The organism is Actinoplanes sp. NPDC051861, assembly GCF_040681145.1.
Taxonomy (GTDB): domain Bacteria; phylum Actinomycetota; class Actinomycetes; order Mycobacteriales; family Micromonosporaceae; genus Actinoplanes.
Genome location: NZ_JBFAYE010000002.1, coordinates 677,787 through 894,129, shown reverse-complemented (window position 1 = coordinate 894,129; position 216,343 = coordinate 677,787). Strand labels below are relative to the sequence as shown.

Annotated in this window: 209 protein-coding genes, 3 tRNA genes, 1 rRNA gene and 1 pseudogene (1 of these 214 running past the window's edge); 112 read left to right on the top strand and 102 right to left on the bottom strand. The window is 68.9% G+C overall.

Annotated features, from left to right (window positions below):
• Positions 1–65: ribosomal RNA gene (locus AB0M02_RS10915) — 16S ribosomal RNA — on the bottom strand; the annotation flags it as partial.
• A gap of 604 nt (positions 66–669) precedes the next feature.
• Between AB0M02_RS10915 and AB0M02_RS10910 the strand changes: the two genes are divergently transcribed.
• Positions 670–885 carry a hypothetical protein gene (locus AB0M02_RS10910; protein WP_364224469.1) on the top strand — a complete coding sequence of 72 codons (216 nt, stop codon included), beginning with the start codon at positions 670–672 and terminating at the stop codon, positions 883–885.
• An 8-nt stretch (positions 886–893) separates the two neighbouring features.
• On the opposite strand, the gene AB0M02_RS10905 is transcribed toward AB0M02_RS10910, so the two are convergent.
• The 6 genes from AB0M02_RS10905 to AB0M02_RS10880 form a co-directional block, all read right to left on the bottom strand.
• Positions 894–1,688: a carbon-nitrogen hydrolase family protein gene (locus AB0M02_RS10905; protein WP_364224467.1), complete on the bottom strand. Its 795-nt coding sequence runs from the start codon at positions 1,686–1,688 to the stop codon at positions 894–896.
• A 63-nt stretch (positions 1,689–1,751) separates the two neighbouring features.
• On the bottom strand, positions 1,752–3,044 hold the full coding sequence (gene clpX / locus AB0M02_RS10900; RefSeq protein ID WP_364224465.1) for an ATP-dependent Clp protease ATP-binding subunit ClpX: 1,293 nt from the start codon (positions 3,042–3,044) through the stop codon (positions 1,752–1,754).
• Between the two features lie 217 nt (positions 3,045–3,261).
• Positions 3,262–3,918 (bottom strand): ATP-dependent Clp protease proteolytic subunit, encoded by a 657-nt coding sequence (locus tag AB0M02_RS10895; protein WP_364224463.1) that lies wholly within the window; start codon positions 3,916–3,918, stop codon positions 3,262–3,264.
• Between the two features lie 11 nt (positions 3,919–3,929).
• On the bottom strand, positions 3,930–4,562 hold the full coding sequence (locus tag AB0M02_RS10890) for an ATP-dependent Clp protease proteolytic subunit (protein WP_364224461.1): 633 nt from the start codon (positions 4,560–4,562) through the stop codon (positions 3,930–3,932).
• Between the two features lie 204 nt (positions 4,563–4,766).
• Positions 4,767–6,113, bottom strand: a complete 1,347-nt coding sequence (gene tig, locus AB0M02_RS10885) for a trigger factor (RefSeq protein WP_364224459.1) — start codon at positions 6,111–6,113, stop codon at positions 4,767–4,769.
• A gap of 37 nt (positions 6,114–6,150) precedes the next feature.
• Positions 6,151–6,224, bottom strand: a tRNA-Pro gene (locus tag AB0M02_RS10880).
• A gap of 131 nt (positions 6,225–6,355) precedes the next feature.
• On the opposite strand from AB0M02_RS10880, the gene AB0M02_RS10875 reads away from it, so the two are divergent.
• Positions 6,356–6,426 (top strand) — tRNA-Gly (locus AB0M02_RS10875).
• A gap of 105 nt (positions 6,427–6,531) precedes the next feature.
• On the opposite strand, the gene AB0M02_RS10870 is transcribed toward AB0M02_RS10875, so the two are convergent.
• From AB0M02_RS10870 to AB0M02_RS10855, 4 genes are all read right to left on the bottom strand, one after another.
• A complete protein-coding gene (locus AB0M02_RS10870; RefSeq protein ID WP_364224457.1) occupies positions 6,532–7,854 on the bottom strand; it encodes a site-specific integrase in 1,323 nt (440 codons plus the stop codon).
• 121 nt (positions 7,855–7,975) lie between these two features.
• A complete protein-coding gene (locus tag AB0M02_RS10865) occupies positions 7,976–8,290 on the bottom strand; it encodes a hypothetical protein (RefSeq protein WP_364224455.1) in 315 nt (104 codons plus the stop codon).
• Complete coding sequence (locus AB0M02_RS10860; RefSeq protein ID WP_364224453.1) at positions 8,287–9,366, bottom strand: DNA methyltransferase; 1,080 nt, start codon at positions 9,364–9,366, stop codon at positions 8,287–8,289. The genes AB0M02_RS10865 and AB0M02_RS10860 overlap by 4 nt, the downstream gene beginning before the upstream one ends.
• Positions 9,359–10,039: a hypothetical protein gene (locus AB0M02_RS10855; RefSeq protein ID WP_364224540.1), complete on the bottom strand. Its 681-nt coding sequence runs from the start codon at positions 10,037–10,039 to the stop codon at positions 9,359–9,361. The genes AB0M02_RS10860 and AB0M02_RS10855 overlap by 8 nt, the downstream gene beginning before the upstream one ends.
• Before the next feature lie 675 nt (positions 10,040–10,714).
• On the opposite strand from AB0M02_RS10855, the gene AB0M02_RS10850 reads away from it, so the two are divergent.
• From AB0M02_RS10850 to AB0M02_RS10755, 20 genes are all read left to right on the top strand, one after another.
• Positions 10,715–11,527, top strand: a complete 813-nt coding sequence (locus tag AB0M02_RS10850; RefSeq protein ID WP_364224451.1) for a hypothetical protein — start codon at positions 10,715–10,717, stop codon at positions 11,525–11,527.
• Positions 11,528–11,779: 252 nt separating this feature from the next.
• The gene (locus AB0M02_RS10845) at positions 11,780–12,175 is read left to right on the top strand and encodes a pilin (protein ID WP_364224450.1); all 396 of its coding nucleotides are present in this window, start codon (positions 11,780–11,782) and stop codon (positions 12,173–12,175) included.
• 395 nt (positions 12,176–12,570) lie between these two features.
• Positions 12,571–14,220: a hypothetical protein gene (locus tag AB0M02_RS10840; protein ID WP_364224538.1), complete on the top strand. Its 1,650-nt coding sequence runs from the start codon at positions 12,571–12,573 to the stop codon at positions 14,218–14,220.
• The gene (locus AB0M02_RS10835; RefSeq protein ID WP_364224448.1) at positions 14,217–15,155 is read left to right on the top strand and encodes a PrgI family mobile element protein; all 939 of its coding nucleotides are present in this window, start codon (positions 14,217–14,219) and stop codon (positions 15,153–15,155) included. The genes AB0M02_RS10840 and AB0M02_RS10835 overlap by 4 nt, the downstream gene beginning before the upstream one ends.
• Positions 15,152–16,918 carry a DUF87 domain-containing protein gene (locus AB0M02_RS10830; RefSeq protein WP_364224446.1) on the top strand — a complete coding sequence of 589 codons (1,767 nt, stop codon included), beginning with the start codon at positions 15,152–15,154 and terminating at the stop codon, positions 16,916–16,918. Before AB0M02_RS10835 ends, AB0M02_RS10830 begins: the two co-directional genes overlap by 4 nt.
• A 29-nt stretch (positions 16,919–16,947) precedes the next feature.
• Positions 16,948–18,339, top strand: coding sequence for a hypothetical protein (locus AB0M02_RS10825; protein WP_364224444.1), 1,392 nt, complete (start codon positions 16,948–16,950; stop codon positions 18,337–18,339).
• The gene (locus tag AB0M02_RS10820; protein WP_364224442.1) at positions 18,336–19,934 is read left to right on the top strand and encodes a type IV secretory system conjugative DNA transfer family protein; all 1,599 of its coding nucleotides are present in this window, start codon (positions 18,336–18,338) and stop codon (positions 19,932–19,934) included. The genes AB0M02_RS10825 and AB0M02_RS10820 overlap by 4 nt, the downstream gene beginning before the upstream one ends.
• 68 nt (positions 19,935–20,002) lie before the next feature.
• Positions 20,003–20,806, top strand: coding sequence for a replication-relaxation family protein (locus AB0M02_RS10815; protein WP_364224440.1), 804 nt, complete (start codon positions 20,003–20,005; stop codon positions 20,804–20,806).
• Complete coding sequence (locus AB0M02_RS10810) at positions 20,794–21,852, top strand: M23 family metallopeptidase (RefSeq protein ID WP_364224438.1); 1,059 nt, start codon at positions 20,794–20,796, stop codon at positions 21,850–21,852. Before AB0M02_RS10815 ends, AB0M02_RS10810 begins: the two co-directional genes overlap by 13 nt.
• 437 nt (positions 21,853–22,289) lie before the next feature.
• Positions 22,290–23,516 (top strand): helix-turn-helix domain-containing protein, encoded by a 1,227-nt coding sequence (locus tag AB0M02_RS10805; RefSeq protein WP_364224436.1) that lies wholly within the window; start codon positions 22,290–22,292, stop codon positions 23,514–23,516.
• Positions 23,517–23,743: 227 nt separating this feature from the next.
• Complete coding sequence (locus tag AB0M02_RS10800) at positions 23,744–24,094, top strand: hypothetical protein (RefSeq protein WP_364224434.1); 351 nt, start codon at positions 23,744–23,746, stop codon at positions 24,092–24,094.
• Positions 24,091–24,393, top strand: coding sequence for a hypothetical protein (locus AB0M02_RS10795; RefSeq protein WP_364224432.1), 303 nt, complete (start codon positions 24,091–24,093; stop codon positions 24,391–24,393). The genes AB0M02_RS10800 and AB0M02_RS10795 overlap by 4 nt, the downstream gene beginning before the upstream one ends.
• Positions 24,394–25,118: 725 nt before the next feature.
• On the top strand, positions 25,119–26,105 hold the full coding sequence (locus AB0M02_RS10790) for a DUF932 domain-containing protein (protein WP_364224430.1): 987 nt from the start codon (positions 25,119–25,121) through the stop codon (positions 26,103–26,105).
• Positions 26,106–26,389: 284 nt separating this feature from the next.
• A complete protein-coding gene (locus AB0M02_RS10785; RefSeq protein WP_364224428.1) occupies positions 26,390–26,881 on the top strand; it encodes a hypothetical protein in 492 nt (163 codons plus the stop codon).
• Positions 26,882–26,951: 70 nt separating this feature from the next.
• A complete protein-coding gene (locus AB0M02_RS10780) occupies positions 26,952–27,428 on the top strand; it encodes a hypothetical protein (protein WP_364224426.1) in 477 nt (158 codons plus the stop codon).
• A complete protein-coding gene (locus tag AB0M02_RS10775; protein ID WP_364224424.1) occupies positions 27,425–27,757 on the top strand; it encodes a hypothetical protein in 333 nt (110 codons plus the stop codon). Before AB0M02_RS10780 ends, AB0M02_RS10775 begins: the two co-directional genes overlap by 4 nt.
• A 14-nt stretch (positions 27,758–27,771) precedes the next feature.
• Positions 27,772–28,206: a hypothetical protein gene (locus AB0M02_RS10770; RefSeq protein WP_364224422.1), complete on the top strand. Its 435-nt coding sequence runs from the start codon at positions 27,772–27,774 to the stop codon at positions 28,204–28,206.
• On the top strand, positions 28,203–28,586 hold the full coding sequence (locus tag AB0M02_RS10765) for a hypothetical protein (RefSeq protein WP_364224420.1): 384 nt from the start codon (positions 28,203–28,205) through the stop codon (positions 28,584–28,586). The genes AB0M02_RS10770 and AB0M02_RS10765 overlap by 4 nt, the downstream gene beginning before the upstream one ends.
• Positions 28,583–29,248, top strand: a complete 666-nt coding sequence (locus AB0M02_RS10760; RefSeq protein WP_364224418.1) for a hypothetical protein — start codon at positions 28,583–28,585, stop codon at positions 29,246–29,248. The genes AB0M02_RS10765 and AB0M02_RS10760 overlap by 4 nt, the downstream gene beginning before the upstream one ends.
• A gap of 187 nt (positions 29,249–29,435) precedes the next feature.
• Positions 29,436–30,086, top strand: coding sequence for a hypothetical protein (locus AB0M02_RS10755; RefSeq protein WP_364224416.1), 651 nt, complete (start codon positions 29,436–29,438; stop codon positions 30,084–30,086).
• 60 nt (positions 30,087–30,146) lie between these two features.
• On the opposite strand, the gene AB0M02_RS10750 is transcribed toward AB0M02_RS10755, so the two are convergent.
• From AB0M02_RS10750 to AB0M02_RS10730, 5 genes are all read right to left on the bottom strand, one after another.
• Positions 30,147–30,323 (bottom strand): hypothetical protein, encoded by a 177-nt coding sequence (locus tag AB0M02_RS10750; protein WP_364224414.1) that lies wholly within the window; start codon positions 30,321–30,323, stop codon positions 30,147–30,149.
• Between the two features lie 521 nt (positions 30,324–30,844).
• A complete protein-coding gene (locus AB0M02_RS10745) occupies positions 30,845–31,834 on the bottom strand; it encodes a hypothetical protein (protein ID WP_364224412.1) in 990 nt (329 codons plus the stop codon).
• A 61-nt stretch (positions 31,835–31,895) separates the two neighbouring features.
• Positions 31,896–32,609, bottom strand: coding sequence for a hypothetical protein (locus AB0M02_RS10740; RefSeq protein WP_364224410.1), 714 nt, complete (start codon positions 32,607–32,609; stop codon positions 31,896–31,898).
• A 444-nt stretch (positions 32,610–33,053) separates the two neighbouring features.
• The gene (locus tag AB0M02_RS10735; protein WP_364224408.1) at positions 33,054–34,364 is read right to left on the bottom strand and encodes a hypothetical protein; all 1,311 of its coding nucleotides are present in this window, start codon (positions 34,362–34,364) and stop codon (positions 33,054–33,056) included.
• Positions 34,361–37,015, bottom strand: coding sequence for a BTAD domain-containing putative transcriptional regulator (locus tag AB0M02_RS10730; RefSeq protein WP_364224536.1), 2,655 nt, complete (start codon positions 37,013–37,015; stop codon positions 34,361–34,363). Before AB0M02_RS10730 ends, AB0M02_RS10735 begins: the two co-directional genes overlap by 4 nt.
• A gap of 340 nt (positions 37,016–37,355) precedes the next feature.
• On the opposite strand from AB0M02_RS10730, the gene AB0M02_RS10725 reads away from it, so the two are divergent.
• Together AB0M02_RS10725 and AB0M02_RS10720 are read left to right on the top strand one after the other, a co-directional pair.
• A complete protein-coding gene (locus tag AB0M02_RS10725; protein ID WP_364224406.1) occupies positions 37,356–39,230 on the top strand; it encodes an Hsp70 family protein in 1,875 nt (624 codons plus the stop codon).
• 12 nt (positions 39,231–39,242) lie between these two features.
• Positions 39,243–41,078, top strand: coding sequence for a hypothetical protein (locus AB0M02_RS10720; RefSeq protein ID WP_364224404.1), 1,836 nt, complete (start codon positions 39,243–39,245; stop codon positions 41,076–41,078).
• Positions 41,079–41,208: 130 nt separating this feature from the next.
• Here AB0M02_RS10720 and AB0M02_RS10715 read toward each other — a convergent pair whose 3' ends face one another.
• The 3 genes from AB0M02_RS10715 to AB0M02_RS10705 all read right to left on the bottom strand — a co-directional run bounded on the left by AB0M02_RS10715 (position 41,209) and on the right by AB0M02_RS10705 (position 44,189).
• The gene (locus AB0M02_RS10715) at positions 41,209–41,913 is read right to left on the bottom strand and encodes an SDR family NAD(P)-dependent oxidoreductase (protein ID WP_364224402.1); all 705 of its coding nucleotides are present in this window, start codon (positions 41,911–41,913) and stop codon (positions 41,209–41,211) included.
• A 133-nt stretch (positions 41,914–42,046) separates the two neighbouring features.
• Positions 42,047–42,526 carry a GNAT family N-acetyltransferase gene (locus AB0M02_RS10710; RefSeq protein WP_364224400.1) on the bottom strand — a complete coding sequence of 160 codons (480 nt, stop codon included), beginning with the start codon at positions 42,524–42,526 and terminating at the stop codon, positions 42,047–42,049.
• A gap of 55 nt (positions 42,527–42,581) precedes the next feature.
• Positions 42,582–44,189 (bottom strand): hypothetical protein, encoded by a 1,608-nt coding sequence (locus AB0M02_RS10705; protein ID WP_364224398.1) that lies wholly within the window; start codon positions 44,187–44,189, stop codon positions 42,582–42,584.
• 306 nt (positions 44,190–44,495) lie between these two features.
• Here AB0M02_RS10705 and AB0M02_RS10700 point away from each other — a divergent pair, with 306 nt between their 5' ends.
• The 8 genes from AB0M02_RS10700 (at position 44,496) to tmk (ending at position 52,002) form a co-directional block, all read left to right on the top strand.
• Positions 44,496–45,284 (top strand): GPP34 family phosphoprotein, encoded by a 789-nt coding sequence (locus AB0M02_RS10700; RefSeq protein WP_364224396.1) that lies wholly within the window; start codon positions 44,496–44,498, stop codon positions 45,282–45,284.
• Positions 45,285–45,372: 88 nt separating this feature from the next.
• The gene (locus tag AB0M02_RS10695) at positions 45,373–46,857 is read left to right on the top strand and encodes an APC family permease (protein ID WP_364224394.1); all 1,485 of its coding nucleotides are present in this window, start codon (positions 45,373–45,375) and stop codon (positions 46,855–46,857) included.
• A 16-nt stretch (positions 46,858–46,873) separates the two neighbouring features.
• The gene (locus tag AB0M02_RS10690; protein ID WP_364224392.1) at positions 46,874–47,485 is read left to right on the top strand and encodes a GNAT family N-acetyltransferase; all 612 of its coding nucleotides are present in this window, start codon (positions 46,874–46,876) and stop codon (positions 47,483–47,485) included.
• 41 nt (positions 47,486–47,526) lie between these two features.
• Positions 47,527–48,009 carry a hypothetical protein gene (locus AB0M02_RS10685; protein WP_364224391.1) on the top strand — a complete coding sequence of 161 codons (483 nt, stop codon included), beginning with the start codon at positions 47,527–47,529 and terminating at the stop codon, positions 48,007–48,009.
• A 164-nt stretch (positions 48,010–48,173) separates the two neighbouring features.
• On the top strand, positions 48,174–48,971 hold the full coding sequence (locus AB0M02_RS10680; RefSeq protein ID WP_364224389.1) for an SAM-dependent methyltransferase: 798 nt from the start codon (positions 48,174–48,176) through the stop codon (positions 48,969–48,971).
• Positions 48,972–49,116: 145 nt separating this feature from the next.
• A complete protein-coding gene (locus tag AB0M02_RS10675; protein WP_364224387.1) occupies positions 49,117–49,917 on the top strand; it encodes a hypothetical protein in 801 nt (266 codons plus the stop codon).
• Positions 49,901–51,370: a radical SAM protein gene (locus tag AB0M02_RS10670; protein WP_364224385.1), complete on the top strand. Its 1,470-nt coding sequence runs from the start codon at positions 49,901–49,903 to the stop codon at positions 51,368–51,370. The genes AB0M02_RS10675 and AB0M02_RS10670 overlap by 17 nt, the downstream gene beginning before the upstream one ends.
• Positions 51,367–52,002: a dTMP kinase gene (gene tmk / locus AB0M02_RS10665; RefSeq protein WP_364224383.1), complete on the top strand. Its 636-nt coding sequence runs from the start codon at positions 51,367–51,369 to the stop codon at positions 52,000–52,002. The genes AB0M02_RS10670 and tmk overlap by 4 nt, the downstream gene beginning before the upstream one ends.
• Here tmk and AB0M02_RS10660 read toward each other — a convergent pair.
• The 3 genes and pseudogenes from AB0M02_RS10660 to AB0M02_RS10650 all read right to left on the bottom strand — a co-directional run bounded on the left by AB0M02_RS10660 (position 51,963) and on the right by AB0M02_RS10650 (position 54,311).
• Positions 51,963–52,508 carry a class IV adenylate cyclase gene (locus AB0M02_RS10660; RefSeq protein ID WP_364224381.1) on the bottom strand — a complete coding sequence of 182 codons (546 nt, stop codon included), beginning with the start codon at positions 52,506–52,508 and terminating at the stop codon, positions 51,963–51,965. The genes tmk and AB0M02_RS10660 overlap by 40 nt on opposite strands.
• Before the next feature lie 556 nt (positions 52,509–53,064).
• On the bottom strand, positions 53,065–53,295 hold the full coding sequence (locus AB0M02_RS10655; protein ID WP_364224379.1) for a hypothetical protein: 231 nt from the start codon (positions 53,293–53,295) through the stop codon (positions 53,065–53,067).
• Between the two features lie 184 nt (positions 53,296–53,479).
• Positions 53,480–54,311 (bottom strand): annotated as a pseudogene (locus tag AB0M02_RS10650) (IS5 family transposase).
• A 215-nt stretch (positions 54,312–54,526) separates the two neighbouring features.
• On the opposite strand from AB0M02_RS10650, the gene AB0M02_RS10645 reads away from it, so the two are divergent.
• From AB0M02_RS10645 to AB0M02_RS10630, 4 genes are all read left to right on the top strand, one after another.
• Entirely contained in the window at positions 54,527–56,971 is a 2,445-nt protein-coding gene (locus AB0M02_RS10645) for a class I SAM-dependent DNA methyltransferase (protein ID WP_364224377.1), read from the top strand.
• Complete coding sequence (locus AB0M02_RS10640) at positions 56,964–58,172, top strand: restriction endonuclease subunit S (protein ID WP_364224375.1); 1,209 nt, start codon at positions 56,964–56,966, stop codon at positions 58,170–58,172. The genes AB0M02_RS10645 and AB0M02_RS10640 overlap by 8 nt, the downstream gene beginning before the upstream one ends.
• 90 nt (positions 58,173–58,262) lie before the next feature.
• Entirely contained in the window at positions 58,263–61,490 is a 3,228-nt protein-coding gene (locus AB0M02_RS10635; protein ID WP_364224373.1) for an HsdR family type I site-specific deoxyribonuclease, read from the top strand.
• A gap of 6 nt (positions 61,491–61,496) precedes the next feature.
• Entirely contained in the window at positions 61,497–62,213 is a 717-nt protein-coding gene (locus AB0M02_RS10630; RefSeq protein WP_364224371.1) for a SprT family zinc-dependent metalloprotease, read from the top strand.
• Between the two features lie 120 nt (positions 62,214–62,333).
• On the opposite strand, the gene AB0M02_RS10625 is transcribed toward AB0M02_RS10630, so the two are convergent.
• Positions 62,334–63,737, bottom strand: a complete 1,404-nt coding sequence (locus AB0M02_RS10625) for a hypothetical protein (RefSeq protein ID WP_364224370.1) — start codon at positions 63,735–63,737, stop codon at positions 62,334–62,336.
• On the bottom strand, positions 63,734–64,639 hold the full coding sequence (locus tag AB0M02_RS10620; RefSeq protein WP_364224368.1) for a hypothetical protein: 906 nt from the start codon (positions 64,637–64,639) through the stop codon (positions 63,734–63,736). Before AB0M02_RS10620 ends, AB0M02_RS10625 begins: the two co-directional genes overlap by 4 nt.
• Positions 64,640–65,187: 548 nt before the next feature.
• On the opposite strand from AB0M02_RS10620, the gene AB0M02_RS10615 reads away from it, so the two are divergent.
• Positions 65,188–65,457, top strand: coding sequence for a hypothetical protein (locus tag AB0M02_RS10615; RefSeq protein WP_364224366.1), 270 nt, complete (start codon positions 65,188–65,190; stop codon positions 65,455–65,457).
• A gap of 351 nt (positions 65,458–65,808) precedes the next feature.
• On the opposite strand, the gene AB0M02_RS10610 is transcribed toward AB0M02_RS10615, so the two are convergent.
• Positions 65,809–66,687: a hypothetical protein gene (locus AB0M02_RS10610; protein ID WP_364224364.1), complete on the bottom strand. Its 879-nt coding sequence runs from the start codon at positions 66,685–66,687 to the stop codon at positions 65,809–65,811.
• A 434-nt stretch (positions 66,688–67,121) separates the two neighbouring features.
• On the opposite strand from AB0M02_RS10610, the gene AB0M02_RS10605 reads away from it, so the two are divergent.
• Complete coding sequence (locus AB0M02_RS10605; RefSeq protein ID WP_364224362.1) at positions 67,122–68,486, top strand: hypothetical protein; 1,365 nt, start codon at positions 67,122–67,124, stop codon at positions 68,484–68,486.
• A gap of 563 nt (positions 68,487–69,049) precedes the next feature.
• Here AB0M02_RS10605 and AB0M02_RS10600 read toward each other — a convergent pair.
• Complete coding sequence (locus tag AB0M02_RS10600) at positions 69,050–69,535, bottom strand: hypothetical protein (protein WP_364224360.1); 486 nt, start codon at positions 69,533–69,535, stop codon at positions 69,050–69,052.
• Between the two features lie 100 nt (positions 69,536–69,635).
• On the opposite strand from AB0M02_RS10600, the gene AB0M02_RS10595 reads away from it, so the two are divergent.
• Positions 69,636–70,034: a RidA family protein gene (locus AB0M02_RS10595; RefSeq protein WP_364224358.1), complete on the top strand. Its 399-nt coding sequence runs from the start codon at positions 69,636–69,638 to the stop codon at positions 70,032–70,034.
• Positions 70,035–70,036: 2 nt separating this feature from the next.
• Here the strand turns inward: AB0M02_RS10595 and AB0M02_RS10590 are convergent, their stop codons facing one another.
• From AB0M02_RS10590 to AB0M02_RS10565, 6 genes are all read right to left on the bottom strand, one after another.
• Positions 70,037–70,567 (bottom strand): hypothetical protein, encoded by a 531-nt coding sequence (locus AB0M02_RS10590; RefSeq protein ID WP_364224356.1) that lies wholly within the window; start codon positions 70,565–70,567, stop codon positions 70,037–70,039.
• A 65-nt stretch (positions 70,568–70,632) separates the two neighbouring features.
• Complete coding sequence (locus AB0M02_RS10585; protein WP_364224354.1) at positions 70,633–71,565, bottom strand: hypothetical protein; 933 nt, start codon at positions 71,563–71,565, stop codon at positions 70,633–70,635.
• An 80-nt stretch (positions 71,566–71,645) separates the two neighbouring features.
• Positions 71,646–72,140 carry a sigma-70 family RNA polymerase sigma factor gene (locus tag AB0M02_RS10580; protein ID WP_364224352.1) on the bottom strand — a complete coding sequence of 165 codons (495 nt, stop codon included), beginning with the start codon at positions 72,138–72,140 and terminating at the stop codon, positions 71,646–71,648.
• Positions 72,141–72,375: 235 nt separating this feature from the next.
• A complete protein-coding gene (locus tag AB0M02_RS10575; protein WP_364224350.1) occupies positions 72,376–73,011 on the bottom strand; it encodes a GntR family transcriptional regulator in 636 nt (211 codons plus the stop codon).
• 51 nt (positions 73,012–73,062) lie between these two features.
• Positions 73,063–73,569 carry an SRPBCC domain-containing protein gene (locus AB0M02_RS10570; protein WP_364224348.1) on the bottom strand — a complete coding sequence of 169 codons (507 nt, stop codon included), beginning with the start codon at positions 73,567–73,569 and terminating at the stop codon, positions 73,063–73,065.
• Positions 73,566–73,886 carry a metalloregulator ArsR/SmtB family transcription factor gene (locus tag AB0M02_RS10565; protein WP_364224346.1) on the bottom strand — a complete coding sequence of 107 codons (321 nt, stop codon included), beginning with the start codon at positions 73,884–73,886 and terminating at the stop codon, positions 73,566–73,568. Before AB0M02_RS10565 ends, AB0M02_RS10570 begins: the two co-directional genes overlap by 4 nt.
• 100 nt (positions 73,887–73,986) lie before the next feature.
• On the opposite strand from AB0M02_RS10565, the gene AB0M02_RS10560 reads away from it, so the two are divergent.
• From AB0M02_RS10560 to AB0M02_RS10535, 6 genes are all read left to right on the top strand, one after another.
• Positions 73,987–75,531 carry an allophanate hydrolase gene (locus AB0M02_RS10560; protein WP_364224344.1) on the top strand — a complete coding sequence of 515 codons (1,545 nt, stop codon included), beginning with the start codon at positions 73,987–73,989 and terminating at the stop codon, positions 75,529–75,531.
• Complete coding sequence (locus tag AB0M02_RS10555) at positions 75,528–76,220, top strand: isochorismatase family cysteine hydrolase (RefSeq protein WP_364224342.1); 693 nt, start codon at positions 75,528–75,530, stop codon at positions 76,218–76,220. Before AB0M02_RS10560 ends, AB0M02_RS10555 begins: the two co-directional genes overlap by 4 nt.
• Position 76,221: 1 nt before the next feature.
• Positions 76,222–76,878 carry a cysteine hydrolase gene (locus tag AB0M02_RS10550; protein WP_364224340.1) on the top strand — a complete coding sequence of 219 codons (657 nt, stop codon included), beginning with the start codon at positions 76,222–76,224 and terminating at the stop codon, positions 76,876–76,878.
• Entirely contained in the window at positions 76,875–78,446 is a 1,572-nt protein-coding gene (locus AB0M02_RS10545; protein ID WP_364224338.1) for a regulator, read from the top strand. The genes AB0M02_RS10550 and AB0M02_RS10545 overlap by 4 nt, the downstream gene beginning before the upstream one ends.
• A gap of 64 nt (positions 78,447–78,510) precedes the next feature.
• The gene (locus tag AB0M02_RS10540) at positions 78,511–78,876 is read left to right on the top strand and encodes an AtzH-like domain-containing protein (protein WP_364224336.1); all 366 of its coding nucleotides are present in this window, start codon (positions 78,511–78,513) and stop codon (positions 78,874–78,876) included.
• Between the two features lie 667 nt (positions 78,877–79,543).
• A complete protein-coding gene (locus AB0M02_RS10535) occupies positions 79,544–80,305 on the top strand; it encodes a hypothetical protein (RefSeq protein WP_364224335.1) in 762 nt (253 codons plus the stop codon).
• Between the two features lie 159 nt (positions 80,306–80,464).
• Here AB0M02_RS10535 and AB0M02_RS10530 read toward each other — a convergent pair whose 3' ends face one another.
• Positions 80,465–81,034, bottom strand: a complete 570-nt coding sequence (locus AB0M02_RS10530) for a hypothetical protein (protein ID WP_364224333.1) — start codon at positions 81,032–81,034, stop codon at positions 80,465–80,467.
• A gap of 609 nt (positions 81,035–81,643) precedes the next feature.
• Between AB0M02_RS10530 and AB0M02_RS10525 the strand changes: the two genes are divergently transcribed.
• The 7 genes from AB0M02_RS10525 (at position 81,644) to AB0M02_RS10495 (ending at position 88,966) form a co-directional block, all read left to right on the top strand.
• Positions 81,644–82,234: a hypothetical protein gene (locus tag AB0M02_RS10525; protein ID WP_364224331.1), complete on the top strand. Its 591-nt coding sequence runs from the start codon at positions 81,644–81,646 to the stop codon at positions 82,232–82,234.
• A gap of 287 nt (positions 82,235–82,521) precedes the next feature.
• Positions 82,522–83,736, top strand: coding sequence for an ATP-binding protein (locus tag AB0M02_RS10520; protein WP_364224329.1), 1,215 nt, complete (start codon positions 82,522–82,524; stop codon positions 83,734–83,736).
• Positions 83,733–85,097: a hypothetical protein gene (locus AB0M02_RS10515; protein ID WP_364224327.1), complete on the top strand. Its 1,365-nt coding sequence runs from the start codon at positions 83,733–83,735 to the stop codon at positions 85,095–85,097. The genes AB0M02_RS10520 and AB0M02_RS10515 overlap by 4 nt, the downstream gene beginning before the upstream one ends.
• Positions 85,098–85,292: 195 nt before the next feature.
• Positions 85,293–86,504 carry a helix-turn-helix transcriptional regulator gene (locus AB0M02_RS10510; protein WP_364224325.1) on the top strand — a complete coding sequence of 404 codons (1,212 nt, stop codon included), beginning with the start codon at positions 85,293–85,295 and terminating at the stop codon, positions 86,502–86,504.
• Positions 86,504–87,037, top strand: a complete 534-nt coding sequence (locus AB0M02_RS10505) for a flavoprotein (RefSeq protein ID WP_364224323.1) — start codon at positions 86,504–86,506, stop codon at positions 87,035–87,037. Before AB0M02_RS10510 ends, AB0M02_RS10505 begins: the two co-directional genes overlap by 1 nt.
• A 433-nt stretch (positions 87,038–87,470) precedes the next feature.
• Positions 87,471–87,716, top strand: a complete 246-nt coding sequence (locus AB0M02_RS10500; protein WP_364224321.1) for a hypothetical protein — start codon at positions 87,471–87,473, stop codon at positions 87,714–87,716.
• A gap of 377 nt (positions 87,717–88,093) precedes the next feature.
• On the top strand, positions 88,094–88,966 hold the full coding sequence (locus tag AB0M02_RS10495; protein WP_364224319.1) for an SDR family oxidoreductase: 873 nt from the start codon (positions 88,094–88,096) through the stop codon (positions 88,964–88,966).
• On the opposite strand, the gene AB0M02_RS10490 is transcribed toward AB0M02_RS10495, so the two are convergent.
• On the bottom strand, positions 88,959–89,609 hold the full coding sequence (locus AB0M02_RS10490) for a DNA-directed RNA polymerase II (protein WP_364224317.1): 651 nt from the start codon (positions 89,607–89,609) through the stop codon (positions 88,959–88,961). The two genes, AB0M02_RS10495 and AB0M02_RS10490, sit on opposite strands and share 8 nt — an antisense overlap.
• A 101-nt stretch (positions 89,610–89,710) precedes the next feature.
• Between AB0M02_RS10490 and AB0M02_RS10485 the strand changes: the two genes are divergently transcribed.
• Positions 89,711–90,934, top strand: coding sequence for a GNAT family N-acetyltransferase (locus AB0M02_RS10485; protein WP_364224315.1), 1,224 nt, complete (start codon positions 89,711–89,713; stop codon positions 90,932–90,934).
• 330 nt (positions 90,935–91,264) lie between these two features.
• A complete protein-coding gene (locus tag AB0M02_RS10480; protein WP_364224534.1) occupies positions 91,265–91,546 on the top strand; it encodes a hypothetical protein in 282 nt (93 codons plus the stop codon).
• Positions 91,547–91,617: 71 nt separating this feature from the next.
• On the opposite strand, the gene AB0M02_RS10475 is transcribed toward AB0M02_RS10480, so the two are convergent.
• The 4 genes from AB0M02_RS10475 to AB0M02_RS10460 all read right to left on the bottom strand — a co-directional run bounded on the left by AB0M02_RS10475 (position 91,618) and on the right by AB0M02_RS10460 (position 95,173).
• Positions 91,618–92,103, bottom strand: coding sequence for a ribose-5-phosphate isomerase (locus AB0M02_RS10475; RefSeq protein WP_364224313.1), 486 nt, complete (start codon positions 92,101–92,103; stop codon positions 91,618–91,620).
• Between the two features lie 12 nt (positions 92,104–92,115).
• Positions 92,116–93,024 (bottom strand): alpha/beta hydrolase, encoded by a 909-nt coding sequence (locus AB0M02_RS10470; protein ID WP_364224311.1) that lies wholly within the window; start codon positions 93,022–93,024, stop codon positions 92,116–92,118.
• Positions 93,024–94,220 (bottom strand): DUF1015 family protein, encoded by a 1,197-nt coding sequence (locus tag AB0M02_RS10465; protein ID WP_364224309.1) that lies wholly within the window; start codon positions 94,218–94,220, stop codon positions 93,024–93,026. The genes AB0M02_RS10470 and AB0M02_RS10465 overlap by 1 nt, the downstream gene beginning before the upstream one ends.
• Positions 94,221–94,540: 320 nt before the next feature.
• Entirely contained in the window at positions 94,541–95,173 is a 633-nt protein-coding gene (locus AB0M02_RS10460) for a disulfide bond formation protein DsbA (RefSeq protein ID WP_364224307.1), read from the bottom strand.
• Positions 95,174–95,276: 103 nt separating this feature from the next.
• Here AB0M02_RS10460 and pepN point away from each other — a divergent pair, with 103 nt between their 5' ends.
• Positions 95,277–97,835: an aminopeptidase N gene (gene pepN / locus AB0M02_RS10455; RefSeq protein WP_364224305.1), complete on the top strand. Its 2,559-nt coding sequence runs from the start codon at positions 95,277–95,279 to the stop codon at positions 97,833–97,835.
• 133 nt (positions 97,836–97,968) lie between these two features.
• Complete coding sequence (locus AB0M02_RS10450; RefSeq protein WP_364224532.1) at positions 97,969–98,520, top strand: Uma2 family endonuclease; 552 nt, start codon at positions 97,969–97,971, stop codon at positions 98,518–98,520.
• A gap of 3 nt (positions 98,521–98,523) precedes the next feature.
• On the opposite strand, the gene AB0M02_RS10445 is transcribed toward AB0M02_RS10450, so the two are convergent.
• Positions 98,524–98,922: a DUF5130 family protein gene (locus AB0M02_RS10445; RefSeq protein WP_364224303.1), complete on the bottom strand. Its 399-nt coding sequence runs from the start codon at positions 98,920–98,922 to the stop codon at positions 98,524–98,526.
• Positions 98,909–99,178 carry a hypothetical protein gene (locus tag AB0M02_RS10440; RefSeq protein ID WP_364224301.1) on the bottom strand — a complete coding sequence of 90 codons (270 nt, stop codon included), beginning with the start codon at positions 99,176–99,178 and terminating at the stop codon, positions 98,909–98,911. Before AB0M02_RS10440 ends, AB0M02_RS10445 begins: the two co-directional genes overlap by 14 nt.
• Before the next feature lie 201 nt (positions 99,179–99,379).
• On the opposite strand from AB0M02_RS10440, the gene AB0M02_RS10435 reads away from it, so the two are divergent.
• Together AB0M02_RS10435 and AB0M02_RS10430 are read left to right on the top strand one after the other, a co-directional pair.
• Positions 99,380–99,883 (top strand): hypothetical protein, encoded by a 504-nt coding sequence (locus tag AB0M02_RS10435; protein ID WP_364224299.1) that lies wholly within the window; start codon positions 99,380–99,382, stop codon positions 99,881–99,883.
• Between the two features lie 9 nt (positions 99,884–99,892).
• The gene (locus AB0M02_RS10430) at positions 99,893–100,696 is read left to right on the top strand and encodes a class F sortase (RefSeq protein WP_364224297.1); all 804 of its coding nucleotides are present in this window, start codon (positions 99,893–99,895) and stop codon (positions 100,694–100,696) included.
• Positions 100,697–100,707: 11 nt separating this feature from the next.
• On the opposite strand, the gene AB0M02_RS10425 is transcribed toward AB0M02_RS10430, so the two are convergent.
• Positions 100,708–101,253 (bottom strand): HNH endonuclease, encoded by a 546-nt coding sequence (locus tag AB0M02_RS10425; RefSeq protein WP_364224295.1) that lies wholly within the window; start codon positions 101,251–101,253, stop codon positions 100,708–100,710.
• A gap of 294 nt (positions 101,254–101,547) precedes the next feature.
• Between AB0M02_RS10425 and AB0M02_RS10420 the strand changes: the two genes are divergently transcribed.
• From AB0M02_RS10420 to AB0M02_RS10405, 4 genes are all read left to right on the top strand, one after another.
• Positions 101,548–102,534 (top strand): mechanosensitive ion channel family protein, encoded by a 987-nt coding sequence (locus AB0M02_RS10420; RefSeq protein ID WP_364224530.1) that lies wholly within the window; start codon positions 101,548–101,550, stop codon positions 102,532–102,534.
• 153 nt (positions 102,535–102,687) lie between these two features.
• Positions 102,688–104,028, top strand: coding sequence for an MFS transporter (locus tag AB0M02_RS10415; protein ID WP_364224293.1), 1,341 nt, complete (start codon positions 102,688–102,690; stop codon positions 104,026–104,028).
• Between the two features lie 33 nt (positions 104,029–104,061).
• Positions 104,062–104,469, top strand: a complete 408-nt coding sequence (locus AB0M02_RS10410; RefSeq protein ID WP_364224291.1) for a globin — start codon at positions 104,062–104,064, stop codon at positions 104,467–104,469.
• 48 nt (positions 104,470–104,517) lie between these two features.
• On the top strand, positions 104,518–105,786 hold the full coding sequence (locus tag AB0M02_RS10405) for a delta-60 repeat domain-containing protein (RefSeq protein ID WP_364224289.1): 1,269 nt from the start codon (positions 104,518–104,520) through the stop codon (positions 105,784–105,786).
• On the opposite strand, the gene AB0M02_RS10400 is transcribed toward AB0M02_RS10405, so the two are convergent.
• From AB0M02_RS10400 to AB0M02_RS10380, 5 genes are all read right to left on the bottom strand, one after another.
• Positions 105,783–106,364: a YbjN domain-containing protein gene (locus AB0M02_RS10400; RefSeq protein WP_364224287.1), complete on the bottom strand. Its 582-nt coding sequence runs from the start codon at positions 106,362–106,364 to the stop codon at positions 105,783–105,785. The two genes, AB0M02_RS10405 and AB0M02_RS10400, sit on opposite strands and share 4 nt — an antisense overlap.
• Before the next feature lie 129 nt (positions 106,365–106,493).
• Positions 106,494–107,153 carry a hypothetical protein gene (locus AB0M02_RS10395; RefSeq protein ID WP_364224285.1) on the bottom strand — a complete coding sequence of 220 codons (660 nt, stop codon included), beginning with the start codon at positions 107,151–107,153 and terminating at the stop codon, positions 106,494–106,496.
• Positions 107,150–107,563: a thioesterase family protein gene (locus AB0M02_RS10390; RefSeq protein ID WP_364224283.1), complete on the bottom strand. Its 414-nt coding sequence runs from the start codon at positions 107,561–107,563 to the stop codon at positions 107,150–107,152. Before AB0M02_RS10390 ends, AB0M02_RS10395 begins: the two co-directional genes overlap by 4 nt.
• On the bottom strand, positions 107,556–109,232 hold the full coding sequence (gene ettA, locus AB0M02_RS10385; RefSeq protein ID WP_364224281.1) for an energy-dependent translational throttle protein EttA: 1,677 nt from the start codon (positions 109,230–109,232) through the stop codon (positions 107,556–107,558). Before ettA ends, AB0M02_RS10390 begins: the two co-directional genes overlap by 8 nt.
• Positions 109,233–109,320: 88 nt before the next feature.
• A complete protein-coding gene (locus AB0M02_RS10380; RefSeq protein WP_364224279.1) occupies positions 109,321–109,776 on the bottom strand; it encodes a hypothetical protein in 456 nt (151 codons plus the stop codon).
• A gap of 187 nt (positions 109,777–109,963) precedes the next feature.
• On the opposite strand from AB0M02_RS10380, the gene AB0M02_RS10375 reads away from it, so the two are divergent.
• Entirely contained in the window at positions 109,964–111,373 is a 1,410-nt protein-coding gene (locus tag AB0M02_RS10375; RefSeq protein WP_364224277.1) for a trehalose-6-phosphate synthase, read from the top strand.
• 63 nt (positions 111,374–111,436) lie between these two features.
• On the opposite strand, the gene cobA is transcribed toward AB0M02_RS10375, so the two are convergent.
• From cobA to cobC, 3 genes are read right to left on the bottom strand one after another with little or no spacing between them, the layout of a single operon-like run.
• Positions 111,437–112,630 carry a uroporphyrinogen-III C-methyltransferase gene (gene cobA / locus AB0M02_RS10370; protein WP_364224528.1) on the bottom strand — a complete coding sequence of 398 codons (1,194 nt, stop codon included), beginning with the start codon at positions 112,628–112,630 and terminating at the stop codon, positions 111,437–111,439.
• 11 nt (positions 112,631–112,641) lie between these two features.
• Positions 112,642–113,694 carry a nicotinate-nucleotide--dimethylbenzimidazole phosphoribosyltransferase gene (gene cobT / locus AB0M02_RS10365; RefSeq protein WP_364224275.1) on the bottom strand — a complete coding sequence of 351 codons (1,053 nt, stop codon included), beginning with the start codon at positions 113,692–113,694 and terminating at the stop codon, positions 112,642–112,644.
• On the bottom strand, positions 113,691–114,743 hold the full coding sequence (gene cobC / locus AB0M02_RS10360) for an Rv2231c family pyridoxal phosphate-dependent protein CobC (RefSeq protein ID WP_364224273.1): 1,053 nt from the start codon (positions 114,741–114,743) through the stop codon (positions 113,691–113,693). Before cobC ends, cobT begins: the two co-directional genes overlap by 4 nt.
• Positions 114,744–114,981: 238 nt before the next feature.
• Between cobC and AB0M02_RS10355 the strand changes: the two genes are divergently transcribed.
• Positions 114,982–117,123, top strand: a complete 2,142-nt coding sequence (locus AB0M02_RS10355) for a transglycosylase domain-containing protein (RefSeq protein WP_364224271.1) — start codon at positions 114,982–114,984, stop codon at positions 117,121–117,123.
• A 470-nt stretch (positions 117,124–117,593) separates the two neighbouring features.
• Here AB0M02_RS10355 and AB0M02_RS10350 read toward each other — a convergent pair whose 3' ends face one another.
• Positions 117,594–118,226 carry a TIGR03086 family metal-binding protein gene (locus tag AB0M02_RS10350; RefSeq protein WP_364224269.1) on the bottom strand — a complete coding sequence of 211 codons (633 nt, stop codon included), beginning with the start codon at positions 118,224–118,226 and terminating at the stop codon, positions 117,594–117,596.
• 165 nt (positions 118,227–118,391) lie between these two features.
• Entirely contained in the window at positions 118,392–120,950 is a 2,559-nt protein-coding gene (locus AB0M02_RS10345) for a cobyrinate a,c-diamide synthase (protein ID WP_364224267.1), read from the bottom strand.
• Between the two features lie 137 nt (positions 120,951–121,087).
• Here AB0M02_RS10345 and AB0M02_RS10340 point away from each other — a divergent pair, with 137 nt between their 5' ends.
• Both AB0M02_RS10340 and AB0M02_RS10335 read left to right on the top strand, forming a co-directional pair.
• Positions 121,088–122,137: an SURF1 family protein gene (locus AB0M02_RS10340; protein ID WP_364224265.1), complete on the top strand. Its 1,050-nt coding sequence runs from the start codon at positions 121,088–121,090 to the stop codon at positions 122,135–122,137.
• Positions 122,138–122,146: 9 nt separating this feature from the next.
• The gene (locus AB0M02_RS10335) at positions 122,147–122,569 is read left to right on the top strand and encodes a hypothetical protein (RefSeq protein ID WP_364224263.1); all 423 of its coding nucleotides are present in this window, start codon (positions 122,147–122,149) and stop codon (positions 122,567–122,569) included.
• Here the strand turns inward: AB0M02_RS10335 and AB0M02_RS10330 are convergent.
• From AB0M02_RS10330 to AB0M02_RS10290, 9 genes are all read right to left on the bottom strand, one after another.
• A complete protein-coding gene (locus AB0M02_RS10330; RefSeq protein WP_364224261.1) occupies positions 122,547–124,097 on the bottom strand; it encodes an ATP-dependent DNA ligase in 1,551 nt (516 codons plus the stop codon). The two genes, AB0M02_RS10335 and AB0M02_RS10330, sit on opposite strands and share 23 nt — an antisense overlap.
• Before the next feature lie 13 nt (positions 124,098–124,110).
• Positions 124,111–124,398, bottom strand: coding sequence for a hypothetical protein (locus AB0M02_RS10325; protein ID WP_364224259.1), 288 nt, complete (start codon positions 124,396–124,398; stop codon positions 124,111–124,113).
• Positions 124,399–124,472: 74 nt separating this feature from the next.
• On the bottom strand, positions 124,473–125,948 hold the full coding sequence (locus tag AB0M02_RS10320; RefSeq protein WP_364224257.1) for an FAD-dependent monooxygenase: 1,476 nt from the start codon (positions 125,946–125,948) through the stop codon (positions 124,473–124,475).
• Positions 125,949–125,963: 15 nt separating this feature from the next.
• Positions 125,964–127,313, bottom strand: a complete 1,350-nt coding sequence (locus AB0M02_RS10315; RefSeq protein WP_364224526.1) for a dipeptidase — start codon at positions 127,311–127,313, stop codon at positions 125,964–125,966.
• 68 nt (positions 127,314–127,381) lie between these two features.
• On the bottom strand, positions 127,382–128,470 hold the full coding sequence (locus AB0M02_RS10310) for a M48 family metallopeptidase (protein ID WP_364224255.1): 1,089 nt from the start codon (positions 128,468–128,470) through the stop codon (positions 127,382–127,384).
• Between the two features lie 101 nt (positions 128,471–128,571).
• Positions 128,572–130,098 carry a cobyric acid synthase gene (locus tag AB0M02_RS10305; RefSeq protein ID WP_364224253.1) on the bottom strand — a complete coding sequence of 509 codons (1,527 nt, stop codon included), beginning with the start codon at positions 130,096–130,098 and terminating at the stop codon, positions 128,572–128,574.
• Positions 130,095–131,045, bottom strand: coding sequence for a cobalamin biosynthesis protein (locus tag AB0M02_RS10300; RefSeq protein WP_364224251.1), 951 nt, complete (start codon positions 131,043–131,045; stop codon positions 130,095–130,097). The genes AB0M02_RS10305 and AB0M02_RS10300 overlap by 4 nt, the downstream gene beginning before the upstream one ends.
• A gap of 1 nt (position 131,046) precedes the next feature.
• On the bottom strand, positions 131,047–131,508 hold the full coding sequence (locus AB0M02_RS10295; protein ID WP_364224249.1) for a hypothetical protein: 462 nt from the start codon (positions 131,506–131,508) through the stop codon (positions 131,047–131,049).
• A gap of 323 nt (positions 131,509–131,831) precedes the next feature.
• Entirely contained in the window at positions 131,832–132,458 is a 627-nt protein-coding gene (locus AB0M02_RS10290; RefSeq protein ID WP_364224247.1) for a single-stranded DNA-binding protein, read from the bottom strand.
• A 168-nt stretch (positions 132,459–132,626) separates the two neighbouring features.
• Between AB0M02_RS10290 and AB0M02_RS10285 the strand changes: the two genes are divergently transcribed.
• Both AB0M02_RS10285 and AB0M02_RS10280 read left to right on the top strand, forming a co-directional pair.
• Positions 132,627–133,709 carry an alpha/beta hydrolase gene (locus AB0M02_RS10285; protein ID WP_364224245.1) on the top strand — a complete coding sequence of 361 codons (1,083 nt, stop codon included), beginning with the start codon at positions 132,627–132,629 and terminating at the stop codon, positions 133,707–133,709.
• Between the two features lie 13 nt (positions 133,710–133,722).
• A tRNA-Arg gene (locus tag AB0M02_RS10280) sits at positions 133,723–133,798 on the top strand.
• Positions 133,799–133,877: 79 nt separating this feature from the next.
• Here AB0M02_RS10280 and AB0M02_RS10275 read toward each other — a convergent pair.
• Positions 133,878–134,402, bottom strand: coding sequence for an O-acetyl-ADP-ribose deacetylase (locus AB0M02_RS10275; RefSeq protein ID WP_364224243.1), 525 nt, complete (start codon positions 134,400–134,402; stop codon positions 133,878–133,880).
• A 90-nt stretch (positions 134,403–134,492) separates the two neighbouring features.
• On the bottom strand, positions 134,493–134,933 hold the full coding sequence (locus AB0M02_RS10270) for a hypothetical protein (RefSeq protein ID WP_364224241.1): 441 nt from the start codon (positions 134,931–134,933) through the stop codon (positions 134,493–134,495).
• 105 nt (positions 134,934–135,038) lie between these two features.
• On the opposite strand from AB0M02_RS10270, the gene AB0M02_RS10265 reads away from it, so the two are divergent.
• Positions 135,039–135,866: an SAM-dependent methyltransferase gene (locus tag AB0M02_RS10265; protein WP_364224239.1), complete on the top strand. Its 828-nt coding sequence runs from the start codon at positions 135,039–135,041 to the stop codon at positions 135,864–135,866.
• Between the two features lie 4 nt (positions 135,867–135,870).
• On the opposite strand, the gene AB0M02_RS10260 is transcribed toward AB0M02_RS10265, so the two are convergent.
• Genes AB0M02_RS10260 through AB0M02_RS10250 form a run of 3 tightly spaced genes read right to left on the bottom strand, consistent with a single transcriptional unit; the run spans position 135,871 to position 138,062 of the window.
• Positions 135,871–136,956, bottom strand: coding sequence for a hypothetical protein (locus AB0M02_RS10260; protein ID WP_364224237.1), 1,086 nt, complete (start codon positions 136,954–136,956; stop codon positions 135,871–135,873).
• Positions 136,953–137,537: a sigma-70 family RNA polymerase sigma factor gene (locus AB0M02_RS10255; RefSeq protein WP_364224235.1), complete on the bottom strand. Its 585-nt coding sequence runs from the start codon at positions 137,535–137,537 to the stop codon at positions 136,953–136,955. Before AB0M02_RS10255 ends, AB0M02_RS10260 begins: the two co-directional genes overlap by 4 nt.
• A gap of 24 nt (positions 137,538–137,561) precedes the next feature.
• A complete protein-coding gene (locus AB0M02_RS10250) occupies positions 137,562–138,062 on the bottom strand; it encodes a hypothetical protein (protein WP_364224233.1) in 501 nt (166 codons plus the stop codon).
• Positions 138,063–138,200: 138 nt separating this feature from the next.
• On the opposite strand from AB0M02_RS10250, the gene AB0M02_RS10245 reads away from it, so the two are divergent.
• A complete protein-coding gene (locus tag AB0M02_RS10245) occupies positions 138,201–139,085 on the top strand; it encodes a hypothetical protein (protein WP_364224231.1) in 885 nt (294 codons plus the stop codon).
• Positions 139,086–139,145: 60 nt separating this feature from the next.
• Here the strand turns inward: AB0M02_RS10245 and AB0M02_RS10240 are convergent, their stop codons facing one another.
• Complete coding sequence (locus AB0M02_RS10240) at positions 139,146–139,787, bottom strand: helix-turn-helix domain-containing protein (protein ID WP_364224229.1); 642 nt, start codon at positions 139,785–139,787, stop codon at positions 139,146–139,148.
• 79 nt (positions 139,788–139,866) lie between these two features.
• On the opposite strand from AB0M02_RS10240, the gene AB0M02_RS10235 reads away from it, so the two are divergent.
• Positions 139,867–140,682 carry a methyltransferase domain-containing protein gene (locus AB0M02_RS10235; protein ID WP_364224227.1) on the top strand — a complete coding sequence of 272 codons (816 nt, stop codon included), beginning with the start codon at positions 139,867–139,869 and terminating at the stop codon, positions 140,680–140,682.
• Here AB0M02_RS10235 and AB0M02_RS10230 read toward each other — a convergent pair.
• From AB0M02_RS10230 to AB0M02_RS10215, 4 genes are read right to left on the bottom strand one after another with little or no spacing between them, the layout of a single operon-like run.
• The gene (locus tag AB0M02_RS10230; protein ID WP_364224225.1) at positions 140,636–141,820 is read right to left on the bottom strand and encodes an ABC transporter permease; all 1,185 of its coding nucleotides are present in this window, start codon (positions 141,818–141,820) and stop codon (positions 140,636–140,638) included. The two genes, AB0M02_RS10235 and AB0M02_RS10230, sit on opposite strands and share 47 nt — an antisense overlap.
• The gene (locus tag AB0M02_RS10225; RefSeq protein ID WP_364224223.1) at positions 141,821–142,480 is read right to left on the bottom strand and encodes an ABC transporter ATP-binding protein; all 660 of its coding nucleotides are present in this window, start codon (positions 142,478–142,480) and stop codon (positions 141,821–141,823) included. It lies immediately after the preceding gene.
• On the bottom strand, positions 142,477–143,529 hold the full coding sequence (locus AB0M02_RS10220; RefSeq protein ID WP_364224221.1) for a peptidoglycan-binding protein: 1,053 nt from the start codon (positions 143,527–143,529) through the stop codon (positions 142,477–142,479). The genes AB0M02_RS10225 and AB0M02_RS10220 overlap by 4 nt, the downstream gene beginning before the upstream one ends.
• Complete coding sequence (locus AB0M02_RS10215; RefSeq protein ID WP_364224219.1) at positions 143,526–144,092, bottom strand: hypothetical protein; 567 nt, start codon at positions 144,090–144,092, stop codon at positions 143,526–143,528. Before AB0M02_RS10215 ends, AB0M02_RS10220 begins: the two co-directional genes overlap by 4 nt.
• An 88-nt stretch (positions 144,093–144,180) precedes the next feature.
• On the opposite strand from AB0M02_RS10215, the gene AB0M02_RS10210 reads away from it, so the two are divergent.
• Genes AB0M02_RS10210 through AB0M02_RS10195 form a run of 4 tightly spaced genes read left to right on the top strand, consistent with a single transcriptional unit; the run spans position 144,181 to position 148,255 of the window.
• On the top strand, positions 144,181–144,837 hold the full coding sequence (locus AB0M02_RS10210) for a response regulator transcription factor (protein WP_364224217.1): 657 nt from the start codon (positions 144,181–144,183) through the stop codon (positions 144,835–144,837).
• Positions 144,834–145,964, top strand: a complete 1,131-nt coding sequence (locus AB0M02_RS10205; protein ID WP_364224215.1) for an ATP-binding protein — start codon at positions 144,834–144,836, stop codon at positions 145,962–145,964. The genes AB0M02_RS10210 and AB0M02_RS10205 overlap by 4 nt, the downstream gene beginning before the upstream one ends.
• A gap of 32 nt (positions 145,965–145,996) precedes the next feature.
• A complete protein-coding gene (locus AB0M02_RS10200; protein WP_364224213.1) occupies positions 145,997–147,097 on the top strand; it encodes a hypothetical protein in 1,101 nt (366 codons plus the stop codon).
• A 60-nt stretch (positions 147,098–147,157) separates the two neighbouring features.
• Entirely contained in the window at positions 147,158–148,255 is a 1,098-nt protein-coding gene (locus AB0M02_RS10195; RefSeq protein ID WP_364224211.1) for a glycosyltransferase 87 family protein, read from the top strand.
• Here AB0M02_RS10195 and AB0M02_RS10190 read toward each other — a convergent pair.
• Positions 148,158–149,018 (bottom strand): DMT family transporter, encoded by an 861-nt coding sequence (locus AB0M02_RS10190; protein ID WP_364224209.1) that lies wholly within the window; start codon positions 149,016–149,018, stop codon positions 148,158–148,160. The genes AB0M02_RS10195 and AB0M02_RS10190 overlap by 98 nt on opposite strands.
• A 142-nt stretch (positions 149,019–149,160) precedes the next feature.
• Between AB0M02_RS10190 and AB0M02_RS10185 the strand changes: the two genes are divergently transcribed.
• Both AB0M02_RS10185 and serA read left to right on the top strand, forming a co-directional pair.
• Complete coding sequence (locus AB0M02_RS10185) at positions 149,161–150,084, top strand: aminoglycoside phosphotransferase family protein (protein ID WP_364224207.1); 924 nt, start codon at positions 149,161–149,163, stop codon at positions 150,082–150,084.
• A 169-nt stretch (positions 150,085–150,253) separates the two neighbouring features.
• On the top strand, positions 150,254–151,483 hold the full coding sequence (serA, locus tag AB0M02_RS10180) for a phosphoglycerate dehydrogenase (RefSeq protein WP_364224205.1): 1,230 nt from the start codon (positions 150,254–150,256) through the stop codon (positions 151,481–151,483).
• Between the two features lie 45 nt (positions 151,484–151,528).
• On the opposite strand, the gene AB0M02_RS10175 is transcribed toward serA, so the two are convergent.
• Entirely contained in the window at positions 151,529–152,617 is a 1,089-nt protein-coding gene (locus AB0M02_RS10175) for a hypothetical protein (RefSeq protein ID WP_364224203.1), read from the bottom strand.
• Between AB0M02_RS10175 and AB0M02_RS10170 the strand changes: the two genes are divergently transcribed.
• Complete coding sequence (locus tag AB0M02_RS10170; RefSeq protein WP_364224201.1) at positions 152,607–153,218, top strand: hypothetical protein; 612 nt, start codon at positions 152,607–152,609, stop codon at positions 153,216–153,218. The two genes, AB0M02_RS10175 and AB0M02_RS10170, sit on opposite strands and share 11 nt — an antisense overlap.
• 55 nt (positions 153,219–153,273) lie before the next feature.
• Here AB0M02_RS10170 and AB0M02_RS10165 read toward each other — a convergent pair whose 3' ends face one another.
• Entirely contained in the window at positions 153,274–153,930 is a 657-nt protein-coding gene (locus AB0M02_RS10165; RefSeq protein WP_364224199.1) for a response regulator transcription factor, read from the bottom strand.
• Between the two features lie 224 nt (positions 153,931–154,154).
• On the opposite strand from AB0M02_RS10165, the gene AB0M02_RS10160 reads away from it, so the two are divergent.
• From AB0M02_RS10160 to AB0M02_RS10140, 5 genes are all read left to right on the top strand, one after another.
• The gene (locus AB0M02_RS10160) at positions 154,155–154,646 is read left to right on the top strand and encodes a hypothetical protein (RefSeq protein ID WP_364224197.1); all 492 of its coding nucleotides are present in this window, start codon (positions 154,155–154,157) and stop codon (positions 154,644–154,646) included.
• 13 nt (positions 154,647–154,659) lie between these two features.
• Positions 154,660–155,268, top strand: a complete 609-nt coding sequence (locus tag AB0M02_RS10155) for a 50S ribosomal protein L11 methyltransferase (RefSeq protein ID WP_364224195.1) — start codon at positions 154,660–154,662, stop codon at positions 155,266–155,268.
• A gap of 39 nt (positions 155,269–155,307) precedes the next feature.
• On the top strand, positions 155,308–155,775 hold the full coding sequence (locus AB0M02_RS10150) for a MarR family transcriptional regulator (RefSeq protein WP_364224193.1): 468 nt from the start codon (positions 155,308–155,310) through the stop codon (positions 155,773–155,775).
• Positions 155,772–157,412 (top strand): MDR family MFS transporter, encoded by a 1,641-nt coding sequence (locus AB0M02_RS10145; protein ID WP_364224191.1) that lies wholly within the window; start codon positions 155,772–155,774, stop codon positions 157,410–157,412. Before AB0M02_RS10150 ends, AB0M02_RS10145 begins: the two co-directional genes overlap by 4 nt.
• Before the next feature lie 167 nt (positions 157,413–157,579).
• Positions 157,580–157,891, top strand: coding sequence for an antibiotic biosynthesis monooxygenase (locus AB0M02_RS10140; protein ID WP_364224189.1), 312 nt, complete (start codon positions 157,580–157,582; stop codon positions 157,889–157,891).
• A gap of 246 nt (positions 157,892–158,137) precedes the next feature.
• On the opposite strand, the gene AB0M02_RS10135 is transcribed toward AB0M02_RS10140, so the two are convergent.
• The 4 genes from AB0M02_RS10135 to AB0M02_RS10120 all read right to left on the bottom strand — a co-directional run bounded on the left by AB0M02_RS10135 (position 158,138) and on the right by AB0M02_RS10120 (position 160,223).
• Complete coding sequence (locus tag AB0M02_RS10135) at positions 158,138–158,953, bottom strand: GAF and ANTAR domain-containing protein (protein WP_364224187.1); 816 nt, start codon at positions 158,951–158,953, stop codon at positions 158,138–158,140.
• Between the two features lie 49 nt (positions 158,954–159,002).
• Positions 159,003–159,206: a hypothetical protein gene (locus tag AB0M02_RS10130; RefSeq protein WP_364224185.1), complete on the bottom strand. Its 204-nt coding sequence runs from the start codon at positions 159,204–159,206 to the stop codon at positions 159,003–159,005.
• A 244-nt stretch (positions 159,207–159,450) separates the two neighbouring features.
• The gene (locus tag AB0M02_RS10125; RefSeq protein ID WP_364224183.1) at positions 159,451–159,969 is read right to left on the bottom strand and encodes a DUF1360 domain-containing protein; all 519 of its coding nucleotides are present in this window, start codon (positions 159,967–159,969) and stop codon (positions 159,451–159,453) included.
• A 2-nt stretch (positions 159,970–159,971) separates the two neighbouring features.
• A complete protein-coding gene (locus tag AB0M02_RS10120) occupies positions 159,972–160,223 on the bottom strand; it encodes a DUF6158 family protein (RefSeq protein WP_364224181.1) in 252 nt (83 codons plus the stop codon).
• 87 nt (positions 160,224–160,310) lie between these two features.
• Between AB0M02_RS10120 and AB0M02_RS10115 the strand changes: the two genes are divergently transcribed.
• Both AB0M02_RS10115 and AB0M02_RS10110 read left to right on the top strand, forming a co-directional pair.
• Positions 160,311–160,724, top strand: a complete 414-nt coding sequence (locus tag AB0M02_RS10115; protein WP_364224179.1) for a hypothetical protein — start codon at positions 160,311–160,313, stop codon at positions 160,722–160,724.
• 14 nt (positions 160,725–160,738) lie between these two features.
• Positions 160,739–161,062, top strand: a complete 324-nt coding sequence (locus AB0M02_RS10110; protein WP_364224177.1) for a DUF3817 domain-containing protein — start codon at positions 160,739–160,741, stop codon at positions 161,060–161,062.
• A 25-nt stretch (positions 161,063–161,087) separates the two neighbouring features.
• On the opposite strand, the gene AB0M02_RS10105 is transcribed toward AB0M02_RS10110, so the two are convergent.
• A complete protein-coding gene (locus tag AB0M02_RS10105) occupies positions 161,088–161,303 on the bottom strand; it encodes a hypothetical protein (protein WP_364224175.1) in 216 nt (71 codons plus the stop codon).
• A 49-nt stretch (positions 161,304–161,352) separates the two neighbouring features.
• Here AB0M02_RS10105 and AB0M02_RS10100 point away from each other — a divergent pair, with 49 nt between their 5' ends.
• Complete coding sequence (locus tag AB0M02_RS10100; RefSeq protein ID WP_364224173.1) at positions 161,353–162,315, top strand: NlpC/P60 family protein; 963 nt, start codon at positions 161,353–161,355, stop codon at positions 162,313–162,315.
• A gap of 55 nt (positions 162,316–162,370) precedes the next feature.
• On the opposite strand, the gene AB0M02_RS10095 is transcribed toward AB0M02_RS10100, so the two are convergent.
• Positions 162,371–163,372: a sigma-70 family RNA polymerase sigma factor gene (locus tag AB0M02_RS10095; RefSeq protein WP_364224171.1), complete on the bottom strand. Its 1,002-nt coding sequence runs from the start codon at positions 163,370–163,372 to the stop codon at positions 162,371–162,373.
• A gap of 535 nt (positions 163,373–163,907) precedes the next feature.
• Between AB0M02_RS10095 and AB0M02_RS10090 the strand changes: the two genes are divergently transcribed.
• The gene (locus tag AB0M02_RS10090; RefSeq protein ID WP_364224169.1) at positions 163,908–164,597 is read left to right on the top strand and encodes an SDR family NAD(P)-dependent oxidoreductase; all 690 of its coding nucleotides are present in this window, start codon (positions 163,908–163,910) and stop codon (positions 164,595–164,597) included.
• Here the strand turns inward: AB0M02_RS10090 and AB0M02_RS10085 are convergent.
• Positions 164,588–165,256, bottom strand: a complete 669-nt coding sequence (locus AB0M02_RS10085; protein ID WP_364224167.1) for a thymidylate kinase — start codon at positions 165,254–165,256, stop codon at positions 164,588–164,590. The genes AB0M02_RS10090 and AB0M02_RS10085 overlap by 10 nt on opposite strands.
• A 140-nt stretch (positions 165,257–165,396) precedes the next feature.
• Between AB0M02_RS10085 and AB0M02_RS10080 the strand changes: the two genes are divergently transcribed.
• The 7 genes from AB0M02_RS10080 to AB0M02_RS10050 all read left to right on the top strand — a co-directional run bounded on the left by AB0M02_RS10080 (position 165,397) and on the right by AB0M02_RS10050 (position 170,689).
• Positions 165,397–165,981, top strand: coding sequence for a nucleotidyltransferase family protein (locus AB0M02_RS10080; protein ID WP_364224165.1), 585 nt, complete (start codon positions 165,397–165,399; stop codon positions 165,979–165,981).
• A gap of 1 nt (position 165,982) precedes the next feature.
• On the top strand, positions 165,983–166,231 hold the full coding sequence (locus AB0M02_RS10075; RefSeq protein WP_364224163.1) for a hypothetical protein: 249 nt from the start codon (positions 165,983–165,985) through the stop codon (positions 166,229–166,231).
• Positions 166,228–166,971 (top strand): metallophosphoesterase, encoded by a 744-nt coding sequence (locus tag AB0M02_RS10070; RefSeq protein WP_364224161.1) that lies wholly within the window; start codon positions 166,228–166,230, stop codon positions 166,969–166,971. The genes AB0M02_RS10075 and AB0M02_RS10070 overlap by 4 nt, the downstream gene beginning before the upstream one ends.
• Before the next feature lie 40 nt (positions 166,972–167,011).
• The gene (locus AB0M02_RS10065; protein ID WP_364224159.1) at positions 167,012–167,158 is read left to right on the top strand and encodes a GPGG-motif small membrane protein; all 147 of its coding nucleotides are present in this window, start codon (positions 167,012–167,014) and stop codon (positions 167,156–167,158) included.
• 188 nt (positions 167,159–167,346) lie between these two features.
• A complete protein-coding gene (locus AB0M02_RS10060; protein ID WP_364224158.1) occupies positions 167,347–168,294 on the top strand; it encodes an MHYT domain-containing protein in 948 nt (315 codons plus the stop codon).
• Between the two features lie 31 nt (positions 168,295–168,325).
• Positions 168,326–169,045, top strand: coding sequence for an HD domain-containing protein (locus AB0M02_RS10055; RefSeq protein WP_364224156.1), 720 nt, complete (start codon positions 168,326–168,328; stop codon positions 169,043–169,045).
• An 18-nt stretch (positions 169,046–169,063) separates the two neighbouring features.
• Positions 169,064–170,689: a glycoside hydrolase family 13 protein gene (locus AB0M02_RS10050; RefSeq protein WP_364224154.1), complete on the top strand. Its 1,626-nt coding sequence runs from the start codon at positions 169,064–169,066 to the stop codon at positions 170,687–170,689.
• Here AB0M02_RS10050 and AB0M02_RS10045 read toward each other — a convergent pair.
• From AB0M02_RS10045 to AB0M02_RS10035, 3 genes are read right to left on the bottom strand one after another with little or no spacing between them, the layout of a single operon-like run.
• Positions 170,597–172,057: an MFS transporter gene (locus AB0M02_RS10045; RefSeq protein ID WP_364224525.1), complete on the bottom strand. Its 1,461-nt coding sequence runs from the start codon at positions 172,055–172,057 to the stop codon at positions 170,597–170,599. The genes AB0M02_RS10050 and AB0M02_RS10045 overlap by 93 nt on opposite strands.
• A gap of 41 nt (positions 172,058–172,098) precedes the next feature.
• A complete protein-coding gene (locus AB0M02_RS10040; protein ID WP_364224152.1) occupies positions 172,099–172,416 on the bottom strand; it encodes a helix-turn-helix transcriptional regulator in 318 nt (105 codons plus the stop codon).
• Complete coding sequence (locus tag AB0M02_RS10035) at positions 172,413–172,778, bottom strand: type II toxin-antitoxin system RelE/ParE family toxin (protein ID WP_364224150.1); 366 nt, start codon at positions 172,776–172,778, stop codon at positions 172,413–172,415. The genes AB0M02_RS10040 and AB0M02_RS10035 overlap by 4 nt, the downstream gene beginning before the upstream one ends.
• A 119-nt stretch (positions 172,779–172,897) precedes the next feature.
• Between AB0M02_RS10035 and AB0M02_RS10030 the strand changes: the two genes are divergently transcribed.
• Positions 172,898–174,016 carry a glycosyltransferase gene (locus AB0M02_RS10030; RefSeq protein WP_364224148.1) on the top strand — a complete coding sequence of 373 codons (1,119 nt, stop codon included), beginning with the start codon at positions 172,898–172,900 and terminating at the stop codon, positions 174,014–174,016.
• Between the two features lie 47 nt (positions 174,017–174,063).
• On the opposite strand, the gene AB0M02_RS10025 is transcribed toward AB0M02_RS10030, so the two are convergent.
• From AB0M02_RS10025 to xylA, 4 genes are all read right to left on the bottom strand, one after another.
• A complete protein-coding gene (locus AB0M02_RS10025; protein WP_364224146.1) occupies positions 174,064–175,536 on the bottom strand; it encodes an RICIN domain-containing protein in 1,473 nt (490 codons plus the stop codon).
• 8 nt (positions 175,537–175,544) lie between these two features.
• Positions 175,545–176,993: a pectinesterase family protein gene (locus AB0M02_RS10020; protein ID WP_364224144.1), complete on the bottom strand. Its 1,449-nt coding sequence runs from the start codon at positions 176,991–176,993 to the stop codon at positions 175,545–175,547.
• A gap of 144 nt (positions 176,994–177,137) precedes the next feature.
• Positions 177,138–178,538 (bottom strand): xylulokinase, encoded by a 1,401-nt coding sequence (gene xylB / locus AB0M02_RS10015; RefSeq protein WP_364224142.1) that lies wholly within the window; start codon positions 178,536–178,538, stop codon positions 177,138–177,140.
• 2 nt (positions 178,539–178,540) lie between these two features.
• Entirely contained in the window at positions 178,541–179,725 is a 1,185-nt protein-coding gene (gene xylA, locus AB0M02_RS10010; protein WP_364224140.1) for a xylose isomerase, read from the bottom strand.
• A 144-nt stretch (positions 179,726–179,869) separates the two neighbouring features.
• Between xylA and AB0M02_RS10005 the strand changes: the two genes are divergently transcribed.
• A complete protein-coding gene (locus AB0M02_RS10005; RefSeq protein WP_364224523.1) occupies positions 179,870–180,928 on the top strand; it encodes an ROK family transcriptional regulator in 1,059 nt (352 codons plus the stop codon).
• A gap of 60 nt (positions 180,929–180,988) precedes the next feature.
• Here AB0M02_RS10005 and AB0M02_RS10000 read toward each other — a convergent pair whose 3' ends face one another.
• Complete coding sequence (locus AB0M02_RS10000; RefSeq protein ID WP_364224138.1) at positions 180,989–182,695, bottom strand: VWA domain-containing protein; 1,707 nt, start codon at positions 182,693–182,695, stop codon at positions 180,989–180,991.
• Positions 182,696–182,943: 248 nt separating this feature from the next.
• A complete protein-coding gene (locus tag AB0M02_RS09995; protein WP_364224136.1) occupies positions 182,944–183,996 on the bottom strand; it encodes a lactonase family protein in 1,053 nt (350 codons plus the stop codon).
• Positions 183,997–184,106: 110 nt separating this feature from the next.
• Here AB0M02_RS09995 and AB0M02_RS09990 point away from each other — a divergent pair, with 110 nt between their 5' ends.
• Complete coding sequence (locus tag AB0M02_RS09990; protein ID WP_364224134.1) at positions 184,107–184,292, top strand: hypothetical protein; 186 nt, start codon at positions 184,107–184,109, stop codon at positions 184,290–184,292.
• A gap of 80 nt (positions 184,293–184,372) precedes the next feature.
• Positions 184,373–185,431, top strand: coding sequence for a LacI family DNA-binding transcriptional regulator (locus AB0M02_RS09985; protein WP_364224132.1), 1,059 nt, complete (start codon positions 184,373–184,375; stop codon positions 185,429–185,431).
• A 2-nt stretch (positions 185,432–185,433) separates the two neighbouring features.
• On the opposite strand, the gene AB0M02_RS09980 is transcribed toward AB0M02_RS09985, so the two are convergent.
• From AB0M02_RS09980 to AB0M02_RS09965, 4 genes are read right to left on the bottom strand one after another with little or no spacing between them, the layout of a single operon-like run.
• On the bottom strand, positions 185,434–186,033 hold the full coding sequence (locus tag AB0M02_RS09980) for an ATP/GTP-binding protein (protein WP_364224130.1): 600 nt from the start codon (positions 186,031–186,033) through the stop codon (positions 185,434–185,436).
• Positions 186,014–186,403, bottom strand: a complete 390-nt coding sequence (locus tag AB0M02_RS09975) for a DUF742 domain-containing protein (RefSeq protein WP_364224128.1) — start codon at positions 186,401–186,403, stop codon at positions 186,014–186,016. Before AB0M02_RS09975 ends, AB0M02_RS09980 begins: the two co-directional genes overlap by 20 nt.
• Positions 186,393–186,815: a roadblock/LC7 domain-containing protein gene (locus tag AB0M02_RS09970; protein ID WP_364224521.1), complete on the bottom strand. Its 423-nt coding sequence runs from the start codon at positions 186,813–186,815 to the stop codon at positions 186,393–186,395. Before AB0M02_RS09970 ends, AB0M02_RS09975 begins: the two co-directional genes overlap by 11 nt.
• On the bottom strand, positions 186,812–189,595 hold the full coding sequence (locus tag AB0M02_RS09965; RefSeq protein ID WP_364224126.1) for a nitrate- and nitrite sensing domain-containing protein: 2,784 nt from the start codon (positions 189,593–189,595) through the stop codon (positions 186,812–186,814). Before AB0M02_RS09965 ends, AB0M02_RS09970 begins: the two co-directional genes overlap by 4 nt.
• A 368-nt stretch (positions 189,596–189,963) precedes the next feature.
• Between AB0M02_RS09965 and AB0M02_RS09960 the strand changes: the two genes are divergently transcribed.
• A complete protein-coding gene (locus tag AB0M02_RS09960; RefSeq protein ID WP_364224124.1) occupies positions 189,964–190,695 on the top strand; it encodes a hypothetical protein in 732 nt (243 codons plus the stop codon).
• 11 nt (positions 190,696–190,706) lie between these two features.
• Positions 190,707–191,678, top strand: coding sequence for a hypothetical protein (locus AB0M02_RS09955; protein ID WP_364224122.1), 972 nt, complete (start codon positions 190,707–190,709; stop codon positions 191,676–191,678).
• Between the two features lie 49 nt (positions 191,679–191,727).
• On the opposite strand, the gene AB0M02_RS09950 is transcribed toward AB0M02_RS09955, so the two are convergent.
• The 3 genes from AB0M02_RS09950 to AB0M02_RS09940 all read right to left on the bottom strand — a co-directional run bounded on the left by AB0M02_RS09950 (position 191,728) and on the right by AB0M02_RS09940 (position 196,042).
• Complete coding sequence (locus AB0M02_RS09950) at positions 191,728–192,189, bottom strand: hypothetical protein (protein ID WP_364224120.1); 462 nt, start codon at positions 192,187–192,189, stop codon at positions 191,728–191,730.
• A 183-nt stretch (positions 192,190–192,372) separates the two neighbouring features.
• Positions 192,373–194,292, bottom strand: a complete 1,920-nt coding sequence (locus tag AB0M02_RS09945; RefSeq protein WP_364224118.1) for a M48 family metallopeptidase — start codon at positions 194,290–194,292, stop codon at positions 192,373–192,375.
• Positions 194,293–194,617: 325 nt separating this feature from the next.
• A complete protein-coding gene (locus AB0M02_RS09940; RefSeq protein ID WP_364224116.1) occupies positions 194,618–196,042 on the bottom strand; it encodes a family 20 glycosylhydrolase in 1,425 nt (474 codons plus the stop codon).
• 25 nt (positions 196,043–196,067) lie between these two features.
• Here AB0M02_RS09940 and AB0M02_RS09935 point away from each other — a divergent pair, with 25 nt between their 5' ends.
• Positions 196,068–196,613 carry a GNAT family N-acetyltransferase gene (locus AB0M02_RS09935; protein WP_364224114.1) on the top strand — a complete coding sequence of 182 codons (546 nt, stop codon included), beginning with the start codon at positions 196,068–196,070 and terminating at the stop codon, positions 196,611–196,613.
• Complete coding sequence (locus tag AB0M02_RS09930) at positions 196,606–197,139, top strand: GNAT family N-acetyltransferase (protein ID WP_364224112.1); 534 nt, start codon at positions 196,606–196,608, stop codon at positions 197,137–197,139. The genes AB0M02_RS09935 and AB0M02_RS09930 overlap by 8 nt, the downstream gene beginning before the upstream one ends.
• Positions 197,140–197,230: 91 nt before the next feature.
• Here the strand turns inward: AB0M02_RS09930 and AB0M02_RS09925 are convergent, their stop codons facing one another.
• On the bottom strand, positions 197,231–198,184 hold the full coding sequence (locus AB0M02_RS09925) for a YafY family protein (protein WP_364224110.1): 954 nt from the start codon (positions 198,182–198,184) through the stop codon (positions 197,231–197,233).
• Positions 198,185–198,246: 62 nt separating this feature from the next.
• On the opposite strand from AB0M02_RS09925, the gene AB0M02_RS09920 reads away from it, so the two are divergent.
• From AB0M02_RS09920 to AB0M02_RS09895, 6 genes are all read left to right on the top strand, one after another.
• Positions 198,247–199,191 (top strand): ABC transporter ATP-binding protein, encoded by a 945-nt coding sequence (locus AB0M02_RS09920; RefSeq protein ID WP_364224108.1) that lies wholly within the window; start codon positions 198,247–198,249, stop codon positions 199,189–199,191.
• A gap of 3 nt (positions 199,192–199,194) precedes the next feature.
• Positions 199,195–199,932, top strand: coding sequence for an ABC transporter permease (locus tag AB0M02_RS09915; RefSeq protein ID WP_364224106.1), 738 nt, complete (start codon positions 199,195–199,197; stop codon positions 199,930–199,932).
• A 15-nt stretch (positions 199,933–199,947) separates the two neighbouring features.
• A complete protein-coding gene (locus AB0M02_RS09910) occupies positions 199,948–201,057 on the top strand; it encodes a magnesium and cobalt transport protein CorA (protein ID WP_364224104.1) in 1,110 nt (369 codons plus the stop codon).
• A gap of 122 nt (positions 201,058–201,179) precedes the next feature.
• On the top strand, positions 201,180–203,765 hold the full coding sequence (locus AB0M02_RS09905) for a hypothetical protein (protein WP_364224102.1): 2,586 nt from the start codon (positions 201,180–201,182) through the stop codon (positions 203,763–203,765).
• Positions 203,766–203,925: 160 nt separating this feature from the next.
• Positions 203,926–204,951 carry a hypothetical protein gene (locus AB0M02_RS09900; protein ID WP_364224519.1) on the top strand — a complete coding sequence of 342 codons (1,026 nt, stop codon included), beginning with the start codon at positions 203,926–203,928 and terminating at the stop codon, positions 204,949–204,951.
• 213 nt (positions 204,952–205,164) lie between these two features.
• The gene (locus AB0M02_RS09895; protein ID WP_364224100.1) at positions 205,165–205,515 is read left to right on the top strand and encodes a PRC-barrel domain-containing protein; all 351 of its coding nucleotides are present in this window, start codon (positions 205,165–205,167) and stop codon (positions 205,513–205,515) included.
• A 125-nt stretch (positions 205,516–205,640) separates the two neighbouring features.
• On the opposite strand, the gene AB0M02_RS09890 is transcribed toward AB0M02_RS09895, so the two are convergent.
• The 3 genes from AB0M02_RS09890 to AB0M02_RS09880 all read right to left on the bottom strand — a co-directional run bounded on the left by AB0M02_RS09890 (position 205,641) and on the right by AB0M02_RS09880 (position 208,840).
• Positions 205,641–206,627, bottom strand: a complete 987-nt coding sequence (locus AB0M02_RS09890; RefSeq protein ID WP_364224098.1) for a ketoacyl-ACP synthase III — start codon at positions 206,625–206,627, stop codon at positions 205,641–205,643.
• 127 nt (positions 206,628–206,754) lie between these two features.
• A complete protein-coding gene (locus AB0M02_RS09885) occupies positions 206,755–207,702 on the bottom strand; it encodes an MHYT domain-containing protein (protein WP_364224096.1) in 948 nt (315 codons plus the stop codon).
• 268 nt (positions 207,703–207,970) lie between these two features.
• Positions 207,971–208,840 (bottom strand): response regulator, encoded by an 870-nt coding sequence (locus tag AB0M02_RS09880; protein ID WP_364224094.1) that lies wholly within the window; start codon positions 208,838–208,840, stop codon positions 207,971–207,973.
• 130 nt (positions 208,841–208,970) lie between these two features.
• On the opposite strand from AB0M02_RS09880, the gene AB0M02_RS09875 reads away from it, so the two are divergent.
• Positions 208,971–210,200 (top strand): D-arabinono-1,4-lactone oxidase, encoded by a 1,230-nt coding sequence (locus AB0M02_RS09875; RefSeq protein WP_364224092.1) that lies wholly within the window; start codon positions 208,971–208,973, stop codon positions 210,198–210,200.
• A 12-nt stretch (positions 210,201–210,212) separates the two neighbouring features.
• A complete protein-coding gene (locus AB0M02_RS09870; RefSeq protein WP_364224090.1) occupies positions 210,213–211,322 on the top strand; it encodes a low temperature requirement protein A in 1,110 nt (369 codons plus the stop codon).
• 1 nt (position 211,323) lies between these two features.
• On the opposite strand, the gene AB0M02_RS09865 is transcribed toward AB0M02_RS09870, so the two are convergent.
• On the bottom strand, positions 211,324–211,746 hold the full coding sequence (locus AB0M02_RS09865; protein ID WP_364224088.1) for a rhodanese-like domain-containing protein: 423 nt from the start codon (positions 211,744–211,746) through the stop codon (positions 211,324–211,326).
• A 70-nt stretch (positions 211,747–211,816) separates the two neighbouring features.
• Here AB0M02_RS09865 and ftrA point away from each other — a divergent pair, with 70 nt between their 5' ends.
• Positions 211,817–212,788: a transcriptional regulator FtrA gene (gene ftrA, locus AB0M02_RS09860; protein WP_364224086.1), complete on the top strand. Its 972-nt coding sequence runs from the start codon at positions 211,817–211,819 to the stop codon at positions 212,786–212,788.
• Here the strand turns inward: ftrA and AB0M02_RS09855 are convergent.
• Positions 212,730–214,748, bottom strand: a complete 2,019-nt coding sequence (locus tag AB0M02_RS09855; RefSeq protein ID WP_364224084.1) for a beta-galactosidase — start codon at positions 214,746–214,748, stop codon at positions 212,730–212,732. The two genes, ftrA and AB0M02_RS09855, sit on opposite strands and share 59 nt — an antisense overlap.
• Positions 214,749–214,794: 46 nt before the next feature.
• Here AB0M02_RS09855 and AB0M02_RS09850 point away from each other — a divergent pair, with 46 nt between their 5' ends.
• A protein-coding gene (locus AB0M02_RS09850) for a glycoside hydrolase N-terminal domain-containing protein (RefSeq protein WP_364224082.1) crosses the window boundary here: on the top strand, positions 214,795–216,343 show its 5' portion. Its footprint extends 524 nt past the window's final position; the window shows 1,549 of its 2,073 coding nt (coding positions 1–1,549); its start codon is at positions 214,795–214,797; the stop codon falls past the right edge of the window.

Below are 216,343 nucleotides of genomic sequence, written 5' to 3'. Positions count from 1 at the left end.
TCGACTTGCATGTGTTAAGCACGCCGCCAGCGTTCGTCCTGAGCCAGGATCAAACTCTCCAATAAAAATCTTTGAAAAGCGAAACCTGGCAACAACAAATGTTGCCAAAGGAATCTCCCACCAGCTTCCGAAGAAGCCGGCCGGGGTATTGCCATAATTGGCACTGGCTTATCAAGCACCCTGTTGAGTTCTCAAAGAACAACCGCACATCGAAAGAGAACCTCGATCACGAGGTCCACCCTCAAGGCAACCGTTCAAAAGCACCTGGTCGTGGTTCGCCGCACAGAATCCGAGATCCTGCCGACATCGCCCAAGTGTTCCCCGTTAGGGGAAGAGTGATTTCCAAGCAGACCGGCCGACGTTTCCGTCTGCCCGGCTCCCTGCTGGCCTAGTCACTCTACCCGGTCAGTGTCGCTTCCGCAAACCCGCTGGGCTAGAAAATCCAACCCGATGGAAGCACCGCCCGGACCGCTGAGAGCCAAGCATAACTCGCCTCCAGCCACCCTCGGAGCCACCTTCCGAATTGTCACTTTCGTAACCGTCCGTACCGGTTTCCCGTGGGCAGAGAAGAAGTTACGGGACACCGGCGGGTGACCGCAAATCGACGCTCATGGTCGCCTCGGCGCTGCGGTGACACACGGGGAAAGGAAACCGTGACAGAGTGGCGTCATGGACGCATCCGAGACGCTGGCGGTCGACGCGTTCCTCGGCCTCCTGGTGCCGCTCTGGCAGCTCGTGATCGGCCTGCTTGTGCTGGTGACAGTGGTTGTGTCGGTCCACAAGCTGTTTCTGCGAGGCCCCTCTCGGATGGGCGGGGCGCTCCTGTTGGTGGGCGGCGCGGTGGCCGGTCTGGTCGTCGTCAGCTACCTCGTGCAGAGTTTGTGACCTGCACCTCAGAGCCGGCGGTTGGCCAGGCTCGGTAGCTCGCGGCGGACCGTTTCCAATCGCTCCAGGTCCAGATCGGCGTACGTGACGCCAACCGTGTCGGGCGCCTGCGCGAGCACCGTGCCCCACGGGTCAATGATCATGCTGCGGCCGAAACAGGTCCGGCCGGGCTCGTGGTCGCCGATCTGCCCGGCGGCCAGGACGTAGCACTGGTTCTCGATCGCGCGGGCGCGCAGCAACACCTCCCAGTGGTCGCGTCCGGTGTGCAGCATGAAGGCCGCGGGCACCACAAGGACACGGGCGCCGGCAACCGCCAGAAGCCGGTACAGCTCCGGGAAACGTAGGTCGTAACAGATGCTGAGCCCTGTGGGCACTCCGGCCACGTCGGCCACCACGGTGTCCGCACCGGGTGCCACCGAGCGCGACTCCTGGTAGGAAACCCGGCCGGCGATCTCCACGTCGTACAGATGAATCTTGCGATAGGTCGCAGTGAGCGTGCCGTCCGGCGCGAAGATCAACGTGGTGTTGAAGGTCCGGCCCTCGTCCGGGCCGGTCTCGTGGAACGAGCCGGCGTGCACCCAGATGCCGAGCTCGCGGGCCGCGGCGGAGAAGAAGGCGCCGAACTCGCCGTCGACGGGCTCCGGCTTGGGTGCGTCGGCTGACCGGCCGAGAAAGTCCACATACTCCGGAAGTACGGCAAAGCGGGCACCTCCCGCCGCGGCTCGCTCGAGCAGCTCTCTGGCGACGGCCAGGTTCCTGGCACGGTCCTCACGGGCGTTCAGCTGGCAGACGGCGACGCGCATGAACCGAGCCTAGAACGACATCACCGCCGCCCCCAACGGGACGGCGGTGATGACAGAAATCGATCAGGCCGACTTTTCCTCGCGCTCGGCACGGCGACGGCGGCCGACGAACTCGCGCGGGACGATGGTCGGATTCACGTTCTCCAGGACGACCTCGCGGGTGATCACCACACGGGCGGCGTCCGGGTTGCTGGGCACCTCATACATCACGGAGAGGAGGACCTCTTCCATGATCGCGCGGAGACCACGGGCGCCGGTGCCGCGGAGCATGGCCTGATCGGCGATGGCCTCCAGCGCGCCCTCGTCGAACTCCAGCTCGACACCATCGAGCTCGAAGAGACGTTGATACTGCTTGACGTACGCGTTGCGGGGCTCGGTGAGGATCTGGATGAGCGCCTCGCGGTCCAGGTTGCGGACGGTCGTGATGACCGGGAGACGGCCGATGAACTCGGGGATCAGGCCGAACTTGAGCATGTCCTCCGGCATGACCCGGCTGAAGATGTCGTCGGTGTTCCGCTCGGAGATCGACCGCAGGCGAGCACCGAACCCGACGCCGCTCTGGCCGACGCGCTGCTCGATGATCCGGTCCAGCCCGGCGAAGGCACCACCGACGATGAACAGCACGTTGGTCGTGTCGATCTGGATGAACTCCTGGTGCGGGTGCTTTCGGCCACCCTGCGGCGGCACGTTCGCGACCGTACCCTCGAGGATCTTCAGCAGAGCCTGCTGCACGCCCTCGCCGGAGACGTCCCGGGTGATCGACGGGTTCTCGCTCTTGCGGGCGATCTTGTCGACCTCGTCGATGTAGATGATGCCCTGCTCGGCGCGCTTGACGTCGTAGTCGGCCGCCTGGATCAGCTTCAACAGGATGTTCTCGACGTCCTCGCCGACGTAGCCGGCCTCGGTCAGCGCTGTGGCGTCCGCGATGGCGAACGGCACGTTCAGCATGCGGGCCAGGGTCTGCGCCAGGTGCGTCTTACCGCATCCGGTGGGGCCGATGAGCATGATGTTGGACTTGGCGACCTCGACGTCGCTGCCCCCACCGGGTGCGCCGTTCGACTCCGCCTGGATCCGCTTGTAGTGGTTGTAGACCGCGACGGAGAGCGCCTTCTTCGCCTGCTCCTGGCCCACCACGTAGTTGTCCAGGAACTGGCAGATCTCCATCGGCTTGGGAAGCTCTTCCCACTTCACCTCGCCGGTCTCAGCCAGCTCCTCTTCGATGATCTCGTTGCAGAGATCGATGCACTCGTCGCAGATGTAGACCCCGGGGCCCGCGATGAGCTTCTTGACCTGCTTCTGCGACTTTCCACAGAAGGAGCACTTGAGTAGGTCGCCACCGTCGCCGATCCGTGCCACCTACGTTCTCCCTGCGTTCATTGGCCGGCCGTAGACCGGTCCGTGTCCGAGGACGGATTGCCTCGTTGCCATCTCATCGTCCGCCGACCCGCGTAACTGAGGCTGCGGACTCGACGTTACCCGCAAAGGGGCTGTTCTCCGACCCCCCAAAACGGGCGTGTCAGGGGTCGGCCAGTCTAACTGCACCCGGCCGGCCCCTGACATCGCGCACTCATCCTCAGACGCCGACGGTCTGCAGACTCTTCTTACGGGTCGCCAGGACGACGTCGACCAGGCCGTACTCCTTGGCCTCGTCCGCCGTCATGATCTTGTCGCGGTCGATGTCCTTGCGGACCTTCTCCACGGGCTGGGTGGAGTGGTGAGCCAGCATCTCCTCGAGCTGCGTACGCATACGCATGATCTCGCGGGCCTGGATCTCGATGTCCGAACCCTGCCCGTAGCCACCCTCGGTAGCCGGCTGGTGGATGATGATCCGCGAGTGCGGGAGCGCCATCCGCTTGCCGGGGGTGCCGCCGGCGAGCAGCACCGCGGCCGCGCTGGCCGCCTGGCCGAGGCAGACCGTGCTGATGTCGGGACGCACGTACTGCATGGTGTCGTAGATCGCCGTCATCGCGGTGAACGAGCCACCGGGCGAGTTGATGTACATCAGGATGTCGCGGTCCGGGTCGGTGCTCTCCAGCGTCAGCAGCTGGGCCATCACGTCGTTGGCCGACGCGTCGTCCACCTGCACGCCGAGGAAGATGATCCGGTCCTCGAACATCTTGTTGTACGGGTTCGACTCCTTGACACCCCAGGAGGTGCGCTCGGAGAACGACGGCAGCACGTAGCGGTTGTGCACCGGAGCGAACCCGGGAGGCATGGTCAGGTCAGTCATGGTTCAGCTCCTCAGTTCAGCGTTCCGGCACCGTCCGGGACCTGCGTGGCCCCGGTGATCACCCTGTCGATGAAGCCATAGTCCTTGGCCTCGGTGGCCGTGAACCACCGGTCCCGATCGAAGTCGGCCGCGATCTGCTCCGGAGATTGTCCCGTGTGGTGGGCGATCCGCTCCTGGAACATCCGCTTCGTGTACAGCATCTGCTCCGCCTGGATGGCGATGTCGGCGGCCGTGCCGCCCATGCCACCGGACGGCTGGTGCATCATGATCCGGGCGTGCGGCAGCGCGTAACGCTTGCCGGGCGCGCCCGCGCAGAGCAGGAACTGCCCCATCGACGCGGCCATGCCCATCGCAACGGTGGAGACGTCGTTGTCGATGAACTGCATCGTGTCGTAGATCGCCATGCCCGAGTAGACAGAACCACCCGGCGAGTTGATCCAGAGATTGATGTCGCGCTCCGGGTCTTCGGCGGAGAGCAGCAGCAGCTGCGCGCAGATACGGTTGGCGACCGCGTCGCTCACCTCGCTGCCGAGGAAGATGATCCGCTCACGCAGCAGGCGGTTGTAGACCGAGTCGTCGAGGTTGCCACTGAGTGCTTCGCCCCGCCGGAGCGAGGGGCTCGCGGGAATGTGGAGATCGGTCATGGCAGCCCTTCACAGCTGACTGTGTCGGCCGAGCTTCCGGCCGGCAGGTTGTCCGTCGTACGACCAACCTAACTGGTCGGATGCGCATCAGCTTCCCGCTCGGGCAGGTGTTCGCTGACAGCGCACGCGATGCGCGTACCCCTGGAAAAGACAACGACCACCGCGCAGCGAAAGCGCTGCACGGTGGTCGCCCATGCACCTAGATCAGTGGTTGTGACCCGCGTGCTCGTCGTCGCCGTTGCGCAGATCGTCCAGGGACAGGGTGTTGCCCTCGGTGTCCGTCATCGTGACCTGCTCCATCAGCGAGGCGAGCGCCTTGCCCCGCCGCACGTCGCCGAAGACGGCGGCCGCGGCACCCGACCGGACCAGCTGGTCGTAGTACTGCTGGGGCTGCATCTGGGCGCGCTGCGCCCGGTGCACGATCTCGTGGCCGAACTCGTCGTCGGAGACCTGGACGTCCTCGGCGTCGGCAACCGTGTCCAGCAGCAGCTGGATCCGGACGCCCTCCTGGGCCGCCTCGGTCAGCTCCTGGTCGATCTGCTCCTCGGTCTTCTCCTCGGAGGCCAGGTAGTCGGCCAGCGACGCGCCGATCCGCTCGAGCTGGTCGGTCATCGCCTGCTTGCGGCCCTCGACCTCGTCCTTCACGACGCCCTCGGGCGCCGGGATCTCGGCGGCCTCGACGAGCTGCTTGAGAGCCTCGTCACGGGCGGCGTAGATCTGCTCGACCTTCTTCACCCGGGTGAGCCGCTCGCGCAGGTCGCCCTTGAGCTCCTCAAGCGTGTCGAACTCGCTCGCCAGCTGCGCGAACTCGTCGTCGATCTCGGGAAGCTGCTTGTCCTTGACGGTCCGCACGACCACCTTCACGTCGGCGTCGCGGCCGGCGAAGTCGCCGCCGACGAGCTGCGTGGTGAAGTTGGCCTCGTCGCCCGCCGAGAGGCCGACCAGCACCTCGTCGAGGCCCGGGAGCAGCTGCTTGCTGCCGACCTCGTGGGAGATGTTGGTGGCCGAGCCGCCCGGCACCTCCTCGCCGTCGACCGTGGCGTTGAGGTCGAGCTGAACGTAGTCACCCTCCGCGGCGGCGCGCTCCACGGTCTTCAGCGTGGCGAAACGCTCGCGCAGACCGTTGATCTGCTCGTCGATCTCGTTCTCACCGATCTCGACGGCCGGAACCTCGACCTTGATCGTGGAAAGATCCGGAACGGTGATGTCCGGGCGGACGTCGACCTCGGCCGTGAACTTCAGCGGCGCGTTGTCGGCGAACTCGGTGATCTCCACCTCCGGCCGGCCGAGGGTCTTGACCTCGTGCTCCTGGACCGCCGCGAGGATCTGCTGCGGGATCGCCTCCTGCACGGCCTCGTTGAGGACGGCGCCACGACCGACACGCTGGTCGATCACGGCGGCCGGAACCTTGCCCTTGCGGAAGCCCGGCACCTGTACCTGCGCGCCGATCTCCCGGTACGCCTTCTGCAGGCTCGGCTTGAGCTCCTCGAACGGCACCTCGATGGCGAGCTTCACCCGGGTCGGGCTCAGAGTCTCGACGGTGCTCTTCACAGGCGTACTCCTTGTTGCTGCGGACAGTTGGTGACAGTCGGGGTGGCGGGATTTGAACCCACGGCCCCTCGCTCCCAAAGCGAGTGCGCTACCAAGCTGCGCCACACCCCGTGGCGACGGCCAGTGTATGCGGTCGGCTCGCCTACGTGTGCGCTGGAGTCACCTGCTGGGGAATCCGGTTCGCGCGGACGGTAGATGATTCAGTAAGCTGTGTCCGAGCCCCGGGAGTTCTCGGGGCTCATGCGGGCGTAGCTCAATGGTAGAGCCTCAGTCTTCCAAACTGATTACGCGAGTTCGATTCTCGTCGCCCGCTCCGAGCGTTCGCGCTGGTAACAGCGTTTTTGATCTAGATAAACATTGAAGAACGTCTATCATGAAGCCAGATTGCTAGGGTTTTTGCTAGGGATCTTGGCCCGCGCTACCCCGCCCGCCGCCGGGGAACCACGGCCGCCGCCGCTTCGGCTGCGGTTTTGCCGACGGACCCCACCAGATGGCCGTAGGTGTCGCTCGTCAGGCCGATCTTGGAGTGGCGGAGCCTTTTGGAGACCACGGCGATGTCGACGCCGGCCTCGATCTGGAGAGATGCCGCCTCGTGCCGCAGGTTGTGCAGGGGGACGTCCGGCATGTCGTGCAGTTTGATCAGGCGTTTGAAGATCCGGTAGACCTGGGTCGGGTCGAGGGGTGATCCGTCAGCCTTGGTGAAGACGAGGTTTTCGGTGTTGCGGTATGCCCGTCCGAGCGCCAGCCGCTCCTTTGCCTGCACCCTTCGCCACGCGCGAAGGACAGCGACTGTTCCCGAATCGAGATCAACAGGAAGATCCTCGCCTTCGCTCGTCTTGAGGCGGACCCGATACTTGATCTTCAGTCCTTCTTTCTCCGCTTTACGTGCCTTCCGGTAGCTGATGCCGGTGATCTGCCAGCCGACGACGATCCGGGCCGCGTCGAGGTCCACGTCGTCCCAGCTCAATCCGCACAGCTCGCCTCGCCGCAACGCGGCGAACACCCCCAGGTGAAACAGTGGGTACAGCCGTTCGGCCTCGATGGCGTCGAGCCACTTTCCCAGCCGCTCCGGGCTCCACGGCTTTACGCGCCGACGCCGAACCTTCGGCACCGTTGCGAGCGCGGCCACGTTGCGCGGAACTTCCTCAGCGCGCATAGCGGCGTTCAGCGCCGCCCGGAGGGTCGCGCGTACACGCTGCGCTGTGGCGGGGCCGAAGGGCCTCGGCACGGCAACGCGCTTCGGCTTGACTGGCCGTTTGCGGCCAGCGCGAACCCGCTCCTTATCGGCTTCTGCCGCTTCTCGCGCGTAGCGCGCATTCAGCGCCACGGCCGCATCAATCTGCGCCTGCCGCTCTCGCATGACGACGCGCAAGGTGTCGGTCACGTGACGAGGACGGAGGTCCGCCAATTTGTGATTGCCAACCCTCGGAATCCAATAGCTCTCTATGTGGCGCCTGTAGTCCACGATCGTGCCATCGCGGAGGCCGACAAGCTCCTCCTGTGTCACGAGCCAGTCGCGCAGCCACTGCGCAACAGTTAGCCTGCCGTTCTGCGGCAGAGTTCCTTCCCGGTGCTTACGGATCACCTCGGCACGGGCGTCGGCAGCATCTTTGCCGCTATTGAAGCCTCCCTTGGTCTCCTGCCGCCGGCCTCCGGGCACGGTCAGCTCTACGGTGAAGTTCCACCTGTGGCCTCGCTTGCACGCGGTCTTCGGGCAGTCCTTCTGACAGCGCTGGAACACCCCAGGTACGCGAGTACTCCGAAAGACGTACGGTCGATTCACGTTCCCTCCACAACTGTGGCTCTCACGAGCCAGGTGACCGGGCGCCGGGGCACTCCTGGCCCCAGCGCCCGCACATCGCCTACTCGCCGTCGATGGGCTCGTCGTCCGAAATGCCGAGCGCAGCGAGTAGGTCGGCGCGCCTGACGATCAACTTGCGGCCGAGCCGTAGCGGGGTGATGGGAAGCTGACCGGCTGCGAGCGCGCGGTAGGCAGCGCTGCGGCTGATCCCGAACGCCAGTGGCACCACCGGATCGAACGGAAACGCAACCGGTAGCGCCCGCAACCGTGCGGCTGTCATCCCCCCGCCGCCGGACCCGGACGGCATGATCGACATGCGCGACGTCCATGGACGCTCTGCCTCGTCGGGGTCGTCAAGTCCCACGCCGCCGGTCACCTGACCACCGCCAACGCGTCGTCGGAGCCGAGTCGCAGGATCAAGACGTCCTCGTGCTGGGGAATCCACTGCGGGTCTCCCCTGTCGATGGCGTCACGGACGTTCTTCTGCTGGAAGAAGGACGCTCGGGGAACGAGTAGCCCGTCGCGGACGCCGGCCATCAGAGCGACGCACTCTTCAACCAGCTCTAGGCCCGCGGCTTCTCCGGCGGCGACCACCATGCCCGGGACGTCGACGAGTTCGCCGTGTCGCCGGTAGGGGCGTGCGGTGACGATGACGTGTCCGCCGGGCCGCATCACGGCATTGCATCCGGCGAGGATGTCCGAGAACCCCTTGGCGAGGGTGTCGTGATCGCGGTAGGCGAGGTTGTCGCTGCCGCCGTACCGATGGTTGATTTTGCGGACCTTGCCGCGACGGGGGCCAGGGGTTCGGGCGTGGCCGTGGGTGGACGATCCATACGGCGGTGAGGTGATGACGAGCGCGACCTGGCCGCGGACCTGTGGCGGCAGTAGTGAGGGCAGGTGCCGGGAGTCACCGGTGTAGACCGCGCCGGTGCCCCGAGCGCCATCCTTTTCCGCGAGGGCGATGTTGACGGCGGCCAGCGCTGCCCAGTGGGATTCGTACTCGACGCCGACGCCGTGGCGGTCGAGGTGCATGGCTTCGACCATGGTGGTACCGATGCCAGCCATCGGGTCGAGGACGAGGTCGCCGGGATCGGTGTACGTGTGGATGGCGTACCGGGCGATGGTGGGCAGCATCTTACCCGGATGGGTGATCGACTCCGGGGTGTACCGGCCTCGACGCAGTGCCCGGGATTGCTGCTGTCCGGTCAGCCACACCGATCCTGGAGGCCCGTCGGCGCGCAGTGCCGATGTCGGGGCGGCGATCGGGACGGTAGTGGGGACGGCTGGCGGGACGGAGCCAGAGGTGGGGACGACGCCGGGGACGGGGGCGGCGCCCGAGCTGGGGACGGCGGTCGGGTCCGAACCGAAGCCGGGCACCGGTCCGGGGACGGCGGTGGAAGCGGCGCGCGGGGCGGGGACGAGGCCGGGGCGGAGAGTCGGGGCGTCAGACATCAGCGGCCTCCGGGGTGATCGTGGCGAAGACGAGAAGGTCTCGATGCGCTCGGACGTGCCGGCCCGCGATGAGCCGTGGCCGAGCGGCGGGCCGGGTATCGGTGCGAGGCTCGATCTCGGGCAGCGGCACGAGCAGGGCCGGGATGTGCTGGTGGTATAGCAGTCCGGCAGCACGGGCGGCGGCGATGACCGTCGAGCGGTGCCCGAGCGCACCGGTGCCCGGCCCGGCGGTCAGCACGACGACGAGGAACCCGCCAGGACGCAGGAGCTCTCGCCAGGCGCCGAGGGCTTGGCTCACGGCGTGCGGGTCGCGGCTATCGACATTCAGGCGCGGTAGCGTCGCCAGGACGAGCCCGGCGGTCGCTACCGACCGGTGGTCGAGAGGCTCAGCCCAGCCTCGTGAACAGTCACGGTCGGTGGCAGTGAGACCGGGGTAGCGGTGCAGGTGCTCGGCGGCTGCGGTAACGGTCGGGTGGGCGTCGGTATCGAGGACGGTGTCGCCGTCGCGGGTGTAGCGGGCGATGAGGTGCGCGACGTGGTCGGGGTGGATGCCGTACCAGTCGGGGAGTGCTCGCCCGCTCAGGTCGGCGGGCCGGTGAGGGTGGGTGGGGTGCAAGAGAAGTCCGACGGGCGCCCGGGGCGGGCGGGTGTCAGTGGTGCGGGTCTGCGGCATGGGTGCGGTGGCCAAGTCCGCCGACGAACGCTGACATATAGAGATACAGATTTCGGGGCCGTCTTGGACATCGGCCTCAGCCTGTGACACCTGTCGGTGCCCGAGTGGCGGCACTTCTAACAGAACCATCAGCGTTGAACACGCAGGTCACAGCCTCGTGCGCGGTGCCGCCTCGGCATCGCACACGAGGCTTCTGACGCTTCAGGGGCGACCACCGCCAATAACAAGATCATCTTGGGTGTAACAAGATCGGCTTCGAGGTGCGACAAGATCGACAAAGGGGTGCCCGGGCAGGCTCGTGGCTTCTCCGGGGTTGAACACACGCGTCTCGCGCGGCGCTCGCCATGGCCGTCAAGTGGCGTCCGGTGTCCGCGCAGACATCGATGTTCGAGGCACGTCTGGCCCTCTGCGGGATTCACCGTCGCACGTCGGCTCGCCGGGATTGAACACACAGTTCGAAGAGCTCGACGTGGGCGCGGCGCCGGGTTGCGGCGTGGGCTGGGGTGGCGTCACGACCGGCGAGCTAGCACGGGGTTGAACACACTCCCGTGGCCCTTGAACAAGATCCGCCCTGTTCAAGATCTGTGACACCCGAGTGGCGGGATGGGTGCTGTTCCCGCCGGACGGCCTCAGCGAGGCGCCGGCATCCCACACCCACATCTCGGGGGATTCTCCATGTCTGAGTACCTGCGTCCTGTGCTGCCTGCCGCCGGTGCTGACGCGCCGGGTCTGGTCCTCGGCGAGCAGCCGTTCGACGTCGCAGCGAACTCGTTTCGGCTGCTGACGACCAGTCCGGAGCCGCTGTCGATCGACGGTGCCGCCCTCGGCGGGGGACTGCCTGCGCGGCGGATCGCGCTGTCAGAGCTGGCCGCGATCCTGATGCACCCTTCGTGCGGCTACCCGACGAGTGACCGCGTGTGGCAGCTACTGATCGAGCAGGCCCGCGCGGGTGGCCCGGCCTGGGTGGTCGGCGCTGTCGGTGTCGCGATGCCAGGGTTGCGTCAGGGGGCCAACCGGCTGCGACACTCTGCCGGTGACGTACAGGCCGAGCTGCTGACCGCCTTCGTCGCGGCGCTGCGCACAGTGAAGCCGGGCGGCGCGAAGGTGGCGCAGCGTCTGCTGTCCACGGCCTTCGCCACCGCGCGTGCGGCGCTGCACGCCCAGGAGCCGATCCGTACAACCGCGCTGGTCCCGGCCCCGATGAAGGCGGCTGGGCACCCGGACTTGGTGCTGGCTCGCGCCGTGGCGGCCGGGGTGATCAGCGCGGCGGAGGCGGAGCTGATCGGCGCCACCCGTCTGGAGGGTGTGCCGGTGGCCGACTACGCCGCGCACGTCGAGCGCAGCTACTGGGCGGTGGTCAAGGAACGCTCGCGCGCCGAAGAGCGCCTGGTCGCGGCGGTGCAGGACGGGGCGCTGTCCGACCAGGACATGGCCGTGATCGCCGAGGCCACGATGACCCTCGCAGCCGACCGGGTGCACCGCGGCTGACCTGCATCTTCGCGGCCTGATGTCCAAACGAGGGCGAAAATCTGTATCTCTTAGTGCGGGACTTTCCCGTACCTGGTGACCTTCTTCGACCGCCCCGCCGACGGCGCTGACACCCCGCAACGGCCCTGCCGACACCTCTCGAAGGAGGACGGCCACCGCGCCGGTCGAGGTCACCACCACCCCTTGCTCGCCTGCCCCGCCCCACGCCTCTTTGGGGTGTGGGGCGGGGCTGCCCTGGAGGTGCCCGGTCCCATGAACCACCGCCCTTTGTGCCGCCCCACCCCGACTCCGCGCCGCCCGGTCACCGACCGGCCCGGCCGCCGTCTGCGCCGCACGGTGCGCCGTCTGGCTCCGGCCGCCGCCGTCGCGACCAGCACCGTTGTCGCTGTCGCGCTGGTGCCGGACGCCGCCTACGCGGCCGAGTCCATCGAGCAGGTAGTCACCAACATCCGTACCTGGCTGGTCGGCATCCTCGTAGCCGTCGCCACGCTGTTTCTCACCGTCGGCGGCCTGCGCTACGCGGCGGCCAACGGAGATCCCGGCGAGGTCGAGAAGGCCAAGCTCGCGCTCAGGTCCGCCGCGATCGGCTACGGGCTGGCGCTGCTGGCTCCGCTGTTCGTCACCATCGTCGGTCAGTGGGTGGCGTAGTGGCGGCCCACTTCACCGCTTCCCGCCAGATACGGCTGCTGAGTCTCGTCGTGCTCGCCCTGGCCTTCGGCCTCGCTTTCGCGGTGCCGGCGTGGGCCGACCCGACCTCGGCTCCCGCGCTGAGGGCGGGCGCCCCGTCCCCGGCGCCCGCTCTTGGGCCTGGCGGGTCGTCACCGGCTTCGGGGCAGCCGTCCCCGGCTTCTGCAGTGCCGTCTCCGATTCCGACCCCTGCGCCGGACGTGCCGACACCGAGCGAGCCGTCGTCCCCGCTCACGCCCACGCCGTCCCCGGGTCCGTCCCCGGCTCCCGCCGCGACAACCTCCGACGGGGACGACCCGGACTGGTACGACATCCCCGGACAGATTCGCGAGGCCGTGCAGAGCTTCTTCGCGTGGATGGCCAAGAAGGCGATCAACCCGGTGATGGAGGCGCTGGGCTCGACCGTGCTGTCCACCCCGGACCTGAGCACGAGCCCTCATGTCAAGGCGATCTGGACGACGTGCCTGGTCGTCGCGAACGGCATCTACGTGCTGTTCGTCATCGCCGGGGCCTTCATCATCACGTCCCGCGAGTCTCTGCAATCGCAGTTTGGGTTCAAGCAGATCGCCCCTCGCCTGGTGCTCGGTGCGGTGCTGTCCAACGTCAGTTTCATCGTCTGCGGCAAGGCGATTACGGCAACTAATGCCCTGACCGCCGCGATCCTCGGGCAAGGCGTGGACCCGAAAACAGCGGCCGACGCGATGATCGGCATCCTCATCCAGCCGCTCAACGCGGGGAGCCCGGCCCTGTTCCTCGTGCTGCTGGTCATCGCCGCGCTGGTCCTCGCCCTCGTCGTGATCGTCACCTTCGTGATGCGGGTGGCGCTGATGATCGTCCTCACCGGCTTCGCACCGATGGCGTTGATCTTCCACGCGACGCCCCAGACCGAAAACCTGGCCTACACCTGGTGGCGCGCATTCTCCGCCTGCCTCGGCCTGCAACTGGCCCAGGCGTTGATCGTGCTGACCACGATCCGGGTGTTCCTCACCCCGAGCGGCCTCGCCGCACTCGGCGGGCCGGCCAGCGGGGAGAACCTGCTCGGAGTGCTGGTCTGCCTCACGATGCTGTGGCTGCTGATCAAGCTGCCGGGCCTGATGAAGCAGTTCGTCCTGGCCCCGATGGGCATGCAGAGCCACGGCCGGGGCCTGTTCGGGCAACTCTTGCAGGCGTACGTGATGTTCAAGACCCTCGGTGCCGCCGCGGGGTTGCTCGGTGGAGGTTCCCGCGCGGTCCGTACGGCGACGACGCCCGCCCGCCAGCGGGCAGCCACCGTCACCGGCAACGGAAGATCGGCGAGCACCGCTCGGCCCGTTTCCCGTACCGGGGGACGTTCGGGCACCACGCGCCCGGCCCCAGCCCGGCCGTCCCCGCCCGCCCCGGTGGCGTTCAGTAACGCCCCGGCAACGCAGACGCCGCTATCGGCGCCCGCTGGCACCACCGGTGCCCCGGCATTCAGCACCGCACCGCACCCGGCCACCCCGGCGGCGCCCCCGACCGGCCCGGCACCGGCCGCGTCGTTTTCGCACCTCGTCTCTTCATCGGTGACCACCACACGGCCGAGCGGGCGCCCCGCCCCAGCTGCGTTCAGCAACGCCACACCTGCCCCGGCGAGCCCGACTCCGGCAGGGCCGCCACCTGCGGCAACCTTCTCGACGCCGCCGAAGCCGCAGAGTGCACCGCGTCGGCCGCCGGCACCCGTCACTCCGGTGTTCTCGTCCGCCCCGCCGACCCCGAGCACAAGGGCCACGGCTGCCCAGCGGCCCACCACACCCGCCCCGGTGCCATCCCGGGCAACCCGATCGCTTCCGGCGGCCACGGGAGGCGGTCCAGCTCCGGTGACCCCGGCACCGGCGGACCCGCCGCCGTCCCGGTCTCGGCCGACCGGAAGCGCGAATCCGGCGTTCCGACCGGCCGCGTCGTCCCCATCGTCCCCGCCGCCGTCGAGCCCGGTTGCGGCGCCGTCCCCTCCGCCGGTGCGACGCCGTCCCCGAGGAGGTAAGTCATGAGCCGCCGTGACGATGAGGCACCGCTGCGCGCCCGCGTGCCCGCTGACGTGGAGCGCGCGGACCGCGTTGCGTTCGGTCTGACGGCCCGTCAGTTGGTCATCCTGACCGTCACCGCACTCGTGCTGTACGCGGCCTGGACCGCCCTTGTCACGGCGGTGCCGCCGCTGGTGTTCGCCGCCTGCTGCGTGCCGGTCCTCGGGGCGGCGTTCTTCCTGGCCGTCGGACGCCGCGACGGGATCGGCCTCGACATGTGGCTGCTCGCCGCATGGCGGCACCGTCGCTCGCCGCATCAGCTCGTGCCCTCCGAAGGCCCGATCACCTCAGCACCGGCGTGGGTGACCACTACGCGGGGGCCGGGTGACCGGCTCCCGCTGCCCGCCCCGCTGCGGCTACCGGCCAGGGGCATCACCGCCGATGGGCTGATCGACCTCGGCCCGGACGGCACCACCGGGCTCGTGGCCGCCTCCACGGTGGCGTTCGGGCTGCGCACCCCTGCCGAGCAGAACAGCCTGGTCGCCGGGTTCGCCCGCTGGCTGCATTCGCTGGACGGCCCCGCGCAGATCCTCGTCCGCGCCCAGCGCGTCGACCTGACCCACCTCGGTGACCTTCTGGTCTCGCGGGCGCCGAGCCTGCCGCATCCGGCCCTCGAAGACGCGGCGCATTCGCACGCGCAGTTCCTCGATGACCTCGCTGCGCGCCGAGAGCTGCTGCACCGGCACGTCACCGTCGCGGTGCGCAGCACCCGCAGCCCCGGCAACACCGTCCACCAGGCGGCCGAGACCGTGCGGGCACTGTCGGGATGCGAGGTCGCCGCGCGGGTTCTCGACCCGCTCGACGCCGCCGCCACGTTGGCCGGCGCGCTCAACCCTCCCGCCGAGTCGTCCCCGACGCCGGGACGGCCCGTCCCCGAACGTGATGAAAGCGAGCAGCTGTGAGCGTGTACTCCCGCCATCGCAACAACGCCGTCCCCGAGATGGGGACGGTCATCCCCGGCACCCCAGACACCGTGGAAGTCGGGGGACGGTCGGTACGGGTCGGGGACGGCTACACCGCCGCCCTCGCCGTGACCGGCTATCCGGCCGAGGTCGGACCCGGCTGGCTCGAACCGCTGCTCGCCTATCCCGGGCGGGTGGACGTGTCGCTGCACATCGAGCCTGTCCCGCCCGTGATCGCCTCCCAGCGATTGCGGAAGCAGCGCGGCCGGTTCGAGGCGTCCCGGCGCCAGGACGCCGCGAAGGGGCGGCTCGACGATCCGGAACTCGACGCGGCGGCCGCGGACGCCGCCGAGCTGGCCACCCGCGTGGCCCGAGGCGAAGCCCGCCTGTTCCGGCTCGGCCTGTACCTGACCGTGCACGCCGACAGCGAAGAGGAACTGGCCGACCGGGTCAGTGAGGTCCGGGCTCTGGCCTCGTCATTGCTGCTCGACGTCGCGCCGACGACGTGGCGACAGCTTCAAGGCTGGATCACCGGCCTGCCCCTGGCCTTCGACGCGCTCGGCATGAAGCGGGTGTTCGACACCGACGCACTCGCCGCCGCGTTCCCGTTCACGTCGCCGGACCTGCCGACCACGGCGGGCGACACCGGCATGGGCGTGCTCTACGGCCTCAACCTGCACTCACCCGGGGTCGTGGTGTGGGACCGGTGGGCGCAGTCCAACTACAACTCCGTCATCCTCGCCCGTTCCGGTGAGGGCAAGTCCTACCTCGCCAAACTCGACCTACTGCGCAACCTCTATCTGGGGGTTGAGGCGTTCGTCATCGACCCCGAAGACGAATACCTCCGCCTGGCCGAGGCGGTCGGCGGGACGATCATCCGGCCCGGTACCCCCGGAGTGCGGATCAACCCTCTCGATCTGTCGGCCGGGGACGGCGACGACGCCCTCGTGCGGCGAGCGCTGTTCCTGCAGACCTTCGTCGCCGTTCTCACCGGGGGCGAGACGGGCACCGGCCAGATCGCGCCGCAGGAGGCCGCCGCGCTGGACGTGGCGGTGCTGGCCGCCTACCGGGCCAAGGGCATCACGACCGACCCGCGCACGTGGCGGCGCCCGGCGCCGCTGCTGGCCGATGTCGCCGAGGCGCTCAAGGACGCGGGCGACGCCGGGCGCACGCTGGCGGCTCGGTTGCACCCGTACGTGGCCGGCAGCTTCAAGAGCCTGTTCGATGGCCCCACGACCACGGCCGCCGAGGGGCACCTGGTGGTCTACGCCATCAAGGACCTGCCAGAGGAACTCAAGCCGGTCGGGACGTTGCTCATCCTCGACGCGATCTGGCGCACCGTCAGCACCGCCAACCGCACCGGGAACACCACCCGGCGGCTGGTGCTGGTCGATGAGGCGTGGCTGATGCTGCGCGCCGGACTCGGGGCGCAGTTCCTGTTCCGGCTGTCCAAGAGCGCCCGCAAGTACGGCGCCGGACTGAGCGTGATCACGCAGGACGCCGCCGACGTGCTCGCCACCGATGTAGGCCGGGCCGTCGTCTCGAACGCGGCCACACAGGTGCTGCTACGCCAGGCACCGCAGGCGATCAATGCCGTGGCCGAAGCGTTCGGGCTCACCGAAGGCGAGCAGGCATTCCTTCTCTCCTGCTCACGCGGAGACGCGCTGTTGGCCTCGGGGTCATCGCGAGTGGCGTTTCACAGCCTCGCCTCCGACGTCGAGCACGACCTGGTCGTGACCGGTCCGCCCGCCGCCCGCCGCTAGCCGTCTCGGCACCGAGAACGGAGTTCCCCATGTCCCTTTTCCTCACGTTGTCACACCCCCTGGCGGCGCTGTTGGCCCCGCCGTCTCCCGCCCCGCCGCCTGTGGCCGGGTGTGTGCCCGGTCAGGCCGGGATGCCCGGCGGCGTGCTCGGCGAGCTGCTGTGCGGCACCTGGGGACCGAAGGCCCCCGGCGCCGTGGCCGACTTCGTCCGGCAGCGCTGGCCGCTGCTGCTCGCCGGGTTCGTGGTCCTGGTCGCGCTCGTGATCACGTGGCGGGTGTGGCGGCGCCGGGTCTGGCGTGCCCACGCCGCCCGAGCGCGCTGGTTGCACATCATTCCGCCGGTCACCGCGACTCCGGCCGCGACCGTGGACCTGTGGCGGCTGCTCGCGACCGCGTTGCCGCCGCCGGGCCGGTGGACGCTGCGCCCGGCCCGGATCGTGTGGGAGGTCGAGGCGGACCCGCACGGCATGCGCGTGGGGATGTGGCTGCCGCCCGGGGTGAATCCGACTGCCGTGCTGCGGCTGTTGCAGCGGGCCTGGCCGGGGGTGCGCGCGGAGCAGGCCGCTCGGCCGAGGGCGCCGGGTGGCACCGCGACCACGGTCGCGGTGCTGCCGACGCAGCCGGACTGGTTGCCGCTGGTGGACGACACCACCACGACCAGCTCGAGGGATTGGGAGACCGCGCCGCCGGACGAGGACCGGCTACGGGCGGTCTACGACGGGCTCGCCTCGGCCGGGCGCACCGGCGGCGGCCTGCTGCAAGTCCACATCAGTCGCGCGCCGGCCCACCGGATGAGGATGCTGCGCCGTGCCACCACCCATCCCGAACGTGCGGCCAAGGCGCGAGGTGCCTCACGTGCGGTGGGACTGCTGACCGACGGTCTACGGGCGTTGATCCTCGGGGTGCTCGACCTGCTCACTCCCGGCCCGGCGACCCGCCGCAACGCTTCCGTCCGGCACGACCCCTATCAGGCCGAGCTGGCGCGGCAGGCACGGGCCAAGTTCAACGCCGCGCCGCACCTGCTCGTCGCCGTCTACGCCACCGGAGCCGGGCCGACGAAGGCCGCCGCCCTGTCGGCAGCGACCGACATCACAAGCGGGTTCGGGCTGCTGTCGGCGCACTTCGCTCGCCGGCGTCTGCGAGGCGGAACCACCGCGGCGGCGCAGCGATGGGTGCCCGAGTCGCGGATGAGCGTCGCCGCCGTCGCCGAGACCGCAGTCCTCGCAGGGCTCCCGGCGGAACCGGCCGCCTACGGCCTCCCGGCTGCCGCGTCGCGACGCCGACCCGGCAACCGTGACGTCTTCCGCGCCGGACCCGCCACCGGTCGCCCCGCCCCTCCGGCACCGCCGCACCGAAACGTCCTTCCGAGACCCAACCACGGCACAGACGAGGACCCGCCGACTGCTTGGAGCATCCCGTGACCGCATCCACCAACCCGGGCACGGCTTCGCCGGAGCGCCGCCTCAACCTCGTGCCCGTCGACGAGCGGCGCGGGCTCGGCGGCAAAGTCATCGGGGTCGCTAACGCCAGCCCCCGCGAGAGGATCGGCATCTCGCTCAATGACTGCCGCTACCACGTGCACACGCTCGGCCCGACCGGCACCGGCAAGACCACCATGCTGATGAACATGATCCTCGACGACGTCGAGTCGGGCCGAGGGGTCGCGGCATTCGACCCGGCCAAGGGTGACCTGATCCGGGACCTGCTCGACCGGCTGCCGGAGTCCGCCGGTGACCGGCTCGTGCTCATCGACCCGGACGAGCGGCAAGCGCCCCCAGCGGTCAACCTCTTGGATCCGGCCGTGCACGGCGGCACCCCGCACGACGTCGCCGCCAACCTCACCTCCGTGATGAGCAAGGTGTGGGCGCGCTGGTGGGGCCACCGCTCCGCCGACATCTGCTACCACGCCCTGCTCACCCTGGCCCACCTGCAAGGCTCCACCCTCGCCCAGCTGCCCCGGCTGCTGTCCGACACGGCGTGGCGCACCACCCGGGTCAAGGCCGTAACCAACGCGATCAAGGCATGGGAGGGCAACACCCTCGGCGAGTTCTGGGAAGGCTTCGACAGCCTCCCGGCCGGGCACCGCTCCGGGCTCGTCGCACCGCTGCTGTCACGGCTACGCCTCGTGCTGGCGCACCCGATGGCGAACTCGCTGTTCGGAGTCCCGGCCACGACATTCTCCTTCGCCGACATCCTCGACGGCGGCGTGCTGCTGTGCCGGCTACCCAAAGGCGTCCTCGGCGAGGACGGCACCCGCCTGATCGGCTCCCTGCTGCTGGCGGGGCTCTGGCAAGCCACCACCGCCCGCGCCCGCATCCCGGAGAACGAGCGGCCGGACGCGATGGTGGTGCTCGACGAGTGCCACAACTTCCTGCACCTGCCGATCGGCATCGATGACGCCCTCGCCGAAGCCCGCGGCCTGCACACCTCATTCGTCCTGGCCCACCAATACCTCGGCCAGCTCTCCGTGGGGATGGCGGCGGCGATCGACGCCAACGCCCGAAACAAGGTGTACTTCGCGCTCGCCCCACGCGACGCCATCGACCAGGCCCGGCACCTGCGCCCCTACCTCGACGACGGGGACCTGATCCGTCTCGGTGGCTACGAGGTCGTACTGCGGCCGGTAGCGAACGGGCGGGTGGTGCCACCGGTGACCGCTGACACCGAGCCGTCGCCTGCGCCGGTCAAGGGCCGGGCTGCGGCGCTGCGCCGGGCCGCGCGGGAGCAGACCGGGCTGTCGCACTCCGACCGCAGGGCGCTGCTCGCGGTGGCGAGCACGGCACCGCCGGCCGGTGACGAGGAGCAGCCCTCCGCGGTGATGGTGCAGCCGCCGGTGGAGCCGAACAACTTCGCGTTGCACCCCGAGCGGTCACTAGTGACCCCTCAGATGACGGCTCACGAGGTACCTCACGAGGCGGCTCACGACGACGAACACGCCGGTCAGCACACCCCCTATGACACGCCGTACGCGCACGTCACGGACCCTGCGGAGGACTGGTGGACCGGAACCGACTGATAAGAGATATCCCTCCCGCCAGCCCGTCAAGCTCTGCCCCTACCGGCGCCCGCCTGACGGCGTCCGTCGTGGCCGACGAACTCACGAGACTCACCCCCCGAGACCGGCTCCTGCTCGAACTGCTCGACCAGCACAAGACCTTCACCACCGAGCAGATCCACTCTCTCGCCTTCAGCTCGCTTGCCCGGACCCGTATCCGGCTGGGGCAGCTCTACACCCGCGAGATCCTCTACCGGTTCCGGCACTACCAGCGGCCCGGCTCGCAATCCTGGCGGTGGACCCTCGGCCCCATCGGTGCCGCGATCCTGGCGGCCGGACGAGGCGCCACGCTGCCCCGCCCCGCCGCCGTACGCGACGCCACGGCCCGCATCGCCATGTCCCCGACACTGGCGCACCTCGTGACCACCAACGGGTTTTTCGTCGCGCTGTCCGCGTACGCCCGCACCGCCCCGGCGGCCCGGCTGAGCCGGTGGTGGAACGAGGCCCGGTGCCGTGAGGCGGTCGGGACCGTCGTCCGTCCCGACGGTCACGGCGTGTGGCATGACGGCGGGCGGGCGGTGCCGTTCTGGTTGGAGGCCGACCTCGGCACCGAAACGCTGTCGCGGGTCATCGGGAAGCTCACCGGCTACGCCGCGTTACCGCCCGCGCGGGCGTATCCGGTGCTGTTCTGGCTGCCCACCGGCGCGCGTGAGGTCAACATGCACGCCTACCTCACCCGGGCCGGGGTGCCGGACGGGGTGACCGTGGCGACCGCCGCCGCCGACAACGCGCCCGACGGCCCGGCGGGGCCGGTGTGGCGGGTGGCCGGGCGCGGCGGGCGGGTCACCCTGGCCGACCTCACGCCCGCCGGGGGTGCGGTGTGGGACGCCTAGTTACCGGCGTCGCCGTGGGGTTCGTGGCGCTGGTGGTCCTGATCGCGGGGGCCGCCGCCGGGGTGGCCGGGTCGCTGTTCGGCGATGGCGGGGGTGCCGGAGGCGGGTTGGGTTGTGCCGGTACGGTGATCACCCCCGGCGCAGCCCCGGCGGGTCTGACCGCCGATCAAACGGCTAATGCCTCCGTGATCGTGGCCGTCGGTCAGCGGATGCGGGTGCCGGTGCGCGGGTGGGTTATCGCGGTCGCCACCGCCCTCCAAGAATCGCGGCTGACCAACCTGGGGCACCTCGGGCCGGGCAACGATCACGACTCGTTGGGGCTGTTTCAGCAACGGCCTAGCCAGGGATGGGGCACCCCGGCACAGCTCATGACGCCGGGCTACGCCGCCGGGAAGTTCTATGAACGCCTGTTGACCGTGCCGAGGTGGCAATCGCAGCCGCTCACTCGCGCGGCTCAGGCGGTGCAACGGTCGGCGTACCCGGACGCCTACGCCAAACACGAGCCGCACGCTGCGGCCATCGTGGCGGCATTCACCGGCGGCACGATGCCGGTGTGCGACGGCGTGAGCGCGTCCGGGTGGACCCGTCCCGTGGCCGGTGAGGCCGAGTCAGGGTTCCGCACGCCCGAACGGCCCGGCCATGACGGCGCCGACATCGTGGCCGACAAAGGCACGGTGATCCGGGCCGTGTCCGCCGGGGTGGTGGTGCGGGTGCGGTGCAACGCAGGCGGCGGCTCGTGGGATGCCCCGTTCCGGGGCCGGACGCTGTGCGACACCGACGGCTATCCGGGGCTCGGTGGGTGCGGGTTTTATGCCGAGGTGCGGCATGCGGGCAACATCGTGTCGCGGTACTGCCACATGGTGCGCCAACCCCTCGTGACTGTCGGTCAGACCGTGACCGCCGGACAGCCGATCGGCTACGTCGGATCATCCGGCAACTCATCTGGGCCACATTTGCATTTCGAGATCCACGAGGGCTATCCGGCAACGGAAAGTAATGCCGCCGACCCAGTGCCATTCATGGCCAAAAAAGGCGTCACCCTATAAACCGGTGAAGTGATTTTCGGCATGGCACATCGACTTGACTTCATCAAATAGCCGAGGTAGCCGGCCCGGCCCGGCTGAAGGTGCCAGCACCCCGGAATCCGTGAGGATTTCGGGGTGCTCCCGCGCCCGGCTCACGGCCCCGCACGCGCGCCACAACCTGTATCCATGCCGTTGCACCCGCTCGCATCCGAACGCACCGGAGGGGCGGCGCTAGGGCCATTGAATGCGGCATTGGGTGCGGCTTCCCATCCGCGCACGAGCCACAATCAATTAGCGGTACAGTTTTCAAAAGAGTCATGGGAATGCGGGTTGACAATGCGCCGATGCAGAGCGTCCATGGACGTGGGCGACAAAACGGCCCCGGCGAAACCGCAACGGAGGCGCACCGCGCCGCGCGGAATCGCAATGTCATTCCCCTTTCTTATGGAGGTATTCCCATGTCCGCCACCGCCACCCCCGCCGCCGAGTACGTCACCCGCGCCCTGACCGCTAACCCCGACGGCATCACTGCCCGTGACCTCGCCACCGCCGCCGGAGTCGGCGCCTCCACCGCGTCGAAGGTCCTAGTCGCCATGGAGGTGGCCGGAACCGCGACCCGTACCCCTGGCCCGGCCAACGGCAACCGCAAGCCCGCCGACATCTGGCGCCCCGCCGCCACCGAGGAGCCCACCATGACCGACGACAGCACCACCGACGAGATCCCCACCGCCAGCGACGACAGCACCACCGACGAGGCCCCCACCGCCAGCGACGACAGCACCACCGATGAGGCCCCCACTGGCCTGCCGGAGTCGCCCGTGTCGGGTGCGCCGTCGGGCGGAGCCGACTACTTCAAGATCGTGATGGTCGCGGGGATTCTGGGCGACCACCCGCACGGTGTTGCTGCGGCGGTCATCACCGACCAGTCCGGGCTGCGGGCGCCGGTCGTGGCGCGGGTGCTGATGGCAATGGAGGTTGCCGGGGCGGCGGTACGGATTCCGGGCGGTGACAACAAGGAGGACACCCCGGACCGGTGGGTTCGCGGGGATGCCGACCTGAGCACGGTTGACCTCGCGAACGCGGCCCCGTACCGCGAGTGCGTGTGTTCGTGCGGCCACAAGCACCGGGTGAAGAACGGTGTCACGGTCACGGCCACGGCCCGCCGCACCGGCCGCACCGACGCCTCCACCGGTGAGATCAACACCGACGGGTCCGAGAAGTTGGCCAAGAACGGCCTCCGTAACCTGGTGGAGGCGTTCATGCGGGACCTCGGCACCGGCCACGAGGTCACCCCCGGCACCGTCGGGCGTGAGTTGGGCGGGCGCAGCTCCGGCGCGTGCGGCAACGCGTTGCAGAAGCTCACCATTGCCGGAGTGGTCGTGATGACCAACGAGGCGCCGGTGAAGTACACCCTCGCGGACGACGCACCCGCCCCGGTCGCTGAGGTGGCCGCCCTGATGGCTCCCCCGGTGATCAGCGGAGACGAGGCCGACACCGCCGACGACGCGACGGCCGACAACCCGACCGTTGACACCGCCGCCGACGAGGCGGCGGGCGACGACACCGCCCCCGACGAGGGGACCGCCGACGACGCCAGTACGGCGACGGCCAACGACGCCAGCGCCTCCGACGACAGCGCGGACGCGCCCGCCGGTGACGCCACCGACGAGGCACGGGCGGCGTGACCAACCCACGGGGCCGGGACGCGAGAAGCGTTCCTGCCCCGCCGCCGTTGCGGCCGATTTCCCACCACCTCAACGCTTGGAGACGTAACATGAAAACGAATCGGCGCCGGGCTGTGCGGCACCTCGTGTGCCCGGGGTGCGGTGAGTCAGCCCGTAAGTGCCCGCCCCGCCGGTGGTTCGCTGCCACCGGCCCGCGCCCGCGTTGGTCGCACGCCGACGGTGAGGCGTTGTGCCCGGTGATGGGTGCGAACGGCTACCGGCCCGCCGACCCGCGCCCGGCCCCGCCCGCACGGCGCATCCGACGCCGGGTAGGCGCCGCCCCCGCCGGGGCACCCACCACAGCCGTAGACGGGGCGTCCGGCGCGGCGCCGGTGTACGTGGTGGCCGGGGGCGACATGGTCGCCGTGTTCCCCGACCCGGACTCCGCCGCCATCGAGTACATGGTGATGGTCGGCGCGAGCCTCGAACCGATCGCGCGAACGGTTCGCGCCGACCGGTGGGCGACCATCCGAGCGCGGCTTATCGCCACGGTCCCCGGCCTCGTGATCGTGGACCTGCGGGACGGGGGCGACCGGTGACCCGCCCCAGCCCCGAGGACGGGGTGCCGATGCTGTCCGACCGGCAAACCGAGGCCTTGCGCGAATCGGCCGAGCCGATCGCCGTGGGCGGGGAGTCGGATTGGGAGGTCGCGGTGCACGTGTACGCGCTGCAAACCCGCCTGGCCTACGCGGGCGGTAGCGTCCCCGCCGGTCTATTCGTGCGCACCGTGAGTGGCAAGTCCGAGTACGCCTACCCGGTCTCCGATGCCGCTGCCGCTATCGCTTACGCCGACGAGACAGAACGGCGCTATGTCGCGTGGGCGGAGGCGAACCCGTGAACGGGCCGCGCCCTTCTGATGATGCGGTGTCCGGCCTTCCGGCGGGTCTGGCCGCCCGTCCGCGTGACGCGCGGCGCGGGTTGCCGATTCCGTCGGTCAACGTGCACGATGGTCCCGACGGGTCGCACGTGGACTTCACCACGATCAACACCACGACCTCCACGGAGCTCGCGCTCGCGCGGCGGTGTTCGCTGTGCGGTGATCCGATGGGGTATTGGGTGGCGTTCCTCGGCGGCCCACGGGCGGCGGAGCTGCTGCGGTACACCGACCCGCCGGGACACCCAGAGTGCACGACGGCCGCGCTGTCGCTGTGCCCGCATATCGCCCTTGCCCGGCACCGTCGGGCACGCGCGGACCGGCCCGGCGGGGGCATGATCCCGCCCGGCTCGCACGGCGAGAAACCCGACCGGTACGTCCTCGGGATCACCCGCTCCTACCGGACGGAGTTCATTCCCTCGCACGGTTTCTCCGTGTATCTGCCGGCGCCGTTTCAAGTCCGTTCACGAGTACGAGTACAGCCCGGACGGGCGCCTGATCACCACCCCGCGCACCCGGTAGGGATGTGCTGGCGGCGGGCGTCAAATTCGCCGCAGAAACCTCGATCGACCGGCACGGATCGACTTGATCCATGCCCACAAGTAGGAATCATTGCTTGTGACGGCGCGGCCGGGATCGCAACCCCGGCCCGCCGCCCACCGACCCTACGAACCCGGAAGGAAACACCCGTGGCACACGAGCTGGAAACCCTCGCCAACGGCCAGACCGCCTTCGCCTCCGCCCGGCTGACCGCCTGGCACCACCTCGGCACTGTCACCGAGGACTGCATGACCGCCGAGGAGATCATGAGCAAGGCGTGGCTCGGCGGCTGGGAGGTCCGCAAGATCCCGCTTCAGGGCATGGAAGTCAACGACAAGGGCGTCACGAAGATCGACTGCCCGGACAAGTGGATGACCGTACGGACCAACCCGCACAGTGGCGAGACCGAGTATCTCGGCATCGTCGGTGACGACTACACGACCGTGCAGAACGAGCAGGTGGCTGAGGTTCTCGACCTGCTTGTCGACGCCTCCGGCGCGCACTTCGAGACGGCCGGCTCGATGCGCAAAGGCAAGAGCGTCTTCGTCACCATGAAGCTGCCGACCACGATGGAAATCGCCGGAGTCGACCGGATGGACCTCTACCTGGCGGCCACCACCTCGCACGACGGAACCGCCTCGCTTCGGGTGGACGCCACTCCGGTGCGGATCGTGTGCGCGAACACGCAGCGCATGGCGTACGCGCGCAGCGAGGGCTCATACACCTTCCGGCACACCTCGAACATCACTTCCAAGATCAGCGAGGCGCGTCAGGCGCTCGGGCTGATGTGGAAGCACTTCGACGACTTCGAGCGCGAAGCCGAAAAGATGATCAACGAGTCGCTGACCATGGGTGAGTTCGAGAAGGTCGTCGCGCAGCTGTGGCCGACCGAGAACGACGCCTCGGACGTGGCGAGGAACAACGCGAAACAGCGCTCGGCCACGTTGCGGTTCCTCATCCGCGACGCGGACACGCAGAAGGCGATCAAGGGCACCCGGTGGGCCGGATTCCAGGCCATCACCGAGTACGTGGATCACTATGCGAAGGCCAGCACCGACGCCGTTCGCGCCCGCCGGGCCGTCACCGGCCCGGGTGCGGAACTGAAGGCCCGCGCGTTCGAGCTGCTGGCGGTCTGAGCATGGCCCGGTACCGGGGCCGACACCGCCGCACCTGGCGGCGCTCGGCCCCGCCACCGGCGGGCGCCACCACGACCGCCGCACCGGCGCCGCATCCCTGTGACCACGCGCAACCGGGCGGCACGGCACGTTCCCGCCCGCCCACGCAATCCCGCCCACGACGCCCGCCAACGGCACTTTCCGGCCGTCCCAGGGTGCCCGTCATCCCCGGCCTGGCGGACCCCGCCACGGCCGCGACTTCGCCTCGAACCCCTCGAACCGACTCCACAACGGAGGTACCCCTCATGCCCGCGGACTCCGTGACTCCGGCCGGCACGCCGAACTCTGTCGACCTTCTCGCCGAGGTCAACGATCTGTGCGAGGCGTACGCGAAGGCGCGAGTCGCCCGCGTTCTGGCCGAGCACTCCGCCGACCACGCCGAGCACGAGCGCCACGCCACCCTCGCCGATTACTGGGAGCGGGAGTCGCGCGCCCGGTACGACGCCCTCGTCGACACGATCGAGACTGTGGCTCCGCGCTCGGTGCAGATCGAGGAGTTTCTGCCGGTGCGAACCCTGCCGAACGGCTACGTCGAGGTTCACGCGCGAGACCAGCGCGCCCGCCCCGTGGTCGCGATCTTCACCGGCGCTGAGGCGGTCTCGGTCGCCCTCCACCTCACCGCGCACGCCGCGATCGGCCTCGACCGCACCGGCGCCAAGGTCGACCCGCTCCTGCCTGCATTGGCCCCGCAGTCCGTTACCGCCACCGGTCGCGCGGCCGTCCCGAGCCCCCGATGAACAGGCCCCGGGTGGAGCGGCTCGGCCGTTCCACCCGGGCCACCATCGACCCCTCCAACCAGGAGACACCGTGACCCTTGTTGAACGCCTCTTCACCCTTGCCACCGCGTACGCCGAGGCCGCCGACCGCGATCGAGCCGCCGTCCGCTCAGCGAGCACCCCGGCAGAGAAGGCCGCCGCAGAGACCGCTGTCCGTATATCGGACTCGGCCGTCGAGGCCGCCCGTTTCGCCCTGCGCACCGACCTGCGCCAGGCGCTCGAGTTGCCGGTGTACGCCATGCCCGACAAGAAACTGCTCGTATGCACGTGGCAGACGGGCCAGGTCTTGATCCGCGCACTCGCTGACAACGCCGAACGAGCCGTGCGCGTGCGATACACCCCCGAGCAGGCCCTCGCCACCGGCGCCCGACTCATCGCCTGCGCGGCCATCACCGACGAGCGCCTCGGCGGCACCCTGTCCGGCGTCCTCGGCCCCTTCACCACCGCCGAGGCCAGCACGCCGACCGCAACCGGCCCGGACACGCCCGACACCGGGCGGCGGGCATGACCGACGCCATTGGCACCGGCGGGCACGAGGTCGGCGCCTTCCAGGTTGCCCTCGACGGACGCCGGCTGAGCGAAGCCCTCGCAGCACTCGGCCAGGTCGAGCCCGCGATCACCGACGTAATCACCGCGCTGAACCTGCGTATCTACCAGCGCGACCACGCCTCCGGTGACCGCACCGATTACGTCGTCCTCGACATTCACGGCCTCTCCATCGGAGTCCTGCGCCGCGCCCGCGATCTGTACCTGCACGCCGAAACCTCCGAAACCGACGACGCCGTCATCGCCTTCGAGGTCAACGGCGGCGGCGAGTCCGACCACGCCACCCGCTGACATCAGGAGTCTTCATGAACCCCGGCCAGAATCTAATCGAGAGCATGATGGTCGAGCCGCTCCCGCTTCTGCGGGACGTGGTGACCGTTCCTTACGGGCTCGAACCGTTCGAGCAGCGCCCCGGCGTCGTCATCGACGTTGTCCCTCAGCCCCACATCGAGCAGGGCTCCCGGTACCGCGTCGAATACCGCGACGGCTCCACCGCCTGGTACGGGGCGCACGAGATCACGGTCGACGCCTCGGCCTTCAACCGTGAGGCCGTCATGGCCGATCTCATCGCCGCTCGGAGCAGCCTCTTTCACGCGATCGGCCGCACCGAGCGGCACGACGTACTCCACAGCAAACTCGGCGCCGCCTTTGACGCGCTTTCGGCCGTATTCCGTACCTATCTCGGCACCGACTTCTGCCATGCAGCGGACGAGGCGGAGAACGGCAAGGCCGGGTCATGAGGCCCGCCTTCACGCACGGCCGGTCCGCCTGGCACGCCGGGGCGGTGTGCGGCAGCAACGTGCCGGACGCTCGCATCACTGATGAGCCCAGCCTGGTCAGCTGCCCAGACTGCCCGGACGCCGCTGAGATCGAACTCGTCCCGGACGACGCGGTCACCGGAGACCCGCACATCATGCAGACCCTGCGGGAAACACGCGACGGCCACAGCCGCAAGATCGACGTCGTCGTCGTCGATGCGACCACCGCAGCCGCGATCCTCACCGTCTACGAGGCAGCCACCCCCCGAGCACAAGCGAAGATCGCGGGTCTGCCGCTGACCCTCATGGCCAGCCTGGCGTGGGGCATCCTCCGCGACGAGGCGGAAGGAGAGGACCGGTGACCCTCACCCCCGCACGGACGTCCTCGACGCACGACGAGATGCCGTTTCACTGCTGCACCTGCCGCCGCGCACTACACCGCCGCCAGACTCCCAACGGAGTGGTCACCTTCGAGCACCCGAACGAACTCCGCCGTGACGCCCCCGACCATGAGCCCCGGCCGGCGCCGGTGACCGAGGTCCCTGATCCGATCATCGAGTGCGACTTCTGCTCCAGCCCCGAGGCCCGCTGGGTCTACGTCTGCGCCGACCAGGAAACCAAGACGACGTACGTCACCCGGCGAACCGTGGACGTGGCCGATTACCAGCGCCGCCACGATGCGGCTCGGACGCACGCCGTCGAGACCGAACAAGGGCCGTTGCGGATCTGGGGCGAACGATGGAGCGCGTGTGACGGCTGCGCCGCACTGATCGAAGGCCGCGACCTCTACGGGCTGATCGCCCGCGTCACTGACGCGATGCCCTCGAAACTGACCCGAGGCAAGAAACTCATGACCGTGCGGGGACTACTCCACGGCAACTACAGCACCGTCCTGAAGACCCTGCGGCCCGGCCGTGGGCGCATCACCGCGGAGTATCCGCTCATGGCGTGGGAAGAGACGCCGGACCGGGCGGACACCAGCGACGGCACCGGCCGACCGATCGACCAGCGGAGCAAGGGGTAGAAGGGTCGGTGACCGGCGGGCACACCCGAGGGTGCGCGCAACCCCGCCGGTCACCTCACCCGAGTCCCGGGCCACCGCGCCCAACGAGCCGCACCTCCCGGGAGGGGTGTGCGAGCGATCGTAGTCCCACGGTCCCCGCCCCGCCCGGCCTCGCATGCTCGACCTCAGCATGACCGGAGGTGTAAGGATGATCCTCGTGGCGCAAAGCAGCATCGACGGACGAGTCGCCCTCGACCGTGCGGGCGTGGCCGCCCAGACCGGCGCCTCGCGCTCCACGGTCAACCACTGGCACCGCAACCGAGACCGGTTCGGCTTTCCCGAGGCATTCGCCCACGGCGGCGGCGAGTGGTTCTGGCTCGACGACATCACCGCGTTCCACGCCGCGCACCTCACGGCGAAGAAGGCCGTGCTCACCGAGATCGACCGCAGCGGCGGCCCGAACGACCGCGTCACCTCCGGCGGCGCCGCCGCCATCCTCGGCTACGCCTCGCACCGCAACCTGCCGGACGAACTCATCGATCACCCGGACTTCGTGGAGGAACTGCCGAGCGGCCGTATCCGCCGCTACTGGTACCGGCGCACCGTGTGGGCGCACGCCGACGCGCGTACCGGCCGCCAATCCACCGGCCGCACCCCCGGCACCACCAACAGCGTCCGGAAACCGCACCCCTACGCCGACGACCCCCGCCTTCACGCCGCCGCCGAACTACTCGCTGAGGCTAAGGAAGCCGGACGCGACCGGCGCGGCCTCGGCGTCGACCTGGCCCACCGCCTAGGCATCACCGAACGGACCGCGCAACGGCTGCTCACCGCCGCCGACGGGGACCCGACAAGCTAACCCCTAAGGCATGCGAGGCGCCGCCGGCCACTTCGGCCCGGCGGCGCCTCGCGTCTCAGTTCACTCGTCCGCGTCCTGATCCTTGTTCTGCGAGGCGGTCGGCACAGCCGGAGCCTGCATCAGGTACCGCAACGCGCCGTCGAAATCGGTCCCCTGCGTTTCAGCGGTGCGGGCAAGAACATCGAATGCCTCTTCGCTGAGTTCGATGATGCGCCGTCCGGGCGCAGGGGTGGTCATATCGGTTCCTCCTGGTCAGCACGGGCGGTGCCCGTCAATCGGGCGCCTGGCATCCATCCATGCCGACCGACGGCGAGGCATCAAGCCGACAGGGGCGGCATACTGGCGGACGCGACACCCCCGCGGCAGAAGGCCCGATTCGGGCGGTCCAAAAGAAACTTTGACAGACGGTCGGCGACAGATCCGTGCTCAGGCGGACCAGTGTCCGGCTTGCATGGCGCAGCCATCTACGCTGCTCAGATGCCGGACGGAGGGCCATTTCGTGAGGTTCTCCCCGAGCGATGCACTCCGTCCGGCGCCCGATCTTCCACGGCTGCGAGGCGCGCGCCCTATCGGCGGCTAGTTGAGTAAGCTGCGGGCGATGTCGCCGCGTCAAGTCAGCCTGCGACTGGTCAATACCTGAATAGGCCCTCGCGCCGGGCGGCATCAGAAATTCGAGATGCGTACTTCGCGCATGTCCTAGATGATGATTAGCAATTCCGACCATGATCCGATAAAGCAAACAGCACATCTGTATGCAATCAAAACCAGCTGACGAGAGTGTGCCACGCATGTGGGATTTGAATAACGACTTCTGCCTTATCGGCAAATACGATGCCTCCAGTAAGAAGCCCTGCCATCACTCGGAACCGCGTGCTGGCATATGCGAGACCAAGTGGTGACGGAAGAAGTAGTTGCTTGAGCGTTCTAGCGACCTCGTCATAGCCGTCCTCCGGGAACTCGGCATGGCGCGTTTGCAGAGCCGCAACCCAACGCCGCACGATTATGCGGTCCGGCCGCCCGGACGCTGCTAGTTCAAAGCGTTCGATGGGTTTCATAGCAGCGAGATCACAGGCAGCCCGAACTCCTAACCCGGATTCGAGGGCGGCAACCAAAGCCGCGATAGCGCTCACTTTTACAGGGTTGATAAATCTACCCAACGGCAGCAGGGCAGGTGAAAAATCCTTGCCCCATACGAGCAACGAATTCTCGGCGGCTTCGCCATTTTTGCGTAACGCCTCCGATCCGACCTCCCCCTCTGGGCCCCACCACGAGTACGTGGTGATCACGTCGGATTCGCGGCCGTTCTCCGTATTAAGCGGAAGCAAGTCGCCGGGCCTAATATAGATGTCCAATGTCTTTGAGGCGATCTCATGAAGAAAGCCGTAAAATTCGGAAAGGAGGAGGTCCTGGTCCCGTTGCGCAGTGCGCAGATATACCGAATGAAACGGAACAGACGTGTAATGCTTCGCAAATCCGCGCAGGTTCCGCCGGAAATCCGGCCTAGTCAGTCCATCTACGATGGATATGCTTGAGCGACTAATGCCGCACTTGTCGAAATCTACCCTACCCGAAGCCAGGCGGTAGACTTCCGATTTTGTAACGTCACTCGAAAGAGGGTTGGACAAGGCAAGGGCATTTGAATCCAGCTCGTCGCAAAGGGAAATGAGTCCAAAATATTCGCCGTGCGCGACAACTCGACAGAATTCGGTTAGATGCTCCGAGGTTACCGTACGAGGTGGTACGTACATTAGTGGACTCCCGGCTCGGTGTCAGGCATGGGTGACCAATTTCGGACGGAAGACCGCTTTACTACTGTCGCTGCCGCCGTGATTTAGAGAATCGCCGCCAATTTGTTCCGAATCTCTTGGACTGGATTAGTTGCATCGCGGTTTGGCCTTCATGGCGGGAATCGGCTGTTCCGGAGTCGGCGAGGCTAACATCCCGTAGCGCCAATCCACGCATGTGCAGAGCAAGGGCGCCATAGTAAGTGAAGTCCCGTTCCTCCCAGCCTTCGGGAACAATAGCCGAGACGCTGGCTAGAATATTCTCCGCCAACGAAACATCAACCTGGTCTTCGGCGAGCATCTCGTGAACTATCCGAGTCAAAGCTTTTTCAGTGGAGGTTGATACCGTAGAGGTAACGGCTAAGTCGAAAGCTGCCTCGTAGCGTGATTCCGCGCAGTATTGCGCGCACAGCGCAAGGGCAAGAAATCCCCGCAGTTCTTCGTCGGTTATTTGAGTGATCAGGTTCGTGATTTCTGCCTCTAGATCATTCGCTAATGAAGATGACGCAGATATGCTTCCGCGTAGCGTGATCAGTGACTCGCATTTTCGATACGGCTCTCGAATGATGGAGATGGAATAACGGGCGGAATCCAGATCTCCGGCCGCCCAGTAGGTTTCAGCAATTACGGCCAAGGCCTCTGCAGACAAATATGGATCATTGATATCAGCGGCATCTTCCAGGGATGAGGTTCCTCGAAGAATTTTCTCCACCAGGCCGTTGATGTCACTACGGTTCATGCGCAACCCCTCCAAGAAACATGCTCGCAGAGATTGTCAATGCCTGGCGTTGCCGTCTAGATCGGCTCGCGAATTGAAAAACAACGCAAATGATGATGAAATACGCGAGCCACTTCTTTCGGCATGATCAAGTGCGCTCTCGTCGACAACTCATTTGCTGGTGGCACGACCTCGGCCGGCCAAGCATGATCGAGGTGACCGGCGGAGTCGCTCTCATTTCGGCTGTCCACCTGCAGGTTGGGACTGGATCTCATTTGGCATACCCTGCCGGTCACCGCAGCGCGGAGAGGCTCCAGAGGGGTGCCAGAAGCGGGTGAAAAGTGAGCCAAGATCGATGGCGGAAGGAACGGCTGGACACGGCAAGGGCAGGGGCCGCGTTGAGGTCTTCCATGTGCGGCCTCCTCAACGCCGCCGAACCGGCGAGTGCGGGCCCGGCGTGCTTCGTCATGCCGGCACCTTCGGATGAGCGCTGTTGAGGGCCTTCTCTTCGCGGCGCAGCGCGCCGAGTAGCTCGGACACGCGGTTGTTGCGGATGGCCGTGCCGTTGCGGCGAAGGCAGTGTGCGAGGGCGTCGCGGCTGACCGTGCGTCCCTCACTGAGCAACTCGTCGCGGGCGACGCGTGCCGCGGGTAGCAGCGGAACGAGATCCGAAGCGAGGTCGACATCGCCGTCCACGTCGAACTCGTTGCCGTCCTGGTCTCCGTTCTCGTCGCCTTCGCGGTCGTCTTGGCCGCTGTATGCCTCTTCGCTGTCGTCGCGGTCGAGCGGTCCGGGGCGCGGTTCGTCTCCGGCGACGGGGGCGCCAGCGTCCGACATGGCTGGAGGGTGCGGCTGTTCGGGTGCTGCTTCGTCGTTGGCAGGCGGTAGTTCGGCCGGGTTGTCGGCCTCGCTGTCCGCTGGCAGCGGAGCGGGTGCGGTGATGGCGGGAGCGAGCCGGTCGGCCCAGGCGTTGTAATCGACTCGGGCAGCCAGTTCGGCGGCGAGCCGGTCGAGGTCCAAGGTGCGGACGGCGACCTCGGCCATATGCGGATCGCGCTGGTCAGCGCGAACGACGTGCTCGACGGCGCCGGCAACCGCCGGTCGGCGTTTCTCGTCGCCGATGGCCAGCTCGGCGGCGCGCAGGGACTCGTACAAGCCGAGCGGGCGCCATACGCCGGTGGTGGTGTCACGGCGACCTTCGCGGGCCAGTTCGGCGGCGCGGGCGGTCCAAATCGGATGACGCACTCGGCGCCACAGGCCGTAGTCCGGGGCGGTGTCGGCGAGTTTGCCCGCCGCGCGCAGCGCGTCTCGGCGGCGGGCAGCGGCATGCAGCATCCACAGCGCGTACGCCGAGCCCGACAACACCCCGAACACGCTCGACCAGTAGTAGTCCGGCCAGTGACCGGCGACTTGAATACCGACTGCCACAACGGCGACCACGGCCGAGAACGCCCGCAGCCCGTAGGCGCGCTCGCCGAGGCGCATCCGCTCGTCGGCCATCGCCGCGAGCGCGATGGCCAGCAGCTCCAGGCAGAGCGCGAACGGCAACATGGCCAGCACTCGTAGCCAGACCGGCACTGCGGGCGGCCAGGGCAGATGATCGAGGGCCACCCAAGTCTGGCCGATCACGGCACCGGTGGCCGCCATGGCATAGAACGAGTACGCCCACCGGGCCGGCGACCAGACTCCATGGTTCGCGCTCGGCTGAGGGCTGCCGTCGGAGACGGTGACGGTGGTGCTGACGGCCTGGCCGTCCTTTCTCGCGTTGTCAGTCATCGGTGGCCTCCGCTGGCGGTGGCGGGCCGGAGCTGGCGTTCGGCAACCCGGCGGGTGGCCTCAGACGGTTCGGTACCGCCGAGGTCGGCCAGGCGATCTTCGAGGCGGCACAGGGTGCGCCGGACCGCGTCCGGTCGTCCGGCGCGGCCGTGGATACGCATGATGCGCTGGTACAGCTCCTCGTTGACCGGGTCGAACTCCAGCGCGCGTTCGAGGGCGGTTACGGCCTGGTCGGGGTGGTCGGCTTCGAGGAGCTCGGCGATGCGGGCCAGCACTGAGAGGATCTGGTGGCGGTAGGTGGTGGCGTAGTCGGTGATCCAGGTCTGGTCGGCGCCGTCGGCGAAGTCGCCACCGTACAACTCGATCGCCTCCCGTAGCGACGCGAGGGACTGGCTGTCGTCGTCGGCGGTGTTCGCGGTCTCGATGGCGGTGAGCATCTGCCACAGGTCGACGGTGATCAGCTTGGGGTCGAGGCGGTAGCGGCCGGTCGCCGGGTCGTAGACGACGAACATCGCTTCGCCGTTGCCGGTGGCGGCGCGCAGCACCCTGCGGGTGGTGCTGATGTCGGTGCGGATGCGCTTTCCGGCGGTGCTCGGGGTGGTGTCGGGGTGCAGGTCGGCGGCGAGCTGGTCGAGGGTGCGCCCGTTCGGGTGCGCGGCCAGGGACGCGAGGACGGTGTAGGAGCCGCTGCGCATCCCGGTCTTTACCGGGCCGGTCTCGGTTTCGACCAGGACCGGGCCGAGGACCCGCAGCCGCACCGGAGCCGACGCCTCGGAGGGCTGGGCGGGAACCGGCTCATCCTGTTCGGCGAGCGCTTCGTGCGGTGCCGCGGCCGGTTGGTTCGGGGGCGGGTCGAGGTCGATGTCGTGGCCGGGTTCCGGGCGCGCGGTGGCGTCGGTGAGCATGGTCAGGACGGCTGCGAGGGCGTCGGCCGCGAGGGCGGACGGCCGCGCCACCCCGGCGGTCTCGGCAGTGGGGATGCCGTCGAGTTCACCGAGGACGACCGGGTGCAGGTGCAGCGCCGAGCGGTGAGCGCCAACCGCACGCAAACGGGCGGCGTGCCGGGCGGTGGCCTCGATGAGCAGGACATACGGCGGTTGCACTTCGGCGTGGTCGGTGCGCTTGTTCAGCGCGGTGATGGAGTCGAGGTCGAAGGTGTCGAGCAGCCGGCGCCGCACGATCATCTCCTCCTCGGCGTGTGTGACGGCTGCGGCGGCGTCGGAAAGCACGATGAGGCGCTCGCCGTCGTAGCTGGTGCCGTCGGGGTCCAGCCCGTGTAGTGCGGCTCCGGCGGGCAGTAGCCGGGCGAGGAGGCCGGTGGTGGTGACCACCACCGGCCGCGCCTCGGCGCTCTGCGTGGCGCCGGTGGCGAGGACGGCGGCCAGCACCGCGCGGGCCGCCGATTCGGCACCGTCGCCGACTAGGGCGAGGCCGGGGCCGGGCAGGTTGAACAGGCTGACCTCGACCCCGTCCGGATCGAGGCCGATCGGGGCGGGCACGGCCGGTGCGGCGGGGCGGTGTGGCTCGTCATCATCGGCGGGCACATGGCGGGCACCAGCCGCGTCGACCGGTGCAAGGGGCTCGGGAACCGGTGCGGGCTGCGCGGCGATGCGGGCCGTGATGGGAGAGACGAGCCGGGCGCGGCGGCGTCGTTGCAGGCGTAGCAGGGAGGCGACGGCGGCGATCAACGCGGCCAGGCCGATGCTGATCCAACCCTCAGACGGCAGGCTGATACCAGCCTCATCGTCGGCGGCCTCCGTACCGCTGTCCGGCGCGGCGGTGTCGTCGGTCGGGCGCTCGTCAGAGAGTGCAGGGCTCGTCGGTGCCTCGGCCGCCGGGGCACCCGTGGCCGGTAGGCTGCCCGGGGTATTCGTCGCTGGGGCGGGTGTGGTGACCGCCGGTCCCGGCGACGCCGGGGCGGTGGGCGGGGCCGCGCCGCTCGGTCCCGGCTCGGTCACGCCGCCATCGGACGGGGTCGTGTCCGCTGGTGGCGCCGGGGTGCTCGGGGCGGGCTCGGCCGGGGTGGTGTCGCGCGCGGGCATGGTGAGCACCCAACCGACGTGGATCTCGTCGGGATCCTTCAGCGCGTACCCGTTGGCCTGCTCGTGACCACGGTTGAGCTTGTAGATCTGGCGCCAGCGGGTGGGATCATCGAGCTTGCGTTCCGCGATTTCCCACAGGGTGTCGCCTCGCTGCACCGTCACCGCAGCGGCGTTTGTCGGCGTCGGCGTCCGTTCCCCGGACGTCAGTTGACCGTAGTCGGCGGTGGCGGGGTCTTGGTGGCTGGCGGGAATGGCAGCCGGTAGGTGGTCATCTGGCGCTGCTGCGGCCGTGGGAGTAACGGCGTGGGCAGGCAACGCGGTGGCGGACGTCGCCACGGCGGCAGTTCCCAGCAGACCGGCCGTGACGCTTTGCAACGGGCTCGGTAGGTAGAAGCACACGCGTTCCCACGTTCGTTGCCAATCGCGTGACCGCGCCCGGGTGACCGCCAATGAGGTAATACCCATCGCCACAAGGCCCCAGAGGACCCAAGCGAGCGCCCACCCGGTCGTCGCAGCGTGGTGTGGATCCAACGGGGCTTCGAGGTAGTCCTGCACCTGCTCGGCGGATGGTTTCTGGTCCGGCCACGGCGGGCCGCTGATCGTGGCCATCACGACGGGTACTCCGGCCAGGATCACAACAATAGTGATCATGGTTCTGATTGCCGCGAAAAGACGAATCAACTCGGTCACCCCCGAGGCTTCAACAGAATTCATCACCGATCGTCGGCCGGACGGACAGCGAGGCATCTGCACCGGTGGGCTTGGATAGGTGACCTTGACGCTAAGGGCTTCTGATGCTGGCGGCGCCGTTCTCGCCACTCACAAACACTCACACTTTCCTGACAGCGCCTAACAGTGCTGGTCAGAGGCGTTGCGGTAACAGGCAGATTCGGCTCACGGACTGTGAATGTGTGATGACGCATTCGCGATCTTCTGTTTCACTGGTCCGGTGACTCCATCGCTGGTGATCGATTACGGGGCGGCCATCACGCGTGCAGTTCTGATCCGGGCAGACGGTTCCTGGGTGGTGCTGCAGTTCGACGGCGGCTGGTGGCTGTCGTCAGCGGTGCACGTCAGCACTGGTCAGGTGTCGGTGGGGGCGGAGGCATGGCGGCGAGCCGCAACCGACCCAGACGGGTTCGTGTTGTCGCCACTGCGGGCCGGTACCGGGCAGGTTGAGGTCGCCGGTGCGTCTCGGGAGGTGGCGGAGCTGGCGGCGGCCACGCTGCGGCAGGTGGCCGCCGAGGCCGCTCGGGTGGCGGGTGAGCGCGTGGAACGGGCGCAGCTGCTCGTTCCCGCCGGTTGGGGACCGCGGCGCAGGATGTGGTTCCAGCATGCCGCTCGCCTTGGGGGCCTGCACGTGTCGCGGCTCGTGGAGGTGCCGGTCGCGGCGGCTCCGGGGATCGCACCAGCCGTCGCGGCTTCTGGAGATGCCGAGCGGGTGCTGCTGGTCATCGACATCGGGGCTGGCTGTGAGGCCACGGTGCTGCGGCAGGGCGCGCAGCAGACCGGAGTGATATCTACTCTCCACGACCCCACGGCTGGCGGTGATCGCATCGATACGCTACTCACCACCGCGCTGACCGGGACGGCCCTGGACGAGCTGCCCGCTGGGCAGCGGTGGACGACTCTCGCGACGGTTCGTATGTTGCAGCAGTCCCTGACTGATCAGGTGGCGGTGACCGTACCGTTGCCAGGCGCACCGGGTCCGGCGATCGTCACGCATGCGCACGTCATGCAGGCCGCCCAGCCCGTCCTGGAACGCGCCGGGGAACTGGCCGCCGACGCTGTCGCCGCCGCCGATCTGACCCTCGCCGAGGTCCACGGCGTGCACCTGATCGGCGGTGTTGCCGCACTACCCGGCGCTGCGGACCTGATCGCCGCGAAACTAGGCGTAGCGCCGCAAGTTCCGGCGCAGCCGAACATGGTGGCAGTGACCGGTGCGGCCGATGCGGATCCGTCTGGTGCGGCGGCCCGGTTGGAGGGGGACGAGGAGCCGTTGCGGCTGCCGCCGTTGCGGCGGATTCTGCTGCTCGGTGTGCCCGGACTGGCGTCGGTGCTGTTGTATGCCTTTTTCCTGGTGAAGGCCGACATGATGGGTAGCCAGCCGTTCAGCACCTACCGGCCACTCGGCTCGCAGACTTATGCCGCCTGGCCGCAGCTGACCGTCGCCGTCATGCTCATCCAGGTGGGTCTGCTCCAAGCGGCCTCGGTGTTCGCCGCTCTGCTGGATCAGAACCCGCACATGCCGGGCCGGACCGGATCAATCAGCAGGATCACTGCCGCGCTCGGCATCACGGTGGTGGTCGGCCCGGTGATCGCGTACATCTACGCGTTGGTCGCCACGTCGTACTTCAACGGTGCGTTCACCAGAATTCCGGAATGGACCGTGCAGTGGGCGGTCTGGCCCAGCCTGCCCGTCGCCGCCTGCACGGCGCTGCTCGCCGTAGCCGCCGCACGTCGGCGGCTCACTCCGGCGGCCGGCTGGGACGGATTCCTGAGCTTTCCGGCGAGTTCGCTGATCTTTGCGACTGCGGGTGCCGTCATCAGCGCGCTCTGGTCGGTCATCCGCCTCCCGTACTGGCTTTGGGGCTGGGGACCCACATTGAGCTACATCGGCGAGGCGATGTTCGCGGTCGCCATCGCCTGCACCGTGGTCCGCCACCTCGCTCTCCGGATCGGATTGAGTATCGTGCTCGCCCTCCCGGTGATGATCGTCGCCCAAGGCTGGTGGGGATTCCGGATGCTCGGCTTCTTCTACACCGCCGCCGTCGTCGTCTGGCTGCTCACCCGGCTATGGGTGCTGCTCGCCGGACGCCGCTGAACAGGGGCAACGATGCGCTGGTTCGCTCGTGCGGTCACCGGCCTGATCGTTCTCGCTTTCCTCGGTGGTCCGCCGCTGCTGGCCGGATTTTGGCTCTCTCACCGTCCGTGGCCGCCGCTCACCGCCGACGGCGTGAGTGACTGGCTGCAAGGCCCCCGGACCCCGACCGACGTGGTCGGCGGCAGCGTCATCATCGTTGCGGCCTCACTGTGGCTGCTGCTGCTCGGCTACCTCACCCGGCGCGGGCTGCATTCGCTCAGCCGCCGATGGCGACAGCTGCGCTCCCTGCCGCTGCCCACGCCCGCCCAAGTAACCGTCGGCTCGATGGCCGGAGTCGCTGCCCTCACCATGCCAGCGGCAGCGGTCGAGCACGCCCCCGGCATACCGTCTGCCACCGCAGACCCGCCACCGGCGGACCCCGCCAGGAAAGGCCCCAGCACTCTCACGCCCGCGCTACGCGGCGAACAAGGAATCGACCTGCCCGGCGGCGGATGGATGCCCTACCGCACCGCTGCCGTGATCGCTGCCCTCGCCACCACAATCTGGATGCACCGGCGGCGAACCTACCGACCTGATGTAAGACGGCTCGGAACCCACGACAGCGACGCCGACCTTCAGCCATTACCAGCAACCGTGCAAGCCGTCACCGCCGCTGTCGAGCAGAGCACCTCGCCCCGTCAACCCGAACCGGTACTGCCCGAGCACCTACCGCCTGGTGCCCTGCACCTGCACGGCCCTGGAGCGCTGGCCGCTGCACGAGGCCTCCTCGTCACCGCAGCACTCACGACACCACCGGTCACGGGCCTGGCGATCCAGTCGGCACACCGCAACGACATCCTGCCGAGCCTCGACAACTCAACACTCGCCGCCGTCGGCATCACGGTCCTCCCGGCCACCGAGCCGGAACGGCCACAGGCCGATATCGGTGCCGCGAACCGCCGAGGCAATGCCCCGTGGAGCTCCGGAATGACGGAATCCAGATCACCGACCGAAACGGTGACCGTGCTCGCTATCGGCGACCCGCCTACAGCCCACATCAGATGGCATGTCGCCGCAGACGGCACCGTCACCGGAACCGGCATCACCTCGCCCCGGCGACTCTGCACCCTCGACGTGCAAGCCGCCAGCGACCTTCTTGCCCTCGCCAGGCAACGACACCCGGCCACACCCCGAGAGCCAGCACTGATCCAAAACAACACCAGCGCTAGGCGTGCGGAGTATGGCCGACCTGTTCCGGCACGGCTCGCACTGCTGGGCGGTTGTGTCCTCATGGTGTCCGGCCAAGCCGTTCGGCTCCGCCGATCCGCCGGGATGCAAATCCTCGCCTACCTCGCCGTCCACCCAACCGGCGCTACCCGCTCCGAGCTCATAGCCGCAGCCTGGCCGGATCTGCCATCCGGATCGATCAGCCAGCGCCTCCACACAACGCTGAGCGACTTGCGGCGACAACTGCAGCCGGTCCTGACCGAGCCAGTCCAACGCATGGGAGACCGCTATTACCTCAACACAGAGATGATCGAGACAGATCTCGACGAGTGGCGTGCAGCCCTGACAACTGCGACCCAGGCAATCGGCAGCGTCGCTCGCGTCGGCGCCTGCCGCAAACTCGTTCAGCTCTACCAAGGGGAGCTCGCAGCCAGCCGGCCCTGGCCATGGATTCAATCCGCCCGCGAGAAACTACGCCGGGAAGCCCTCGACGCCTGCCTGTTCCTAGCAGAACAAGCCAACCCCGCCGACGCCCTCTCCTGGCTTCACCAGGGCATCGCCATCGATCCCTACAACACCTCGCTGCAACAGCAAGCGGTCGAGTTGCAGGGCAATCCCACGCGCCGGCTGCTTGACCTTTAGGGATGCCCCGCTCCGGAGCCGACACCTGCTGGAACTTAGCCACAGCTTCGGAGGCCTCGCCGAGGGTGTCGCTGTAGTCGTTATTCGAGACGGCCTCATGTGCCGGGTGTCGTGAGCCGTACGCTGATGCCTACCAGCTGAGTGGCTTCCGATCGGCGAACATCCCTCCGGTAGGGCCGTCATCCGGCAGGGTCGCGAGCCAGATCGGCGTATCAGCGCCGTCTTCGGGCGTGCGGTCTGTCTCCCCGTACGCCATGCGGGTGTTCATTCGTCCGGGAGAGCAGGCGTTCACAAGTACCCCGGTACCGGAAAGCTCCGCTGCCAGTACTCGAGTGAGAGCGTTGAGGCCAGCCTTCGAAACGCGGTAAGCGACGTTCGTATCTGCCATCGTGGAAAGCGAACCCAGATGACTGGTGACATTGACTATACGTCCAAAGTTGTTCCGTCTCATCTCCGCGATAGCGGCTGCGCTGCAACGCCACGCGCCCAGGATGTTGGCTTCCAGGGTCGCCCGGACCTTCTCGAAGTCGGGGCTACTGGCTAGCTGCCCGCGGTCGATCGCGATTCCTGCGTTATTGACGAGCACGTCTAGGCGACCGAACGTCTTGCCCGTACCTGCAATCGCGTGCACCACGCTGGCAGCGTCCGTTATATCGAGCTGATGCGCACTCACAGACAACCCATCCCTGGCGAGGTCATCCGCTGCCGCCTCAGCGGCGCCCTGGTTCCTTCCGGTCAGCACGACGTGGAGCCCCCGATGTGCGAGCCCGCGTGCGATGGCGAGGCCAAGGCCGCGGTTCGCGCCGGTGACGAGTGCAACTCGCGTGTCGGTCATAGCTTTACGCAGACATAGGGGGCAACGTTCCTGATTTGACGTCTCAGGCGCATGGGCCAAAATACGGGGAGAAGTGTTCGCTCGCTACTTGATCAGAGAATCTAATCCAGTAGTGAGATCATAAATCCGTTGATCAAATTGGATCTTTAAGCATCGCGTCATAGACGGGTGCGTCACTGAAAGGCTGAAGTTCGCCAATCTTGCGCCATCCCCACGCTTCGTACGCCGTTCGAGCTGGCACGTTCGAAGGATTGACCAGCAGTGCGGCGCGCCGTTCAGGACGCGCGTTCAGCAATTCATCGTGCAGCGCTCTGGCGTATCCGCGGCGGCGGAATTCATTCCTCACCATCATGTATGTGATGGCAAAGGTACGTGCTCCATCTTCCGAGATTAGGGATGGATCTACTTCCGTAATAAGTCCGTTCCACCACTTTGCATCCTTGGATAATCTGTAGCCGAGTGCGTATCCAACCATGTAGCCAGATATTCTGCCCTCAATGAGGGCGTATCCGTCAGCGGAAGCATATGCTTCGATTCTCTCCCAGTGCCGCTGTTCGTTCAGAAAGCCGTCTGCTAGTTTGTCTCGATATGCGTCACGATAGACGTCGATCAAGTCAGCTTTGTCGCGAGCAGTCTCGAAGCTCCCGCCCAGCTCAGTCTCCAGCGGCCTAGACAAGTTCACCAATCCTCGAAGCCTTTGCTGCATCGTAGCGTGAAAGGAAGGCGTCAACCTCAGTCGCTCCTGCATGGGGGGCGAACGCTTTGGCGACACCGTCCAGTTCGGTTGCGACGATTGTGCTGGCCAAATCGTTGCCAAGCTCATTCAAAGCTATCGCACCGGTGTGCGCGGCTTCAGGAACATTGCCGAGTTTCAAATGACCCTCGGCGAGCCTCACTCGGTACAGTGCCTTGTTGCGAATGAACTTCCGCCCATGTTGCGCAATAGCCGACTCAAGAGCTCGAACAGCTCGCCGGGCATAATGCGGATCGCTCTTGTGTCGAGACAAGTGCAGCATGCACGTCCCTTCAATACCGTTGATCTCAGCCGGAGTTACGAAATCCCACCATTCCGATGTCGGGTCGGGCGATGCATGATCCAACCCGCGGCGCGCTTCCAGAATGGCCCCCGCGATCGAAATTTCGTCGCCCATCAAGGCGAAGGCCGTGGCCCGCCTGAAGCTCAACACTGCTCTGACCTTGGGCGGAACGTCCTTTGATACTCGCTCTGCGGCCTCAGTAAAACGCAGAGCTTGACGAGGCATGCCGAGAAAGTTGCTTTGGAGCGCAAGATTGCAGAGTGCATGTATTTCTAAATGGGCGTCGTTCACTTGTCGAGCCAGAGATAGCGCTTCATTGAAGCTCGACCGGGCAACGTCATGCTGCCCGCTGTCCATGGCAAGCCAACCAGCACACATTTCAGCTCGCCCGATTGCTTGCTGCAGCAACTCTCCTACCGCGTGACTGTATTGTCCTTGCTCAAGTTTCTGGTAGCCCTCCCGGGCCACACCCAATGCCGCTCGCCAAAGACTGTTTCCACCATGGAGGGCGCAGAGACTACGCAGTCGCGCGGACTCGCCATCGAGGCGCGCTACGTCTGCCGCTCCAACTCGCCATCCTGTCTTTCCGTAGCCTGTCAGCACCCCACCCAGGCTTGATGCCAAAAGCACACCAAGACCGACTGCGCTCCTGCGTTGCATTTCTCTATTACTTTCTTCTGCGAGGTTACGGTTATGCGCCGCAGAATAATGACGCGGATCGGCAAGCCCGGCAACCTCCGGCAATGCAGTCAACCCTGACAATGAGTTTGGCTTATCGGCTCCATGCACGGCGTTTTCCGACTCCGTGCCGCCAACCTGCGTGTGGCCGTGATCTGGGAAATCTGCCAGTAGTTGAGCAACACTGCATTCGTAGATTTCTGCGAGTCGGCCAATTGTTTGCAATGAGGGCGCGTGTCCGCCGTTAGGCCACACTTCCCAAGTGGAAATTACTTTTCCGGTTTTGGGGTCGCCGGGCCACCTATCGCACCATTCGCTGGCGACACGTGCTTGGCTCCAGCCATATGCATATCTGAAAGCAACCCGAGCGTTCACGCGGTACCGCAGTCGGAAAGCCTCTGCGATCTCACCGGTGGTCCGGCCTTGAGACCTTAGAACCTGAGCTAAGTAGGCACGTTCCTGCTTTTGGCTCTGAGGTTGCGCTGCCTTCAATATCGGCAGCAATTCAGGCCCGTCACCGGCTGGCCCAACTGGGTTAGCCGTGCCGGCGTCTTCCCTCACAGCGCCCCCTCGAAAGGCCTCGTGAAGATCAAGTTGGTGGACTGTGTGACTGAACCTACTCCAGGCATGACGGCTTTTGAAGCGCGTGCGGGGACGTGGGCAAGAAAAGTTCCCGGTTGAACCGGGAACTTCGTCGAAAGCTCCTAATCACGCCGGGTGTTCATTCCGTCGCGCCTTCATGACCATGATTGGCATGCAAGCGCTACCTCATCCGGACCCGCGACGTGGCGCAACCCGGTCTCCGCGCCGTGCCTCGAGCCCGTTCTTGATCTAGCTCGTCCATCAATACATACGTTCAGGCTCCACATGACACTTTCTCCTGGAGGGCTTCCGATGTCGTCTGTTGAGCCGGGCAGGCTCGCCGATGGTTTCTGGCTTGCGGCGCACGACAGTGTTGGCGTCAAGCCACGGATCGTGGGCTGGCCGTTGGGGATCGGCCTGGCAGCGGGACTGTTGGCTGAGTCGATCGAGGGCGGCTTCCTTGAGGTGCGGGGCGGCGAGTTGTTTCGTACGACTGCGAGATTCCCGGAAGATCCCGCGCTGCGTGCAGTGCTCCAGGCAATGGCACGGGAGGAACGGGACTGGTCGTCGTTGCCACCTCTGCTGGAGTCAACACTGGCAAGAGGCCCAGTACCGGGTAGAGCCCGAAACGGGACTGGAATGGTGAGGAGGGGCTGCTCCGGTCGGAGACGGGGTCATGATCTCGACTCTTGGTTGTCGTATCTGGCGTACGCCCGCCGCGCTGAGGATCGAGTTGTCGAGCGGCTGTCGCGCGATGGGTTGGTCCGGCGTGAGGAGTCGCACAGGCTGTTCGGCCGATCGAGGGTGCGTTATCGACCGCTCGATTCGGCGGTAGCGGGACAGCCGGCAAGCGCGGTGACGGTTGCGGTGCGTCGAGGTGACCAGCTCGACCGGGCATGTTTACTGCTCGCGGGTTTGATGGCGGCAACGGGGCTACACGAACATGCGCTGGCCACGTTGACCTCAGCGGACCGAGCAGCATTGAACGGGCAGCTCAAGAACGGGCTGGACGGGATGTTGTGGGCGTTGATACTTGCGGCGGAAGCGTCTGTAGGCGAGGGCGCTATGCGGTAGTCAGCCTGCCGATTAAGCCTTGCCGCGGGGTCGTCTAACAGTCCATTTATCCACTGTTGAACCCATACTATTGAGGAAGAGCTTTAGCGTGCCTTACTCAACTCCCGCCGCTGTAGAAAGCAACTTTTCGCGTGCTCTGGCTCGCGATCGCCTCGGGCCTTTCGCGATCGGCTCAGCTATCGCGTCATCAGTGGCGCCATTGACTGTGGTGACGCTGGTCGTGCCGACCGCTGTTGCGTCTACCGGCTTGATTGGTGTGCCGATCGCGATCGGCGCCGTCGCAGCATTGCTGTTTGTCTTCGTGGTCGGGTATTTGGCGATGGCCAGACGGATTCCGAACGCCGGGGCCTTCTACGCCTACGTCGCGCATGGTGTGGGACGCCCAGCGGGTGTTGGAACGGCATGGTTTGCGCTCGCCACATACACCTGCTTCCAGCTGTGTTGCTACGGCGGTCTCGGGGCTATGGGCGCGCCGCTGGCGAGCCGATGGATCGGCTTCGACGTTCCCTGGTTTGTCCTCGCGTTCGCGGCCTGGGCGCTGGTCGCGGTGCTGGGCGCGAGCGAGGTCAAGGTGTCGGAGAAGGTGATGGTGGTCCTGGTCGTGGCTGAGACTGTCCTGATCTTGTTCTACAGCATCGCGATCATGTTGGGCCCGGGCTTCACGTTCAACTTCACGGCCTTGTCGTTCGGGAATCTGTGGCAGCCGACCGTCGGGATTCTGGGCGTGTTGGGGATGACATCGTTCGCTGGTATCGAGCAGTCCTCGGTGTATATCGAGGAAAGTAAGGATCCGCGTCGCACCATTCCTGTCGCCACGTACGCCACGGTGGGCGCGATCATGGTGGTGTATGCGCTCGCATCGTGGGCGCAGATCTCCGCCGCCGGCCCAAATGTCGTCGAGAAGGCGGCCGCCGAGGGCGGAGACCTGTTCTTCAACCAGGCCACCGCGGTCCTCGGTGGTCTCGCGCTCGACGTCGGACACTTGCTGTTGGCTACCGGATTGATCGCTGCACTGGTCGCCTTCCACAACGCGATCACCCGCTACACCTTCGCTCTCGGCCGTGAAGGGGTGCTGCCGCGGCTGTTCGGACGGACCACTCTCAAAGGGGCGCCGCGAAACGCCTCCATGGCGCAGACCGGGTTCGCGTTCCTTGTCCTAGCGGTGTACGCGGTGGCGGGCTGGGACCCTCTCGTCCAGCTCTTCTATTGGGGCAGCACCGCAGGTGGGCTCGGGATTCTGCTGCTCTATGCGATGACCAGCATCTCGGTGATCGGCTATTTCGGCCGCTACGCCCGCACGGAAACCGTGTGGCAGCGGTCGATCGCGCCGGGCATCGCCACCGTCGTGCTGGTGGTTGTCGCCACGCTCGCGTTCGCCAACCTCGACATTCTGTTCGGCGTCGCGCCAGGCAGCGGGCCTGCCCGAATCGTGCCGATCGCGTTCCTGCTGATCTTCACCTTCGGAACTTGCTGGGGACTGGTGCTGCGGCGGACGAAGCCGGAGGTCTACGACGGCATCGGCCGCGGCACCCGAAGCACCAATACGACGTCCGGCTTGGCCGCAATCCACTGACGAAAGGCAACCACCGATGGGCACTACGAATGTGGCTCCTAGCCTGCGAGTCGCCGGCCCGGATGACGTCGACGAGGTCGCGAACATCGTCGCGGACGCCTTCCTGAACCTGGACGTCATCCGTTTCTTGGTCCCCGATCTCGCCCGGCGGTGGCCGGTGTCCCGCGCGTGGTACGAGTTGTGGATCGCGCACGCCATCAGCGACGCCGGGCAGGTCGTCATGACTGAGGGCGCTGCTGCGGTCTGGTTCGACCGCACCACCGCAGCCACCGAACCGCACGACTACGCGCGACGTCTGGCGGAGCTGGCTGGCCCCGACCTTCCCCAGTTCCAGCACCTCGACGCTCAGATGGACAAAGCCCACCCCACTGACCCGCACCGGCATCTGCTGTTCCTGGCGGTGCTCCCCGACCGCCAGAACCACGGTTTGGGCAGCCTGCTGCTGCAGCACACGCACGCGCAACTGGATGACGCGGGTGTCGCGGCCTACCTGGAAGCGACCGGCGAGGACAATCGCAGGCTCTACGCACGGCACGGCTACACCGATATGGATCCGCCCACGATCGCCGCCTCCGGTGACATCGTCCTCCATCGGATGTGGCGGGAACCGGAAGGCGTCCAGCGATGACTGCGGCTGGCGAATTTCCATGCTGCCGGGGCGAGACACCCGTGAAGCGGGCCGCCTGGCCGGGCGTACGGGGGCCGGACGCCACGACCGGCTTGATCATCAAACTGCCCAGCGAGGAGGACCTGGCTGCTGCGGCGGGATGGCTGCACCGGCTACTCACGTTCGGCCGGGCCGAAGGACGCTGGCTGCTCCTGGAACCGGCCGCCGATCACCGTCGGCTCATCGTCGGGGACACGAGCAAGACCCTTCGTCCCGACGAGACGTTCGAAGCTCAACAGTGGGCGACCGGCCTGATTGAAGGAGCCGACGCGCGATCCGTTCACGCCAGTGGCTGCCGGGATGTCGTATCGCTGCGCGTGACCGAATGGCGCCTGGCTCAGGTGAACGGCATGTACGGATGGGTGCCGCTGTTCAACATCACCCGACCGTGCCTGCTGCTCGCTCTCGGCGCCGACGATCTCGTTCCGGCGACCGGCTCAGAAAGTCCTTGCCTGCGACCCGCCGCAGCCAGTCCCGATCAATGACGGTCATGCCGGGCCGCGCGGCGTGACGGTCCGGCATGAGCTCCCGCCGTTCTTCACCTGCTCGCGGCGGGAACCTGCGGGCGTGGCCGGAACGCGGCCCGGCCACGCCCGCCCGGAACTTCGGGCCCGCGCTGAGATCAACGATGAGAGAGGAGGTGGCAGTGATGACCGGGCAGTTCGACTCGAACGTTCCGGCCAGCGCGCGCGTGTATGACTATCTGCTCGGCGGCAAGGACAACTTCTTCGCCGACCGTGCCCTCGGCGGCGCCCTCGCGAACCTCCTCCCATCTCTCACCTCGGCGTATAGGGCGAACCGGGAGTTCATCAAGCGGGCGGTGCGGGAGCTGACAACCGCCGGTGTCGATCAGCTCATGGACGTCGGAGTGGGATTCCCCTGCGCGGAGAACGTGCATGAGATCGCCCATCAGATCAATCCCAGGTGCAAGGTCATCTACGCCGACAACGATCCTCTGGTCCTTACGCACGCCCGCGCGCTGATGGCCGGGCCGCACGAGGCTGCGGCTGTTGAAGTAGTAGACGCTGACCTGCGCAAGCCTGCAGATCTGCTTCAGCAGGTCACACGCGCCGGGTTCGACCTGGAGCGGCCGGTCGGTCTGCTGCTCCATGCCGTGCTGCATGACATCGATGACCCGCATCACCTGGTCGCCGAATTACTCGCCCCGCTGGCCCGAGGCAGTTGGCTATCCGTCACTCACCTCGGCATTGATCTGCTCCCGCCGTCGGTCGCCGACGGTCTTGCCTCCCTTAGCGGCGCGGCCGGGCTGCCGCTGTTCCCGCGCAGCCGCGACGAAATCGGCTGCTTCTTCACCGGGCTGGATCTGATCGACCCCGGCATCGTCGCTATCACCCGATGGCGCCCCGACCGCAGTGAGTTCTTCGGGCTGCAGAACCTGTCTGATTCGGAGGTCGGCATCTACGGCGCGGCTGCCCGCAAACCCTGATCGCGCCCCTTGTGCTGACAGGCAACGCATCGCTATTCGTACTCAACACTCGCGAAGCCCTTGCGTCAGCACCTGGGCGGTCCCTAGTCGCTGAGGCCTACTCCGACGCGTTGAATCACCAGCTACGCACACTTTGGAGGCAGCCATGGCAACTCTCATGCGTGATCATGCCGGATGGATCGCCACCCTCAGCGGAACGCATCGCGTCATGCGGTCCGGCCCGATCGTGTGGCACCTCGCCTGGTATGGCACTCCCGGCCAGCTCGTCATCACGCCAGCCGGGAATCCCGCCGACGCCCGGCCTGTCGTCGATGAGCTCATCGTGCCTGCCCGCCCGAAGCCCTGGCCCGCCGCGCTCACCACCGCGCTCGCCGGTCTGGGCCCTGTGCTGCGGGTCCGCAACGCGGACCTGTGGGACGCGATCGGAACCGCGATCATCCGGCAGGTCATCCGCGCCGATCAGGCACGCCAGATGTACGCCCGATTCTGCCAAGCGCACGGCGAGCAGGTTGACACCCCACACGGCCCGCAGCACCTGTTCCCGGCGCCCGAACTGGTCGCAGGACTCGGGCAGGCGGCGTTCGCCGACCTCGGCATGAGATTCAAGCACCCCGCCCTCACCGCCGCCGCGACCGCCTACCTGACAAACGCCGACGGGTGGAAGATGCTGCCGCCCATCGCGCTGGTCGCCGCTCTGCAGATGGTCCCGCGTATCGGCCCATGGACAGCAGGCGCAGCCGCCGCCGACCACACCGGCGACTTCGCCCTGTACCCGTACGCCGACCTGGCCGTACGCACCTGGGCGCGCCGCGCCGCGCCCGGGACCCTCTGGCCCGACCAGGAGCCGGACTTCGCCGCCCACTGGAAGGAGGTCACCGGCCCCGATCTGTCAGCACTCACCGCACTGATTCTCGCTTGGGGAGACGCCCATGTCCGTGCACCGTGACACGTACAGCACCGTCGCCGGAGCCGATCCGGCTCACCCGATCGATCTGCTCCTCGTCAACGCGCCGCTCCGCGACTACGCCATCCGACCCCGCGTCAACGACTTCACCCTGCCGGTCCTGGGCATGGCCTATCTGGCCACCTACGCCCGCCAGCGCGGCTTCAACATGGCGATCCTGGACGCGGAAGCCCACGGCATTCCCGTCGCCGAGGTCGTCGCCCAGATCAACGCTCTGCAGCCGCGCTGGGTCGGGCTGAACCTGCTGGCGCCTACCTACGAAGTGTCCGCGACCATCGCGGCCGGCCTGGACCCGGGCATCAAGGTGATGCTCGGCGGTCACCAGGCCAAGGCGATGCCCGCAGAGATCCTCACCGATCCGCGCATGCGCCGCACCGAGGCGCTCGTCATCGGGGAAGGCGAAACCCGGGTGGTGGAGCTGCTCCGCGACCACCGCGCCCGCGCCGACCTGCCGGGCGTCATGTGGATCGACCCGATCCTCAAAATCCCGGTCACCGGCGGCCGACCGGGAATGAACCACCACCTCGCCCCCGACATCAACACCCTGCCGTTCGTCGACCGAACCTACCTGGTCCAGGACCCCCGGATCGCCGAAGACGGCCGGATCGAAGCGAACATGGTCGGCGCACGCGGCTGTCCCTACGACTGCTCGTTCTGCGGCGCTGCGGTGTCGGCAAACCCGGACGTCACGATCCGGGTCCGCACGCCCGACAACATCCTTCGCGAAATGTACGAGCTTCGCGAGCAGCACGGCGTGACCGCATTCCGGTTCGTCGACGACCTGTTCCTCGGCGTGCAGCGCGTCATCAACCAGATGAGCGACGCGTTCGCCACCGCCGGAGTCGGCTCATGGGCGGCTTGGGACGCCACCGGCCGGATCAACGTACTCGACCGCACCAGCGACGAAGGCCTCGACCAGTTGGTCGCGAACGGGCTGCGGGAGGTCGCGCTCGGCATCGAGTCGGGCAGCGAGCGGATCCTCGCCCACATCGACAAGCGCATCCACCCCGACATGATCCGCAACGTGGTTGAGCGGCTCACCCGACACGGCATCAACGTGAAGGGCTACTTCATCCTCGGTTTCCCCACCGAGACCGCCGACGAACTGAAGGCCACCGTGCGCCTGGTCCACGACTTGTGGGAGATCACCGATCGGCAGCCCGGCCGGTTCCGGGCCAGCGTCTTCGAGTTCCGCCCCTACCCCGGCACCCCGGAGTGGACCAGGCTCATGGCCACCAGCCGGTACACCGCCAAGCAGCTGCTCGCGTACGGCGCGGTCGACCTCACCGACGACGGCGTCGACGAAGCGATGCGCGGCCGCGACGAGTTCAACTTCTCCGTCGGTATCCAATTCGGCGACGTGCCGGTCACCGAGGTACGCCAGCACCTGGCCGCGCTCTCCCGCAAGCAGCATGCCCGGCTGGTGACCGCATGACCGGCCGGTTCATCGTGGTCGACGGGCCGTCCGGCGCCGGAAAGACCACCGTGGTGCAGCTGCTGGGTAGCCGACTCGCCGCCGCCGGCGAGAACGTCGTGGTGACCCGAGAGCCATCCGACGGGCCGATCGGCACCATGGCCCGGACCGGCACCCGCGACTACCACGGAAACGCCTTGGCGTGCCTGGTCGCCGCCGACCGCTACCACCACCTCGACACCACGATCCGGCCCGCCCTCGCCGCTGGCCGCACCGTGCTCAGCGCCCGATACGTCGTATCGTCACACGTGCTACAGGTAGCCGACGGTGTACGGCCCGAGATGGTGTGGCACCTCAACGCCTACACACTGCAACCCGACCTCACCTTCATCCTGACGGGCGACCCGGCGCAACTGCGTCAGCGTGCTGCCGACCGTGGCAACTACAGCCGCTTCCACAACGGCGCAGTCACCGACGAGATATCGCGCTACCGCTACGCCGCCGACCGGCTCGCCGCCGCCGGGTGGACCATCGTCACCATCGACATCGGGCAAGACGGCCCCGACCAGGTAGCAGACACCTTGCTCAAGGCCGTCCAGCTACACCTCCCCGGTCACGCAGACGCGGCCGAGCGGGACACCACCTCGTCGTAGGTAGCGCCGGTCCGCTCCAACCGAACACCGAGACCCAGCACCCACTGGTCCAGCTGGTCCTGTACCTGAACCAGTGGGTGCTCGCCGTCGGTGACAGCTTCCACCTCGAGGAAAGCACCCTTGCCGGACAGGTCGTCCAGACACAGCGACCAGTCCCCGACCTTGCCGGTCCGGCGGGTCTTGAGCACCCGCACCGTGGGCCGGTATCCCATGGCGAGCAGCGCCCTGTGCATCTGCCCCGGATCGGCCACCTCGGTCTCGTTCTCCACGCACGCCAGCGCGTTGTCGACGGGCGTCTTCGTGGTGAACAGGCAGCGTCCGCTCTGGTGGCGCAGCCGGGCGAACGTCACGCCGATGCGGGAGTCGCCGTCCTGCCACGTGGCCGGCGCGTACGCCTGATCGTCCTGCACCGTCGGCGCCGACAGTGCGATGCCATGCCGCTCCAACGCGGCCAGCAACGCATCGACGTCCAGTACCCGGTACTTCACCTCGATCTCCGCGGTCACGGCCACACCGTATCGGGTCCTGCGCCGACGCCAGTCGCGTGTTGTCCCTGCACGGTCAACTCACACCGTCCTCCGGGCGCAGCTCGCCGAATAGGCCGCCGCGCTCGACCGCCAGTTTCCCTTTCACAATGGCCCGTTCGAGCGTGTAACCCGCCTCAACGAGGAGTCCGGCGACTGGCCGGCAGGCGGAGCCACTTCAAGCCGTCATAGTGGAGCCGCTTCAAACCGTCACACCACGCCGTTGGTGGAGCCACGCCAAGCCGTCCTGGTGGGCCAAATGCAACCGTCATAGCCACCTGACAAAAGAAACCAGACGGAGACTACCCCTACCTGTCGAGGTGGCGGCGAGCATCGCTGCGTGTCGATTCGATGTCACTTGCGGCTCCAGGTGGCTACAGCATCGGCCACAGGCAGATTCTGACTGCCTCGGCCATGGTGGCGCAATGCATTGGTTTGAGGACGTTGGCGTGTCCAAGGGCCCACACCGTAAAGCCGTCAGCGGAGACACGTTGAGGGTGGTTGTCCCAGTGACCCCTTGAGAGGGCGATCCGTAAGGTTATGCCCGGTTCGGATTGATCATGAATAGGCCGGGTTGGCTCTCGGTCAGGACTTGCCGGTTGACCAGGCGTTTCAGCTTGGCGCGGATGCCTTCCGTGTCCTTGGGTTCGGTGCCGATGCCCAGAGCGCGGCAGACGTCCTTCGCGCGCAGGGCGCCGCGGTCGGAGGTGAACACGGCGAGGATCTGCTGGTAGGGCTCGCTGACGACGGTCGGCTCGGATGCGCTCACCCTCGTGTTCGAGGATCTTGGTCAACGTCTGGCGGGTGGTCGCCAGGTCGGCCAACTCGGACTCGATGGCGGCCACCTCGGCGGCGAGCTTGGCCTGCTGCTCGTGCAGTTCCTCGATGGCGGCGGCTGCGGCGGTTTCACGGGCGGCGATCAAGTCGAGAATGGTCGTGGTGTTCACGCCCGTTCACCGCCAGGACGGGGTGCTGGTGCCGGTCAGCCCGGCGCACCAGGTTGGCCGCCGAGGCCCACAGAGTGCGTGACACCGACGACTCCGGACGGCTCTCGTACTCACGGACCAGGCGCCGGTGCAGCATCAACGTGCCGTTGACCTGCTCGACCACCCACCGTTTCGCAATCGGCACGAACCCCGGCTTCGTGTCGGATCGCTTGACCACCTCGACATCGACACCGAGCAGCGCACCGTGAATGCCCAGGTCGTGTTTGAACCCGGCGTCCACCCACGCCCGGGTGACCGTCGGCGTGTGCTCGACGACCTTGTCCAACAGCCGCACGCCGATGAGGGTGTCGGTCACCGACGCCGCGGTCACCACCACCGCGATGATCAGCCCGAGCGCATCGACGGCCAGGCCACGTTTACGACCGGGCACCTTCTTGCCGGGCGTCCTTGCCGGTGGTCGCAGCCGGAACATGATTCGCGGCCCGGATCGACTGGGCGTCCAGGATGATCGCGGACGGATCCTCCCGGCGGCCGGCCTTCTCCCGCGCCTGGCAGCGCAGGAGATCATGGATGGCCTGGTCGGTGCCGTGGTCACGCCATAACGCGAAGTAGTAGTAGTAGTACGTCGCGGACTTCGGCGGCAAGTCATGCGGCAGATACGCCCACTGACAACCGGTCCGATTCTGATAGAAGATCGAGTTCAGGATCTCCCGCAACTCGTAGCGGCTCTGATGCCCCGACACCGACGGATGCTTCGCTTTCCACGCAGTCAGGAATGGGCCCACCACCGCCACTGCTCATCGGTGAGGTCACTGGGATACGCCTTCCGCTCGCCCATGACCAGCTCAACCCGCACGCCAGCCGATCAGACATCGGCCCAGCTCGAAGGTCACGACATCGAGCGATGACGAACTACGGAAAGCTCACAAACCGCCCTCTCAGGCGGCCACCCCTCTCGCAGGACGTTCTGCCGACCATGTGATGTGGTCTTGTCGTACCCTGCGACTAAGCTCCTTCCAGTCTCGATCTCACTCGTGGTTAGAAGGTCCTTACGTGGCGAAGCTGACGTTGCCGCAGCTTGAACGGCACCTGTTCGGGGCCGCGGACATCCTGCGCGGCAAGATGGATGCCTCAGAGTTCAAGGAATACATCTTCGCGATGCTGTTCCTGAAGCGTGCCTCCGATCAGTTCGATGCGGTCCGCGATCAGCTCATCAAGAAGTGGAAGTCGGAGGGGAAAAGCCAGGCCCAGGCCGAGCAGATGGCCGCCGCCCGCAACTTCTACAGCGGCGAGAGCTTCTACGTGCCTGAAGAGGCTTCCTGGCAGTACCTCAAGGACCACTCACGCGAAAAAAACGTTGGCAACCGGCTCAATACCGCCCTGAGCCTTCTGGAGGAGGCCAACTCGACCGCCCTCGAAGGCGTGCTCGGGCACATCGATTTCATGCGAAAGGTCGGCCAGTCAACCATCCCCGACAGGCGGCTTCAACAGCTAATCGACCACTTCCATCGAGTACGGCTACGCAATGAGGACTTCGAGTTCCCCGACTTGCTAGGTGCGGCTTACGAGTACCTGATCGGCCAGTTCGCCGACTCCGCAGGGAAGAAGGGGGGCGAGTTCTACACGCCCCGTGGTGTAGTCCGGATGATGGTTCGCCTCGTCAAGCCAGGGCCGGGAATGCGTATCTACGATCCGTGCTCGGGCTCTGGCGGCATGCTAATACACGCCAAGGAGTACGTCGAGGAACATGGCAAGGACTTCCGCGATCTGACCCTGGCCGGGCAAGAATACAACGGCGGCACCTGGGCTATCTCCAAAATGAACATGATCCTCCACGGTGTGCTCAACGCCAGCCTGGAGAACGACGACACTCTCGCCAACCCGCTTCACAACGAGGGCGGCGAGTTGATGCGTTTCCAGCGGGTGCTCACTAACCCGCCGTTCTCGCAGAACTACGTCTACGCCGACATCGAACACCCCGAGCGCTTCAGGTACGGACTTGCGCCCGAGACGGGCAAGAAAGCGGACCTCATGTTCGCCCAGCACGTGCTCGCCGTCCTGACGCCGGACGGCGTCGGCGCCACCGTCATGCCGCACGGCGTGCTCTTCCGAGGCGGCAAGGAGAAGGACATCCGCAAGGGCATCGTCAAGGACGACCGCTTGGAGGCGGTCATCGGCCTTGCACCGAACCTCTTCTACGGCACCGGCATCCCCGCCTGCATCCTCGTTCTTCGCGGCATGGCACCCCGACCGAAAGAGCGACGCGGCAAAGTTTTGTTCATCAATGCCGACCGTGAGTTCACCCCCGGTCGAGCGCAGAACTACCTGGAACCTCAACACGCTGAGAAGATTGCCGCAGCATTCGAAGAGTACAAGGACATTCCGGGCTTTGCCCGCGTTGTCGATATGGCGGAGCTGAGGGAAAATGACTTCAATCTGAACATCCGCCGCTACGTTGACAACACCCCACCGTCCGAGCCGCAGGACGTCCGCGCACACCTTCAAGGCGGCGTCCCCAAGGCGGAGGTTGCTGATAAGACCCACCTGTTCGCTGCGTTCGCCATCGACCCCGCAGCATTGTTCGGCGAGAAAGACGCCGACTACTACGATTTCCTGCCCGAGGGTTGGCAGGCTACCGCCGAGCGTCTACCTGCGCTCACTACGGCCGCCGAGGTACGACTCAGCGATGCATTCACCGATTGGTGGGTACGGCACAGCAAGCGCCTGATCGAGCTGCCGGACTCTGGGAAGGTTATGGAGATCCGCGCGGAGCTTTTGGCGTCCTTCGTCGCTGAGCTACTGCCGTTGGGCGTGCTGGACCGTTTCCAATTGGCCGGCGTTGTGGCTGCGTGGTGGGGTGAGACCCAGTACGACATCAAGACCCTCTCCCTCAACGGCTTCGAAGGCGTCGTCGAAGGCTGGCTCACCACAATCGAGTCTGCATTCGAACTAGACGAGGAGGAGGTCGAATACTGGGACAAGCAGAAGATTGCTGCTGAGAAGCGCAAGGCCCGCAGCCACCGAGTCGTCCCGGCGCTTATCCCAAGATACCTGATCGAACTCGAAGAGGCCGAAGCGCGATACGCCGAAATAGCGACTCAGCTTAAGGCAGCAACTTCTAAACCGAGTGAGGACGACGAGGACGAGGACGACGAGTCGGGGGATCAGCTCTCCGATGCTGATCTGAAAGAGCTGAAAGCCGCTGCGGCAGCCGCGAGGAGGAAGGTCGGTGCACTAGAGAACGACTTTCTTCCGCAACTGAGGATGGCCGTCGCAGCGCTGGACGAGGACAGCCGTCGGGAGCTTGTTCTCGACGTCTTCCGACAACAGCTCACCACTCGCCTCGACTCGCATACAGCAGCCGCCCGTAGGCTTTTAGAATTGGCCTTCCATACGTGGGCCGACAAATACGCCGTTACGCTACGGGACATGGAGGCCCATCGTGAAGTCTCGGCGGCTCGTTTGGATGATTATCTAAAGGATCTCGGCTATGCCTGAACTTCCCCAACAATGGACGCGGCGACGATTGCTGGATGTCGTGGGTTTGCCGAGCGGACAAGTCGACCCTCGGCGTCATCCATATTCCAGGCAGATATTGATCGCCCCTGATCATGTCGAGAGTTGCACTGGGCGACTCCTTGAAGTTCGGACAGCCGCAGAGCAGAGGGCGATCAGCGGAAAGTACGTTATCGCACCGGGTGACGTCGTATATAGCAAGATCCGACCGGCACTTCGCAAGGCGGTGCTGTCACCATTTAAAGGTCTGTGTTCCGCAGACATGTACCCGCTGCGCCCTACCAGGGAACTCGATTCCCGCTATCTACTAGCACTTATTCTGAGTGACGGATTCAGCAACTTCGCCGAGGCAGTATCAGGCCGCAGTGGTATTCCGAAAATCAACCGTGAGGAACTGGCAGAGTATTCGGTAAGCCTTCCTCCCATCGAGGAACAGCGCAGGATCGCTGAGATCTTCGAAACGATGAACGCCCTAATCGCCCACTCGATGTCGATTCTAAGGAAACTCGAAACGCTTCAACATAGCATCAAGCGGGAGACGCTGGGCGCCCTAGAGAATGCAATAAACTCAACAGTAGGGCGTTGCTTTTCGATTCAAGCTGGAGTAACTCTTGGCCCCGGCCGAGAGCCCACTCGGCGCCCGTCGAAGTACCTGCGAGTGGCTAACGTTCATCGACAGCAAATCGACCTAGCCGACGTTGCCTCTCTACAGGCGTCCCCCCAAGAGCGTCAAAGACTTGCCCTGCAGGAAGGGGATCTGCTTGTTGTCGAAGGGCATGCTAATCCGGAAGAAATCGGCAGATGTGCCCGTGTAACGGGGGAAGCTGTTGGACTGCTCTATCAGAACCACCTCTTTCGGCTGCGTTCAAACCAGATAGACTCCGAATTCGCTGAGCTGTGGATGAATTCGGCGCTAGCTGGTGCGTATTGGCGGCGAACGTGCGCTACGAGCTCAGGTCTTTATACGATCAACTCTAAGATGCTTGCAGCTATGCCTTTCTATCAAGGTGCAAGGACGGAGCAAACAAAAATTGTAAGAAAGATTCGACTCGTCCGCGACCGAATCGAGGCCGAAGGGAAGAGGCTGGCCAAGCTCCAATTGCTCAGACAGGGATTGATGGCAGACCTGCTGGCAGGGCAGGTCCTTCTCTCGGAGGCCGAGAGCGTAGTCGAAGACCTTTGAGGCCGGATATTCGGGACGGCTCCGTTGATGGCGCGTCCGGCCGACTTTGCTCGATTGATGGATGTGGGACTGCGGACGGGGAGTGGGATCGTGGTGAGTGAACTGGAATATGCGCTGGTGGAGAAGCCCCTCGTCGGGCAACTCAAGGGGATGGGCTGGCTGCATCTAGAGGGCGCTCCGTTTGATGCGGTGATTCCGACAGATCCCCACCGGTCGGGTCGACGCGGCTTCGACGAGGTGTTTCTTGAGGAAAAGGTGCGGTCCGCCCTACTTCGGATCAATAGGGATCTGCACGGTGCAGAGTGGCTTGACGAGAGCCGGATCAGTACGGCCGTCAGCGCCCTGACCCGTACCCGTCCGGGCGGTCTGCTGGAAATCAACCGAGCGGTCACCGAACTGCTGCTCAAGGGCACCACGGTTGATGGCATGCAGGGCTGGGAAGACGGCAAGTCGCGATCGGTGTACTACATCGACTGGCAGCATCCGGAGAACAACGAATTCACTGTGGTCAACCAGTTTCGAGTTGATATCCCAGGCGGCCATGGCTCGATGGTTCCCGACGCGGTGCTGTTTGTGAACGGTATCCCGCTGGGGGTCGTGGAGTGCAAGAAGACGACCGAAACTGATCTGAGCGTGGCCGTCGGCCAGATACGCCGGTACGCCGAGCAGGTCGTGAGCGAAACACGCACAGGCAACCAGAAGCTCTTTCGAACTGTCCAGCTCACGGTTGTGACTAGCGGTGAGGATGCCCGCTTGGGCACATTCACGGCCGAGTACGAGCACTACACGCCGTGGCGTGATCCCTATCCGTTGGCAATGAACGATCTGGCCGCGAGGCTGGGCAAGAGCGCCGCCCAACTGAGCCGACAGGAGATCCTTGTCGCAGGTGTGCTCGACCCGGCCAACCTGCTGAATATCCTGCACAACTACGTCACGGTTATGACGACAGACCAAGGGAAGACGGTCAAAGTTGCGCCGCGCTATCAGCAGTTCCGGGCGGTGGAGCGAGCGGTCAAGCGGCTTCGGACCGGCAAAACCCGAAGGCAGGACGGCACGGCGGATCGGCGGGGCGGAATCGTCTGGCACACGCAGGGATCCGGTAAGAGCATCACCATGACGTTCCTGGTGCGCCGGCTGCGGTTCAGCCCAGAGTTGGCGAACGTGAAGGTGGTCGTGGTCACCGACCGCAGCCAGCTGCAGGATCAGTTGAGCAGGACGATGCAGCTCAGCGGCGAGAAGGTGGACACCGCCAAGTCCGCCGTGCGCGCACGGAAGCTGCTTGGCATGCACGGCCCGGCCATCGTCTTCGTAATGATCCAGAAGAACCAGGGCAATGAGGGCATCGCAGCGACAACCCCGCTGGGTGAGATCAACACAGATGAGTCGATCGTCGTGCTGATCGACGAGGCACACCGGTCCCACACTGCCTCGCTCGGCGCCAATCTGCGGGAGGCGCTGCCTAACGCAGCCCGGATCGGCTTCACCGGAACACCAATCATGACGAGGAAGGGCCAGCGCAAGACAAGCGTTGACCTGTTCGGTCCGTTCATCGACACCTACCGGCTGAAGGAGGCCGAGGAGGACGAGGTGATCGTTCCCATCCTCTACGAGGGCGTGAAGGTGAAGGCTGCAGTCCGTGACCGGCAGGATCTCGACGACATCTTCGAGGACGAGTTCATCGACCTCGACCCAGAGGAGCGGCAGCAACTTCAGCAGCGCTGGGCCACCAAGGGCCGCGTGTCAACCGCGCAGCAGCTCGTGGACGCCAAGGCAAAACACATGCTGCTGCACTATGTGGACAATGTGCTGCCTGAAGGGTTCAAGGCACAGGTGGTGGTCCACGACCGCCAAACGACGGTCCGCTACCGGGAAGCGTTCCTCGCTGCCCGTAGTGAGCTGGTCGCGGCGATCGAGAAGTTGCCGCCCCGCCTGTTGGCCACGCCGCCTGAAGAGATTCAGAACAAGAGCCGAGCCCGCCTTGTACGGGCCGCCAGGTTCCTCGATCTGCTCAAGCGGATCGACTTCGTGCCGGTGATCTCGCAGGGCGACGCGGAGGACGAGCACCTGCTTACCGAGTGGACCGACGAGGCGAAACAGACGGCCCGGGTCAATGGCTTCATCCGTCCCTTCGGGGACAACGACATCGCGTTCCTCATCGTCAGGACGATGCTGCTGACCGGGTTCGACGCGCCGATTGAGCAGGTCATTTACCTCGACCGCAAGCTATATGAGCACGACCTGCTTCAGGCAGTCGCTCGCGTCAACCGAAAGGCTGACCGCAAACCCAATGGGCGGGTCGTCGACTACAGCGGAGTCGCCAAGAATCTACTGGAAGCGCTACGCATCTTCGCCGCCGACAATTTCGAGGGCGATGAGGGCGACGACGCGGTGGGCACGCTGCGGGATGCCAGGCTGGAGATTGCGAAGCTTGAGCCCCAAGCGCAGCGCCTGCGGATGATGTTCCATGACCCGGCGGACATCGAAGGGTGTGTGCAGGAACTCGCCAATCCGGAGCTGCGAGACCGGTTCAACGCGGAGCTCGCACGGTTCGCGAGGACAGTCAACACGGTGCTGCCCGACCCAGCGGCGAAGCCTTACCTGCCAGACCTGAAGCGGTTCATGATCATCAAGGTTACGGCCGCCCGACGGTATCGGATCGATGACGGCGATTTTGACCCCGGAGCGTACGGCGCCAAGATTCGGACGCTGATCGATGATCACATTGCCTCATTGGGCATCGAGGAACAGTTGCCGCCGATCACGATGACCGCGCCGGGGTTCGCTGCGAAGGTCGAGGCGATGGCCGGCGGTCCCCGCGCCAAGGCATCAGAGATGGAGCATGCTATCCGGCACCACATCTCCGTCCACCGAGGCGAAGATCCGGCGCGCCACCAGCGGTTAAGCGAACGCCTGGAGCAGATCCTGACCGAAATCAAGGACAACTGGGATCAGCAGTTGCTCGCGCTTAGAGACCTGATGACCGACATCTTCGAGGATGTACCCGAAAATCCCTTCGGTCTGTCTGAGATTGAGGCGCGGTTGTACCGGACGATGACCACGGAGCTAGCCACCTCGCCAGAGGAGGCTCTCAATGACGTTCGGTTCGCCGATGCTGCCCGGGACATCCACCTGCGGGCGGCCCACGTGATCCACCGGCAAGACTTCTGGCGCAAACCGGCCGACCAAGAGGAGCTTCGGCTCGACATCTTCGGCCTGCTCCATGAACGTGGGCTGGGCGAATACGACCAACTCGACCAACTGGCTACTACACTCCTTGACGTGATCAAGAGCAACAGTCGCCTCATCCCTAGGGTGTGACGCGCGGTGCCGACGATCATGAACCATCTGCCTGAACTCCTGCAGGTCGGTGATCTGGAGATCACGGTGTCGGTGAGCCAGCACCGCACAAGCGTCGGACTCACCGTCGAGCGGGATGCCTCAATTACGGCCGTGGTGTCGCCACAGGTCACGGTGACCGAACTGATCAGGATCATCGAGGCCAAGCGGACCTGGCTGTACGGCAAGCTTGCCGAGAAGCAGCAGCTAGGTGTGCGGCCGCCAGCCAAGAAGTACGTTTCGGGCGAAGGATTCCCGTATCTCGGCCGGTCACACCGCCTCAAGATCGTTGAGTCGGGAGAGGTCCGACTTGTCCGAGGGCGGCTCGCACTCGCCAGAGGCGGCGGAGCCCGAGATCTGGTCCGCTGGTATCGGCGGGTAGGCGAATCTTGGCTCGGCAAGCGAGTACAGCCGTGGGTGTCGCGCATGGGTGCACCGATAGCGGGACTACGCGTGCGCCCCCTTGGCTATCGATGGGGATCCTGCTCCCGGGACGGCAACGTCAACATCCACTGGGCCACCATGCAACTGCCGCCCACCCTGATCGACTACGTACTCGTACACGAACTGGCGCATCTCGAAAGACCTGATCACGGTCTTGAGTTCTGGCGAACTGTCGAACGAACGATGCCCGGCTATGAGGCGTATCGCGAACGCCTTCGCCGCGCGAGCATCGATCTTTGGTTGGCAGAGGAAGGACAATGAGCGGTGCGGTCTGCTCGCTGCGGTAGCAGCTCGACTGCCGCCCACCGCGAATTTCCGGGAGTGCTCGTGCTGGCGAACCGACGTGGAAGCCCGCCCCTTGCGGCTGGGTAGGACGCTTATCTACATATAAAAGGCATATCGCGCTTCCGGTGGGAAGGTGTCGGGAAGGTCGCGGAGGATCGCGCCGACTTCCTTGGCGAAGCGGAGGGTGACGGGGATCTTTTCGGCGAAGCGGGCGGAGTTCCAGTTCATTTTGGTCAGCAGCAGGACCTCGCGAAGGAGGTCGCCGGTGGCGGAGTCTCCGATGTGGTCGGTGATTTGCACCGGCGTGGGGACGTGGCCGTGGGGGTAGCGCCCGAGCGACGGGACGTATCCGGTGGTGTAAAGGTAACGGCGGTCGCCGAGGCTGAGGCACGCTCCACGGGGAGGCGGATACTCACCGTGACGCATGATCCGCACGCCGGTGGACGGTGCCAGTGCAACCAGGTCGTATTCGTGGCCGTTGAGGGCGTCCTGGAAACCCGCGAGTTCTTCGGGAAAGAACCGTGACTGCTTGTGGACGACCAGCCGGCGTGGAGGGCGCTGCATGGTCTGGGTGTATCGGTCAATGACGTCCGCGACCAGGCGGGCGGCCTCGTCGGCGGGTAGATGGGGCCACTTCCCGTCCCACGTGAACGGATTGCCCCGGAGGACGAACGCGTCGCCGTTCTCGGCGAATGCCTGCGCGACGCTGGTCCGCATGGCGGACTTCTCCCCGTGCGGGCGGTAGAACGTCACGCCCAGGTGGCAGGTGCCCTCGGGGATCCCGACCGGCGCCCACGGGAACCCGCCAGCTTTGAAGTAGACGGCCGTGAAAAGGTTCCAGGCAAGGTCGGCGGGGTGATCGAGATCGGAGGTGTGGGCTTCGAGGTCCGATTCGATGGTCCCCTGCAGGAGCAGTTGGGTGCGCAGCCCGCGTTGCATCGCGCGGGCTTTGATGCCGGCTCGAAGGTTCCAGACCGTTTCCACTCCACGATTCATCTGATGGACAGCCCAGTAACGCTTTGTGATGTCGGCCGGAAGCGCGATGAACACAAGGGTGGGCGGGGCGTCCAGGCTGGCGAGCTTGGCTAGGCGGTTATCAATCAGGTCGAGCAGATGTTTCAGCCCGTCGAGCCGCTTGAGCCGATCCGCCGTCAGCTCGCGGATCTCGTTGGCCGTGATCTTCGCCTCCGGGCCGTTGGTCCGCAGTTGAGAAGCGAACGGCCCGTCGGGCTGGAAGCCGCAGAACGGGTGATGATCGTCGTCACCGTCGACGCCCTGGGCTGCCCGCGCCAGCCAGGCGCGGGCTTTGGCGATGCAGTCGGCGGTGCCGATGAACCCGGCGGTGACCGAGGCAGGGTGGTTGGGCTGGTCCCGCGACCACGGTCCGGCGGCGGGAATCCCGACCTTGGGGTCGATGTGGGTTAGTCCATTGGCGAAGGCCAACGGAGGTTCGTCGAGCCACTCTACGACAGGGCGCAGCGGTTTCAGTGCCAGACTCATCGGTCATCCTCGCTGTGCTCGGCGCCCCAGTCCCATTCGTCATCGAGTTCGAGCGCGTCCGCCAACGCGTTGAGGACGTCATCCTCGTCGTCGCTATCGAGCATGGAGATCGGGTCGAACCGCTTGTCGGTGATTCGGGGCCAGGTGCCATCGGTATTGGGGAAGTCGCCCTCGACGGTGATCGTCTGCCGACCCACGGGGAGGACCAGACGAGGGCCTCCGTCGAGGAGGAAATAGCGCAGGAAGTGGACCGCGTCGAAGTAGCCCTCGTTATACATGCGCGACTTCCGCTTGGTCACCTTGCGCCCTACGCGGCGCGGGTCCAGCGGTTCACGGCCGTCCTTGGTCAGGTGGAACTCCGGCCTGATGGTCAGCCCCCACGAGCCCGGTGCGAACTCCTCGAAGCGAAGCTGGGCGGCCAGGTGCCACCAGACGTCGCGCGGTGCGTCGGTCCGCTCACCTTCCTGCCGTACGACCTTTTTGGCCGATTGGTTCCGGCCCGTCTTGGTCTTTGCCTCTACGCGGCGGGTGATGGTCTCGTGGTCGGGGAGGAAGTAATACCGATCATGGTTCCGTTCGTGACGTACGCCGCGGCGCAGCAGCGCGTTCCGCAGCGCGGAGTTCAGCAGCCACACGTAGATGTTGCGATCATCGGACTTTAGTAGCGCGGCGGCTTCGACCTTCTCGGCCGATGCCGGATCGACCGCTTGTTTGAAGGGGCCTGCGGGATCGGTCAGGTCATGGAACGCCCAGATCTCGCTCTTGAGCAGGACGAAGGGCAGAACCTGGCTGCGGATCGGCCGTGGCAGACGCTCGGCGACCTCAGCGGCGGTCCGGAAACGTGAGGACGCCTTCCACACGGCGCTCGGCAATTCGGAGATCGGGAGCAGAGACAGGTCCACGGGCTCTCGGTCAAGCGGCGCGGGGGAAGGCCGGAGATCCTGCGGAGCTAGCCGAGCCTCGTGGTCGGCCTTGAACTTGGCAAGCACCTCCACCGAGTAGATCCGGGGATTGCGGTCTACGATCAGGTGGCACCTGCCGCAGAACAACGTCAGGTTCTCGACCGTGTCGAGCTCTCCTGGCCCCGAGGCCGCACGAGATCGTGGACCCTGCCGGCCGACACCCACGATGTGAGCTCGCTGCGCCAGCGTAACCGGCTGCTCTCCCGCAGCAACCTGGTGCGTGACCGTGTTAGTGCAGCCGGGAAACGCACACTGATTCCCCGAAAGGGCGAACAGTCGGTTCGTGACCGGGTCTGGGATGTCTCTGCGCCTGCTAGTTGCCACGGGCCGGAGGCTACACGCGACCACCGACAAAATTGGCTCGCTGCGTGCGACAGCCGGTCAATGTGAAGGCGAGCTACAAATCGTACAAGCAACAAGATTTGTACTAGAATTAGTAGAAGTTGCATAGAGCGTCAAACCGGACACTCAGCAGGTGAGTGATCCACATGAAGCTCGGACCTGCACGGCTAGGGGTGACCGACGACCCGATGGGCAGGGACTTTGTCGGCTTGAGCCCCGACCAAACGCCCGAGCAGTTGTTTCGCACGCAACCGCGGGCGCTGGCTTGCTCGGCGCCCGCGCCCGGCGTTCAACGGTACGTCGCGTTCTCGTCCACGGTCACCAAACAGGTGGTCATCGTGGTGGCGAAGACCGGCATGGAAAATGTCGGTGGCGGCAAAATGGGCCATCGTCGGCGACATCCTCGGCTCCGTTAACCCAATACACGATCAGCTAGCTGGCCAACCCATCCTCGACGCCTTCCGCAACCCGGTTACGTACGTCGACCACCCGGCTGAGCTTGCCCGTCGCTGCGCCTGCGGTTGCGGCGACGACGTAACTGGCACCGGACCAGTTGCTAGGGAATGCTAGGGAGGCACGACACCTGACCAGGGCTTCTCAAACAAAGCGTGCATTGCTAGAGGAAATCTGAGTACACCGGCTTCGCAGCCAGCGACTCCATCGCCCCTGGCAGGTATTAGTGCTGCACCGATCGCAGCCGCAGGGCGGAACTCGACCATGCCGGCCCGGCGTACGTGGTATCCAAAGCGCCTGACGATGGTGGGTTTCTACGCGAAGGCGCTGGGGAAGTGTTCGCGCAGTTCACCTTCCAGCGCGGTGGCTGCGTCTGACGCGAGGCCGTGGTAACTCGTGATGGTGTTGAGCGAGAGCCAGAACGGCACCAGGAGCACGAAGGCGAGCCGGCCGATCTCGTCGATACTGACCGATCGGATGGTCTGGCCCTCGGTCCCAACGCCCAGACCGGGTGTGGCGATGAGTCCTTGAGGGTGCGCGCGGACCGATAGGTGTTTGTACAGCCATCGCCCGTCGACAGAGGCGCCAGACCGTTCGAGCCACCGGCCAGCGACGTCCGTCCAACTCTCGTATCGCACGCCCTCGACACTCCACTTGCCGAACTCGGCCAGGTCGAGGTCAGCAAACATCCCCCGTACGGAGGTCGTCAGCGCCTTCCATGACGTCTTCAGCGCCGCGATATCGCCAGCCGCCGCAATCTGGTCAGGCCGATGCCGGGCCGCGTCCTTGAGGTGGTACAAGCTGGTGAGTTCCATCAATCGTCCTCGGGCGCATCGCTCCCGCAACGTGGTGTCGGGCTCAAGTAGCCAGAAAGCCCGCGCGCCGAACTCGAAAGCCGAGCGGGCGAGACTGTAGACCGGCTCGAAGATCTCACCGGCCTCCATGAGGATCCCGACCGAGACGCATAGGTCGGCTTGCTGGCGGACCAGGGTCACCGCCATCGTTCGAGTCTGCGGGGCGAGCCAGTCGGGCCACGGTCCGCCCGGCCCGGCCTCTACCGCGCCGAAGTCGATGTGAGCTGCCGAGCCTTCCCGCGCCTCTGCCAGGCCCTCGTCCCACGCCGCCAGGTAAACGTCACGGCACGCCCGCAACAGGCGGGCGGGGGCCGCTACACGCTCAGGAACCGCCGTCATGGACGTGCAGCGTACGACCGCCAGATCGACTTTCCAATCCGATTTCAGCGAGGCGCTGGGCACCAACACACCGCGAGTCCACAGACTGCACACCTCCAACGCACGACGCAAGGTCAACCGGCTGGGCGGCGTGGCTTCGGGGCTACGGCGGTCACAGTGCTCGACATCGGCTCGCCCACCCGCATGGTCGTGACGCGCCGGCACCACCGTGTGGCGGCTGCTAACCCGACTCGACGACTCCCTGGTCAGCCGCACGTCCAACCTCCAGGTGAAGGTCGTGCCAGTCAGTCAGCCCCATCTTCGCGATCCGCCAGGGCGGCGGCCCACCGACTTCGCCCGGGCAACTCCACGACCTTGGCGTAACCAAACGAAGCGCGGGTCGTTTTAACTCTCCTCACGACCGGTTGCGGTCGTGATCATGGGGAGGCAAGGCCATGGAGAGTTTTGAGGTCGTCGGCGAGTGGTGGCTTCCGGAGCACTCAGATCGCAAGCTGGCCGGACGTCTGGTTGTCGACCCAGTCGACGGCTCGCACCTGACCTTGATCGGCGGATCACTGCGGGAAGTCACTGATGTTGCCACCTGGACACACAACAATGGCGAGTCCCAGGCACAGGTGTCCGAGGACGACTTCGAGGTAGCCGGTAGCTACCCCCGCATTCTGGGCGAGGCCGAGGGCCAGCGGTACACGTTGGAGGACGGCGTCCAAGTCAACTATCGCGGCGCAGTCTTCGGTCGCGGGTACTGGCAGCAGGTGAACGTGCGGTCGGTGCTCCGCGGTGTTCACGTACCCGACGGCCAGGCACCTTCGGCGACCACGATCATCCTGCGCCCCGCCGGACTGAACATCTGGGTGCCACGTAGCGGTATCTCTGGGGCGGTCGCCGTGGACAGCCGCGAGATCAAGGTGCGAGCCACCCCTCTATCGGCGGATTCGGCACCGCTCGCGGACGGCGGATCGGTCGAACTCCGCCATCACCTCGGACGACCCGAATTCGTCGAGGACGGGCTGCACATCGCGGAATGGTTCACTCTCGCCGTGGTTCGCCCCACCCCAGCACCGCTCGAGGACCTAATCGATTCGGCATCCGACCTTCACGATCTGATCACGATCGCTACGGGCCGCCCAGCGGTATTCGACAAGTTGTCGCTGCGCCATCCCGACGTGGTCCGAGACATGTCAGCCCTGCCCGGGGTCAAAGAAGCCGTATCAGACGGGCAGCTTCTCAGTCCGATCGACTTGTGGGCCCGGTGGGCGATTACTGCGAACCCGCGAGCCAAACCTTTGCGCGCTGCTGACCTGTACTTCAACCTCGAACAGTTCGGCGGCCTCCCCGGCCTGGCCCGCTGGCTGGACACGGTCCGTAAGCACCGCTCTTCGCTCGGACGAGTCATGTCGACCCGCACCGGGAACCATGGGCAACTTCATGACTTCTACCTTGACCGGGTCGCCGCGGTCGAGGGGATGGACACTCGCGAACACGGTGACCAGATCCACTTCCGCGAGCGTCTTCTACGGTCAGCACGGGTGGCTGGCAGGCCGATGGATGAATTGCTGAGCGGACACCTCGATGCCTGGTCGCGGCAACTGACCAAAGACCGCAACGACATGGCACACCACAAGGCCGTGCGGCTAACCGAGCAACTCTCCGAACAACACTTTCTCTCGGAATCGGTGTATTGGTTGTACGTCTTACGGATGCTGCGGATGGCGCAGGCGCCCGAAGCCGTATTCGGTCAGATCACCGACAACCGGAACTTTGAATTTCTCAAGTGCCAGCTAGCCAAATTCCTGCCCTGAGGGGCCGTACCTGAACGGTCAAGATGACGAGGCCGCCACCGTTGCCTCAACCGGGCACCGGGCACCGGGCACCGGGCACCGGGCACCGGGCACCGGGCACCGGGCACCGGGCACCGGGCACCGGGCACCGGGCACCGGGCGAATGATAGGGATCTTGTTAGGGAACCGACCGGAACGGTCCACCCGGCCCAGGCATACACCGGGACGAGGCTGAGACAAAGCAGCAGGTCATCGGCATTTCCTGAGACCGGGCGGGCCGCAGTGGCATGATCGACTTGTTGCTTCCAAACTGATTACGCGAGTTCGATTCTCGTCGCCCGCTCGGTTACATCGGCCCTGGTCAGAGGGAAATTCCTCCGACCAGGGCCGCTGTGTTTCACCCCTTAGTGGATCTTGCCTGTCTTGGCCTTCCCGGGCCGCCGCCCGGTGATCTCGCGATCCCCGGGCCTGGTCCATTTCAAGCCCAGTGGTCAGCCGAGCCGGAGCGACGCCAAGCAGGCTGTCATACCGCTCCGGAACCGAGCCGCCGTTCGGCGCCGGCGGCCTTCGGCCTGCGTCGGCGGCTACGGGCTGCTGATCAGGATCGCCACGAACGTGACAGCACCGGTGATGCCCAGCAGCACGTGAAGCAATGACCAGATCTTGTTCAGGCGAACTCGGTGCATCCTTCTGTACCGGCTTTCGTGCCGGCCCGAGGCTGCGATCTTGGAGTCACGGATCTTGAGTGCGGGGTCCATGGCGTCGAGCCGCATCTCGAGCTCAACCGCGATGGCCGTCGACAATTGCGCCCGCTCGTAGTGTTTCGCGGCGAGAAGGTAGCCGAGGACGCCGAGCACAACGAGACCAGCGGCGAGGGGAAGGGTTCGTGGGCCGAAACGCAGGGTCGCCATGGCTCCGATGTCCGCCGCCGCAAGGAGGAGGATCATGTTCGTGGCTGTGGCTCGCTGCGACTCATGCTGGCGGGAGTGCTCCCGGGTCTCTTTCCAGATCTGAAGAAGTACCTGCCGGCGGCCCTCGGTTGCGGGATCGATCGGGATCTGGGTCTGCATAGTGTCAGAGTGAAATCCCCACGCCACGTATGACCAGCCCGGTCGGCGCGGCCGTGAATTCCCTGGTGCTGCGCGCGGCGGCAATGGCATCGTCGGCCTCATGTCTGTGGAACTGATCCGTGCCGGTCGCCTGACCGATGCTGTCCCGTACGCCTACGCCTCAGTGGTCCCCGCCGGCGCCCGGCTGGTGCACACCGCCGGCGCGTGCCCGATCGACGAGCACGACCAGGTTGTGGCGCTCGGCGATGTCGCCGGGCAGGCGCGGCAGGTCATGGACAACCTCGAGGTGGCGTTGCAGGCGGCGGGGGCCGCGCTGACAGACGTCGTGCGGACGACTGTTTACGTCGCGAGCACTGACCGGGCGGACCTCGCCGCCGCCTGGGACGTGGTGCGCGCCCGGTTCGGTGACCACGACGCGCCGAGCACGTTGCTCGGCGTCACGGTGCTCGGCTACACGGGCCAGCTTGTCGAGGTCGAGGCCGTTGCCGTAACGAGATGACATCACGGCAGCCGCGTCACGACGTTGCCTGCGGCGTCGCGGGCTACCACCGCCGTGATGTCGTCGAGGGTCATGCCGGGCTGGTTGTCGCCGCTGCTGGGGAGCCAGACCGCGTACGCGCCTACGCTGCGCCCGTCAGTGACCGGTAGCGGATGAACCTTTCCGGTCGCGGTCTCGCCGAACATGGTCGTGGACACCTCCGCGACCTCGCCGCTCACCGTGCCGACCAGGAGGATCTGCCGGGCCTGCGGATCCGCCGGTGCGAGGTACGGCAGTGGCTTTCCCCCGTCGTTGAGCGTGGCGGGGGCCGGATCGCAGAAGACGCTGGCGGCCTCGGGATTGCCGTCCACCCCCGCTCCACGTACGCAGAGAGAGCCGTCGCCGAGCCACGCGGACGTCTCCCAACCGGCGACCCTCGCGTCCAGCACCACCGGCTGCCCGATGTCGGGTGACGGGATCGGGGCCGGCGGTGGCGGTGCCGCGGTGCAGCCGGCCACGGCGAGAACAGTGGCGGCGGCCAGAAGGGTCCTCATGATCCGGAGTCTCCGTAAGAGACCGCCCACGGTGGCGTGGCCACCGTGGGCGATCAGGTGGGGGGTCAGCAGAAGCAGGCGTACGTCCAGCCGATCCGGTAATTCATGTAGACGGTCGGTGTGCTCCACGGCAGCCGGACCGTGCTGGCGCCGGAGGCCGAGCGGTTGTCGTTCGAGCCGCCGGCGCTCGCGCCGTGCCACTCCACCTTGTGCACCGTCGGGTTGTAGGTGACCCACCAGCCGTCCTTGCAGAGCGGCGTCTGGTAGTTGAGCTCGACCACGTAGCTCAGGCCGATGGTGAACTGGCCGCAGTTGGTTCCGCTCGTCGCGTTGGCGGACGGGGACGCCTCGATGATCTGGACGCCGCTGCCGCTCCAGGAGATCTCGCTGTAGCCCCGCTGCAGTTCCTTACCGCCGCCGAGCACACCGGTGCCCCAGCCGCGCGCGGTTGCCGAGCCCGCGCCGTACCAGGCGTTGGCGTCCGCGTCGTCGACGTTGTAGAGCTTGTAGCAGCCGGACCACTCGAACTTCGGGTCCGGGTAACTCGTCTCGCTGTAGACGCACCCCGAAGCGGCGATCGGCGGCTCGGCCAGCAGTGCCTTGCCTTCCACGCCGGCCCGCGCGGGGCTGAAGCCGGCCGCGAGCGCGTCGCTGTAGACGCTGCGCCCGGCCGCGGCGTACTTCGCCGCTGTCGAGCCGTCCCGGGACGAGCCCCGGGGTTCGGAGACCTGCACGGACCGGTTGTAGGTGCGCTGACCGTCGGACGTCTTCTCCCCGCTCGCCGAGCTGGTGAAGCTCACCTTGGCCCCGACGGCCGCGACGACGGTGATGCCATCGGTGAAGCGCATGCGAACAGCGGAGCCGTCGTAGAGCGACTCGGTGGAGACGAGAGCGGGCTGCCAGTTCTCACCGGCGGCGGCCTGGGCGCTCCCGGTCGCCAGCAGCGGAACCGCCAGCAGGCCGGCGACAGCGGTGGCTAGTGCGCGATAGATCCTCATCGAGTAGTTCCTCCCGTTAAGTGCTCAATGAGTGTTATCTCGTACACGCGCTCGCTCGGCGGGGATGCTGCACGGGACTTTCAGGCTTCCAAGTCGCGGCGCAGCGCGTTGAGCGCCCGCACCGTCTGGCTCGTCACCGTTCCCGTGGTGCAGCCCAGCTCGCGGGCGGTCTGCTCGACGCTGAGGTCACGCAGGAAGCGCAGCGCCAGAACGGCGCGCTGGCGGGAACCCAGGCGCCTCAGAAAGGGCAGCAGCATCACACGGACATCGACGTCGGCGTGTGCGGCCGCGATCAACGAGTCGTCGGCCGGCTCGGATGCCGGCACCTCGTGCCGCCACCGTGAGCGCCGGCGCTCGGTCAGATAGCTGCGCTTGACGACCAGCCGCGCGTACGCGCCGAGCTCGGTCCGCCGGTCGAGCGCGTTCCACCGGCGATACACCTGGTAGAGGGCCATCTGGACCAGGTCGTCCGCCTCGTGCCAGTCGCCACAGATGTCGTAGGCCTCCCGGCGCAACCAGTTCCGAATTGTACGGACAAATGCCTCAAACTCCGCCTCGTCTATGTCGCTCGTCACGAACCAGTCCACCGTCCCCCGTGATCGGAATTCCTTCCCGCGCAGCACCCCGCGGGGTTGTGCGCGTGTACGTGTCGAAGGCCCGCAGATTCACGGCAGTCAATATATCTGCTTCGGCACAGACGGGAGACATTGATACAGATAGTGCGGATCATGGTCTATGAGCACTGGGGAACCTTTTGCCCCTTTGTGCTGCGCAAAATCGGCGTGCGGTCTCCCGTACCCGAAGAAGGTTTTAGCCCAGATAGGTGCGCGCGCCGTGCGCAGAAAGCCCGCGCAAGATCTCCCCGGTGTCGCCGGCCTCGATGGCCGCGAAGAGACTCGCGTGGCGCAGGACGCCGTCCTCGGCCCGAGCGGTCTCGGCCTCGCGGCGCATGTTCGCCGCCATGTAGAGCTGAATCTTGACGAGAATCGTCTCGTAGAGCGCGGTGAGCTGCCGGTTCCCGCTCAGCGCGACCACCTCCACGTGGAAGCGGCGATGAGCGTTGGCCAGCTCCAGCCGGTCGTCGGCCTCGGTGGCTTTGCGGATCATGTCCAGGGCGGAGCGCAGACGGGAGAGGTCCGGCTCGGCGGGCGACGCACCGACGGCGTGGCGCTCCAGGACGTCCCGGACCTCGTAGAGCTCACGCATGTCCTCTTCCGACAGCGTGGCGACCCGGGCGCCGCGGCGGGGAATGTGCTCGACCAGGCCCTGCTCGGCCAGCAGGCGCATCGCCTCGCGCAACGGGGCCCGGCTGATGCCCAGGCGCCGGGTGAGCTGCTCCTCGACCAGCCGTTCCCCCGGGTCGGTGCGCCCGCTCAGGATGTCCCGCCGCAGCCGGTCGACGGCCAGCTCCACAAGGCTGTACGCCGCCAACTCCCCGTCGCTCACGGGGCAAGTCTGCCAGCCCGTGCCGAATTGGCACGGGCTGGCCTGTTCTCTCTAAGCGGCGCTCAGCGTCTTTCCGGTCTCCAGGAGCGACTTGAGGTCGCTGAGCACCCACGCCCAGCCGCCGCCACCCTCGGCGCCCGGGTCCTGAACGCCCTGCACCATGGCCGCGTGCGCCGGGGCACCGGTCAGCTCATGGGTGATGGTGAGCCGGCAGACACCCGGCCCGGAGTCCTCGATCTCATAGGTGAGCGTCGTGAACGGCTCGCCGGCGGTGCTCGGGTCCATCAGCATCCGCCAGGTCTGCACCAGCCTGCGCGGGGGCTCCGCCTCGAGCACCTCGCCGTCCACGATCGTGTCGGGAATCTCGAAGCCGTTGGCCGAGGCGTAGTCCTTCATCCCCTGGTTGGCCAGCGAGTAGTACTTCCCGCCCTTGTTGAGCTCGTAGAACTGCGGCGCCTGGTATCCGTATTTCGCGTTCCACTCGGGGTCGACGATGGCGTCCCAGATCCTCTCGGCGCTCGCCTTGATCCAGATGCGGTAGACCTGCGTCGTGCTCATGACTCGTCCTCCAGGGTGCGCTTGAGTTCGATCAACGTCGTGACGTGGTGCTCGGTGTACTTGTCGATCCAGCGGTCGTGGATCTGCCGGATCGGGATCGGGTTGAGGAAGTGCAACTTCTCGCGGCCTGACCGGCGCGTCACGACCAGACCCGCTTCCTCGAGCACCTTGAGGTGCTTGGCGACCCCGAATCGGGTCATCCGCAACTCGGACTCCAGCTCGGTGAGCGTGCGGCCGTCACGCGCGAAGAGGAGATCGAGCAGGAAACGGCGGCTCGGGTCGGCCAAGGCCTTGAACACCCTGTCGTCGTCGGTCATGACGCTAAGTTAGGTGACCAAATGGTCACCTGTCAAACGGGAAATCGCGCCGTTACACACAGCGCCGTTCCTGGAAACAGAACTGTCGACAATCGACGATGTGAGCATCTGGATCAGCAGGTTCGCGGACACGGCACCGGACACGGTCGATCCGGAGCGCCCTCTGGCCGGAATGACCTTCGGCGTGAAGGACAACATCGACGTCGAAGGCCTGCCCACGACCGCCGGCTGCCCGGACTTCGCCTACCTGCCGGAACGCAGCGCGCCGGTCGTCCGCCGCCTCACCGAGGCCGGTGCCAGGGTGGTCGGCAAGACCAATCTGGATCAGTTCGCCACCGGCCTGACCGGCGCCCGTTCGCCCTACGGCGCACCGGAGAGCGTCTTCGGCGGAGGCCTGATCTCCGGCGGTTCGAGTTCCGGATCGGCGGTCGCCGTCGCGAACGGTGACGTGACGTTCTCCCTCGGCACCGACACCGCGGGCTCCGGCCGGGTGCCGGCGGCGCTCAACGGCATCGTCGGCGTCAAACCGACCCGCGGGCTGCTCAGCACGCTCGGCGTGGTCCCGGCCTGCCGGTCGCTGGACTGCGTGTCGATCTTCGCGCGGGACGTCGCGACGGCCGAGCGGGTGCTGCGCGTCGCGCGCGGGCCGGAGCGCGACGACCCGTGGTCGCGTACCGGCAGCCGCCCGGTCCCGGCCCGGCCGCGGATCGGGGTGCCGGAGAGCCTGGACTTCTTCGGCGACACCGGCCAGGAGAAGGCGTTCGCCCGGTTCGCCGGCGACACAGCGGTCGACATCGGCCCGCTGCTGGAGGCCGGTGACCTGCTCTATCGCGGGCCCTGGGTGGCGGAACGGCTGGCCGACCTGGGCGAGTTCCTGGCGACGCATCCGGACTCGGTACTGCCGGTGACCCGGCAGGTGCTGGAGACCGGGCACACCTTCACCGCGGCCGACGCGTTCCGGGCGCAACACCGGCTCCAGGAGCTGCGGGCGGTGACGACCAGGTTGTGGGAGCGCATCGACGTTCTGGCGCTGCCGACGATCGGGACCACTTTCACGTACGCCGAAATCGCTCTTGATCCTATCGGCCACAACCTGACCCTCGGTCGCTACACACAGTTCGCGAATCTGCTGGACCTGGCGGCGGTGACGGTGCCGAACGGGTTCACCGCGGACGGACGGCCCGCCTCCCTGACCCTGTTCGGCCCGGCGTTCAGCGACGACACCCTGCTGGCGCTGGCGCACACCCTGCCGGTCGACGACACCATGACCGTCGCCGTGGCCGGGCTGCACCTCAGCGGCGAACCGCGCAACGGCGAGCTGCTGGAACGCGGCGGCACACTGCTCGGCGCCGCCCGGACCGCGCCGCGCTACCGGATGTACGAGCTGCCCTCCGGCGCACCCGGCCTGGTCCGCGTGGACGACGGCGGCGCCGCCATCGAGGTCGAGCTGTGGCAGCTACCCGCCGCCAAGGTCGGCGGCTTCCTCGCGGGCATTCCCGCGCCGCTCTCCCTGGGCCGCCTCGAACTGGAGGACGGTACCGAGGTCACCGGCTTCCTGTGTGAGGCGTACGCGGCCCGCGGCACCCCGGACATCACCGCCAGCGGCGGCTGGCGGAACTACCGCCTGAAGGGATCCGACTCATGACCGCACGCATCGGCCCGGTACCGGCCAACCCGTACGCCTGGCCCTACGACGGCACAGTGCCGGTGGACCGGACCGCACTGCTCTGCATCGACTGGCAGACCGACTTCTGCGGGCCCGGCGGATATGTCGACTCGATGGGCTACGACATCGAGCTGACCCGCGCCGGGCTGCCGGCCACCGCGAAGCTGCTGTCCCACGTCCGCGACCTGGGCATGCTCGTCATTCACACCCGCGAGGGCCACGACCCGGACCTCTCCGACCTGCCCGCCAACAAGCGCTGGCGCTCGGCACGGATCGGCGCCGAGATCGGCGGGCCGGGCCCGTGCGGCCGGATCCTGATCAAGGGCGAGCCCGGCTGGGAGATCGTCCCCGAGGTGGCTCCGCTGCCCGGCGAGGTCGTGGTCGACAAGCCGGGGAAGGGCGCGTTCTACGCCACGAACCTGGACCTGGTGCTGCGTACGCACGGCATCACCCACTTGATCCTGACCGGCATCACGACGGATGTGTGCGTCCACACGACCATGCGGGAGGCGAACGACCGCGGGTACGAGTGCCTGATCCTCAGCGACTGCACGGGCGCGACCGATCCGTCCAACCACACCGCCGCGCTGCACATGGTCACCATGCAGGGCGGCGTCTTCGGCTGCGTCGCCACTTCCGACGACGTAATAGCGGCAACGGAGGCATGAAATGCCCACTGTCGACGCCTCACCGGGAAAATTCACCTTCGATCTCGACACCACCGCGCTGCTCGTCATCGACATGCAGCGGGACTTCCTTCTCCCCGGCGGCTTCGGGGAATCGCTCGGCAACGACGTGTCGCAGCTGCGGCGCACGATCGAGCCCCTCGCCGCGCTTCTCACCACTTGGCGGGCTGCAGGCCTCCCGGTGATCCACACGCGCGAGGGGCATAAACCGGATTTGTCCGACTGCCCGCCCGCCAAGCTGACCCGGGCGCCCAAGATCGGCCAGCCCGGTCCGTTCGGGCGGATCCTCGTCCAGGGCGAATACGGGCACGACATCATCGACGAACTCCAGCCTGTGGGTGACGAGGTGGTCATCGACAAGCCCGGCAAGGGAGCGTTCTACGCCACCGATTTGTCGGAAATTTTGGAAAAGATGGGCGCAAAGCGCCTCATTGTCACCGGCGTGACGACCGAGGTCTGCGTCCACACCACGGTCCGGGAAGCCAACGACCGCGGCTACGAGTGCCTGGTCCTGAGCGACTGCGTCGGCTCCTACTTCCCGGAATTCCAGCGAGTCGGCCTCCAGATGATCGCCGCCCAGGGCGGCATCTTCGGCTGGGTCACCGAGTCCCCCGCGCTTCTCAAGGAGATCGCCCGATGAAACTCGCTTACTGGGTCCGGGGTGACACGAACGCCTTCTTCGGCTTCGGCGTCAACGTCCTGGTCAACGTCCTAACCCTGACCGGTCTCTGCCTGGGCGTGATCCAACTGCCCGCCGGCGACGTCTTCGGCGTGATCCTCCCCGCGCTGGGCATCGCCCTGGTCGCCGGAAACATCTACTACACCTTCCTCGCCCGCCGCCTGGCCGCCCGCGAGAACCGTACCGACGTCACGGCCCTGCCCTACGGCCCCAGCGTCCCGCACATGTTCATCGTGATCTTCGTGATCATGCTGCCGATCTACCTGACCACGAAGGACCCGATCGCCGCGTGGACAGCCGGCATCGCCTGGGCCTTCATCATCGGCGTGATCGTGCTGATCGGCGCGTTCGTGGGCCCGTACATCCGCAAGTACACCCCCCGCGCCGCCCTGCTGGGCACCCTGGCCGGCATCTCGATCACGTTCATCTCGATGAACCCGGCCGCGAGCATGTGGAACTACGCCTGGATCGCCCTGCCGGTCTTCGCGATGCTGCTGGTCGGCCTGCTCACCGACGTGAAGCTGCCCTTCAACTTCCCGATCGGGCTCGCCGCGCTGCTGGTCGGCACCGCGATCGGCTGGATCGGCGGCGCCATGTCGGTCCCGGACGTCACCAGCGCCGCCAAGGACATCGCCTTCGCCTTCCCGCACCTCAAGTTCGACCTGCTGATCGACGGCCTGCAGGACATGGCCCCGCTGCTCGCGACCGCCATCCCGCTGGGCGTCTACAACTTCACCGAGGCGATGACCAACGTGGAGAGCGCCGCCACCGCCGGCGACCGCTACAACCTGCGCAGCGTCCTGCTGGCCGACGGCGCCGGCGCGGTGATCGGCTCCTGCCTCGGCTCACCGTTCCCGCCCGCCGTCTACGTCGGTCACCCGGGTTGGAAAGCCGCCGGCGGCCGCACCGGCTACTCGATGGCCACCGGCGTGGTGATCGCCCTGCTCTGCTTCTTCGGCCTGTTCGGACTGCTCGGCGCGATCTTCCCGACCGCCGCGATCGTGCCGATCCTGCTCTACATCGGCCTCCTCATCGGCGCACAGGCCTTCCAAGCCACACCGAAGGCCCACGCCGCCGCGGTGGTCGCCGCACTGATCCCGAACATAGCCTCGTGGGCCACCGGCCTGATGGACAACTCGCTGGCCGCCGCGGGCACCACAGCCGCCGCGGTAGGCACCGAAGCTCTGGCCGGCGCGGGCGTCGTCTATGACGGCCTCAAGACGCTCGGCCAGGGCGCCATCCTCGCCGGCCTGGTCCTGGGAGCCATCGTCGCCTTCATCATCGACAAACGCTTCTGGCACGCCGCGATCTTCTCGGTCAGCGGTGCCGCACTGACCTTCGTCGGCCTGATCCACGCCGAAAAGGTCCAGCTCAACGCGGACGGCCAGGTCACACTCGGCTACCTCTTCCTGGCCGTCGTCTGCGTCCTGTTCGCCCTGCGCAAGCCCGCACCCCGCGAGCCCGAGCCCGGCGAGGAACCCTCCGAGGAACCCTCCGAGGAACCCGCCCTGGCCACCGCCGACAAGTAGCTAACCCAGCCGTTCCGGTGCGGCCTCCGGACGCGGAGGCCGCACCCGGCGAGAGGAGACCCACGTGGAACGAGACCTGCCCGGCGTGATCAGCGAGGTCACCGCCGCGTTCGAGGCCTACGAACGCGCGCTGGTCGACAACGACATCGAGGCGATTCTGAGCTTCTTCGCGCCTGAGGCAGTGCGTTTCGGCGTCGCCGACCACCAGACCAACATCGAGGAACAGGCCAGGTGGCGCCGCACGCAGAGCGGCCTGCCGCCGGGCCGCTTCCTCAAGGACACAACCATCCATGCGTACGGGCAAAGCACCGCCGTGGTCACCACAATGTTCGGCTATCCCAGCCACGACGTACTCGGCCGCCAGTCCCAGACATGGGTACGCCTCCCCACCGGCTGGCGCATAGTCACCGCCCACGTCTCGGTCATCTGATCGGCCCGCGAAGAATGGTGCGCCGGCTCGGCTCGTGCGCTTTTGTCAACGTGTCTGCCATTGATATCCGCACGGTGGCCGGGCGCCGGGGACGGGCGTTCACGGTCAGCATTTTGGTGACTGTCTGTCAACCAAATCGGCTTCCAGGTGCGGATCGAGTACTTCAGTCGGTGCTTCGCTGCGGATTCCGTAGCCTGTCTCGCCAAAGGTCGACTTGACATCCCAAATCGCATCTTGGCATATAGGGCAAGTAACACTAAGGCGCCTATAGCAGGCAAAATGCTGCCGTGAACCAGACGGCGGACGACCGCCTATGACCGTTCGGCTGATGGCTGCGGGGTTGAAGTGCTGGGTCGTGCCCGAGCGGCGCGCGTCGGCGGCCCTGGGCTGCTAACGAATTATGTGTTCAGGTTCACCCGTGACCTTTGGCGGGACGTACCTGCGAGACAGCGCAGGGTATCGGCATTTGGTGCTTGATAATGACAAATTGGACAGGCGCCAGCGTGTCAATTGCTCAGCGTGACGATCAAGGGAGTATCCCTTCGTCGGAATCTTCTGTATGACTTCTCCAGCGCGACGCACCCAAAGAGGTTCGGCCCCGAAGCAGGCGGGCCGCCCGGTCGCGCTGACCGCAAGTCCCTACCCGAGGACTTCTGAGCATTCCTGCGTGATTCCGCGATGTTGCTTCAAATGCAATCCATATACCTATCCGTTCACTGACGAATGGAATATCCACGTGTTGTCGGGAGTCAAGATCCGACGGGCGCCCGAGCGCCCGTGGTTCGGCTCGAAGGAGCGGGTGCTCGATTTGATCTCGGCAGCCGAAGGCCGGCTGGCGAAGGTCTCGGCAGGCTCGAAGGTCGAGGTGGACGTCGAGATCAAGGATGGGGATGCGTCGCATGTCGTCGCCCTGTCCGCACTCAAGAAAAAGCTGCGCACCAGCGCGAAGGAACTGCGTGCCGACGGGCGCAGCCTCGACGTGAACGGCTCCGTGGTGGCGCGGGTCGAGCTCGAGTGGGGAAGGTGGGGCATCGGCTACACCGTGACCTCGGCGGACGCCGACTGGGTGGACATCACCACCTTGGAACTCGCCGAGGAGATCCGTGATTCGCAGAGTCGGTGGCTGCGCGCGTCGACCTTGGCGATACGTCTTTTGGCCTGCCTCGTTGGTCTGGCCGACGCGGCAGGGCTGGGCCTGCTCGTTGCGTACGCGCTTAGGGAGGCCACCGGCGGCAGCCCGAGCGTCGCGTGGGGTGCAGCGGTAGCGGTCGCTGCCTGGATCGCCTTCGTGGCGGGGGCGCTCGCGCTGCCGCTCTTCGCCGTCACGAGAGAGGACAGCAAGGGGCTGTATCTGTGGTTCCTTCAGCTGCTCGTGCTCTCACTAGCCGGCGGCGGAGCTCTGCAGGTACTGATCAACCTGGCCGCGTAGCCGTACTCCTTCCCACCCCGAAGTCCGATCAGCCGCCGTCCTAACGGGAAACACCAACGGCCCTGGTCCGAGGACCCCCTCTGACCAGGGCCGCCGTCACAGAGCGGCCAACCTACGCGGCAGCGATCACCGGAAGCGCGCGGCGTCAGGTAACCATCCTCAGCGATCGTCAGGGCCGGTCCCCGAGCTGGACGCATCGAGGAAACGGCGGAAGACCGGCCAGGGGATTGACCAGCGACCGTGCATGGTCAGTGTCCCGCGATCGGCGGGCATCGGGACGAACGGGCCGCTGTCCTGGGGTGCGTCAGTAATCCGAACGCGGATGTAGCGGTTCGCGGCCGCGTCGATCGCGTACAGCTCGTAGCACCACGCACGGTTGCAGCGAAAGCGGTTGACCTCGAACTGCTGGCTTCCGTGTGACCAGGTGTTGAGCGCGGTTGCCTCGGCGGACAGGTCACGTACGTCGTCAATCAGATCGCCACAGGAGTCGAGCTGGTCGAGCAGTTCCTCCAGGATCGGCCACGGGACGACACCACCGCCGGCATGGACCATGACGTGCTGAGCCGACCGCGGAGCAAAGAGCCCGTCCGGCGTCGCATCCGGAACGGCGACGGCCATGAACGGCCCGGTACCAGGCGCCCCACTCAACCCTGACAGCTCGTAGTGCCAGGCATCCTCGGAGAGGTTGTGCCCCGAGACGATCTCGTACACCTTGCCGTCGTACTGCACCGCCGAATGATCGCAGCCTCAGCAGCGGTCGCCGAGCCAGTTCCTGTCGGCCCGGTCCGCCAGCCGATGCCGGCGGAGCCCCGCCAGCCCGAGCGGAACCGCCCGCGCCGCGCTTACGCACCGAACACGCGACCAGCGGCCGGGACAGGGAGATCGCCAAGGGCAGGCGGCCCGGCAAGGCCAAGAAGAAGCGGTAACGGCACGCAAGATCCACTAGCCCGCCAGCCTTGGCCCGTAACGCGGGGTCCGGGGGCTCGGCACTCGGGGGAAAGGCGAGCTGACCAGGCCCGCGATCCTCAGCGGGCATGGTCAGCTCAGAAGCGAGCGGGCGACGAGAATCGAACCCGCGTAATCAGTTTGGAAGATCGTGGACGGGCGGGGTGGTTCGCCCGGTTTACCTGGTCAGGGCTGGTGAGCGAGTGCCCGATCATGACCACTGGAGACCGTCCGTGGCACGGCTTAATGGCACGCTGCTGGCACGGCCGCGCTCAACTGGACCACCTTGCCGGCGCCCCACCTGGCTGGACCACGAGATTCGAGGGCAAGCCGCGAAGCGGCGCGGCAGTAGCTGCCCTTGTCCAACCCTAATCACCACTACGGTGTGAAACCGTGGATCCTGACCTGCTGAGTGCTATCGGTTCGCTCGCTAGCGTCATCGTCGCAGTCGTCGCCGCTGTAGTGGCCTACTTCGCGTGGCGGACAGCGCAGAACTCCGCCAAGGCAACGGCGGCCTTGACTGAAATCGAGAGAGCACGGTGGCATGCCGATCGCCGTCCCGAGTTTGAGCTTGAGGTTGAGGGCGTTGTGGAAGACAACAGCCTCGCTGTGTGCAACCTGAAGCTCATCGGCTCTCGGACTCTTGAGTTTATTGAGGTCGTAGCATCGATCAGAGACAGGGACACCACGTCTCTACCGGGCGGGGAAGCAGACTTCGGGCCGTTTCTCTGGGACTCTGTCGCCTTCGACGAGTACTACCAAGACCAGATCGAGACCAAGCCGTTCCGCATGTACAGCGGCGCCGAAGTGCTCTTCGCGATGTCAGTCGCTCCTGGGTACGCCAGCTGGCGACAGTACAGCGAACCAATCAGGCTCTTGCTGGACTGCACCGCTGAGAACGGAGACAAGTGGCTAGTACCCGCGTCTTGCCGCCTCACCAGAGTCCAAGACGCACCAGTTACCTACGCCGATCCTAATAGCTGAGAGCTGGCCGGTGCGCTGGCCGATGCCGGCCGGAGGCCGCCAGCAGGCCGAGCGCATCCGGCCCGCGCCGCGCTTGCGCGGCGCCTTGATCCTGAGGAGAGCGTTTCGGCAAACCACCGCCTGGCAAGCCACGGCTGGGCCGAAGCGAGGGAGGTCCGTGCGACTTGCAAGAGTTAAAAGTGAATGCGATTCTCATGCGTGTCTTGGTACGGGATCCTTCTTTTAGTGCAGTTGACCGAGTCTTTAGACAGTGTTAGGTCTTGATCGGGAGTAATACTCTTGTCGCCGTGGCAAGCATCGAGAACGCGAGCGGCTGGGGCCAAGTCGTTCGGGTGAAGTATGTCGAGGATCAACGGTGGGTGTGGGTCGAGAACACCAGTGGTCAGATCGGCTGGTTGGAGTCGCCGGATGCTGCCGACTACGCACCGGGAACGATCTTGCACGTTCTGTCAGATCGCTTGGACGAAGCGCCCGAAAAAGTGTGGCCCTCGAACACCTGGATCTCGGTAGTCCGCATCAGGCAAGGCGACGTTACGGTTGTCGATATAGGTGGGCAACCCAGAGCCGTTCCTACTAGCCAAGTGGAGTACTCGGTCGGAAACACCGTCGAGGTTTCCGCTGAGGGTGTCATCAGGGTTCTTGATGAAAAACCGATCCGGCTTATCGACTTTCCTGAGGTCGACGATAACGACGTCGAAGGCTTCATCGTAAGAGATAATAACAAACTCACGTTCGACAGCTTCGGCGGTCATGCTGATGTGATCAGTAGGGCACGAGAGTTGGTGGAAGCGCCGCTCAAGTATGGCGATCTCCTCCGGAAGATCGGTGCTCGCAGCGTAAAGGGAGTTCTTTTTACGGGAGGCCCTGGAACGGGGAAGACCATGCTCGCCCGAATCATCGCGGGTCAGGCTAAGGCTACCTTCTATCAGATAAGTGGCCCTGAGATTGTTAGTAAATGGCATGGGCAAAGCGAGGAGCTACTCCGCAAAATCTTTGAACACGCGAAGAAGCAGGACAGTGCCATTATCTTTTTTGATGAGTTCGATTCCATCGCCGCCCAAAGAGATGATGACGCGCACGAGGCTTCGCGTCGACTGGTGGCTCAGCTCTTGACTCTGATGGACGGATTCCATGAGGTTAGCAATGTAGTTGTTATTGCAACTACGAATAGACCTCAGGATATCGACGGTGCGCTCCTGCGACCCGGGCGTTTTGACTGGGAGATCGAATTTCCGCTTCCGGAAGATGAAGATAGAAAGGCGATACTGGAGGCTTCTTCGCGCATTCTCCGAACCGCTGAAGGCCTGCCGCATGGGTTGATTGCTGTTAAGACTGACGGATGGAGCGGCGCAGACTTGACAGCGATATGGACGGACGCAGCCCTTTTGGCGGCAAAAGACGGGCGCGACATCATTCTGGCCGAGGATTATTTCGGAGGCTTTGAGCGAGTAGAGGCACGCCGCTTGACTTCCGGTGCCCGCGAAACCAAGGAGAAGCGATGACTTGGCTTGGACGTTTCAAAGGCCGGCTTCGTCGCCAGAGAAGGATTAAAGCCGCTCGTTCCACAAGCGCTTCGCTTCGAGAATTTGTTTACTTGGATGAAGTCAGTGTTTACAGCCTTCTAGCTTCGCGGCAGGGGGCTCTTGCGGCTGAATATACAGACGTTAAGACCAATGCATCACGGAACGAGTTGGCGGGGAAGGTTAGCGGGGGCGTTCCAGTAGCCAAAGCTGAAGTGTCTTCCAAGCTAGAAGAGACATTAACCTTGTCCACGCAGACCCTTAGGAAGTCGACGATCCAGGCCGCTTTCAAGGAGTTCTACGAAGGAGAAGAGGGAAGGCTGACTATGCGCCCTCTCGATCGAGATTCCCGCCCGCCGGATGTGGAGAGTATTGATGACTTGTCCGCAGCGGACCTCCAGGAGTGGGTTCACAACGCCGAAGACTTCGCTCGCGGTGACCTTATCGAGGTTGAAGTCGAGCTTGAAACGGATCGCCTTTTTAGGGTTAGCTCAATTATGTCCGCGCTAGGCGGGATTTTTGCTGATAATCCAACGATCTTTCCTGATCCGATGCAATCCCGAGTGTCGCAGTTGTCAGCGATCAATCGAATATTGGAAACCCTTCTGGTCGGGCTAATTCCGATCGAGTGTAAAGCCGTTGACTATCAAGTGCTCGAGGTTGATGGGCAGGATTTGATCGTACACAAGGCTGTATTGGCCCAACTTCCTGAGAGTGTAAAGGATGGAAGTAGGCCCTTGATTGTGGTTGGTGTTACCGAGGAGCGTCTCTTCTGGAAGGATATAAGGCGGGTACTATTTTCGAGTTCAAGATTCAGGGCGCTATGCCGATTAAACCACACGGGACTGCGCGATAGCTGGGTTCCTGTCAAGTTGATCAATGTCTTGGGTGACGTTGTTCCGGGGCTCGACCTCAAGTTGGATTCTCTTAGTAGGAGTGCGTTCGACGGTTCTAGTAGATCAGACCTCTCCGAGTCGGAGAGCCTGCAGCAGGTAGGCTCGGTGCTAAACGCCTACCGAAATCTTCTGTGTGCGCATCATGGGTTGGATCCGGCAACCGAACCAAGTGCGATAGCTTCGGAAGTCGCGCTGAAGTATCATCATGAGTTTGGACGCTATGACGCGCGAATGGCGGCCTTCAAGGCGATCGCCGAGGAATTTTCGTCAAAAGCGGGAGCCGATGTCGATCCGCTGGTTGCCGCTCACCTGCGCGGACTGGCGCTGAGTGAGGCATTCCTTCATCCGGACGGTTCGCCCGTCTCGTTGCCGATTCGACCGGCCAAGACGATTGAGAAAGAAAACCGACTTCTGGTTGACACTGAGATTGTTGCGATTTACTGGTAGGTGTGTCTTGTGAAGTTTCATGTGCCTATTAGGACTGAACTGGCCGAAACGCATAAGGCCGAGATGGCCGTCCGTCCTAGGCGACGCGCATCACCCGCTGCATGGCGGCTAGTTTTGTTAGACGGAGTGCTGAAACTTGTCCGTTGAGCCACCTGTAGGGTGTCGACGCTTTGATCGCTGTGAGATGGTTGATCGATGGCGAGCGGTTCGGTGGGGGAGCGGATTGCGGCGTATCGGCGACGGCGTGGGCTGAGCCAGACCGCGTTGGCTGGCCTCGTTGGACGTTCGGAATCTTGGCTGTCGCAGGTTGAGCGCGGGATTCGGTCCGTTGATCGGCTTTCGGTTCTGCTTGACCTGGCGAAGGTTCTGCATGTTGACGTTGAGGCGCTAACTGGAGCGCCCTGGCAGTACGCGCCTAACGGTGGTTCCGTCCCGGACAGCTTGAGTGAGGTACGCCAGTTCCTGTCGCGGTATGACAGCCTGCTCGGTGTCGCTCCCGATCGGCCGACCACCGTGCCTGAGCTGGACCTGGCCGTGACTGCCGCGCACGAGGCATACCAGGCCGCACGATACGAAGACGTGATAGCCGGCCTGCCCGCGCTTCTGTCCCAGGCTGACTCGCTGCACCGGACAGCCTTCGACGGGCGGCGGGACGTTCTGATCGGCTACTCGGCCGCCTACGCACTTGCGGCGAAGCTGCTCACCAAGGTTGGTGCCGGCGACCTGAGCATTCTCGCGGCGGACCGATGCGCCACAGCCGCGGTTGAGGCCGACTCAATGACGGCAAGGGGCCTGGCGGCCTACCAAGTCGTCTGCGCGCTGCTCCGCAGCGAGCGGCCGGAGGACGCTGAACCGCTGGCCGTGGGGATGGCCGAGGAAGCGCAGCGGAATGCGCGGGCAGATCGGCCGACCCTCGCGTCGGTGGCCGGCTCGCTGTGGCTGATCGCTGCGGTCATCGCCTCCCGGCGGACCGAGCAGGCGGAGGCTTGGCGTCGGCTGGATCAGGCGCAGGCTCTCGCGGACATGCTGGGTGCGGACGGCAACCACGCCTGGACCGCCTTCGGCCCGACCAACGTCGGAATCCATCGGGTGTCCGTGGCGGCTGAGCTGGGCGACCCGGCGGCTGCGCTGCGGGCGGCTGAGTCCGTCGACCTCGACCGGCTACCGAAGGGTCTTAAGAGCCGGCGGGCTCAGATGCACCTTCACCTTGGCTGGGCGGAAGCTCAGCGCAAGCGGGACGCGGATGCCGTGCTCCACCTCTTGGAGGCGGAGAGGATCGCACCGGAGTCGGTTCGGTACAACGTCATCGTGGGTGAGCTGGTGCGCGGGATGTTGGCCCGGCAGAAGCGCGGTGGCCGGACGAGTGCGTTGCACAACCTTGCCTTACGGGCTGGCGTGCTGCGCTGATGGCCGGATACGTGACGCTCATCGTCTGCGGTGCGCCCCTGACAGAGCGGGCGCCCGACGTCATCCGCGCACTCCAGGCCGCCGGCCGTGAGGTGGTCGTCGTGGCCACGCCGGCCGCTCACCCGTGGCTCGATCACGACCTGGTGCGTGAGCTGACCGGCTCCGCGCCTCAGTCGGATTTTCGGGATCCGAGTCAGCCGAAGCGTGAGGGCGACACTGAAGGTGTCGTGCTTTGCCCCGGCACGTTCAACACGATCAATCAGGCTGCCGCCGGCGCCGCGAACACCTATGCCTTGGCGCAGCTCTGCTCGGCGATCGGTGAAGGTCTGCCGGTGATCGCTGTCCCGTTCGTGAACAACAAGCTTTGGGGTCACCCAGCTTGGAAACGGAGCCTGACAGTGCTGGAAGACGCTGGCGTGAAGCTCGTCGACGTCCATACCGGGAAGCCGGGCGCGGCTCCCGTCCAGTCGGGCACCGGCCCTGAGGCTGTGGCTCGCTTCGACCCGGCCTGGGTGGCCGACCTGCTTGGGTAAACCCATCCCGCACTTTTGTGCGGGTCGTCATCCACAACTTTGTGCGGGCCGTAGCTCGCTGTGCGCTGAGATCTTCGAGCTGATCCACGATCTGTGCCGACCTGATCGCACATCGTCCCCGGTGTCCTGTTCCGGCGATGTGCGACTGCCGCCGATCGTGAGGAGCTGCACCGTGGACCGCCTGACGGAACCGGCCACCATCTCGTGTCGGTCTTGCTCTGGCAACGGATGGAAGTACACGACCCACCGGACGGCGCTGCGGATGGTGGCTCAGTCGTGCCGGGATTCCCGGTTGATGGCTCGTCGGCCCTGCGTGGACTGCCGTGGGACTGGCGACTTGGTGGCCACGGTCTCATGAGCAGGCACCGGGGCGGGTGCCGGCGCTGAAGCCCGCTCGTCTCGGTGTCTTCCGACCCGGTGTGGTGGAGGAGCCGTGATCCCGCGACCTGGTGACGTCCTGATCGTCGACGAGCAGGCATCGGTTCAATTCGCCGGCGGGCGGCGGCTGGTGTTTCGCGTGATCTCGGTCGGCAGGAAACCGACCTATGACGGCTGGGCCTGGATTCAGGGCTACGTGCTGGACGGCACCGGCTCCGCGGTCGCTCGCCGGGAACTCTTCGTCCGGCATGACGGGCTGCGTCCCCTGCATGTCTGGCGGGCCGAGCGAGAGGAGAGCTAGAGATCTACCAGCATTCGGCCAGCGACCGGGACCGGGGAGATCGCCGAGAGCCTGGACAAGTGGATCGCGGACGGATGTGGTGATCCACCCGGTTTACTGAGCGGCTGCCCGATCATGACCCGCCGGAGACCGTCCGTAGCACGCCTTAATGGCACGCTGCTGTTACGGCCACGCCCAGCTCAACCACACTGCTGGCGCGGATCAGTTCCACAGACATGAGGCCGAGGATGCCAGGGCCCGCCACCCCTGAACTACCGAATTCACGGCTGCAGCCGCCTCGTCCCGCCGCTGCCGGGTGAGGACCACGACGCCGATCGAATATCTGTGCCCGGACTGGGCAAGCGGAGGGCATCGACCCGCTGACGAGGAGGAGACACGTGGATCCCCGCGAGCAGTACCCGAAGCCCGAGCTGAAGGGTGGCGACCTGGAACCGCCGGGTCTGACCTCGGAGATGCCGGACCGGCCGGACCACGGCGAGCAGACCTACCGGGGCAGTGGGCGGCTGACCGGGCGGAAGGCGGTCATCACCGGCGGGGACTCGGGGATCGGGCGTGCGGTGGCCATCGCCTACGCGCGGGAGGGCGCTGACGTGCTCATCTCCTACCTGCCCGAGGAGGAGTCGGATGCTCGGGACACCGTGCAGTGGATCGAGAAGGCGGGGCGGAAGGCGGTTGCTGTGCCCGGTGACATCCGGGACGAGGGGCACTGCCGGGCGATCATCGAGACCGCGCGGGCCGAGTTGGGTGGCGTGGACATCCTGGTGAACAACGCGGCCTATCAGATGGCGCAGCCCGCTGGGATCACCGAGATCACCGACGAGCAGTTCGACCGGGTCATGAAGACCAATCTGTACGCGATGTTCTGGCTCTGCCGGGCCGCGGTGCCGCACATGCCGCCCGGCGCCACGATCATCAACACCGCTTCGGTTCAGGCGTACCTGTCGTCGAGCGCGCTGCTCGATTACGCCACCACCAAGGGCGGCATCGTCGCGTTCACCAAGGCGCTCGCCGAGGACCTGGCCGGCCGGGGCGTCCGGGTGAACGCGGTCGCCCCGGGGCCGATCTGGACGCCGCTCATCCCGGCCACCATGCCCGAGGAGAAGGTTAAGTCGTTCGGCGGCGACACTCCGCTCGGCCGCGCCGGGCAACCGGCCGAGCTCGCTCCCGCGTACGTGTACTTCGCGAGCCCGGAGTCCAGTTACACGACCGGCGAGGTGCTCGGCGTGACCGGTGGCAAGCCGGTCAGTTGAACAGGCTGACGACGCCCTGGAAGGCGTCCATCACCCACTCCACCTGACGCAGCTGGGTGATCCCGACGCCGACCAGGAACAGCCCGGCGACCATGTGCGAGCCGCGGGCGCTGTGCCGGACCCGGCCCATCTGGCGCTCCAGCACGAGGCGGCCGACCAGGCGGGACAGTGCGAACACGCCCGCGGCCACGCACACCGTCACGACGAAGATGATCGCTGCCGTGGCGAAGCTGCCCTCGGTCGAGAGCACCCAGATGCCCCAGCAGACGAAGGCGAAGATCAGCGCGGCGTTGCTCCACTCGCTGCCCCGGCGCAGCCGGCGGATGTGCCAGCTCAGGCTCCGCGGCTCGCGGTGCGGCCGCCCGGGCTCCTCCGGCCAGCCGGTGCCGGTCGGCTCGTGCCCGGCGCTGTACTGCTGGGTGCGGGGTGTGACCTGGGCCCGGCCCCGGCTGAACGGCGACTGGTCGGGCACCTGCGCGGGCGGCTGCTGCACCGCGCCGTGCGGGCCGCCCGGGTGCGGTGCGGGCCGCTGCGCGTCGAACGGTGTGGTGGGCGGTGTCGCCTGCGCCGTCGGCTGATCGGCCCACGGGTCCTGCGGCGGCATGTCGAGCGTCCGCTCCGACCACTGCGGTTGCTCAGGCATCGTTCCCCTCTCAGCCTGCAAACGGCGACTGGCGTCACCCCGAGCGTAGCGAGCCAACAAATAGGTCGCCTCGACCCACAGCAGTCCGTTACACACAAGCCATGAACGAAGCGCTGCGGCTACGGATCAGTACGGCGGACGACCACCCGGCGATCAGTGACCTCCTCGACACCGTTTTCCACGAGGAGATCGCGCGGGAGCACCGGGAGGCGAGCGCCGGCGTCTTCGAGCCGGAACGCTCGCTGGTGATCGAGGACGCCGGGGCGATCGTCGCCCACACCAACGTCCTGAGCAGGGATCTCACCGTTCCGGGCGCCGTCGTTCCGGCCGCGCACGTGACCGGTGTCGGCGTGCTGCCCACCCATCGGCGCCGGGGTCTGCTGACCCGGATGATGCATCGCCAGCTGCACGACGTGGCCGAGGCCGGCCGCGAGCCGGTCGCCGTCCTCTGGGCCAGCGAGACGAAGATCTACCCCCGATTCGGGTACGGTCCGGCGTGCGCCCGCCTCACCTTCTCGATCATGAACCGTGAGGTTCGTCTCCCCGCACCGCCGGCCGAGCCCGCCGGGCAGCTCCGTATGGGTGACCCTCAGGATCTGCTGCCCGCCGTCGCCAAGATCTACGATCAGCTGCGCCCGGAGCGGGTCGGCTGGTCCGACCGGGACGACCGCTGGTGGCGTGTCGTGCTGGCCGACCCGAAAGACGACCGCGACGGCGCCACCAAGCTGTGGGCCGTGGTGCACGAGGGCCCCGGCGGCCCGACCGGCTATGCGTTGTGGCGCGTCAAGGACAGCTGGGACGAGCGCGGCCCGAACGCCGAGGTGCAGGTCCGCGAGGTGGCCGCCGCCGACCCGGAGACCTACCTGGCACTCTGGCGCTTCCTGCTCGGCATCGACCTCAGCCGCGCCGTGACGGTGCGCCTCGCCGCCGCCGACGAACCCCTGCAGTATCTGGTCGACGAGCCCCGCCGACTCGGCCCGGCCCTGCTGGACGGCCTCTGGATCCGGGTGATCGACGTGCCCCGCGCGCTGGCCGCCCGCCGTTACGCCGCTCCCGTCGACGTCGTGCTGGACGTCACCGACCCGATCCTGACGCAGAACACCGGCCGCTGGCGGCTCACCGGCGGACCGGACGGCGCCACCTGCGAGCGCACCTCCGACCCCGCCGACCTGGCCTGCTCGATCACCGAGCTGGGCGCCGCCTACCTGGGCGCGACCTCGCTGGCCTCGCTGGCCGCTGCGGGCCGCGTCCGGCAGCTGACCGCCAACGACCCGACCGTCGCCTTCGGCTGGCACCGGCGGCCGAGTCCGACCGAAATTTTCTGACATGCCGCTCACGGCGGTACCGTCGGCGTCATGGGCCAGCCCGAACGCCGCCGCCGCCGCGTGCGCCCCTCGTCGAACCCCGCCGAGGCGGCCACTGAGCCAGCAGCCGAGCCAGCCGCCGAGCCAGCCGCCGAGGCGGCCGCCGAGCCAGCCACTGAGCCGGCCCCCGACCCGGCCACTGCGGCACCCGCGCCCCCGGCTCCCCCGGTCCCGGCACCACCTCCGGGCCCGGCACCCGCACCCCCCGTGCCGGCGCCGCCCCGCGTCCCGGGACCGCCGCCCACCCCGAGCGGGCCGTCCACGGTGACGACGGAGAACGACGGGACACGAGTGGCCACGGCCGAGACCAGGGCGCCCGAGCGGCCCCGCCCGGCGCGCAACGGTTATGCCCGGCGGCCAACCTCGGGCGCGGGCGCCGGCGCCGACGACCGGGAGACCGAGCGCGGTCTGCGCGGCCTCGTCGGTTCCGGGTCGTCACAGGTCAGCGTCGGCGCCGCACTGCGTGCCCGTGACGCCTCCCGGCCCAGCGACGAGCAACTCGCCGAGGCCGACCGCGACCTGGTGATCGTCCGCCGTAACTGGCTACCACGCGAGGATCTCCCCCGCCGCTGACCCAACCCCAACCAGTGTGTGGAGTTCGGCCGCCCCACAAACCCCAACTCCACACGCGTGAACCGACCACGTCAGGAGGCGGGGGTGGTCTCCGGCAGGGCGGGCAGTTCGCGGGCCACCTCGTAATCGGCGAGCTGGGAGATGCGGCGGGCGTGCCGTTTGTCCCCGCTGAACGAGGTGGCGATGAACGCCTCGACGAACGCGGTGGCCTCGTCCAGGGTGTGCTGGCGGGCGCCGATCGCGATCACGTTGCTGTCGTTGTGCTGGCGGGCGAGTTCGGCGATCTCGGTCTTCCAGACCAGCGCCGAGCGGACGCCCGGGACCTTGTTCGCCGCGATCTGCTCGCCGTTGCCCGAGCCGCCGATCACGATGCCGAGCGAACCCGGGTCGGCCACGACCTTCACACCGGTGTGGAAGCAGAACGCCGGGTAGTCGTCCTCGGGGTCGTACGCGTGCGGTCCGACGTCCACCACGTCATGCCCCTGCTTGATCAGGTGATTCACCAGGTGCATCTTCAGCTCGAAGCCGGCGTGGTCGGAACCCAGGTAGAGACGCATGAAATAAGTCTTTCAGAAGGTCAGGGCCGAACGCAGGGCAGATGCCACCTGATCCGCCGCGGCCCGGGCAGCGTCGATGGTGGCCAACTTGCGGGCGAATCCGTGGTTCACGCCCATGTAGCGGGTGTGCACCACCGGGACTCCGGCGGCGATCAGCGCGTCGGCGTAATCGGCGCCCTCGTCGCGCAACGCATCGTACTCCGCGGTGATCAGCAGCGTGGGCGGCATTCCGGACAAATCTTCCACCGCCAGCGGTGCCACGTCGGGTGTCAGCCGCTGCATCGGATCCCGGACGAAGGTCTCCCAGGCGAGCCGCATCGACGCCCGGTCCAGGCCGTACTCGCCGAGTTCGTCGTAGGACTCGGCGGAGGTCAGCGGATCGAGCGCCGGGTAGATCAGGACCTGGTAGTCGAGCGGCGTGACGGCGTCCCGCTGCCGGCGGGCGGTGACGGTGGCGAGCTGGCCGCCCGCGCTGTCACCGCCGATCGCCAGCCGCGACACGTCCAGCCCGAGCTCGGCTCCGGAACGGCGCAGGTAGCTCAGGACGGTCTCGGCGTCCTCCAGCGCGGCCGGGAAGACGTGCTCCGGCGCGAGCCGGTAGCCGACCGAGACCACCGCGCAGCCGGACCGGTCGGCGACCCGTCGGCAGAACCGGTCCACGGTCTCGATGCTGCCGTAGCACCAGCCGCCGCCGTGCAGGTAGACCAGGACCGGCGAACCGGTCCTGGTCGCGTACAGGCGGCAGGGCACGCCGTCGGCGTCGAAGTCGGCGACGACCGGCAACGGCAGCGCCGGGCCGGTCTCCGCCTCGTTGGACTCCTCCATGGCCGCCCGGGCGTCGAGCAGCCGTTGGTAGGGATCGCCGGACGCCGGAGGGCGGCGCCGCAGCTGAGCGGCTGCGGTGACCTGGGGGTGCAGCATCAGTCGAGCGACGCCAGGACGAGACCGCCGCGGGCCTTCGGGGTGAACCAGGTGCTCTTGCGGGGCAGCTTCAGCCGCTCCAGGTTCACCTCGACGAAGTCGTCCACCGTCACCGGGGCGATCAGGATCGCGAGCTCGGCACGACCGGCGTCGACCTCACCACGCAACCACTCGACCGGGTAGTCCCCGCCGATGTACGCGATCCGCTTGTCACCCGGATCCAGGCCCAGCGAGTCCCGCAGCAGCACCCGCTCGACCAGCGCGTGATCCAGGTTCTCCACCGACGTGCCGGCCGGGTCGGACGGGAGGCCCACGGCGAACGAACGGCTTCCCGCGTACATCTCAATGCTGCCCTTGCTGGGCAACTCCGCGACACGCGGCAGCTCGGTGACCGTCGCACCCGCCTCGCGCAACCGCGCAAGAAGCTCGTCGACCGACGCCGGCAGCTCACTGACCAGGCGGTTGTAAGGCTGAATGGCCACCGACGCGGGTGTGGTCACGACGCCCAGAAAGCGCGGCAGTCCCCCGGTCTGCGCGGCCAGGCTGCGGTGATTGCCGTCGGCGACCACCAGCTCACCGCCGCCGGCCAGCTCGATCAGCTGGTTCTGCAGCTCGCCGGGGCCGACCACCCAGATCGCATGGGTACGCCCGGTCGGGTCCACGTCGACGGAGTCCGGCTCGCCCGCCTTGCCGGTGGCGTCGGCGAGGGCCGCGTGCAGCTCCTCACCCTTGCCGGTCTGCAGCAGCAGCACCGGGGAGAGCAGGGTCTTGACCTCTTCCGCGAGGGCGACACGCTCGCGGACCTTGCTGATGAACACGTCCTCGTTACGGATCACCAGGCCGGGCTCGTCGGCGCTGGTCGAGATCTGCGCGGTCTCGACGAGGGTCCAGAGACCGTACGCGGGCGCCTCGCCCGGTGCGGAGATGCGGTAGAGCACCACGACGTGCTCGGCGGGCCGGTACCGCTCCTCGGCCTTCTCCCGCTCCAGGCGGACAGCGGCGTCCGGGAGCGAGTCGGTGAAGGACTTCCCGAGCGAGTCGGGCGCGAGGTGCGGCATTTCCACGGCCAGCGCGCTGTGCGGGTTGGCCGTGATGATCTGGGTGATTTCGGCGTCGTCGGCGAACTCGTCATAGTTCTGGGCTCCGGTACCGCCAGTGGTGATCCAGGCCCGGCTGATCGGGTGCACGACCGTCATGGGGGGCAACTTACCCAACGAACCTGCGGTGCCTACCAACCGGCATGTTCCCGCGTGACCTGCTCAACTGGGCCTTCCGCAGCACGTTCACCGGCCGGTCGACCGGCTTTGCCGTGACGGTCACCGGCGGGGCGACCATAATTGCCACGTCAGGGGGCAAATCCGCCCAGTCACCGCGCTGAACGCCGATGGTCGACGTCGCTACCGGCTCACTTTCGGGCATGCCCGCCTCCGCGTTGGATGAGGTGTACATCACCTCATCCAACGACCAGTCAGCGGCGAAGAGTCGCTTTTCGCAGGTGTTCGCCCCTCAATAGCAACTAATCAAAGATCGGGCCCAGGTCGCGGCTGCGCTTGAGCTCGTAGAAGCCGGGAGTGCCCGCCACCAGCACGACACCGTCCCAGAGCTTGCCCGCGGCCTCGCCCTTCGGCGCCGGCGTGACGACCGGGCCGAAGAACGCGACGGTCTCGCCCGGGTTCGGGCCCGGCGCGTGGATCACCGGCGTGCCGACATCGGTGCCGACCGGCTTCATCCCGGCGTTGTGGCTGGCCCGCAGCGCCTCGTCACGCTCGTCGGTTTGCGCGGCGGCGGCGAGCTCCGGGTCGAGGCCGACCTCGGCCAGCGCCTCGGTGAACAGCTTCTCGTCGTCGATCTCGTACTTCTGCAGGTGGATGCGGGTGCCGAGCGCGGTGTAGAGGTCGCGCAGCACCTCCGGCCCGGCCGCCTCGGCGGCGGCGATGCAGACCCGGACCGGGCCCCAGCCCTTGTCCATCATCGCCCGGTACTGCTCGGGCAGCTCGTCGCGGCCCTCGTTGAGGACGGACAGGCTCATCACGTTGAAACGGACGTCGAGGGGACGGACCTTCTCCACCTCGAGCAGCCAGCGGGAGGTCATCCAGGCCCACGGGCACAGCGGGTCGAACCACATGTCGACGGTCGCGCGTTCGGTCATGCTTCGATCTTCCACCTTGATGAGGGCCCGGTCGGGGTGAGTTACGTCGCGGTAGACGCATAGGCTTCGAAGACAAACGCAGTCAGCTCGAAGGAGAGTGCACGTGGCCGGTGTTCACAACCTGACCCAGGTCGAGGCCGCCGAGCGTGGTCGATTGCTCGAGGTGACCGGGTACGACATCACCCTTGACCTGACCGATGGGCACGGTAACCCCGGCTCCGACACGTTCCGGTCCACCACAGTGATCACTTTCCGGTGCACCGAGCCGGGCGCGGCGACGTTCGTCGAGGCGGCCGCCGCGTCGATCCGCTCCGCGACGCTGAACGGTGCCCCGGTCGATCTCGGTGCCTGGACGGCGGAGAACGGGCTGCCGCTCTCCGGGCTCGCCGCCGAGAACACGCTCGTCGTCGACGGCGACTTCAAGTACTCCGCGAGCGGGCAGGGGCTGCAGCGCAGTCTCGACCCGGTCGACAAGGAGGTCTACCTCTACAGCCAGTTCGAGACCGCGGACGCGCAGCGCACGTACGCGTGTTTCGACCAGCCCGACCTGAAGAGCGTCTTCACGTGGCACGCCACGGTGCCGGCGCACTGGAAGGTCGTGTCCAACATGCCGGAGGAGCGTGTGGAGGAGGCCGGGCCAGGCGCCAAGACGGTCCACTTCGCCGAGTCCGCGCGGATGAGCACCTACATCACGGCGATCTGCGCCGGGCCCTACCACGAGGTGCGCGACTCGCACGACGGCATCGAGCTGGGTGTCTTCTGCCGTGCCTCGATGGCGCAGTACCTGGACGCCGACGACCTGTTCCTGGTCACCAAGCAGGGCTTCGACTTCTTCCACGAGCAGTTCGGCGTGCGGTACCCGCTGCCCAAGTACGACCAGCTGTGGGTGCCGGACTTCAACGCCGGCGCGATGGAGAACTTCGGCTGCGTGACGCACGCCGAGTCGCACTACATCTTCCGGTCGCAGGTCACCGACTACGAGTACGAACAGCGCGCCAACACGATCCTGCACGAGCTGGCCCACATGTGGTTCGGCGACCTGGTGACGATGCGCTGGTGGAACGACCTGTGGCTGAACGAGTCGTTCGCCGAGTGGGCGAGCCACTGGTGCAACACGCATGCCACCCGGTTCACCGACGCCTGGTCGACGTTCCTGTCGATCCGCAAGGCCTGGGGCTACCGGCAGGACCAGCTCTCCTCCACTCACCCGGTCTACTGCGAGATGCCGGACCTCGAGGCCGTCGAGGTCAACTTCGACGGCATCACGTACGCCAAGGGCGCCAGCGTCATCAAGCAGCTCGTGGCGTACGTCGGCCTGGACCCGTTCCTGACCGGCCTGCGCGCCTACTTCGCCAAGCACGCCTGGGGCAACGCCACCTTCGACGACCTGCTCACCGAGTTGGAGGCCGCGTCCGGCCGGGAGCTGCGCAAGTTCGCCGCTCAATGGCTGGAGACCTCGCAGGTCAACACCCTGCGCCCGGTCGTGGAGGTGGACGCCGAGGGCCGCTACACGAGTGTCGTGGTCAGCCAGGAGGCGCCCGCCGACTACCCGACTCTGCGGACGCACCGCATCGGCATCGGCCTGTACGACCTGGAGGGCGACCGCCTGGTCCGCCGGGAGCGGCTCGAGGTGGACGTGGCCGGCGAGCGCACCGAGATCACCGCGCTGGCCGGGGCACAGGCACCCGACGTCCTGCTGGTCAACGACGACGACCTGACGTACGCGAAACTCCGCCTCGACGAGCGCTCACTCGGCGCACTGGTGCACCACATCGCGGGCTTCGAGTCCTCGCTGCCGCGGGCGCTATGCTGGGCCGCCGCCTGGGACATGCTCCGCGACGCCGAGATGGCCGCCCGTGACTACGTGGCCCTGGTCGTCGCCGGTCTGCCCGCCGAGACCGACGTCAACCTGACCACCGCCACGCTGCGGCAGGCGGCCATGTCGCTGACCAGCTTCGCCGACCAGGACTGGGCACCGACCGGCTGGGCGATGCTGGCCGATATGGCCCGCGAGCAGGTCGCGGCGGCCGAGCCGGGCAGCGGCTGGCAGCTCACCTGGGCGCGCTCGTTCCTCACCGCGTCCCGGACCGCCGAGCAGGCCGTCGAGCTGCGCGGCTGGCTGACCGGCGAGACCCGGCCGGAGGGCCTCGTGGTCGACACCGAGCTGCGCTGGAGCCTGCTGCAGGCGCTCGCCGCTCTCGGCGCCGCCACCGACGAGGAGATCGAGAACGAGCTGGCCTCGGACCGCACCGCGAGCGGCGAGCGTGAGGCGGCCATCGCCCGGGCGCTGCTGCCGACGCCGGACAACAAGGCGCGGGTGTGGGCCGAGCTGACCGGGCCGGCGGCGCCGCCGAACTGGCTGAACCGGTCGCTGCTGCAGGGGTTCCAGAGCACCCGTCAGGTCGCGCTCACGGCCCCGTACGCCGAGAAGTTCTTCGACGTGGTGGGCGACGTGTGGGCCCGCTCGGACAGTGAGCCCGCGCAGGAGTTTGCCACGCTGGCGTACCCGTCGCTGCAGATCAGCGAGGAGACGGTGGCGCTCACCGACGCCTGGCTGGCCCGTGACGGTCAGCCCGCGTCGCTGCGCCGGCTGGTGGCCGAGGGACGCGACGGCATCCTGCGTGCCCTGAAGGCGCGCGCGAAGGATCGCTCGGCCGGATGAAAGCGCGGTCCCCGTTCCGGTCCACCGGAACGGGGACCTTTCGCAATGTCCGCACTAACCGTTGCGTAACACGTCGGGAACAACTCTGTGTGAGTAGTCTGGCACTCCCCGGTGATGGAGGTGGCCCGTGACGATGCTTAGCCAGGGTGCCCCGGTGCGGTGGAGCGCACCCGAGGGACGGTGGACCGAACCGGATCTGCACCTGTTCCCCCAGGACGGGCACCGGTACGAGATCGTCGACGGCAGCCTGCACGTCACGCCGCCGATGGACGAGGCGCATGACTCACTCGTCGAGGCCGTGGTCGGCACGCTGCGCGCGGCGGCCCCACCGGGCTGGTGGGTGTGCGCCCGGCTGGGCATCGAGATCGGCGACAGCAACGTGGTCCCTGACGTGACCGTCCTGCGGCCGCACTCGTCCGGCGCGATCTGGGTGGACCCGGCCGACGTGGCACTGGTCGTCGAGGTGGAGGCCGACGAGACCCGGCGTTACGACCGGCTGCTGAAACCGGCGCTGTACGCCGGGGCCGGCATCCCCGCGTACTGGCGGGTGGAGCCGGGCCCGGCGCTGCGCGCGTACGCGCTGGACGGCACGGAGTACCGCGACGCCGGAGGTGTCGACGGCGACGAACAGGGTCGGCTCGACGCCCCCTATCCGGTGCGGATCACACCTGCCGCCTGGCGCTGACCCTCAGCTGCGGCCCGCGTGGGTGGCCAGCTGGTCGATGCCGATCAGCAGGCCGCCGGCCAGGTCGCCACCGGCGAACGAGGCGGCCATCGAGAGCCCGGCGAGCTTCGCGTCCCGGTCGGAGATCCGCTTGCGCGCCTCGGACCCGGTGACGATCTCCAGGACCCGCTGGTTCGGCGAGACCGCGACCAGCACCGCGTGCTTCTGGTCCCGCGCCTGCCGGTGCAGCTCCTCCGCGCTGGCGCGGACCGGCTCGGACAGCTCACCGAGGTAGATGCTGAAGTTCAGGCCGGTCGCCTGGTCGGCGATCCGCAGCGCCTCGTCGAGGCGGAGCAGCTGGCGGGTCGTGAAAGGACCCTCGGGGGCCTGCTGCTCCCGCTGGGCGACCTCACCACTTGTCACTTGCGCCTCCTGTGGGACCGGGCCGGACCGGGGCACCGGAACTGTCCTCGATGACCAGTCCGTGGGGGCCGTCGACAGCCGCGGCGGCGCGCCCCGGCGTTGCGGTGAACCACATGGCCGGGAAGTCGTACGGCCTGCCGGGCCGGTAGCGGCGCGACTGCTTGCCCCGGTCGGAGCTGAGTACGAGCGCCGCGACCGCACCGATGACGGCGGCCGGAATGATCACAAAGACCAGAACGGTGCTGATGACTGACAACTGAACGCCCCCAGGCGCCGGGAGATCCTCTTGATTCTGAACATCAATCACGGTAGCGGAGCGCATGTCGTCCCGGACCGTCGGGTCTCGAACCGGGGTCTCACGCCGTCGGGATCTACGCGGAATGTGCGCGGAGGTGCGAAAATCACCCTCACGCGCCGTCCGCGCCCTATCGGCCGCGAACGGCAGGAGGGGGATCCCATGCGAATGTCCGTCCCGGCCGCCACGGCGGCGCTGATCGCGGGTCTGGCCGTCCTGGTTGCACCCGCGCTGTGGAACGTCTCGGCCGCGCACGCCGCCGCGGCCGTCTTCGTGGAGCTCAACCCGAGCACGGTGCCGGCCGGGGACGACCTCTCGCTGCGCGCCTCCTGCGACGACAATCTGGAACCCGCGACCGTCACCGCGGAGCCGATCGGCACGGTCACCGTGCAGCCGGAGTTCGGCTTCCTGACCGCGAACGCCGAGGTGCCGGACGCGACCGAGGCCGGCGACTACCCGGTCACCCTGAAGTGCCCGGACGGGCGGACCGCGACGAGCACCCTGCACGTGGTGGAGAAGGTGGAGCCCGCCCGCGGGCCGGCCACCGGATTCGGGGGCACCGCCTCGGGCACCTCCGCGACGGTGATGATCGGCGCCGGGCTGGCCACGATCGCCGCCGGGGCCGCCCTGGGCGTGGTGGCGCTGCGCCGGCGGCGGCACGGCTGAGGGGCCGCCGTGACCAGTGAAACCGGCCGGGTCCCGAAATCGGTGCAGAACAAGCGACCGGCGCAGGTGATCGTCGCCCCGCCGCCCGGGGTGGTGACCGGGCCGCTGCCGCCCACGCCGCCCGTGCAGGGACGTTCCCCCTTTCGGGTCCCCCGTCCCCGGCGCTCGGCGACGCCCCGGCCCCTGCGCGGGCGCCGGGCGGCCGGACCGATCGGCGTGATCGCCCTGGTGCTGCTCTTCGTCGGCCTGTTCGTGGTGGGCATGGGCCTGGGCGCCGCGACCGGTTTCGACCTGGGCTCGCTGTTCCGCGGGCCGGACGAGCCGCCGCCGCGCACGTTCCCGGTCCTCGACCCCAGCCGCCCGGAACGGCTGGAGATCCCGTCGATCGGGGTGTCCGCGCCGATCCTCGAGGTGGGGCTGGCCAACGACGGCTCGGTCGACGTGCCGCCGCTCAAGCGGCACAACGAGGCCGGCTGGTTCGACGGCGGGCCGACACCCGGCCAGTTCGGCCCGGCGCTGATCGTGGGGCACGCGGACACCCGCACCGGTCCGTCGGTCTTCCACGACCTGGGCAAGCTGAAGCCGGGCGACGAGATCGAGGTGTCACGTGAGGACGGCTCGCTGGCCGTCTTCGAGGTGAACTCGGTGGAGAACTTCGACAAGGACAAGCTGCCGGTGCAGCGGGTCTACGGTGACTACACCCGGCCGTACCTGCGGCTGATGACCTGCGGGGGCGAGTGGCTGGGCGGCCGCGAGGGTTACGCCGACAACGTCATCGTCTTCGCCTCGCTGGTCGACTCCAGAGACGCGTGAGGAGGGGCGGCTCAGGCCGCCTCGGCCTCGGCGTGCGCCGAGGGCAGGTCGAGCCAGTCCATCCAGCGGGGATCCGGAGTCCGGTGCCCGAGCACCCGCCATGCCACACCGCGCGGTGCGGCCGGCAGCGCGTGCAGGCGCCAGCCGAGCTCGGCCGGGGTCTTGTCGCCCTTGCTGTGATTGCACTTGGCGCACGCGGCCACCACGTTCTCCCAGGCGTGCAGGCCGCCACGGCTGCGCGGGAAGACGTGGTCGATGGTCTCGGCGGAGCCTCGGCAGTAGGCGCAGCGGCCACCGTCGCGGGCGAAGACGGCCCGGCGGGAGAGTCCGACATGGGTCCGGTACGGCACCTTCACATACCGAGTGAGGCGGACGACTGACGGGACGGGCAGCGTGTGGTGCGCACTGTGCAGCATGCCGTCACCGTCGGAGACGCACTCAGCCTTGGCGGTCAGCAACAGGATGGTTGCCCGACGCACCGAAACGACGCACAGCGGCTCGTAGGTAGCGTTCAGCACTAACGCGGAAGAGCCCACTGTGGGTCGTATGTCAGGCATCGCGATCAACCTTCCGGTGTCAGTTGCTGCTAACCGCTCCCGTAGCCCATGCGTGTGTGATTCGCGCCTCGTTGCCGAAGCCCGTGCGCCAATAGTCCCTGATGAATAACCAAATTGCGAGCACAATCTGTGGCCACGCGGTAAACGTCTGAGGTCTTCACTCGGCCGGAACCTCAGCCGGAACCGGTACTTTGACTTCCCGTGCTCCTAGTCGTTCCTCCGGTCCCCAAGCCCTCATCCTCGGTTGACGTCTACGTCACCCCGGTCTGCGACGACGACGTCCTCTGCAGCCGGATCTATGAGTGGACGAACAACGAGTGGTTCGCCACCAGCAGCTACGTGATCCTGATCAAACCGCTACGGATAGCGATGATCATCGTGGTCGCGATGCTGATCCGGTGGCTGCTGCACCGGGCCATCACCCGGCTGGCCTCGTCCGGCTCGCGAGCCTCCATGCCCGCGCTGCTCAGGCCGCTGAAGGAGAAGGTGGCGGTCACCGCCGAGGAGGGCCAGTTCATACCGGAGCGGCGCCGCCAGCGCGCCGAGGCGATCGGCTCGGTGCTGCGCAGCTTCGTGAGCGCGGTGATCTTCACGATGGCCGGCCTGCTGGTCCTCGGCGAGCTGGGCTTCAACCTGGCGCCGCTGCTGGCCAGCGCCGGCATCGTCGGCGTGGCCATCGGTTTCGGGGCGCAGAGCCTGGTCAAGGATCTGATCGCGGGCCTGTTCATGCTTCTGGAGGACCAGTACGGCGTCGGCGACACGGTCGACCTGGGCGAGGCCACCGGTGTGGTGGAGAGCGTCGGCCTGCGGATCACCACGGTGCGTGACGCCCGGGGTGTGCTCTGGTACATCCGCAACGGCGAGATCATCCGGGTCGGCAACAAGAGCCAGGGCTGGGCCATGGTCGTCATCGACATCCCGATCGGGTTCGTCAACGCCGAGGAGGCGGTCGGCGTGCTCAAGACCGCGGCCGAGTCGGTCGCGGCCGAGCCCGAGCACCAGACAGAGTTCCTGGAGCCGCCGGACGTGATCGGCGTCGAGCAGCTGACCGTCGACGGCGCCGTCATCCGGACCATCGCGAAGACCACGTCCGACGCGCAGGTGACCATTCAGCGGGAGCTGCGCCGGGCGCTGACCGAGGCGCTGGACGCCTCCGGCATCTCCGAGCGCATCGCCGCGTCGCGTCTGGGACCGCGCAGCGCGATCCCGCCGGCGTGGTTCAACGGCCCGGAGAATTCCTCATCGTCGATCGGTGACCAGCGGCCGGGCGGGGCTACCTGACCTGCATTTACGGCACGACCTGCGATTCCGCCCTCGACCGAATGGCCGATTTTTGACTCAACTGCCCTAGCGATGACTCGGACGATCGGGCAGAATCCGCTACAAGATTGCTTCGTCGGCACTCGGCGATAGTCGACAACGATGGAGAGCTCGGTGTCCGAACACCCCGCACGGCCGGAACCTCCGGCCGACGTGGTCACGCAACGTGAAGACCCCGTTACTTTCGGAGAACTCTTCCGGTTGCGCGAGTTCCGGGCTCTCTACCTGTCGACGGTCATCAACTGGGTCGGTGACTACCTGTCCCGGGCCGCCGTCACCGTGCTGGTCTACCAGGAGAGCAACTCGGTCCTGCTCTCCGCGGCGTCGTTCGCCATCGGGTACCTGCCCTGGCTCTTCGGGCCGCTGCTCACCACGCTGGCAGACCGGTATCCGTACCGGCGCGTGATGCTGGTCTCCGACCTGTCCCGGATGGTGCTGGTCGGGCTGCTGCTGGTGCCGGGCATACCGATCCCGGTGATGCTGGTGCTGCTCTTCCTCTCCAGCCTGGGCGCCCCGCCGACGCAGGGCGCCCGCTCGGCGCTGCTGCCGGTGGTGGTCGGCCGCCATCGGCTGGCCCTCGCGCTGGCCGCCACCCAGACCACCTCGCAGGCCGCCCAGGTGATCGGCTACCTGGCCGGCGCCACCGTCGCGGTGGCGCTGAGCCCGCGGCTCGCGCTCGCCGCCGACGTGCTCACGTTCGCCGCCTCGATCGCGCTGATCCTCACCGGGGTGCGCCGCCGCCCGGCCGCCGACGTGCCCGCCGAGGAGCGCGCCCTGCTGCGCGACACCGCCGAGGGCTTCCGGATGGTGTTCGGCCGGCCGGCCCTGCGCTCGATCGCCATCGTCGTCTACACGATGACCGTGTTCGCCATCGTGCCCGAGGGCCTGGCCGCCGCGTGGGCCGCCGAGGGCACCCGCGATCCCACGGTGCAGGGCCTCGACCAGGGCATGATCATGGCGGCCGGCCCGCTCGGCTTCGTGATCGGCGGCGTGCTGTTCAACCGGCTCGTCCCGGAGGACCGCCGGGCCCGGCTCATCCCGGTGCTGGCGGTCGCCACGCCGCTGGTGCTGATCCCGTCGCTTCTCGGTCCGCCGGCGCCGGCTGTGGCCCTGCTGGTGCTGCTCGCCGGCATCTCCACGGGCGCCCTGATGCCGACGCTGAACGCGACGTTCGCCCTGGCCGTGCCGCACGGGTTCCGGGCCCGCGCGTTCGGCGTGGTGAACAGCGGTGTCCAGCTCAGCCAGTTCGGCGGGGTGATGCTCACCGGCATCCTGGCCGAGATCTTCTGGCTGCCGCTGGTGGTCGGCGTCTGGAGCATCTGCGGGACCGTCGCGATGGTGCTGCTGGCCATGCGCTGGCCGAGCCAGGCCACGTTCACCGCGGCAACCGAGGCGGCGGCACGCCAGGACACCACCCGGTCGACGGCGTCGCGCGTCACACACGAGCGGCAGTGACAGCACGCCGTAACGGGCTGGCAGGATGGAACGGTGAGTGCACCCGTGCCGGAAGAGGCCAGCTTCTACGTCGCCGTCGGCGGCGAGCCCACGTTCCGCCGCCTCGTGGCCAAGTTCTACGAGGGTGTCGCCGAGGACCCGCTGCTCCGCCCGATGTATCCGGAGGAGGACCTCGGGCCGGCCGAGGACCGGCTCGCCCTGTTCCTCATGCAGTACTGGGGCGGCCCTAACACGTATTCGGCCAGCCGTGGGCACCCCCGCCTGCGGATGCGGCACGCGCCGTTCCGGGTCGACCCGGCCGCCCGCGACGCCTGGCTGCACCACATGCGGGTGGCGGTCGACTCGCTGGGGCTGCCCGAGCCGCACCACTCGGCGCTCTGGGACTACCTGGAGCGCGCCGCCTACTTCATGGTGAACGCGATGGACTCAGCAACGCCCTAGGAAGTGGCTCGTTGATCGGATTGTCCAACACGATCCGGGAGCCGTCTCATGCGCCGTCGCCTGCTCGCTGCCGCCGCCATCGCGGTCGTCGCCGTCCCGGCGCTGATCACCACGCCACCCGCGGTCGCTGACCGCCCGCACCCGGCGGTGGTCTCCGCCAACCCGGTGGACTACACCCCGCACGTGCTGGACGGGACGGTCTGGGCGCTGGCGCTGGTCGGCGACACGGTGGTCGTGGGCGGCGTCTTCACCAAGGTGACCGACAGCAGCCGGCGGGTGACCCTCGCCCGGAAGAACATCTTCGCGTTCGGGCTGCACGACGGCATGATCCGGACGTTCGCGCCGCAGGTGGACGGCGCGATCTACTCGCTGGCGGCCGGGCCCGACCACACGGTCTACATGGGCGGCGCCTTCAAGACCGTCAACGGCGCCGCTCAGCGCGGCGTGGCGCGGATGTCGCTGCGCGACGGTGCCCGGATCCCCTCGTTCGGGGCGCGGACCAACTGGGGTGACGTGCGGGCGCTGGTCATCCGCGGCGACCGGCTCTACGCCGGCGGTACGTTCTCGGCGATCAACGGGGTGAAGCGGGTCGGCCTGGCCCGGCTGAACGCCAACACCGGCGTGGTGGACCAGGGCTTCGACGCCCGGCTGAGCGGGCCCGGCCTGAAGCGGGTCCGGGTCGAGCACTTCGACGTCTCCCCGGACGGGCGCAAGCTGATCGCGGTCGGCGCCTTCCTGCGGTCGGGCCTCGCCGACCGTACGCAGATCGCCCTCTACGACGTCGGCGGCCCCCAGGCGCTGCTGGCCAACTGGTACACCGACGCGTTCAAGCCGACCTGCATGAAGGGCTTCGACACGTACCTGCGGCAGGTGAAGTTCTCCCCGGACGCCTCGTACATCGTGATCGCCGCGACCGGCCGGGCGTCCTCCGCGCAGAAGCTGTGCGACTCGGCGGCCCGTTTCGAGACCCGCTTCGCCGGCCGGCAGAACCCGACCTGGGTCCAGCGCACCGGCGGCGACTCGCTGTACGCCGTAGCGGTCACCGGCCCGGCCGTCTACCTCGGCGGCCACCAGCGGTGGTTCGACAACCCGTACGGCACGGACGGCAACGGCCCCGGCCCGGGTGCGGTCTCCCGTCCCGGCATCGGCGCGGTCAGCCCCGCCACCGGCAAGGCACTGCCGTGGAACCCCACCCGCTCCCGTGGCGTCGGGGTCCGCACCTTCCTGGTCGTGCCCGAGGGTCTCCTGGTCGGCTCCGACACCGATCAGCTGGGCCGCGAATACCACGGCCGCGTGGGGATGTTCCCACTCCTTTAGAGGAGGGCGCCTTCGTCGTGCAGCCAGTCCACGAACGAGGTGGCGACGGCCGCTCCACAGTCCAGCAACTCGACCACCAGCGCGTCATGGGCGCCCGCCGCGAGCGGCACCTGCAGCTCCGCATAGATCGGCAGCTGGCCGCGCTCGGTGGGATCGCCGACATAGGCCTTGCAGAAACGCCGTGTGTGGTTCCACTCGTTGACCACCCGGTACGCCCGGTCGGCCCAGTCCGGCGGGACCGTCGCGTGCGGGCGGGCCCGCATCACCAGGATCTCGTCGTCCGGCCCCTCGAGCGTGAACAGCACGGCATGCCGCTCCCACATCGCCAGCAGGCTGCCGCCGCCGTCGGCAAGGAACCGGATGTCGAGCAGGTCGAGCGCCTTACCGATGCGCGTCAGCGACACCGCCGGGACCGGCTCCGCGGAGCCGGTGGAGGACAGTTCGGACGAAACACCGGTACGCCCCGGCTCGCGCTGGGCCGGGACACCGACGCGGACGGTGCTCTGCACCGCCACCTCGCCACCGGTATCTGGCTCATTACCCGCGGCCGATCCCGGACGCCATGACCACCACGGCATGGTGTGCACCTCACTCCCCAACAGACCTCCCGCCGGACGTTGCGGGGGATCCGAGGGCCGACGGTACCCGTACAGGTCGTGAAGGTCATCCCCCCAACCGGAGGGCGGGACCGGAAGGACGATGCGCCGTCACCCTTTCGGGTGAGTTCCCATCGGCATAACGGTCAATTTATGCACGCTCTGTCGCCACGCTACTCCATATGGTGCAGAAATTCCCACCCAGCCGCCCGCGACGCGGACCCTCGCCTCCATCGCCGCGGCGTCGCGAGGACCCAGGAAACCCATCCGGGCGACCGCCTGGATGAGCCTCTGCGACACCTGAACCGGTTCACCACCGTCCGGCGTGACGACCAGCGCGACGTGATCGAGCAACGCGTCGCGGACCGCGCGCTGCCCGACGGCGCGGCCGGCCACACCCCCGGCGGAGATCTCCCGCAGCGTCCCGGCCGCCGCCGACGCGAGCTGCGCCAGCTCCACACCGGAGATCGATTCGACGGCCGAGCTGGCGGCCGGCGGCAACGGCCAGCGCCACTGGGTGTCCCGGCGCTCCGGCAGCTCGTCGCCACCGGCCGCGAGCACGGCCAGCAGCTGCGCCGCCGAGACCGTGGCGTCGCCCGGCCCGGGACCGGCCACCTCACGGGTGACCAGCACGTCCCACGGCAGCTGGGCCCACAGAGCGGTGCGCCCGGACGAGGACCGCAACCGGACCGGCGCCGCCGGGTCCAGCCTGGTCAGACGGGCCAGGAACGCGCCTGCGTCGGGAACCCCGAGCAGGCCGTGGGAACTCATGACCGAACCTCGGTGTAGGGGGCGAGGAAGTCCTTCTCCGCGTCCGACAGACGGCGCGGATGCCCCTTGACCAGGTTGTACGGCACACACACCGACTTCGCCCGGCTGGCCAGCACCCCGTCGTCGAACAGTTCGTACGACACGGTGAACGCCGCCGCACGCATCTCCGAGATCCACATCTCGATCCGCACCGGGTCGCCGAAGTCGACCGGCCGCACGTAGTCGATCTCGTGGCGGGCGATCACGATGCCCTCCTCGAACGAGCCCAGGCCGTGCTCCTTGGCACCGATGAAGAACATCGCCACCCGCGCCTCCTCATAGAGAGTGAGGAAGCGGGCGTTGTTGACGTGCCCGTACGCGTCCATGTCGGACCACCGCACGGGCACGTCGTAGATGAATCTGTCAGTCACGAGTCAGCTTGCGGTAGGTGACCCGGTGCGGGCGGGCGGCCTCCGCGCCGAGACGCTCGATCTTGTTCTTCTCGTACGCCTCGAAGTTGCCCTCGAACCAGAACCACTTGTCCGGCTCCTCGTCGGTGCCCTCCCACGCCAGCATGTGGGTGGCGACCCGGTCCAGGAACATCCGGTCGTGGGAGATGACCACGGCGCAGCCGGGGAACTCCAGCAGCGCGTTCTCCAGGCTGGACAGCGTCTCGACGTCCAGGTCGTTGGTCGGCTCGTCGAGCAGGATCACGTTGCCGCCGATCTTCAGCGTCATCGCGAGGTTGAGCCGGTTGCGCTCACCGCCGGACAGCACCTTGGTCGGCTTCTGCTGGTCCGGGCCCTTGAAGCCGAACGCCGCCACGTACGCCCGGGACGGCATCTCGACCTTGCCGACCATCATGTGGTCGAGACCGTCGGAGACGACCTCCCACACCGTCTTGGCGGGGTCGAGGCCGGCGCGACTCTGGTCGACGTACGACAACTTGACCGTCTCACCGACGCGGACCGAGCCGGAGTCCGGCTGCTCCAGGCCGACGATGGTCTTGAACAGCGTGGTCTTGCCGACGCCGTTCGGGCCGATGATGCCGACGATGCCGTTGCGCGGCAGCGAGAACGACAGGTTGTTGATCAGCGTCCGGCCGTCGAAGCCCTTGACCAGGCCGTTGACCTCGATGACCGTGTTGCCCAGACGCGGGCCCGGCGGGATCTGGATCTCCTCGAAGTCCAGCTTCCGGGTCTTCTCCGCCTCGGCGGCCATCTCCTCGTACCGCTCCAGGCGGGACTTGCTCTTGGTCTGGCGCGCCTTGGCGTTCGACCGCACCCACTCGAGTTCCTCGGAGAGACGCTTCTTCATCTTCGCGTCCTTGCGGCCCTCGACCGAGAGGCGGGCGGCCTTCTTCTCCAGGTACGTGGAGTAGTTGCCCTCGTAACCGATCGCCCGGCCTCGGTCCAGCTCGAGGATCCAGCCGGCCACGTTGTCCAGGAAGTACCGGTCGTGGGTGATCGCCAGGACGGTGCCCGCGTACTTGGCCAGGTGCTGCTCCAGCCAGTGCACGCTCTCCGCGTCCAGGTGGTTGGTGGGCTCGTCGAGCAGCAGCAGGTCGGGCGCCTCGAGCAGCAGCTTGCAGAGCGCGACCCGGCGGCGCTCGCCACCGGAGAGCTGGGTGACGTCGGCGTCCGGCGGCGGGCAGCGCAGCGCGTCCATCGCCAGCTCCAGCTTGGAGTCGATGTCCCACGCGTCGGCGTGGTCCAGCTCCTCCTGGAGCTTGCCCATCTCCTCCATCAGCTCGTCGGTGTAGTCGGTGGCCATCTGCTCGGCGATCTTGTTGAACCGCTCCAGCTTGGCCTTGGTCTCGGCGACGGCCTCCTCGATGTTGCCGAGGACCGTCTTCGCGTCGTTGAGCGGCGGCTCCTGCGCGAGCATGCCGACGGTGTAGCCGGGCATCAGCCGCGCCTCGCCGTTGCTCGTCTTGTCGAGCCCGGCCATGATCTTCAACAGGCTGGACTTACCCGCGCCGTTCGGGCCGACCACACCGATCTTGGCGCCCGGCAGGAAGCTCAGCGTCACGTTGTCGAGCACGACCTTGTCGCCGTGCGCCTTGCGCGCCTTTTCCAGGACGTAGATGTACTGGGCCACGGTGTGCCCTACCTCCGAGATCGTGGATTAATCAAAGGACAATCTTTCCAGGTGCCGTCACCGGGCGAACACCAACCCCGGTTCGCGGTCACTCGACGACGAGTTGCTCCTCCTGAGTGCCGTCCCCGTACGTGATCAGCAGCCGGTTCCGGTCGATCGAGAAGGTGTTGCCGTCCCAGGCCTCGGCGGTGAAGCTGTCCTCACCGGTGGGCCAGACGTTCGACAGGAACAACGCCGTCTCCCCCTCGATCCATTTCGAGCCGCCCTTGTTGGCGTGGTAATAGAGACGCCCGGCCTCGTCCTGGCAGATGTAGACCACCGTCTTGCGCGCGGTGCGCACCTTCAGCACCTCACGCAACTCACCGGCCGCCCCCGCGTCGGCGCCCATCTTCTGCGTCTCCTTGCGGCACAGCGGGCCGGTCGCCACCACCACCGGCGTGGGAACGGAGTTGTCCACCGGTTCGGTGACGCGGTCCCGGTGCTGGCCCAGCAGGTAACCGCCGACCATTCCGATGATCGTGAGCAGCGCCGTGGCAATGACCACAGGAAAGAACAAAGGCCGCCGCTCCTGGGAATGATCATCGAGGGGAGTCACCGGCTCAGGATGGCACCCGCGTCCCACCCGGTCCATCACGGTCCTTGATTGAGCCGTGCGGGAGCGGGTAAAACGCGAGAGCTTACGCAAAGTAGGCTCACGTTGGGAACAGAAACCACTCGGAGGTGTACTCAGCGTGGCCCAACGAAGTTCCTTCGTCGTCGTCGCCAACCGTCTGCCCGTGGACGAAATCACCGGACCGGACGGGGAAAGGCAGTGGCGCCCCAGCCCGGGAGGCCTGGTCACGGCACTGCATCCGGTGCTGGTCGAGCACCGTGGCACCTGGATCGGATGGGCGGGTGGCGACGGTCCGGCACCCGAGCCGTTCGAACTCGAAGGCATCAACATCCACCCCGTTCCCCTCAGTGCCGAGGAACTGGAGCGCTACTACGAGGGTCAGTCCAACGCGACCATCTGGCCGCTGTATCACGACGCGGTCGAGACACCGGTCTACAAACGGCGCTGGCGCGAGACGTACCGGGTGGTCAACCACCGGTTCGCCCAGGCCGCCGCGGAGGTCGCCGAGGAGGGCGCCACCGTCTGGGTACAGGACTACCAACTGCAGCTGGTGCCGGCCATGCTCCGGGAGATGCGCCCCGACCTGCGGATCGGGTTCTTCCTGCACATCCCGTTCCCGCCGATCGAGCTGTTCATGCAGATGCCGTTCCGCGCCGAGATCCTGCGCGGCCTGCTCGGCGCCGACCTGGTCGGCTTCCAGCAGCGGCTCGCCGCGCAGAACTTCGTGCGGCTGGCCCGGCACCTGCTCGGGCTCCGCTACGAGGGCCAGTCGATCCAGGTCGACGGGCGCAGGGTGAAGGCCGGCGCGTTCCCGATCAGCATCGACACCGCCGACATGGAGCGGCTGGCCGCCGATCCGGCGGTGCAGGCGCGGGCGAAGCAGATCCGTGCCGAGCTGGGCGACCCGGAGACGGTGATCCTCGGCGTCGACCGCCTCGACTACACCAAGGGTATCGAGCTGCGTCTCAAGGCGTTCCGCGAGCTGCTCGCCGACGGCAAGCTCAACGTCGGCCAGGCGGTGATGGTGCAGGTCGCCACGCCCAGCCGGGAGCGGGTCGAGCACTATCAGACCCTGCGGGTCCGGGTGGAGCGCGAGGTCGGGCGGATCAACGGCGAGTTCGGCAAGGTCGGCACGCCGGCCGTGCACTACCTGCACCAGTCGGTCAGCAAGCAGGAGCTCGCCGCGATGTATGCGGCGGCCGACGTCATGATGGTCACCCCGCTGCGCGACGGCATGAACCTGGTCGCCAAGGAGTACATCGCCTGCCGTCACGACACCGGTGGCGCGCTGGTGCTGAGCGAGTTCGCCGGTGCGGCCACCGAGCTGCGCCAGGCGTTCCTGTGCAATCCGCACGACCCGGACGGCGTCAAGGAGGCGCTGCTGCGCGCGGTCGGGACCGAGAAGCCCGAGCTCCGCCGCCGCATGCGGGTCATGCAGCGGCACCTGCGGACCCACGACGTCGCGCGCTGGGCACGCACCTTCCTCGACGAGCTGGGTGTCGACGACGAGAAGAAGTCCGAGGACTGAGACCCGCTTTTCGGCGCCGGGCCGTTTCTGGCCCGGCGCCTTTCTTTTGTACGGGTAAAGCACTCACCCCATGGCGGGGGTGAACCCGTCGGCCACCTCGACCACGTCGCCGATCACCACCACGGCCGGCGGCCGGATCCCCGCCTCGGCCGTGTCCGCGGCCACCGCACCCAGGCTGCTGCGCAGCGACCGCTGGTGCGCCGTCGAACCCTCCTGCACCACCGCGACCGGCGTGCCGGGGTCGCGGCCCTCGGCGATCAGCCGCTCCGCGATCCTCGGCAGGTTCTTCAGTCCCATCAGCACCACGAGCGTGCCCCGCAGCCGGGCCAGCGCGGCCCAGTCGACCAGCGAGTCCGGGTGCTCCGGCGGGATGTGCCCGGACACCACGGTGAACTCGTGTGCCACGCCTCGGTGGGTGACCGGGATGCCGGCCAGGGCGGGCGCCGCGATCGAACTCGTCACCCCCGGCACCACCAGCACCGGGATGCCGGCCCGGGCGCACGCCTGGGCCTCCTCACCGCCACGGCCGAAGACGAAGTTGTCGCCGCCCTTGAGCCGGACCACGAACCTCCCCTGCGACGCCCGGTCCACCAGGATCCGGTTGATCTCCTCCTGCGCCGCCGACGGCCCGTACGGAATCTTGGCAGCGTCGATCAGCTCGACCTCCGGGCGCAGCTCACCGAGCAGAATGCCGGGCACGAGCCGGTCGGCGACCACCACGTCGGCCGCGGCGAGCAGGCGCCGGCCCTTCACCGTGATCAGCTCGGGGTCGCCGGGACCGCCGCCGACCAGCGCGACACCCTTGAACTCCGGTCCCGCCACCGGTGCCGTCTCCAGCGCGCCGGCGACCAGGTCACGAACGGCCATCGCGCGGCGCCGGTCGCCACCGTCGGTCACCGCCACGGTCACCTGCCCGTGCCGGGTGACGGCCGGAGTCCACGCGGTTGCGGCGTCGCGGTCGTCCGCCCGTACGCAAAAAATCCGTTCCTCCTCCGCCGCCGCGCTCACCGAGGCCGCCGCCTCCGGGTCGTCCACCGCGACGTGCACCAGCCACGCACCAGCCACGTCGCCCGGCGCGAAGCGGCGCGGCGTCCAGACCACCCGGCCGGCGTCCACGTGCGCCCGCAGCGCCGGGGTCAGCTCGGGCGCCACGATCTCCACCAGCGCGCCCGCCGCGATCAGCGCCGGCACGCGGCGGGTGGCAACCGTGCCACCGCCGACCACCAGCACCCGGCGGCCCTCGATGCGCAGGCCCATCGGATAAATCGTCACTTCTCCGACACTCCCGCCGAGTCGAACGTTGCCACCTCGTGCAGCACCCGCACCGCGGCCGACACCACCGGCAGCGCGAGCACCGCGCCGCTGCCCTCGCCGAGGCGCATGCCCAGGTCCAGCAGCGGCTCCAGGCCCAGGTGCGCCAGCGCGACCGTGGCACCCGGCTCGGCGGACCGGTGCCCGGCGACCATCGCGGCCACCGCGTCCGGCGCGAACGCGGCCGCGGCCACCGCCGCCGACGCCGCGATGACGCCGTCCACGATCACCGGCACCCGGCGGGCCGCGGCGCCCAGGATGAACCCGGTCAGCGCGGCGTGCTCCAGGCCGCCGACCGCGGCCAGGACGCCGAGCGGGTCGGCCGGGTCCGGCGCGTGCCGTCGCAGCGCGGCCGCGATCACCTCGGTCTTGTGCGCGAGCGTCGCGTCGTCGATGCCGGTGCCGCGCCCGGTGACCACCTCGGCCGCCGCACCGGTGAAGGCCGCGATCAGCGCCGCGGCCGGCGTCGTGTTGGCGATGCCCATGTCGCCGGTGAGCAGCGCCCTCGCGCCCTGGTCGGCGAGCGTCCCGGCGACCTGGACACCGATCTCGACGGCGGCCAGGGCCTCCTCGCGGGTCAGCGCGGCGGTCACCGACATGTCCCGGGTACCCCGGCGCACGTTGGCGTCCAGCAGGTTCGCCCCGCCGTGCAGCGGGATCGCCACCCCGACGTCGATCACCATGACGTCGGCGCCGGCCTGCCGGGCGAACGCGTTCACCACCGCGCCGCCGGCCACGAAGTTCGCCACCATCTGCGCGGTGACCTCCTGCGGCCACGGCGTCACACCCTGGGCGTGCACGCCGTGGTCACCGGCGAAGACGGCGACGGTGGCCGGTGCGGGCAGCGGCGGCGGGCAGACACCGGCCAGGCCGGCGAGGCGTACCGAGAGCTCCTCCAGGGCACCCAGCGAGCCGGCCGGCTTGGTCAGCCGCGCCTGCAACTCGCGGGCGGCGGTCATGGCGGCCTCGTCGGCGGGCCGGATGGCTGCCAGGGTCGTCTCCAGCGTCACGGTCGCTCCTCGATCACTTCACGCAGAGTCTGCACGAATCCGTCTGTGGTGGCAGTGTCGCGCACCGCAATCCGCAGCCACCGCGGGCCCAGACCCGGGAACGTGTCGCCGCGGCGTACCGCATAGCCGCGTTCCCGCAGCTCAAGTCGAACCTGATCGGCGGCGTCAAGGCGTACGCAAACGAATGCGGACGCCGGCTCACCGCCCAGCGTGACGCTCGGCACGTCGCGCAACCGGTCCACCAGGTGGGCACGCTCGGCCGCGAGCCGCACCGCGATCTCCCGCTCCGCGGCGACCGCGACCGGCGACGCGCAGGCTTCCGCGGCGGCGAGCGCGGGGGTGGAGACCGCCCAGAGGGGCTGCGCGGCAGCGAGCCGGGGCAGCAGCTCGGCCGGGCCGATCAGATAGCCGATCCGCAGGCCGGCCAGCCCCCACGTCTTGGTCAGGCTGCGCAGCACCACGAGGCCCGGCAGGTCCCGGCGCCCGGCGAGCGACTCCGGCTCGCCGTCCACCCCCTCACGGAACGTCGTGTCCGAGAACGCCTCGTCCACCACGAGCACCCGGCCCGGCCGGGCCAGCTTCGCGACGTCCGCGGCGGGGTGCAGCACCGAGGTGGGGTTGGTCGGATTACCCACGAAGACCAGGTCGGCGTCGTCCGGCACCAGCGCGGGGTCGAGCCGGAAGCCGTCCTCCTCCCGCAGCAGCACCCGCTCGACGTGATGACCGGCGTTGATCAGGGCGGCCTCGGGTTCGGTGAACTGCGGGTGCACCACCACCGGGCGCCTGCTGCCCCGCAGCGCCTGCGCCAGCAGCACGAAACCCTGCGCGGCGCCCGCGGTGAGCAGCACCTCGCCCGGGTCACGCCCGTGCCGCGCGGCCACCGCGGCGGTCGCGGCTGCGCTGTCGGGGTAGGCCGCGAGCGTGCTCAGCGACGCCGTGATCGGCCCGGCCAGCCAGTCGGGCATCGCCTGGCGCCGCACGTTGACGGCCAGGTCGACCAGTCCCGCCCCGACCTCGACGTCGCCGTGGTGCCCGAGATCGAACGTCATGCCCCCAGCATGCCCGCCCCCTCCCCCGTGTGGACTTCGGCCCCGCTCCGCACCCCAACTCCCCACACCCCAGCCGCCCCACCCAGCGTGTGAACTTCGGCCCCGCTCCGCACCCCAACTCCCCACACCCCGGCCGCCCCACCCAGCGTGTGGACTTCGGGCTGTTCCCCCGATGTCGGTGACGTCTCACTTCGGAGGTTTGGGGAGAATGTGAACCTATTTGTCATACCTTCAGATGGTGACGAGCCGACGCCTCACCGTAGCCGGAAGACTCGCCCTCCTCATCCGGGCCGGACTCATCGCGGGCCTGGTCCTGGCCGGCCTCTCCTATCCCCTGGCCGCACTGGCCGGGATGGGGGTGAAGGCCGGCACCGAGGCGCTGGAGAGCATGCCGGAGAAACTCACCGAGGTACCACCGGCACAGAGCACCTACGTCTACGCGAACGACGGCAAGACGCTGCTCACCATGTTCTACGAGGAGCACCGCAAGCAGACGCCGATCAAGAGCATGTCCCCGTACATCACGAAGGCGATCGTCGCCTCCGAGGACACCCGGTTCTACGAGCACAACGGCGTCGACGCCAAGGGTGTGGCCCGCGCGTTCGTCGCCAACCAGAAGGCGGGCGGCGTCTCACAGGGCGCGTCCACTCTGACCATGCAATATGTCCGGATGGCGCTGCGAGACGCCGCCCGGACGCCGAAGGAGGCCCTGGAGGCCACCGAGCAGACCGCGGCCCGCAAGCTGCGCGAGATGCGGCTCGCCATCGAGGTGGAGCAGCGGCTCAGCAAGGAGCAGATCCTCGAGCGCTATCTCAACGCGGCCTACTTCGGGCACCGCGCCTATGGGATCTACGCGGCGGCGCAGGTGTTCTTCTCCAAGGAGCCGCAGAACCTGTCACTCACCGAGGCGGCGCTGCTCGCGGGGCTGGTCAAGGCGCCGTCCGCCTATGATCCGGCGTCCAAGGATCAGCGGGCCGCACTGCAGCGCCGCAACTACGTGATCGACCAGATGCTCAAGATCGGATCGATCACCCCCGAGCAGGCCGCCGCCGCCACCAAGGCAAAGATCAAACTGAAGCTGTCACACCCGCCCAACGACTGCGTCTCGGTCGCGCGCAAGCACAACGACTGGGGCTTCTTCTGCGACTACTTCAAGAGCTGGTGGCGGGAACAGCCGGCCTTCGGCCGCACGCCCCAGGAGCGCGAGGAGAATCTGCGCCGCGGCGGCTACCGGGTGGTCACTTCCATAAACCCCAAGATCCAGGGGTACGCGATGGAGCACGTCCTCGACAAGGAACGGCGCGGCAGCCCCTTCGCGCACGGGCAGGTCGTCATCCAGCCCGGCACCGGTCGCGTGCTGAGCATGGCGGTGAACCGCCGCTACTCGCTGAACCAGGACAACAACGGCCGGCACAGCGACTGGTCGCAGGACCGCGACGTGAAGGGCAACTACCCGAACACCGTCAACCCGCTGCTCGGCGGCGGCGACATGGCCGGTTACCAGGCGGGCTCCACGTTCAAGATCTTCACCATGCTGGCAGCACTGGAAGAAGGACTGCCGCTGTCGACCTCGTTCTACGCGCCGGAGCGGTACTACTCGCAATACATCACCGCACCCGGCCCCGCCACCTGCGGCCACAACTGGTGCCCGAAGAACTCCAGCAAGTCGATGACCGGCAGGCAGACCATGTGGAGCGGTTTCGGCAAGTCGGTGAACACGTACTTCGTCCAACTCGAAGAACGCGTAGGCGCCGACAAGGCAGTCAAGATGGCCGAACGCCTGGGCCTGCGCTGGCGCACCGACATCGACCGCGAACTGGCCACTCCCGAACACGCCTCCGGCTGGGGCGCCTTCACCCTCGGTGTCAGCGACGCCACCCCCGTCGAGATGGCCAACGTCTTCGCCACCCTCGCCGCCGAAGGCACCTACTGCGAGCCCCTCCCCGTCGAATCCATCCGCACTCCCGACGGCTCCCACGCCGTCCACGACGGCAAACTCGTGGCCGCCCCTCGCTGCCACCGCGAACTACCCACCAACGTAGCCCGCGCCGCCACCGACGCCGCCCGCTGCGTCACCGGTTACGGCGCCGCCCGCGGAAGCTGCGGCTGGGGCACCTCAGCAATGGTCTACGGCGTCCTGGGCCGCCCCGTAGCCGGCAAAAGCGGCACCACCGACGGCAACAAAACCGCCTGGTTCAGCGGCTACACCCCCCAGCTAGCCGCCTCAGCCTTCGTAGCCGACCCCGACAACCCCGAACACCTGGTCGGCGCCGGCCGCTCCACCATGTCGAAGTACACCGTCGCCCAGACACTGAGAGACGCCCTCAAGAACCAGCCCAAGGAAAAGTTCAAGCCCCCCTCAGACAAACTCGTCTACTAGCCCGAACCCACCACCCACCCAGCCCACCCACCGCGGCCCGCGCCCTCCCCGCGGCCCTTCCCGCGGCCCGCAGCCGTTCCTGCGGCCCGCAGCCGTTCCTGCGGCCCGCGCCCTTCCCGGGACCCGCAGCCCGTCCGGGACCGCAGCCCGTCCGGGACCGGCAGCCCGTCCGGCGCCCGCTCACCGCCAGCCGCTCCCGGCAGCTCGCTCACCTAATTCCTTTCTGCCCTCCTCCGACGCCAGCTCGACCGGTCACCCACGCCGACCGTCACCCACGCCCCGCCATCCCCCGAGCGGCGGGCCGACGGGCGGCAGGACCGGGCAGGCGGCGGACCGGCGGACTACGCGACCAAGCGGGCGGCGGACCGGGCAGGCGGTGGGTCGGGCGGGCGGCGGGTCGGGCGGGCGGGCGGGCGGCGGGTCGGGCGGGCGGGCGGCGGCGGACCGGGCAGGCGGCGGACCGGGCGGCGTCAGGGGTGGCGGAGGTTGGCGGACGGGACGTTTCGGGTGCGGGGTGGGCGCCAGGACGGGTCGCGGCCGGCCAGGCCGACTGCCTGGTGCAGCAGGGTCTCCTCGGAGTCGACGGGAATGACCGGGCCGAACATGCCGGGTGTGCCCTCGGGCGGGCCCTGACCGAGGAACTCGACCAGCACCTCCAGGGTCCGCGGGTCCACCGCGTAGTCCTGGCCGGTGGCCCGGGCCAGGTCCCAGCCGTGCATGACCAACTCGTCGACCGCGACGATGCCCATCGCGGTCGCCGGCAACGTGACACCGCCGGCCTGTGCGGTGCCGGTCCAGGCGGCCGGGTCTCGCCAGGCGGTGGAGAGCTCCTCCAGCAGCACCGGGAGACGGCTGCGCCAGTGGGGCGAGAGGTGGTCGGCGGACGGCTGTGGTGGCGGGCCGTCGGTGCCGGGGGCCTCGGTGCGTTTGCGGGCCGCCTGGGTGAACGCGAACGACAGGCCCATCAGGTGATCCAGCAGAGCCGCGACCGGCCAGCCGGGACACGGTGTGGGAGCGGTGAGGTCGCTGTCGGCGACACCGAGCAGAAGCGCCCTGATCTGACGGACGGGCGGATCGAGATCCAGCGGCAGGCGGTCGGCCACGGTCCCTCCTCTGGTTGTCGTAGGCCTCACGGTACGAGGGGGGTACGACAGTTTCCGGCCGGCGGATCGCCTTTCGCACGCTGCACGGTTTCCGGCGGCGAAGTGGTCCGGCGGGGCCAGGTTCCAGCGGTGAAGCGGGCGGACAACCACCCGCTTCACACGCCGTCAGGAGTGGATGGAGATGTCCTCGGTGGGGCGGCCGTCGGGGAGACCGGTGCCGTTGCCGCTCTGCTGTGCGGTCCCGTCGCCGGGACCGTTACCGCCCTGACCGGGCCCGGGAGCGACGCGAGGCCCGTGCTGACCCGGTCCTGGCTGCATCTGCCCAGGCTGCATCTGCCCAGGCTGCATCTGTCCCGGCCCCGGCTGCATCTGCGGACCAAAGCCCGGCGCCGCATCACGGCCGAACCCGGGCGGCCCGTCCGGCCCGAACACCGGCACACCCTCACGCCCGAACCCCGGCGACAACTCCGGCCCACTGTCACGCCCGAACCCCGCCGAAAGCTCCGGACCACCCTCACGCCCGAACCCCGCCGAAAGCTCCGGACCACCCTCACGGCCGAACCCCGCCGAAAGCTCCGGACCACCCTCACGGCCGAACCCCGGCGTGCTGCCGCGGCCATAGCCGGACGGACCATCGGACACGTAACCCGGGCCGCTGTCCGGGCCATAACTCGGTCCGCCCTCTGAGCCGTAACCCGGACCGCTGTCACGAGCGAATCCCGGTGCGGCGTCCTGGCCGTGACCGGCTTGCGTCACCTGACCGGGACCATGCGCGCCAGGCAGTGTGTCCGCCGGATCGTAGGCGGACGCCGGTCCCGCCCCCGGGCCCGAGGCCATGCCGGGACCGTGGTGCGACGCCGGACCGGACCCAGGACCAACCGGCCCAGGACCAACCGCCGGGCCAAGACCAACCGAACCGACGCCGGCCTGGCCAAGACCGACCGAGCCGGGACCGGCCGGGCCATGGGCGCTCCCGGCTGGGCCGGGAGTGGCGGAGCCCTGGGCTACCGGGACCTGGCCCGGGGGGATCGGGACGGCCGGGGCCTGACCGGGTGGCAGCGGAGGCAAGGACTGCGCGGGCGGCATAGTCGGCAACGGCTGAGCGACGGGTATCGGCTGAGCGGGAGGCATGGGCTGGCCGGAGGGCATGGGCTGGCCGGAAGGCATCGGCTGGGCGACAGTTACCGGCTGGCCGGAAGGCATCGGCTGGGCGACGGGTACCGGCTGGCCGGAAGGCATGGGCTGGCCGGAAGGCATGGGCTGACCGGAAGGGATCGGCTGGGAAGAGGGCATCGACTGGGCAGGGGACATCGGCGGGAGGGGCTGCGCGGGCGGCATCGACGGAGCCGGGGGCATTCCGCTGGGCTGCGGGCCGGAGGGTGAGCTGCCCTGCGGGCCGCTGATCGCCGCCGCGACCAGGCGTTTGGCGATCTCGGGGGCCGCTGCCCAGTGCAGGCCCAGCTGGGACGCGTGTACCTGGCGCCAGACGAAGCCCTCGGGGTTGCCGCCGGACCAGGTCCACGCCGGTGAGGAGCCGGCCCGCGGTGCGACGATCGCCCGGTGGTGCTTGTAGCCGGTGATGCGGGCACCGGCCGGCGCGAGCACCGAGGTGCCGGGTGCGGTGGCCTCGCGGTAGCCGGCGACCGTCTGCTCGCTCGTGGTGGCCGTGGCGTCGAGGACGCCGCACATCGGGCGGCCGTCGAGTTCGCGGCCGAGCCACGGCAGGGCGATGCCCTCGGCCACGACGGGCCAGCCGTCGCGGGCGAACTGGGCGACGTCGGCGCACAGCCGGCGGTTGGCGGAGAGCTCTTCCGCGTACCCTTCAGGAAGGCCGGCACCGACGATCAGCCCGCGCGTGCCCGGTGGCAGTGACTCGTCCCGCAGCGGATCGACGACCGCCACGTCGGCGCCGACGGCAGTGAGCAGCTCCGCGGTCTCGACGTAGGTGTAGGGCGCGCCCTGGCCCCCGGCCAGGGCGATCAGCGGGCGCTGCTCGAAAGGCTCGCCCCCCGCGGCCTCCGCCGGCGTCCAGATGGGGCCCGGCAGCGACGGCGCGGAGCCGGCGAGAGCCATCAGCCGGTCCAGGTCGAGCACACCGGCGACGGCCTCGCCCAGACGGCGGACCGCCCGGTTGGCCTCGACGGTGCGGTGCGCGACCGGCACCAGGCCGTGGACCCGAGCCGGCAGTACGTTGGGCAGGTCACCGCGGTGCAGCGCGCCCAGCACCGGCATGCCGATGTCGTCCATGGCGCTGCGCAACATCTGCTCGTGGCGCTCGGAGGCGACCCGATTCAGGATGACGCCGGCGAGGTGCACCATCTCGTCGAACATCCGGAAGCCGTGCACCAGGGCCGCGAGGGAGTGGCCCATCGCGGCGACGTCGACGACGAGGACCACCGGTGCGCGCAGGGAGGCGGCGACGGCCGCGGTGCCGTCGAGCTCGGGCTGACCGGTGAGGCTGTCGAACAGGCCCATCGAGCCTTCGACGACGGAGAGCTGGGCGCCGGTGGCACCGTGCAGGAACAGGGGCGCCACGCGCTGCGCACCGACCAGGCGCGGGTCGAGGTTGCGGCCGGGGCGGCCGGCGGCCAGACCGAGGTACGCCGCGTCGGTGTGGTCGGGGCCGACCTTGAAACCGGCGGTCGGCACGCCACGAGCCGTGAGCGCGGCGAGCAGCCCGACGGCGATGGCTGTCTTGCCGTGGCCGGACGACGGCGCGCTCACGACCAGACGAGGCTGGGCGGTGATCAATGTCTCCCCCGAGTGTTCCGCGTTCGGCCCTCACGTGATAGTGACTGCCGGGATTTCGCAGACTACCTGGCTGCGGCGGGCGGCATCGGCTGGCCAGGTAGCCTCAGGGCGTGTACCGGTTCCTGCTGACCCCCCGCTGGCTGGCCGCCGCGGCGCTGACCGTCGTCGCCTCGGTGATCATGGTGATGCTCGGCAACTGGCAGCTCCACCGGTACCACGAACGCACCGCCATCAATGAACGCATCGACGCGGCCAACGCCGCCGAGGCCGTGCCGCTCACCTCGCTGCTGGCCGCGCCGACCACCGCCGGCACACCCGGCGCGGGCCCCGGCAAGTCCGTGGCCTGGACAAAGGTGACGATGACCGGCCGCTACGACACGGCTCACGAGATCCAGGCCCGCGGCCGCACGGTCGAGGGCGAGGTCGGTTTCGAGATCGTCACACCGCTGCTGCTCGACGACGGCACGGCCGTGCTCGTGGACCGCGGATGGGTTCCGGCGCCACCCGGCGGGGCGGTGGCCGCACCCGAGGTTCCGCCGGCGCCCACCGGCCAGGTGACGGTCGTCGGCCAGATTCACCTGTCGGAAAGCCGACCTGCCCCCGTCGAGCGACGTGACGGCCGGCTGGACACCCGGCGCCTCAATCTGCCCCGTCTCGCGACAGAGATGCCGTTCCCGGTTTATGGGGCTTATGTGCTGCTCACCGAGCAGACGCCGGCCGCCGATCCGGCGTTCGTCCGGGTGCCGATCCCGCACGAGGACGCCTGGCAGAACGGCGGCTACGCGGTCCAGTGGTGGATCTTCGCGGTGATGGCCTTCTTCCTGTTCGGGTGGCAGGCCCGCCGGGAGGCCCAGGGCGTGAACGGCCCGGCCGGCGGCCGGCGACCGGCCCGCCCGGCCCGCGACCGGGTCACCGAGGCCGACCGCCACACGCAACGCCCCCGCGACCGGGTAGAGGAAGCGGACCAGCGCAGCCGCGACCGGGTGGAGGAAGCGGACCAGCGCCGCCGCGACCGCGTCGAAGAGGACGACCGACGCCGCGCCGAACGCACACGGGATCGCGTGGCGGAGGCCGACCAGCGGCAGGCGGCCGCAGCGCGGGCCGGGACCGCGACAGAGGACACGGAAGGTCGTCTCGCGGCGCCGCGCGAAGCGGATTAGATTCGCGGCATGAGCTTTCCGCCGGGTGATCCGTGGAGCGCGCCCACGCCCGCTCCCGTCCCCTCCGATCCGGCGGCCATCGGCCCGGTGATCGTGGAGATCGCCGAGATCGAGGTCACGTCCGCCGTGATCCGCACCCCGGTCGGCGACTTCCCCCTGGCCGGCTCCCACTGGCAGGTCACCGACCACTGGTATCCCCAGCGCCGCACCCCCGGCTGGGCCAAGGCGGTGGCCTTCGTCTGCATGTGCTTCACGTTCGGCCTCAGCCTGTTCTTCCTGCTGGTCAAGGTCTCCGTTCCGCAGGGGACCGTGAACGTCACCGTCACGAGCGGCACCCGGCAGTACGTGGCGCGCATCGCCATCCGCCACGAGGGCGACATCGCCTCGATCAATCAGCAGGTCAATTACGTCAGGAGCCTGGCCGCTCTGTGACCGGCGGCTGGTGGCCGCCGACGGCCCGGACCATGTCGATCGTGTCCGCCTCCGCCGCGCTCTTGTCGTCGCGGTAACGCAGCACCCGGGCGAACCGCAGCGCGACCCCACCCGGATAGCGCGGTGACGTCTGCACCCCGTCGAAGGCGATCTCCACCACCTGTTCCGGCCGCACCTGGACGACCCAGCCGTTGTCGGACACGGCGAGTTCCTTGAAGCGCTCGGTCTGCCAGCGCAGCAACTCGTCGGTGAGGCCCTTGAACGTCTTGCCGAGCATCACGAACCCGCCGGTCCCCGGGTCGCGCGCGCCGAGGTGCAGGTTGGACAGCCAGCCGCGGCGGCGCCCGTGTCCCCACTCGACGGCGAGCACGACCAGGTCGAGCGTGTGGCGGGGTTTCACCTTCACCCAGGCCGCACCGCGTCGGCCCACGTCATAGGGTGCCTCGGGCGCCTTGATCACGACGCCCTCCTGCCCGGCCGCGAGGGCTGCGGCGAACGCGGCGGCTGCCTGCTCCGGCGTCTCGGCGAACTCCCGGCCCACGGTCAGATCGGCCGGCAGAGCGTCGGCCAGGGCCGCCCATCGCACCCGGCCCGGTTCGTCCAGAAAATCGGTGCCGTCCAGATGAAGAAGATCAAAAAAATAGGGTACGAGAGAAGCGTCCGACGATCCTCGTGTCGCGGCTCGGCTGGAGATCTCCTGGAACGGCCGTGGCCGCCCGGCCGCGTCGTGCGCCATCGCCTCGCCGTCGAGGATGATCTCGCGAACCGGAAGTGCCCGCACCGCGGCGACCACACCGGGCAGGCGGGCGGTGATGTCGTCCAGGCTGCGGGTGAAGACGGCCACCTCGTCACCGGAGCGGTGCACCTGGATGCGGATGCCGTCGAGTTTGGTGTCCACGGCCGCCGGGGTGCCGGTGGCCAGCAGTGCCGCCGCGACGTCCGGGGCGCTCTGGGCGAGCATCGGGCTCAGCGGGGTGCCGACGCGCAGATGGATCTCGGCGAGCGCGGCCGCTCCCCCGGTCAGCGCCGCAAGCGCCACCTGCTTGAGATCGCCGGCGAGCAGCAGCGCCCGGCGCACCGCGGTCGTGGGCACCTGCGCGGCGGAGGCGATCGCCTCGGCCAGCAGCCCGGCCTGGGCGCCCTGGCGCAGTTCACCGCCGAAGAGGCCGACCAGCAACCGCTGCTCGTCCGCGGTGGCGGCACCGAAGAGCGCGCCGACCGCGTCGCGCCGGCGGGCCTGCGAGCCGGCACCGGCCATCACCGAGATCTCGGCGATCGCCGTGTCGACGGCCGCCACGGTCAGCGTGGCCTCGGCGGCCGCCGGTGGCAGGTCGCGCAGGCTCGCGTAACCCACCCCGGTCTGCCGCTGACGCAACTCGCCGGCGAGATAGGCCGACCCGGCGGTGATCTCGCCGGGGTCGAGGCGGCGCAGAGCGTCCGCCAGCAACTCGATCTTGGCCTTGCGGCCCGAGATGGCGCCGACGGCCGCCGAGGTCGCCGCTATGTCGAGAAAGAGCACGGAACCCATCCTGGCAGCTTTGTCACGCCGCTTTCGGCTCCGCGACGCGGAAGCCCTTGGCACGGACCTCGTCGGTGACCCGCGTGAGCTCGGAGTCGAGCTCACAGAGCACTTTTGACAGCTCCTCGAGATGGTCCTTGAGACTGGCCTCGTCCCACTCGGAGACATCGACGTCACCGAGGGCACGGGCCGCGATGCGCAATCGTGCGATCGACTCGATCCGATCACGAGTCCGGAGCCGATCGAGCGTGTTCCGCGGGCCGGCGGGCAGGGCCCGGACCGCACGGCTGGTCGCAGCGGGAGCACTCATCGAACGCATGTTCGAATCCTAACAGGATTGATCGCTCCGGACACCCTGTTGATCCGCCTGTGGACAACCGGTTCTCAGCGTGCCATGGCGTGCCGGAACCGCTCCTCCGCCTCGGCCGGATCAGCCCGCGCGGCGACGAATCCATCCGGCCTGACCAGGTAGAACAGGCCGGGACGCAGGGCCGTGGTGGGCGCGGGCGGGAACACGTGCACGGGGATGCCGAGATCGGGCGCGGCGTCGCCGGCCACTCCCCCGTACGCGTGAATCTGCCAGCAGGCCGACCGCAGCACCGCGAAGTTGTCACCGGCCCACGGCAGCCGCCGGCCGACCACCGGGTCACGGCGCCGCCCGCCGTCCGCCTCCGGGTCGAGCCGGTAGTGGATGCGGATCTGCGAGACGTACTGGAACAGCCGGGAGCCGCCGGAGGAGCGAGGAAGCAGGCGTACGGCAATCGGCGCCAGCAGCGGGACGGCGACCCGTCGCAGGACTCGGACCGGCAGCCGGGCGGACGTGATGAACCCGAAGATCCGGTCGGTGGTCGCCACCAGGGTGCGGGCCACCGGGCGGCGCTCCGCCTCGTACCGGTCGAGCCAGCCGTCCCGGCGGCGGCCCTGCAGCACGTCGGCCAGCTTGAACGCCAGGTTGTGCGCGTCCTGCAGCCCGGTGTTCATGCCCTGCCCGCCCACCGGGGAGTGCACGTGCGCGGCGTCCCCGGCCAGGAAGAACGGGCCGTCGCGGAAGGCCGCGGCGACCCGGTGGTGCACCCGGTACGTGGCGAACCAGCGCGACTGGGCGTACCCGACGCCGAAGGTGCGTGCCATCCGGGCGCGCGCGTCGTCCTCGTCCAGGACGCCGTCGCCGTCCTCGTCGCGGACCAGCCCGATCAGCCGCCAGTTGCCCGCGCCGAGCATCGGGAAGCCGAGCAGGAAGTCCTGCCCGTGCGGCCGTACGTTGACCGAGTCCGCGACCAGCCCGGTGGCGGCCGTCGCGTCCAGCACGAAGAACCGGTGCGGGTTGGTGACCCCCTCGAACTCGATGCGCCTGTTCTTGCGGACCACCGAGTTGGCCCCGTCGCAGCCGACGCAGAACCGGGCCCGCACGGTGTCGTTGCCGACCTTCGCCGAGACGCCGTCCTCGGTCTGCACGACCGCGGTCACCGGGCGCTCCCAGAACACGTCGCCGCCGAGTTTCTGCAGGTTGTCGTAGAGGATCTCCTCGTTGCGGCTCTGTTCGAGGATCTCGATGTACGGATACGGCGTCACCCGGGTGCCGAGCGGGCCGAGCGGGACCCGGCCGAAGGCGCGCGCGCCGAACCCGGGCGCGAGCGCCTCGGCACGGTGCGCCGCCTCCAGCACCTGGTCACCGATGCCGAGCTGGTCGTAGATCTCCAGACTGCGCGCCTGCACGACCAGCGCCCGGGACTCGCGCGTCGGGCCGTCCTTGCCGTCCGCGACGATCACCTGTATCCCGAGCCGGGTCAGCCAGTTGGCGAGCATCAGCCCGGTCGGGCCGGCGCCCACCACCAGGACCTCACACGACAGGTCGGCCATCGGTCCACCCCGTTCCTACTTCTTCGTCAAGGTCTCCGCGATGTTCTTGAGAAGCAGCGCCTCGGCGACGCAGACACGCTCGAATTCACCCAGATGCAGGCTCTCGTCGGGGCCGTGTGCGCCGGAGAACGGGTCCTCGACGCCGGTCACCAGGATCGCGGCGTCCGGGAACAGCTCCTGGAAGGTGGCGATGAACGGGATCGAGCCGCCGACACCCATGTCCACCGGGTCGGTGCCGTCCCAGGCGGAGCGGAAGGCGGCGCGGGCCGCGTCGTACGCCGGGCCGGTCGCGTCGATCACGCACGGCCAGCCGTCGCTCTCCAACTCGACGACGAGCTTGGCGCCCCACGGCACGTGCCGTTCCAGGTGGGCGCGGACCGCCGCGTACGCCGCCTTGGGGTCCTCCCCCGGCGCCAGCCGCACGCTGATCTTCGCCCGCGCCGACGGCTGCAGCGCGTTGGCCGCCTCCAGGGTGCGCGGCGCGTCGATGCCCAGCACCGAGATCGACGGCTTGGTCCAGATCCGGTCGGTGATGGTGCCCTTGCCGATCAGCTCGACCCCGTCGAGGATGCCCGCCTCGTGGCGGAACCGCTCGGCCGGGTAGTCGACGCTCGCGCCCTCGCGGCCCACCAGCCCCTCGACGGCCACCTCGCCGGAGTCGTCGTGCAGGGTGGCCAGCAGCCGGGACAGGGTGATCAGCGCGTCCGGCACCGGGCCGCCGAACATGCCGCTGTGCACGGCGCTCTTGAGGACCTTGACCTCGGCGAACAGGTTCACCAGACCGCGCAGGGAGGTGGTCAGCGCGGGCTGCCCGATGTCCCAGTTGCCCGAGTCGGCGATCACGATCACGTCGGAGCGCAGCTCCTCGAGGTGGGCGTGGATGATCGCGTCGAGGGAGTCCGACCCGTACTCCTCCTCGCCCTCGACGAAGACCACGACGCCGACCGGCAGCTGGTCGCCGAACGCGCGCAGGGCCGCGACGTGCGCCATCACGCCGGCCTTGTCGTCGGCGGCGCCACGACCATACAGCCGGCCGTCGCGTTCCTCCGGCTCGAACGGGTCGCTGGACCACATCGCCGGGTCGCCCGCCGGCTGCACGTCGTGGTGCGCGTAGAGCAGGACGGTCGGCGCGCCGGGCGGTGCCGCCTTACGGCCGATCACGGCGGGCTGGCCGCCGTGCCGGACGATCTCGGTGTCCAGGCCACAGCCGCGCAGCAGCTCGGCGACCGCCTCGGCAGAGCGCTCGACGTGCGAGTGGTCGAAGCCCTCGAAGGCGACACCCGGGATCCGCACCAACCGTTCCAGGTCGGCGCGGACACCGGGCAACTCCCGCGCGATCGTGGCGCGCAGATCGGATTCACTCAAGCTCATGCCGCCGATCGTAGGCCGCACTTGTCACAGCGCACGGCCCGGCGGGCGGTGGGACGACCCGATCAGGCGTCCGGCGTACCCTCGCTGCCGTTGTCGCCGTTGTCGCCGCGACTGCGGCGACGCGCGTCGCTGGCCCAGTTCATCGCCCGGCCCGCGGCTGACCCGGCCATGTCGGCGGCGCCGCCGCCGAGACGCCGCACCAGACCGACCAGCGGATCCTGCGAATTCGAGAAATCTTCCTTGTACGACTTCGCGGCCGCCTTCACGTCCTCGCTGACCGACGCGTCACCGTCGGAGTCGCGGCGCGGGTAGTCGCCGGAGAGGATCCGCGCATAATCCCCCGAGTCGATCCATTTGCGCAGCTCAGCGGCCCGCGCGACCGGGACCGGGTGGGTGCTCCACGCGATCATGCCGATCTTGTGGAGGCTGTCCCGCAGGTCGCCGCCGCCCTCGAACTCCGCGGCCTGCTCCAGGAACGCCGCGGTGTCGATCTGCGAGAGGTCGCCGCCGCCGGCCAGCTTCATCAGCAGGCGCAGCGAGGCGGCCGGGTCCTGGCCGGCGAGCAGACCGGCCCGGTCGGCGGAGAGCTCCGCCTTGCGCCACCACTCCAGCATCGCCGCGATGATCGCCCGCAGCGCGATCGCGCCGACCGGCACCCAGCTGAGGCTCGTCGCCCAGTTGGTCAGGATGATCATGATGGTCTTGTAGACGGCGTGGCCGCTGCGCACGTGACCGATCTCGTGGCCCAGCATGGCGCGCAGCTCGTCGTCGTCGAGCTTCTCCACCGCGGCCGTGGTGATCACGATGAACGGCCGGTCCAGGCCGATCGCCTGGCCGTTGATCACCGGGTTCTGCGAGACGTAGAGCTCGGGCAGCTCGGCCACGTCCAGCGTGGCGGCGGCCTCGGTGAAGCGCTGATAGACCCTCGGATACTGCCGGTGGTCGACGCGGATCGAGCCGGCCAGGAACTGGAGGCGGAAACCCCGCTCGTTCCACATGCCGAAGAACGTCTTCACCACGTCGTCGAAACCGCGCAGCTCACGCAGGGCGGAGAGCGCGCCGCGGTCGGCGGGGTGCTCCCAGGCCCGTGAGCTGATCCCGGTCAGCGTCACCCGGCGGCGGACCGGCCGGTTCTCGTCGTCGGTGGTCATCGATCACCCCGTTCCCCACCGCTCGAGCGGTGGTTGTGGCTCCGTCCGGCAACGCGACCAACGTACGCCGGAAGCGCAAGCCTGTCGTCAGGGTTGACCCCCTACGGGGCTCCTGGCGGCACGAACGGCAAACCGGTAGTCGCGCCCTTCTCGACGAGCCGCCACAGGGCATCCGTGTCCAGGTGCTCCTCGACGAGATCGCCGAGCACGTCCAGCGCCCGTTCGCGGACGGCCGCGTACCGCGTGCCCGGGGCCACCCGGAAGCCACGCCGGCCGGCCTGCTCGGCGGCCCGGGTCAGGAACCGCCGGCGGAACTCGTCGGACTCGAACGCGCCGTGCCAGTGGGTTCCGGCGACGTTGCCCGACACGGCACCCTCCGGGCGGCCGTCGGCGTAGTGGAGCAGCGGCTCGGGGGCTCCGCTCGTCACGTACCCATGATGAATCTCGTAACCGCGCACCGGCGCGCCCAGCGCAACCCCCTCGGAGCGGGCGAGGGTCTTGCGGGCCGCGAAGGTGACACCGACCGGCAGCAGGCCCAGACCCTCGACCGTGCCGTCGCCGCTCTCCACCTCGTCGTGGATGCTCTCGCCGAGCATCTGGAAGCCGCCGCAGATACCGAGCAGCGGCTTGCCGGCCGCCGCGTGCGTGCGGACCGCGTCGGCCAGGCCGGTCTCGCGCAGCCAGGCCAGGTCGTTCACCGTCGCCTTGGAGCCCGGCAGCACGACCAGGTCGGCGTCGGCGATCTCGGCGGGTTCCACGGTGATCCGCACCTGCACGCCCGGCTCGGCGGCGAGCGCCTCGGCGTCGGTGGCGTTGGAGATGCGCGGCAGACGGATCACCGCGACCCGCAGCCACTCGGTGCCGTGCGGCGGGCCCGGGCGGCCGAGCACCCGGCCGTACGCGAGGGAGTCCTCGGCGTCGAGCCAGACGTCGAGGTGGAACGGCAGCACACCGTGAACCGGACGGCCCGTCGCGGCGGTGATCATGTCGAGTCCGGGGCGCAGGATGCCCAGGTCCCCACGGAACTTGTTGATCACGAAGCCGGAGACAAGCGCCTGGTCCTCGGGCGCCAGCAGGGCCAGCGTGCCGAAGAACGAGGCGAACACCCCGCCGCGGTCGATGTCGCCGACGACGACCGTGGGCAGCTCGAACCGGCGGGCCAGTCCCATGTTGACGAAGTCACCGGCACGGAGGTTGATCTCGGTGGGGCTGCCGGCGCCCTCGCAGATCACCACGTCGTAGTCGGCGCGCAGATCGGCGAAGGTGGCGAAGGCGACCTCGGCCAGGCGCGGCCGCAGGGAGCGGTAGTTGCCGGCGGTGACGGTGTCGACGGCCTCACCGAGCAGGACCACCTGGCTGGAGCGGTCGCTGCCGGGCTTGAGGAGTACCGGGTTGAAGCGGATGTCGGGGGTGATCCCGGCGGCGGCGGCCTGCATGGCCTGGGCACGGCCGATCTCGCCACCTCGGTTGTCGGGGGAGACGACGACCACCGAGTTGTTGGACATGTTCTGGGCTTTGAAGGGGGCTACGCGTACGCCGTTGCGGTGCAGCCAGCGGCAGATGCCGGCGGTGAGGACGGATTTGCCGGCGTCGGACGTGGTGCCGGCTATCAGTAGGCCACCGGTCATGGGAGTTTTCTGCCCCTCGACGTCGCCAGCGCGGCGGCGAGGGTCAGGGCCGCGGCTCCGACTGTGGCGGAGATTCGCGCTGCTCGCCGCAGGTGGATCGGGGAGGGCCGAGGGCCGTCGCCCAGGAAGGGGCGTACCTCGGTGCGTCCGAAGTAGATGTTGCGGCCGCCGAGGCGGACTCCCAGTGCTCCGGCCATGGCTGCCTCGCACTGGCCGGCGTTGGGTGAGGGGTGATCGTTCCGGTCGCGGCGCCAGACTCGCAGGGTTTCGCGAAGGGTCCCTCCCCCAGCCCCCGCCACCAAGATTGTGATCAGCCCGGTCACCCGGGACGGCACAAGATTCAGCGCATCGTCCAGCCGCGCGGCAGCCGTCCCGAACCGCGCATACCGCGCCGACCGATGCCCCACCATCGCGTCAAGCGTGTTCGCCGCCCGATACCCCAACAGCCCCGCCGGCCCCAGCACCGCACCCCACATCAACGGCGCCACCACCGCATCCGACGTGTTCTCCGCAACCGACTCCACCGTCGCCCGCGCCAGCTCCGCCTCATCCAGCGCCGACGGATCCCGCCCGCACAGATGACCGAGGCGCCCCCGAGCCGCCTCCACCTCACCCTTCTCCAGATGCCCCGCCATGATCCGCGACTCCCTGCGCAGGGTCCGCCCGCCGAGCACCGTCCATGTCGCCGCCGCCGTCACGACGGCCCTTGCCACCGGCCGCCCCCGGGTAACCCGGCTGGCCACCGCCCCCGCCACCACCGGCACACCCACCGCGACCGCCGTGAACACCGCACCGGCCGCTCTGCTGTCCCGGTAAACCTTCCGCTCCAGCGCTCCCGCAGCCGTCCCGAACCCGGCCACCGGATGGAACCGGCGCGGGTCGCCGAGGGCGGCGTCGAGCAGGTACCCGGCGATCAGCCCGGCCGCGTCCGCGGCCCACGGTCGCACGTCAGCGGCCGAACGGCGTCAGGTCGAACGCCCACACCGCCAGGCCCGGTTCGGCCTCCTCGGGGTACGGCACCGGCTCCAGCTCGCCCCAGGCGATCGACCCGGGCGCGCGGTCCTGGAGGAACTCCACGACGATGCCGCGCAGGTCCTCGGTCACCCGGTACTCCACCGGGAACGGCAGGTCGCCAGGCTTGCGGCTGCCAGTCGAGCAGCGCAGCTGACCGGCGATCCCGTCGTGCCAGACGTAGAACGTGGCGGTGCCCCGGTGACCGTTGCCGCCCACCTGCTCCCGCAGGACGGCGGCGGTCTCCTCGAACGCGGCCACCACCTCGTCGGCTGACAGCCCCATCCGCTCGTGCGGCGGCGCGCCGAACCAGTTGGTGTTGGCCTCCTCGGCCGCCTGGTCGTCAGGCGAGAGCACTACCGTCTCGGTCGCGATGGCGCGGATGTCCTTCAGCAGCACGCGTTCAGTCTGCCGCGTGGTGTCACCGCCGGCCCACTCGGGCCGCTCCGACTGGCGGCCGGTTGCGTCGGCACGATCGGCCTATCCCGATCGAACGACACCGGGAACACCCGGTCGAGTGAGGCAACTGGCGGCCCAGCCGGGCAACCCCAGGCAACCGGCGGCCCAGCCGGGCAACCCCAGGCAACCGGCGGCCCAGCCGGGCAACCCCAGGCAACCGGCGGCCCGGCCGGGCGACCCCAGCCGGGCCGGGCCGCCGGGCGCCACCGCCTCCGGGTCGCCGACAGGGAACGGCGCCGGGGGCAGCGGCATCCAGTAAGGCCTCAGGCCGGGACCGGCTCCTGCCGGAATCCGCGCCGCGAACGCCGAGCGCGCTCGGTAGCCGCCTCCTCAGGCACGGCGACTTCCTCCTCGTCGGCCGACTCTTCGATCTCCGCCACCGCTTCGGGGAAGGTCGGCGTGTCACCGCCGGGCAGCCCGTCACCGTACGCAACCGGTGACTCTGCGTCGGACACCGACTCCGTCGTCTCGCCGCGGACGACTGTGTCCTCCTCCACCCCCTCCACGACGCTCAGCGAGCCGGCCGGCTTGTTGCGGAAGAACCGGGCCCGGCCGCGCCCCAGGTCGTGACCGATGGAATACGCCTCCATCTCGTACGCCACCCGCGGCCGCTTCTCGTCATCCGTCCAGTCACGGGTGAACAGGCGACCGTAAACGATCACCGGGTCCCCGATGCCGACGGACGACGCCACCCCTTCGGCGAGCTTGCGCCAGGCAGTCACACGTACGCGAAGACAGTTGCCGTCCACCCACTTGCCGCTCTCCCGGTCCATCCGCCGGGCCGTGGACGCGATCCGGAAGTTGGCGACCAGGTGATTGGAGTTGCTGGTGCGCCGCCACTCCGGCGTGGTGAGCACGTTCCCGACGATCACGATGTTGGTGTCGAACACGGTTTCTCCCTCGAAAAGCTCGACTTGCTTCGGTCGAGGGCAGAGCCTGGCCCGTCCGGCCGCGGCGTGTGGATCACGTTGTGGACAGCGGCGAAGTGTGGACAAGCACACGGCCGGTGGCCGATCTGTTATGGCGCAGACAGCGGTACCCGTGGGTAACCTGTCGCTGTGGAGACCGACGTCCTGGGCTGGCCGTACGAGCGGCACACCATCGATCTGGGCACCGACGACGAGGGCCCGGTGGTGGCCACGCTGGTGCGCCGCCGGGCCGAGACGCCGGCGCGGCGGGCCGTGCTGCACGTCCACGGTTTCGTCGACTACTTCTTCCAGACGCACATGGCCGATTTCTTCGTCGAGCGCGGCTGGGACTTCTACGCGCTGGACCTGCGCAAGTACGGCCGCAGCCTGCTGCCGCACCAGACGCCGAACTTCGCGCGCAGCCTCACCGACTACTTCCCCGAGCTGGACGAGGCGGCCCGGATCATCCGCGAGCAGGACGGTCACGACCAGCTGCTGGTCACCGGCCACTCGACGGGCGGGCTGATCACCTCGCTGTGGGCGCACACCCGCCAGGGCCGGGGTCTGCTCGACGGCCTGTTCCTGAACAGCCCGTTCTTCGACTTCAACATGCCGTGGCTGATGCGGCGCCCGCTGATGGCCACGATCCTGGCGGTCGGTGGCCGCTCGCCGTACCGGAAGATGCCCACCGCCTCCCTGGGCCTGTATGGCAAGAGCCTGCACGCCGACCACCACGGCGAGTGGACCTACGACCTGGCGTGGAAGCCGATCCTCGGTTTCCCGGTGCGGATGGGCTGGCTGGAGGCGATCCGGCGCGGCCAGCGCCGGCTGCGGGCCGGCCTGAACATCGACGTGCCGGTGCTGGTCGCCTGCTCGGACCGGACCTTCCGCGGCCGGGAGTGGCACGACGACGTCCGGGTGACCGATTCGGTACTGGACGTGGAACACATCACGCGCTGGGCGCCGGGCCTCGGCCCCCGCGTGACCATCGCCCGGTTCAACGGTGGCATGCACGACCTCACGCTCTCCGGTAAGGACGTTCGCGCCGAGGTCTTCCGTGAGCTGGGCCGCTGGGTCGACGCGTTCCTGCCCGCGCCGGGCACTCCGGAGCCCGAGATCCCGCCCGCGCCGGAGGACCAGGCGGGCCTGAGCACGATGCTGGAGGCGGCCGAAGCCGCGGTGGAGAACGCCGCCGCCGCCGAGGCGGACGACAGAACCGGCACGACCGCCTAGTATGTGCTGGCCAGCGCTCGTAGCTCAGCGGATAGAGCAACGGACTTCTAATCCGTCGGTCGCAGGTTCGAATCCTGCCGGGCGCGCCAATCACTCGATCTACCAGCACATCGACGATCTGCGTAGATCTGCGGCAGGGGCTGATTCACCCCTGACCTCAACAGGGTGTCATTGATCGGCGTCCGAGTCCCGATGGACGCGCTCCGCGATCTGACGGGTCTGCTCGTCGAAGAGCACGAGACGGATCAGTTCGACGGTGGTCGGCTCGCCATGCAGGGCTGCCAGTGCTTGCGCAACGGCGTCCTCCTTCGGCCAGCGGTAGACGCCGGAGGAGATCAGCGGGTAGGCGATCGACCGCGCGCCCAGGCTCGCGGCGATCGCCAGCGACGCGGTGTAACAGCTTCGAAGCAGCGGGGAGCGGTCTTCATCCTCGCTGAACACCGGTCCAACCGTGTGGATCACCCAGCGGGCGGACAGTCGCCCCGCCGTTGTTGCCACGGCCTGCCCGACCGGCAACCCTCTGCCGTAACGGCTGGCTCGCAGGTCACGGCACTCGTTCAGGATTGCCGGGCCGCCCTTGCGGTGGATCGCTCCGTCAACTCCCCCGCCGCCCAGCAGGGATGAGTTCGCCGCGTTGACGATGGCGTCGACCCGCTCGACCGTGATGTCGCCGGTGACCAATTCGATCCGCACTGTGCTACCTCTCGGGCTTGGCGAGCCCGCACGCAGCGGGGCCGGCAGGCGATTTGCCCGCCGATGCTAACCGGGACGCACGGCACCCGTTCAGATCACGGATTCCTTCCCCCGCGCCAGCCGCGCCAGCCGCCAAAGGCCGATGGCGATCAGCACGATCCCGCCGAAGCCGACCGGTTGGTACCAGTAGCGCCACGGTGATCCGGCGACGATGTCCGGGCCTGCGACGTCGGAGGGCCGGTCGCGGTCGACCGCCAGCGAGATCTGTTCGCCGCGGCCGGGCGGCACGCCCCATCCGTAGTCGAGCAGGTCCTCGCTGTACAGCCGGTCACCGACGCGGTACTCCACGCGCACCACCTTGAACCGGCGGCCGAGGAAACTGTTGTGCTGCCCGGTCACGGTCGCGTCGACCGTCACGCCAACTGTCCGGATCCGGTCAGCGCGCTGGTGCAGCGTCATCAGGCCGAGCGCTCCGGCACCCAGCAGAATCAGGCCCAGTGCCAACGGCCACAGCCGGCGAGCTCTCCGCATAGCTGATCATCGCATTGCGGCGCACGCACCGGGAAACAAAGACACGCACCGGGAAACAGCGATAGGCTTCGATAGCAGCGACGTCCACACGGGAGGGTGCCCGGCATGACCGCTGACGAGGTCGCCCCTGAGGGCGTCGACATCTCCACGCCGAGCGTCGCCCGGGTCTACGACTTCATGGTCGGCGGCAAGGACCACTTCGCCATCGACCGGATGGTCGCCCAGCGTGCTCTGGAGATCATGCCGGACGCGCAGGAGGCCGGCCGCGCCTGCCGCGCGTTCCTGCGCCGGGCGGTCCGTTACCTGGCCGCCGACGCCGGTGTCCGCCAGTTCCTCGACATCGGCTCCGGCCTGCCCACCGAGACGAACGTGCATCAGGTCGCCCACGACGTCGACCCGGCGGCGAAGGTGGTGTATGTCGACAACGACCCCACCGTCCTGGTGCACGGCCGCGCGCTGCTCGCCGACGACAGCACCAGCACACTGATCGAGGCCGACGTCCGGTCGCCGCAGACGATCCTGGAGCATCCGGTGGTCCGCGAGCACCTGGACCTCGGCGAGCCGATCGGCCTGCTGCTGTTCTCGATCCTGCATCACGTGAACGACGACGAGGATCCGGCCGGCATCGCCGCGACCCTGCGCGACGCGCTCGCGCCCGGCAGCCACCTGGCGATCATCCACTTCTGGGACCCGGCGGAGGAGCACCCGGAGACCTCGGCGAAGGTGCGCGACGCGGAGCGGCTGTTCAACGAGACGCTGGGCACCGGCCGGTGGCGGAGCCGTCAGGAGATCACCACGTTCTTCGGTGACTTCGAGATGGTCTCGCCCGGCCTGGTGCCGCTGGCCGAGTGGCGGCCGGACACGGAGATCCCCGCCGAGCAGAAGGAGAGTTACCACACGATGCTCGGCGGGGTCGCGCGCAAGAGCGCCTGACGCGTCAGCAGCCCAGCCCGTCCTTGTACCACTCCGGCACCTTGCCGCCGGCCACCTTGCCGGCGACCTCCCAGAGCACCTCGGGGTAGTCGCCCTCGGCGTTCATGTCGTTGAGGACCTTCCAGTTGCGACTGCTGCGCAGGGCGCTGGCCGCCTTCTTCACCGCGGCGTCGTCGCCGGCCTTGTCGGCGCGGATCCACTCGGCGATCCAGGTGCAGGTCACCTGGCCGGTCACGTGGGCACCGAACTGGTAGGGGTCGTTGGCGCCGGCCACGTCGACCGAGTTGATGTCGAAGCCGGGCGGCATCGGCACGTCGGTGAGGATCTTGGCGGCCTCGTCGTGGACACGGCCCGGGGTGACGATCTGCGGGGGCAGCGCGGCCAGGAAGGTCTCGGCGTCGGCACGGGCGATGTGCGGGAGGACCGCGTCGAACTCGGTGCGGGTCCACGTGCCGCCGGTGCGCAGCTCGACGAACGTGCCGTCCTGCGGTTTGAGCATCGCGGCGAAGTCGCTCGCGCTGTAGGTGAAGACGGCGGCCTCGCGGCCGGCGACGGTGGCCGGCTGCGGAGCGCTGACCAGCAGCCGGTCCTTGTAGTAGTCGTCGTAGTGCTCGTCCTGATACCACGTCATCTCCAGCGACCGGGCGCCGTTGACGAAGTTGATCGTGCCGGACTCCGAGGCGAAGCCGTAGACCGTGGTGACCTTCCAGCCGTCCTGCTGGATCAGCAGGCGCGGCAGGCCCTCGACAGCCTTGAGATCCAACTGGTAGCCACCGCCGGCGCCGGCCTCGGGCAGCCCCACCGGGCCGGCCCAGGGCTCGGCCGGCGGCTGGTCGCGCAGCAGGACGGACGCGCCGATGACGCCGGTGACGACGGCCGCGGCGGCGACGGCGGTGGCGAGGCGCCGCCAGGCCCGGCGGCGTGGTGCGGCGGGCGCGGCCTCGGGCGCGGGGCCGGGCACGGACTCGAGTTGCGGAACGGACATGATCTCCTCCAGGAGCGTCTGCTCCGCCCCACCGAGGTGCCCGATGAGCTCGGGCCGGAACGGGTCGGCGTCGCGGACCACGCGGTCCAGGTGCTCGTCGGTCATCTGCCCTCCTCCGGGGCGGGAACGGTCAGGACGTCGAATACATGTCCGGGTGCCTGCGGGTCGTCACCGATCAATTCCCGCAGCCGCGTCCGGGCCCGTGACAGCCGGGTCCGCACGACGGCCGCGCTCAGCCCCAGGACCTCCGCGACCTCGCGCGGCTGCAGGCCCTCCCACACGGTGAGGGTCAGCACCTCGCGGTCGGTGTCGCCGAGCCGGGCCAGCGCCGCGCGCACGGCGAGCCGCTGCGGCACCTCCAGGCCCGGGTCGGCGATGCCCGCGGCGGCGGGGGCGGTGCCGCCGGTCAGCCGCTGCCGCAGCCGCTCGCCCAGCCGCTCCCGGCGGGTGCCGCCGCGGTGGTGGTTGGCCAGCACGCGGCGCGCCACCCCGTAGAGCCAGAGCCTGATCTCGTCGTCGGGCGGCAGCTCTCGGGCGCGGCGCCAGGCCACCAGGAAGACCTCGGCGACCACGTCGGCGGCGTCCTCGTGCTGCGCGACGCGGCGCACCGCGTAGGCCAGGAGCGCCTCGAAGTTCGCCGCGTAGATCCGCCGGAAGCGGTCCTCGTGCTCAGTCCCAGAACTCACGCATCATCCATGTCCGGACGGGCGTCAATCGTGACACGCGGATTCCGTCACCTGCAGATCGTGCGACTCGGCCGGTGACGAGCCGTGTGAGGCGACGAGCGCCGCCCGGGTGCTGGTGCAGAGCAGCTCCACCTTGGTGATCTTGTCGGCCGGCTTTCGTTCGTCGGGGCACGGGAACCCGACCGCCGGGGCGACGGACGTGCCCGAGATACCGGCCACCGCACCGTCGAGAGCGAACCCGTCGCGCTCCACCCGCACCTTGAGCGCCGTGGAGGAGCTGACGCGCTGGTGCGGGACCCGGATCGTACGCCGTCCGCACATCACCGAGTACACGTCGTCGGTGGAGGTCCGGTAGCCGAACTCGACATCGCCGGCGCGGGCGTTCAGCGCCGCGTCGTCCCAGCCGAAGGCCTTCCGCACGTCGGCGCGGTCGACGAAGCCGGTGCCGGTCTGCGGGTCGAACTTGACGGCCCCGTACGCCGGGGATGCGGAAAAGACTAACAAAAGGGCTAAAACCGAACGCATGACCGATGCTCGCACGGATCCCGCCCGGCGGCTCGGAGAAACGCGAACCCGCAGGTGGGACGAGATGCACTTGAGTCACTGTCTTATCGTCGAGTACAAGATCGCAAACCGCCTCCGAGTAGGAAGTAGACGATTCCGTTGTTCGTCTTCGGCATCCTCGTCGCCGTCGTCGCCCTGATCGCCCTGATCGCCGCGCGCACCGCCAAGGCCGACAAACTGCGCCGCCAGGCGTGGCTGACCTTCGGCGCCGGTCTCGTGGTGGCGGTCGGCTGCGTTGTCGCGGCCAGCATCACCGTCGTGCCGACCCGCAACGTAGGCATCGTGACGTCGTGGAACAAGCCGACCGGCCGGACCACCGGCGCCGGTCTGCAGTGGACACTGCCGTGGGAGGGCATCGACGAGTGGGACGCGTCCGGGCAGACCTACGCGCACCTCGGCGACCAGTGCGTGTGGGTGACCATCGCGGCACAGCGGCGGGCCTGCATCCCGGTGCAGATCGAGTGGTCGGCGAAGGCGGAGAAGGCACCGGAGAACTGGGCGGCGTACCGGGAGGTCGACGACCTGAGCCGGTTCGAGGTGTTCGTCGAGCGACGGGTCAACCCGCAGATCAACGGCGCCATGACCTCGATCTTCGCGGACTTCGACCCGCTCGGCTCGGTCGACGTCACCAGCGGTGACGCGCCGGCGCCCGACCTCAACAAGACCTACAAGGAACCGCTGGTCAAGGCACTCAACACCGAACTCGGCGACGAGATCGTGGTGAAGTCGGTGGCGTTCGAGTCGCCGCGCTACGACGAGCCGACGACGCAGGCGATCGCCGCGTACGGGCAGAAGATCCTGGAGGCGCGCAACCTGGAGATCGACAAGGCGAACGCGAAGACCCGGGCGGAGATCACCCGTACCGACGCGAGCGTCGACCAGGTGGCCCGCTGCCTGCAGATCGCCGAGAAGCTGGGTAAGGAGCCGGGCCTGTGCATGGGCGGCACGGTGTCGCTGACCAGGCCGGTCGAGACGGCCAAGTAGGCAGGTCCGCCCGGCGGTCGCGGCACAGCCGCGACCACCGGGCCCGGTCGCGGGTCTCGATCAGGCGGTACGCGATTGCCCGTACCCTATGAAGGGGTTCAATCGCCCCCAGAGAGTGAGCGAATCGCGAAGCCATCGCGGCGCGGTGATCCGGCCGGTCAGGACGGCCTCGGAGGCATACCAGCGCACCAGGCCGGCGGTGTCCGTGACCACCTGCCCGTCCTCCGGGAAACCGGGCGGGTGGGCGCAGACCTCGTGCCCGGTGGCGGAGAGCACCAGCCAGAACACGTTCGGCGGCGGCCGGTCGGTGATCTGGAAGCGCACCACGACCCGCGGCCGCGGCACCATGCCGGGAGTGATCATGCGGGAGAGTGTCCACAGAGCCAGGTAGGGGTCCTGGTCCTCGGGCCGCGCCTGGCGCCAGCGGGCACCCCAGGCACCCAGCGCGAGGCACACCTCGGCGAGTTCGTGACCGCAGCCGGTCAGCGTGTAACCGCCGGCGCCGCGGCTGACCACCCCGGCACGCTCGAGCGACCGCAGCCGCTGGCTGAGCACACTGCGCGGCAGGCCGGGCGCGCCGTCGAGGATCTCGGTGAATCGCCCGCAGCCCAGGTGCAGGTTGCGGATGATGATCGGTGTCCATCGCTCGGCGAAGACCTCGGCGGCCAGGGCGATCGGACAGTACTGCCCGTAGCCTCGCATCCCCCTACGATCCGGCGGCGCGCCGCCGCGCGCCAGGCCCGGTCCAGTATTCGAACTGGCCGCACCCCGCCCGGCGCTGTTGCCTGGGTGCATAACCTATGACCTGACGGCGGAGGCCGCCGAATTCTACGAGTCGACGTTCGTCCCGGCGCTGTTCGCGGCGTGGGCGCGGCATCTGGTCGACACCGCCGGGGTACGCCCCGGCAGCCGGGTGCTCGACGTGGCCTGCGGCACCGGCATCGTGGCGCGCACCGCGGCCGATCGCGCCGGGCCGGACGGTGTGGTGACCGGGCTGGACCGCAGCGAGGCGATGCTGGCGGTGGCCCGCTCGATCCGGCCCGGACTGCGCTGGGAACGCGGCGACGCGGCCGACCTGCCGTTCCCGGCCGGTGCGTTCGACCTGGCGCTGTCGCAGGCGGCGCTGATGTTCCTCGCCGACCGGCCGGGTGCGCTGCGGGAGATGGGCCGGGTGGCCGGCCGGGTCGCGGTGCAGGTGCCGGGCCGGCTGTCGCACAGCGCCGGGTACCGGGTGTTCACCGACGTGGTCGCGGCGCACGCCGAGCCGGCGACGGTGAAGCTGATCGAGGCGTACTTCGCCGCCGGGGAGCCGGACGAGCTGGCCGGCTGGTTCGCGGCGGCCGGGCTGCGCGTGGAACGGTTCGAGACCTGGACCGGCGCGACCCGGGCGCCGTCGATCGAGGCGTTCGTGACCGGTGAGCTGCTCCCGCTCGGGGTGGGCCCGGACCAGCGGATCACCGCGGCGTGCCGGTCGGCCATGGCGGGCTTCGCCGGGATCGGCGGCAGCGTCGCCGTGCCGATCGAAGCCCACCTGGTCGTGGCGGTACCGGTCAGGCCGCGGCAAGTGCCTCGGTCGGCGCCAGCCGCGCGGCCCTGATCGCCGGGTACAGCCCGGCGACCGCGCCGATGACCAGCGTCGCGCCGATCCCGCCGGCGACCGCCCAGAGCGGCACCACCGTGGGCCACCCCTGGGTGATCGCGTAGATCAGCGTGACCACGAAACCGGCGAGCACCCCGCCGGCGCCGCCGAACAGCGACAGCAGCAGCGACTCGGCGACGAACTGCGTACGGATCTGGCCCCGGGTGGCGCCCAGCGAGCGGCGCAGGCCGATCTCCGCGCGGCGTTCGAGCACCGAGATCACCATGGTGTTGGCGACGCCGATGCCGCCGACCAGCAGCGCGACGGCGCCCAGGCCGAGCAGCAGCGCGGTGAAGGTCGTGCTGGCGGCCCGCCGCGCGGCCAGCGCGTCGGAGGGGTTGGAGACCTGCACCTCGTCCGGGCTCTCCGGGTTCGCGGTCGGCGCCAGCACCGCCTGCACCGCCTCGACCTGCGACTCGACCGACCGGGTGTAGATGGTCGTGGCGTGGCCGTCGAAGCCCAGGTAGCTCTTGGCGGCGTCCCACCCGATCAGGACCGCGTTGTCCAGTTCGGGGGCGAGCGGCACCTGCCGCAGCACACCGGCCACCGGGTACCAGCGGCCGCCGATGTAGACGGACGGGACCGCGCCGAGCCGCCGGGCCGCCGCGTCGCCGAGCACCACCACCGGGTAGCGGCCGGTCGCCGCGTTCAGCCACGATCCGCTGGCGATCTCGGCGCCGACCGTGCCGAGCAGGTCGAGCTGCGCGGCGAGCACGGACAGGCCGCCGGTCTCGCCCTTGGGCACCTGGTCGGTGCGATAGACCGAGGTGTCGTTGACGACGCCGGTGGCGGTGGCCGAGGTGACCGGCCCGATCCGCTTGATCATCGGGAGGGCGTCGTCCGGCAGCGTCGCCTCCTCGCCGAACATAGTGTCGCCCGGCGCGACGGTGAGCATGTTGGTGCCGAGCGCGGCGAGCGCGCGGTCCAGGCTCGCCGCACTCGAGGTGGAGATGCCCACCACGGCGACCATCGCGGCGATGCCGATCGCGATGCCGAGAGCGGAGAGCACCGCACGCAGCGGACGGGCGCGCAGTCCGGAACCGCCGAGCCGCAGCAGATCGGAGCCGCTCAGCCGGGCGGGTTGCAGGACGGCCATTCAGATCACGCTCCCGTCCAGCATCGGGACCTGCCGGGGCAGGCTGTTGGCGATCTCGTGATCGTGGGTGATCACCAGGACGGTGGTGCCGGCCGCGTTGAGCTCGCGCAGCAGCCCCACCACCCCGGCGCCGGAGACCGAGTCCAGGTTGCCGGTGGGCTCGTCGGCGAGCAGCACCGCCGGGTCGCCGGCCACCGCGCGGGCGATGGCCACCCGTTGCCGTTCACCGCCGGAGAGCTGGTGCGGGCGGTGCGTGAGCCGGTCACCGAGGCCGACCCGGACCAGGGCGGCCTCGGCGCGCCGCTCACGCTCTTTCTTGGGTACGCCGGAGTACAGCAGCCCGTCCGCGACGTTGGCGACCGCGTCCCGCCCCGGTGCCAGGTGGAACTGCTGGAACACGAAACCGATCCGGCGTGCCCGCAACGCCGAGAGCTGCCGGTCGGAGAGGCGGGCCACGTCGTACCCGTCGATGTGCACGGCGCCGGCCGACGGGCGGTCCAGCGTGCCGATCAGATGAAGCATGGTCGACTTGCCGGAGCCGGACGGGCCGACGATGGCGATCAGCTCACCGGGCTCGACGCTCAGGTCGACGTCGCGGACCGCGGTGACCCCGCCCGGGTACGTCTTGCTCACCCGCTCCAGCTCGATCACCGGGCTCATTCCGGCACCCCGACCTTCATGCCCTCGGTGAGACCACCACCGGACACCTCGACCCGGCCGCCGGCGAACAGGCCGGTCTCCACGGCCACGATGCGGGTGGCGCCGTTCTCGACCAGCTGCAGGCCGTACCCGCCCTCGGCCAGCGCGAGCAGCGCCTTGACCGGTACGGTGAGCACGTTCTCCCGCTTGGTGGAGGCGAACGCGACCGTCACCGCCGCGTCGTCGAGCGCGTCCGGCGGCTTGCTGAACGTGATCGTCAGGTCCAGGACCGTCTTGTCGTCCTCGGCCGGGTTCTCGGACTCCACGACGCTCGTGTCGATCCCGGTGATGCGGGCCGGCACCCGGTCGCCGTCGGGCAGGGTCACCTCGACCGCGGCGCCCTTCTTGGCGAGCCGCTGGTCGCTCATCTCCAGCTGGACGGAGGCCACCCGGCCGGTTCCGGTGACCGTGAGGAGTTCGCCGCCCGGCTGCACGGCGTCGCCGATCGCGGAGCTGAGCGCGTCCACGCGTACGGCTCCGGGCTGGTAGACGACCCGGCCCAGCTCAACCGTGCCGGTCTCGTCCAGACCCAGGTCCTCCTGCCAGTCCTCGACGGCGCCGGCGGTCGACGAGGTGTAGTCGCTGTCGACGGTGAAACCGCGGTAGCCGAGGGCCCACAGGTTCTTCTCGAACTGCTTGACGTCCGGGCCCTCGGCACCGGGCGCCAGGTCCCGGTACGCGGGCAGGGTCCCGTAGAGCAGCAGCACCGGATCGTTGTCGACGCGGTAGAGGGCCTTGCCGCGCCGCAGTGTCGTACCGGTGGCCGGCAGCCTGGTCACGGTGCCGCCCAGCCGGGTGCCGACCGTCGTGGAGTCGCCGTACCCGAGGGAACCGTCGTGGTCCTCCTGATCGACCAGCGTCTCCTTGAGCACGTCGGCGGTCACCGTCGTGGTGGTGCCGGCCGAGCCGGTGCCGCTCTCCGCCTCGGGTGTCCCGGCGATCACCACGGCCGCGGCCGCCGCCCCGGCGGTGAGCACGGCCGCCACCGCCACTGTCGTCCTGCGCCTCATGCCGCCGCCACCTCGCCCGGCCCGTTCTTCTGGACGTGCCGCTCGGCCGCGCCGGACGGCCGGTACTTGGAGCAGGTCTGCTCGGCCTTGTCGAACGTCGGCTCGCCCGGGCCGGTCCCGAGGTCGTCACCGTTGATCTCGAGGCTGCCGTCGGGCTTCGGGTCGGGGAAGTTGGGCACCCCGTTCTCCCGCATGCACCTGGCCATCTGCCGGACCGCCTCGAGGTCGGCCGGGTTCATCTGCGGCCGCTCACCGTCGTTCGGCGCGTACTGGCGGCAGGCCTCCTCGGCGGCCTTCATCTTGTCCGGGTCGACGTTCGAGGGCACCCGGATGACGGACTTGCCGTTCTGCGGGTCGGGGAACCAGGTCATGCCGTTCTCGCGCATGCACCTCGCGAACTTGATCGGCGCGTCCGGGTCGATGCTGACATTCGGTGACGCGGTGACCGACGCCTTCGGCCCGCCGCTGGCGGCGGTGGCCACGCCCGGCGTCTCGGCCTTCGCCGCGCAGCCCGCCAGTGGTGTCAGGAGCAGTAATGCGACTATCAGTCCTCGTCTGTCCATGTGAGGCAGTGAAGCGAGACCGTGGTTTCCCGGCCGTCACCTAAAACGATGACGGCGAATTGACGCGGCGCCGGGCCAGTATGGAGGCATGCGGATCCTGGTGGTGGAGGACGAGCCGCTGCTCGCCGACGCGGTGGCGCAGGGGTTACGGCACGAGGCGCACGCTGTGGACGTCGTCTACGACGGCGGGTCCGCGCTGGAACGGATCGACGTCAACGACTACGACGTGGTCGTCCTGGACCGTGACGTGCCGGTCGTGCACGGCGACAAGGTGTGCGAGGTGCTGGCCGAGCGCAACGCGGAGATCCGGGTGCTGATGCTGACCGCGGCCGCCGGGATCGACGACCGGGTCGCCGGGCTGGCCCTGGGCGCCGACGACTACCTGCCGAAACCGTTCGCCTTCCGGGAGCTGTCCGCGCGGGTGGCGGCGCTGGGACGGCGGGCCCGGCCGGCCGCTCCTCCGGTGCTGCGGCGGGCCGGGATCAGCCTGGATCCGTACCGTCGGGAGGTACACCGCGACGGCCGGTACGTGCCGCTGTCGCGCAAGGAGTTCGCGGTCCTGTCCGAGCTGCTGCGCGCCGACGGGACGGCGGTCTCCGCGGAGACGCTGCTGGAGAAGGCGTGGGACGAGAACGCCGACCCGTTCACCCACGCGGTGCGGATGACGATCCTCAAGCTGCGCCGCAAGCTGGGCGACCCGCCCGTGGTGCTGACCGAGCCGGGAGTGGGGTACCGGATCCGATGAGACTCACCGTGCGCGGCCGGCTCACCCTCGTCTACGGCGGCCTGTTCGTCGTGGCCGGGCTGGTACTGCTCGGCGCCATCTACGTGGTGGCCCGGCAGGCCGGCTCGGCCACGTTGCACACCTCCTTCTCCGGCCGGGCCGCGCCGCCGCCGGACGAGCTGGCCGGGGTGGAGGGCGAGGAGGCGGTCAAGCAGCTCATCGAGGGGACCCAGGCCACCACGCTGAGCACGATGCTCACCCAGGGGCTCATCGCGCTCCTCGTGATCAGCACGGCGGCCGTCGTGCTGGGCTGGCTGCTCGCCGGGCGCCTGCTGCAGCCGCTGCACCAGATCACCGCGACCGCCCGGCGCATCGCCGAGTCACCGGCGGCCGACCGGGGCCTGCACGAGCGGATCGCCCTGGACGGGCCGGACGACGAGCTCAAACAGCTGGCCGACACGTTCGACCTGATGCTGGCCCGGCTCGACCACTCGTTCGACGGCCAGCGCCGGTTCATCGCGAGCGCGTCGCACGAGCTGCGTACGCCGCTCACCCTCAACCGGACCCTGCTGGAGGTGGCGCTCGCCCCGGAGACGGCGTCCCCCGAGGTACGCCAGCTCGGCACCACCCTGCTGGCCATCAACGACCGGCACGGCCGCCTGATCGACGGGCTGCTGCTGCTGGCCCGCTCGGACCGGGAGGTCACCGAGCGGGCGTACGTCGACCTCGCCGACATCGTCGACCACGTGGCCGTCTCGGACACCGTGAAGGTCCTCTCCGAACCGGGCGAGGCCGCTGTCCTGGGCGATCCGGTTCTGCTGGAGCGTCTCGTGCAGAACCTCGTGGAGAACGGCATACGCCACAACATCGCGATCAACGGCTGGGTGAGTGTCGCGACGCGTACCCGCGTCGACGGCTGGGTGGAGCTGCAGGTGGCCAACTCCGGCCCGGTGGTGCCCCGCTACGACGTGCCCGGCCTGTTCGAGCCGTTCCACCGCTACGGCACCGAGCGTCTCCACTCCCCCGGCGCCGGCCTGGGCCTGTCGATCGTCCGTGCGGTGGCCCGCGCCCACGGCGGCGACGTGCGAGCCGACGCCCGCGACGAGGGCGGCCTGATCGTTACCGTGATGCTCCCTCGCGCGCCGTGACGAGCCCGGGTTGGGCTATGTAGAGTTCCGACATGGCTGGTCCGAGCTTCGCCGAGCGCGTCGCGTCCGCCCTGCTCACGGTCGCGGCACGCCGCTGGCCGAGCGACGTCGCGGGCCCGATGCGCCGGGAGTGGGCCGCCGAGCTGGCCTGCCTGCGCGACCGGCCCGGCCGGATGCTCACCTTCGCCGCCAGCCTGGCCGTCTCGTCCCCGCGCCGCTTCCCGTGGCCCGCGATCGCCGCACCCGCCCTGCTCGTGCTGATCGCCGCCGCCCTGTTCAACGGCGTCCGCCAGAGCCTGCACCTGGCCGAGACCGCGCTGCCCTGGTCCGGCGAGGCGGCGCTGGTCGGCACCCTGCTGGCGGCGTCGTGCCTGCTGATGGCGGCCGCCGGGGCACGCTGGGCACCCCGGCATCCGTCGCGCGCGACACTGGTCACGGCCTTTTTCGCGTACGTGTTCCTGCTCGCCGGCAACGAGACCCCGGTCATGCCGTTCATGGGCTGGCGCGAGATCGCCCCCACGATTCTGAGCTGGACGGTCGTGACAGCCGCCACCTGCCGCGCCACCCGCCACCTCCGGACCACCGGCCGTCCCCGCGTTGCCGCCCTCGCCGCCCTGACCGGCGGTTTCCTGGCGGTGGAGGCCGCCGCGATCACCGGCTGCCTGCACGCCGCCGCCGCCCTGGGCGTCCCGGCCGCCTCGGCCCCGGCCTGGTTCCCGCTGGCCATGCTCCCCGGCGGCACCGGCGGGTTCGGCCCCGCACTCGGGGCCTTCCACGCCTCCGACATCCTGCTCGCCACCGCGGCCACCCTGACCGGCCCGCTGCTGCTCTGCACCGCTTTCCTGACCGCCGCCCTGCTCAGCCCCGCACGCACCGCCACGCCCCGGAAGGTCTTCACCCGGCTCGATCCGCGGATCGCCGGCGGCACCCTCACCGCCGCCGCCGTCCTGCTGCTCGCCCCGCGGCTGCCCCGCTCCACGACCGCCGAGGCCGTCCTGCCCCGCCTCGCCGACAACTCCACGGTCTTCGGGTTCGGCTTCCTGGCCCACCCCGCCGGCCCCGCCGCGCTGGCCCTCGCCGTCGCCCTCCTGGTCGCGCACCACCTGGCCGATCGGCGCCCGCTCACCCTCTGACCGCCGTCCGCGCGGCGCGTCACCCCGTCGCGGACCCTATGTAGAGATGCGATAATGCTGATGAAGCGCTGGTCTCCCGCCATCCTGGTCGCCCTGATCGCCGGATATCTGGCACTCAGCCGCCCCGAGGGCCTCACCGACCTGCGGGTCTACGTGGGCGGGGTGGAGAGCCTGCAGAGCGGCACCGGCCTCTACGACTACTTCCGCAACGGGACCGCCCCGTTCACCTATCCGCCGTTCGCCGCCCTGCTCATGCTGCCCCTGAGCGCCGTGCCGACCGGCCTGCTGCACCTGATCTGGACCGCCGGCACGGCCCTGGCGGTGGCCGCGCTGGCACTGCTGGTCGACCGCCGCGCGGCCCCGCTGGTCGCCCTGGTCCTGATGCTCTCCGCACCGGTCTCGTCCACGTTCAAGTACGGCCAGGTGAGCCTGCTGCTGGCCGTCCTGGTCGCCACCGACGTTCTGCTCCTGCGCCACAGCCGCCACCAGGGCGTGCTGATCGGCCTGGCCGCCGCGATCAAGCTGACACCACTGATCTTCATCCCGATGCTGTGGCTGACCGGCCGCCGCCGCGCCGCCGGCGTCGCCACCGCCACGTTCCTGGCCTGCGGGCTCCTGGCCGCCCACCTGCTGCCCGCCGAGTCCTGGCGTTACTGGACCACCGAGTTCCACGACGTGTCCCGGCTCGGCTTCATCACCTCGGTGGGCAACCAGTCGCTCAACGGCGCCCTGCTCCGCCTCGGCGTACCCCACCGCGAACTCCTGGCCACCGCCCTGGCCGGACTGATCGCCGCGACGGCCCTGCTCGCCACCAGAAACCTCGACCGCCTCGCCGCCCTGGTCATCACCGGGGCCGCGAGCGTCGTGCTCTCACCCGTCTCCTGGACCCACCACCAGATCTGGCTGGTCCTGGCCGCCTTCCTCCCCCTCGCCCACGCCACCCGCGCCCTGATCCTGGCCGTCATGCTCCTGCCGGTGACCGCCCTCGGCCTCTGGCCACTCCAGGAGTCCCGCCTCCTCCTGGCCACGGCCCTGTGCCTCGCCCTGCCCGCGCTGCTCTCTAGCCCGCCGCTGCCCGCTGTGACTCCGACGCCCCGCGGGGGTCGCTGCCCGACCCCGCCGTCCGCCGCGCCAGCCCCACCACGCCCCACGCCATGACCAGCGCGGCCACACCCACCGCGACCAGCCCGCCCACCCCGAACCGCACGCCCTCCCCGAACAGCACCACCCCGGCGGCCGCGGCCACCAGCGGATTCGTGACGCTCACCGTCGCCAGCGGGGTGGCCAGCCCGGCACCCCGGTACGACAACTGGCCGAGCAGATACCCCGAGACCGAGAACGCCACCACCATCCCCGCCGCCGGCCGCGAGACCGCACCGATCCCGCCCGTGGTGAACGACGCCAGCACCGCCTTGGACAGCACCGACGCGATCCCGAACGCGACGCCCGCCGCACCCGCCAGCAGCATCGCCCGCGCTCGCGGACCGGCCCGCCAGGCCGCGACCGAGCAGGCGAAGACCGTCCCCGCGGTGATCAGTGCCAGGGTCCGCACGGTCCGCTCGGTCAGCAGCGCCGGGTCCTCGGCGGCCACCGACAGTGACAGGATCGCGGCCAGCCCGGCCACCGTGAGCGCGGCGTCCAGCCACGCGGCCCGGCTGAGCCGGGTGTGGTAGCGGATCACCTCGATCGGCAGCGCGATGAGCAGCGTCAGCGTGCCGAGCGCCTGCACGACCGCGACCGTCCCGAAGTTCAGCGCCACCACGTGCAGCGCCACCCCGGTGCCGGTGAGCAGCAGCGCGACCGCCCACCGCGACCGGCCGCGATGCCGGTGCTCAGCGAGGCGCTCCTGGGCGACCGCCGCCGCGGCGTAGGAGGCGGCAGAGAGCAGGGACAGACCGACCGCCCACCCCAGCGACCCCATCGCACACCTCACCCCGCCGAGTGAAACCTCGCTCTGTCGAACATACCGACCAGGCACCAGGTGACCGTTACAAAGCGGGCGGAGGCCCCGGCCGCGGGAATTGCGTTTCGCGCGGGCACTACGGGCTGTCACTATCCCGGGCATGGTCACAGCGACTGGCGTCCGCATCGGATGGGCCGACCTGCCCGCCGGCGTCCGCGCCCGGGTGGAGGCGATCCTCGGCGGCGGGCCGGTGGCCGAGGCGCGGTCCCAGGCGGGCGGCTTCTCCCCCGGCACCGCCGACCGGGTGCGCACCGCCTCCGGGCGGCGCGCGTTCGTCAAGGCCGTGAGCCCGTCGCTGAACGTGGAGTCGGCCGCCATGGCCCGTCGCGAGCTGCGGATCACCGCCGGGCTGCCGGCGAGCGCCCCGGTGCCGCGCCTGCTGGACGGATTCGACGACGGCGACTGGGTCGTGCTCATCCTCGAGGACATCGAGGGTGCTCATCCGCGTACCCCTTGGGTGAAGGGTGAGATCGACGCCGCCGCAACCGCGCTCCGCGACCTCGCCGCCGCACTCACGCCGGCGCCTGTGCCCGGCCTTCCCACTGCGGCCGACCGGCTGTCCCGCGACTTCGCCGGATGGGCGGACCTCGCCGCCGAGCCGCCCGCCGACCTGGCCCCCTGGGCCCTGCGAAACCTGGGCCCGTTGCACGCGGCGGCCGAGCGCGGCATCGCCGCGATGGCCGGCGGGGAGACACTCGCGCACACCGACATCCGGGCCGACAACATTCTGGTACGCCCGGACGGCCGCATGATCATCGTCGACTGGCCCTGGGGCTGCCGCGGCCCGGCGTGGCTCGACTCCGTGCTGCTCGCGGTGAACGTGATCGTGCACGGCGGCGCCCCCGGCCCGCTGCTCGACGGCGTCGACGAGGAGACCGTGACCGGCGTCATCTCCGGGTGCGCCGCCTACTTCCAGCACCGATCCCGGCAGCCGCCACCGCCGGGGCTGCCGACGGTCCGCGCGTTCCAGCGGTTCCAGGGCGACGCCCTGCTGCCGTGGCTGCGCGCGGCGATGCACGGCTGAAGATCGAAACACCCCTGAACCACACCCGCTGCCCGCCCGTAACAGTTACCGGGTTTGACCGGCAGATGGGACCTCCAGCACACCGCACCGGGCCCGGCATGCCGGGGGACTAGGCTTGACGCCCTGTGAACTGGGCTTCGGCGTGGCGGCCCGGGCGGCCAACCGAAACATGGAACGGAAGATGATGATCGACCAGGCCAAGGTTCGAGTCCTGCTTTTGGAGAGCATCCACCCCGATGCGGTGTCCCGGCTCGAGGAGGACGGCTTCCACGTCGAGTCCGTCCGCAACGCCCTCGACGAGTCCGAGCTCATCAACCGCATCGCCGGGGTGAGCCTGCTCGGCATCCGCTCCAAGACGCAGGTCACGGCGAAGGTGCTGGAGGCCGCGACCGACCTGGCGGCGATCGGCGCGTTCTGCATCGGCACCGACCAGATCGATCTGCCGGCCGCCAGCGCCGGCGGCGTCGCCGTCTTCAACGCGCCGTTCTCCAACACCCGCTCGGTCGTCGAGCTGGCCATCGCCGAGATCATCTCGCTGACCCGCCGGCTCACCGAGAAGAACGCGCTGATGCACACCGGCGTGTGGGACAAGTCGGCCGACGGCGCGCACGAGATCCGCGGCCGCCGCCTCGGCATCGTGGGTTACGGCAACATCGGCACCCAGCTGTCGGTGCTCGCGGAGAACCTCGGCATGTCGGTCTCGTTCTACGACACCTCCGACAAGCTGGCGCTGAGCAACGCGCACCGCTGCGCCAGCCTCGACGAGCTGCTGGAGACCAGCGACATCGTCACCCTGCACGTGGACGGCCGGCCCGGCAACGCCGGCTTCTTCGGCGCCGAGCAGTTCGCCAAGATGCGGCCGGGCAGCCTGTTCCTCAACCTGTCCCGGGGCATCGTCGTCGACCACCTGGCCCTGCGGGACGCGCTGAAGAGCGGACGGCTGGCCGGTGCCGCCGTCGACGTCTTCCCCAAGGAGCCCAAGGGCCGCGGCGACGAGTTCCTCTCCGAGCTGCGCGGCCTGCCGAACGTCATCCTCACCCCGCACATCGGCGGTTCGACCGAGGAGGCCCAGTCCGACATCGGCGGCTTCGTGGCGAACAAGCTGGCGAAATACGTCACCGAGGGCAACACGACGCTGAGCGTCAACCTGCCCGGCGTGACGCTGCCCGAGCTGCCCGGCATGCACCGCATCGTGCACATGCACAAGAACACTCCCGGTGTGCTCGCCGACGTCAACCGGATCCTGGCCGAGCACGGCGTCAACGTCGAGGGCCAGATGCTCAGCACCCGCGGTGAGTACGGTTACCTGATCACCGACATCGCCCGGGGCTACCCGGACGTGGTGCTCGACCAGCTCCGCGCGATGGACCAGACCGTCCGCCTGCGCGTCCTCAACTGAGGAAACGACGAAGGCGCCCGGCTCCCGCCGGGCGCCTCGTACATGTCAGGACTTGCGTTCCTCCACCTTGAGCACGGCGATCGCCGAAGCCGCGTCCACGTCGTACCGGTTGGCCTTCTGCCAGTCCTTGGGCGTCAGCGTCGAACCCGGCGGCAGGTCCCGCAGCGTCCGCGCCCCCGCCGTCACCGCGCTCGCCCCGCCACCGACCTTGACCCGCACCGGGTTGTCGGCCGGCGCCCGCAGGGTCAGCTCCTCGATGCTGCCGGTGATCTTCATGGGCACCGTCCCGGCCGCCTCGGCCAGGGTCACCTCGGCCCGGCGTGTACCACCGACCAGCTCGATCCCGTCGATCCGGCCGTCGCTCAGGTCGACCACCCGCTCCGCCGCGTACCCGGAGAACCTCAGCGTCCACCGCACCTTCGCGGCGAGGACGACCTCGATCTCGCCTCCGGCGCCGGCCTGGTCACGGGCCAGGTCCACCAGCAGCCGGTCGTCCTTGAGCTCGGCGTTGGGCTCGATGCCCGCGCCCTCGGGTGCGGTGATCCGGTAGAGCTCGTCGTTCAGGTCGGCGATGGTCACCTTGACCCGGTCGGTCGCCGCGAGCAGCTCGAAGGTCGCGACGGTACGCCCGTCCAGCGGCCCGCTCGCCGTACGCTGATCGCCGCCACCGTTACCCAGCTGCAGCATCTCGCCGATCTCGGTGTCCGGCCCCGAGTAGTACACGACGCCCACCAGTGCGAGCGCCGCCAGCGCGACCGCACCCAGCAGCGTCATGCCGACCGTGACCAACCGGGAACCCCGCTTGCGCGGCGGCTCCTGGGCCGGGCTGTCCGCCCACACCGTCGGCTCGCTGCGCCCGGCGGCGAACTCGGCGGCCCCGGACGCGCCGGAGAGCGCGGCCCATCCGCCCGAAACCACACTGTCCTCGGACGAGGCCGTCCAGTCACCGGTGACGACCCTGTTCCCGGAGCCCCAGCCGGAGGCCGGCGGCGATCCCCAGGCGTCAACACCGACCGCACGCGGCGATGCCGGCTCGAACGGAACGGGCGTCCAGGGAGACGTGTCCGGCGCCGCGGGGTTGTCCGGCCCCGGCGCCCATGGCGCCGTGGTGTCCGGTGTCTCGTTGGTCCGCACGATCGGGAGCGCGCCGGAGGTCGAGTCCCGCTTCCGGACCCGGATCGGCATGTCCCCCGAAACCGGCTCGGAGGCGGAGGGGGCGGCGGACACCGCCGGGAACTCCTGCGAGTCCGACCCGTCGCGCTTGGGAGGCCGGTTCCCCCCGATGGGCCCGTCGCTGAACCCGAACGAGGCCCGCCCGGGCCCCGCCGGCGAAGCGGGCCCGAACGCCGGCGCCGCAGGCTCGGGCAAGGCGGACCGCCCCGACGCGGGCACCGACGAGATGGACGACGACCGCGACGACGGCGGCACCGACGTGACGGACGACGACCGCGAGACAGACGCCGGCGCGGATACCCGCTTCGCGGGTGCCGGCGAAGCGGCTGCTGGCGAAGCGGCTGCTGGCGACTCCGGTTCGGACGGGGCCGGCGCCCCTCCGAACCAGTTCACCGCGTCACCTCCGAGGCCGTCGTCCGGCCCTTCCGGCCGTGGCCGGCGACGAGGCAGCGCACGGTCGGCCGATCCGTCGTCCTTCGCCCCGGCCACCACCGGGTCGGACGACGTGCCGACAGCGGTACGGTCCACTCGATTCCTCCCTGCCCAACGCCCCTATGGGTGACGCCCCCCGGATGGAGTACGGAAGGAATCGCTTCTCGGATGAGTGACCGGAAGGTTTACCGTTGGTCAGGTCGCACAAGTCCGCGCCTGGTCGCGATGGCAACCGCCTCCAGTTGACTGTGCGCACCCAGTTTGGCGAGCACCGCCTTCTGATATCCGCGGCACGTGTGCACGCTGATCCCCAGCCTGCGGGCCACCGCGCGCGCGTCCAGTCCCATCGCCATGAGCTGCAGAACCTCGTCCTCGCGGGCGGTGAGCCCGCCGCCGCGCGGCGCGCTGACCGGCGTGGTGCTGCGCAGCAGCCGCGCCAGGATGTCGGTCGAGACCGTCATGCCGCCGCCGTATGCGGTGCGCAGCGCGTTCAGCACGTCACCGAGAGCGCCGTTCTTCGACAGGAACCCGGCTGCCCCGGCCGCCGTGGCACGCCGGACGAGGGCCTGCTCCTCGCTGGCAGTGAGGATCACCACACGAATGTCCGGCTGTCGCACGCGAATCAGCTCCGCGATGGCGATGCCGTCGGCATCGGACAGTTCCGGATCGAGGACGATCACGTCCGGTTCCAGCTCCGTGGTGAGCCGCAGCGCCTCCGCCCCGCTGCGGGCATGCCCGACACAACGCAGGTCCGGCTGACCGGCCAACGCGTGTCCGAGCAGCTCAGCGAAAGTCTGGTGGCTGTCTACGACGAGCACTCGGATCGCCTCGTCGCTGTCCATACGTCACCTTCCTCTGTCGCCCGGCGGGCTCCGCGCAGTCTAAGGATTACCCGAAGCGGGTCCCGACCTACCAACAGGCTCGTGTTGTGCCACTGGGCCCGACCCGGCCGGTACGGCCGACGGGCGGTTGCCGCCAAGCGGATGCGATAACCAGTCTTTCGGCCGAGGGCACCCCTCGCTTTGGGGCTTGCCGCATCTGACCTCCCCGAGCAGAGTTTTGGATCATGTTCGACATCCAGCTCTTCGGCCGCCTCGAGGTCCGGACCCGGGGCATCAGCCTCACCGGGGACGACTTCGGCGGCGAGCGCCAGCGTCATCTCCTCGCGCTGCTCGCGTTGCGCGGCGAGAAGTCGCTTGTGGAGCTGGGCGACATCCTGAGTGCCCCGGCGGCTGTCGTCAAGAACGATCTGCAATTGCTTCGTGACCGCCTGGAGCCGGGCGTCCGCAACCGCGACTCCGTCGTGGCCGCCCACCGCGGGCGATACCAGCTGGTCGCCGAGCGCGTGCGCGTCGACGTACACACCTTCGACGCCCTGATCGCCGCCGCCGCGGGCCGCCCCGCCGAGCGCGCCGCCCGCCCGCTCGCCGCCGCCTCCTTCCTCGCCTCCCGCCCGCTGCTGGAGGGCGAGGACGCCCCGTGGGCCGCCGAGGCCCGCGGCGAGTACCGGGCGAAGCTCCTGGTCGCCCTTCCCGAGAGCTTCACCCAGCCCATCTAGAAGAATCAGCGGGGTGCGCCCCGCCACCTCTCTCCTACCCGTCCCGCTGGCTCCCGAACTCTCGCTGCACCTCGTCGACGGCCCCGTGGGGCTGTTCGATCTGACCGGCGGCGAGTTCCACAGCGATCAGCCGCCGCCGTTCTGGGCGTTCGTCTGGGCCGGCGGCCAGGCCCTGGCCCGCTATTTGCTCGATCACCCCGGCGAGGTGGCCGGGCGGCGCGTGCACGACGTGGCCACCGGCTCCGGGATCGCCGCGATCGCCGCCGCGCGGTGCGGCGCCGCCGCCGTCCAGGCCTCCGACATCGATCCCGCCGCGGTCGCCGCCGCACACCGCAACGCCGCCGCCAACGGGCTGGCGCTCAGCGACCTCGTCGGCTCCCCCGAGGTGGTGCTGGCCGGTGACGTCTTCTACAGCCCCGCGGTCGCCCCGCAGATGACCTCGCTGCTGCGCGCCGCGCGCCGGGACGGCGCCGAGGTGCTGGTCGGCGACCCCGGCCGGGGGTACTTCCCGGAGCGCCTCTTCGACCTCGTGACGGAATACGACGTGCCGGTGCCCGCCGCCCTCGAGGAGACCGAGTCGCTGCGTACGGGCGTATGGCGAATGCGTTCATCGCGCAACTAGTTGTAGGCTACACGCATCTACCGAAGGGAACCGTGGCACGTGCAGGACACCACGCGGCTGGCCGACGAGATCGTCCGATTCATCAGAACGGGCGCCCGCTTCCGGGGCATGCTCAAGACGGGCGACCTCGGTGCCGAGTTCTCCGCGCTGATGCTGCTCATGCCGCTGCAGTCGATGGGCCCGATGCGGGTCACCGATCTCGCCGAGCTCAAGCAGGCGGATCCGTCGACGGTCAGCCGGCAGGTCGCCCAGCTGGTCAAGGCCGGCCTGGCCCGCCGTGAGGCCGACCCGGAGGACGGCCGGGCGTCCCGGCTCGCCGTCACCCCGGCCGGCGACGCCGCCGTCGAGCGGCTCCGGGCCGTCCGGGTGGCGTTGCTCGCTGAGGCGCTCAGTGACTGGCCGGCCGAGCGGATCGCCACGTTCACGACCCTTTTCGAAGAGTTCAACACGTCGATCGAGGCGCTGTTGCGCACCGATCCCACCGCAGCCCCACGGGAGATTCCGTGACCGACACCGCCCCACCGGCCACGCAGCCGGTGGAATTCACCCATCGCCAGATCCTCACGATCCTGGGCGGCCTGATGATGGGCATGTTCCTGGCCGCCCTCGATCAGACGATCATGGCGACCGCCACCCGCACCATCGCCGACGACCTGCACGGCTTCGACCTGCAGGCGTGGGCCACCACGGCGTTCCTGATCACCTCGACGATCTCCACGCCGCTCTACGGCAAGCTGTCGGACATCTACGGCCGGCGCCCGTTCTTCCTCTTCGCCATCGGCATCTTCGTGATCGGCTCGTTCCTCTGCGGCCTGTCCGACAACATGTGGCAGCTCGCCGCGTTCCGGGCCGTCCAGGGCATCGGGGCCGGCGGCCTCATGTCGCTCGCGCTGGCGATCATCGGCGACATCGTGCCGCCCCGCGAGCGCGCCAAGTACCAGGGCTTCTTCCTGGCCGTCTTCGGCACCGCCAGCGTCCTCGGCCCGATCCTGGGCGGCTTCTTCGCCGGCGCCGACAAGATCCTGTGGGTGGACGGCTGGCGCTGGGTCTTCTACCTGAACGTGCCGATCGGCATCGCCGCCATGGCCGTCGTCGCCAAGGTGCTGCACCTGCCGCACCACCGGGTCGACCACCGCATCGACTGGCCCGGCGCGCTCACCCTGATCCTCGCCCTGGTGCCGCTGCTGACCGTCGCCGAGCAGGGCCGCGAGTGGGGCTGGGACTCACCCCGCTCGATCGCCTGCTTCGTGATCGGCGGGATCGGCCTGGTCTCGTTCATCATCGCCGAGCGCGCCTACAAGGACGAGGCCCTGCTGCCGCTGCGGCTGTTCGGCAACCGCACGGTCGCGGTCGGCGCCACCGCCAGCACGATCCTGGGCATGGCGATGTTCGGCGGCCTGATGACCGTCCCGCTCTACCTGCAGATCGTGAAGGGCTCCACGGCCACCATGGCCGGCCTCCAGATGATCCCGTTCGTGATCGGCATCATGTCCGGCTCGATCATCGCCGGCCAGCTCATCTCCCGCACCGGCCGCTACCGCATCTTCCCGATCGTCGGCAGCGTCTTCATGGTCATCGCCCTCTTCCTGTTCTCGCTGGTCGGCGCCGACACCCCGCTCTGGCAGACCATGCTGGTCATGGTGCTGATGGGCCTCGGCCTGGGCGGCAACATGCAGCCGATGATCACCGCCGTCCAGAACGCCGTCTCCCCCCGCGAGATCGGCACCGCCACCGGCGCCGTCACCTTCTTCCGCTCGATGGGCGGCACCCTGGGCACCGCGGTCTTCCTCTCGGTCCTGTTCAACGTGCTCCCCGGCAACATCCGCGACGCCTTCACCTCAGCGCAACAGACCCCCGAGTTCCAGGCCGCCCTCCGAGCCGACCCCGCCCAACAGGAACTCCTCCAGCACGCCACCAGCCCCGACGCCCTCAGCGACACCTCGTTCCTCAGCCAGCTCTCGGACGTCATCGCCCACCCCTTCAAGGTCGGCTTCTCCGACAGCGTCCACGTCGTCTACCTGATGGCCTTCGCCGTCATGCTCATCGGCCTGGTAGTCGTCTTCTTCCTCCCCGAACTCCCCCTCGCCAGCCGTTCCGCCCAACAAGCTCGCGCCGAGGACGCTTTCAACAACGAAAACCCATAAGGGGTACGAGTCCTCGCGCTCTACCCAGGCGGGACCCGCGACCCAGTCGCCGGTCCCGCCTTTGCCGCCCCCATCCGGGGAAGCTGCCGTCCCCCACCTCACCCCCGCCCAGGCCGCCCCGGCCACGGCTCGCGCCCGCTCCCAGCAACGGGCAGTAGCGTGAGCCCATGGCTGTTGTGAAGATCAACGCGATCGAGGTCCCCGAGGGCGCCGGCCCCGAACTGGAGAAGCGCTTCGCCGCCCGGCACGGCGCCGTGGAGAACTCACCGGGCTTCCTGGGCTTCGAACTGCTGCGCCCCACCGCCGGCGAGAACCGCTACTTCGTCTACACCCGCTGGGAGTCCGAGGAGGCGTTCCAGGCCTGGTCCAACGGCAGCGCCAAGGAGGCACACGCCGGCGAACGCAGCCGACCCGTAGCCACCGGCGCCAGCCTCCTAGAGTTCGAAGTAGTCCAACAGATCCACAAACCCACCCCCTAACCCCCACCCCCTGCGTGTGGAGTTCGGCCCTCCCACAAACCCGAACTCCACACACAACAGGCCGCCCCACCCAGCGTGTGAAGTTCGGCCCCGCTACGCGCCCCAACTCCACACAACACGCCGCACGAACCCCCGTGTGGAGTTCGGCCCCGCTACGCACCCCAACTCCACACAACACGTCGCACGAACCCGCGTGTGGAGTTCGGCCCCGCTGCGCACCCCAACTCCACACGCGGGGTTGGTGGGTCAGGTGGTTGCGTTGCGGGCGGCGGCTGTGATCAGGCGGTCGGCGACCGTGCGGCGGTCCAGGCCGAGACGGCGGGCGCTCTCCTGCAGCACCGCGTAAGCCTCCTGCACCCCGCACCCGCGCTGCGCGATGATCACGCCGACCGCCCGGTCCACCTCGGCGCCCTCGGTCAGTGCCTCGCGCCGGTGCAGCTCGCCGAGCAGCACCTCGGCCTGGCCGGCCAGCGCCATCGCCGTCACCAGCAGTTCCGGGTCCGGTTCGGCGGGCGTACCCAGGTACAGGCTGAACGCCCCGACCGCGGTGCGCCGCACGTCCAGCGGAACCGCCACGACCGCCCCGAGGCCGTCCAGCACGGCGGCCGGGCCCAGGGTCGGCCAGCGCTCGTCGGCGACCAGATCGGCCGAGGTCACGAGTGCCCGCGTGCGGGCGGCCTCCAGACCGGGTCCGGCGCTTTCGGCGTACTGATGCTGATCGAAGGTCTCCCCGCCCGGCCCGGAACCGGCGCTGAGAAGCGGCCCGCCCTCACCGATCAGGGTGACCGAGCAGCGGAGAACGCCCGGCAGCGCGGAGGCGCCGAAGGCGGCGAGCCGGTCCAGCGCGTGGCCGAGCCGGTCGGCGGCGAGCAACCGCACGGTGAGCTCGTGCAGCAGCCCGGCGAGCTCCATCGGATGCGGGCCGGAGGGTGGGCTGACCGGGGTGGCGCGCCGGGATCGCCGGCGGAGGGCGCCGGACGCGCTGGTGGTGTCGGCGGAGATGCGCCGGCTCAGCCGGGCGCCGCGAGGGGCGGCCGGTACGCGACGGTGCGGAACGGACACGCGAGGGATCCTGCCACGTCGATCAAGCACGGTGGGGTTCCAGGTGCCCCTATCGGGGGGTGTCGCCCGGATAAACCGTCTCGTTCGAACGACGTCGCTCGAGGAACGAGTCCGGTGCCGCGGTGGTGTCTTCCTCGCGTTCGTCGGACTCGGCGAGGATCGCCTCGGCCTGTGCCCGCGGGTCGGCGCTGCCGGTGGCCGTCTCTTCCGGCAGCAGGCCGGAGGCACGCTGACCGGTCCGCTCGTCACTCATGAGTTGATCTTTACCCGGTGGAGCCGCCGGGGAAACAACGCGCCGCTCCCCGGAGTGTTCCGGAGAGCGGCGCGCAAGCGGAGGCCGGTGTGCAGGTCGCCTCGCGGCGAGTGGCTCAGCACGGCTCCAGCCGAACTGGTATTCCGTGCAGGCAATGGGTGAGGCCCGGGGACACTGGGCACACCGGCATCCGTTTTCAACCGTCGGCAGGCGGCCATGATTCCGGTAGCTTCTGTGACCTGGATTACATCCGCTCCGCCTTCTCCTTGGCGATCGAGTACGCCATCTGGAGGAAGTCCGACGCCGCCGTGGCGGTCAGCACGGTCGCTGCCAGCCGGGTCAGCCGGGGCGCGAGGACCAGGCCGCCGGTCAGCCCGGTGGCCACCCAGACCGCCAGGCAGAACGGGCAGGTGACCAGCTCGCCGATGCCGTGCCGGACCGAGCTGCCCTGGTCGCGGACCTCCTCGTTGAGCTCGGCCGCACCGGCCGGCTCGGCGTACCGGGTGAACGGCGCCCGCAGCGGGCTCGTGACCGAGTCCTTGGCGAGGAGCCGGCTCAGCTTGTGGGTGGCGATGGAGAGCAGGACCACGTCGGTGACGGCGGGGCGTTCCGGCACCGGGCGGCCGGTGACCCGCGCGGCGCCGGCGAGGCTCCCCGCGAGAGCACCGAACGCGCCCATCGCGACGAGGTAGCCGTCGAGTGGCCGGTGGTCGTGGGGGGCGTACTCGCGGGCGACCCGGGAGAATCGTTCGCGCAGCGCCATCCTCAGAAATCCTGGGTGAGCCGGCCCGGGTCGACCTCGCGACCGGGGTATCGGGCCATGTACTCGGTCTCCAGCTCCGCGGTCCGCTTGAAATGGTTCTCCAGGGCCGCGTCCGGGCCGTGCCGCAGCGTCTGCAGCCGCGTCCGGTAAAGACTGCCCAGTTCGCGGAAAAGGTCCTCGTCGGCCAGACCCGCCGGGTCGATGCCGGTGTCGAAGACCACCGGCGCACCGTCCTCGAAACGCGCGTCGGTCATCGTGCACCTCCGATCTTTTCGCCGTCGCTCGCCAGGACGGTTGCCCGAGCGGACCGAGACCAAACCCGCGCCGGTACCCTCGGGGTCATGAAAGGGCTGTGGACTCCGGCGTGGATAGCCCGGCATTTTCTCGCGCTGGTGCTGACCGCCGCCTGCCTCGGACTGGGCTGGTGGCAGTTCAGCCGCGCCACCGACGGCAACTCGATCAGCTGGGGCTACATGTTCCAGTGGCCGGTCTTCGGCGGGTTCGTGGTCTTCATCTGGGTCCGTGAGATCCAGCTCGCCCGCCGCCGCGCCGGGGGCGTACCGGACGCGCCCGAGCCCGCCGAGGAAGCGCCCGCCTGCGCGATCACCCCGGGCCGGCCGGTCCGGGTCACCAGCCGACCGGCCGCCACGACGCCGGACGACCCCGAGCTCGACGCGTACAACGACTATCTGGCCTGGCTGGCCGCCCACCCGGGTGCCCGGCCCGCCGACTACCCCGGTCGTATTCCTCAGTAAGGAGAACACCCGCCGTGCAGGGAGCCCTCACCCGTTACCGGATCATCGCCTGGATCGTCGGCGTGGTCCTCATCCTTCTCGTGGTGATCGGCATGCCACTGAAGTACCTGGCCGACAATCCCACGGTGGTCGAGGTCGTCGGCCCGTTCCACGGCTTCCTGTACATGGTGTACCTGGTGGCGACGTTCGATCTCGCGCGGCGGGCCAAGTGGGCGTTCAGCCGCATGGTGATCGTTATGCTGGCCGGCACGATTCCGTTCTTCTCGTTCTGGGCGGAACGCCGCGTCACACGCCACTGGCTGGCGGACTCGGCTTACGAGCCGGCGCTGAGCGAATAGTCCGTTTGCCTCGGCGAAATAACGCTTAGAAGCGGCCGAATGACAGCGCGTTATCGGGATTAACCACGTAACCCGGGCCATTGGCATATTTCACTCGGTCAGGCCTTGATTTCTTTTCTTCCGCCGATAGGTTAATGCGGTTGGTCCGGTCCGCAGCCACAAACCCTCGGGTGGCGCCGGCCAGCGCCGCTGAAATCTTGTCGTGACGGCCGCCGCCCTTCCCCCGGGTGGCGGCCGTCACGAGCGGAACCGGGAAACCGGCGGCCTAGCGGAAGAAAGGCCCCTGACCAGTGCCACACCCCCGTACCCGGCTCCGGGCGCTCGTGGTCGCGCTGACAGCGTTAGCGATCACCACGTCGGGAGCGTCGGTCGCGCACGCGGCCCCGTCCAAGAGCGAGCTCAAGAAGAAGATCGACGCCGCGTCGGAGAAGCTCGAGGACGTCACCGAGTCGTACAACAAGATGCGGCTCGACCTGAAGAAGACCAAGTCGGACACGGTGAAGCTGGAAGCCTCGCTGAAGCCGACCCAGGTCGCCCTCGCGGCGGCCACCGCCAAGGTGCAGACCATCGCCGCCACGTCCTACATCCAGGGCAAGGTGGGACCGGTCAACGTGCTGGTGAGCGGGGACGAGGAGAACCTGCTGGAGCGCATGGCGTTCCTGGAGCAGATCGCCCAGTCCAACCAGCTCGACATCGACGCCTACAACGAGACCACCGAGACGTTCGCGGAACGCAAGGCGGCACTCAAGCTCACCCAGGACAAGCAGACCGCGCAGATCAAGGCGCTGGGTGACAGCAAGAAGGCGATCGAGAAGGACCTCGACAAGCTCCTGGACATGCGCGAGGAGCTCTACGGCAGCGCCACCGAGAACACCGGTTCCTACACCGGCAAGATCCCGGACATCCCCGGCTCGGCGGGTCAGGCGGTCACGTTCGCGTTCAACCAGATCGGCAAGCCGTACGGATACGGCGACGCCGGCCCGAACTCGTACGACTGCTCCGGCCTGACCTCGGCGGCGTGGGCGGCGGCGGGCAAGTCCCTGCCACACAACGCCGCCGCGCAGTACAGCGCCACAGCCCGGATCAGCCGGGGCGATCTCCAGCCGGGCGACCTGGTGTTCTATCGGTCGAACGGGCACGTCGCCATCTACGTCGGCGGCGGGAAGATCATCGACGCGCCGTCGGCCGGCCGCGACGTTCTGCACCGGACGATCGACATCATGACCCCGAACGGCTACGGCCGGATCAAGTAGTCAGGACAGCGAAAAGGCCGGCACCCCCTGGGGGTGCCGGCCTTTTTGTTCGTCGTCAGGCGGCCTGCAGGCCCTCGGCCCGGGCCAGCTCCCGCAGCCGGCCGAGCGCCTGGATCTCCAGCTGACGGATCCGCTCGCGGCTCAGCGAGAAGCGCGAGGCCACCTCGGTGAGCGAGTGCTCCCGGCCGTCCTCCAGGCCGTACCGGGCGCGCATGATGCCGGCGGACCGGTCGTCCAGGTGGTTCAGCAGGCCCTCGATGCGCTGGCGCTCCAGGGCGCTCAGCACGATCTCCTCAGGAGACGGTGCGTCGCTGTCGGCGACCAGGTCGCCCAGGTTGGTGTCGCCGTCGTCGCCGACCGGGGTGTCCAGCGAGACGGTGTCCTGCGCCCAGCGGGTGAGCTCGTTGACGCGCTCGACGGTCACGCCCAGCGCCGCGGCGATCTGCTCCGGCTCCGGGTCGCCGCCCAGCTCACGGACGAGCTGGCGGGTGACGTTGCGCATCCGGTTGACGTCCTCGACCAGGTGCACGGGGAGCCGCACCGTGCGCTCCTGCTGTGCGATGGCCCGGCTGATCGCCTGGCGGACCCACCAGGTCGCGTACGTCGAGAACTTGTAGCCGCGCTCGTAGTCGAACTTCTCGACCGCGCGGACCAGGCCGGTGTTGCCCTCCTGGATCAGGTCCAGCATCGGCATACCCGACCGTACGTAGCGGCGTGCGATGGAGACGACCAGCCGAAGGTTGGCCCGGATGAACAGGTCCTTCGCGCGCTGGCCCTCGGTGACGAGGCGCTCCAGCTCCTCCCGGCTGACGCCGCGGCGAATCTCGCCCTGATCGAGCAGATGCTCGGCGTAGAGGCCCGCCTCGATCGCCTTGGAGAGCTCGACCTCCCGTGCGGCGTCCAACAACGGCGTCCGGGAGATCTCGTGCAGGTAGACTCCGACGAGGTCGCGCTCCTCGGCGACCTGATCGGTACGCATCACGGTGTTCTTCTCCACGTTGCCCACGGTCCCCTCATTGCCGTCACTAACCCTGTTACGGGCATTACCTGCGTCCATCAGCCCTCTCCCGTAACGTCCGCAGCTCGTGCATTGCGGTTGCTGACACATCTACTCAACAAATTGCCGCCAGCGCTGATTCCGCCTGGCCTGGTCGAAAGTGTCACGAATGCCTGGGTCTTACCTGAGAGCCCAGTGCGCGGTAGCTGAGTACGGACTCCGGCGCGCCCTGTCCGTAGACAGGCGGATACCCTAGGCGCGCTTCTCATAACACCATCGGCCTCTCATCCGTCACAGCGACGGGCATCACCTTGGGCTACGCGACGCTCGTCACCCCCGTGTACGGGTTTGACGCCCGCGGGGTTCATGTGCAGCATCGGCCGACCGAAGACGGGCCTGAAACAAACGTCCCCGCGAAAAGATCCCCGGCTTCGGACCGGTACGGGACCACCGGTCACAATGCGCCACGCCGAGCCACACGTAACTCGCCCACATGGGTGACGTACGGGGCCGTCCGAACATTCCCAGGTTGGGGCCGGTTTTCTCGGGCGAGTGAGGAAAAGCACACCCTCGACCGTGTGACAGGCTGCTCGGTATGACGGTTACGCGTACTGCTCTGGTGACGGGTGGCACAGGTGGGCTGGGTGCCGCCACGGTCTCGGCGTTCCTCGCGGCGGGGTGGCGTGTGGTCGCCCCGGTGCGCCCCGGGACGGCCGGCCGGCTGCCGCAGGGCGCGGTGCCCGTCGAGGCGGACCTGATGGACGAGGCGCAGGTGCGGGCGGCGGCCGCGACCGCCGCCGGGCAGCCGGGCGCACCGCTGCGGGCGGTCGTCAACCTGGTCGGCGGGTACGCGGGCAGCGGTCCCGTCGCCGACACGCCGGTCGCCGACTTCGAGAGGATGCTCGCGGTTAACCTGCGCCCGACGTACCTCACCACCGCGGCGACCCTGCCGCACCTCGTGGCCGCGGGTGGCGGATCGGTGGTCTGCGTGTCGTCGCGGGCCGCGGTGTCGCCGTTCCCCGGCGCGGCCGGTTACATCACCGCCAAGGCCGCCGTGCTCGCGTTCGCCGGCGCGGTGGCGGTGGAGTACCGCAGGCAGAACGTGCGGTGCAACACGGTGCTGCCGAGCATCATCGACACCCCGGCCAACCGCTCCGGGCAGCCGGACGCGGACCACAGCCGCTGGGTGGCGCCGGCCGCCATCGCCGAGACGATCCTCTTCCTCGCCTCGGACGCGTCGGCACCCACCAGCGGCGCGCAGATCCCGGTTTACGGTCAGGCCTGAACGGGCTCGGGCTCGAGCCCGGCCGGCACCGGCGCCGGGGCGAGCGCGGCCCGGATCCGGGCGGCGACCTCGTCCGGCGTGCCGTTCGCGTCGATCACCACGAAGTCCGGGTACTCCGGCAGGGACTCGTAGGCGGCCGTCGCGGCGCGCAGGTAGTCCATCGACTCGTGGTCGTACCCGCGGCGCTCGATGCGCTCGTGCGCGACGACCGGGTCGACGGAGAGCAGCAGGGTGACGTCGGGGGCCGGGAAGAGGCGGTAGGCCAGGCGGGCGCGGCGCTCGGCGGCCGGGCGGGCACCGTGTGAGCGCAGACTCGCGTACTGGCAGACCGCGTAGCGGTCCATGACCGTGATCTCGTGGTGGACGGTGCGGCGCAGCAACGTGCGCAGGATCGCGAGCCAGCGGAGCACCGACTCGACGCCGAGCATCGCGCGGCGGCCCAGCAGGTCCTCGGCGTCGCGGCGGCCGAAAACCGCGGCGAGCCGGCCGAACCAGTGCCGCCCGCCCGCGTTTCGCCGGTACTCCGCGGGGAACCCCGCAAGTGTCAGCTCAGTGGCGAGCCGGTGCGCCTGTGTGGTCTTGCCGGAGCCGTCGATGCCGACCAGCGCGACGGTGCGGACGCCCGCCGGGATCGGCGGTTGCTGCGCGGTGAGAGCCATACCAACCGACGGTAGCCCGTGTCTGCACATCGCGTTCCGCACCGCGGCGGCTTTCCCGCCGTACAGAATGGGTCTTGGGGTTCAAGGTGTGGCGACTCCGGGTAGTCGTTCACGGACCGGACACGGACCAGGAGGACGCCATGCCACACCGTGTGGACGAAGGTTTGGCCATCACCTTGAAGCGCGTGGCATCGACGCTGAAGGCGGTCGACATACCGTTCGCGCTCGGCGGAAGTTTCGCGGTGTACGCCCGGGGCGGGTACTCCAGCGACCACGACGTGGACTTTCTGATTCGCGAGCAGGACAAGGACCGCGCGCTGCAGGAACTCGGCGCGGTCGGCTTCGAGGCCGAGCAGCCGCCGGAGGACTGGCTGGTCAAGGTGTACGACGAGGGCCGCATGGTGGACCTGATCTACCGCCCGGTCGAGTCGCCGGTGACCGAGGAGACGCTGCACGACACCGACCAGATCTCGGTCGAGGCGATCTACATGCCGGTGCTCTCGGCCAGCCAGCTGATGATCCACAAGCTCCTCAGCTACAGCCAGCACTACTGCGACTTCGCCACCGGGCTGCCCGTCGCCCGTTCGCTGCGCGAGCAGATCGACTGGGACCGGGTACGCCGCGAGACGCTCAAGTCGCCGTACGCGGAGTCGTTCCTGGTCCTGCTGGACCGGCTGGACGTCGTGCCGTTCCCGGGCGAGCGGGAACTCAAGGTAGGGGGATGAGATGACCCACCAGATCGACCTGGAGGCGGAGATCCAGCGGCTGCTCACCGAGCACGACCGGATCGCCGAACAGGGCATCACGGTGCAGCGCCGGGAGAACGTGGTGGTCCTCGGCGGGGAGGTGGAGAGCGCGCAGCGGCGCGACGAGATCTGCCGGCAGATCACCAGCCACTTCCCCGAGATCGAGATCACCTGTGACATCGGCATCACCCGGGCGCAGGCGCCCAGCGAGGTGGAGGAGATTTCATGATCCGGATCGCTGCCGTCGGTGACGTTCACGTCGACAAGGACGTGGTGGGCCGCTACCGGCCCGCGCTGGAGGAGCTGCCCGACCGCGCCGACGCGCTGCTGGTCGCGGGCGATCTGACCCGGCACGGCACGGTCGAGGAGGCCCGCTGCTTCGCCAAGGAGTTCGGCGGCCTGGCCGTACCGGTCGTGGTGGTGCTCGGCAACCACGACCACCAGAGCGACCTGCAGGACGACGTCACGCAGGTGCTGACCGACTCCGGGATCACCGTGCTGGAGGGCTCGGCGACGGTCCTGGAACTCAACGGGCACCGTCTGGGCGTCGCCGGCTCCAAGGGGTTCGGCGGCGGGTTCGCCGGTGCCTGCGCGAGCAACTTCGGCGAGCGCGAGATGAAGTCGTTCGTCGGGACCACCGAGGACTTCGCGAACCGCCTCGGCGAGGCGCTGCGCTCGGTGCAGTGCGACGCTCTGGTGGCACTGACCCACTACTCACCCGTGCCGGAGACCCTGGTCGGCGAGCCGCTGGAGATCTATCCGTTCCTCGGCTGCTACCAGCTCGGGCAGGCGATCGACTCGGCACCGACCGCACTGGCCCTGCACGGCCACGCGCACCACGGCTCGGAGCGCGGGCGTACCCCCGGCGGGGTGCCCGTGCGAAACGTCGCCCACCCGGTCATCAAGCAGGCGTACAACGTGTACCAGTTGCTTTCCGGGCCGGTCGACACCGAGCTGGCACACGCCTGACGAGGTTTTCGAATTCCGGCGTACGGGTATCCGAGTCGACATGGAACTTCTTCTCTTGATCCTCGCCGTAGTCCTCGTCATCGCCGGCATCCTCGCGCTGTTCCGCCGGCAGTTCCTGTGGGGAATCGTGCTGATCATCGTCGGCCTCCTGGTGGGTCCCGGCGGTGTCAGCATCTTCAACGTCTGACGCTCCCATGTGGAGCCCGGAACCTTCCCCCTGAGTCCCCGTACCCCCTTCAGAATCGACGGCCCGCGAACCGGGGTCGCCGCCGCCAGGTCCGTATCGGACACGGCGACGGTGGCCCCGGTTCTCTTTGGTGCGCAACCGCACACAAGGTGCGATGTACGCCGACGGAGATCTGACTCAATCCCTGCGTGACTCATGTGCATCACTTCACTTATGGGGTCTACAACCCGATAGCCGCCTTCCTGCTGGCGTTCCTCGGCTCGTTCCTGGCGCTGCTGTGCACCGGGCGGGCACGCGACGCGCACAAGCGGAGCCGGCGCAACCGGTGGCTGGTGATCGCGTCGTTCGCCCTCGGTGGCGGCGGCATCTGGCTGATGCACTTCTCCGCGATGCTCGGCTTCGACGTGCCGGCCAGCCCCGTCCGGTACGACCTCACCCGTACCCTGTTGAGCCTGCTCTTCGCGGTGTTCACCGTCGGGGTGGGTCTCATGGTCGTCGGGCACGGCCGCCGGAGCACCGTCAAGACCATCGCGGCCGGGATACTCACCGGCAGCGGGGTGATCGCCATGCACTACACCGGCATGGAGGGCATGCGGCTGCCCGGGACCGTCCATTACGACCCGGTGCTGGTCGCGGCGTCGGTGCTGATCTCGATCGCGGCCAGCACGGTGGCGCTCTGGTTCGCGGTGTCGGTGCGCGGCGGGGCCCGGGTCAGCGGCGCGGCCGCGGTCATGGCGCTGGCGGTCTGCGGCATGCACTACACCGGGATGGCCGCCATCTCCGTCGAACTGGACCCGCTGGCACCGGCCGCAGGCGGTATCCGGCCGCTCACCATGCTGGTCCCGATCACCGTGATCACCACGGCGACCATAGTCGGCGTCGCACTGAGCGCGTTGCAGGCGATGACCGAGGAGGAGTTCACCGACGGCGCCGGTACCCCGAAGCGGGGCGTCCACGCGGAGAACCCGCAGACCAGGCCGCTCAAGCAGGCGTCATCGATGGGCAACGTCCGGCTCTCCCCCGCCGCCAGGGCTGTCGTGGCCGGCCGGGCCACCGGCGCCACCCGCCCCCGCCCGTCGCCCCGGCCCGCTTCGGCACCGGCGCCCGCCACCCCACCGGCCGCATCCGGTACCTGAGTGAAACCGTGATCCGGTATATCTGTTCGGCATGGCACCAAGGTTGCTGCTCTCCATGCCGCTGCACGCGATCACGGAGGTTTACGGGGAGGCGGGACTACGCGAACGGTTTCTCCTGGAACTCGAGTCGTTCCCCGCGGATGAGCGCAAGCAGCTCACCGAGGCGCTCGACCTCGCCTCCGACCTGCACGCCGCCGACCGGCGCGTCCGCGAGCCCTACCTGAACCACCTGCTCCGCGTCGCCATCCGGATCATCCGTTACTACGGGGTACGCGACGTCGACGTGCTGACCGCGGCCCTGCTGCACGACGCCGTCGAGGACCACCCGGCCGAGCTCGGCGGACTGGAGCCGGACCGTTCGCACGCCGAGCTCACCGGCGCCGCCCTCGCCGAGCTGTCCCGCCGGTTCGGCCCGCGGGTCGCCGAGCTGGTCAGCTCGGTCACCAACCCGGAGTACGACCCGGAACGCGACAAGCACGAGCAGTACCGCGAGCACGTGGCGGAGAACCTGGACCGGGACCCGTGGGCCCGAGTGATCAAGATCTCCGACTTCACCGACAACGGTGTCGGCGTGATCCACACGACGATGGAGAAGGCCTACAGCTCAGCGAGGAAGTACCGTCCGCTCGTACCCAAGCTGCGCGAGCTGGTCGGTCGCCCGGACACGCCGCTCTCGACGGAGGCCAAGGAGCACATCCTCGACCAGCTCGACCTGGCGGAGGAACGTTTCGCGGCCATCCTCGACGAGTGACCGCCATACGCTGGGGACATGCCCTCCACTGAAACCTGGTGGCGCGACGCCGTCATCTACCAGATCTACCCACGCTCGTTCGCCGACGCGGACGGCGACGGCATGGGTGACCTGCCCGGCATCACCGCCCGCCTGCCCCACCTGCGGCGGCTCGGTGTTGACGCCGTGTGGCTCTCGCCCTTCTACCCCAGCCCGCAGCACGACGCGGGGTACGACGTGGCCGACTACCGCGGCGTCGACCCGCGGTTCGGCGAGCTCGGCGACGCCGACAAGCTGATCGCCACGGCGCACGACCTCGGCCTGCGGATCATCGTCGACCTGGTGCCGAACCACACCTCCAGCGAGCACGCCTGGTTCCGGGCCGCGCTGGCGGCCGCGCCGGGCACCCCGGAGCGGGAGCGCTACATCTTCCGCGAGGGCCGGGGTACGAACGGCGAGCTGCCGCCCAACTCCTGGCAGAGCGTGTTCGGCGGCCCGGCCTGGGAGCGAACCGCCGACGGCCAGTGGTACCTGCACCTGTTCGACGTCTCCCAGCCCGACCTCAACTGGGACCACCCGCAGGTCCGCACCGAGTTCGTCGACATCCTGCGGTTCTGGCTGGACCGCGGCGTGGACGGTTTTCGGGTGGACGTGGCGCACGGCCTGATCAAGGACGCCGACCTGACCGACTGGACCGCGCCGGCCACCGTGCTGGGCGGCCTGGAGCCGGTCGGCCCGCCGCCGCCGATGTGGGACCAGGAGGGAGTGCACGAGATCTACCGCCAGTGGCGCTCGGTGCTCGACGAGTACCCCGGCGGGCGGATCCTGGTCGCCGAGGCGTGGGTGCAGCCGGAGGAGCGACTGGCCCGGTACGTGCGCCCGGACGAGATGCACCAGGCGTTCAACTTCCCGTACCTGGAGGCGCCCTGGTCGCCGAAGGAGCTGCGGGAGATCATCGACTCGTCGCTGGCCTCCAACGCCGCGGTCGGCGCCACCACCACCTGGGTGCTCTCCAACCACGACGTGGTGCGGCACGCGTCCCGGCTCGGCTACCCGGTCGGTGAGAAGCGCCGCCCCGGCATCGGCGCCGGGGACCCGCAGCCGGACACCGGACTCGGCCTGCGCCGGGCCCGGGCCGCGTCACTGCTGATGCTCGCGCTGCCCGGCTCCGCGTACCTGTACCAGGGCGAGGAACTGGGGCTGCCGGAACACACCACGCTCGCCGACGAGCACCGCCAGGACCCGGCTTGGGAGCGCTCCGGGCACGCCGAGCGGGGCCGGGACGGCTGCCGGGTGCCGATCCCGTGGGAGGCCGACGCACCCTCGTACGGCTTCGGCCCGGCCGACGCCAGCTGGCTCCCGCAGCCCGCGATCTGGGCCGAGTACGCGCTCGACCGCCAGGTGGACGTGCCCGGCTCGACGTACGAGCTGTACCGCTCGGCGCTGGCCGCCCGGCGTGAGCACGGGCTCGGCGCCGGCGCACTGGCCTGGGAGGGCCTCGGCCCGGAGGCGCTGGCGTTCCGCAACGGCGCGGTGCTCGTGGTGACCAACTTCGGCGCGGCGCCGGTCGCGTTACCGCCCGGCGCCCGGGTCCTGCTGAGCAGCGAGCCCCTGGACGCCGGCGGGCGGGTCCCCACCGACGTCACCGTGTGGGCGGTGCTCTGACGCCGCGGCCAGCAGGTCGGCGTGTGTCCGGGCCATGTCCTCCGCCACCGTCCTGCTGGCCAGCCAGTACATGATCCCGGTCGGCACGAAGAAGAACTGGAACGCGGCGAGGCCGACCGAGTAGTTCAGCGGTGGCGGGAACGCGCCGGACAGCGCCCGGAACACCACGCCCACCAGCGCGTTGCCGCCCGCCCGGCCCACGCCGTTGACCAGGTTGCCGAGGCTGTAGACGGTGCCGCGGTGCTGCGGCGGGTTGACGTCGGCGATCATCGCGAACCAGTTCGGCGAGTTCGCCGACGTCAGCATCAGCGCGAACACCGCGATCGCCAGGCAGGCGGCCACGGTCGGCTCGGTCACCACGTTCGCCAGCACCCCGCGGATCACCTCGCCGGTGCCGGCGCCGTCGGTCACCGTGATCCGCATCGGCACGAAGAACAGCACCACGTAGAACGGCACGGCGGCGAGCACACCCACCGCCGCCACCAGGGCCCGGCCCCGCGGTGTACGCCGCTGGAGCCGGTCGCCGGCCAGCCCGCCGAGGATCGACAGCGCCGCACCCAGCTGGAAGATCGTCGCGAACACGCTGCCGATCAGGACCGCCGTCCCGGACGTGTAGCCCTGGTCCTCGGCCCGGGCCCGGAACAGGATCGGCAGCCACACGAGCGAGCCGAACGCGATCTGCGCGGTGCCGCCCTGCAGGATCAGCCACACGTTCGTGCGCCGCCGCAGGATGACCGGCAGGTCCTCGTGGTGGATCCGCTCGTCGTAGTCGACGCCGGCCAGCTCCGGCTGGCTGTCGCCGCGCGGCACGTTGTAGGTCATCAGGTACGCCAGCGTGGCCAGCACCCCGGCGGCCGCGGTGAGCAGGAACGGCCGGCGCCAGTCCTCGTGCCCGGCGATGCCGCCGACCAGCGTGCCGGCGAGCGTGCCGACGCCCTGCGACAGTCCCCAGAAGCTCATCACCAGGCCGCGGCGCTTCGGCGAGATCAGGTCGCTGACCACGGCGAAGCTGACCGAGGCCACCCCGCCCAGGCCGAACGCGGCGAGGACCTGAGCACCCAGGAAGGACGGATAGCTGCCGGCCAGGCCGGACCACGCGGTGCCGATCACCCAGATCACGGTGCCGGCCACGAGGACCGGCTTGCGGTCGGTGCGGTCACCGACGTACGCGAACCCGACCGCCGCGACCGCACTGAACAGGAACATGGCGGTGGTGGCCAGCGCGATGTGCCCCTCGGTGACTCCCAGCTCGGCACCGATGCTGCCGTACAGCGGCGGCACGATCCCGATGGCCACGTTGTCGAGCGCGGCCAGGATCACGAAGACCACCACGCTGTAGACGCGGTGCATGATCCCGCCCTTACCCATCACGGGCTAGAGGCTATCGGCAACCGGTCAACCGGACCTGTTCAGGCGATGGCGGAGATGTCGCCGTCCTCGAAATAGATTGCCTGATGAAGACGGCCGCCAAGGGCCGCGGCGTAACGGGCCAGCACCTCATGCCCGGATATCTTTCCCTGCTCGATCTGCGAGATCCGGCCCTTGGTGACGCCCATACGATCGGCGACCTGCTGCTGGGTCAGGCCACGAGACCGGCGCACTTCGGCGAGACGATGGCCGATCACAGCGGTGACGAGCTCCGCCTTGCCCGCCTCGAATGCCTCCTCGCCACCGGCCTCCGCCACATACTGGGCGCGGACGTCCCGCCAGCGCACGTATTCGCTCATGCCTCTGAGTCCTCCTCCTCCGCGCGCTCCTTCAGGTAGGTCTCGTAACGCTGCTCCGCCAGCGGAATCGCCTCGACATACCACTTGTTCCACTGGCCCGCCTTGTTCCCGGCAACCAGCAGGATCGTAGATCGCCAAGGGTCGAAAGCGAACAGAATGCGCACCGTTCCGGGCCTTAGTTCCTTCAGGTTGGCGACCGACGATCCGTGGATGGTGTCCACGAGAGGGCGCCCGAGTCCCGGACCAGCTTCGGCCAGCAAGTCGATCGCCTGCGCCACTCGCGTGCGGGTAACCGGATCGAGTCTGTCGATCCACTCACGGACCTCGTCCACGAGATAGATGTCCCACTCCTCGATAGCCACGACCAAAGTATAGCGATAGGTAAACCTGGCATCTACGGCCGACCAGTTGTCGTTGATCGTTCGGGTGTGCGTCAGTGCGACGTTGCCCGAGAGACGGCGCGTACGGATGACCTAGTGGGATGCGGATCGTGCGGCTCGCCAACTTTGTGCACGCTACGTCGGGCGGGCTGAGGACCGCGCTTCGTGAACTGGGGAGGGGTTACGTCGCGGCCGGGCACGAGACGTTGCTGATCGTGCCCGGCGAGCGTGCCGGCGAGGAGGAGACCGACTACGGCCGGGTGCTGACGCTGCCGGGGCCGATGGTGCCGGGCCTCGGCGGGTACCGCGTGCTGCTCGGCCGCAAGGCGCTGAGCCGGGTCCTGGAGCGGGAGCGGCCGGATCGCATCGAGGTGCACGACCGGTCGACGCTGCGGTGGGCGGGTGCGTGGGCGCGCCGGGCCGGTGTGCCGTCGATGATGGTGTCGCACGAGAGCCTGGACGGCCTGCTCCGGCTGTTCGGGCCGGGCCGGGTGGCCGGCGCGCGGGTCGCGGACATGCTCAACGGCCGCAGCGTCACTGCCTTCGACGCGGTGGTCTGCACGACCGGCTGGGCCGCGCGGGAGTTCACCCGGCTGGGCGCGCAGCCGCTGCGCGTACCCCTTGGTGTTGATCTGGAAAGGTTTTCGCCCGCTCATCGAAGCGCCGCGCTGTGCGGGAGGCACGAAATCATGCTGCTGCACTGCGGCCGGCTGTCGGCGGAGAAGCATCCGCGGCTCTCCCTGGAAACACTCGCCGAAATGCGGAAACTCGGTGTGGACGCGGCGCTGGTCGTAGCTGGTGACGGGCCGTTGCGGGAGTCGCTGGCCGCGGAGGCCGCCGAGCGGGAGTTGCCGGCGCGGTTCCTCGGTCACGTGCCTGATCCGCGTGCGCTGCTGGCTACCGCGGATGTTGTGCTGGCGCCGGGTCCGATCGAGACGTTCGGGCTGGCCGCGCTGGAGGCACTGGCCAGTGGCACGCCGGTGGTGGTGCGGCGGGCGAGCGCGCTGCCGGAGGTGGTGGGTGCGGCCGGTGCGGCGGCGGACGGTGCCGGGACTGCTTTCGCCGAAGCCGTGTTGGGCCTGCTCACGCGACCGGAGACGGAGCGCCGGGCCGCGGCGCGGGCGCAGGCTGAGCGCTATCCGTGGTCACGGTCGGTGGAGGGCTTTCTCTCGGTGCATGACTTCGAGGGGTACGGGGTGAGCAGCCGGCGCCGCTCCTAGGAGTGACGCCGGCCGTTCCCCTCGTCCGCTGCCTGTTGCCGATCTGGTCAGTTGCCGATGTTCGACTGCGGTCCGGCGTACCTGGCGAGCAGCGTGGGCAGGTCCGCCGCCGCGTCCAGGGTGTACGTGTAGAAGCTGCCCGGGGTGAACGCGGACCCGTTGGTCTGCTGCTTGCCCGAGGAGTTCTTCACGATGCTGCCGGACTGCTTGAGCTGCGCGGCAGAGGTGTCGTTGTAGTACGGGTTCGCGACGTTGTCGAAGTAGCTGTTCTCGAGAACCATCTTCGTGGCGCCCCGGGACAGGTTCCCGTACGACGTGATGTTCTGCAGGTAGTTGTTGTAGAGGTGGGCGTACGCCACGTTGTCGGTCGACGGGTTGCGCTGGTTGGTGTTCTTGATCCAGTTGTGGTGGATCGTCATCCGCGCCGTCACGTTCTCGGTCCAGCCGATCCCGAACGCCTTGTTACCGGTGTCCAGCACGTTCCAGGACACCGTCAGGTACGTCGTGTCCTTGCGACTGTCGATCATCCCGTCGTTCATCCGCATGATCTTGCAGTGGTCAATCCAGATGTGATCCGCGGTGTCCATCTGGATGCCGTCGTAGTCATACGTCTTGTCGTCCGGGTCGTCGTCTGTCATCTGCGTGTCGCGGATGGTCAGGTTCCGGATGATGACGTTCTTGACGCCGGTGCCGAGGAAGAACCCGCCACCCACGATCTCACCAGTCGTGCCGACACCGACGATCGTCTTGTTCGACTGCACCTTGAGCTCGGTCCCCTTCGGCGTGACGGTGATGGCACCGGCCACCTTGATGACGTAAGGCTCGGCCGCGGTGACGTACTTGGTCAGGTCCGCAAGGGTCTTCACGGTCACGGTGGTGCCGGCCGCACCACCGGTCGTCCCACCACCCGTCGACGCGAAACCGTCCGGGATGCTCGGCCAGGTCCGTCCACTCGACGTCGGCGAGGTCGTCGGTGTACTGCCGCCTACCTGCGTGAACGTCCACTGCTTGTTCGTGTTGGCGGTGCATGTCTCCTGGATGACGGCCGCGCCGTTCTCCGTGGACGCGCCCTGATCCGACATGCACAGACCGCTGTTGACGTTGACGACTTGAAATGACTCGGATCCACTCAACACGAGTTTCCACTGTTGATTGGCTTGACTGGATACACATGTGTACTGCTGCAGTTGAGTGCCGGACGTTGTTGACCAGCCGGGCACGTCAATGCACTTGCCGCTGTTGACGTTCTGGACCAGGAAGTTGCTTCCCGAGGCCACCAGCTTGAACTGCTGCCAGTTGGAGTCGGCCGTGCAGTTCCACTGCTGCAACAATGCGCCGTTGTCCTTCGACGCGCCGGGCACGTCGATGCACTTGCCGCTCTTCTTCACGATCAGCTGATACGTGTTGCCGGCCGTCGGCGTGGCGGCGGCACTTGACGGCAGCACCGACCAGCCCACGAACGCGGCTGGCACAGTCAGCACGACGGCCGCCAGCGCGGCACGCTTCCTGCTTCTCGACATCGTCATGATCAGCCCACCGGGTTCCAGTTGTCCGAGCCCGCGAGGTACTTCTGCGGGGTGTAGTTCGCCGCCGTCGAGGCGCTCATCTGCGGGCGGTTGCTGTTGGTCGTGGCGCCGGAGCCGGTGTTCGCGTACTCGAAGAACCGCGCGTTCTGCCACGTGTTGCCGGACATGTCAGTCCACGGCTGGGCGGTCTTGATGGTGGCGCTCAGGCTCGTCTCGCGGAACAGCACCTGCGCGTCGGGACCCCACGGGCGGCCGAGCTGGGTGGTGTTGTTCGTCGCGCCGGTCACCGTGCTCTTGTAGATCAGGAAGCCGTACGGGTTCGCCGGGTCGGTCCGGGCCGCCGTGATCGGGCCGCCGGTGCTCCGCTTCTGGTAGATCCGCGTCGCGTTGAAGACCGCGGTACCCGAGCCGAAGATGAAGTCGACGGTGCCCTCGACGTAGGAGTTCTTGACGTACGTGCGGCCACTGTTGACCAGCAGCGTGTCCTGCGCGCCGAGGAAGCGCACGTTGTCGAAGACGAGCTTGTCGGCACCCAGGTTCGCGGCCACCGCCTGACTGCCCTCGCCGTAGTCGTTCGAGATCGTCAGGTTGGACGCGTTCAGTTCCCTGCCCTGCGCGAAGAAGGTTGCGCTGCCCGAGGTGCCGTACCCGCCGGCGTTGCTGCGGTTGTTGACGATCACGACGTCGTCGGCGGAGTCGCCGCCGCCCTTGAGCGTGACGAGCGGCTTGCTCGACGGGACGGTCACGATCTCGCGGTAGGTACCGGGCTTGATGGTGATGGTCCGCCGGGTCGTGTTGTTCGCCGGAACCGCGTCGATTGCCGCCTGGACGGTCCGGTACTGACCGGTGCCGTCAGACGCCACCGTGAACGAGCCGGTTGTGGGCGCGGTCGTCGGGGTGGAGCCGCCTACCTGCGTGAACGTCCACTGCTTGTTCGTGTTGGCGGTGCACGTCTCCTGGATGACGGCCGCACCGTTCGCCGTCGAGGCGCCCTGATCCGACATGCACAGACCGCTGTTGACGTTGACGACTTGAAATGAGTCGGATCCACTCGACACGAGGGTCCACTGTTGATTGGCTTGACTGGATACACATGTGTACTGCTGCAGTTGAGTGCCGGACGTTGTTGACCAGCCGGGCACGTCAATGCACTTGCCGCTGCTGACGTTCTTGACGAGGAATGCTGAACCGGCGGCTACCAGGGTGAACTGCTGCCAGTTGGAGTCGGCCGTGCAGTTCCACTGCTGCAACAATGCGCCGTTGTCCTTCGACGCGCCGGGCACGTCGATGCACTTGCCGCTCTTCTTCACGATCAGCTGATACGTGTTGCCGGCGGTGGGGGCGGCGGCCGCGCTCGACGGGAGCATCGACCAGCCGATGAAGCCGGTCGGCACGACCATCACGGCCGCGAGCCCGAGCAGTGTCCGCCTGGGAGATCGTCTCTCTGCCACTGCGGTCCTTCCTACGTGCGGGGATGCCGGTCGAGGGGGATGTCGACCGGTGGTTCTGTGCACGTAGATGCCGCGGAATGAGGCGGACAACAAGAAAGCCGCGAGAAAAAACGGGGCGGCCCTCAGCGGGGCCGCCCCGTCAACTCAGCGAGCGTGATCGAGCACTGCCTGTTGGGCGTACGCGTATTGCTCCCGGATCAGGGGAACGCTCGCGTCCTCGTACGTCTCCGGGGTTTCGGCCGACCACGCGGGCGCGACGTCACCACCGAGAGTGACCCACGCGGCCTGCCGGGCCGCACCGTCAGCGACATATTCGCCCGGCGGCGGAACCAGGACCGGCTTGCCGAACAGTGCCGGCGCGATGCGGCGGACCGCCTCGCTGCGCGCCCCGCCGCCGACCAGGACGATCCGGTTGGCGGCGGCACCGTGCGCGACCAGAGCGTCGAGCCCGTCGGCGAGGGCGCAGAGCATGCCCTCGACGGCGGCCCTGGCCAGGTGCGCGGGGTCGGACGTCTTCAGGGTGAGCCCGTGGATCGCGCCGGTGGCGTCCGGCCGGTTCGGGGTGCGCTCACCCTCCAGGTAGGGCACGAGGACCAGCCCGTCCGCGCCCGCCGGAGCCGACAGCGCGAGGCGGGAGAGCTCGTCGTGGTCCACCCCGAGCAGCTTGGCGGCCGCGTCGAGCACCCGGGCCGCGTTGAGGGTGACCACGATCGGCAGGAACCGTCCGGTGGTGTCGGCGAAACCGGCCACCGTGCCGCTCGGGTCCCGTGGTGCCACGTCCGAGGAGACGAACACCGTCCCGGATGTGCCGATCGAGACGATCACGTCGCCGGGCAGCGCGCCGGTGCCGAGGGCAGCCGCCGCGTTGTCGCCGGCGCCCGGGCCGAGCGGGGCGCCGTTCGGCAGCCGCCCGGCGATCCCGGTCGGGCCGAGCACCTCGGGCACCTCGATGCGCCGCCCGAAGCCGAGTTCCAGGAGGTCGTGCCGGTATTCGTTGGTTGCCGCGGACCAGTAGAGAGTGCCGCTGGCGTCGCTGCGGTCGGTCCTGATGTCGGCGAGGTCGGTGGAGCCGGACAGCTTCCACGTCAGCCAGTCGTGCGGCAGGCAGACGGCCGCCACCCGGGCCGCGTTGTCCGGCTCGGTGCGGGCCAGCCAGCGCAGCTTGGTGAGGGTGAAGCTGGCGACCGGCACGATGCCGACCGCGTCGGCCCACTTGTCGCCGCCGCCCAGTTCCTCGATCAGGTCGGCGGCCGCGCCGGCGCTGCGTGTGTCGTTCCACAGCAGCGCCGGGCGGACCACCTCGCCGGCCTCGTCCAGCACGACCATGCCGTGCTGCTGGCCGGCGACCGAGGCGGCGGCCACGTCGTCGAGCCCACCGGCCTGCTCGATCGCCTCCCGCAACGCGGACCACCAGGCGTCCGGATGCACCTCGGTGCCGTCCGGGTGCGACGCCCGGCCCTGCCGGACGAGCTTGCCGGTCTCCGCGTCACGGATGACGACCTTGCAGGACTGGGTGGAGCTGTCGATGCCCGCTACCAGGGCCATTGTCAGCGAGTCCCGAGCAGGTGGTCGATCGCCAGCTGGTTCAGCCGGACGAAGCCGTAGCCCTGGGCGCCGGCGGCCTCGGCGTCGTAGTCCTCGAACGCGCTGCGGTCGGCCAGCAGGTCGGTGTAGGTCTCGCCGGGGTTGAGGGTCGGCTGGGCCAGCTCGGCGACCTTGGACGCGGCCAGCGCCTCCTGGACCTCCGGGTCGGCGCGGAACGCCTTGGCCCGCTCCTTGAGGATCAGGTACATCCGGATGTTGGCCTTGGCCGACTCCCAGACGCCGTCGTAGTCCTCGGTGCGCGAGGGCTTGTAGTCGAAGTGGCGGGGGCCGTCGTAGGCCGGCGCGCCGTCGAGGCCGTTCTCCAGCAGGTCGACCAGGGAGAACGCGTTGAGCAGGTCGCCGTGGCCGAAGACGAGGTCCTGGTCGTACTTCGGGCCGTGCTGGCCGTTGAGGTCGATGTGGAACAGCTTGCCGTGCCACAGCGCCTGGGCGATGCCCTGGGAGAAGTTGAGCCCGGCCATCTGCTCGTGGCCGACCTCGGGGTTGATGCCGAACAGCTCGGGCCGCTCGAGCTCCTGGGTGAAGGCGATGGCGTGGCCGGCGGTGGGCAGCAGGATGTCGCCGCGGGGCTCGTTCGGCTTGGGCTCGATGGCGAAACGCAGGCCGTAACCGCGGTCCTCGGAGTACTGCGCGAGCAGGTTGAGGGCCTCGCGGTAGCGGTCGAGGGCGGCGCGCACGTCCTTGGCCGAGTCGTACTCCGCGCCCTCTCGGCCGCCCCAGAGGACCAGGGTCTTGGCGCCCAGCTCGGCGCCGAGGTCGACCTGGCGCAGCACCTTGCGCAGCGCGTAGCGGCGCACGGAGCGGTCGTTGCTGGTGAAGCCGCCGTCCTTGAACACCGGGTGGGTGAACAGGTTGGTGGTCACCATCGGGACGATCAGGCCGGTCTCGTCGAGGGCCTTCTTGAAGCCCGCGATGATGCCGTCGCGGGTCTGCGCGTCCGCGCCGAACGGCACCAGGTCGTCGTCGTGGAACGTGATGCCGTAGGCGCCGATCTCCGCCAGCTTGTGCACGGCCTCGACCGGGTCGAGTGCGGTGCGCGTGGCGTCACCGAACGGGTCACGGGCCTGCCAGCCGACGGTCCAGAGACCGAAGGAGAACTTGTCATCGCGAGTGGGCTGGACCGACACGGGTTACCTCCACGAAACGAAGGGAAACGAGGTGGATTTGTTTATTGGTTGAATTATTTGGCTGTCGTATGGCACTGTCAAGGGGTGTTGAGCGCCCCCACGACGCCAGTCCGCCAGGCCAGCGTTCGCGCCCATAATCTCGCGCTGGTGCTGCACACCGTGGCGAACAGCGCAGATCAGCCATCTCGGGCAGCCGTGGCCGCGGTGACCGGGCTCACCCGGGCCACCGTCTCGGCGCTCGTCGACGACCTGATCTCGGGCGGGCTGCTCACCGAGGTCGACCCGCCGCCGCGGACCGGAGCGGGCCGTCCCGCGGTCGGGCTGGCGCTCACCGCGGCCGGGCCGGCCGGCCTCGGGCTGGAGCTCAACGTCGACTACCTGGCGGCCTGCGTGGTCGACCTGACCGGCGCGGTGCGGCAGCGCTTCGTGGAACACGCCGACCAGCGGCCGTCCGGCGCGCCGGACGCCCTCGCGGCGCTCGGCGCTCTCGCGGCCCGGGCCCGGCTGGCGGCCGAGGCGGACGGGCTGATCGTGGCCGGCGCCGCGCTCGCCGTGCCCGGCCTGGTGACCGGCGACGGCCTGGTCCGGGTCGCGCCGAACCTCGGCTGGCAGGACGTCGACGCGCCGGCCCTGCTGCGCGCCACCCCGGAACTGGCCGACCTGCCGGTCACCGTCGACAACGAGGCCAACCTGGCCGCCCTGGGCGAGCTGCGTGTCACCGGCGGCGACCCCACGTTCCTGTACGTGTCCGGCGAGATCGGCATCGGTGCCGGCCTGGTCCTCGGCGGCGACCTCTACCGGGGCGTGCGCGGCTGGAGCGGCGAGATCGGCCACCTGACCGTCTTCCCCGACGGGCGGCCCTGCCGGTGCGGCGCGAACGGCTGCCTGGAGCAGTACGCGGGACAGGAGGCGCTGCCCGGCGACGAGCCGCTCGCCGCCCGGGCCCTCGGCATCGCCCTCGCCGCGGTGGTCAACCTGCTGGACGTGCCGGTGATCGTGCTCGGCGGGGCGTACGTGCCGTACTTCGCCCGGCTCCGGGAGGGCATCGAGGCCGAGCTGAGCCGCCGGGTGCTGACCTCGGGGCTGGCGCCGGTCTCGCTGCGGGCGGCGGCGCTCGGTGCGGACGCGGCGATGCGCGGTGCGGCGGACACCGTCATCCGGGCGGTACGCGACGATCCGGCCGCCTGGCTGCGCCGTTCCTGAGACGGCGGCGGCCGCCACCCCGGTGGGATGGCGGCCGCCCTGTGCCTGTGCTGAGCGTTGTTATGCGCCGGTACGCGTACCGATCGCCTCGAAGAAGATGTCACCGATCTTCGCCTCGTCCGGGGCGATGAAGACACCACTGCCCTTCACGACCTTGGAGATGGCCAGGAGCTCGTTCCGGTCGACCTCGTCACCGATACCGATGAGCACCAGACGGATCGGCTTCGTCGGGTCCTGCGCCTTCTTCAGACTGTTCAGGAGCTGTTCCTGAGTGATGCCGTCGTCGTTGGCGTTGATGCCGTCGGTGAACAGGATGACCGAGTTCGACCGACCCTGCTGCCAGCCGCCCTTCACCTCGTTGTAGGCGGCGAGGATGGTGTCGTAGAGGCCGGTCGCACCACCGGGCACCGGGTCCAGGTCGTCGATCGACGCCGCGAGTTCCTCACGGCCCGTGGTCAGTGGTTTGATCGACTCCACCTCACGGTACGGCTTGTTGCCGTCCAGCTTGGTGGCGAACTTCCACACACCGACCGACCACTGGTTGTTGAACAGCCCCAGACCGAACCGGGCGGCCGCCTGGGTCACCTCGGCACGGGACTTGCCGCCCGCCGTGGGCACCTTGGCGGTCATCGAGCCGGAGACGTCGAAGACCGCGAGCACCCGGCCGGGCTGCGTGGTGGCCACCCAGCTACCAACCGCGCGGCTGAGGGTCTTGCCGTCCACACCGGAGGCGGCGGTGCCACCCTCGGAGCCGGAGCCCGTCGTCGTCGGGTTGACCGCCGGCGAGGCCTCCGGGGCACCGACCGGCGCCTGGAAGGCCGCACCGTACGACCCGTCGGGCGAGCGCAGGCCGGCCGCGCTCAGCACGTCCTTGGCCGAGGCCGCGGAGAGCTGGGCGAGCAGGCCGTCGGCGGCCGCCTGCTTCGACGGGTCCACCACCTGCGGCATGATCGAGTACGGGTAGTCGAGCGGCGCGGGGCTCGGCTCCATGTAGATCGCGGAGAGCCGGACCGCGGGCTGCGCCCCGTTGAACGCGACCACGTCCTCCTCGGACAGCGGCGCGGCGCTGAGGCTGGACGCGATCTCGCTCGGGTCCGCCGACTTCGGGAAGCTCTCCAGCAGCTCCTCACGGAGCTTGGACTTGTTCTCCGCCAGGGTGGTCAGCGCGCGGGACTTGCGCTTGAGCCCCTCGGTGTCGGTGCCGGACACGGCGCCGATCGCCAGCAGGCTGGTGAGACCGGCCGCGTCCACGGTGGGCTCGACGATGCCGAACCGGACCTTGTCGTTGGAGCCGACCTGCGCGAGCAGCGTGTCCCAGCCCAGCTTCTGGTTGGGCCAGCCGAACTGCTTCGCGATCGGCTCTGGCATGGCGAGCACGACTGGGCTCTGCGCGACCGAGGCGATCTTCGTCGGCGAGAAGCCGGAGGCCTCGTTCTTCAGGCGCAGCAGCCAGGTCGACGAGTCGGGGAGCCAGACGTCGGGCACCTTGACCGACTCCGGCGCGACGCCGAGACCGGCGAGCTGCACGGAGTGCTCGCGCGAGACCGCACCGGCGACCTGCGACGAGTTCTGCCCGACGACGTCGACCGCGATGCAGGTGCCGTTGACGTTGGCACCCTCGGTGACCCACTTCTGCGCAACCTGCTGCACGGCTGGGGCGATCTCCGGGGAAGCGGAGACGGACAGTCGCACCGACCCGGTACAACCGGAGTCGTTGAACTGCTGATAAGTGAGCCACGTCCCGGCAACGACGACGACTATCGCCATCGCACCTCCGACGACGCCGGCTCCCTTTGAGTTGAAGTTCCTACGATGGCGGCCAGACACGCGCTCCATAGTGCGCATGTCGGAAGCCGAATGCCATATACGTTCGGCCGAAAATTACTCGGATTGGCCGTTTCCTATGCAAAAAATACGCTCCGTGACGATGCCCTTCCGATCAGTATCAGGTTTGGGCCGTCGCGCGCCTGGTTTCCCCTCAAAGATCACAGACATGCCCGGTTGACTGATGTGACCTATGGCCTGATCATCGGAGGGTTCCAGCGAAGCAGACAAGTGGGGGTCGGTTCACCCGTCGGCTCGCCTTGTGAAGTGGGAATTCCGGTGTCCGGATCGACGCGGAAAACCGTCACGTTGTGTGAACGCTGATTGGCTACGTAGAGGTGATCCCCGAGCAGCGTCATATGCCTCGGCCAGACCCCTCCGGTGGGCACTTCGGCGAACTGGGCGAGGTTTTCGCCGTCCCACGCGAACGCCGAAACGGTGTCCGGTCCCCGGTTCGCCACATAGACGAACCGGCCGTCGCGTCCGATGCAGACCTCTGACGGATAGACCGCCCCGGACGCCGTGCTCGCCGCCACCTCACCGCGCTGCTCCAGCGTCGGGCCGCCGGCCGCCCTGTACCACGTCAGGTTGGCGCCCAGCTCGCCGGCGAGGATCAGCGCGCCGTCGGCGGCGCGCACCAGGTGACGCGGGCCGGTGCCGGGCTTCGCCTCGACCGCGGGTTCCGGGGCGCCGAGCCGGCCGGAGACCGGGTCCAGCCGCGAGCGCCACACCCGGTCCGAGCCGAGGTCGGAGATGAGCACGTCGGCACCCTCCGGCACGACCTGGTGTGCGTGCGCGCCGGACTGGCGCTCGGTGTCCGGGCCGGAGCCGGTCAGGGTCAGCAGGTCACTGCGCTCGCCGGGGACGCCCTCGGCGTCGAGCGGGTGCACCGAGACCGAGCCGCTCGCGTAGTTGGCCACCACGAGGTGCCGGCCGCTCGGGGTGACGGCGAGGTGGCAGGGGTCGCCACCGCCGGTCGGGTGGGTGGCGAGCGGGATCAGCGAGCAGTCCGGCGCCACCGAGAAGGCGCTGACGGTGCCCTCTGAGAGCTCGTTGACGGCGTAGAGCACGGGGAGGGTGGGGTGCTGCGCCAGGAACGACGGAGACGGCGTACGGGCGGCCAGGCCCAGCCGGGCCATGTCACCGGTAGCCGGGTCGCGCCGCAACAGCGCAATGCCGTCGCCCTCACCACCCTTGTCACCGGTGTAGCAGCCGACGAAGACGTATTCAGCGCTCGAACCCATACCCCCGATCCCACCACATCATCGGTTCCGCGGCCGGGCGGCTCGCCTTCTTGACCGGTACAGAAAACCTCGGTACTGTACCGGTACAGAGGCGAGTCGAGGAGAGTGTCATGGAGCTGCCCACGGCGTACCTGCGCGGGATCCAGGACGTGACCCGCGAGATCCACAGTGCCCGGCCGGACGCGCCGGTCGTTCGCGAGCGCGCCACGCGTACCCCAAAAATGCGTTTGTCCCTGTCACGCGTGCTGTATCGGGCGTCCGTAGCTGTCGCACCCGCCGGGCATCGCCCGGCCTGATCTTTATCGTGACCGGGCCGGGACCGCCCCGCCACCGTCCGGCGGAAGGCGGTCCCGGCCCGCGGCGTTACGGTGTTGACGTGCCCAGGGTGACGTTGCAGACCATCGCCGACCGCGTCGGGGTGAGCCGGATGACGGTCTCCAACGCGTTCTCCCGGCCCGATCAGCTCTCACCCGCGCTGCGCGAGCGCATCCTCGCCGCCGCGCAGGATCTCGGCTACGTCGGACCGGATCCGACCGCTCGCGCCCTGGCCCGGGGCACCTCCGGCGCCGTCGGCATCCTGCTGACGGATTCCCTGCGCTACGCCTTCACCGACCTGGTGGCCGGGCGTTTCCTGGCGGCGATCGCCGAGGAGCTGGCTCCGACCGGCCTGGCCATCACACTGTTGACCTCGTCCGGTTCTGATCTGCTCGTGCCGGCCCGGGACGTGGCGATCGACGGCGCGCTCGTCTACTCCTGCGACCCGACCTCACCGGCGGTCTCCTGGCTGCGGCGACGCAGGCTGCCCATGGTCTTCGTGGACCAGGAGACGTCCGACGACGTGCCCAGCGTCAACATCGCCGACCGCGACGGCGCCCGCGCGGCGGCCCAGCACCTGATCGATCTCGGGCACCGGCGGATCGCCATCGCGACGGCCGGCCAGCAGGGGGACTACGGGTTCGTCGCGTCGCCGGAGTCGCAGCCGGAAGGGCACGCGTCCCGGGAGAGAAGGCTGGGCTGGTTCGACGCGCTCAACCCCGCGGGGATCAAGCCGGTCGTGATCCGTCACCCTCTGGAGCAGACCGAGGATGTACGCAGGGACGCGCGCTCGCTGTTGTCGGTCACCGATCGGCCGACAGCCATCCTGTGCTTCTCCGACGCGACAGCGGTGGGTGTGCTGCTGGCCGCCGACGACCTGGGCCTGAAGGTCCCGGCTGACCTCTCGGTCGTGGGGTTCGACGACGGCCCCCTGGCGACGCGGTTGCAACCGGCGCTGACCACCGTGCGGCAGGACGTGGAGGAGAAGGGCCACGTGGCTGCGGCGACGCTGACCGAGGCGATCCGCCGTGCCCGGACCGGCGAGACCGGCCCGGTGCCCCACGTCCGGCTGCCGGCCACGCTGGTGGTGCGGGGCAGCACCGGCCCGGCGCCCGCCTGAGGTCAGCGGCGGCCGGCGGAGGTGAGCTGGCGGCGGGCGACGTACTCGACCAGTTCGATGAGGACGTTGCGGGCGGCCACCTGGTCGCGGGCGTCGAAGAGCACGACCGGGACGCCCGGGTCGAGGTCGAGGGCGCGGGCGACCGCCTCGGGTGCGAAGCGGTGCTGGGTGTCGAAGCAGTTCACCGCGACGACGAAGGGCGTACCGCGCTGCTCGAAGTAGTCGATCGAGGGGAAGCAGTCGGCCAGGCGCCGGGTGTCGGCGAGCACGACCGCGCCCAGGGCGCCCTGCGACAGCTCGTCCCAGAGGAACCAGAACCGGTCCTGCCCGGGCGTGCCGAACAGGTAGAGCTGCAGGTCCTCGGTGATCGTGATCCGGCCGAAGTCCATCGTCACCGTCGTGGTGGTCTTGCCCTCGACGCCGGAGACGTCGTCGGCACCCTCGGCGCCGGTGAGCACCTCTTCGGTCTGCAGCGGGCGGATCTCGCTGACCGATCCGACCATCGTGGTCTTGCCCGCGCCGAAACCGCCCGCAATCAGGATCTTGAGTGCGACCGGGATGCGCGACGACCCGCCGTTGCGGTCAGAGCGCACGGAGTCCATTGACAACCGCCTTGAGTACGTCGACGTCGTGCGGCTGCGTGGCCGCCGGAGGTTCGTACAGCGAGATGAGGCCCGCTGAGCGTAGATCACCTAGCAGCACACGGACCACGCCGATCGACAGGTCCAGCTGGGAGGCCAATTCAACCACGGAGATCGGCTCCCAGGCGGCAGCCACGATGGCGTGGTGCTCGGGTTGCAGCTGCGGACCCTGTGGCATGTCCGGCACCGTGGCCACGACGAAGGCGACCAGGTCGAACTCGTCGCCCGCGGGCGCGACCCGGCCCTGTGTCATCGCGTACGGCCGGACCACCGGCCCCGCATCGTGGTCCAGCCAGTCGTGAGGGGTCACACCAGGCTGCTCAGAGGGCATCGGACGGTGCGAGCACCGACCGCTCCGGAGCGCTCATGATCTGTCCGACCCGGGTGACCAGCATCGCCATCTCGTAGGCGATGAGCCCGAGGTCGGCGTCGGCGGACGCGAGCACGGCCAGGCACGCGCCCTGCCCCGCGGCCGTGACGAAGAGGAAGGCCTCCTCCATCTCCACCACGGTCTGGCGCACCTGGCCCGCCCGGAAGTGCCGGCTCGCACCCTTCGCCAGGCTCTGGAAACCGGCCGCCATGGCCGACAGGTGCTCGGCGTCCTCGCGGCTCATCGCCGCCGAGCAGCCCAGCATGAGCCCATCAGCCGAGAGGACCACCGCCTGCTGCGCGGTTGGCACCCGTTCGACGAGGTCGTCGAGGAGCCAAGTGAGGTTCGCGCTCTGCTTAGTCGTTGCCACTATGCGTCCTTCTCCAGCCTGAGGTTCTCGCCGGGGTTCGTGGCGCGGTCGCCGGCCGCGCCCACGTCGGTCCCGGATGATGCTTTGTCCCGTGCCGCGGCGACATCGACGAGGGCCGGGAAACTGACGGTAGCCGCCGGGTCGAATGCCTCGGAGCCCGGCTCCGCGACGTTCGGCTCGGCGTGCCCGTTGCCTGCGGCGTCGGGCTTGACAGGCGCCGGCTCGGCCTCCGCGGCGACGCGGGACGCGTCGACGCGGCCGCGGGTGGTGCCGAGCTGCAGCGCGCTCATCAGGGTGCGGACCTGTTCCGGCGTACGCTCCGGAGCGGTCGACTCCGGCTGGACGACCGGCTTGCGCAGTTGCGGGGCGAGGTTCGCCTGGCGGACCCGGCGCGGCAGGTTCTCCAGTGCCGCGGTGTCCTCGTCCGGACCGTCCACGATGCTCGCCGGCGCCGGCGCGGCAATGCCGAGCGCGGGCACGGGCGGCGCTGCCGGTGCCGGTGCCGCTGCCGGTGCCGAGTTACGGGGCACCGCGCGCGGCGCCATCGGCATCTCGTCCAGCGGCGCGGGGACGCCGGAACGCTCCAGAACCGCGCCGTTCGCCTCCACCGGCTGCGGCTCGCTCTTGCGGATCCGGCGCCGCTGGACCAGGCCCTCGGCACTCAGCTCGGCCGCGACGGCGCTGGGCGCGGGGCCACCGTGGTCGGCGCGGTGCGCGTCGGACCCGTCGGCGGCGTGCTCCTCCGACCCGCTACGCAGGCCGGCGACCGTCAACTCGCGCAGTTCCTCGGTCTCCGGCCACTGCAGTTCGCCCAGCGAGTGGCGGGCCGGATCCGTGGTGCCGGAGCCGACCAGCGGGCTCGGCCGCTCGTCGCGGTCCTGGCCTCCGGACGGGATCGCCGTGCCGGGCGTGATCGCCACCAGCTCACCGGGAACCAGCACGATCGCGGTGACCCCGCCGTACCCGGAGGCACGCAGCGAGACCCGGATGCCGTGCCGGTTCGCCAGCTGCGCCACGACGAACAGGCCGAGGCGGGCGCTGTCGGTGGGGTCGAACTCCGGCGGCTCGGCCAGGCGGCGGTTCGCCTCGCCGAGTTGTTCGGTGGTCATGCCGAGGCCGCGGTCCTCGATCTCGACGGCGTAGCCGTTCGGCAGCAACTGCCCGACGACCTGCACCCGGGTGTGCGGCGGGGAGAACGACGCCGCGTTCTCGATCAGCTCGGCGAGCAGGTGGATGACGTCACCGACGGACCGGCCGACCAGCGCCGAGGAGGCCACCGAGCGGATGTCGACCCGCTTGTAGTCCTCCACCTCACTGATCGCACCGCGGATCACGTCGATCACCGGCACCGGGTTGCGCCAGCCTCGGCCCGGTGCGGCACCGGCCAGGATCACCAGGTCCTCGGCGTGGCGCCGCATCCGGGTGGCGAGGTGGTCGACCCGGTACAGGTCCTCCAGCTCCTGCGGCTCGGTCTCGCGGCGCTCCATCTTGTCGAGCAGCGACAGCTGACGGTGCAGCAGCGTCTGGCTGCGGCGGGCGATGTTGAGGAAGACCTCGTTGATGCCGCGCCGGACGCTGGCCTCGTCGACCGCGGACTGCACCGCCGTACGCTGAACGTCGTTGAACGCCCGCCCGAGCTGGCCGATCTCGTCACCGCCGTACTCAAGCGGGGGTGTCTCCACCTCGACATCGACGGCCTCGCCGCGCTGCAGCCGCCGGACCACCGACGGCAGGCGCTCGGAGGCCATCTCCAGCGCCTCGCGGCGCAGCCGCACCAGGCGGCCCACGATCGAGCGGCCGAAGCGGACCGAGACCAGGACGGACACCACCAGGGCGACCAGGCCGAGCAGGCCGGCGAGACCGAGCCAGAGAAGTACGCTCACCGCGAGCGGCGTGGCGTCCTGGGCGATCTGCTCGACGGCCCGCAGCTCGAAGGCGGTCAGGTCGAGCGAGGCCTTGTCGTAGATCGGCTGCCACTGGGCGCCCGAGACGGGCGTGGGGCCGCCGACGTAATTGTCCCCGATCAGGATGTTCTGCATGTGCGTGAGCTCGAGGAAGGTCGTGCTCATCAGCAGCTTCGCGTAGTCGCCCTGCACCGCGACCGGCATGTCGGCGACACCCGCGCCGAGCAGGTACCGCGAGGTGCTCAGGTACTCCACCAGGTTCGCCCGGGAGACGGCGTCGATGCGGCCCGCGGCGGCCGCGCCGGCCATCAGGGCGTCCGCCCGGCTCAGGTACTCCTGGCCGCGGAAGGCGCTGATCACGCCGCGGACCTCTTTGTCGACCCGCTCGTGGAAGAAGACCGCCGCGGTACGCGACACGTCGAACCCGAGGTCGATCACGTCGTTGAAGTACTTCATCTGCGACAGCACGTCGACGTCGCGGACGTCGATCCGGGACCGCAGCTCCCGCAGATCGGCGAGCTTGGTTTCCAGCTCGCCGACGGTGGCGCTGACCGACTCGTTCATCTCGGCGTCGGCCGCCGCGGTCCGGAAGTCGTTCACCGCCTGGTCGGTCGCCACCCGCTGCTTGCTGAGGTCGTCCAGAGTCGACTTGCGGGCCGCGATGTACGCCGCGGCGAAGTGCCGCTCGCGCTGCAGCTGCATGATCAATTGCAGCCCCGGGTCACCGAGCTTGTGCACGGCGTCACGAGCGGACAGCAGGGTGAGCGCCGGTCCCGAAGTCACCACGGTGGCGAAGATCCACAACGCGAGCAGTGCCGACAGCGGCACCGCGACCATCGCGATGATCTTCGAACGGATAGACCAGTTGCGGCTTCTCATCAGGCTCCGCCCGAGGGGTTCGGTAGGAAACGAACGACGCCCGGCCAGCCGCGACGGGGCGATCAGAATGGGACGGCCGCCACGCCTGACTCATGCGCTCCGGCAGAATACGTAATGACGTCCGTCTCAGCTAGTTCCGTGCGGTATCAGATGCTGAGCATCCATACCGTTTGTCCAGGCAGATTGGCATGCGATCTTTTTGCGAGATCGTCGGGCATGCGACAGCGCAGGCGAGAGATCTGTGCATCGGCATCGGCGGACGCACGTGCACGCTGATCCGGACCGACCGTTTGACACCTCGTCGCGCCGAACGGGATTGGTGGACGGTACCGAGTGGGAATACCTCCAGAGGAAGAAGGAGGAACCTGATGTCCCCCACCGTCACCATCGTCCTGATCGTCGTCATCCTGCTTGTTCTGGCCGCGATCGTCCTCGGTGTCCGGGCCGCGCGGCGGCGCAGGCTCCAGCAGACGTTCGGCCCCGAGTACGACCGGGTGGTCGCCGACACCGGCAACCGCTCGGAGGCGGAGCGCGAGTTGCTGGAACGCACCAAGCGCCACGCGCAGCTGGAGCTCAAGCCGCTCTCGCCGGAGTCCCGGGCCAAATACTCAGCTGCCTGGGAAGAGGTCCAGATCCTCTTCGTCGACAGCCCGGCCGAGGCGGTCGCGACCGCCGACGAGCTGACCACCAAGCTGATCGCCGAGCGCGGGTACCCGACCGGCGACTACGACGAGCGCGTCGCCAACCTCTCCGTGGAGCACGCCGCCACCCTGGAGCACTACCGCTCGGCCCACGAGATCAGCCGGCGCAGCAAGAACGACGAGGCCGAGACCGAGGACCTACGGCAGGCGCTGGTCCACTACCGCGCGCTCTTCGCCGACCTGCTCGGCGAGGACCCGGTCGCGAAGGTCACACCCACCTCGCCCGCCGCCACGGAAACTTCGAAAATTTCGGACACTCCCGCCGGTGACGAGAAGCCGGCCGGGCGCACCGCACCCACCCAGCGATCGGCTCACGAGGACCGTAACGTGGCCCATACCGAGGACACCGCCACCGAACCCGGCGTCGCCCGCTCCCGGCCCGACGCCACCAGCCGCTGAGGAGTTCCACGATGCGTTTCTTCTCCAACGAGGCCAAGGACAACGACGAGCGGGACACCGACACCCGTACCGAGCAGGACGAGCAACCGGACCACGTGCAGTCCGACCCGGTCGCGGTTCCGCAGCAGCGTGCCGGGTCGCCGTGGCAGCACGGGCCGGCCGACGACACCGATCGGCCGGTCGTGGCCGAGCCCGCGCCGCAGCCGACGGCGTTCGGCGCTTCCACTGTGGGCGGCGCGGCGGCCGCGTCCGCCGCCGCCGACCCGGACTCGCGCTCCACGGACTCGCACTCCACCGACCGGACCACGGACGCCGCCTCCGGCATCGCCGACGACCGGACCGAGCCGCTGGACGACCGCTCGGCGGACCGCGACCTCTACGAGAGCGAGAGCCTGGGGCACCCGGACGACGAGACCGGCTGGGACCACACGACGTCGGAGACCCGGCACGGCTCGGACGACCACGCTGTCGACCTCGCGCTGGACGACAAGGGCACGTTCGACGACCCACACCTGAGCGACGAACCCGATGAATCCGACAAATCAGATAAGTCGGATGAGGACAAGGTCGACACGGTTGAAAGCGCGGACTCGAAGGCCGAGACCGACAGCGGCGACACGAGCACCGACGTCGTGGCCCCGGTCGAGGCAGGCACCGAGGACAGGGACGACGACGGCGTCGAGGACACGGCCGAGGAGGCCCCCGCGGTGACGCCGGTGGTCGCCGGCCCGGCGCCCTTCTTCCCGGCCGCCGACACCGAGGCGCTGCGCGAACGCTGGCGTGACGTCCAGCTCCGCTTCGTCGACGACCCGAAGGGCGCCACCGCCGAGGCCGCCGGGCTGGTCGACGAGGCCGTCGACAAGCTGACCTCGGCACTGCGCGACCAGCGTGGATCCCTGGCGAAGGGCACCGAGGACACCGAGGCGCTGCGGGTGGAACTGCGCAGTTACCGCGACATCCTGAACCGTCTGCTGGGACTCTGAGGGTGAGAGGAAAGGGCGGGGAGCCGATCGGCTCCCTGCCCTTTCGCTGTCACTGTTCCGGCTGCGCCGGTGACGTCGGTGAGTCCGTCGGCTCCGGCTCCTCGGTCGGCTCGGTGCTCTCGACCGGCGGCGTGGACGTCTCGCTCTCGGACGGCTCCACTTCCGGTTCGTTCGTGGACGGTGAGGCCGACGGGCTGGCCGACGGCGAGGTTGACCCGGCGGTGGCCGTCGGGCTCGAGACCGGCTCGGTGGCCGGCGGTGCGACGCCGGGCTTGGCCGGCGGCAGTGTGTAACGCGTGATCGGATCGGCGTTCTCCGGCGCCTCCCCGGCACCCGAACCGCCGAAGTCCATCTCGACTCCGGTGTCGTTGTCCGGGAACTGCTCGCCGACAGTCGATGGCCGCTCGTTGGGCGCGAGGTTCACCGCACCCAGTTGAGCACCCAGCCACAGGGCCGGGCCGACACCGATCGCAACGATGGCTCCGAATAGCGCCAGTGGACCCCGTTCCATGAGCGCCCTCCCCCGCTAACGAGACGATCGTCGCGCCTCACCCGGCACCCTGCTACCCAATTAGAGCGTGGCCGAAGCGAACAATCGACGGAGTTATTGTGACCCAAAGTGACGTAATGGTTGCTCATCCGTCGCGGATAAGACTGTGGTCGCTTTGAGGTACGGGGAGCGCAGCCGAGCAGTTCAGCGAGTGCCGGTCAGGAACGACACGGCGTCGTCCCAGGCCGACCAGCCACCGGGCAGTTCCTCGCTGTCGAAGGCCGGGCGAACGGTCATGCTGCCACCGGCGCGCAGGTTCAGCACCCAGCCGCGACGCCGGCCGGGCCGAGTGGACACGCCGGCCACATCCGCGAAAGCCACGAATCGGCCTATATCCGAATTGCCGGAACTAGTGGATTCCCCCTCGGGTGGGCTCGCCAGTCCCGAAGAGGACGACCCCGAGGAGGACGAATCCGAAGTGGAAGGCGGGGCACCGGGGCCGACGCCCTCAGCGGCGATTCGGGTCAGGCGCCGCTTCGCCTCGGCGGCCCGGCCGCGCGGCAGCCCCGGCACCAGGTACAGCCCGAGGTCCGTGATCAGCAGGTCGGTGCGCGCGCCGTCCGCCGAGAGGTTCACCAGCCCGCCGAGGACCTGGGCCCGGGCCTGCCCACCGCCACCGGCCGGCGCCGCCGCCAGGTCCACACCGATCTTGTCCAGATAGGCGCGGACCTCCGCGAGGCTCGCCGGATCGGCGGCCGCCGCGGCGATCTCGGCCAGGTTCAGGTACGCCCCGTCGACGCCGACCACCTCGGCCGCGCCGGTCCAGCTGTGCCGCCACCGGACGACACCGCTGCGCAGCGCCGCGAGCGCCAGCATGAGCCCGAGCAGATCGACGATCCGCTCGGTCGTCTCCTCCGGCGAACGCCCGGGGAACAGGGTGCCGGCCGCGGTGCGCAGCCGCTCGTCCTCGGCGAGTTCGAGCACCTGCGCGGGACCGGCGACCGGGGTTCCCGCCGCGCGCGAGAGGGTGGCCAGCGCCGCCTCGGCCTCACGCTCCATCTCCGAGGTGCGCGCCACGCTGAGGCACTCGTCCCAGCCGACGACCGTGCGGCCTCCGGGCGGGAACGCCACCGCCTGCAGCGCCTGCCCGAGCTTCGGCAGGAAGGGCACGAGATCCTCGGGGGCCGGCGCTTCTTCCGCAGGAGCCGGCGAGCTTTCCTCGGAAGGGGACAGAGCGGCCAGTCTCTCCGCCAGCGGCGGATGCGTGTCCCAGGTGACCACCTCCGGCTCCTGCCCGCGAAGCCGATTCAGATCCCCGGCTCGAGCCGCCAGCACCCGCAACAACCCGCCGAAAACGTCGTCCGGCACGAAACCCGCCTGCCACCCCGGTCCGACGTACTCCGCGTGGAACATCTTCTGCATCCCGGCCAGAGCGGGCAGGTCCCGCAGCGCCGCCATCGTCGGCTCCGCACCCGCGTGCTCGGCCGCGATCCGGTCCGCCGCCAGCTCCTGCTCACGGCTGAACGGCGCGTCCACCTTCCGGTACCACCCCGCGTACGCCCTCAGCACCGCGCCCGCCGGGTTCCGCCGGGAGATCCGCGGCACGATCCGCCCGATGGTCAGCCGCCCGCGGTACGCCACCGGCGCCCACCGGCTCAACCTCGGCGATCCGTGTGCCAGCTCATGCGTGACCACCGCCCGGACGCGGTCGGCATCCCAGGCCATGAGCAGTGGAAGTCCCAGGTAGAGCTCGCGGCGGCCGCCGACGAACCCCAGCACGGCGGTCGCCTCCGCCACGACGGTCACCCCGTTCGGCGGCCGGACGCCGGCGGCACCGGACGCTTTGTCGATCAGGTCCCAGAGGAGCGGGGCGTCGTCGCGGGTCACCGCCACACCGGCCGGCACCCGGACCCGGGTGTGCAGGGCGCGCCACGTCGCGTACAGCAGCGCACCGAACGTGGCGATGCTCAGCGGCACGCCCGCACGCAGCGCGAGCTCGCTCGGCAGCAGCGACAGCACCGTCCAGAGGACGGCCAGCACCACGGCCAGCTGCAGTCCCGCCACGACCAGGAACCCGGCGAGCGCCGCAGCCGAGGCCCGCGCCGCTCGTGCACCGTTGCTCAAGCCGTACCCCTCCCCGACATCGGCCCTAGCGTAGGGCGCGAATCGACGCCGGGCCGGTCTCGCACCCGCGCACCCGGGTTATACGAGCGCCACGGCCACCACCGATCAGCCACTCGGCCTAGCTCTCAAGGGTTACGGCCCACCAACCCCATTCCGTGTGGAGTTGGGGTGCGCAGAGAGGCCGAACTCCACACGCAACCGGGCAACCCCACCGTGTGGAGTTGGGGTGCGCAGAGAGGCCGAACTCCACACGCAACCGGGCAACCCGACAGCGTGTGGAGTTGGGGTGCGTGGAGAGGCCGAACTCAACACGCAACCGGGGTGGTCACCAGTCGATCTCGGGTGAGCGGTGGAAGGTGACGCCGGTGGCCTCCCAGCGGGGGCCGAAGGCGGCCAGCCGGGTGCGGAACGACTCCCAGTTCCGGGCGGCGCGCGGGGACCAGGCGACCTCGGCGATCGCCGGAAGCCGGGGGAACGTCAGGTACTGGAGGTCGGCCACGCTGCGCAGCGTCTCGGACCAGAGGGGAGCCTCGACGCCGAGCAGGGCCTGTTCCCCGACGCCGGGCAGGCGGTCGGCGGGGTCCCAGTCGTAGGAGCGGCGCACGCTGACGTGACCGGCCCAGTCGAGGCCGAGCCGGGTGTCCGGGTCGTACTTCATGTCCAGGTAGGTGCGGTCGGCGGGCGCCATGATGACCTGCCGCCCGGCGGCAGCGGCGCGCGCCACGTCGGGGGCGTCGCCCTCGATGCGCCAGTACTGGACGACGGCCGTCTCCGGCAGGTCGGCCGCGGCGATCTCGTGCCAGCCGATGGCGCGCTTGCCGTACTTGCCGGGCAGCGGGAGCACCCGCGCCAGGAACGTGCGGTAGTCCTCGGGCGGGGTGGAGTGACACTCGTCACCGCCGATGTGCAGGTACGGCCCCGGCGTCACGTCGCAGACGGCTTTGATCACGTCCTCGACGAAGGCGTACGTCTCCTCCTTGCCGGCCACCAGCGAGCTGTAGCCGACCTCGGCGTCGGTGCGCTGCGACACCGGCTGCCCGTCAGCGGTCAGTTCCGGGTACGCGAGCTGCACCGCGTTCACGTGCCCCGGCATGTCGATCTCGGGGACGATCGTGACGAACCGCTCGGCGGCGTAGGCGACCACGTCGGCGTACTCGGCCAGGGTCAGGAAGCCCGGCCCGGTCCCGTCGACGCCGGTGCCCTCGCCGCCGCTGACCTCGGTGAGCAGCGGCCAGCCCGGGATCTCCAGGCGCCAGCCCTGGTCGTCGGTGAGGTGCAGGTGCAGGTGATTGATCTTGAATTGGACGAGCAGGTCGATGTGTGCCTTCACCTCGTCAGCGGTGAAGAAGTGCCGTGCCAGGTCCAGCATCGCGCCCCGGTACGCGTACCGGGGCGCGTCCTCGATCACGCCGCCCGGCAGCTCCGGGCCGAGTTGCAGCAGGGTCTGGACGCCCCAGAACAGCCCCTGCGCGGTGCCACCGGTGAGCGTCACCGACTCCGAGGTGATCTCCAGCCGATAGGCCTCGGCGGGTAGACCGCTGTCCTCGACGAGACGGATCGCACCACCCTCACCGACCGGAAGATCCCACTTCGCGGCGAGATGAGCGGCGAGATGAGCCGCGACGGCGGTGGCGGACGGCGGTGCGCTCACCGCCGTACCGGAAACGATCGTGAACGACGCGGCCGGGACCGGCCGCACCGAGGCCGGAAGCGGAATCACATCGCTGAGCTGCTTCGTCTGGGCGCGCACTCTGAACACTCTAAACTGTTTCTCCATGACGATCACCACGCGTCACGGCGTCGTCGGCGACGAGCTAGTTCTGCACGACATCGCCGCGCGGACCTTCGGGCTGGCCTGCCCGCCCGGCACCGAGCAGGCGGACATCGACGCGTTCATCGCCACGCACCTGTCCGCCGAGCGCTTCGCCGGATATCTCGCCGACCCGGACCGCATCCTGGTGATCGTGTCCGCGGACGATCAGCCCGCCGGGTACTCGATGCTGGTCCGCGGCCCGATCAGCGACGCCGACGTGGCGGCCGTCGTGGACGAGAAGACCAGCATCGAGCTGAGCAAGTTCTATCTGACGCGGGACCGGCACGGCAGCGGGCTCGCGGGCGCGCTGATGACCGAGACGCTGGCGGCGGCCGCCGGGACCGGCGCCGAGACCTGCTGGCTCGGGGTGAACCAGCAGAACGTGCGGGCCGCCAAGTTCTACGCCAAACACGGCTTCGAGATCGTCGGCGTGAAACGGTTCCTGGTCGGCACCGAGTGGCACGACGACCACATCCGGCAAAGGACTCTATTCTCCGCGAATGACTGAGGAGCGGGCTGAGGTACGGGCAGCGCTGGACGAGGACGTCACGGCAATCGTCGACATCTGCACGCTCGGCTATCGGGCGACGTATCCGGGGCTGGTCAGCGACGAGTTCATCGAGCGGATGCTCGCTGAGGGGTACCGCCCCGAGCTGGTCGCCAAGCAGATCCCGGCCGCGCCGCCCGGCTGGCTCGGGTACCAGGTCGCCGAGGAGGACGGGCGCGTGCTCGGCGCGGCCGCCGGCGGCCTCGTCGCACCGGGCGCCGGTGAGCTCTTCGTGCTCTACCTGCACCCGGACGAACGTGGCCGCGGGCTGGGCACCCTGTTGCTGAACCGAGTCACCGACCAGATCCGCGAGCAGGGTGCCGCCGAGATGCGGGTCGGCGTCCTCGACGGCAACGAGCGGGCGATCCTGTTCTACGAGGCGCGGGGCTTCCGCAAGGCCGAGCGCCGCCGCACGACCGGCTCCACCGAGGCCGACAACGCCTGGACCTGGGTCATGCACCGGGCGATCGGAAACTCATATAAGTGATCACTTAAAAGTGACGGGAAATTGTCGCACCCTGCGGCTACCTTGATTACTGCGGACCGGCGCCACGGGGGCGCCGGTCCGTCCATATAGGTCAGGCCGCTCCACGCACCAGGACCTCGGCCGTTGTCCGCAGGCGATCGCGCAGCTCGACCGGCGACTCCACAGTGAACGGCGCTCCGAGCACCCCCAGGGCCATCACCGGCCAGCCGAGGTCGTCGACGTTCATCCGCATCCGGCTGGTGCCGTCCGGCAGTTCCTCGACGGTCGCCCAGTGCCCCATCATCGCGCGGACCGCCTCGGCCGGGGCCTCGATGACCACCGATACGTCGTAACGGCTGGGTATGGCCGCGAGCCGGGACCGCAGCCAGGCGACCGGGTCACCGCCGGGCAGCTCGCGCGGGCGGAACCGGGCACCGGTCAGCGACGGGTCGCTCAACCGGTCCACCCGGAAACTGCGCCAGTCGCCGCGATCCAGGTCCCAGGCCACCAGGTACCACCGGCGGCCGAGCGAGACGAGCCGGTGCGGTTCGACGAACCGGCGCATGGTCTCGCCCTCGCGCGGTGTGTAGTCGAAGCGCAGCCGCTCCTCGCCACGGCAGGCCATCGCGATCGTGGTCAGTGAGGCCGCGTCGAGGGTCGGGCCGCCGCCGAACACGCCGGGAGCGGTGACCGCCTGCAGCGCGTCGATGCGGCGGCGCAACCGCGGTGGGAGCAGTTGGATGACCTTCGCGAGGGCGCGTACCGAAGTCTCCTCGAAACCGGCCACGGAGCCGGCGGCGGCGCTGCGCAGCCCGACCGCGATGGCGACCGCCTCCTCGTCGTCGAGGAGCAGGGGTGGCACCGCCGCGCCCGCCTGCAGCTGATAGCCGCCCGCGACGCCGCGGTTGGCGTCCACCGGATAGCCCAGCTCACGCAGCCGGTCCACGTCGCGCCGCAGGGTGCGCGGGCTGACCTCGAGCCGGTCGGCGAGCTCGCCGCCGGGCCAGTAGCGATGAGTCTGCAGGAGGGACAGAAGTCGCAGCATCCGAGCACTCGTGTTCGCCATGACTCCAGAATCTCCCGCATTGCGGTCAGAAAGTGGCCGCTTTGAACCCTAGCGTCGAAGTCATGAGAATCGAGACGCGAGAGCTGACGAAGCGCTTCAAGGACGTCCTGGCGGTGGACGGCATCGACCTGACGGTGGAGCGCGGCGAACTCGTCGCGCTGCTCGGCCCGAACGGTGCCGGCAAGTCGACCACTCTGCGGATGCTCACCACGCTCATCCCGCCGACCTCGGGCAGCGCGAGCGTGGCCGGATTCGACGTGGTCAAGCAGCAGCGCGAGGTGCGGCTGCGGATCGGCTACATCGGGCAGGGCAACGGCGCCGGGCACAGCCAGCGCGGCCGCGACGAGCTGATCAGCCAGGGCCGGGCGTACGGGATGGGCGTCCGCGCGGCACGGGCGCGGGCGAACGAGCTGGTCGACTCGCTCGGGCTGGGCGACGTCGCCGACCGTACGGTGTCGACGCTCTCCGGCGGTCAGCGCCGCCGCCTGGACATCGCGATGGGCCTGATCCACTCCCCCGAGCTGCTCTTCCTCGACGAGCCCTCGACCGGGCTGGACCCGCAGAACCGCGCCAACCTGCAGGAGCACATCCTGCGGCTGCGCGCCGAGCGGGAGACCACCGTCGTGCTCACCACGCACTACCTCGACGAGGCGGACTCGATGGCCGAGCGGGTGATCGTCATCGACCACGGCCGGATCATCGCGGACGACACCCCGCAGCGGCTCAAGGCCGAGCACGTCGGTGACCGGGTGATCTTCGGTTTTGCCACCGAGTTCGACGCCGTCGCAGCCGCACGGACCCTGGACGCCCCGCGGGACGGCCTGCATCTCACGGTCACCGCCGAGGACGGCACGCATCTGGCGCCGAAGCTCCTCGACGACCTGCGCGCGGCCGGGCTCACCACCGCCTCGATCGAGGTCACCCGGCCCACTCTCGACGACGTTTTCCTGACCCTGACCGGTCGCAGCCTCCGCGAGGGGCGCACCGAAGAGCTCGTGGAGGCCTGAAAAATGACTTCTCTCGTCGCCGACACCCGTGTCGTCTTCAGCCGCGAACTGCGCCCGGTGATCCGGGACCCGTTCTCGGTGATCTTCTCGATGATCCAGCCGCTGTTCTTCCTGGCGCTGTTCGCGCCGCTGCTGCCCGGCGAGGCGTCGCTGCAGTGGTTCGTCCCCGGCATCATCGTGATGTCCTGCCTGTTCGGCTCCTCGATGACCGGCTCCAACCTGCTCTACGAGATCCAGACCGGCTCGCACGAGCGGATGCTGGTCACCCCGCTGCGGCGGCCGGCCCTGCTGATCGGGCGGGCGCTCAAGGAGATCGTGCCGATGATCGCCCAGGCCGCCGTGATCGTCGTGGTCTGCATCCCGTTCGGCTTCGACCTGCATCTGCCCGGCGCGGTGCTCGGCCTGCTGATCCTTGCCGGTTTCTGCGTCGGGCTCGGCGCGCTCTCCTACACCCTGGCGCTGGCCTCGAAGAACAAGGAGTGGCTGTTCTGGACCGTGCAGCAGACCCTGCTCTTCCCTCTGCTGCTACTGGCCGGCGTGCTGTTGCCGATCGAGAACGGGCCGGGCTGGTTGCGGGCTCTTTCACACTTCAACCCCATGACGTACGTGGTAAACGCCGAGCGCGCGTTGTTCTCGGGTGACGTGTTCGCGCGCAGCACCGTCGAGGGGCTCGTGGCGGCGGCCGGCATGGCCGCGCTCGGACTGTTCATCGGTGTCCGTGCGATGAAACGCTCCGACTGACGCTACTTTTCTCGGATGCTCGGTCGTTCCTCGTCCCGCTCCCGCGGACTCGATCTCCCCGGCGCCCTCGGCCGGCTGGTGGGAAGCCTCCGGCCGGCCGAGCCGCTGCCGGCCGCCCGGCGCGGCAACCCGGACGCGGTGGTGGACTGCGCCGTCTACGCCGCGGGTGTGCGGCGCAGCGGGCCGGGACAGACCCCGTTCCCGGAGGCAGCACGGCTCGCCCGCCGGCGCGGCGCGTTCGTCTGGCTCGGCCTGCACGAACCCGACCGGGCCACGATGAACACCGTCGCGGAGGTGTTCGGCCTGCACGAGCTGCTGGTCGAGCAGGCCGTCTCCGGCGGGCACCGGCCCGGGGTGGAGACGCTCGGCGAGGTGACCCGGCTGGTGCTGCGCACCGCGCGGTACGTCGAGCACGACCAGCTCACCGCGACCTCCGAGGTGGTGGAGACCGGCGACGTGACGGTGCTCGTCGGCCCGTCGTTCGCGATCACCGTGCGGCACGGCCCGGTCGGCCCGCTCTGGGCGGTGCGCCGCGAGCTGGAGGGACGCCCGGAGGTGCTGCGGCAGGGTCCCTGGGCGGTGGCGTACGCGGTCGGCAGCCGGATGGTCGACAGCTACCTCGACGTCGCCGAGCACGTGGAGCGCGACCTCGACCGCATCGAGGAGGAGACGTTCGCGACCGAGCGCTCCGGCGAGTTCGCCCACCTGTACCAGCTCAAGCGGGAGATGGTGGAGTTCAAGCGCGCGGTGCTGCCGCTGGCCGAGCCGCTGTCCCGGCTGCTGGACATGCGCGGGTTGCCGGCCGGGCTGCGCCCCTACCTGGAGGACGTGCGCGGCCGGCTGGGCCGGGCGGTGGACCGGGTGGCCGGCTTCGACGACCTGCTGAACTCGATCCTGCAGGCGCGGCTGGCACAGGTCTCGGTCGACCAGAACCACGACATGCGCAAGATCGCGTCGTGGGCGGCCATCGCGGCGGTACCCACGGTGGTCGCCGGGATCTTCGGCATGAACTTCGACGAGATGCCCTGGATCAGGTCGTGGTGGGGATTCAGCGCCGCGATCGCCACGATGGCCGTCATCGGCGGCGGGGTCTACCTCAAGCTGAAGCGCTCCGGCTGGCTCTGACGTCACCGAGGGTGATGTCCGTCTCGGCCGATCGGACCGGTTTCCCGACCATCTCGCCCTACCCGATGAACACAGTGAGTTACTAGCTTTGCTGCTGGTTGATCATTGGGGGTACTGGCGGAATGACGGCAACCGAAGCCGCGCCACGGCACGCCGCACCGGGACCGGCAAGCGGCATCCTCACGGCGCTGAAGGGGCACGTCGACCTCTTCCTGAACGCGGGCTCGCTCATGGCGACCACGCTCATCACGTCGCTGTTCGGGTTCGCGTACTGGTGGGTCGCGGCCCACGTGGCACCGCTGGAAGCCGTGGGCCAGGCCTCCGCCGCGGTCTCGGCGATGACCCTGATCGGCACGATCGGCATGTTCGGCATGGGCACCATGCTCATCTCCGAACTCCCGTCGATCAGCCGGGGCAGATGGGACCTGATCTCCACCTGCGTCCTGGCCGCCGGCACCGCGGCCACCACCGGTGGCCTGATCTACGTGGCCGTCGCGCACCTGTGGATCCCGGGCCTGAAGGACGCGTTCGGCGGCACCGCCGCCACCGCGCTGCTGGTCGCCGGCATCGCGCTGAACGCCATGACTCTGGTGCTGGACGAGGCCATGGTCGGCCTCCTGCAGGGCCCTCTCCAGCTCATGCGCAACGCCTGGTTCTCGGTGATCAAGCTGGTGCTGCTCGGCCTGGTGGCCGTGCTGCCCGGCACGCTGACCGGCGGCGAGCTGCTGCTGACCTGGGTGGCCGGCGTCGTCACGTCGACCGCGATCCTGTTCCGGGCCCTGCGCCGCCGCCGCATGATCGACTCGCTGCGGCCCAGCGCGCGACTGCTGCGCGGACGCGGCCGGGCCACCTTCGACCACAACCTGCTGAACCTGGCGACGTACCTGCCGCGCGCCGCGCTGCCGCTGGTCGTGACCGCGGTGCTGTCGGCCGAGGCGAACGCGGCGTTCTACACCGCGTTCATGGTGCTGTCGTTCCTGGCCATGGTGCCGGGCAACGTCGCGCTCACGCTTTTCGCGGTGACCGCCGGCGACAGGGCGGCGCTGCGCGGCAAGGTACGCGTGGGCCTGCTGATCTGCCTCGGCGGCGGACTGCCGGTCTCGCTCGTGGTGCTGTTGCTCGCCGAGCCGATCATGTCGCTGTTCGGCGCCGCGTACGCCACCACCGCCGGCGGCGCGCTCGCCATCCTGGCGCTGACGTACGTGCCGTTCGTCTTCCACCACTTCTTCCTGGCGATCTCCCGGGTCAACGGCAGCCTGCGCGGCGCCGGGGTCTTCTCGGTCTTCGCCGGTGTCGCCGAGCTGCTGGCCGCGTGGTACGGCGGCACTCAGCACGGCTTGAACGGCCTGGTCACCGCGGTGGCCGTGGTCATGGCGATCGAGATGGTGCTGGTAGCACCGACGGTGCTGAGGGTCGTTTTCGCCCCCGTCATCGACAAGTCCGCGGTAGCAGAGGGAGTGAACGTCATGTCCACCACCAGCCTGACCCTGCGCGAGCGCGCATGGCTGCCGCTGGAGTACATCCGCACGGTCGGCCCGCTCACCGGGGTCACCGCCGAGCGGGTGCGCAACGCGCTGATCGGCCTGCACACCGCCGACCCCACCCACCGCGCGGTCTCGCGGCTGGACCGTTCCGGCGCCAACTGGCAGCACATGGACGCGGCGTCGTTCGCCAGGTACGTCACGGAGGCGGTCACCGACCTGGGACACGGGCCGGTCGACTTCGACGCGATGACCCGCCACCTGCAGGCCGAGCCTCGGGCACACCACCCGGTGCGGATCCTGGTCGGCGGCGGCTACTTCGCGATGAAGGTGGCGCACGCGTACGGCGACGCCGGGCCGGTGAACGCGCTGGTGCACGAGTTGGTCCAGGCCGCGTACGAGGGCCGGGCGGCCCGCATCGCGCCGTCGAAGCGACACCGGACGGCGCTGGTCAAGGCGTGGTGGAAGCAGTTCGGCCTGCACCCCGGCCGGTGGAAGCAGGGGCTCAGCTTCCCGCGCCCGCCGCACACCGAGGACGTGCCCACCCGGCCCTGGCAGGCGAACCTGACCGTGGTCACGGCCCGGTCCGGCGGGGTGCTCGGCGACATGCGGCTCTGGCGTGACCAGTACGCGCCCGGCGTCACCACCTCGGCGATCACGTTCGCCGCGTTCACCGCCGCCCTGCGCGACCTCGGGTTCCAGCCGGACCTGCGCGGCGGCACGTTCCTCGCGGACGCCCGCCGATACCTGGACTCGGGTGTCAGCGTCGACAGCAACTTCTGCCAGGGGCCGTTCCTGTCGCCGCCGAGCCTCACCGACCCGGTCGCCATCCACAAGACGCTCAAGGCGGAGCTGGCCACCGGCCGGATCCTGACCATGATGCTGCTGCGGGAGGGCAAGATCATGCTGACCGGTACGCCGGGGATGCCGGACCCGTACCCGGTGACGGTCGCGGCCGAGCCGAAACCCCGGCTGACCTTCAGCAACCAGGGGCGCCACGACGTGCTCGGGGATCTGCCGTGGGCGGTCGGGCCGGCCGGGCGGGTGAACCAGAGCGTCCCGACGCTGAACGGGCCGGAGGGGATCACGCTGACCACGAGCGAGATGAACGGCGTCCTGCACCTGGAGGCGACGTTCCACTCGACGACCTACGACCCGGCGGTCGTGGCGCGGGCCCTCGAGCTGGTGTGTGCGGACCCGGCCGGGCTGATCATGGCGTACCGGTAGGCGCTCTCCACACAACGCGACGCGCGGCCGGTGAGCACCGGCCGCGCGTCGTTGTTGTGGGTCAGCTACGCGGAGCGTCGCTGTTGTTGTTGTTCCGCGGTCCGTTGTTGTTCCGGGGACCGTCGTTGGTCCGGGGACCGTCGTTGGTCCGGGGACCGTCATTGGTCCGGGGACCGTCATTGGTGCGCGGGCCGTCATTGGTGCGCGGGCCGTCATTGGTGCGCGGGCCGTCGTTGGCCGGCTGAGTGTCCTGCGCCGGCTTGTTGTCCTGCGCCGGCTTGTTGTCCTGCGCCGGCTTGTTGTCCTGCGCCGGCGGCGTCACCTGGTCCGGCTTCGCATCCTGGGCCGGCTTCGCATCCTGGGCCGGCTTCGCATCCTGGGCCGGCTTGGTGTCCTGCGCGGGCGGCGCCACCTGGTCCGGCTTCGCATCCTGCGCCGGCGGCGCCACCTGGACCGGCTGAGTGTCCTGCGCCGGCTTGGCGTCCTGCGCCGGGAGCGTCGCCGGGTTCGGCAGCGCGTCCTGGGCAGGCTTCGTGTGCCGGTCAGGATTCATGTTCCGGTCAGGCTTCGTGTTCCGGTCGGGCTTCTGCGCGCCGGGCTGGCTCTGGCCAATGCCGGGGATGCTGTGATGGCCAGAGCCGCCCGGCCCGGAAGCACTCGGGACACCGCCCTGATGCTTCGGACCGCCCGGGTAGCCGTGCCCGGGGACGCCCGGACCGCTGATGCCACCCGGGTAGTACTTCCGCAGGACCGGCAGCGACAGCACGGTCGTGCGGGTCTGGGTGCGAGCCTTGTAGCCGCAGTTGTCCCAGGAGACCGTCGCCCACAGCTTGGCCACTCCGCTGTCACGCTGGAACGGCGTCACCCGGATACGCGTGTAGTCGGTGCGTCCCGGCCGCAGCGTCGCGCCGCGGGACAGCGCGCCGATCCGCCGGAAGTTCGCGTAGTCGACCTTCACCCGGTCGCCCTTGACCCGGACCACGACGTCGCAGACCTTGCGGTCGGTACGCCAGTGGACGTTGATCCACGTGCTGCTGCCCGCCTGCACCTTCTGCAGCCAGGTGGAGACCGGCTGGGGTCCGCGAACGATCGCCGCGGCGGGCGAGGCCGCCGTCATCGCGCCGATGCCGGCCGCGGCCGTGGCGAGGGCGACGAGCGCTCCGATTCGCCGACTCTTCTGCATTAGGAATCCTCCCGTGTCTGATGTTGGGGGTTGCCACCCGACAAACCGGACACTAAGGGAATTTCGGACGCATCTCCGAGTCTTCCGGCGGCGTTTCGGCCAGAAAACCCATATATGTACAAAATGTTTAGAAAGGACTCGGCCGAAAAGATGATGTTGAAGAGAGCCGCGCGGAAAGCCGGACTGAACCCGACACCACCCGGGTAATCCGCGGGCATGACGCAGAACAGCGAGAACGAGCCCGAGGACCTCGGCGCCCCGGTGTCCTATCTGGTCCTGGCGGACGGCACGGCGGTCTACGACCGGTCCGGCGACTCGGTGGGGACGGTGGAGCACGTCCTCGCCGACGAGCGCGAGGACGTCTTCCACGGCCTGCTGATCAAGACGAGCGACGGTCACCGCTTCGCCGGCGGCGACCAGGTCGACGGCCTCTTCGAGCGCGGCGTGATCGTCAGCGAACCGGCCGACCGGCTCGCCGAGCCGAGCGCGGACGCGCCGGCCGGCCTGGCCGAGAACCGCACCACCGCGCTGCGGAAGGCGTGGGACTGGCTGGTCCAGCCGAAGTAGACGCCGGTAGACAGAACGCGCGTTCTGTCTACCGGCCGAGCCGTCAGCGGCCCCAGCGGTCGCCGTCAGCGGGCGCCGTCAGCGGCCCCAGCAGCCGTCGCCGTCAGCGGCCCCAGCGGTCGCCGTCAGCGGCCCCAGCGCAGCAGGCAAGCGCCCATCGACATGCCACCACCGAAGCCGGCGAGCATCACGAGGTCGCCGTCGCGCAGGGAGCCGTTGCGGGCCGCGTCGTCCAGCGTGACGGGCAACGACGCGCTGCCGACGTTGCCGTACCAGGGCAGCGTGAGGTGGGTGTGCGCGCTCTGGAAGCCCGCCGCGTCCACCAGCTCCTGCAGCATGACGCCGTTGGCCTGGTGCGGGACGAAGTGGTCGACGTCCTCGGCCTTGTAGTTGTTGCGCCGCAGCATCGCGTCCAGCGCCGGCGGGACCGCGGTGGCCACGAAGTCACGGACGCCGCGGCCGTTCATCCGGAAGTAGTGGTCGCCGGCGGCGACCGTCTCGGCGGAGGCCGGCAGCCGGCTCCCGCCGCCCTTGACGTGGATGAGCTCGTTGGCGTCGCCCCGGGACGCGAGGTCCAGGTCGACGATTCCGTAGCCCTCGGGCACCGCGCCGACCACGGCCGCGCCGGCGCCGTCACCGAAGAGCACCGCGGTGCGCCGGTCGCCGAAGTCGAGGATGCGGGAGTAGATGTCCGACGCGATCACCAGGACCAGAGCGCCCGGGTTCGCGGCGACCAGGCCGTTCGCCACGCCGAGTGCGAAGACGAAGCCGGCGCAGACCGCGTTGACGTCGAAACACGCGGCACGGTCGGCGCCGATCAGGTTCTGTACGAGGTTCGACGTGGGCGGCTGCGGCGAGTCGCCGGTCGAGGTCGAGACGATCAGATAGTCGATCTCCGCCGCCGCGACGCCGGCCCGGTCGAGAGCTTCCCGGGCGGCGTTCGCGGCGAGGTCGGAGGCCGCCTCGTGCGGTGCGGCGAACCGGCGGGCCTCGATCAGGGTCTTGCGGGTCACCCACTCCGGGTCGGCGTCGGGCACCAGCTCCCGGAGGTCCACGTTGGTCACGACCTTTGCCGGTAGGTACGACCCGGTGCCCAGAATGCCGACGGCCATGTGAATCTCCCCGATTCGCTCGCGCAATCAAGCCGTCGAAACCCTAAACCCCAGGTCAGACGCCATGCGGGTCGATCATCTGCCGGTTCGGACGATAAAGGTAGGACGTCCGTTTGGCGTAACTGGCCTAGTTTTGCCGGCCTCGGTCGCGATAGGTCCACGAGCTGTCCCCGAGGGTGGAGCGGCCCGGCGCCTGGCCCTGCTGCTGACCCGGCCGGCCCTGCTGCTGACCCTGCTGCTGACCCTGCTGCGGGCGCTGGCCCCAGAGCTGACCCGGCTGCGGGCCGGAGGGCTGCTCGGAGCGGGACTCGAGGCGCTGAGCGAGATAGGCGGCGGCCACCCGGTCCTCCTCGGTGGGAGCGGCGGCCAGGGCGTACACCATGCCGAGGACGGCGAACAGGACGGCACCGCCGACGGGGACGAGCAGGCCGCTGGCGGTCGCGCCGGCGACCGAGCCGAACGTGTCCTCGGGGAGCACCGACATCGCCATCATCCCGGTGAAGTGCATGCCGTTGACCGCGACGCCCATGACCAGCGCGGACGCGAAGATGACGATCGGCTTCTTGACGACCAGGGTGAGCCAGAGCGCGACGGTCGCGGCGACGACGGCGATCGCGATGGAGAGGATCACCTCGCGGCCGGCGTAGTGGATGTGGCCCTGCAACTCCATCGCGGCCATGCCGGTGTAGTGCATCGCGGCCACGCCGAGGCCGGCCAGGACACCGCCGATCAGGATGCGGACGCGGGTGGCGGACTCGCCGAGCAGCGCGATCGCCAGGCCGACGCCGACGGCCACGAACGCGATCACCGCGCTGGCGATGGTCAGGCCGATGTCGTACCGGATGGGGGTGCCGACGACGCTGAAGCCCATCATCGCGACGAAGTGCATGCTCCAGATGCCGGTGGCGCCGATGGCGACCGCGGCGAGCGCCAGCCACCAGGCGCGCTCACCGCCGGACTTGGCCGACCGGAGCCGGACCGCACTGGTGAGGCCGAGGAGGGAACCGAGCACGGACAGGACGTAGCTGACCGCGGGGGTAACCCATCCGTACTCGAAGTGATGGATCTCCGCCATTTCGCGCTTTTCCTCTCGCTCACGATTCCGCCGCGCTGCATCCTGCCCGCCCATCGCCGTGGGCGTGACTGATTGTGACGCAGGTTTCGTTACGAGAGAACGTGCAGCTGATCTCGATTTGGATCTGCGGGCGATTTTATGTGCCCGGAGACCTCCGTTTACCCACATAAAGGGCCGGATGCGTCGCACAGTGATCAGACAGTGACAAATCGACCGGACACGATAACAGTGTGAACTAATATAACAATGGGTTACAGCGGGCGATTTCCTACCCCGCGCGCGAGAGCAGTCCCAGTGCCTGCGCACGCTGCGAATGCAGGGTCTGCACGGTGTCCTCGGTGCAGGTCCCCGGCTTGTCATCCATCACACAGAGAGCGCCGACGACGTGACCCTCCGGTGAGTTGAGCGGGACGCTCGCGTACGACCGGACGCCGCTGACCGAGAAGAGGGGCGTGTCCGCGTACTCCTCGTCGGCCCGGCTGTCGCTGATCAGCACCGGTACGTCCTCGGCGACCACGATGGTGTCCGGCGACCACTCGACCGGCACACCGCCGGCCTCGGTCACCCAGCGCGGGAGCCCGTACGAGCCGGCCACCACCACGCTGTCGTTGAGCACCAGGGTGATCGCGGCCATCGGCACCCCGGTGACCCGGGTCAGCTCCTCCGCGAACGCGTCCAGGTTCGCACCGTGCGCCGGGCGGGCCAGGAAGTCGGAGACCGCCAGCAGCCGCTCGACGTCGACCAGCTGGGTGGACGCGTCGTGCGCCGCGGGTACCTCGCCGGCCCGGCGGGCGGCCAGCAGCTCGGTGGCCGCGTCGACCAGGTGCTTCGGGCGTACCGGCTTGGAGATGGTGACGTCGACCAGGCCGCGCGCGGCGGCCGGCGCCGCCGCCGACAGCATGATCACCGGAATGTCCGCGGTGGCACCCTCGGCGCGCAGCCGGCCCGCCACGTCCAGACCGCTCATGCCGGGCATGTGGTGGTCGAGAATGATCAGATCGGGCGGGGTCCGCGTGATGGTTTCGAGCGCGGCGGCACCGGTCGGTGCGGTGTGCACCGTATGGCCCTCTTTGCTCAGCACGGTGGCGAGCAACTCGGCGATGTCGGTGTCATCTTCCGCGACCACGATCGACGCCATCCCGAGCCCTCCTATGGTCGGCCGGTCGCCCCGACCATAACCCTGCAGACCCGGCCAAACCCTATGAACGTCGAAGTTCCCGTACCCGCCGTAGGGTGAACAGTGACTGCTCCGGCGACCTGGGAGAACGATGCGGGAACGACTGACGAACTGGGCCGGCAACATCGTCTTCGGCGCCGAGCGGGTGCATCGCCCGCACTCGATCGACGAGGTACGCGAGACCGTCGCCGCGTCCGGCCGGCTCCGGGTGCTCGGCAGCGGGCACTCGTTCAACCGGCTCGCCGACACCGACGGCGACCTGCTGTCCCTCGCCGACCTGCCGCGCACCGTGGAGGTGGCGGCCGACCGCGCCTCGGTACGCGTGGACGGCGGCATCCGGTACGGCGAACTCGCCACCCGTCTGGCCGAGGAGGGCCTGGCCGTGCACAACATGGCCTCGCTGCCGCACATCTCGGTGGCCGGCGCGGTGGCGACCGCCACGCACGGCTCCGGCGTGCGTCACGGCAACCTGGCCACCGCGGTCTCCGGTCTGGAGATCGTCCGCGCCGACGGCGAGCTGGTCACGCTGACCGGTGACGCCGGCGCGGTCGTCGGCCTCGGCGCCCTGGGCGTGGTGACCGCGCTGACCCTGGACGTCGTGCCCGCCTTCGAGCTGCGCCAGTACGTCTACGACGACCTGCCCGCCGCGGCTCTCGGCGACGCCCTCGACGAGATCCTCGCGGACGGCTACAGCGTCAGCCTCTTCACCCGCTGGACCGGCCCCGGCATCGACCAGGTCTGGGTCAAGCGGCACGACCCGATGCCGGCCGGCGACTGGCACGGCGCCCGTCCCGCCGACGGCCCACGCCATCCGGTACCCGGCATGCCCACGGCCAGCTGCACCGAGCAGGGCGGCGTGCCCGGTCCGTGGCACACCCGGCTGCCGCACTTCCGGGTGGAGTTCACCCCGAGCAGCGGCGAGGAACTGCAGTCCGAGTGGCACGTGCCTCGCGAGCTCGCCCGGGCCGCGATCGAGGCGGTGGGCACGCTGGGCGAGCGGGTCGCGTCCGTCCTTCAGGTCTGCGAGATCCGTACGATCGCCGCCGACGACCTCTGGCTGAGCCCCAACTACGAACGGGACAGTCTCGCGCTGCACTTCACCTGGATCGCCGACACCGAGGCGGTGCTGCCGGTCGTCGCCGACATCGAGCGGGTCCTGGCCCCGTTGGCCGCCCGCCCGCACTGGGGCAAGATATTCACGACCGCCCCGGCGGTGCTGCGTGACCTCTACCCCCGGTTCGACGACTTCGCCGCACTGATGCGCCGCATGGACCCGGCCGGGACGTTCCGCAACGAGTGGCTGGACAACCTATTCGGCTAGGAGACGACGAGAGTGGAGAAGCGGGTCACCTGGGCAGAGCTCTTCTTCGACGTCGTCTTCGTCTTCGCCGTGACGCAGGTGTCGCACCTGCTGCACGACGACCACTCCTGGGCCGGCGTGGGCCAGGCGCTGATCGTCTTCGTGCCGGTCTACTGGACGTGGGTCGGCACGTCGGTGCACGCCAACACCCACGACGTTGACAACCCGCTGGACCGGATCGGCGTGTTCGGGATCGGGCTGGCGAGTCTCTTCATGGCGCTCGCGCTGCCGTACGCGTACGACGACCGTGGAGCTCTGCTGGGCGCCGCCTACTGGGGCGCCCGCCTGATCCTGGCCGCGCTCGTGTTCCGCGGGTGGCGCAACATCCCGATCAACACGTTCAGCGTCAGCGCCGTCCTCACCGGACCGCTGATGCTGGCGGGCGGCCTGGTGGACGGCCCGGCGAGGATCGTGCTCTGGACGCTGGCGGCCGCCATCGACCTGCTCACGCCGCGACTGGTCCGCCGGCGCCTCGCGATGATCAAGTTCGAGCCGCACCACCTTCCCGAGCGGTTCGGCCTGTTCCAGATCATCGCGCTCGGCGAGGCCGTCGTGGCGGTCGGCGGCGTGGCGGCCGGTGAGTCACTGACCAGCGCCCGGCTGCTGGCCGTCGCCGCGTCGTTCGCGCTCGCCTGCGGCCTCTGGTGGGTCTACTTCTCGTACGCGGCGGACGGCATCCGGCACGCCCTGGAGACCGCCGAGGTGCAGACCGACGTGATCCGCACCGTCCTCGCGTACGGTCATCTGTTCTTCATCGGCGGTGTCATCGCCGTCGCCGTCGGGCTCGCCGAGGTGGTCAGTCACCCCGGCGAGCACCTGCACACCGACTCGGCCGCGCTGCTCTTCGGCGGCACCGCGCTCTACCTGGGAACATTCGGCTACACCCGGTGGCGAATGTTCCGGGTCCCGGGCTGGGGCCGCGTCATCGCCGCGGTGGTCGCGCTCGCCCTGATGCCGCTCGGCGTGCTGCTGCCCGCGGTCGTCGCGCTGCTCGTGCTCGTGCTGGTGCCGGTGGTGCTCAACGTGGCCGAGGCCGTCGCGGTCAACCGCCGGGCAGCACCGGCCGCGGCACAGGCGGACTGACTCAGCAGCCGCAGGCCGCGCCGATCGGTGCGGTCAGTTCGTCGGCCGGGCGCGCCCTGACGCCGTGCTCGTCGCGGACCGGGAAGCCCTCGCGCACCCAGTACTCGTACCCGCCGATCATCTCCTTGACCGGGTAGCCGAGCCTGGCGAACTCCAGGGCCGCCCGGGTCGCGCCGTTGCACCCCGGCCCCCAGCAGTAGGTCACCACGCTCGCGCCGGGTGGAACCACCTCGGCGGCCCGCGCGGCGATCTCGCGGGTGGGCAGGTGCACGGCCTGCGGGAGGTGACCCTGCCGCCACGACTCGGCGCTGCGGGAGTCGATCACGACGACGCCGGCGACGCCGGCTTCCAGGTCGGCGTGCACGTCGCTGACATCGGTCTCGAAGGCGAGACGGGCCTCGAAGAAGGCGATCGCTGAAGTCATGCCCCGATCCTGCTGGCCCTCCGCGGGCTGTCCCAGTGGCGCTGACGACGATGACCGCTAAGATTTCGCCATGTTGCAGGTGAGCCGTCGCGGCCCCACCGTCGCGGTGCTGGCGTTCGACGGGATGTCGGTCTTCGAGACGGGCATCGTGACCGAGGTCTTCGGGCTGCCCCGCCCCGAGTTCCCCATGGCGTGGTACGAGTTGACCATCTGCGCCGAGACACCCGGCCCGATCCGGATCGTCGGCGGCGCAGACCTGCACACCCGACACGGACTCGACACTTTCGAGAGCGCCGACACTCTGATCGTCCCCGGCGTACCCGATGTGGAACTTGACCCCTCACCGGCGCTCGTCGCCGCACTCCGCCGGGCCCACCACCGGGGTGCGCGCATCATGTCGATCTGCTCCGGTGCGTTCGCGCTGGCCGGCGCGGGACTGCTGGACGGACGCCGAGCCACGACCCACTGGCGGTACGCGGAAGCTCTCCGTCGCCGCTATCCGGCAGTGCTCGTTGACGCGGACGTCCTCTACATCGAGGACGGGAGTGTGCTGACCAGCGCGGGGAGCGCCGCGGGGCTCGACCTCTGCCTGCACGTGATCCGCCTCGACCACGGGCCGTCGATCGCCAACGCGGTGGCCCGGCGCCTCGTCGTGCAGCCGCATCGCGACGGTGGGCAGGCGCAGTTCGTGGAGGCGCCGGTCGCGGACGACCCATCGGACGCGCGGGTGGCTCGGAGCATGGAGTGGGCGCTGGGGAACCTGACCTCCGACATCACGGTTGATGTGCTGGCTCGGCGGGCGCACATGTCTACGCGGACTTATTTGCGGCATTTCGGGCAGGCAACCGGGACCACGCCTATTCGGTGGCTGATCGATCGGCGGGTGCACGCGAGTTTGGCGCTGCTGGAGGCGACGCGGGTGCCTATCGAGGAGGTGGCGGTGGCGGTGGGTTTCGAGACCGCTGTTACGTATCGCCATCACTTCAGCCGGGCGATGCGGACTTCGCCGTCGGCTTATCGGAGGGCGTTCCAGGCGGGGTGATGGGTGCGGGGCAACCGAAGGCCGACGAAGTGGACGAGGAAGCGGACAACCCCGAAACCACCCGCACCCCACCCCCCGGAACAGCCGTCGACCCCACAGTCACCACCGACTCCCCGTGATTGAACAGGAACAGCAGGTCCCCCCGCCGCACCGCCTCCACCGAGTCCGGCAACCCGGCCACCACCGGCTCCACCCCCGCCTCCGCCGCCACCACACCCAGCAGCCGCTGCCACCCCTCATCGCTCAACCCGGTGGACACATACCAGGCCACCCCCGCACCGAACCGCCGCCGGGTAACCGCCGGAGACCCCGCCAGCACACCGTCCGCATACCGGGCGATCGTCGACGCCCCCGCCGTCTCCACCCGCTCCCGCCACCGGCTCGCATGCGACCCGTCGTCCAGGACGAACGACTCCCCCGGCGCGACCGGCTGCCACTCCACCACCCGAACACCGAGAACCTCACGGAACGCCCCCGGATAACCGCCAAGCCGAACCCGCCCGTCGGGAAGCGCGATCCCGCTCAGGTACCCCACGACCAGATGCCCGCCACCCGCCACGAACTCCCGGACCGCCGCGGCAACCGGGTCCGACACCAGATAGAGATGCGGCACCACGAGAACCCGATAGTCACCGAACGACGAGACGGACACCCCCGGGAAGACGAAGTCGGCCTGCAACGACGACCGGAACAGCGCCCGGTGTACCTGCCGCACCGCCCCGAGATAGTCCAGATCCGAAGCCGGCAACCCGCCCCCCTGCAGCGCCCACCACGACGCCGCATCCCAGGTGATCGCGATCTGAGAATCCGGCGGCGGCGCGGAAGCGAGCCGGGGCGCGAGGTTCTTCAACGTCCGCCCCAGCCCCACCGCCTCCCGGAACACCGGACTGTCCGGCCCCGCGTGCGGCACCAGCGCCGAGTGGAACATCTCCGCGCCGCCGCGCGGCTGCCGCCACTGGAAGTACATCGCCCCGGCCGAACCGCGTGCCACATAGCCGAGGCTGTGGCGGGTGAGCCGCCCAGGCTCCTTCGCGTGCATCCGGTCGCGCGTGTAGATCAGGTTCGGCGCCGTCTCCATGAGCAGCCACGACCCGCCTCCCCACCCGCGCGCCAGGTCCCCCGCGAAGGCCGTCTCCTCCTCCGCGCCGATCCCGGACGAGGACGGGTAGTGGTCGACGGCCACGATGTCCACCTCGGAGGCCCAGCGCGCGTGGTCGACGCTCACCCAACCACCCTGGACAAAATTGGTGGTAACCGGAATATCAGGATTGTGGCCGCGCAACAGATCCCGCTGCTCGATGTACGCGGCGAGCAACTCGTCGGACAGGAACCGCCGGAAGTCCAGCACCTGCGCCGGATTCGGCAGGTACTGGGTGGCGCGCGGCGGCATGATCTGCGCCCAGTCCGAGTACCGCTGGCTCCAGAACGCCGTGGTCCACGCCGAGTTCAGCGCGTCGAGGTCGCCGTGTTTCTTCTGTAGCCAGGTCCGGAAAGCCGCAGCGGTCAGATCGCAGCGACAGTCCGTGCCGTACTCGTTGTGCACGTGCCACATGGCCAGCGCCGGGTGGTGCGCGTATCGCGAGGCGATCTTCAAGGCGATGGTCATGGCGGCGGTGCGATAGGCAGGAGCGGACACGCAGTAGGTGTCGCGGCTGCCGTGGGTGAGCCGCACCCCGTCGGCGTTGACCGGCATCGCCGACGGGTACGCCAGGGTGAACCAGGGCGGCGGCGAGGCGGTCGGGGTGGCGAGCGCGACCTTGATGCCGCCTTCGTGCAGTTTGTCCAGCACCCGGTCCAGCCAGCCGAACTCGAAACGCCCCTCTGAAGGTTCCAGATGGGACCAGGCGAAGACGCCGACGGTCGCGATCGTGACGCCGGCCTGCCGCATCAGCGCGACGTCCTCGTCCCACACCCTCTCCGGCCACTGCTCGGGGTTGTAGTCGCCGCCGAAGAAGAGCATCGCACCGCCTTGACTTTAGTTTGATTCGCAAACAAAGTATGAGCTCGTGCAAAGCCATGTCAATGACTGGGAGCACGCGCTCATCACCGGCAACGGCCGGCAGGGCGCGCTGTGCTGGGGCGCTCCTTCCGCGCTGCGTTTCACCCTGGCTCACGAGGATCTCTTCCAGCCGGTCACCGAGCCGCTTCCGGCTCCGGACACGGCCGCGGCACTGCCGCGGATCCGCGATCTGATCGCCACGTCACGCTTTTCCGAGGCGGCGCGGGCGGTCTGCGACGTCGCTTCTCAAGAGCATGAGGGGTACGCGAAAACGCGCTGGATCGACCCCCTGATCGGAGCGGCGACCCTGGTGGTGACCCCGTCCCGAACCGGCGGAGACCACGAGCGCGGCACCGATTTCGACACCGGTGTCGTGAGCCAGAAATGGGGTGCCGTGACCTGTGACGCCTTCTTCTCCCGCCCCGCCGACGCGCTGATCATCGCGATCTCGGACAGCGCCGCCACCGTCGACATCGGACCCATCGAAGGCACTCCGGAACGGCCGATCGACTTCGAGACACACCGCGAAGAGAACGGGCTCGTGCTCACCGGCCGCTTCGACGCCGACTGGGAGGGAGCACTCGACGGATACACCGTTGCGGTGCGCTTTCGGCGTACCCCCGAAGGTGTTCTGATCGTGGCTCGCACCGCACCCGGCTTGCGCTCCCCCGCGGAGGCCCTGGCCTCTTTGCCGTCCGGCAACTACGCCGCACTCCTCGAACCGCACGCCGCCGCGCACCGCGACCTTTTCCGCCGCGTCTCGCTCGATCTGGGCGGGCTGCGGGAGCAGACGCTCTTCGGCGCCGGCCGGTACGCGATCATCAGCAGCAGCGGAAACCGCCCGCCGACCCTTCAGGGGGTATGGAGCGGGACGTATTCGCCGCCGTGGCGCAGCGGCTGGACGATCGACGGAAATCTGCAGGCGGCACTGCTCGCGGTGCATTCCACCGGTACTCCCGAACTGATGGTCCCGCTGTTCGACCTACTGTCCGCCCTGCTCAGCGACTTCCGGGAGAACGCCCGCCGCCTGTACGGAATGCCCGGCCTGCTGGCGCCCGCGCATCTGGGAACGCACGGCCGGCAGAACCATTTCGGCCCGATCTGGTGCCTCACGTTCTGGACGGCCGGCGCCGCCTGGCTGGCCCGCCTCTACGTGGACCACTGGCAGTACACGGGCGACCGCGCTTTCCTGACGTCACGCGCGCTGCCGTTTCTGCGGGAGGTGGCGGAGTTCCACCTCGCGTTCGCCGAGATCGTGGACGGGCGGGCCCGATTCAGCCCGTCCTACTCGCCGGAGAACGATCCGGGCGGGCTCGGCGCGCAGGCCTGCGCCGACGCGACGCTGGATGTGCAGGCGGTCCGTTTCGTGCTGGAGTCGCTGCTGCTGCTGGATTCGGACGATGCCCGCGCGCCCCGGTGGCGCGATCTGCTCGACGCTCTGCCGCCCTATCGGGTCACCGAGTCAGGTGAACTCGCGGAATGGCTCGACCCGCGGTTCGCCGACCACCACGCGCATCGGCACTGCAGCCATTTCTTCCCGTTCCTCTACGGGGGCG

Coding starts and splice junctions, on each gene's coding strand:
- AB0M02_RS10570 (WP_364224348.1), bottom strand. CDS start 73,569: ATGAGCACGACGCAGGTCTACCGCATCTGGATCAAGGCGAGCGCCGAG.
- AB0M02_RS10765 (WP_364224420.1), top strand. CDS start 28,203: ATGAGGCCCGCCTTCACGCACGGCCGGTCCGCCTGGCACGCCGGGGCG.
- AB0M02_RS10205 (WP_364224215.1), top strand. CDS start 144,834: ATGAGACTCACCGTGCGCGGCCGGCTCACCCTCGTCTACGGCGGCCTG.
- AB0M02_RS10460 (WP_364224307.1), bottom strand. CDS start 95,173: ATGACCGAACGCGCGACCGTCGACATGTGGTTCGACCCGCTGTGCCCG.
- AB0M02_RS10730 (WP_364224536.1), bottom strand. CDS start 37,015: ATGGCCACGATCAGCGGCCCGCCGTGGCCGGACCAGAAACCATCCGCC.
- AB0M02_RS10000 (WP_364224138.1), bottom strand. CDS start 182,695: ATGGCGATAGTCGTCGTCGTTGCCGGGACGTGGCTCACTTATCAGCAG.
- AB0M02_RS09925 (WP_364224110.1), bottom strand. CDS start 198,184: ATGGCGAACACGAGTGCTCGGATGCTGCGACTTCTGTCCCTCCTGCAG.
- AB0M02_RS10395 (WP_364224285.1), bottom strand. CDS start 107,153: ATGAGTTCCCACGGCCTGCTCGGGGTTCCCGACGCAGGCGCGTTCCTG.
- AB0M02_RS09885 (WP_364224096.1), bottom strand. CDS start 207,702: ATGGCGGAGATCCATCACTTCGAGTACGGATGGGTTACCCCCGCGGTC.
- AB0M02_RS10195 (WP_364224211.1), top strand. CDS start 147,158: ATGAAGCGCTGGTCTCCCGCCATCCTGGTCGCCCTGATCGCCGGATAT.
- AB0M02_RS10210 (WP_364224217.1), top strand. CDS start 144,181: ATGCGGATCCTGGTGGTGGAGGACGAGCCGCTGCTCGCCGACGCGGTG.
- AB0M02_RS10600 (WP_364224360.1), bottom strand. CDS start 69,535: ATGCAGACCCAGATCCCGATCGATCCCGCAACCGAGGGCCGCCGGCAG.
- cobC (WP_364224273.1), bottom strand. CDS start 114,743: ATGACGTTCGATCTCGGGCACCACGGCGACGTCGAGGTCGGGGCGGGA.
- AB0M02_RS10490 (WP_364224317.1), bottom strand. CDS start 89,609: ATGCCTGAGCAACCGCAGTGGTCGGAGCGGACGCTCGACATGCCGCCG.
- AB0M02_RS10895 (WP_364224463.1), bottom strand. CDS start 3,918: ATGACTGACCTGACCATGCCTCCCGGGTTCGCTCCGGTGCACAACCGC.
- AB0M02_RS10425 (WP_364224295.1), bottom strand. CDS start 101,253: ATGCCTGACATACGACCCACAGTGGGCTCTTCCGCGTTAGTGCTGAAC.
- AB0M02_RS10610 (WP_364224364.1), bottom strand. CDS start 66,687: ATGACGGCGGTTCCTGAGCGTGTAGCGGCCCCCGCCCGCCTGTTGCGG.
- AB0M02_RS10065 (WP_364224159.1), top strand. CDS start 167,012: ATGGAACTTCTTCTCTTGATCCTCGCCGTAGTCCTCGTCATCGCCGGC.
- AB0M02_RS10785 (WP_364224428.1), top strand. CDS start 26,390: ATGCCCGCGGACTCCGTGACTCCGGCCGGCACGCCGAACTCTGTCGAC.
- AB0M02_RS10075 (WP_364224163.1), top strand. CDS start 165,983: ATGACCCACCAGATCGACCTGGAGGCGGAGATCCAGCGGCTGCTCACC.
- AB0M02_RS10270 (WP_364224241.1), bottom strand. CDS start 134,933: ATGCGGAGAGCTCGCCGGCTGTGGCCGTTGGCACTGGGCCTGATTCTG.
- AB0M02_RS09995 (WP_364224136.1), bottom strand. CDS start 183,996: ATGGGTTCGAGCGCTGAATACGTCTTCGTCGGCTGCTACACCGGTGAC.
- AB0M02_RS10640 (WP_364224375.1), top strand. CDS start 56,964: ATGCCTGAACTTCCCCAACAATGGACGCGGCGACGATTGCTGGATGTC.
- AB0M02_RS10260 (WP_364224237.1), bottom strand. CDS start 136,956: ATGACCGACGAGCACCTGGACCGCGTGGTCCGCGACGCCGACCCGTTC.
- AB0M02_RS10185 (WP_364224207.1), top strand. CDS start 149,161: ATGGTCACAGCGACTGGCGTCCGCATCGGATGGGCCGACCTGCCCGCC.
- AB0M02_RS10680 (WP_364224389.1), top strand. CDS start 48,174: ATGACCGGGCAGTTCGACTCGAACGTTCCGGCCAGCGCGCGCGTGTAT.
- AB0M02_RS10335 (WP_364224263.1), top strand. CDS start 122,147: ATGAGCTTTCCGCCGGGTGATCCGTGGAGCGCGCCCACGCCCGCTCCC.
- AB0M02_RS10470 (WP_364224311.1), bottom strand. CDS start 93,024: ATGCTGCACCCCCAGGTCACCGCAGCCGCTCAGCTGCGGCGCCGCCCT.
- AB0M02_RS09990 (WP_364224134.1), top strand. CDS start 184,107: ATGGAGCTGCCCACGGCGTACCTGCGCGGGATCCAGGACGTGACCCGC.
- AB0M02_RS10565 (WP_364224346.1), bottom strand. CDS start 73,886: ATGACCGACGACGACAGGGTGTTCAAGGCCTTGGCCGACCCGAGCCGC.
- AB0M02_RS10615 (WP_364224366.1), top strand. CDS start 65,188: ATGAAGCTCGGACCTGCACGGCTAGGGGTGACCGACGACCCGATGGGC.
- serA (WP_364224205.1), top strand. CDS start 150,254: ATGGAACGGAAGATGATGATCGACCAGGCCAAGGTTCGAGTCCTGCTT.
- AB0M02_RS10265 (WP_364224239.1), top strand. CDS start 135,039: ATGACCGCTGACGAGGTCGCCCCTGAGGGCGTCGACATCTCCACGCCG.
- AB0M02_RS10720 (WP_364224404.1), top strand. CDS start 39,243: ATGCGCTGGTTCGCTCGTGCGGTCACCGGCCTGATCGTTCTCGCTTTC.
- AB0M02_RS10750 (WP_364224414.1), bottom strand. CDS start 30,323: ATGACCACCCCTGCGCCCGGACGGCGCATCATCGAACTCAGCGAAGAG.
- AB0M02_RS10735 (WP_364224408.1), bottom strand. CDS start 34,364: ATGACTGACAACGCGAGAAAGGACGGCCAGGCCGTCAGCACCACCGTC.
- AB0M02_RS10740 (WP_364224410.1), bottom strand. CDS start 32,609: ATGAACCGTAGTGACATCAACGGCCTGGTGGAGAAAATTCTTCGAGGA.
- AB0M02_RS09910 (WP_364224104.1), top strand. CDS start 199,948: ATGCTCGGTCGTTCCTCGTCCCGCTCCCGCGGACTCGATCTCCCCGGC.
- AB0M02_RS10890 (WP_364224461.1), bottom strand. CDS start 4,562: ATGACCGATCTCCACATTCCCGCGAGCCCCTCGCTCCGGCGGGGCGAA.
- ftrA (WP_364224086.1), top strand. CDS start 211,817: ATGTTGCAGGTGAGCCGTCGCGGCCCCACCGTCGCGGTGCTGGCGTTC.
- AB0M02_RS10745 (WP_364224412.1), bottom strand. CDS start 31,834: ATGTACGTACCACCTCGTACGGTAACCTCGGAGCATCTAACCGAATTC.
- AB0M02_RS10330 (WP_364224261.1), bottom strand. CDS start 124,097: ATGGGTTCCGTGCTCTTTCTCGACATAGCGGCGACCTCGGCGGCCGTC.
- AB0M02_RS09855 (WP_364224084.1), bottom strand. CDS start 214,748: ATGCTCTTCTTCGGCGGCGACTACAACCCCGAGCAGTGGCCGGAGAGG.
- AB0M02_RS10045 (WP_364224525.1), bottom strand. CDS start 172,057: ATGGGTAAGGGCGGGATCATGCACCGCGTCTACAGCGTGGTGGTCTTC.
- AB0M02_RS09955 (WP_364224122.1), top strand. CDS start 190,707: ATGCGTTTCTTCTCCAACGAGGCCAAGGACAACGACGAGCGGGACACC.
- AB0M02_RS09960 (WP_364224124.1), top strand. CDS start 189,964: ATGTCCCCCACCGTCACCATCGTCCTGATCGTCGTCATCCTGCTTGTT.
- AB0M02_RS10250 (WP_364224233.1), bottom strand. CDS start 138,062: ATGCGTTCGGTTTTAGCCCTTTTGTTAGTCTTTTCCGCATCCCCGGCG.
- AB0M02_RS09980 (WP_364224130.1), bottom strand. CDS start 186,033: ATGGACTCCGTGCGCTCTGACCGCAACGGCGGGTCGTCGCGCATCCCG.
- AB0M02_RS10550 (WP_364224340.1), top strand. CDS start 76,222: ATGCCCACTGTCGACGCCTCACCGGGAAAATTCACCTTCGATCTCGAC.
- AB0M02_RS10910 (WP_364224469.1), top strand. CDS start 670: ATGGACGCATCCGAGACGCTGGCGGTCGACGCGTTCCTCGGCCTCCTG.
- AB0M02_RS09915 (WP_364224106.1), top strand. CDS start 199,195: ATGACTTCTCTCGTCGCCGACACCCGTGTCGTCTTCAGCCGCGAACTG.
- AB0M02_RS10670 (WP_364224385.1), top strand. CDS start 49,901: ATGTCCGTGCACCGTGACACGTACAGCACCGTCGCCGGAGCCGATCCG.
- AB0M02_RS10835 (WP_364224448.1), top strand. CDS start 14,217: ATGAGCCGCCGTGACGATGAGGCACCGCTGCGCGCCCGCGTGCCCGCT.
- AB0M02_RS10590 (WP_364224356.1), bottom strand. CDS start 70,567: ATGAGGACCCTTCTGGCCGCCGCCACTGTTCTCGCCGTGGCCGGCTGC.
- AB0M02_RS10200 (WP_364224213.1), top strand. CDS start 145,997: ATGGCTGGTCCGAGCTTCGCCGAGCGCGTCGCGTCCGCCCTGCTCACG.
- AB0M02_RS09920 (WP_364224108.1), top strand. CDS start 198,247: ATGAGAATCGAGACGCGAGAGCTGACGAAGCGCTTCAAGGACGTCCTG.
- AB0M02_RS10120 (WP_364224181.1), bottom strand. CDS start 160,223: ATGACCGACGCGCGTTTCGAGGACGGTGCGCCGGTGGTCTTCGACACC.
- AB0M02_RS10230 (WP_364224225.1), bottom strand. CDS start 141,820: ATGGCCGTCCTGCAACCCGCCCGGCTGAGCGGCTCCGATCTGCTGCGG.
- AB0M02_RS10140 (WP_364224189.1), top strand. CDS start 157,580: ATGGCTGTTGTGAAGATCAACGCGATCGAGGTCCCCGAGGGCGCCGGC.
- AB0M02_RS10700 (WP_364224396.1), top strand. CDS start 44,496: ATGACACTTTCTCCTGGAGGGCTTCCGATGTCGTCTGTTGAGCCGGGC.
- AB0M02_RS09975 (WP_364224128.1), bottom strand. CDS start 186,403: ATGCCCTCTGAGCAGCCTGGTGTGACCCCTCACGACTGGCTGGACCAC.
- AB0M02_RS10050 (WP_364224154.1), top strand. CDS start 169,064: ATGCCCTCCACTGAAACCTGGTGGCGCGACGCCGTCATCTACCAGATC.
- AB0M02_RS10510 (WP_364224325.1), top strand. CDS start 85,293: ATGGCGAGCGGTTCGGTGGGGGAGCGGATTGCGGCGTATCGGCGACGG.
- AB0M02_RS10055 (WP_364224156.1), top strand. CDS start 168,326: ATGGCACCAAGGTTGCTGCTCTCCATGCCGCTGCACGCGATCACGGAG.
- AB0M02_RS09930 (WP_364224112.1), top strand. CDS start 196,606: ATGACTGAGGAGCGGGCTGAGGTACGGGCAGCGCTGGACGAGGACGTC.
- AB0M02_RS09865 (WP_364224088.1), bottom strand. CDS start 211,746: ATGACTTCAGCGATCGCCTTCTTCGAGGCCCGTCTCGCCTTCGAGACC.
- AB0M02_RS10025 (WP_364224146.1), bottom strand. CDS start 175,536: ATGTCGAGAAGCAGGAAGCGTGCCGCGCTGGCGGCCGTCGTGCTGACT.
- AB0M02_RS10080 (WP_364224165.1), top strand. CDS start 165,397: ATGCCACACCGTGTGGACGAAGGTTTGGCCATCACCTTGAAGCGCGTG.
- AB0M02_RS10085 (WP_364224167.1), bottom strand. CDS start 165,256: ATGGCTCTCACCGCGCAGCAACCGCCGATCCCGGCGGGCGTCCGCACC.
- AB0M02_RS10095 (WP_364224171.1), bottom strand. CDS start 163,372: ATGGACGCAGGTAATGCCCGTAACAGGGTTAGTGACGGCAATGAGGGG.
- AB0M02_RS10030 (WP_364224148.1), top strand. CDS start 172,898: ATGCGGATCGTGCGGCTCGCCAACTTTGTGCACGCTACGTCGGGCGGG.
- AB0M02_RS10715 (WP_364224402.1), bottom strand. CDS start 41,913: ATGACCGACACGCGAGTTGCACTCGTCACCGGCGCGAACCGCGGCCTT.
- AB0M02_RS10215 (WP_364224219.1), bottom strand. CDS start 144,092: ATGGACAGACGAGGACTGATAGTCGCATTACTGCTCCTGACACCACTG.
- AB0M02_RS10775 (WP_364224424.1), top strand. CDS start 27,425: ATGACCGACGCCATTGGCACCGGCGGGCACGAGGTCGGCGCCTTCCAG.
- AB0M02_RS09875 (WP_364224092.1), top strand. CDS start 208,971: ATGCGGGAACGACTGACGAACTGGGCCGGCAACATCGTCTTCGGCGCC.
- AB0M02_RS10625 (WP_364224370.1), bottom strand. CDS start 63,737: ATGAGTCTGGCACTGAAACCGCTGCGCCCTGTCGTAGAGTGGCTCGAC.
- xylB (WP_364224142.1), bottom strand. CDS start 178,538: ATGGCCCTGGTAGCGGGCATCGACAGCTCCACCCAGTCCTGCAAGGTC.
- AB0M02_RS10240 (WP_364224229.1), bottom strand. CDS start 139,787: ATGCGAGGCTACGGGCAGTACTGTCCGATCGCCCTGGCCGCCGAGGTC.
- AB0M02_RS10125 (WP_364224183.1), bottom strand. CDS start 159,969: ATGGCGCTGCGCGAACGATTCTCCCGGGTCGCCCGCGAGTACGCCCCC.
- AB0M02_RS10450 (WP_364224532.1), top strand. CDS start 97,969: ATGCTTAGCCAGGGTGCCCCGGTGCGGTGGAGCGCACCCGAGGGACGG.
- AB0M02_RS10070 (WP_364224161.1), top strand. CDS start 166,228: ATGATCCGGATCGCTGCCGTCGGTGACGTTCACGTCGACAAGGACGTG.
- AB0M02_RS10465 (WP_364224309.1), bottom strand. CDS start 94,220: ATGACGGTCGTGCACCCGATCAGCCGGGCCTGGATCACCACTGGCGGT.
- AB0M02_RS09890 (WP_364224098.1), bottom strand. CDS start 206,627: ATGGCCGTCGGCATTCTGGGCACCGGGTCGTACCTACCGGCAAAGGTC.
- AB0M02_RS10675 (WP_364224387.1), top strand. CDS start 49,117: ATGGCAACTCTCATGCGTGATCATGCCGGATGGATCGCCACCCTCAGC.
- AB0M02_RS10755 (WP_364224416.1), top strand. CDS start 29,436: ATGATCCTCGTGGCGCAAAGCAGCATCGACGGACGAGTCGCCCTCGAC.
- cobA (WP_364224528.1), bottom strand. CDS start 112,630: ATGGGCCTGCGCATCGAGGGCCGCCGGGTGCTGGTGGTCGGCGGTGGC.
- AB0M02_RS10220 (WP_364224221.1), bottom strand. CDS start 143,529: ATGAGGCGCAGGACGACAGTGGCGGTGGCGGCCGTGCTCACCGCCGGG.
- AB0M02_RS10160 (WP_364224197.1), top strand. CDS start 154,155: ATGTTCGACATCCAGCTCTTCGGCCGCCTCGAGGTCCGGACCCGGGGC.
- AB0M02_RS10305 (WP_364224253.1), bottom strand. CDS start 130,098: ATGACCGGTGGCCTACTGATAGCCGGCACCACGTCCGACGCCGGCAAA.
- AB0M02_RS10595 (WP_364224358.1), top strand. CDS start 69,636: ATGTCTGTGGAACTGATCCGTGCCGGTCGCCTGACCGATGCTGTCCCG.
- AB0M02_RS10090 (WP_364224169.1), top strand. CDS start 163,908: ATGACGGTTACGCGTACTGCTCTGGTGACGGGTGGCACAGGTGGGCTG.
- AB0M02_RS10845 (WP_364224450.1), top strand. CDS start 11,780: ATGAACCACCGCCCTTTGTGCCGCCCCACCCCGACTCCGCGCCGCCCG.
- AB0M02_RS10585 (WP_364224354.1), bottom strand. CDS start 71,565: ATGAGGATCTATCGCGCACTAGCCACCGCTGTCGCCGGCCTGCTGGCG.
- AB0M02_RS09935 (WP_364224114.1), top strand. CDS start 196,068: ATGACGATCACCACGCGTCACGGCGTCGTCGGCGACGAGCTAGTTCTG.
- AB0M02_RS10475 (WP_364224313.1), bottom strand. CDS start 92,103: ATGCGTCTCTACCTGGGTTCCGACCACGCCGGCTTCGAGCTGAAGATG.
- AB0M02_RS10505 (WP_364224323.1), top strand. CDS start 86,504: ATGGCCGGATACGTGACGCTCATCGTCTGCGGTGCGCCCCTGACAGAG.
- AB0M02_RS10485 (WP_364224315.1), top strand. CDS start 89,711: ATGAACGAAGCGCTGCGGCTACGGATCAGTACGGCGGACGACCACCCG.
- AB0M02_RS10545 (WP_364224338.1), top strand. CDS start 76,875: ATGAAACTCGCTTACTGGGTCCGGGGTGACACGAACGCCTTCTTCGGC.
- tmk (WP_364224383.1), top strand. CDS start 51,367: ATGACCGGCCGGTTCATCGTGGTCGACGGGCCGTCCGGCGCCGGAAAG.
- AB0M02_RS10225 (WP_364224223.1), bottom strand. CDS start 142,480: ATGAGCCCGGTGATCGAGCTGGAGCGGGTGAGCAAGACGTACCCGGGC.
- AB0M02_RS10840 (WP_364224538.1), top strand. CDS start 12,571: ATGGCCAAGAAGGCGATCAACCCGGTGATGGAGGCGCTGGGCTCGACC.
- AB0M02_RS10770 (WP_364224422.1), top strand. CDS start 27,772: ATGAACCCCGGCCAGAATCTAATCGAGAGCATGATGGTCGAGCCGCTC.
- AB0M02_RS10405 (WP_364224289.1), top strand. CDS start 104,518: ATGCGCCGTCGCCTGCTCGCTGCCGCCGCCATCGCGGTCGTCGCCGTC.
- AB0M02_RS10130 (WP_364224185.1), bottom strand. CDS start 159,206: ATGAGTGACGAGCGGACCGGTCAGCGTGCCTCCGGCCTGCTGCCGGAA.
- AB0M02_RS10515 (WP_364224327.1), top strand. CDS start 83,733: ATGACTTGGCTTGGACGTTTCAAAGGCCGGCTTCGTCGCCAGAGAAGG.
- AB0M02_RS10310 (WP_364224255.1), bottom strand. CDS start 128,470: ATGACCACCGACGACGAGAACCGGCCGGTCCGCCGCCGGGTGACGCTG.
- AB0M02_RS09880 (WP_364224094.1), bottom strand. CDS start 208,840: ATGGCGTCGATCGTGGTCGCGGAAGATGACACCGACATCGCCGAGTTG.
- AB0M02_RS10850 (WP_364224451.1), top strand. CDS start 10,715: ATGTCTGAGTACCTGCGTCCTGTGCTGCCTGCCGCCGGTGCTGACGCG.
- AB0M02_RS10905 (WP_364224467.1), bottom strand. CDS start 1,688: ATGCGCGTCGCCGTCTGCCAGCTGAACGCCCGTGAGGACCGTGCCAGG.
- AB0M02_RS10805 (WP_364224436.1), top strand. CDS start 22,290: ATGTCCGCCACCGCCACCCCCGCCGCCGAGTACGTCACCCGCGCCCTG.
- AB0M02_RS10165 (WP_364224199.1), bottom strand. CDS start 153,930: ATGGACAGCGACGAGGCGATCCGAGTGCTCGTCGTAGACAGCCACCAG.
- AB0M02_RS09895 (WP_364224100.1), top strand. CDS start 205,165: ATGACGCAGAACAGCGAGAACGAGCCCGAGGACCTCGGCGCCCCGGTG.
- AB0M02_RS10825 (WP_364224444.1), top strand. CDS start 16,948: ATGTCCCTTTTCCTCACGTTGTCACACCCCCTGGCGGCGCTGTTGGCC.
- AB0M02_RS10115 (WP_364224179.1), top strand. CDS start 160,311: ATGAAAGGGCTGTGGACTCCGGCGTGGATAGCCCGGCATTTTCTCGCG.
- AB0M02_RS10860 (WP_364224453.1), bottom strand. CDS start 9,366: ATGTCTGACGCCCCGACTCTCCGCCCCGGCCTCGTCCCCGCCCCGCGC.
- AB0M02_RS10855 (WP_364224540.1), bottom strand. CDS start 10,039: ATGCCGCAGACCCGCACCACTGACACCCGCCCGCCCCGGGCGCCCGTC.
- AB0M02_RS09905 (WP_364224102.1), top strand. CDS start 201,180: ATGACGGCAACCGAAGCCGCGCCACGGCACGCCGCACCGGGACCGGCA.
- AB0M02_RS10555 (WP_364224342.1), top strand. CDS start 75,528: ATGACCGCACGCATCGGCCCGGTACCGGCCAACCCGTACGCCTGGCCC.
- AB0M02_RS10690 (WP_364224392.1), top strand. CDS start 46,874: ATGGGCACTACGAATGTGGCTCCTAGCCTGCGAGTCGCCGGCCCGGAT.
- AB0M02_RS09965 (WP_364224126.1), bottom strand. CDS start 189,595: ATGAGAAGCCGCAACTGGTCTATCCGTTCGAAGATCATCGCGATGGTC.
- AB0M02_RS10190 (WP_364224209.1), bottom strand. CDS start 149,018: ATGGGGTCGCTGGGGTGGGCGGTCGGTCTGTCCCTGCTCTCTGCCGCC.
- AB0M02_RS10400 (WP_364224287.1), bottom strand. CDS start 106,364: ATGCCGTGGTGGTCATGGCGTCCGGGATCGGCCGCGGGTAATGAGCCA.
- AB0M02_RS10325 (WP_364224259.1), bottom strand. CDS start 124,398: ATGAGTGCTCCCGCTGCGACCAGCCGTGCGGTCCGGGCCCTGCCCGCC.
- AB0M02_RS10605 (WP_364224362.1), top strand. CDS start 67,122: ATGGAGAGTTTTGAGGTCGTCGGCGAGTGGTGGCTTCCGGAGCACTCA.
- AB0M02_RS10040 (WP_364224152.1), bottom strand. CDS start 172,416: ATGAGCGAATACGTGCGCTGGCGGGACGTCCGCGCCCAGTATGTGGCG.
- AB0M02_RS10435 (WP_364224299.1), top strand. CDS start 99,380: ATGCGAATGTCCGTCCCGGCCGCCACGGCGGCGCTGATCGCGGGTCTG.
- AB0M02_RS09950 (WP_364224120.1), bottom strand. CDS start 192,189: ATGGAACGGGGTCCACTGGCGCTATTCGGAGCCATCGTTGCGATCGGT.
- AB0M02_RS10320 (WP_364224257.1), bottom strand. CDS start 125,948: ATGGCCGACCTGTCGTGTGAGGTCCTGGTGGTGGGCGCCGGCCCGACC.